The 172220-nt window shown below is 55.7% G+C and carries 155 protein-coding genes, 6 tRNA genes, 1 pseudogene and 1 riboswitch; of the genes and pseudogenes, 86 read left to right on the plus strand and 76 right to left on the minus strand.

Going from position 1 to position 172220, the window contains the following annotated elements:
• Positions 1 to 414: 414 nt before the first annotated feature.
• Positions 415 to 2004, plus strand: a complete 1590-nt coding sequence (purH, locus tag QMN93_RS14050; protein WP_064673100.1) for a bifunctional phosphoribosylaminoimidazolecarboxamide formyltransferase/IMP cyclohydrolase — start codon at positions 415 to 417, stop codon at positions 2002 to 2004.
• Positions 2005 to 2019: 15 nt separating this feature from the next.
• Positions 2020 to 3312, plus strand: a complete 1293-nt coding sequence (gene purD, locus QMN93_RS14055) for a phosphoribosylamine--glycine ligase (protein WP_182382805.1) — start codon at positions 2020 to 2022, stop codon at positions 3310 to 3312.
• 43 nt (positions 3313 to 3355) lie between these two features.
• Here purD and QMN93_RS14060 read toward each other — a convergent pair whose 3' ends face one another.
• The 6 genes from QMN93_RS14060 to nudC all read right to left on the minus strand — a co-directional run bounded on the left by QMN93_RS14060 (position 3356) and on the right by nudC (position 7708).
• The gene (locus tag QMN93_RS14060; protein ID WP_033146981.1) at positions 3356 to 4048 is read right to left on the minus strand and encodes a DUF1481 domain-containing protein; all 693 of its coding nucleotides are present in this window, start codon (positions 4046 to 4048) and stop codon (positions 3356 to 3358) included.
• A gap of 11 nt (positions 4049 to 4059) precedes the next feature.
• The gene (gene hupA, locus QMN93_RS14065; RefSeq protein WP_002445246.1) at positions 4060 to 4332 is read right to left on the minus strand and encodes a nucleoid-associated protein HU-alpha; all 273 of its coding nucleotides are present in this window, start codon (positions 4330 to 4332) and stop codon (positions 4060 to 4062) included.
• 186 nt (positions 4333 to 4518) lie between these two features.
• Complete coding sequence (locus tag QMN93_RS14070; protein WP_069303510.1) at positions 4519 to 5109, minus strand: YjaG family protein; 591 nt, start codon at positions 5107 to 5109, stop codon at positions 4519 to 4521.
• 41 nt (positions 5110 to 5150) lie between these two features.
• Positions 5151 to 5822, minus strand: a complete 672-nt coding sequence (gene nfi, locus QMN93_RS14075) for a deoxyribonuclease V (RefSeq protein ID WP_069303509.1) — start codon at positions 5820 to 5822, stop codon at positions 5151 to 5153.
• Between the two features lie 9 nt (positions 5823 to 5831).
• A complete protein-coding gene (gene hemE / locus QMN93_RS14080; RefSeq protein WP_193138774.1) occupies positions 5832 to 6896 on the minus strand; it encodes a uroporphyrinogen decarboxylase in 1065 nt (354 codons plus the stop codon).
• Positions 6897 to 6934: 38 nt separating this feature from the next.
• Positions 6935 to 7708: an NAD(+) diphosphatase gene (nudC, locus tag QMN93_RS14085; RefSeq protein ID WP_193138773.1), complete on the minus strand. Its 774-nt coding sequence runs from the start codon at positions 7706 to 7708 to the stop codon at positions 6935 to 6937.
• A gap of 95 nt (positions 7709 to 7803) precedes the next feature.
• Here nudC and QMN93_RS14090 point away from each other — a divergent pair, with 95 nt between their 5' ends.
• The 10 genes from QMN93_RS14090 (at position 7804) to QMN93_RS14135 (ending at position 16589) form a co-directional block, all read left to right on the plus strand.
• Positions 7804 to 8301, plus strand: a complete 498-nt coding sequence (locus tag QMN93_RS14090) for an Rsd/AlgQ family anti-sigma factor (RefSeq protein ID WP_023334107.1) — start codon at positions 7804 to 7806, stop codon at positions 8299 to 8301.
• A 54-nt stretch (positions 8302 to 8355) separates the two neighbouring features.
• A riboswitch (TPP riboswitch) is annotated at positions 8356 to 8467 on the plus strand.
• A gap of 78 nt (positions 8468 to 8545) precedes the next feature.
• Entirely contained in the window at positions 8546 to 10441 is a 1896-nt protein-coding gene (gene thiC, locus QMN93_RS14095; protein ID WP_033146986.1) for a phosphomethylpyrimidine synthase ThiC, read from the plus strand.
• Complete coding sequence (gene thiE / locus QMN93_RS14100; RefSeq protein ID WP_045889037.1) at positions 10441 to 11082, plus strand: thiamine phosphate synthase; 642 nt, start codon at positions 10441 to 10443, stop codon at positions 11080 to 11082. The genes thiC and thiE overlap by 1 nt, the downstream gene beginning before the upstream one ends.
• Positions 11069 to 11824, plus strand: a complete 756-nt coding sequence (locus tag QMN93_RS14105; protein WP_193138772.1) for a HesA/MoeB/ThiF family protein — start codon at positions 11069 to 11071, stop codon at positions 11822 to 11824. The genes thiE and QMN93_RS14105 overlap by 14 nt, the downstream gene beginning before the upstream one ends.
• Positions 11808 to 12008 carry a sulfur carrier protein ThiS gene (gene thiS, locus QMN93_RS14110; protein ID WP_039262358.1) on the plus strand — a complete coding sequence of 67 codons (201 nt, stop codon included), beginning with the start codon at positions 11808 to 11810 and terminating at the stop codon, positions 12006 to 12008. The genes QMN93_RS14105 and thiS overlap by 17 nt, the downstream gene beginning before the upstream one ends.
• A gap of 1 nt (position 12009) precedes the next feature.
• The gene (thiG, locus tag QMN93_RS14115) at positions 12010 to 12780 is read left to right on the plus strand and encodes a thiazole synthase (protein WP_047059535.1); all 771 of its coding nucleotides are present in this window, start codon (positions 12010 to 12012) and stop codon (positions 12778 to 12780) included.
• Positions 12777 to 13904, plus strand: a complete 1128-nt coding sequence (gene thiH, locus QMN93_RS14120; protein WP_069303506.1) for a 2-iminoacetate synthase ThiH — start codon at positions 12777 to 12779, stop codon at positions 13902 to 13904. Before thiG ends, thiH begins: the two co-directional genes overlap by 4 nt.
• 337 nt (positions 13905 to 14241) lie before the next feature.
• On the plus strand, positions 14242 to 15783 hold the full coding sequence (locus QMN93_RS14125; RefSeq protein ID WP_069303505.1) for a sensor domain-containing diguanylate cyclase: 1542 nt from the start codon (positions 14242 to 14244) through the stop codon (positions 15781 to 15783).
• A gap of 180 nt (positions 15784 to 15963) precedes the next feature.
• Positions 15964 to 16272 (plus strand): PTS sugar transporter subunit IIB, encoded by a 309-nt coding sequence (locus QMN93_RS14130; protein WP_023334100.1) that lies wholly within the window; start codon positions 15964 to 15966, stop codon positions 16270 to 16272.
• Complete coding sequence (locus QMN93_RS14135) at positions 16272 to 16589, plus strand: PTS lactose/cellobiose transporter subunit IIA (protein WP_008503455.1); 318 nt, start codon at positions 16272 to 16274, stop codon at positions 16587 to 16589. Before QMN93_RS14130 ends, QMN93_RS14135 begins: the two co-directional genes overlap by 1 nt.
• A 115-nt stretch (positions 16590 to 16704) precedes the next feature.
• Here QMN93_RS14135 and rpoC read toward each other — a convergent pair whose 3' ends face one another.
• The 13 genes from rpoC to QMN93_RS14200 all read right to left on the minus strand — a co-directional run bounded on the left by rpoC (position 16705) and on the right by QMN93_RS14200 (position 30770).
• Entirely contained in the window at positions 16705 to 20928 is a 4224-nt protein-coding gene (rpoC, locus tag QMN93_RS14140) for a DNA-directed RNA polymerase subunit beta' (protein ID WP_023309968.1), read from the minus strand.
• A gap of 76 nt (positions 20929 to 21004) precedes the next feature.
• Positions 21005 to 25033, minus strand: a complete 4029-nt coding sequence (rpoB, locus tag QMN93_RS14145; RefSeq protein WP_023334099.1) for a DNA-directed RNA polymerase subunit beta — start codon at positions 25031 to 25033, stop codon at positions 21005 to 21007.
• A gap of 319 nt (positions 25034 to 25352) precedes the next feature.
• Positions 25353 to 25718 carry a 50S ribosomal protein L7/L12 gene (gene rplL / locus QMN93_RS14150; RefSeq protein WP_006176746.1) on the minus strand — a complete coding sequence of 122 codons (366 nt, stop codon included), beginning with the start codon at positions 25716 to 25718 and terminating at the stop codon, positions 25353 to 25355.
• A gap of 66 nt (positions 25719 to 25784) precedes the next feature.
• The gene (rplJ, locus tag QMN93_RS14155) at positions 25785 to 26282 is read right to left on the minus strand and encodes a 50S ribosomal protein L10 (RefSeq protein WP_001207203.1); all 498 of its coding nucleotides are present in this window, start codon (positions 26280 to 26282) and stop codon (positions 25785 to 25787) included.
• Between the two features lie 291 nt (positions 26283 to 26573).
• Positions 26574 to 27278 (minus strand): 50S ribosomal protein L1, encoded by a 705-nt coding sequence (gene rplA / locus QMN93_RS14160; protein ID WP_006810530.1) that lies wholly within the window; start codon positions 27276 to 27278, stop codon positions 26574 to 26576.
• A 3-nt stretch (positions 27279 to 27281) separates the two neighbouring features.
• Complete coding sequence (gene rplK, locus QMN93_RS14165) at positions 27282 to 27710, minus strand: 50S ribosomal protein L11 (RefSeq protein ID WP_008503452.1); 429 nt, start codon at positions 27708 to 27710, stop codon at positions 27282 to 27284.
• 155 nt (positions 27711 to 27865) lie between these two features.
• Entirely contained in the window at positions 27866 to 28411 is a 546-nt protein-coding gene (gene nusG, locus QMN93_RS14170; RefSeq protein ID WP_002438628.1) for a transcription termination/antitermination protein NusG, read from the minus strand.
• A 1-nt stretch (position 28412) separates the two neighbouring features.
• Entirely contained in the window at positions 28413 to 28796 is a 384-nt protein-coding gene (secE, locus tag QMN93_RS14175; RefSeq protein WP_014068449.1) for a preprotein translocase subunit SecE, read from the minus strand.
• 228 nt (positions 28797 to 29024) lie between these two features.
• The gene (tuf, locus tag QMN93_RS14180) at positions 29025 to 30209 is read right to left on the minus strand and encodes an elongation factor Tu (RefSeq protein ID WP_023309456.1); all 1185 of its coding nucleotides are present in this window, start codon (positions 30207 to 30209) and stop codon (positions 29025 to 29027) included.
• 118 nt (positions 30210 to 30327) lie between these two features.
• A tRNA-Thr gene (locus QMN93_RS14185) sits at positions 30328 to 30403 on the minus strand.
• A 6-nt stretch (positions 30404 to 30409) separates the two neighbouring features.
• Positions 30410 to 30484 (minus strand) — tRNA-Gly (locus QMN93_RS14190).
• Positions 30485 to 30601: 117 nt separating this feature from the next.
• A tRNA-Tyr gene (locus tag QMN93_RS14195) sits at positions 30602 to 30686 on the minus strand.
• A gap of 8 nt (positions 30687 to 30694) precedes the next feature.
• Positions 30695 to 30770 (minus strand) — tRNA-Thr (locus QMN93_RS14200).
• Between the two features lie 317 nt (positions 30771 to 31087).
• Between QMN93_RS14200 and coaA the strand changes: the two genes are divergently transcribed.
• Complete coding sequence (coaA, locus tag QMN93_RS14205; RefSeq protein ID WP_032668002.1) at positions 31088 to 32038, plus strand: type I pantothenate kinase; 951 nt, start codon at positions 31088 to 31090, stop codon at positions 32036 to 32038.
• 43 nt (positions 32039 to 32081) lie between these two features.
• Here coaA and dppF read toward each other — a convergent pair whose 3' ends face one another.
• From dppF to QMN93_RS14250, 9 genes and pseudogenes are all read right to left on the minus strand, one after another.
• Positions 32082 to 33095 (minus strand): dipeptide ABC transporter ATP-binding subunit DppF, encoded by a 1014-nt coding sequence (dppF, locus tag QMN93_RS14210; RefSeq protein WP_023309965.1) that lies wholly within the window; start codon positions 33093 to 33095, stop codon positions 32082 to 32084.
• The gene (gene dppD, locus QMN93_RS14215) at positions 33092 to 34075 is read right to left on the minus strand and encodes a dipeptide ABC transporter ATP-binding protein (protein WP_008502772.1); all 984 of its coding nucleotides are present in this window, start codon (positions 34073 to 34075) and stop codon (positions 33092 to 33094) included. The genes dppF and dppD overlap by 4 nt, the downstream gene beginning before the upstream one ends.
• A 10-nt stretch (positions 34076 to 34085) precedes the next feature.
• Complete coding sequence (dppC, locus tag QMN93_RS14220) at positions 34086 to 34988, minus strand: dipeptide ABC transporter permease DppC (RefSeq protein WP_029742039.1); 903 nt, start codon at positions 34986 to 34988, stop codon at positions 34086 to 34088.
• 9 nt (positions 34989 to 34997) lie between these two features.
• A complete protein-coding gene (gene dppB, locus QMN93_RS14225; protein ID WP_023334097.1) occupies positions 34998 to 36017 on the minus strand; it encodes a dipeptide ABC transporter permease DppB in 1020 nt (339 codons plus the stop codon).
• 161 nt (positions 36018 to 36178) lie between these two features.
• Positions 36179 to 37786, minus strand: a complete 1608-nt coding sequence (dppA, locus tag QMN93_RS14230; RefSeq protein WP_033146993.1) for a dipeptide ABC transporter periplasmic-binding protein DppA — start codon at positions 37784 to 37786, stop codon at positions 36179 to 36181.
• Between the two features lie 620 nt (positions 37787 to 38406).
• Positions 38407 to 38483 (minus strand) — tRNA-Pro (locus tag QMN93_RS14235).
• A gap of 91 nt (positions 38484 to 38574) precedes the next feature.
• Positions 38575 to 40269, minus strand: coding sequence for a kdo(2)-lipid A phosphoethanolamine 7''-transferase (eptB, locus tag QMN93_RS14240; RefSeq protein WP_039261186.1), 1695 nt, complete (start codon positions 40267 to 40269; stop codon positions 38575 to 38577).
• A gap of 239 nt (positions 40270 to 40508) precedes the next feature.
• Complete coding sequence (locus tag QMN93_RS14245; protein WP_033146995.1) at positions 40509 to 41711, minus strand: MFS transporter; 1203 nt, start codon at positions 41709 to 41711, stop codon at positions 40509 to 40511.
• A 238-nt stretch (positions 41712 to 41949) separates the two neighbouring features.
• Positions 41950 to 42647, minus strand: a pseudogene (locus tag QMN93_RS14250) (autotransporter domain-containing protein).
• 154 nt (positions 42648 to 42801) lie between these two features.
• On the opposite strand from QMN93_RS14250, the gene tag reads away from it, so the two are divergent.
• Positions 42802 to 43383, plus strand: coding sequence for a DNA-3-methyladenine glycosylase I (gene tag, locus QMN93_RS14255; protein WP_069303503.1), 582 nt, complete (start codon positions 42802 to 42804; stop codon positions 43381 to 43383).
• Entirely contained in the window at positions 43361 to 43807 is a 447-nt protein-coding gene (locus tag QMN93_RS14260) for an N-acetyltransferase (protein ID WP_032661790.1), read from the plus strand. The genes tag and QMN93_RS14260 overlap by 23 nt, the downstream gene beginning before the upstream one ends.
• On the opposite strand, the gene QMN93_RS14265 is transcribed toward QMN93_RS14260, so the two are convergent.
• On the minus strand, positions 43770 to 46049 hold the full coding sequence (locus tag QMN93_RS14265; protein WP_264299652.1) for a molybdopterin guanine dinucleotide-containing S/N-oxide reductase: 2280 nt from the start codon (positions 46047 to 46049) through the stop codon (positions 43770 to 43772). The genes QMN93_RS14260 and QMN93_RS14265 overlap by 38 nt on opposite strands.
• Positions 46050 to 46260: 211 nt before the next feature.
• On the opposite strand from QMN93_RS14265, the gene QMN93_RS14270 reads away from it, so the two are divergent.
• From QMN93_RS14270 to ghrB, 6 genes are all read left to right on the plus strand, one after another.
• Positions 46261 to 46923, plus strand: coding sequence for an OmpA family lipoprotein (locus tag QMN93_RS14270; protein ID WP_024909080.1), 663 nt, complete (start codon positions 46261 to 46263; stop codon positions 46921 to 46923).
• Positions 46924 to 47103: 180 nt separating this feature from the next.
• A complete protein-coding gene (locus QMN93_RS14275) occupies positions 47104 to 48120 on the plus strand; it encodes a LacI family DNA-binding transcriptional regulator (RefSeq protein WP_023309954.1) in 1017 nt (338 codons plus the stop codon).
• A 103-nt stretch (positions 48121 to 48223) separates the two neighbouring features.
• Complete coding sequence (locus QMN93_RS14280) at positions 48224 to 48973, plus strand: sugar phosphate isomerase/epimerase (RefSeq protein ID WP_045400220.1); 750 nt, start codon at positions 48224 to 48226, stop codon at positions 48971 to 48973.
• A gap of 3 nt (positions 48974 to 48976) precedes the next feature.
• Positions 48977 to 49915: a sugar kinase gene (locus tag QMN93_RS14285; protein WP_193138770.1), complete on the plus strand. Its 939-nt coding sequence runs from the start codon at positions 48977 to 48979 to the stop codon at positions 49913 to 49915.
• A gap of 169 nt (positions 49916 to 50084) precedes the next feature.
• Positions 50085 to 51365 carry an MFS transporter gene (locus QMN93_RS14290; protein ID WP_023309951.1) on the plus strand — a complete coding sequence of 427 codons (1281 nt, stop codon included), beginning with the start codon at positions 50085 to 50087 and terminating at the stop codon, positions 51363 to 51365.
• Positions 51366 to 51391: 26 nt separating this feature from the next.
• The gene (gene ghrB, locus QMN93_RS14295; protein ID WP_182382808.1) at positions 51392 to 52366 is read left to right on the plus strand and encodes a glyoxylate/hydroxypyruvate reductase GhrB; all 975 of its coding nucleotides are present in this window, start codon (positions 51392 to 51394) and stop codon (positions 52364 to 52366) included.
• Positions 52367 to 52424: 58 nt separating this feature from the next.
• Here ghrB and cspA read toward each other — a convergent pair whose 3' ends face one another.
• Positions 52425 to 52637 (minus strand): RNA chaperone/antiterminator CspA, encoded by a 213-nt coding sequence (cspA, locus tag QMN93_RS14300; RefSeq protein ID WP_003860775.1) that lies wholly within the window; start codon positions 52635 to 52637, stop codon positions 52425 to 52427.
• Between the two features lie 247 nt (positions 52638 to 52884).
• Complete coding sequence (locus QMN93_RS14305) at positions 52885 to 53595, minus strand: DUF3053 domain-containing protein (RefSeq protein ID WP_023309949.1); 711 nt, start codon at positions 53593 to 53595, stop codon at positions 52885 to 52887.
• A gap of 331 nt (positions 53596 to 53926) precedes the next feature.
• Here QMN93_RS14305 and QMN93_RS14310 point away from each other — a divergent pair, with 331 nt between their 5' ends.
• Complete coding sequence (locus QMN93_RS14310) at positions 53927 to 54214, plus strand: HTH-type transcriptional regulator (RefSeq protein ID WP_029740975.1); 288 nt, start codon at positions 53927 to 53929, stop codon at positions 54212 to 54214.
• A gap of 39 nt (positions 54215 to 54253) precedes the next feature.
• Here QMN93_RS14310 and QMN93_RS14315 read toward each other — a convergent pair whose 3' ends face one another.
• On the minus strand, positions 54254 to 55873 hold the full coding sequence (locus QMN93_RS14315; RefSeq protein WP_182382809.1) for an ABC-F family ATP-binding cassette domain-containing protein: 1620 nt from the start codon (positions 55871 to 55873) through the stop codon (positions 54254 to 54256).
• 243 nt (positions 55874 to 56116) lie between these two features.
• On the minus strand, positions 56117 to 56608 hold the full coding sequence (locus QMN93_RS14320) for an Hcp family type VI secretion system effector (RefSeq protein ID WP_182382810.1): 492 nt from the start codon (positions 56606 to 56608) through the stop codon (positions 56117 to 56119).
• 209 nt (positions 56609 to 56817) lie between these two features.
• Here QMN93_RS14320 and QMN93_RS14325 point away from each other — a divergent pair, with 209 nt between their 5' ends.
• Positions 56818 to 57216 carry a polymorphic toxin type 44 domain-containing protein gene (locus tag QMN93_RS14325; RefSeq protein ID WP_182382811.1) on the plus strand — a complete coding sequence of 133 codons (399 nt, stop codon included), beginning with the start codon at positions 56818 to 56820 and terminating at the stop codon, positions 57214 to 57216.
• The gene (locus QMN93_RS14330) at positions 57194 to 57658 is read left to right on the plus strand and encodes a hypothetical protein (RefSeq protein WP_182382812.1); all 465 of its coding nucleotides are present in this window, start codon (positions 57194 to 57196) and stop codon (positions 57656 to 57658) included. Before QMN93_RS14325 ends, QMN93_RS14330 begins: the two co-directional genes overlap by 23 nt.
• Before the next feature lie 72 nt (positions 57659 to 57730).
• On the opposite strand, the gene glyS is transcribed toward QMN93_RS14330, so the two are convergent.
• From glyS to QMN93_RS14345, 3 genes are all read right to left on the minus strand, one after another.
• Entirely contained in the window at positions 57731 to 59800 is a 2070-nt protein-coding gene (glyS, locus tag QMN93_RS14335; protein WP_039261172.1) for a glycine--tRNA ligase subunit beta, read from the minus strand.
• A 9-nt stretch (positions 59801 to 59809) separates the two neighbouring features.
• Positions 59810 to 60721, minus strand: coding sequence for a glycine--tRNA ligase subunit alpha (gene glyQ / locus QMN93_RS14340; protein WP_003860141.1), 912 nt, complete (start codon positions 60719 to 60721; stop codon positions 59810 to 59812).
• A 161-nt stretch (positions 60722 to 60882) separates the two neighbouring features.
• Positions 60883 to 61188: a YsaB family lipoprotein gene (locus tag QMN93_RS14345; RefSeq protein ID WP_033147005.1), complete on the minus strand. Its 306-nt coding sequence runs from the start codon at positions 61186 to 61188 to the stop codon at positions 60883 to 60885.
• A gap of 183 nt (positions 61189 to 61371) precedes the next feature.
• Between QMN93_RS14345 and QMN93_RS14350 the strand changes: the two genes are divergently transcribed.
• Positions 61372 to 62367: an acyltransferase gene (locus tag QMN93_RS14350; protein WP_182382814.1), complete on the plus strand. Its 996-nt coding sequence runs from the start codon at positions 61372 to 61374 to the stop codon at positions 62365 to 62367.
• On the opposite strand, the gene QMN93_RS14355 is transcribed toward QMN93_RS14350, so the two are convergent.
• From QMN93_RS14355 to xylA, 4 genes are all read right to left on the minus strand, one after another.
• The gene (locus QMN93_RS14355) at positions 62360 to 63280 is read right to left on the minus strand and encodes a GlxA family transcriptional regulator (protein ID WP_182382815.1); all 921 of its coding nucleotides are present in this window, start codon (positions 63278 to 63280) and stop codon (positions 62360 to 62362) included. The two genes, QMN93_RS14350 and QMN93_RS14355, sit on opposite strands and share 8 nt — an antisense overlap.
• A complete protein-coding gene (locus QMN93_RS14360; protein WP_094935101.1) occupies positions 63280 to 63819 on the minus strand; it encodes an isochorismatase family protein in 540 nt (179 codons plus the stop codon). Before QMN93_RS14360 ends, QMN93_RS14355 begins: the two co-directional genes overlap by 1 nt.
• A gap of 103 nt (positions 63820 to 63922) precedes the next feature.
• Positions 63923 to 65377: a xylulokinase gene (gene xylB / locus QMN93_RS14365; RefSeq protein WP_193138769.1), complete on the minus strand. Its 1455-nt coding sequence runs from the start codon at positions 65375 to 65377 to the stop codon at positions 63923 to 63925.
• A 72-nt stretch (positions 65378 to 65449) separates the two neighbouring features.
• Positions 65450 to 66772, minus strand: coding sequence for a xylose isomerase (gene xylA, locus QMN93_RS14370; protein WP_109845864.1), 1323 nt, complete (start codon positions 66770 to 66772; stop codon positions 65450 to 65452).
• Positions 66773 to 67143: 371 nt separating this feature from the next.
• Between xylA and xylF the strand changes: the two genes are divergently transcribed.
• The 4 genes from xylF (at position 67144) to xylR (ending at position 72121) form a co-directional block, all read left to right on the plus strand.
• On the plus strand, positions 67144 to 68136 hold the full coding sequence (gene xylF / locus QMN93_RS14375) for a D-xylose ABC transporter substrate-binding protein (RefSeq protein WP_032650791.1): 993 nt from the start codon (positions 67144 to 67146) through the stop codon (positions 68134 to 68136).
• A gap of 72 nt (positions 68137 to 68208) precedes the next feature.
• Positions 68209 to 69750 carry a xylose ABC transporter ATP-binding protein gene (locus tag QMN93_RS14380; protein WP_182382817.1) on the plus strand — a complete coding sequence of 514 codons (1542 nt, stop codon included), beginning with the start codon at positions 68209 to 68211 and terminating at the stop codon, positions 69748 to 69750.
• Positions 69728 to 70909 (plus strand): xylose ABC transporter permease XylH, encoded by a 1182-nt coding sequence (xylH, locus tag QMN93_RS14385; RefSeq protein ID WP_033147011.1) that lies wholly within the window; start codon positions 69728 to 69730, stop codon positions 70907 to 70909. The genes QMN93_RS14380 and xylH overlap by 23 nt, the downstream gene beginning before the upstream one ends.
• A 33-nt stretch (positions 70910 to 70942) precedes the next feature.
• Complete coding sequence (gene xylR / locus QMN93_RS14390; protein WP_048975573.1) at positions 70943 to 72121, plus strand: D-xylose utilization transcriptional activator XylR; 1179 nt, start codon at positions 70943 to 70945, stop codon at positions 72119 to 72121.
• A 38-nt stretch (positions 72122 to 72159) separates the two neighbouring features.
• On the opposite strand, the gene QMN93_RS14395 is transcribed toward xylR, so the two are convergent.
• Positions 72160 to 72984, minus strand: a complete 825-nt coding sequence (locus QMN93_RS14395) for a protein bax (RefSeq protein ID WP_032661838.1) — start codon at positions 72982 to 72984, stop codon at positions 72160 to 72162.
• A 314-nt stretch (positions 72985 to 73298) separates the two neighbouring features.
• Between QMN93_RS14395 and QMN93_RS14400 the strand changes: the two genes are divergently transcribed.
• The 4 genes from QMN93_RS14400 (at position 73299) to QMN93_RS14415 (ending at position 80027) form a co-directional block, all read left to right on the plus strand.
• Entirely contained in the window at positions 73299 to 75329 is a 2031-nt protein-coding gene (locus QMN93_RS14400; protein WP_182382818.1) for an alpha-amylase, read from the plus strand.
• A 190-nt stretch (positions 75330 to 75519) separates the two neighbouring features.
• A complete protein-coding gene (avtA, locus tag QMN93_RS14405) occupies positions 75520 to 76776 on the plus strand; it encodes a valine--pyruvate transaminase (protein ID WP_033147014.1) in 1257 nt (418 codons plus the stop codon).
• A gap of 615 nt (positions 76777 to 77391) precedes the next feature.
• Complete coding sequence (locus QMN93_RS14410) at positions 77392 to 78189, plus strand: collagen-like triple helix repeat-containing protein (RefSeq protein WP_264884771.1); 798 nt, start codon at positions 77392 to 77394, stop codon at positions 78187 to 78189.
• 119 nt (positions 78190 to 78308) lie between these two features.
• Positions 78309 to 80027 carry a ShlB/FhaC/HecB family hemolysin secretion/activation protein gene (locus tag QMN93_RS14415; protein ID WP_182382819.1) on the plus strand — a complete coding sequence of 573 codons (1719 nt, stop codon included), beginning with the start codon at positions 78309 to 78311 and terminating at the stop codon, positions 80025 to 80027.
• Here the strand turns inward: QMN93_RS14415 and QMN93_RS14420 are convergent.
• Positions 80011 to 80466, minus strand: a complete 456-nt coding sequence (locus QMN93_RS14420) for a 4Fe-4S dicluster domain-containing protein (RefSeq protein ID WP_033147016.1) — start codon at positions 80464 to 80466, stop codon at positions 80011 to 80013. The two genes, QMN93_RS14415 and QMN93_RS14420, sit on opposite strands and share 17 nt — an antisense overlap.
• Positions 80467 to 80849: 383 nt before the next feature.
• Complete coding sequence (locus tag QMN93_RS14425; RefSeq protein ID WP_033147018.1) at positions 80850 to 81590, minus strand: MipA/OmpV family protein; 741 nt, start codon at positions 81588 to 81590, stop codon at positions 80850 to 80852.
• A 117-nt stretch (positions 81591 to 81707) separates the two neighbouring features.
• Here QMN93_RS14425 and QMN93_RS14430 point away from each other — a divergent pair, with 117 nt between their 5' ends.
• Positions 81708 to 82673: a LysR family transcriptional regulator gene (locus QMN93_RS14430; protein ID WP_064673797.1), complete on the plus strand. Its 966-nt coding sequence runs from the start codon at positions 81708 to 81710 to the stop codon at positions 82671 to 82673.
• Here the strand turns inward: QMN93_RS14430 and aldB are convergent.
• From aldB to QMN93_RS14460, 6 genes are all read right to left on the minus strand, one after another.
• On the minus strand, positions 82670 to 84208 hold the full coding sequence (gene aldB, locus QMN93_RS14435; RefSeq protein ID WP_023309928.1) for an aldehyde dehydrogenase AldB: 1539 nt from the start codon (positions 84206 to 84208) through the stop codon (positions 82670 to 82672). The two genes, QMN93_RS14430 and aldB, sit on opposite strands and share 4 nt — an antisense overlap.
• 85 nt (positions 84209 to 84293) lie before the next feature.
• Positions 84294 to 86141, minus strand: coding sequence for a selenocysteine-specific translation elongation factor (gene selB / locus QMN93_RS14440; RefSeq protein WP_167819033.1), 1848 nt, complete (start codon positions 86139 to 86141; stop codon positions 84294 to 84296).
• Positions 86138 to 87523: an L-seryl-tRNA(Sec) selenium transferase gene (gene selA / locus QMN93_RS14445; RefSeq protein ID WP_064673799.1), complete on the minus strand. Its 1386-nt coding sequence runs from the start codon at positions 87521 to 87523 to the stop codon at positions 86138 to 86140. The genes selB and selA overlap by 4 nt, the downstream gene beginning before the upstream one ends.
• A 103-nt stretch (positions 87524 to 87626) precedes the next feature.
• Complete coding sequence (locus tag QMN93_RS14450; protein WP_047059729.1) at positions 87627 to 88235, minus strand: glutathione S-transferase; 609 nt, start codon at positions 88233 to 88235, stop codon at positions 87627 to 87629.
• 90 nt (positions 88236 to 88325) lie between these two features.
• A complete protein-coding gene (locus QMN93_RS14455) occupies positions 88326 to 89462 on the minus strand; it encodes an HlyD family secretion protein (RefSeq protein ID WP_033147023.1) in 1137 nt (378 codons plus the stop codon).
• 2 nt (positions 89463 to 89464) lie between these two features.
• Complete coding sequence (locus tag QMN93_RS14460; protein WP_023334046.1) at positions 89465 to 89821, minus strand: DUF3302 domain-containing protein; 357 nt, start codon at positions 89819 to 89821, stop codon at positions 89465 to 89467.
• A gap of 659 nt (positions 89822 to 90480) precedes the next feature.
• Between QMN93_RS14460 and QMN93_RS14465 the strand changes: the two genes are divergently transcribed.
• The 9 genes from QMN93_RS14465 to trmL all read left to right on the plus strand — a co-directional run bounded on the left by QMN93_RS14465 (position 90481) and on the right by trmL (position 100571).
• Positions 90481 to 92388, plus strand: a complete 1908-nt coding sequence (locus tag QMN93_RS14465; protein ID WP_023309922.1) for a PTS mannitol transporter subunit IICBA — start codon at positions 90481 to 90483, stop codon at positions 92386 to 92388.
• 98 nt (positions 92389 to 92486) lie between these two features.
• Positions 92487 to 93635 carry a mannitol-1-phosphate 5-dehydrogenase gene (gene mtlD / locus QMN93_RS14470; RefSeq protein ID WP_023309921.1) on the plus strand — a complete coding sequence of 383 codons (1149 nt, stop codon included), beginning with the start codon at positions 92487 to 92489 and terminating at the stop codon, positions 93633 to 93635.
• A complete protein-coding gene (mtlR, locus tag QMN93_RS14475; RefSeq protein WP_193139938.1) occupies positions 93635 to 94222 on the plus strand; it encodes a mannitol operon repressor MtlR in 588 nt (195 codons plus the stop codon). Before mtlD ends, mtlR begins: the two co-directional genes overlap by 1 nt.
• A 58-nt stretch (positions 94223 to 94280) precedes the next feature.
• Positions 94281 to 94643 (plus strand): YibL family ribosome-associated protein, encoded by a 363-nt coding sequence (locus QMN93_RS14480; RefSeq protein ID WP_064673801.1) that lies wholly within the window; start codon positions 94281 to 94283, stop codon positions 94641 to 94643.
• Between the two features lie 279 nt (positions 94644 to 94922).
• Entirely contained in the window at positions 94923 to 96578 is a 1656-nt protein-coding gene (lldP, locus tag QMN93_RS14485) for an L-lactate permease (RefSeq protein ID WP_032650757.1), read from the plus strand.
• Positions 96575 to 97348: a transcriptional regulator LldR gene (lldR, locus tag QMN93_RS14490; protein ID WP_023294814.1), complete on the plus strand. Its 774-nt coding sequence runs from the start codon at positions 96575 to 96577 to the stop codon at positions 97346 to 97348. The genes lldP and lldR overlap by 4 nt, the downstream gene beginning before the upstream one ends.
• Complete coding sequence (gene lldD, locus QMN93_RS14495; RefSeq protein ID WP_029740822.1) at positions 97345 to 98532, plus strand: quinone-dependent L-lactate dehydrogenase; 1188 nt, start codon at positions 97345 to 97347, stop codon at positions 98530 to 98532. Before lldR ends, lldD begins: the two co-directional genes overlap by 4 nt.
• Before the next feature lie 182 nt (positions 98533 to 98714).
• On the plus strand, positions 98715 to 100055 hold the full coding sequence (locus tag QMN93_RS14500; protein ID WP_064673802.1) for an aromatic acid/H+ symport family MFS transporter: 1341 nt from the start codon (positions 98715 to 98717) through the stop codon (positions 100053 to 100055).
• Between the two features lie 45 nt (positions 100056 to 100100).
• On the plus strand, positions 100101 to 100571 hold the full coding sequence (gene trmL / locus QMN93_RS14505) for a tRNA (uridine(34)/cytosine(34)/5-carboxymethylaminomethyluridine(34)-2'-O)-methyltransferase TrmL (RefSeq protein ID WP_032643735.1): 471 nt from the start codon (positions 100101 to 100103) through the stop codon (positions 100569 to 100571).
• A 32-nt stretch (positions 100572 to 100603) separates the two neighbouring features.
• Here the strand turns inward: trmL and cysE are convergent, their stop codons facing one another.
• The 5 genes from cysE to QMN93_RS14530 all read right to left on the minus strand — a co-directional run bounded on the left by cysE (position 100604) and on the right by QMN93_RS14530 (position 103713).
• Positions 100604 to 101425, minus strand: a complete 822-nt coding sequence (cysE, locus tag QMN93_RS14510) for a serine O-acetyltransferase (protein ID WP_008502718.1) — start codon at positions 101423 to 101425, stop codon at positions 100604 to 100606.
• A 74-nt stretch (positions 101426 to 101499) separates the two neighbouring features.
• The gene (gene gpsA / locus QMN93_RS14515; protein WP_033147029.1) at positions 101500 to 102519 is read right to left on the minus strand and encodes an NAD(P)H-dependent glycerol-3-phosphate dehydrogenase; all 1020 of its coding nucleotides are present in this window, start codon (positions 102517 to 102519) and stop codon (positions 101500 to 101502) included.
• Positions 102519 to 102986 carry a protein-export chaperone SecB gene (gene secB / locus QMN93_RS14520; RefSeq protein WP_003860835.1) on the minus strand — a complete coding sequence of 156 codons (468 nt, stop codon included), beginning with the start codon at positions 102984 to 102986 and terminating at the stop codon, positions 102519 to 102521. The genes gpsA and secB overlap by 1 nt, the downstream gene beginning before the upstream one ends.
• Positions 102987 to 103018: 32 nt before the next feature.
• The gene (grxC, locus tag QMN93_RS14525; protein WP_023309914.1) at positions 103019 to 103270 is read right to left on the minus strand and encodes a glutaredoxin 3; all 252 of its coding nucleotides are present in this window, start codon (positions 103268 to 103270) and stop codon (positions 103019 to 103021) included.
• A gap of 11 nt (positions 103271 to 103281) precedes the next feature.
• A complete protein-coding gene (locus QMN93_RS14530) occupies positions 103282 to 103713 on the minus strand; it encodes a rhodanese-like domain-containing protein (protein WP_023309913.1) in 432 nt (143 codons plus the stop codon).
• A 247-nt stretch (positions 103714 to 103960) separates the two neighbouring features.
• Here QMN93_RS14530 and gpmM point away from each other — a divergent pair, with 247 nt between their 5' ends.
• Genes gpmM through QMN93_RS14545 form a run of 3 tightly spaced genes read left to right on the plus strand, consistent with a single transcriptional unit; the run spans position 103961 to position 107734 of the window.
• Positions 103961 to 105505: a 2,3-bisphosphoglycerate-independent phosphoglycerate mutase gene (gpmM, locus tag QMN93_RS14535; RefSeq protein ID WP_048975591.1), complete on the plus strand. Its 1545-nt coding sequence runs from the start codon at positions 103961 to 103963 to the stop codon at positions 105503 to 105505.
• Positions 105506 to 105538: 33 nt separating this feature from the next.
• Positions 105539 to 106798: a murein hydrolase activator EnvC gene (gene envC / locus QMN93_RS14540; protein WP_229231479.1), complete on the plus strand. Its 1260-nt coding sequence runs from the start codon at positions 105539 to 105541 to the stop codon at positions 106796 to 106798.
• Between the two features lie 3 nt (positions 106799 to 106801).
• Positions 106802 to 107734 (plus strand): divergent polysaccharide deacetylase family protein, encoded by a 933-nt coding sequence (locus QMN93_RS14545; RefSeq protein ID WP_047059721.1) that lies wholly within the window; start codon positions 106802 to 106804, stop codon positions 107732 to 107734.
• 3 nt (positions 107735 to 107737) lie between these two features.
• Here QMN93_RS14545 and QMN93_RS14550 read toward each other — a convergent pair whose 3' ends face one another.
• Positions 107738 to 108538 (minus strand): glycosyltransferase family 2 protein, encoded by an 801-nt coding sequence (locus tag QMN93_RS14550; RefSeq protein WP_048975596.1) that lies wholly within the window; start codon positions 108536 to 108538, stop codon positions 107738 to 107740.
• A 205-nt stretch (positions 108539 to 108743) separates the two neighbouring features.
• On the opposite strand from QMN93_RS14550, the gene QMN93_RS14555 reads away from it, so the two are divergent.
• Both QMN93_RS14555 and QMN93_RS14560 read left to right on the plus strand, forming a co-directional pair.
• On the plus strand, positions 108744 to 109949 hold the full coding sequence (locus QMN93_RS14555) for a glycosyltransferase (RefSeq protein ID WP_167819028.1): 1206 nt from the start codon (positions 108744 to 108746) through the stop codon (positions 109947 to 109949).
• 15 nt (positions 109950 to 109964) lie between these two features.
• Positions 109965 to 110879, plus strand: coding sequence for a hypothetical protein (locus QMN93_RS14560; RefSeq protein WP_182382823.1), 915 nt, complete (start codon positions 109965 to 109967; stop codon positions 110877 to 110879).
• 27 nt (positions 110880 to 110906) lie between these two features.
• On the opposite strand, the gene tdh is transcribed toward QMN93_RS14560, so the two are convergent.
• Entirely contained in the window at positions 110907 to 111935 is a 1029-nt protein-coding gene (tdh, locus tag QMN93_RS14565) for an L-threonine 3-dehydrogenase (RefSeq protein WP_023309906.1), read from the minus strand.
• 9 nt (positions 111936 to 111944) lie between these two features.
• Complete coding sequence (gene kbl / locus QMN93_RS14570) at positions 111945 to 113141, minus strand: glycine C-acetyltransferase (RefSeq protein WP_024906617.1); 1197 nt, start codon at positions 113139 to 113141, stop codon at positions 111945 to 111947.
• A gap of 215 nt (positions 113142 to 113356) precedes the next feature.
• Here kbl and rfaD point away from each other — a divergent pair, with 215 nt between their 5' ends.
• The 6 genes from rfaD to QMN93_RS14600 are packed head-to-tail and all read left to right on the plus strand — an operon-like array spanning position 113357 to position 119551.
• The gene (rfaD, locus tag QMN93_RS14575; RefSeq protein WP_008502707.1) at positions 113357 to 114289 is read left to right on the plus strand and encodes an ADP-glyceromanno-heptose 6-epimerase; all 933 of its coding nucleotides are present in this window, start codon (positions 113357 to 113359) and stop codon (positions 114287 to 114289) included.
• Positions 114290 to 114291: 2 nt separating this feature from the next.
• Positions 114292 to 115338, plus strand: a complete 1047-nt coding sequence (rfaF, locus tag QMN93_RS14580; RefSeq protein ID WP_058841861.1) for an ADP-heptose--LPS heptosyltransferase RfaF — start codon at positions 114292 to 114294, stop codon at positions 115336 to 115338.
• 3 nt (positions 115339 to 115341) lie between these two features.
• Positions 115342 to 116325, plus strand: a complete 984-nt coding sequence (gene rfaC / locus QMN93_RS14585; protein WP_193138768.1) for a lipopolysaccharide heptosyltransferase RfaC — start codon at positions 115342 to 115344, stop codon at positions 116323 to 116325.
• 3 nt (positions 116326 to 116328) lie between these two features.
• Positions 116329 to 117438, plus strand: a complete 1110-nt coding sequence (locus QMN93_RS14590) for a glycosyltransferase family 9 protein (RefSeq protein WP_182382826.1) — start codon at positions 116329 to 116331, stop codon at positions 117436 to 117438.
• 5 nt (positions 117439 to 117443) lie between these two features.
• The gene (locus tag QMN93_RS14595) at positions 117444 to 118352 is read left to right on the plus strand and encodes a glycosyltransferase family 2 protein (protein ID WP_182382827.1); all 909 of its coding nucleotides are present in this window, start codon (positions 117444 to 117446) and stop codon (positions 118350 to 118352) included.
• On the plus strand, positions 118340 to 119551 hold the full coding sequence (locus QMN93_RS14600) for an O-antigen ligase (RefSeq protein ID WP_182382828.1): 1212 nt from the start codon (positions 118340 to 118342) through the stop codon (positions 119549 to 119551). Before QMN93_RS14595 ends, QMN93_RS14600 begins: the two co-directional genes overlap by 13 nt.
• Positions 119552 to 119574: 23 nt before the next feature.
• On the opposite strand, the gene QMN93_RS14605 is transcribed toward QMN93_RS14600, so the two are convergent.
• A complete protein-coding gene (locus QMN93_RS14605; RefSeq protein ID WP_096150876.1) occupies positions 119575 to 120531 on the minus strand; it encodes a polysaccharide deacetylase family protein in 957 nt (318 codons plus the stop codon).
• A gap of 150 nt (positions 120532 to 120681) precedes the next feature.
• Between QMN93_RS14605 and rfaQ the strand changes: the two genes are divergently transcribed.
• The 7 genes from rfaQ to coaD all read left to right on the plus strand — a co-directional run bounded on the left by rfaQ (position 120682) and on the right by coaD (position 127574).
• The gene (gene rfaQ, locus QMN93_RS14610) at positions 120682 to 121752 is read left to right on the plus strand and encodes a putative lipopolysaccharide heptosyltransferase III (RefSeq protein ID WP_182382829.1); all 1071 of its coding nucleotides are present in this window, start codon (positions 120682 to 120684) and stop codon (positions 121750 to 121752) included.
• Positions 121749 to 122876: a glycosyltransferase family 4 protein gene (locus QMN93_RS14615; RefSeq protein WP_069303473.1), complete on the plus strand. Its 1128-nt coding sequence runs from the start codon at positions 121749 to 121751 to the stop codon at positions 122874 to 122876. Before rfaQ ends, QMN93_RS14615 begins: the two co-directional genes overlap by 4 nt.
• A 2-nt stretch (positions 122877 to 122878) precedes the next feature.
• Complete coding sequence (locus QMN93_RS14620) at positions 122879 to 123979, plus strand: glycosyltransferase (protein WP_182382830.1); 1101 nt, start codon at positions 122879 to 122881, stop codon at positions 123977 to 123979.
• An 11-nt stretch (positions 123980 to 123990) separates the two neighbouring features.
• Entirely contained in the window at positions 123991 to 124980 is a 990-nt protein-coding gene (locus tag QMN93_RS14625; RefSeq protein ID WP_064673815.1) for a glycosyltransferase, read from the plus strand.
• Between the two features lie 66 nt (positions 124981 to 125046).
• On the plus strand, positions 125047 to 126321 hold the full coding sequence (gene waaA, locus QMN93_RS14630; protein WP_032661923.1) for a lipid IV(A) 3-deoxy-D-manno-octulosonic acid transferase: 1275 nt from the start codon (positions 125047 to 125049) through the stop codon (positions 126319 to 126321).
• Entirely contained in the window at positions 126321 to 127091 is a 771-nt protein-coding gene (locus tag QMN93_RS14635; RefSeq protein WP_033147043.1) for a glycosyltransferase family 2 protein, read from the plus strand. Before waaA ends, QMN93_RS14635 begins: the two co-directional genes overlap by 1 nt.
• A gap of 3 nt (positions 127092 to 127094) precedes the next feature.
• Positions 127095 to 127574: a pantetheine-phosphate adenylyltransferase gene (gene coaD / locus QMN93_RS14640; RefSeq protein WP_023334018.1), complete on the plus strand. Its 480-nt coding sequence runs from the start codon at positions 127095 to 127097 to the stop codon at positions 127572 to 127574.
• Positions 127575 to 127576: 2 nt separating this feature from the next.
• Here the strand turns inward: coaD and mutM are convergent, their stop codons facing one another.
• The 4 genes from mutM to radC all read right to left on the minus strand — a co-directional run bounded on the left by mutM (position 127577) and on the right by radC (position 129772).
• On the minus strand, positions 127577 to 128386 hold the full coding sequence (gene mutM / locus QMN93_RS14645; RefSeq protein WP_023309890.1) for a bifunctional DNA-formamidopyrimidine glycosylase/DNA-(apurinic or apyrimidinic site) lyase: 810 nt from the start codon (positions 128384 to 128386) through the stop codon (positions 127577 to 127579).
• Between the two features lie 72 nt (positions 128387 to 128458).
• Positions 128459 to 128626, minus strand: a complete 168-nt coding sequence (gene rpmG / locus QMN93_RS14650) for a 50S ribosomal protein L33 (RefSeq protein WP_003024094.1) — start codon at positions 128624 to 128626, stop codon at positions 128459 to 128461.
• Positions 128627 to 128648: 22 nt separating this feature from the next.
• Positions 128649 to 128885, minus strand: coding sequence for a 50S ribosomal protein L28 (rpmB, locus tag QMN93_RS14655; RefSeq protein WP_002436699.1), 237 nt, complete (start codon positions 128883 to 128885; stop codon positions 128649 to 128651).
• A gap of 218 nt (positions 128886 to 129103) precedes the next feature.
• Complete coding sequence (gene radC, locus QMN93_RS14660; protein ID WP_033147044.1) at positions 129104 to 129772, minus strand: DNA repair protein RadC; 669 nt, start codon at positions 129770 to 129772, stop codon at positions 129104 to 129106.
• 172 nt (positions 129773 to 129944) lie between these two features.
• Here radC and coaBC point away from each other — a divergent pair, with 172 nt between their 5' ends.
• From coaBC to slmA, 3 genes are all read left to right on the plus strand, one after another.
• Positions 129945 to 131156, plus strand: coding sequence for a bifunctional phosphopantothenoylcysteine decarboxylase/phosphopantothenate--cysteine ligase CoaBC (gene coaBC / locus QMN93_RS14665; RefSeq protein WP_087823747.1), 1212 nt, complete (start codon positions 129945 to 129947; stop codon positions 131154 to 131156).
• Positions 131134 to 131592, plus strand: coding sequence for a dUTP diphosphatase (dut, locus tag QMN93_RS14670; RefSeq protein WP_008502691.1), 459 nt, complete (start codon positions 131134 to 131136; stop codon positions 131590 to 131592). The genes coaBC and dut overlap by 23 nt, the downstream gene beginning before the upstream one ends.
• A gap of 120 nt (positions 131593 to 131712) precedes the next feature.
• Complete coding sequence (slmA, locus tag QMN93_RS14675; protein WP_008502690.1) at positions 131713 to 132309, plus strand: nucleoid occlusion factor SlmA; 597 nt, start codon at positions 131713 to 131715, stop codon at positions 132307 to 132309.
• Between the two features lie 40 nt (positions 132310 to 132349).
• Here the strand turns inward: slmA and pyrE are convergent, their stop codons facing one another.
• Positions 132350 to 132991: an orotate phosphoribosyltransferase gene (gene pyrE / locus QMN93_RS14680; RefSeq protein WP_010426430.1), complete on the minus strand. Its 642-nt coding sequence runs from the start codon at positions 132989 to 132991 to the stop codon at positions 132350 to 132352.
• A gap of 67 nt (positions 132992 to 133058) precedes the next feature.
• Positions 133059 to 133775: a ribonuclease PH gene (gene rph, locus QMN93_RS14685; protein ID WP_010426431.1), complete on the minus strand. Its 717-nt coding sequence runs from the start codon at positions 133773 to 133775 to the stop codon at positions 133059 to 133061.
• A gap of 124 nt (positions 133776 to 133899) precedes the next feature.
• Here rph and QMN93_RS14690 point away from each other — a divergent pair, with 124 nt between their 5' ends.
• Positions 133900 to 134763 carry a YicC/YloC family endoribonuclease gene (locus QMN93_RS14690; protein ID WP_048975620.1) on the plus strand — a complete coding sequence of 288 codons (864 nt, stop codon included), beginning with the start codon at positions 133900 to 133902 and terminating at the stop codon, positions 134761 to 134763.
• 205 nt (positions 134764 to 134968) lie between these two features.
• A complete protein-coding gene (locus QMN93_RS14695) occupies positions 134969 to 135586 on the plus strand; it encodes a trimeric intracellular cation channel family protein (RefSeq protein ID WP_048980250.1) in 618 nt (205 codons plus the stop codon).
• Between the two features lie 2 nt (positions 135587 to 135588).
• On the opposite strand, the gene ligB is transcribed toward QMN93_RS14695, so the two are convergent.
• Entirely contained in the window at positions 135589 to 137259 is a 1671-nt protein-coding gene (gene ligB / locus QMN93_RS14700; protein ID WP_193138765.1) for an NAD-dependent DNA ligase LigB, read from the minus strand.
• Positions 137260 to 137510: 251 nt separating this feature from the next.
• Here ligB and gmk point away from each other — a divergent pair, with 251 nt between their 5' ends.
• From gmk to recG, 5 genes are read left to right on the plus strand one after another with little or no spacing between them, the layout of a single operon-like run.
• On the plus strand, positions 137511 to 138134 hold the full coding sequence (gmk, locus tag QMN93_RS14705; RefSeq protein WP_010426438.1) for a guanylate kinase: 624 nt from the start codon (positions 137511 to 137513) through the stop codon (positions 138132 to 138134).
• Positions 138135 to 138188: 54 nt separating this feature from the next.
• The gene (gene rpoZ, locus QMN93_RS14710; protein WP_000135058.1) at positions 138189 to 138464 is read left to right on the plus strand and encodes a DNA-directed RNA polymerase subunit omega; all 276 of its coding nucleotides are present in this window, start codon (positions 138189 to 138191) and stop codon (positions 138462 to 138464) included.
• A gap of 19 nt (positions 138465 to 138483) precedes the next feature.
• Positions 138484 to 140598, plus strand: a complete 2115-nt coding sequence (gene spoT, locus QMN93_RS14715) for a bifunctional GTP diphosphokinase/guanosine-3',5'-bis pyrophosphate 3'-pyrophosphohydrolase (RefSeq protein ID WP_023309883.1) — start codon at positions 138484 to 138486, stop codon at positions 140596 to 140598.
• A 4-nt stretch (positions 140599 to 140602) separates the two neighbouring features.
• Positions 140603 to 141292, plus strand: coding sequence for a tRNA (guanosine(18)-2'-O)-methyltransferase TrmH (gene trmH, locus QMN93_RS14720; RefSeq protein ID WP_193138764.1), 690 nt, complete (start codon positions 140603 to 140605; stop codon positions 141290 to 141292).
• 3 nt (positions 141293 to 141295) lie between these two features.
• Complete coding sequence (recG, locus tag QMN93_RS14725) at positions 141296 to 143377, plus strand: ATP-dependent DNA helicase RecG (protein ID WP_193138763.1); 2082 nt, start codon at positions 141296 to 141298, stop codon at positions 143375 to 143377.
• A gap of 2 nt (positions 143378 to 143379) precedes the next feature.
• Here recG and gltS read toward each other — a convergent pair whose 3' ends face one another.
• Positions 143380 to 144582, minus strand: a complete 1203-nt coding sequence (gene gltS / locus QMN93_RS14730; RefSeq protein WP_033147054.1) for a sodium/glutamate symporter — start codon at positions 144580 to 144582, stop codon at positions 143380 to 143382.
• Positions 144583 to 144807: 225 nt separating this feature from the next.
• Between gltS and xanP the strand changes: the two genes are divergently transcribed.
• Complete coding sequence (gene xanP, locus QMN93_RS14735; protein ID WP_193138762.1) at positions 144808 to 146199, plus strand: xanthine/proton symporter XanP; 1392 nt, start codon at positions 144808 to 144810, stop codon at positions 146197 to 146199.
• Positions 146200 to 146318: 119 nt separating this feature from the next.
• Complete coding sequence (locus tag QMN93_RS14740) at positions 146319 to 148022, plus strand: AsmA family protein (protein WP_193138761.1); 1704 nt, start codon at positions 146319 to 146321, stop codon at positions 148020 to 148022.
• A 60-nt stretch (positions 148023 to 148082) separates the two neighbouring features.
• Here QMN93_RS14740 and yicI read toward each other — a convergent pair whose 3' ends face one another.
• Complete coding sequence (gene yicI, locus QMN93_RS14745; RefSeq protein ID WP_182382835.1) at positions 148083 to 150401, minus strand: alpha-xylosidase; 2319 nt, start codon at positions 150399 to 150401, stop codon at positions 148083 to 148085.
• A gap of 12 nt (positions 150402 to 150413) precedes the next feature.
• Positions 150414 to 151805, minus strand: a complete 1392-nt coding sequence (locus tag QMN93_RS14750; RefSeq protein ID WP_048980239.1) for a glycoside-pentoside-hexuronide family transporter — start codon at positions 151803 to 151805, stop codon at positions 150414 to 150416.
• 288 nt (positions 151806 to 152093) lie between these two features.
• On the opposite strand from QMN93_RS14750, the gene QMN93_RS14755 reads away from it, so the two are divergent.
• From QMN93_RS14755 to QMN93_RS14765, 3 genes are all read left to right on the plus strand, one after another.
• Positions 152094 to 152188, plus strand: a tRNA-Sec gene (locus QMN93_RS14755).
• A 442-nt stretch (positions 152189 to 152630) separates the two neighbouring features.
• Positions 152631 to 152981 carry a type II toxin-antitoxin system RelE/ParE family toxin gene (locus QMN93_RS14760; RefSeq protein WP_182410756.1) on the plus strand — a complete coding sequence of 117 codons (351 nt, stop codon included), beginning with the start codon at positions 152631 to 152633 and terminating at the stop codon, positions 152979 to 152981.
• Entirely contained in the window at positions 152978 to 153277 is a 300-nt protein-coding gene (locus QMN93_RS14765) for an XRE family transcriptional regulator (protein WP_023309874.1), read from the plus strand. Before QMN93_RS14760 ends, QMN93_RS14765 begins: the two co-directional genes overlap by 4 nt.
• Positions 153278 to 153305: 28 nt before the next feature.
• Here the strand turns inward: QMN93_RS14765 and QMN93_RS14770 are convergent, their stop codons facing one another.
• From QMN93_RS14770 to QMN93_RS14790, 5 genes are all read right to left on the minus strand, one after another.
• Positions 153306 to 153743, minus strand: a complete 438-nt coding sequence (locus QMN93_RS14770; protein ID WP_182410757.1) for an acetyltransferase — start codon at positions 153741 to 153743, stop codon at positions 153306 to 153308.
• A 356-nt stretch (positions 153744 to 154099) separates the two neighbouring features.
• Positions 154100 to 155098 carry a class I SAM-dependent methyltransferase gene (locus QMN93_RS14775; RefSeq protein WP_193138760.1) on the minus strand — a complete coding sequence of 333 codons (999 nt, stop codon included), beginning with the start codon at positions 155096 to 155098 and terminating at the stop codon, positions 154100 to 154102.
• 85 nt (positions 155099 to 155183) lie between these two features.
• Positions 155184 to 156122 (minus strand): GlxA family transcriptional regulator, encoded by a 939-nt coding sequence (locus QMN93_RS14780; protein WP_182410838.1) that lies wholly within the window; start codon positions 156120 to 156122, stop codon positions 155184 to 155186.
• Between the two features lie 189 nt (positions 156123 to 156311).
• Positions 156312 to 156791 (minus strand): hypothetical protein, encoded by a 480-nt coding sequence (locus tag QMN93_RS14785; protein ID WP_023309865.1) that lies wholly within the window; start codon positions 156789 to 156791, stop codon positions 156312 to 156314.
• Position 156792: 1 nt separating this feature from the next.
• A complete protein-coding gene (locus QMN93_RS14790; RefSeq protein WP_182410759.1) occupies positions 156793 to 157554 on the minus strand; it encodes a winged helix-turn-helix domain-containing protein in 762 nt (253 codons plus the stop codon).
• 706 nt (positions 157555 to 158260) lie between these two features.
• Here QMN93_RS14790 and QMN93_RS14795 point away from each other — a divergent pair.
• From QMN93_RS14795 to QMN93_RS14820, 6 genes are read left to right on the plus strand one after another with little or no spacing between them, the layout of a single operon-like run.
• Positions 158261 to 158863, plus strand: coding sequence for a LuxR C-terminal-related transcriptional regulator (locus QMN93_RS14795; protein WP_182410760.1), 603 nt, complete (start codon positions 158261 to 158263; stop codon positions 158861 to 158863).
• 53 nt (positions 158864 to 158916) lie between these two features.
• Complete coding sequence (locus tag QMN93_RS14800) at positions 158917 to 159501, plus strand: fimbrial protein (protein ID WP_032661969.1); 585 nt, start codon at positions 158917 to 158919, stop codon at positions 159499 to 159501.
• 52 nt (positions 159502 to 159553) lie between these two features.
• The gene (locus tag QMN93_RS14805; RefSeq protein ID WP_193138759.1) at positions 159554 to 160231 is read left to right on the plus strand and encodes a molecular chaperone; all 678 of its coding nucleotides are present in this window, start codon (positions 159554 to 159556) and stop codon (positions 160229 to 160231) included.
• Positions 160232 to 160254: 23 nt separating this feature from the next.
• Complete coding sequence (locus tag QMN93_RS14810) at positions 160255 to 162780, plus strand: fimbria/pilus outer membrane usher protein (protein WP_193138758.1); 2526 nt, start codon at positions 160255 to 160257, stop codon at positions 162778 to 162780.
• Positions 162771 to 163289 (plus strand): fimbrial protein, encoded by a 519-nt coding sequence (locus tag QMN93_RS14815; protein WP_064673835.1) that lies wholly within the window; start codon positions 162771 to 162773, stop codon positions 163287 to 163289. Before QMN93_RS14810 ends, QMN93_RS14815 begins: the two co-directional genes overlap by 10 nt.
• A complete protein-coding gene (locus QMN93_RS14820; RefSeq protein ID WP_074399213.1) occupies positions 163286 to 164299 on the plus strand; it encodes a fimbrial protein in 1014 nt (337 codons plus the stop codon). The genes QMN93_RS14815 and QMN93_RS14820 overlap by 4 nt, the downstream gene beginning before the upstream one ends.
• Positions 164300 to 164302: 3 nt before the next feature.
• Here QMN93_RS14820 and QMN93_RS14825 read toward each other — a convergent pair whose 3' ends face one another.
• Positions 164303 to 164827, minus strand: coding sequence for a lipocalin family protein (locus QMN93_RS14825; RefSeq protein ID WP_047059663.1), 525 nt, complete (start codon positions 164825 to 164827; stop codon positions 164303 to 164305).
• 117 nt (positions 164828 to 164944) lie between these two features.
• Between QMN93_RS14825 and QMN93_RS14830 the strand changes: the two genes are divergently transcribed.
• From QMN93_RS14830 to QMN93_RS14845, 4 genes are all read left to right on the plus strand, one after another.
• The gene (locus QMN93_RS14830; protein ID WP_032661978.1) at positions 164945 to 165670 is read left to right on the plus strand and encodes a MerR family transcriptional regulator; all 726 of its coding nucleotides are present in this window, start codon (positions 164945 to 164947) and stop codon (positions 165668 to 165670) included.
• Positions 165671 to 165769: 99 nt separating this feature from the next.
• Entirely contained in the window at positions 165770 to 166180 is a 411-nt protein-coding gene (gene uraH, locus QMN93_RS14835) for a hydroxyisourate hydrolase (protein ID WP_033147068.1), read from the plus strand.
• A gap of 102 nt (positions 166181 to 166282) precedes the next feature.
• Positions 166283 to 167242, plus strand: a complete 960-nt coding sequence (locus tag QMN93_RS14840) for a DUF523 and DUF1722 domain-containing protein (protein WP_182382839.1) — start codon at positions 166283 to 166285, stop codon at positions 167240 to 167242.
• 146 nt (positions 167243 to 167388) lie between these two features.
• Positions 167389 to 168477: an AAA family ATPase gene (locus QMN93_RS14845; protein WP_047059659.1), complete on the plus strand. Its 1089-nt coding sequence runs from the start codon at positions 167389 to 167391 to the stop codon at positions 168475 to 168477.
• 124 nt (positions 168478 to 168601) lie between these two features.
• On the opposite strand, the gene QMN93_RS14850 is transcribed toward QMN93_RS14845, so the two are convergent.
• Together QMN93_RS14850 and QMN93_RS14855 are read right to left on the minus strand one after the other, a co-directional pair.
• On the minus strand, positions 168602 to 168862 hold the full coding sequence (locus QMN93_RS14850; RefSeq protein ID WP_033147070.1) for a hypothetical protein: 261 nt from the start codon (positions 168860 to 168862) through the stop codon (positions 168602 to 168604).
• Positions 168852 to 172220, minus strand: a 3369-nt coding sequence (locus tag QMN93_RS14855; protein WP_323630724.1) for a hemagglutinin repeat-containing protein, incomplete at its 5' end; no start/stop codon positions are given. The genes QMN93_RS14850 and QMN93_RS14855, both read right to left, overlap by 11 nt.

Below are 172220 nucleotides of genomic sequence, written 5' to 3' on the forward strand. Positions count from 1 at the left end.
GCAACGCGGCTTTCGCTCACCGTTGCGAGGTGGCGTATATTACGCTTTCCTCTTTCAGAGTCAACCCGTTATTTCAGAATTTTTTCTCGTCAACCGACCGGGTTGTTTGTGAAGTGATTCACATCCGCCGTGTCGATGGAGGCGCATTATAGGGAGTTCTCAGCAGGCCGCAACCGCTAAATGACAGAAAAATGACTGACTGCTGCATTCCACAGCAAAACCCCGCCTTATACCTTTTTACACACAGACTTATCCACAATGATACGAAAAAGTGAAAATGTGCGAGCGTTGCGCAAACGTTTTCGTTAAAATGCTCGCGCTTAATAAGGATGCCCCGTCAGGTGTGTTAGATGAGTTTTTCGCAGGAAAATTCATCTAACGCTCTCTGTAATCGTGAAATCCAGGGGATTTACCATGCAACAACGTCGTCCAGTCCGCCGCGCTCTGCTCAGTGTTTCTGATAAAGCCGGTATCGTCGAATTCGCTCAGGCACTTTCCGCACGCGGTGTGGAGCTGCTTTCTACAGGCGGTACCGCTCGCCTGTTAGCAGATAAAGGTCTGCCGGTAACCGAAGTGTCCGATTACACCGGTTTCCCGGAAATGATGGATGGACGCGTCAAAACCCTGCATCCGAAAGTTCACGGCGGTATTCTTGGCCGTCGCGGTCAGGACGACGCCATTATGGAACAGCATGACATCGCCCCAATCGATATGGTTGTCGTTAACCTCTATCCGTTTGCCCAGACCGTTGCTCGCGAAGGCTGTTCTCTGGAAGATGCCGTAGAGAATATTGATATCGGCGGCCCAACCATGGTGCGCTCCGCGGCCAAGAACCATAAAGATGTGGCCATTGTCGTAAAGAGCAGCGATTACGAAACCATTATTAATGAGATGGATGCCAACGAAGGGTCACTGACTCTGGAAACGCGTTTCGACCTCGCCATCAAAGCCTTCGAGCACACCGCGGCGTACGACAGCATGATCGCCAACTACTTCGGTAGCCTGGTGCCTGCTTACCACGGTGAAAGCAAAGATCCTTCTGGCCGCTTCCCGCGCACCCTGAATCTGAATTTCATTAAGAAGCAGGATATGCGTTACGGCGAGAACAGCCACCAGCAGGCAGCCTTCTATATAGAAGAAGAGGTTAAAGAAGCCTCTGTTGCGACCGCTCAGCAGGTTCAGGGCAAAGCGCTATCCTATAACAACATTGCTGACACCGACGCCGCGCTGGAATGCGTGAAAGAGTTCAGCGAGCCGGCCTGCGTTATCGTTAAGCACGCGAACCCATGCGGCGTTGCCGTGAGCACCTCTATTCTGGATGCCTACGATCGCGCGTACAAAACCGACCCGACCTCCGCGTTCGGCGGCATTATCGCCTTCAACCGCGAGCTGGATGCTGAAACCGCGCAGGCCATCATCTCCCGCCAGTTTGTTGAAGTGATCATCGCGCCATCGGCCTCCGAAGAAGCGCTGAAAATCACCGCGGCAAAACAGAACGTGCGCGTGCTGGTTTGCGGCCAGTGGGCAGAACGCGTGCCGGGCCTGGACTTCAAGCGCGTGAACGGCGGCCTGCTGGTTCAGGACCGCGATCTGGGTATGGTGACAGAAGCCGACATGCGCGTGGTAACGAAACGCCAGCCTACCGAACAGGAACTGCGTGACGCGCTGTTCTGCTGGAAGGTCGCGAAGTTCGTCAAATCCAACGCCATCGTCTACGCCAAAGAAAACATGACTATCGGGATAGGCGCAGGCCAGATGAGCCGCGTTTACTCCGCGAAAATCGCGGGCATTAAAGCAGGCGATGAAGGTCTGGAAGTAAAAGGCTCCGCCATGGCTTCTGACGCCTTCTTCCCGTTCCGTGACGGTATCGACGCGGCGGCTGCAGTGGGCATCACCTGTGTGATCCAGCCTGGCGGCTCAATTCGCGACGACGAAGTGATTGCCGCTGCCGACGAACATGGCATTGCAATGATCTTCACCGACATGCGCCACTTCCGCCATTAATTCCCGGAGCAGAAAATGAAAGTATTAGTGATTGGTAACGGCGGACGCGAGCACGCTCTGGCGTGGAAAGCGGCGCAGTCTCCGCGGGTGAAAACAGTCTTCGTGGCACCGGGCAACGCCGGTACCGCGCTGGAACCCGCGCTGCAAAACGTGGCTATTGGCGTAACCGATATTCCTGCGCTGCTGAGCTTTGCCCAGAGCGAGAAAATCGATCTGACGATTGTGGGCCCGGAAGCGCCGCTGGTGATCGGCGTGGTGGATGCGTTCCGCGCGGCGGGTCTGACAATCTTCGGGCCAACGGAAGGCGCCGCGCAGCTGGAAGGCTCCAAAGCCTTCACCAAAGATTTCCTCGCGCGTCATAACATCCCGACGGCGGAATATCAGAACTTCACCGAAGTGGAGCCAGCCCTGGCCTACCTGCGTGAAAAAGGCGCGCCGATTGTGATCAAGGCCGACGGCCTGGCCGCTGGTAAAGGCGTGATCGTGGCGATGACGCTCGAAGAAGCGGAAGCCGCGGTTCAGGATATGCTGGCGGGTAACGCCTTTGGCGACGCGGGCCACCGCATCGTGATCGAAGAGTTCCTCGACGGTGAAGAGGCCAGCTTTATCGTGATGGTCGACGGCGAGCACGTTCTGCCGATGGCCACCAGCCAGGACCACAAGCGCGTGGGCAATGGCGATTCCGGCCCGAATACTGGCGGAATGGGCGCTTACTCCCCCGCTCCGGTAGTGACTGATGAAGTCCACCAGCGCACCATGGATCGCGTCATCTGGCCAACCGTGAAAGGGATGGCGGCGGAAGGCAACACCTACACCGGTTTCCTCTATGCGGGTCTGATGATCGACAAGCAGGGTAACCCTAAGGTCATCGAATTCAACTGCCGCTTTGGCGATCCGGAAACGCAGCCCATCATGCTGCGCATGAAATCCGATCTGGTGGAACTGTGTCTGGCAGCCTGCGAAGGCAAGCTCGACGAGAAAACCTCAGAGTGGGACGAGCGTGCGTCTCTGGGCGTGGTGATTGCTGCAGGCGGTTATCCGGGCAACTACAACACCGGGGATGAAATCCACGGCCTGCCGCTGGAAGAGATTGACGGTGCGAAGGTGTTCCATGCGGGTACGAAGCTGGCTGACGACGATCGCGTCCTCACCAACGGCGGACGCGTGCTGTGTGCAACCGCGCTGGGCCATACCGTGGCAGAAGCGCAGAAACGCGCCTATGCGCTGATGGCGGATATTCACTGGAACGGCAGCTTTAGCCGTCAGGATATCGGTTATCGTGCGATTGCGCGCGAGCAGGGCGAGTAATTTCACACCCTAACCCTCTCCCTCAAGGGAGAGGGGATTTAAATCAAAAACTCTTCTCTGTCGGCTGCCAGGTGCAGAAGTCTTCGTTCGCCACCAGCAGCAGCTGAGAGCCTTCCGGCGCTTCCAGCCACGCCACACTCACCTCCATTGATGAATGACGCTGACGGCGTTGAATGTGTTCGGTTGCCCAGGATTCGAGCTCGGGCTTGACCGTCTGCCCTTCGCAGGTTGTCACCGTCCCATCGGCATGCCAGCGCCCCTGGCGCAGCACAACGCGGCCCAGACGAAGCGCATCGCTGGTCTGGCGGATTTGTTCGGCACGATAACGGTAGAGGGCAATTTGATCGCTGGAAAGCTGCTGTTTTTGACCGCTGACCTCGCGCTGCATAAAGCTCAGCTCGCCATGGTCGTCAAAACGCACTTTCACGTGTTCGGGGGTCTTGCTGTAGACGTTCAGTTCAATCAGCGACAGGTCATCTCCCTGCCAGCGATATTCCGCAGTCGACGTATTGCCGTTATGCCACGGGCTGAAGGCAGAAAGCAGATGCACTTCGCCGCCGGAATCTTTGCGCCAGATCCTCACAGCACCCTGGTTGTCCGCGTAGCCGCTGGCGGTAAACGGCGGCAGGGAGGTGTCGTGGCTGCAGGCTGACAGCAGCAGCATGCCTGCCAGCGCGAGCGTTCCACGCCAGAAAGACAAAAGGGGCGTTGCCGCCCCTTCGCTAAAACTGTTCACTGCCACGCGTCTTACTTAACAGCGTCTTTCAGTGCTTTACCAGAAACAAATGCCGGCACGTTAGCTGCGGCGATTTTGATTTCTTTACCGGTCTGCGGGTTGCGGCCAGTACGCTCAGCGCGGTGGTTCACTTTGAAGGTACCGAAACCAACCAGTTGCACAGCATCGCCTTCTTTCAGAGACTCAGTAATAGCAGCCAGGGTAGATTCCAGAGCAGCTTTAGCCTGCACTTTAGACAGATCAGCCTTGTCCGCAATTACATCAATCAGTTGAGTCTTGTTCATAAGTTATCCTTTCAATGTGTTTATCGCTTGCTAAGCATCGAGTGCGACGAAAATGCCAAAAAAGCACTCTCCTGCATACACGCACCGATAGCCACTTTTTTTCGCCCCCCAAATGTAGACCAGACAAGGGGCGAAAGGGAAGAGTCGAGGAGCGACAAAACGGGCGTTATCTCAAGATTTATTGTCTCATTGGTTAAAAATTATACCAATATTGCTCTCAGCAGCCTCTCGTAAGTCCGCGCGCAGCCCTTTTATCAGCTCAATATCGCGTTCTTCGCACTCTGCCAGCAGGCGGAAAATTTCCCACTGAATGTCCCATTCTTGCTCAACCGCCGGGTTCGCACGCAGCTCTTCGTCGGTCATCTCGCGACCTTCCTGGGTCATTTCCAGCATCGCGACGGTCGTAATCGATGCCTTACTGACTTCAACTGCGTGCTCCAGCGTTTCACCGCTCAGACGGGAGTGGAGCAGTTCGCTTAACGCCACGCAGGCATCAATCGCCGGGTAGACACCGTACAGGTCAAAATCATCCGCAGCCGGAATCGCCTCTTCCAGCTTTTCCAGCTGGGAGTCGAAGTTCACCTTCGCGTCTTTCACCGTCAGCGTTTCCCAGATCAGATCCAGAATGCGGCGGTAGATATGGCCATCACCAAAGCCCGTCTCCTTACAGAACGCGGCATAGTTGGGATACATGCGCTCGCACAGGCAAGCCATAAACGTCACGTGCTGCCAGCTTTCAAGTTTCTCAAGGCGCAGGTGAATCGGGTTTTGTAGCATGATGATCTCTCGAATCGAAAATTAGGCGCAGTTTACCCGAATCATCGCTGAATTTCCTGCCAACGAACAAAAGCCGGACGCGAAGATGCCACGGCGTCTGCCCAGCGCGTCGGCTCCGGCAAGCGGTAGCCCTTCATGCAGCGCTGCACCCACGCCAGGGCGCTGTCCATGCTCACCCGATGCCCCGTGGCGATAAAGAGCGGATTACAGCGTGCCTTGCTGCGCCAGACCCACGCTAGCTGCTCACCTTTATGGATAAGCGGCGCCAGCGCGCCCGGCTCGTCTGAAAGAGGTTCAAACGCGCCGCACAGGCGTTTCTTGGCAACGCCAATGGTCGGCACATCCACCAGCAGCCCAAAGTGGCTGGCAACGCCTAAACGGCGCGGGTGTGAGATACCGTGTCCATCGACAAACAGCAGGTCAGGTTTTTGCGAGAGTTGCTCCCACGCTGCCAGCAGCGCGGGATATTCGCGGAAGGAGAGAAAGCCCGGAATGTACGGCATGGTGGTCGCGATACGCGCAACCTTGTACTCCACCAGTTCAAGCGAAGGGTATTTCAGTACCACCATCGCCGCTCGCGTCACTTCCCCACCCTGCTCAAATCCGACGTCTGCTCCGCCAATGTACTGCGGAGGATCTTTATCCAGACGATCCTCGCGGATCACCGATGAAGCCAGTTCGATTTGTTGAGCGCGTAGCGACGCGAGATCCATAACCACTCCTTACTTGTGATACTGGGCAGAAAGCCGATGCACCGCCTCCACAAATACGCCTGCGTGTTCTGGCGGCACATCCTGATGAATACCGTGGCCGAGGTTAAAGACGTGGCCTTCCCCCTGGCCGAAACCAGACAGTATAGTCGACACTTCTTCTTCAATGCGGGCAGGCGGCGCATAGAGCATGGACGGGTCCATGTTGCCCTGCAGCGCCACTTTGTCGCCCACGCGACGGCGGGCATCGGCAATATCGGTCGTCCAGTCGAGGCCCAGCGCGTCGCAGCCGGTGGCCGCCATCGCTTCCAGCCACTGACCGCCGCCTTTGGTGAACAGCGTCACCGGCACGCGGCGACCTTCGTTTTCACGCAGCAGGCCGTCAACGATTTTGTGCATGTAGTACAGGGAGAACTGCTGATAATCGCGCCCGGTCAGCACGCCGCCCCAGGTATCGAAAATCATCACCGACTGCGCACCGGCCTTAATCTGCGCGTTCAGATAGAGGGTAACGCTCTTTGCCAGCTTATCGAGCAGCGCATGCAGGGCCATCGGCTCGGCGTACATCATCTTTTTAATCATGGTGAAGGCTTTGCTGCTGCCCCCTTCCACCATATAGGTCGCCAGCGTCCACGGGCTGCCGGAGAAGCCAATCAGCGGCACTTCACCTTTCAGCTCGCGGCGGATGGTGCGTACGGCGTTCATCACGTAGCCCAGCTCGCCTTCCGGATCGGGGATCGGCAGCTTATCCACGTCGGCTTTGCTTTTGATCGGGGAGGTGAAACGCGGGCCTTCACCGGTTTCGAAGTACAGGCCAAGGCCCATTGCATCCGGAATGGTCAGAATATCCGAGAAGAGGATCGCAGCATCCAGCGGGAAGCGGCGCAGCGGCTGGAGCGTGACTTCACAGGCCAGCTCGGCGTTTTTGCACAGCGACATAAAATCGCCCGCCTGCGCGCGCGTGGCTTTGTACTCTGGCAGATAGCGTCCCGCCTGGCGCATCATCCACACCGGGGTGACATCAACGGGCTGGCGCAGCAGCGCACGCAGATAACGATCGTTCTTCAGTTCGGTCATTTTTGCAGTTCCTTAAGCGTCATGGCCTCAGTGTAACACTACTCATACTCGGCCCGACACATCGCCACGGTATCTTCTATCAGCCGACGCGCCACGGTGCCCGGCGGAGGCAACAGCGGTAAATCGTCGTAGCGATACCAGTTCGCGTCCAGCAGCTCTTTCTGGTCGATAACGATCTCGCCGCTGTCGTATTCGGCCATAAATGCCGTCATCAGCGACTGCGGGAACGGCCACGGCTGGGAGGTGACGTAGCGCAGGTTCTTCACTTTGATCCCGCTCTCCTCCATCACCTCGCGCGCCACCGCCTGCTCCAGCGTTTCGCCCACTTCGACGAAGCCGGCCAGCACGGTGCGGATGCCGTTGCGATGGCGGGTATGCTGCGCCAGCAGGATGGAATCCTCCCGGCGGATAGCGACGATAATGCACGGCGCAATCTGCGGATAGTAGCGCTCGCGGCAGTGGCTGCAGAGCATCGCCCACTCGGTTTTGCTCGGACGCATGGTATGACCGCAGTAGCCGCAGTATTTATGCGAGCGGTAAAACTCTGCCAGCTGCACGCCGCGCCCCGCCAGCTGGAACAGCCCCACGTCCAGATCCAGCACCTGGCGCACAGATCCCATATCCTGGCGGCGGGGCTGTTGGATCAACCACACGGGCTCATCCTGCCACTCGCCGATCTTTAGCGCTGGCTGGCCAACAAGGTCGAACGCCTCAGCTGCGCCATAGGGGATTTCCCCGGCAGGAAGCCATAATTTTTGTTCGTGACTGACGATCCACCAACCAAGATCTGATTTTTCAATAATACGATCCATATCTATTGCACTACCTTCGCTTCACTGACATGTTGTTAGCATTGTGGTTACATTCTGGATAAGCAGATTCAATCCTACATTTTGCGGAGTCGACCATGTTAAACCAGCTGGAAAGCCTGACTGAGCGCGTTAGAGGAAGTAACAAACTGGTGGATCGCTGGCTACATGTGCGCAAGCATCTACTCGTGGCTTATTACAATCTGGTCGGTATTAAGCCTGGCAAAGAATCGTTTATGCGACTGAATGAAAAAGCGCTGGATGATTTTTGTCAGGGCCTGGTCGACTATCTGTCCGACGGCCATTTCAATATTTATGAACGCATTATCCGCGAAATGGAAGGGACAACGCCGTATTTAGCGGCCAGCAAGCTCTATCCGCTGCTTGAAGCCAACACCCAGCAGATCATGGATTACTATGATTCCGCGCTTGAGAACGCCATCGATCACGATAACTATCTTGAGTTCCAGCGGGCGCTATCCGACCTCGGTGAAGCGCTGGAAGAGCGATTCACGCTGGAAGATAAGCTGATCGCCCTCGTTCTGGACAATGATTTGAACATCAGTAACGAAGAGAACGTCGCGCGCCCTGCTTGAGTTCTTCATCGTTAACGAGTAATTTACAACCATTCGCCCCTCTCGCGAGGGGGATTTTTCTTGTCGGAGTGCCCAGCGCCTGAAAGCGCGGGCTGAGACCGTTAATTCGGGATCCGCGGAACCTGATCAGGCTAATACCTGCGAAGGGAACAAGAGTCACACTGCTGTTGTATCGCCTGAGGGCGATCCTCTCTTGCTTCATCCGTCGTCTGACAAGCCATGTCCTTCACTTTTGGAATGAGCTATGTCTACTGCAAAACTGACCCGCCGCGAACAGCGCGCACAGGCCCAACACTTCATCGACACGCTGGAAGGCACCGCTTTCCCGAACTCGAAACGCATCTACATTTCCGGCTCGCAGGCCGATATCCGCGTCCCAATGCGCGAAATCCAGCTTAGCCCGACGCTTATCGGCGGCAGCAAAGATAACCCGCAGTATGAAGACAACGAAGCCGTGCCGGTATATGACACCTCCGGACCTTACGGCGATCCTGATGTTGCCATCAACGTCCAGCAGGGTCTGGCTAAGCTGCGCCAGCCGTGGATTGACGCGCGTAACGACTGCGAAGAGCTGAGCGTCCTGAGTTCTGCGTATACCAAAGAGCGCCTGGCCGACGACGGCCTGGACGAGCTGCGCTTTACCGGCCTGCTGACGCCAAAACGCGCTAAAGCGGGCAAATGCGTGACCCAGCTGCACTACGCGCGCCGGGGCATCGTCACGCCGGAGATGGAGTTCATCGCCATTCGCGAAAACATGGGTCGCGAGCGCATCCGTAGCGAAGTGCTGCGCTATCAGCATCCGGGTGAAGGCTTTGGCGCTCGCCTACCGGAGAACATCACGCCGGAATTTGTGCGTGACGAAGTGGCCGCAGGCCGCGCGATTATCCCTGCTAATATCAACCACCCGGAATCCGAGCCGATGATTATCGGCCGCAACTTCCTGGTGAAGGTCAACGCTAACATCGGTAACTCGGCCGTCACCTCCTCCATCGAAGAAGAGGTGGAAAAGCTGGTCTGGTCCACGCGCTGGGGCGCGGACACGGTAATGGATCTCTCCACTGGACGCTATATTCACGAAACCCGCGAATGGATCCTGCGTAACAGCCCGGTACCGATTGGCACCGTCCCGATTTATCAGGCGCTGGAAAAGGTCAACGGCATCGCCGAAGACCTTACCTGGGAAGCGTTCCGCGACACGCTGCTGGAGCAGGCCGAGCAGGGCGTGGACTACTTCACCATTCACGCGGGCGTGCTGCTGCGCTACGTGCCGATGACCGCGAAGCGTCTGACCGGCATCGTCTCGCGCGGCGGTTCCATCATGGCGAAGTGGTGTCTGTCCCATCACCAGGAAAACTTCCTCTACGAACACTTCCGCGAGATCTGCGAAATCTGCGCTGCCTACGACGTATCACTTTCTCTGGGCGACGGCCTGCGTCCGGGCTCGATCCGCGACGCCAACGACGAAGCGCAGTTTGCCGAACTGCACACGCTGGGTGAACTGACCAAAATCGCCTGGGAGTATGACGTGCAGGTGATGATTGAAGGTCCGGGACACGTGCCGATGCAGATGATCCGCCGCAACATGACCGAGGAGCTGGAGCACTGCCACGAAGCGCCGTTCTATACCCTGGGGCCGTTGACCACCGATATTGCGCCGGGCTATGACCACTTCACGTCGGGCATTGGCGCGGCGATGATCGGCTGGTTCGGCTGCGCCATGCTCTGCTACGTGACGCCGAAAGAGCACCTCGGCCTGCCAAACAAAGAGGACGTGAAGCAGGGGCTGATCACCTACAAAATCGCCGCCCACGCGGCGGATCTGGCCAAAGGCCATCCGGGAGCGCAAATCCGCGATAACGCCATGTCGAAGGCACGCTTTGAATTCCGCTGGGAAGACCAGTTCAACCTGGCGCTGGACCCGTTCACCGCCCGCGCCTATCACGACGAGACACTCCCGCAGGAATCAGGCAAAGTCGCGCACTTCTGCTCTATGTGCGGGCCAAAATTCTGCTCGATGAAAATCAGCCAGGAGGTGCGCGACTACGCCGCCGCGCAGACCATTGAAGTGGGGATGGCGGACATGTCTGAAACCTTCCGCGCCAGAGGCGGCGAAATCTACCTCAAAAAAGAGGAGGCGTAATGTATAAGCCCGATTTCCCGCCTGTCCCCTACCGTTTAGGGCTCTATCCGGTGGTGGACAGCGTGGAGTGGATAGAGCGCCTGCTGGAGACAGGCGTTCGAACGATCCAGCTGCGCATCAAGGATAAACGCGATGACGAGGTGGAAGCCGATGTGGCTGCCGCCATCGCGCTTGGCCGTCGGCATAACGCCCGTCTGTTTATCAACGATTACTGGCGGCTGGCCGTTAAGCACCAGGCGTACGGCGTGCACCTGGGTCAGGAGGACCTGGAAACAACGGATCTGAGCGCTATCCGCGAAGCCGGGTTGCGTCTTGGCGTTTCAACGCACGATGACATGGAGATCGACGTGGCGCTGGCGGCCCGTCCCTCTTACATCGCGCTGGGTCACGTCTTCCCGACGCAAACCAAGCAGATGCCCTCCGCACCGCAGGGTCTGACGCAGCTGGCGAGTCACGTTAAACGCCTTGCCGATTACCCTACCGTCGCCATTGGCGGAATCAGCCTTGAACGCGCCCCGGCGGTGCTGGAGACCGGCGTCGGCAGTATCGCCGTCGTCAGCGCCATCACCCAGGCCGCAGACTGGCGTCTTGCCACCGAACAGCTGTTACAGCTGGCAGGAGCGGGTGATGAACGATCGTGATTTTATGCGCTATAGCCGTCAGATCCTGCTGGAAGATATCGCCATCAACGGACAGCAAAAGCTGCTCGCCAGCCGGGTGCTGATTGTCGGTCTGGGCGGGCTAGGCGCGCCCGCCGCGCTTTATCTGGCTGGTGCAGGTATCGGTACGCTGGTGCTGGCCGACGACGACGAGGTTCACCTCAGCAACCTGCAGCGACAAATCCTCTTTACCACCGAGGATATCAACCAGCCAAAAGCGCAAATTACCCGGCAGCGCCTGAACCAGCTCAACCCGGATATCGCGCTGATTGCCCTGCAGGATCGGCTCAGCGGTGAAAACCTGCGCCGTGAGGTCGCCCTTGCCGACGTGGTGCTGGACTGTACCGACAACATGGCGACGCGCCAGGCGATTAACGCCGCCTGCGTGGCAAATAATACGCCGCTTATCACCGCCAGCGCGGTGGGGTTCGGCGGGCAGATGATGGTCCTGACCCCGCCGTGGTCGCAGGGCTGCTATCGCTGCCTGTGGCCGGATGATGCCGAGCCGGCGCGCAACTGCCGTACGGCGGGCATTCTTGGTCCGGTGGTCGGCGTAATGGGCACAATGCAGGCGCTGGAGGCCATCAAGCTGCTCAGCGGCATGGAGACGGAACGCAATACGCTGCGGCTGTTTGATGCCCGCTCCAGCGGCTGGCGCCATCTGGCGTTACACCGCGCCAGCCGCTGCCCGGTATGCGGAGGCCGCGATGCGCATTCTGTTTAACGATGAGCCGATGAAATGCGACGACGGGCTCACCGTTGCGGTACTGCTCGACAAGCTGCGCCAGCTCAAGCCGGGAACGGCGCTGGCGCTCAATCAACAGATCCTGCCGCGCGAGCAGTGGGAACATCAGCAGGTCAATGACGGCGACCAGATCCTGCTGTTTCAGGTTATCGCAGGGGGCTGAGATGTTACGTATTGCCGATAAAGTCTTTGATTCACATCTGTTTACCGGAACCGGAAAATTCGCCTCGCCGCAGCTGATGGTGGATGCCATTCGCGAAAGCGGCAGCCAGCTGGTGACGCTGGCGCTCAAGCGCGTGGATCTGCGCCATCACAGCGATGCCATTCTGGCGCCTTTACTGGAGGCAGGCGTCACGCTGCTGCCCAACACCTCCGGTGCCAAAACGGCCGAAGAGGCGATTTTTGCCGCGCAGCTGGCCCGCGAGGCGCTCGGCACCCGCTGGCTGAAGCTGGAAATTCATCCTGACGCCCGCTGGCTGCTGCCCGACCCCATCGAAACGCTGAAAGCAGCTGAAAAGCTGGTGCAGCAAGGGTTTATCGTCCTGCCTTACTGCGGCGCCGACCCTGTTCTGTGCAAACGGCTGGAAGAGGTCGGCTGCGCCGCTGTCATGCCGCTGGGTGCCCCCATTGGCTCCAATCAGGGGCTGGAAACCCGCGCGATGCTGGAAATCATTATTGAGCAGGCTACCGTGCCGGTGGTGGTTGATGCGGGCATTGGCGTGCCCAGCCATGCCGCGCAGGCGCTGGAGATGGGCGCCGACGCGGTGCTGGTCAACACAGCCATCGCGGTTGCCGACGATCCGGTCATGATGGCGCGTGCGTTCCGCATGGCCGTAGAGGCTGGCCTGCTGGCAAGGGAGTCTGGCCCCGGCTCGCGCAGTTTCCAGGCACAGGCCACCAGCCCGCTGACCGGTTTTCTGGAGGCGATCTCATGAGCACGTTTACCGAGCGCTGGCGGCAGCTTAACTGGGACGACATTGCCCTGCGCATTAACAGCAAAACGGCGGCTGACGTGGAGCGCGCGCTGCATGCCCGCCATCTGACCCGCGAGGATCTGATGGCCCTGCTCTCCCCGGCGGCCAGCGCGTACCTCGAGCCGATGGCCCAGCGAGCGCAGCGGCTCACCCGCCAGCGTTTTGGCAACACGGTAAGCTTCTACGTGCCGCTCTATCTATCAAACCTGTGCGCCAATGACTGCACCTACTGCGGTTTTTCCATGAGCAACCGCATCAAGCGTAAAACGCTCGATGAAGGTGAGATCGCCCGCGAGTGCGCGGCCATTCGTGAAATGGGCTTTGAACATCTTCTGCTTGTCACGGGCGAACATCAGGGAAAAGTGGGAATGGACTATTTCCGTCAGCACCTTCCCGCCATTCGTCGTCAGTTTGCGTCGTTGCAGATGGAAGTGCAGCCCCTGGCGCAGGAGGAGTACGCGGAGCTAAAAACCCTCGGGCTGGACGGGGTCATGGTCTACCAGGAAACCTATCACGAGGCGACGTACGCCCGGCATCACCTGAAGGGCAAGAAACAGGATTTCTTTTTCCGCCTGGAAACGCCGGACAGGCTGGGTCGCGCGGGGATCGACAAAATCGGTCTGGGCGCGCTGATCGGGCTCTCTGACAGCTGGCGGGTGGATTGTTACATGGTGGCGGAACATTTGCTGTGGCTTCAGCAGCACTACTGGCAGAGCCGTTATTCCATCTCCTTCCCGCGCCTGAGGCCTTGCGCGGGCGGGATTGAACCGGCTTCGCTGATGGATGAACGCCAGCTGGTGCAGGCCATCTGTGCGTTTCGCCTGCTCGCCCCGGAAGTGGAATTATCGCTCTCAACGCGTGAATCCCCGGCGTTTCGCGATCGCGTTATCCCGCTTGCGATTAACAACGTCAGCGCGTTTTCCAAAACGCAGCCTGGCGGCTACGCCGACGATCGTCCGGAGCTCGAGCAGTTTGTGCCGCATGACGGACGACGTCCGGAAGCGGTCGCCGCAGCCCTGACGGCGCAGGGTCTTCAGCCTGTCTGGAAAGACTGGGACAGCTGGCTGGGAAGAACCTCGCAATGACGCTGAAACGTACTGCAACGCCATAAAAAATTGTCGAGGCACGACGAAAAGGCAAAACCGGGTGGTTGTCAGCGATCGTCCGGTTTTTTATTGTCACACGGTCAGCAACGGATGCTGACCAGGGCGAAAAGCTTCTTCCTCGTTTCGCCCTGCCTCTGGTTCATTGCGCACACGGCCGCCAGCAGGTTGAATAAGTATTTTCTTAATGGTTCTTAAGATAAATCATCCCGCCAGAAATCGTGTGTCGTATAATTCACCGCTAACCGCAGGACAGCGACTATGCTGAGAGGATATCGGCAGACGAAAAGTAATCACCATCAGGAACGATGTACAGCTCATGGCACTTCACAGCAAAAAGCTCTCTTTTACCCGGCCAATCATGCTCAGCTTCGCGGGGATCCTCTGCAGTTTTGCGGTGATCGCGATCGCGGTGACGCTTTCGCAACGAAAGGATTTTCTTGAGGATTATCATAAGATCAACAGCAATTTCACGCACAACCTGGCGGTGAACTATACCGAATCTATCCTGCGTGAAAACGACTATATCCTGGGCCGTTCCGCGATTTACTTTGCCCGCGACGACAGGCTAAACGAGACGCTCAACGTCAACCCGACGCAGGGGCTTCAGATGATGATGCATTTGCAAAACCTGATGCCGACCGTGTCCTCCATCTCGCTGGCGGACACGCAGGGGCATTATCTCCGCGCGCCGGAAGTGCTCCCCACGGAGAAGAGTAAAACCTTCGATCCCCGGACGCGGCCGTGGTTTATCGCTCAGGCCGAAGCCAGTATCTTCAGCCACTATACTCGCCCGTACATGGACTATTTCACCGGCCATCCGACGGTCACACTTTATAAGCCATTGATTTCTCCCGAAGGCAGACTGAAGGGAACGATCGCGTTTCATCTCGATTTGACGTCAATGGGCTTCACCCTGCGTCAGATGGTGGCGCCCGTCCAGGGAGAATTCTTCGTCGTTGAACGCGACGGCGCCGTTGTGCTTCACCCGGATACAGGCGCGCTCTTCAAACACTACGTGAGCGAAGCGCTGATGGACAAAATGACCAGCGGCGAAGGCCACCTTTACGATAAGAAAAGCAACGCCTGGTACTACTACTACTCGTTTACCAATCCGGACTGGTTTGTCATCTACCGGGTCTCTGGCGAGACGCTCACCGATATCACCCGCCACGAAACGACGATTGTTGGCTGGGGGTTTGCGCTGGCGGCAATCATCATCATCCTCTTCGGCTTATACCTCCGTCACGCCTCGCGTACCGTGCTGATGCACATTATCAATGCCATCAAAACCGGCGACGTCAGCGAAGCGCCGCGCCTGGAAGCGATGCTGAGCCACACTATCCAGTCCAATAAAGAGCGTGAGATGGCCTATGTGCGCCAGGCCACTCACGATGCGCTGACGGGCTGTAAAAACCGCCGCGCGTTCGATAGCGATATCGCGGAGCTGCTGAATGCCCAGCAGCCTTTCGCGCTGGCGCTGGTGGACATCGATAACTTCAAGTCGATTAACGACACGCTGGGCCACCTGACCGGTGATATCGTTCTGCGCAACGTGGCCCGCGAAGGGATCCAGATTATGCAGCCACATCACGTCTCGATTTACCGGTACGGTGGAGAAGAGTTCGCGGTAATCTTCCAGGCTGAGCAGATGACGTCTGCGCTCTCATTGCTGGAAGCCTGGCGTACCGCAGTTGAAAAACGCGTCTGGCGAGAAGAAAACCTGCGGGTTACGTTCAGCGGCGGTCTTGGGGAGTGGCATTTTGAACCGCTGGAGCAATTTGTCGGAAGCGTTGATAGCGCCCTCTACAGCGCCAAACAGCAGGGCAAAAACCGCATCAATCGAACGTCCATCAGCTAATCCTCCCTCTTTCACCCTGCCCGTTTCAACGGGCCGGGTACCCGACAATGCAAAATTGTAACCGGTTTCAGAAAATCGCCGGTTTCTTTGTGATGCCTGACACACAATCGCGGTAAACCGGTTGTTGAAGCGCTCTGCACGGGATAATTATCAATAAACACATGTAGATCGAGGCTGATTATGAAGAACATCGTTTTATGCTGTGCAGCGGGAATGTCAACCAGCATGCTGGTTCAACGTATGAAAGACGCCGCGCAGAAAAAAGGGGTTGAAGTCACCATTAAAGCCGTTCCGGTTGCGGAGTTTAAAGACAACATCGCGACGGCCGACATCGTATTGCTGGGGCCACAGGTTAAATACGAGCAGGCTAAACTTCAGGCGCAGGCCGAGCCGCTGGGTAAAAAGGTCGCGGTGATCGACATGATGGATTACGGCATGATGAAAGGCGATGCCGTCCTGGAAAAAGCGCTCAAACTCCTGGAGTCATAATGGAAGACTTAGAAACCACGATTATGGAACTGCTGGTCAATGCAGGCGCGGCGCGCAGTGCGGCCCTGACGGCGCTTCAGATGGCGCGTAAAGGTGAGTTTGACGAAGCTGAAAAAGCGATGGAAGAGTCGCGCGAATATGTGAAGCATGCGCACACGATCCAGACGCAGCTTATCGGTCTTGACGAAGGGACCGGGAAGCTTCCGGTAAACCTGATCACCGTCCACTCTCAGGATCACCTGATGAACGCGATGGTCATTCAGGATCTGGCGGGCGATATGATTGAGCTTTATCGACGGATCCCGTTGGTAAACTGATTACCTATAGATGTAAAAAAACCCGCCTCGGCGGGTTTTTTATTGTCGGGTGGCGCTGAGCTTACCCGACCTACGAGGCACATGCCCGGTAATGTTCATCACCGGGCATCAACGATTACTCGTTGTCGGAACCGCCCAGACCTGCGTTCAGCAGTTCTGCCAGGCTCGCGGATGCATCTTCAGCAGTTACCTGCGGTGCAGCTGGCAGTTCGCCCGCAGCACGACGACGCATACGATCCTGGTGGTACGCATAACCGGTACCCGCCGGGATCAGACGACCCACGATAACGTTCTCTTTCAGACCGCGCAGTTCATCACGTTTACCTGCAACAGCGGCTTCGGTCAGGACACGAGTCGTTTCCTGGAACGATGCTGCAGAGATGAAGGACTCGGTTGCCAGAGACGCTTTGGTGATACCCAGCAGATCGCGCGAGAAGGTCGCACCGATTTTGCCGTTCGCTTCCAGTTCGCGGTTAGCGATCTTGACGCGTGAGTATTCAACCTGCTCGCCTTCCAGGAACTCGGAGCTGCCTGCGTTTTCGATGGTTGCTTTACGCAGCATCTGACGAACGATAACTTCGATGTGCTTATCGTTAATCTTAACGCCCTGCAGACGGTAAACGTCCTGTACTTCGTTGGTGATGTAACGCGTTACCGCGTGGACGCCACGAAGACGCAGAATGTCGTGCGGAGCTTCTGGACCATCGGAAACCACGTCACCACGTTCTACACGTTCACCTTCGAACACGTTGAGCTGACGCCACTTAGGAATCATCTCTTCGTACGGTTCGCTGCCATCTACTGGAGTGATAACCAGACGGCGTTTCCCTTTGGTCTCTTTACCGAAGGAGATGATACCGCTGATTTCAGCCAGGATTGCAGGCTCTTTCGGACGACGTGCTTCGAACAGGTCCGCAACGCGTGGCAGACCACCGGTGATGTCCTTGGTACCGCTGGATTCCTGTGGAATACGCGCCAGAGCATCACCCGCACCGATCTGAATGCCATCTTCCAGCTGAACGATCGCTTTACCCGGCAGGAAGTACTGCGCAGGCATGTCGGTACCAGGGATCAGAACGTCGTTACCCTGAGCATCAACGATTTTCAGTGCAGGACGCAGATCTTTACCACCGGTAGTACGTTCAGCAGAATCCAGAACCACCAGAGAAGACAGACCGGTCAGCTCGTCGGTCTGACGAGTAATGGTCTGGCCGTCGATCATGTCAGTGAAGCGGATGAAACCACTTACTTCGGTGATAACCGGCATGGTGTGTGGATCCCAGTTTGCAACGGTTTCACCGCCGGCAACCTGCTCGCCATCACCTTTCGCCATAACCGCACCGTAAGGCACTTTATAGCTCTCTTTGGTACGACCGAATTCGTCGATCAGCTTCAGCTCGGTGTTACGAGAGGTCACAACCAGCTTGCCTGCGGAGTTAACAACAGACTTCGCGTTGCTGAGCTTGATGCTACCTTTGTTTTTCACCTGGATGCTGGATTCAGCAGCCGCACGAGATGCCGCACCACCGATGTGGAACGTACGCATCGTCAGCTGTGTACCCGGCTCACCGATCGACTGTGCCGCGATAACGCCGATTGCTTCACCTTTGTTGATGATGTGGCCACGCGCCAGGTCACGACCGTAGCAGTGCGCACATACACCAAAGTCGGTGTCACAGGATACAACGGAACGTACTTTCACGGAGTCAACAGAGTTCGCTTCCAGCAGGTCACACCAGTGCTCGTGCAGCAGCGTGTTGCGTGGAACCAGAATGTCTGCAGTACCCGGCTTCAGAATGTCTTCCGCGGTTACACGACCCAGAACGCGATCGCGCAGTGGCTCTTTAACATCACCACCCTCGATAACCGGGGTCATGGTGATACCTTCGAGGGTGCCACAATCGTCTTCGGTCACAACCAGATCCTGCGCAACGTCAACCAGACGACGCGTCAGATAACCGGAGTTCGCAGTTTTCAGTGCGGTATCCGCCAGACCTTTACGAGCACCGTGGGTGGAGATGAAGTACTGGAGTACGTTCAGACCTTCACGGAAGTTCGCGGTGATTGGCGTTTCGATGATGGAGCCATCTGGCTTCGCCATCAGACCACGCATACCTGCCAGCTGACGAATCTGTGCTGCGGAACCACGCGCACCGGAGTCGGCCATCATGTAGATGCTGTTGAAGGAAACCTGCTGCTCTTCTACGCCGTCACGGTTAATCACGGTTTCGGTCTGCAGGTTATCCATCATCGCTTTGGATACACGATCGTTCGCCGCTGCCCAGATATCGATAACTTTGTTATAGCGTTCGCCCGCGGTAACCAGACCAGACTGGAACTGCTCCTGGATCTCAGCAACTTCGGCTTCCGCTTCAGAGATGATCTCGTGTTTCTTCTCTGGGATGACCATGTCATCGATACCAACAGATGCACCTGAACGCGCTGCATAAGCAAAGCCGGTATACATTGTCTGGTCAGCGAAGATAACGGTCGGCTTCAGACCCAGAATGCGGTAACAGGTGTTCAGCATTTTGGAGATCGCTTTCTTGCCCAGCGCCTGGTTGACGATGGAGAAAGGCAGACCTTTCGGTACGATCATCCACAGAATGGCACGGCCAACGGTCGTGTCTTTCAGGCTGGTTTTCGCAACGAATTCGCCGTTTTCATCTTTTTCATATTCGGTGATACGCACTTTAACGCGCGCATGCAGAGAGGCCAGGCCAGCGCGATAAATACGCTCAGCTTCTTTCGGGCCAGTCAGCACCATGCCTTCGCCTTTGGCGTTAACACAGTCACGGGTCATGTAGTACAGACCCAATACAACGTCCTGAGAAGGAACGATGATAGGTTCACCGTTCGCTGGGGACAGGATGTTGTTGGTAGACATCATCAGCGCACGCGCTTCGAGCTGGGCTTCCAGCGTCAGCGGTACGTGAACAGCCATCTGGTCACCATCGAAGTCGGCGTTATAGGCCGCACAAACCAGCGGGTGCAGCTGGATAGCTTTACCTTCGATCAGGACTGGCTCAAATGCCTGGATACCCAAACGGTGCAGAGTTGGTGCACGGTTCAGCAGTACCGGGTGTTCGCGGATAACTTCGTCCAGGATATCCCAAACGACAGCTTCTTCACGCTCAACCATTTTCTTAGCGGCTTTGATGGTGGTGGCGAGTCCTCGCAACTCCAGCTTGCCGTAGATGAACGGTTTGAACAGCTCCAGTGCCATTTTCTTCGGCAGACCGCACTGATGCAGACGCAGGTATGGACCTACGGTGATTACAGAACGACCGGAGTAGTCAACACGCTTACCGAGCAGGTTCTGACGGAAACGACCCTGTTTACCTTTGATCATGTCGGCCAAAGATTTCAGAGGACGTTTGTTAGAACCGGTGATCGCACGACCGCGACGGCCGTTATCCAGCAGGGCGTCAACCGCTTCCTGCAGCATACGTTTTTCGTTGCGTACGATGATGTCCGGCGCAGCCAGATCCAGCAGACGTTTCAGACGGTTGTTACGGTTGATAACGCGACGATACAGATCGTTCAGATCGGACGTTGCGAAACGACCACCATCCAGCGGAACCAGTGGACGCAGATCTGGCGGCAGAACCGGCAGAACGGTCAGGATCATCCACTCTGGTTTGTTACCAGACTGAACGAACGCTTCCAGCAGTTTGATACGCTTGGTCAGCTTTTTACGTTTGGTTTCGGAGTTGGTTTCGTTCAGCTCTTCACGCAGCTGCTCGCACTCTTGCTCCAGATCCATGCTCTTCAGCAGGGCCTGAATAGCTTCCGCACCCATCTTCGCATCGAATTCGTCACCGAACTCTTCCAGCGCGTCCAGATACTGCTCTTCAGTCAGGATCTGATGACGTTCCAGGTTCGTCATCCCGCCTTCGATAACCACATAAGATTCGAAGTACAGAACGCGTTCGATATCGCGCAGCGGCATATCCAGCAGCAGACCGATACGGGACGGCAGAGATTTCAGGAACCAGATGTGAGCGGTCGGAGACGCCAGCTCGATGTGGCCCATGCGCTCACGACGCACTTTGGTCTGGGTCACTTCAACGCCGCACTTCTCACAGATCACACCACGGTGTTTCAGGCGCTTGTACTTACCGCACAGGCACTCGTAATCTTTTACTGGCCCGAAAATACGCGCACAGAAAAGGCCGTCACGCTCAGGTTTGAACGTACGGTAGTTGATGGTTTCCGGCTTTTTAACTTCACCGAAAGACCATGAACGGATCATGTCTGGCGAAGCCAGAGCAATTTTGATCGCATCAAACTCTTCGGTTTTAGTCTGCGCTTTCAGAAACTTTAATAAATCTTTCACGGATTTGCTCCCGTCGGAGTTAGCACAATCTGGTGCCGGGGATTAACCCGGCACCAGTGACCTGTTTGAGCGAGAATTACTCGTCTTCCAGTTCGATGTTGATACCCAGCGAACGAATCTCTTTCAACAGTACGTTGAAGGATTCTGGCATGCCCGGCTCCATCTGATGGTTGCCGTCCACGATGTTTTTATACATCTTGGTACGACCGTTCACGTCATCAGACTTAACGGTGAGCATTTCCTGCAGGGTGTATGCCGCGCCGTATGCTTCCAGCGCCCACACTTCCATCTCCCCGAAGCGCTGACCACCGAACTGTGCCTTACCACCCAGCGGCTGCTGAGTAACCAGGCTATAAGAACCGGTAGAACGAGCGTGCATCTTGTCGTCGACCAGGTGGTTCAGTTTCAGCATGTACATGTAACCTACGGTTACCGGACGCTCGAACTGTTCACCGGTACGGCCGTCAAACAGCGTAATCTGACCAGACGTTGGCAGACCACCCAGTTGCAGCAGCTCTTTAATTTCAGCTTCTTTCGCGCCATCGAAGACCGGCGTTGCGATTGGCATACCTTTTTTCAGGTTCTCAGCCAGACGCAGCACTTCTTCATCGCTGAAGGTATTCAGGTCGACTTTCTGACGCACGTCAGTACCCAGATCGTAGGCACGCTGGATGAATTCGCGCAGCTTCGCGACCTCTTCCTGCTGCTTCAGCATGGCGTTAATCTTGTCGCCAATACCTTTCGCAGCCATACCCAGGTGAGTTTCCAGGATCTGACCAATGTTCATACGAGACGGTACGCCCAGTGGGTTCAGTACGATATCTACCGGCGTACCGTTAGCATCGTGCGGCATATCTTCGATCGGGTTGATCTTAGAGATAACACCCTTGTTACCGTGACGACCTGCCATCTTATCACCAGGCTGGATCTGACGTTTAACAGCCAGATACACCTTAACAATCTTCAGCACGCCTGGTGCCAGATCGTCGCCCTGAGTGATTTTGCGGCGTTTCGCTTCGAGTTTTTTCTCGAACTCGTGTTTCAGTTCGTCATACTGCTCAGCCAGCTGTTCCAGCTGATTTTGTTTCTCTTCGTCGGTCAGGCCCAGTTCCAGCCAGCGATCGCGTGGCAGTTTGTCGAGCTTCTCAGCTTCAACGCCACCGGCAACCAGCACAGCATAGATACGGCTGAACAGACCCGCTTCGAGGATCTGCAGTTCTTCAGACAGGTCTTTCTTAGCCTGTTTGAGCTGCATCTCTTCGATTTCCAGCGCACGCTTATCTTTCTCAACGCCGTCACGGGTGAAGACCTGAACGTCGATAACCGTACCGGAAACACCGTTTGGTACGCGCAGAGAAGAGTCTTTAACGTCAGACGCTTTCTCACCGAAGATTGCACGCAGCAGTTTCTCTTCTGGCGTCAGCTGGGTTTCACCTTTCGGCGTAACCTTACCAACCAGAATGTCGCCGCCGGTCACTTCCGCACCGATGTAAACGATACCGGATTCATCCAGTTTGGAGAGCGCAGCTTCACCCACGTTAGGGATGTCAGCGGTGATCTCTTCTGGCCCCAGCTTGGTGTCACGAGACACACATGCCAGTTCCTGAATGTGGATGGTGGTGAAACGATCTTCCTGAACCACACGCTCGGAGACGAGGATGGAGTCTTCGAAGTTGTAACCGTTCCACGGCATGAACGCTACGCGCATGTTCTGACCGAGCGCCAGTTCACCGAGGTCGGTGGACGGACCGTCTGCCAGCACGTCGCCGCGCTCAACTGGCTCACCCAGAGATACGCAAGGCATCTGGTTGATACAGGTGTTCTGGTTAGAACGGGTGTATTTGGTCAGGTTATAAATGTCGATACCAGCTTCGCCCGGATACATCTCGTCTTCGTTAACTTTGATAACGATACGGGATGCATCGACGTACTGAACAGTACCGCCACGTTTAGCAACTGCAGTAACACCGGAGTCAACGGCAACAGCACGTTCCATACCGGTACCAACCAGCGGCTTATCAGCGCGCAGAGTTGGAACGGCCTGACGTTGCATGTTCGCACCCATCAATGCACGGTTGGCGTCATCGTGTTCCAGGAACGGGATCAGGGACGCACCGACGGATACCACCTGCTGGGTGGATACGTCCATGTAGTCAACCTGGTCGCGACTGAACAAGCTGGATTCGCCTTTGCTACGGCAGGTAACCAGATCTTCTACAAAGTGGCCTTCGTCATCCAGGTTGGAGTTCGCCTGAGCGATAACGTAGTTGCCTTCTTCGATAGCAGACAGGTAGTGAATTTCGTCGGTTACAACACCGTCAGTCACTTTACGGTACGGGGTCTCGAGGAAACCGTATTCGTTAGTCTGTGCGTACACGGACAGGGAGTTGATCAGACCGATGTTTGGACCTTCAGGCGTTTCGATTGGACATACGCGACCGTAGTGCGTCGGGTGTACGTCTCGAACTTCAAAGCCTGCGCGTTCACGGGTCAGACCGCCTGGGCCGAGTGCAGAGATACGACGTTTGTGCGTAATCTCAGACAGCGGGTTGTTCTGGTCCATGAACTGAGACAGCTGGCTGGAACCGAAGAACTCTTTCACTGCTGCAGAAATCGGCTTGGCGTTGATCATATCCTGAGGCATCAGGGTATCCAGATCGCCCAGAGACAGACGCTCTTTCACCGCACGCTCTACACGTACCAGGCCAACGCGGAATTGGTTTTCCGCCATTTCGCCTACGGAACGGATACGACGGTTGCCGAGGTGGTCGATATCGTCCACTTCGCCTTTACCGTTACGGATATCGATGAGCTTCTTCATCACTTCGATGATGTCGTCTTTGCTCAGGATACCGGAACCTTCGATTTCGTCGCGCAGCAGAGAACGGTTGAACTTCATACGACCAACCGCGGACAGATCGTAGCGGTCTTCGGAGAAGAACAGGTTCTCGAACAGGCTTTCCGCCGCTTCGCGAGTTGGTGGCTCACCAGGACGCATCATGCGGTAGATTTCTACCAGCGCGCTCAGACGATCGGTGGTTGGGTCGACGCGAATAGTTTCAGAAATATACGCGCCGTGGTCCAGATCGTTGGTGAACAGCGTTTCGATACGTTTGTGACCAGACTGGCTCAGCTTAGCCAGCAGATCCAGGCTCAGCTCCATGTTCGCTGGGCAGATCAGCTCACCCGTTGACTCATCAACGTAATCTTTCGCGGCTACTTTTCCTGCAATGTACTCAACCGGAACTTCGATGAGTTTGATATCATCTTTTTCCAGCTGGCGGATGTGGCGCGCGGTGATACGGCGACCTTTTTCCACATACACTTTGCCGTCGGCTTCGATGTCGAACGACGCGGTCTCGCCACGCAGACGTTCCGGCACCAGCTCCATCTGCAGCTTGTTGTCGCGGATTTCAAAGATCACTTTCTCAAAGAACAGGTCCAGGATCTGTTCAGTGGTGTATTGCAGCGCACGCAGAATGATGGTTGCAGGCAGCTTACGACGACGGTCGATACGGACAAACAGGTTGTCTTTCGGATCGAACTCGAAGTCCAGCCATGAACCACGGTAAGGAATGATGCGTGCGTTATACAGTACTTTACCGGAAGAGTGTGTTTTACCTTTATCGCTGTCGAAGAAGACGCCCGGGCTACGGTGCAGCTGGGAAACGATAACACGCTCAGTACCGTTGATAACGAAAGTACCGTTGTCTGTCATGAGTGGAATTTCACCCATGTAGACTTCTTGTTCTTTAATGTCTTTTACGGTGCCTTCCGGCGCTTCGCGCTCGTAGATCACCAGACGCAGTTTTACGCGCAGCGGTGCGGAATAGGTCACGCCACGGATCTGACATTCCTGAACGTCAAACACCGGTTCGCCAAGGCGGTAGCTGACGTACTGCAGCTCGGAGTTACCGCTGTAGCTCTGAATCGGGAACACGGAGCGGAAGGCTGCTTCCAGACCGTACTGCCCTTCAGGATCTTGCTCGATAAACTTCTGGAACGAGTCAAGCTGGATAGAAAGGAGATATGGAATGTCCAGAACTTGTGGACGTTTACCAAAATCCTTACGAATACGTTTTTTCTCGGTATAGGAGTAAACCATAGGGTTCCTCAGCTCGCTGACAAGTCGACCCATCTGTCCGACGAAGGGACAGTTTGTGCAACACCATTTTGTGGACCGGAAAATTGAATACTTTCCGCAATACCTGTTGCTATCACGCTTAAATCATTTCGTCGCGATTTACACAGAGCGAGCACCCTGTCGCAATATATTAAGTCGTCGATAGAAACATGCATTGTCAGGACAATCAGCAGTCAAACAGTGTGAAATGCTACTGATGCCTTACAGCGCAAAAAGGCTGGTGACTAAAAAGTCACCAGCCATCAGCCTAATTACTCAGGCTGCAACCAGAAAAGTTGGCTTATTTAACTTCAACTTCAGCGCCAGCTTCTTCCAGAGATTTTTTCAGTGCTTCTGCGTCGTCTTTGCTCACGCCTTCTTTCAGCGCAGCTGGAGCAGATTCTACCAGGTCTTTAGCTTCTTTCAGACCCAGGCCAGTTGCGCCACGTACTGCTTTGATAACAGCAACTTTGTTAGCGCCAGCAGCTTTCAGAATTACGTCGAATTCAGTTTTTTCTTCAGCAGCTTCAGCCGGGCCCGCAGCTACAGCTACAGCAGCAGCAGCAGAAACACCGAATTTTTCTTCCATTGCAGAAATCAGTTCTACAACGTCCATTACGGACATAGCTGCAACTGCTTCAATGATTTGATCTTTAGTGATAGACATTTAAATTGTTCCTGAAAATCAGAATAAGTTTATACGTAAGCAAATGCTTTATAAAGATAACTGCGATTAAGCAGCTTCTTTCGCATCGCGAACAGCAGCCAGAGTGCGAACCAGTTTGCCAGCCGAAGCTTCTTTCATGGTTGCCATCAGGCGTGCAATTGCTTCTTCGTAGGTCGGCAGGGTTGCCAGGCGATCGATTTGCGATGCCGGGATCAACTCACCTTCAAAGGCTGCAGCTTTGACCTCAAATTTTGCATTCGCTTTCGCGAACTCTTTGAACAGACGAGCAGCAGCGCCCGGGTGTTCCATAGAGTATGCAATCAGGGTCGGACCAACAAACGTGTCTTTCAGGCACTCGAACTGAGTACCTTCAACTACGCGACGCAGCAGGGTGTTACGAACAACACGCATGTATACGCCAGCTTCACGACCTGCTTTACGCAGTTCAGTCATTTTGTCTACAGTAACGCCACGGGAATCCGCAACTACTGCAGACAGCGCGCCTTTGGCTACTTCGCTGACTTCAGCAACAATCGCTTGTTTGTCTTGAAGATTTAAAGCCATTAGCTTTGCTCCTGGATGTTTGCCGGAACTCATGTTCCGGAACTCACTTCACTCTCCCAAACGGAAAGAGCGTCTTAATACGGTGAGCAGAAACAAGCCAGAGTATCCAAAAATAATCTTAGCGTTCTGTCACCGTCTACGCAGGGGATTAAGTCTCTTGCGAAACACCTGCGGTCTTCGACGGAGGCCTGGATTAGGCCAGGCTCCAACGAACAAATCTTTTAGCCGCTAACTTTCGTTAGCAAACGTGGGGGTAAGATTGTAGACAAAATCACCGCCCACGTAAAGGCATTAGTTTGCAGCAGCGCTCAGGCCAGCCTGGTCAACTGCAACACCTGCACCCATGGTGGTGGAGATGCTAACTTTCTTGATGTACACGCCTTTCGCCTGAGTTGGTTTTGCTTTTTTCAGCGCAACCAGCAGAGCTTCCAGGTTTTCTTTCAGTTTGTCAGCGTCAAAGTCCACTTTACCGATGGTGGTGTGGATGATGCCGTTTTTGTCGTTACGATAACGAACCTGACCTGCTTTAGCGTTCTTAACCGCTTCAGCAACGTTAGGTGTTACAGTACCGACTTTCGGGTTAGGCATCAGGCCGCGTGGACCCAGAACCTGGCCCAGCTGGCCAACAACGCGCATTGCATCTGGAGAAGCAATAACAACGTCAAAGTTCATTTCGCCTTTCTTGATCTGATCAGCCAGATCTTCCATACCTACCAGTTCAGCGCCGGCAGCTTTAGCAGCTTCAGCGTTTGCACCCTGAGCAAATACAGCTACGCGAACGGAACGGCCAGTACCGTGTGGCAGTACAGTTGCGCCACGAACGTTCTGATCGGATTTACGCGCGTCGATGCCGAGGTTAACGGCAACGTCAACGCTTTCAACGAACTTAGCAGTTGCCAGTTCTTTCAGCAGAGCGATAGCTTCGTTGATGTCGTACTGTTTGGTCGCATCAACTTTGTCACGGATCACGGACATGCGCTTGGTCAGTTTAGCCATTTCTTAGTCCTCCACTACCAGGCCCATGGAACGTGCAGTACCTTCGATTGAGCGAGTCATCGCTTCAATGTCGGCACCAGTCATGTCGGCAGCTTTGGTCTGCGCGATTTCCTGCAGCTGAGCGCGGGAAATTTTACCCACTTTGTCTTTGTTCGGTTTACCGGAACCAGACTTGATACCAGCCGCTTTCTTCAGCAGAACAGCTGCTGGAGGGGTTTTGGTAACGAAAGTGAAAGAACGGTCAGCGTAAACAGTGATTACGACTGGGATTGGCAGACCTTTTTCCAGGGATTCGGTTTTGGCGTTGAACGCTTTACAGAATTCCATGATGTTCACACCCTGCTGACCCAGAGCTGGACCAACTGGTGGACTTGGGTTCGCCATACCAGCTGCAACCTGCAGCTTGACGTAGGCTTGTACTTTCTTAGCCATTGTAAAATCCTCTGATTGGGTGATAGCGCCTCAGGGAGGCTCCCCGTGAATAAAATTCGTTTTACGGGCCGGGCCCATAAAAACAAAAGGCGCGAAATTGTATTCCAATCTCGCGCCTTGTGCAACGATTAAATCGCCGCTTTTTTGATCGCTGCTTAGGCTTTTTCGACCTGCGCAAAGTCCAGTTCTACCGGGGTCGCACGACCGAAGATAGAAACGGAAACTTTCAGGCGGGACTTCTCGTAGTCCACTTCTTCAACCACACCGTTAAAGTCAGCAAACGGACCGTCGCTAACACGAACCATTTCACCCGGTTCAAACAGCGTTTTCGGACGCGGCTTATCACCCACCTGCTGCAGGCGGTTCATAATCGCATCAACTTCTTTGTCGCTGATTGGCGCCGGACGGTCAGACGTGCCGCCGATAAAGCCCATCACGCGCGGTACGCTGCGCACCAGGTGCCAGCTCGCGTCGTTCATCACCATCTGAACCAGCACGTAACCCGGGAAGAATTTACGCTCGCTTTTGCGACGTTGGCCGCCACGGATCTCAACCACTTCTTCGGTCGGAACCATAACTTCGCCAAATAACTCTTCCATGTTGTGTAATTTGATATGCTCACGCAGCGACGTTGCTACGCGGCCTTCAAAACCGGAAAACGCCTGAACGACGTACCAACGCTTTTTAGGGGCTTCAGACATCTTAGAACCTCAGGCCAGTAATAAAGGAAACCAGGCGAACCAGAATACCATCCAGTCCCCACAGGATCAGTGACATTACCGCAGTCACTGCAGCCACGATCAGCGTGGTGTGCAATGTTTCCTGGCGAGTCGGCCAAATGACCTTGCGGACTTCGGTACGTGCTTCGCGAGCGAAAGCAACGGTTGCTTTACCCTTAGTCGTCAACAGCGCGACACCGCCCGCTGCAGCAATCAGAATCACCACTGCCAGCGCGCGGAGCGGCAGCATCATGTCACGATAAAGATAGTTGCCAACGATTGCCACAATCAGCAGCACGGCAACAGCGACCCACTTCATCGCTTCCAGGCCGCGCCCGCTCCCTTGAGCTTCGGTATTCGCACTCATAAACCAACCTGTCAGAAGAATTCTACAAATAATTTCACCCCGCGATTGCGAGGCGAGCCAAATCGAAACGCTAATCCCTTTATGGATTATACGCTCTCTGCAGAGCCTGTCTCAGCAATGATTATGACAAAAATAATCACTGATGAGCCAGGTTCTGATGTGAAAGCGTGCAAAAAGGGCATCAAATGATGCCCTTTTCATGCGCATTGCGTCAAATGTTATCAGCGATTAGCCGAGAACTTTAGCAACAACGCCCGCGCCAACGGTACGGCCGCCTTCACGGATTGCGAAACGCAGACCGTCGTCCATCGCGATTGGGTGGATCAGAGTCACAACCATCTTGATGTTGTCGCCTGGCATTACCATCTCAACGCCTTCTGGCAGTTCGATGGTACCGGTCACGTCAGTTGTACGGAAGTAGAACTGTGGACGGTAGCCTTTGAAGAACGGAGTATGACGGCCGCCTTCGTCTTTGGACAGAATGTATACTTCAGATTCGAACTTGGTGTGTGGCTTGATTGAGCCTGGCTTCGCCAGAACCTGACCACGTTCGATTTCTTCACGTTTGATACCACGCAGCAGAACACCAACGTTCTCACCAGCACGGCCTTCGTCCAGCAGTTTGCGGAACATTTCAACGCCAGTACAGGTAGACTTCGCAGTCTCTTTGATACCAACGATTTCAACTTCTTCACCAACTTTGATGATACCGCGCTCTACACGACCGGTAACAACGGTACCACGACCGGAGATGGAGAATACGTCTTCGATTGGCAGCAGGAATGGCTTGTCAATCGCACGCTCTGGTTCTGGGATGTAAGAATCCAGGAAGCCAGCCAGTTCGATGATTTTCGCTTCCCACTCTGCGTCGCCTTCCAGCGCTTTCAGAGCAGAACCACGAACGATTGGGGTATCGTCGCCCGGGAAATCGTACTGAGACAGCAGTTCACGAACTTCCATCTCTACCAGTTCCAGCAGCTCTTCGTCATCAACCATGTCGCATTTGTTCAGGAACACGATGATGAAAGGAACGCCTACCTGACGACCCAGCAGGATGTGCTCACGAGTCTGAGGCATTGGGCCATCAGTCGCAGCAACAACCAGGATCGCGCCGTCCATCTGCGCAGCACCGGTGATCATGTTTTTAACATAGTCGGCGTGGCCTGGGCAGTCTACGTGTGCGTAGTGGCGAGTCGGGGTGTCGTACTCAACGTGAGAGGTGTTGATGGTGATACCACGAGCTTTTTCTTCTGGTGCGTTATCGATCTGGTCGAATGCACGAGCAGAACCACCGTAGGTTTTTGCCAGAACGGTAGTGATTGCAGCGGTCAGCGTTGTTTTACCATGGTCAACGTGGCCGATAGTACCGACGTTAACGTGCGGTTTTGTACGTTCAAACTTTTCTTTAGACATCGATTGTCCCTCTAAGACACGGATAAATCGGTGATATCACCACATCAACCAGGCGAAATGCCTGAATTGTTGAATACAGTAAAATTGAAACAGAGAGAAACGGGAAGGAGAAGTGAAGTGGTGCTGATACCCAGAGTCGAACTGGGGACCTCACCCTTACCAAGGGTGCGCTCTACCAACTGAGCCATATCAGCACGTATTGGAGCGGGCAGCGGGAATCGAACCCGCATCATCAGCTTGGAAGGCTGAGGTAATAGCCATTATACGATGCCCGCATCCTGAAACTCGGCTACCCAGTTCTTTCTGTAACAAAAAAAGAGATTTCTCTCTTTTTCAGTTTGAGCTGGCTAATTTTTCCAACCAGCTCCGGCGGCATTTACGCTGCCAGAAAGTGGTGGTGGGGGAAGGATTCGAACCTTCGAAGTCTGTGACGGCAGATTTACAGTCTGCTCCCTTTGGCCGCTCGGGAACCCCACCGGACTTGATGGTGCCGACTACCGGAATCGAACTGGTGACCTACTGATTACAAGTCAGTTGCTCTACCTACTGAGCTAAGTCGGCATCAAGTAGCGCGCATTCTATGGATACCTGCGCGGTCATGCAACTAAAAATTTGCATAAAACGTTCTTTCGCTCACATTTTATGCGAACAGCGTATCGGACGCTGTAAAAGTAGTCATTTGAGGTCAAATATTCAACATATCATCGTGATTTGCACCGTATTCACCGTAGCGTGACGGCTTCCGCGTAACGCAGCGCTTTCCATCTTTTTTCTTATTATTCCCGTCATCTGGTGTTAACCTCCTGCCCATTGTCCAAAATTAACTGTGTGATGAGCCACGATCCGGCAGTGTGATGCTGGCTCACTGAAGCATGCTTATGAGCAAAAAAGAGCAAACGTTAATGACGCCTTATCTTCACTTTAACCGCAGCCAGTGGGCTGCCCTGCGTGATTCCGTCCCTATGACGCTGACGGAAGGTGAAATCGCACGGTTAAAAGGGATAAACGAAGATCTGTCCCTGGAAGAGGTGGCAGAAATTTATCTCCCCCTCTCTCGCTTGCTTAACTTCTATATCAGCTCGAACCTGCGTCGTCAGGCCGTGCTGGAGCAGTTTCTCGGGACGAACGGTCAACGCATTCCTTATATCATTAGTATCGCAGGCAGCGTGGCCGTGGGTAAAAGTACCACCGCGCGCGTCCTGCAGGCGCTGTTAAGCCGCTGGCCGGAACACCGCAGCGTGGAGCTGATCACCACCGACGGCTTCCTGCACCCGAACGAGGTGTTAAAAGAACGTGGGCTAATGAAGAAGAAAGGTTTCCCGCTTTCTTATGATATGCACCGTCTGGTGAAATTTGTCTCTGACCTGAAATCCGGCGTGCCGCACGTGACTGCGCCAGTCTATTCGCACCTGATCTACGATCGCATCCCGGGTGGGGATAAAACCGTGGTCCAGCCGGACATCCTGATTCTGGAAGGTCTGAACGTGCTGCAAAGCGGGATGGACTATCCTCACGACCCGCATCACGTATTCGTCTCGGATTTCGTCGATTTCTCTATTTATGTCGATGCGCCGGAAGACCTGCTGCAAAACTGGTACATCAACCGCTTCCTGAAGTTCCGCGAGGGGGCGTTCACTGACCCGGATTCCTATTTCCACCACTATGCTCAGCTTTCTGAAGAGGAAGCGATCGGCGTGGCGACGGGGCTGTGGAATGAGATCAACTACGTGAACCTCAAAGAGAACATCCTGCCGACGCGCGAGCGCGCGAGCCTGATCCTCACCAAGAGCGAAAAGCACGCCGTCGACCAGATTCGCCTGCGGAAATAATCAAGCAGACATAAAAAAACCGGCTTATCGCCGGTTTTTTTCGTTATGCCTGTGGCTTCTCGCCATTTTCATCCTGATCGACCGCGAAGCAGGCAACCAGCTGGCCGCCATAATCCTTCAGCTGCGGCTGGAGCTGGGTACATGGGCCAAAGCGGCGACTGCAGCGGGCGTTGAATGCACATCCCGGAGGCGGATTCAGCGGGCTTGGCAGTTCCCCCGTCAGCTTAATACGCTCACGACGATCGTCCGGGTTCAGACGCGGCGTCGCAGACAGCAGCGCCTGGGTATACGGGTGACGAGGGTTATTAAAGATCTGGTCTTTGGTCCCCTTCTCCACGCAGCGCCCCAGGTACATCACCATCACTTCATCGGCAATATGCTCAACCACCGACAGGTCGTGGGAGATGAACACGTAAGAGAGCCCCAGCTCCTGCTGGAGATCCATCATCAGGTTCAGCACCTGCGCACGCACGGATACGTCGAGCGCGGAGACCGGCTCATCGGCAATCACCACGTCCGGATCGAGCATTAGCCCGCGGGCGATAGCGATACGCTGACGCTGGCCCCCGGAGAACATGTGCGGATAGCGATCGTAATGCTCGGTTTTGAGGCCGACCTTCGCCATCATCGCCAGCGCTTTTTCACGGCGCTGCTCTTTGCTCAGATTACTGTTGATCAGCAGCGGCTCTTCCAGAATCTGCCCCACTTTTTTACGCGGGTTCAAAGAACCATACGGGTTCTGGAACACAATCTGGATTTTCTGGCGACGCAGCTTCTGCGCCTGCGGATCGTGCTTGAGCAGATCCTGCCCCTGATAATAGAGCTCGCCGCCGGTCGGCACTTCAATCATCGTCAGCAGACGGCCCAGCGTGGATTTGCCGCAGCCTGACTCCCCCACCACCGCCAGCGTTTTACCGCGTTCGAGGTTAAAGGAGACGCCGTCCAGCGCTTTCACCAGGCGTTCAGGGGCAAACAGCCCCTTCTTCACCGGGTAGTATTTTTTCAGGTCGATGGCCTGCAACAGCGGTTGTTGCGTGGTGGCCTGTTGCGTACTCATAGTGTTGGCCTCCCGGCATCATCGAGTGGGTAGTGGCATTTCGACTGACGGCCGTCAGCAAGCTGGTTCAGCTCAGGCTCTTCTGCCCGGCATTTGTCCGTTGCATACGGGCAGCGCGGATTGAGCAGACAGCCCTGCGGACGGTCATATTTACCCGGTACCACACCCGGCAGCGACGCCAGACGCGCTTTGTCCTGAGCAAACTCCGGCAGCGCGCGTAAAAGCGCCTGGGTATACGGATGACGCGGCGCGCGGAAAATATCGTGTGAATTTCCGGTTTCGACCACCTGGCCGGCATACATTACGATGATTTTGTGCGCGGCTTCGGCCACCAGCGCCAAATCGTGCGTAATCAGCACCAGCGCCATATTCTCTTTCTGCTGCAGCTCCAGCAGCAGTTCGATGATTTGCGCCTGGATGGTCACATCCAGCGCCGTCGTCGGTTCATCCGCAATCAGCAGTTTTGGTCGACAGGCAATCGCCATCGCGATCATCACGCGCTGGCTCATCCCACCGGAGAGCTGGTGCGGGTAAACGTCCAGACGTGATGCCGGGTCAGGAATACCCACCTGGTTCAGCAGGTCGATCGCGCGCTGACGACGGGTTTTCTTATTCCCGCCCTGATGCACCTTAATCGCTTCCATAATCTGGAAACCAACGGTGTAGCAAGGATTCAGGCTGGTCATGGGATCCTGGAAAATCATCGCCACTTCGGCGCCCACCAGCTGGCGGCGCTGTTTTTCAGAAATGCGCTTCAGATCCTGACCGTTGAACTGCAGGTTTTCCGCCATCACGCGGCCCGGGTAATCAATCAGCCCCATGATCGCCAGTGAGCTCACTGACTTACCGGAACCGGACTCCCCGACAATGCCAACCACTTCGCCCTGATTTACGCTGTAGCTGATGCGGTCCACGGCGCGAAACGGGGTGCCTTCGTCGCCGAAGTGCACCGATAATTTATCTACATTTAATAACGCCATCTCGTGCCTCTTACTGCTTCAGTTTGGGATCAAGCGCATCACGCAGGCCATCACCCATCAGGTTAAATGCCAGCACCGTCAGCAGAATTGCCAGACCCGGGAAGGTGACAACCCACCAGGCGCTTTGTGCGAACTGCAACACGTCGGAGAGCATGGTGCCCCACTCCGGTGTTGGCGGCTGTGCACCCATGCCCAGGAAGCCAAGAGCGGCCATATCAAGAATGGCGTTAGAGAAACCGAGCGACGCCTGAACAATCAGCGGCGCCAGGCAGTTAGGGAAGATATTCACGAACATCTGGCGCATCGCACCGGCACCCGCCACGCGAGAGGCGGTGACGTAATCGCGGTTCACTTCCACCAGCACCGCCGCACGGGTTAAACGCACGTAGTGAGGGAGCGCCACGAAGGTCAACGCCAGCGCGGCATTGCCTATCGACGGGCCGAAGATTGCCACCAGCACCAGCGCCAGCAGCAGGCTTGGCAGCGCCAGCATGATGTCGACGATACGCATGATGATGTTATCAACGATGCCGCCGAAGTAACCGGCAACCAGGCCGAGTACAACGCCCATGATCAGCGACAGCACAACAACGAGACAGCCGACCAGCAGCGACAGGCGCGCACCGTACATCAGACGCGACAGCACGTCGCGACCCACGTCATCGGTACCCAGCAGGTGCGTCAGGCTACCGCCATCCTGCCACGCAGGCGGCGCGAGCAGCGCATCGCGGAACTGGTCCGCCGGGTTATACGGTGCGAGGAAGTTCGCAAACACCGCAATCAGGATCATGATTACGACATACACCAGCCCTACCACCGCGCCTTTATTGCGCTTGAAGTAGTGCCAGAATTCCTGCAGCGGCGTCATAGGAACCGGTGCAGCGACCACTTTATTTTGAGTGACTTGTGACATGATGGTCCCTTACTTCTTATGACGAATACGCGGGTTCACCACGCCGTACAGCAAATCGACCAGCAGGTTGACGAGGATAATCATCGTCGCGACCAGCAGTACACCGCCCTGCACAACCGGATAGTCACGGCGTTGCAGCGCGTCAATCAGCCAGCGTCCAAGGCCCGGCCAGGAGAAGATGGTTTCGGTCAGGATCGCCCCCGCCAGCAACGTCCCCACCTGAAGGCCGATAACGGTCACCACCGGCAGCATGGCATTACGCAGCGCATGGACGATGATGACGCGCATACGCGTCAGGCCCTTGGCGCGCGCGGTGCGGATATAATCCTCACCCAGCACTTCCAGCATCGATGAACGGGTCATTCGCACGATCACCGCCAGAGGAATGGTGCCCAGCACCATGGCAGGCAGGATCATGTGCGCCACGGCATCAATGAAGTTGCCCTCTTCGCCCCAGATAGCCGTATCAATCAGCATAAAGCCGGTGAGCGGGTTGGAGTCATCCAGGAAGACCATATCGCTGACGCGCCCGGAGACCGGTGTCAGGTTAAGCTGCACCGATACCAGCATGATCAGCATCATGCCCCACCAGAAGATAGGCATGGAGTAGCCGGTCAGCGCCAGGCCCACGGCGGTGTGGTCAAAAATAGAGCCACGCTTGACGGCAGCCAGAACCCCAACAGGAATACCCACCGCAGTGGCGAAAATCATGGCGCAGACGCCAAGCTCCAGCGTCGCTTTAAAACGCGGCACGAACTCGTCCCACACCGGAAGACGGCTTTTCAGCGAAATCCCTAAATCACCGTGCAATACGCCCCAGATATAGTGGAGGTACTGCTGCCACATCGGCTTATCGAGACCGAGTTCCGCCAGCAGCTGTGCATGGCGCTCAGGGGAAATACCACGCTCGCCCGCCATAATCATTACCGGGTCGCCGGGGATCATATGGACGAAGGCAAAAGTGAGAAGGGTGATACCGATAAACGTGGGGATAACAAGTCCCAGACGTCGGAGGATGAACTGCAACATAACCCGGATTCTCTCTGATGACGCACGACCAGTGGCGTGACGTCTGTATTGCTCACAAATGTAAATTCCCTCTCCTGGCGGGAGAGGGTTAGGGTGAAGGGCGTGCATGCATCCCCTCACCCCTGCCCTCTCCCAGAGGGAGAGGGAGAACACCCTACTTATTATTCAACAGATACGTTTTCGAAGTGGTGTTTGCCCAGTGGATCAACCACGTAGCCCTTCACTTCTTTACGCACTGGCTCGTACACGGTGGAGTGAGCAACAATCAGCGCCGGAGCCTGATCGTGCATAACAACCTGAGCCTGCTTGTACAGTTCAATACGTTTGTTGTGATCGTCGGTCGCACGCGCCGGCTGGATCAGGTCTTCAAACGGCTTGTAGCACCAGCGAGAGTAGTTAGAACCGTCTTTCGCCGCCGCGCAGCTGAACAGGGTGGCGAAGAAGTTGTCCGGATCCCCGTTATCACCGGTCCAGCCCATCATTACCGCCTGGTGCTCACCCGCTTTGGCGCGCTTCAGGTACTCGCCCCACTCGTAGGTCACAATCTTGGCCTGAACGCCAACTTTAGCCCAGTCAGCCTGAACCATTTCCGCCATACGGCGTGCGTTCGGGTTGTACGGACGCTGTACCGGCATCGCCCACAGCTCAACGGTAAAGCCTTTATCCTGGCCCGCTTCTTTCAGCAGCGCTTTCGCTTTCTCAGGATCGTAGGTGTAGTCTTTAACGTCGTCGTTATAGCCCCACATGGTTGGTGGGATCAGGTTTTTGGCAGCAACGCCAGCGCCCTGGTAAACCGCCTTGATGATCGCTTCTTTGTTCACCGCGTAGGTCAGCGCCTGACGCACTTTCACGTCATCAAACGGTTTCTTCTCGGTGTTGAAGGAGAGATAGCCCACGTTCAGGCCAGCCTGCTCCAGCAGGTTGATGTTCTTGTCCTGCTTCATGCGGGCGATATCAGCCGGGTTCGGGTACGGCATTACCTGGCATTCGTTTTTCTGCAGTTTTGCATAACGCACTGACGCATCAGGCGTGATGGAGAAGACCAGACGGTCGATCTGCGGCTTGGTGCCCCAATAGCCTTCGAACGCTTTATACAGAATGCGGGAGTCTTTCTGGTACTGCAGCAGCTGGAATGGACCGGTACCGATTGGGTTCAGGTCGACTTTTTCCGGCGTACCGGCTTTCAGCATGTTGTCCGCGTACTCTTTGGACAGAATTGAAGCGAAGTCCATGGCCAGGTCAGCCAGGAATGGCGCTTCCGGACGCGTCAGCACGAACTGAACCGTTTTATCGTCCACTTTTTTCACTTCAGCGATCAGGTCTGGCAGACCCATCCCTTCGAAGTATTCATAGCTGCCGCCAGACACTTTGTGGTATGGGTTCTGAGCGTTTTTCTGACGGTCGAAGGAGAACACAACGTCGTCGGCGTTAAAGTCGCGCGTTGGTTTGAATTCTTTGCTGTCCTGCCACTTCACGCCCTGGCGCAGGTGGAAGGTATAGGTTTTACCGTCTTCGCTGACGTCCCACTTCTCAGCCAGACCCGGAATCACTTCCGTGGTACCGGTTTTGAATTCAACCAGACGGTTATAGATCGGTACAGAGCTTGCGTCGTAAGTCGTACCAGAGGTAAAGAGCTGTGGGTTAAAGCCTTCCGGCGAGCCTTCAGAACAGTAAACCAGGGTTTTTGCCTGTACGCTTGCTGCCACGGTCATAGCCACCAGGCTCAGACCAAGCTTCAGCATCCCTGACTTCTTCAAGGAAATACTCATTATTCTGCTCCAATGTGATGTTTTGCTTTGTTGTGTTACGCCGCCAGACCTTTATTTATTTTTTACCCGGTCCGGTCGGTGATGCCCGAAGGCTTTAAAGGGATGGAGAATCCTTTCAGAAGAGCGTTTGAGTTGCAGCGCAGATCGTCCCTGAAATGCCCCTCATGCCCTACAATCTGTCAACAGAATGTGAAAACGTCAATACAGGTGACGGGGATTTACGCTGAGTGTGAGAAACCGCAAACAAAGATTAAAAAAACTATGCATGCCAGTTTTCAGCAGGGAAATTTATGCTACTCGCTATCTTGCAGCACAAGTCTCTTCATATTTCGCAACAATCAGTGATTAACTTTTATTCAGAATGGGTAAATTTTCTTGCAGAATGGTGATTATCTGAGCACTAAATACCGCGAACGTTAAAACGCACAGCGAAAAATGCTGAGGTTATCCATAAGCAACGCGAAAAAAGATCAATCTATATATAAAAAAATACAATGGATTATGTCACAAAATCGTTAACAGGCAGGGAGAAGCAGGCCTAAGGGGCGTTTTGGATACTCTGACGGGATAAGATCATAATGCAAAAAGGGCTAACCTTGCGGTTAGCCCTTTTCAGAATGTGGTCGGCGAGAGAGGATTCGAACCTCCGACCCACTGGTCCCAAACCAGTTGCGCTACCAAGCTGCGCTACTCGCCGAATGCGGAGCGCATCTTACTGCTGAGGTGCGCCCCCGTCAATCCCTTATTTTCAAAAAGCCATTCAACTGGCGATATTCTCGCCAGGGCAGCTACTGCGCGGCTTTTACGCTGTTATCAGGGAGTTTACACCAGTTGTTGTTTTCGTTAATCCCACCGTTCGGTGAGGTATAGCCGAGACAACCCATAATGGTGTCATACAGCTCAACGTGACGACGCGGCACCTTCATCTCCGCCTCTTTTTTCAGCTGAGCAAACATCTTCGCCTTCTCCGGATTTTCAAGATACTTATCCGACATCCACATGATCATCGGCACGCGGAACTGCTCCGGCGGTGCCAGCTTGCGCGGCGTACCGTGCAGGTGCTCTTTCTCATTGATGGATTCACCGTGGTCTGCCGCGTAAATCACAATCGCTTTTTTATCGCGCAGCTGGTCGATCACCCGGCTCAGGAAGGTATCCACGTACAGCACCGAGTTATCGTAGGCGTTGATCAGCTCCTGCTTGCTGCAGTCTTTATTAATGCCCACGCACTCAGGCTGCCACTTCGCAAAATCACGCGTGTAGCGCTGGTAATAGCTGTAATGCGACCCTTTGGTATGCAGAATAACCAGATGCTTACCCTGCGGATGGTTCTTAAGGGACTGCGACATCTCTTCCAGCAGCAGCATGTCGTCGACGTTTTTACCGCGGTTACGCGGTTCGGCGCCAATCTGCTCACGGTACGCAATGTTATCTGCCAGCGTGTTGGTGTAGAACCACATCTCACTTTGCATGGCGAACAGGTCAGAGCTAAACCCAAGCTGCTTCAGCACGGCAAACACGTTCTGCTCTTTCAGCGTGCGTTGCGGGTTATCGCTTGCACCGCCTTCACGCACAAACATACAGCGTAGCGAGAGCTTCGTTGCGGTATCGCAGGAGTAGCCACGGTAAGCCACCAGGTTTTTCTCCTGCGCCAGCTTTGGCGTGGTGTCCCGGTTATAGCCGAGAATACCCATATGATCCCAGCGCGTCGTTTCGCCGATGACGAAGACGACGTACGTATCATCAATCCCGTCGGCTGGCGGCTGGTAGGTGAATTTTTTCGTTGGATTGATCAGCGATTTCACATCACTGGATTCGTCCGCCTGCGCCCAGGCATACAGACCTAACGCTGACAGCCAGTTAGACGGCAAATACGAGTTTGCCACCACGCCGCCATAGCTTGGCATATCCACGCCCGTCGCTTTTTCAACGCGTTTTTGCTGCGTTTCCATCAGGCGGATTGGCGCCCATACCAGCAGACCAGCCAGCAGGACAACGACGATATTGCGGATCCGCTGTCCACGGGTGCGCAGCTGGCGTAACAGCGTATAGCGGCACGTATTGTTCCAGATAAAGAACAGCGGTATCAGACAGGTTAAAACTGTCCAGACGATAAAGCCTTTCCCTACCACCTCTTTCGAGAGATCGATATCCGTGGTCATCACCGAGGCAACGATACCGTACCCAATGACCACGTTCATAAAGGTCATGTAATAGCTTGCGGCGGCGGAAATAATCACCACCAGCGAGGCCAAAATTTGCCAGGTACGTCGGCCAAAAAGGGACAGCAGGCGTAAGAGGAAGAAGGTAGCGAGGACGGAGCCGAACACTTCAATGGCGGCAAAAATACCATTACTTACGGTAAGGTGTTCAAAATAACCTTCCACTCTTCTGAACAGTACCGCGCCATTCAGAAATAATCCGATATAGACAGCCAGCATCAGACACAATCTTTGCTGGGTAAGAGACCTAATGTATTTCATGCAAACAACCCTGGGGGAAGGGGTATAAAAACCCGACGAATCTCAAAGAGAAAGCGGACAGAGTACGTAAATGCGTAAGGAAGCGTTATTAGAAACGTCTACAAGCGCGATAAGTAGACCACAGCGGGAGAGAAAAGTGGCAGCAGAGAGTGTGATCGGTATAAATTTTTACAAAATATCGAGACGGGAAGCGTCTCGCATAAAGAAAAAAGAGGCCACAGAGGCCTCTTTCATACTGCTTACGCGTGCGCTTCTTTGAATACTTCACGCTGCGGCTGGCGAATCGTGGTCGAGAGCGCCAGCGAGATAATCAGCAGGGCAAATATGACGCAGAAGGTCACGTAGAACCCGCCGAACAGAGAGGCTATCAGCGAGCCGCAGATGCTGCCGATCCCGAAGCCAAGATAGATAACGCCGTAGTTTTTCGCCAGATTGTTCAGGCCAAAGAACTCGCTTACCAGTGACGGGAAGACGGTAATCGTGCCGCCGAAGTTAAAGGCCACGCAGGCAATCGCCGCAAAGAAGGTGGCTTCATTCAGCGGAGCGAACAGCAGCGCCGCCATGCCGACCAGCGAAACCACCTGCCCAATCGTAATCACACGGATGCGGGCAATTTTGTCAGACAGAATGCCGAGCACCAGACGACCGGAGAGGTTGGCAATGGAGATGACCGTCACCGCATTCGCCGCCGTGGCCGCATCCAGCTTCACCATCCCCTGCGCGATATCCTTCGCCACACCGATGACATAAAGTCCGCTCATGCAGGCCGTCAGGAACATCACCGCCAGCATCCAGTACTGCGGTTTACGCATGGACTGCGCGAGGGTGAAGTCGTTCTCCACCACGCCGTTAACGGATTTGACCTCCTGCTGCGGCGCATCGGTCATCAGCGTGGCGCCGAACAGAATCATCACCAGCACGATTGCGCCCCAGATCATAAAGGTGTTTTCGAGGCCAACGGACGCCAGCAGATGGGAGTCGATAAATTTGAACCCGAGGCTGCCCAGGCCATAGGAGCCGATGGCGAACGCGGAGATGAGACCTTTACGCTCCGGGAACCACTTCACGCAGTTCGACAGGGTCAGCAGGTAACCTGCGCCATCGGCCAGACCCACCAGCACGCCGGCGCTCAGCCACAGCATCATCAGGTTGCTGGAGTGCGCCGTCAGGAAAAAGCCTAAACCCAGCAGAATGCCGGACGCCATGGTCACACGCTTCACCCCAAAACGCTCCTGCAGCTTGCCCGCGACGGAAGACGAAATCGCCAGACCCAGGCTCAGCAGACCAAAGGAGAACGCAACCTGGCTGACCGGCGCGCCAAGTTTGTCGGAAAGCGCGCTGTTAAACAGGCTCCAGGTATAGACCGATCCCAGCGCAAACTGGGTGACGATGGTGCCAAAGAGCGTGAGCCAGCGCGTGCGGTTATAAGTTGATGTGTTCATGGCAGTTGTCCTGCAAGAGAAATTAAGGAAGTTCGCTGAGGACAACGATAAACAAAACCTTAATACGCCTGGGGTAAAACGGCATGAAATGCAGGCGGAACGGAATGAAATGCCTGGAAACGGGAATGAATGGCCTGGCCCGGGCATAAAGCGACAGCGTGTTAGTATCCGCTATCGCTGTAACGCCCGTGGTTGTTGTATTCGAGATGTTATCGTAACGTTTAAAAAAGTAACAACTCTAGAAATTTGCGCTAACGCCGAGGGTGTATAAAAACTCCTCACCGGTGGTGGTGTGCTCCCCCTGAGCCAGCGACGCATAGGCCGCGACGTGCGTATTAAAAGGAATATCCGTTCCCACGGTGACGTCCATCCAGCTACCGTTTTGGGCAGGGGCTGGCGTTTGCGGCATGCCAAACTGCGATTTCCACTGGTTTTCACCAAACTGCTGGTTATAGCTAATCTGCGCCCACGGACGAAGATCGCCGTACTGGGTATTCACGCGCCACCCCAGCGTGCTGACGCTGGCATGCCAGAGCGGGTCGGTGATTGCCTGCGTCGACGCGCTATCACCAAACTCGTTGATCATCATGGGAGCCGTGCCGTCGTATCGCCACGCCACCACCGGGCCGGTGGTGACACGCGCTGAAACCGGAAAATTCCAGCCCACGCTCATCGTCCCCTCCGGCGTGCTGCCAGACGGTATATTCAGGGCAAGACCCGGCGCGTTTTGCGAAGACTGAATACGCTCAGCCAGAATATCCTCATAACGCGGTTGGTGATCCGCGTCCCATGTATAGCGTTCCGCCGTATTATTTTGGGCGTCTGAAACGATATATTCCTGTTGCCAGGCAGACGCTGTATTACAAAAAACAGGCAGGCTGAAATCCCCACCAGGCCAGAAGCAGCATGGCGACCACTGATTTTTTTTATCATCATCAACGCGACCCCAGAGAGAGCCGAATTCGGCGATATTTGTCGTTATTCAGGAAGAGCTTATAACCCTTGTATTAACTATTGTCTTTATAGTAAACACGTCAAGCCAGTCAGAATGAAAATTTTGCGAAATCAGTATCAATAAGGGAGATGACGGATGGAACGTTGCGGTTGGGTGAGCCAGGATCAGCTTTATATCGACTATCACGATCGGGAATGGGGCGTGCCGGAAACGGATGGCAAAAAACTCTTTGAGATGATCTGCCTGGAGGGCCAGCAGGCGGGGTTGTCCTGGATTACGGTACTGAAGAAACGCGAAAACTACCGCAACGCCTTCCACCAGTTCGATCCTGTCGCCGTCGCCGCGATGACCGATGAAGACGTGGAACGCCTGGTGCAGGACGCCGGTATCATCCGTCATCGCGGTAAGATCCAGGCCATCATCGGTAACGCACGCGCTTACCTGGCGATGGAACAAAACGGCGAATCGTTCTCAGATTTTGTCTGGACGTTTGTGAACAACGATCCGCTGGTCACACAGGCCGCCACGCTCGCGGAAATCCCGGCCTCTACCCCGGCCTCGGATGCCCTCTCGAAGGCCCTGAAAAAACGCGGCTTTAAGTTTGTCGGCTCCACCATCTGCTACGCCTTTATGCAGGCCTGTGGCCTGGTCAACGACCACGTTACCGGCTGCTTCTGTCATCCGGGAGGCCATCATGATCCGCAAATGGCAAAGTGAGAATACCGCGCCGCTTCTGAGCCTGTGGCTTGAAAGCACCACGGAAGCGCATCCGTTTATCGAGCCGGGTTACTGGAAAGAGAACGAGGCCATGGTGCGGGACGTTTACCTGCCGTCGGCGGAAACCTGGGTCTGGGAACAGGATGGCGAGCCATACGGATTTATCAGCGTGATGCAGTCTCAGTTTGTCGGCGCGCTGTTTGTCGCACCGTCATGCATCGGGAAAGGTATCGGGCGCGCGCTGCTGAACCATGTTCAACAGCGCTTCCCGCATTTAACCCTGGAGGTATATCAGAAAAATGTGCGGGCGGTGAATTTCTACCATGCTCAGGGCTTTCGCATTGAGGACAGCGCCTGGCAGGATGATACCCAGCACCCGACGTGGATCATGAGCTGGCAGGCGGATCAAACGCCGTTAAGGTAAGCTCGGGTCCCTGATATTTTTCTACCCAGGCCAGCGCCGTGTTCCCTGCGCAGCCATTCCCCAGCTTCGAGCTGGGGAGATCTTTGGTCAGCACGTTAACCGCCCCGTTTTTACAGATCCCTCCCTCGGCGGGCTCAAGGTCGGGCCATGCGCCCTGATGAATGCAGATCACGCCCGGTTTAATCCCGTCGCTCACCACCGCCCCTGCCAGCACCTGCCCGCGCGAGTTCCAGACGCGCACCACGTCGCCGTCCGCAATCCCCCGGGCTTTCGCATCAAGGGAATTCAGCGTGACCGGCTCTCGCCCGGCGACCGCATACTGCTCGCGCAGAGACGTATAGTTAAGCTGGCTGTGCAGACGGTGCGCGGGATGCGCAGACAACACCTGCAGCTGTTCCGGCTGGGCGTTGCCGTGCCACTCGTCCGGCTCGAGCCACATAGGGTGTGGCGGGCAGTCCGCATAGCCAAAGCTGGCGATGCGCTCGCTATAAATCACGATCTTTCCGCTCTCGGTTTTCAGCGGGTGGTTCTCGGGGTCGCGGCGGAAATCGGCAAAACGGACAAACTTCGCGTTCTGTTCGCTCTCCGGCATCTCGACGATCTGGTTCGCTTCCCAGAATTCAGCAAATGGCGGAAGCGTCACGCCCTGCGCCGCGCCGCGCTGGCCGGCAATCTGGTAGAAGGTTTCCAGCCATTGCAGATCGCTTTTCCCCTCGGTAAAACGCTCGCGACCGCCCGCTTCCCACAGCTCGCTCAGTTCAGCAAACACGTCAAAATCATCACGCGCTTCGTCTCGCGGGGCCACTACGCGCTTCATCGGGACCATATGCTGGTTGCTGTAGTCGCCGGTCATAGTGAGATCGTTACGCTCAAACGAGGTGGTCGCTGGCAGGACAATATCTGCATGCTTAGCCGAGCCGGTCCAGAAGCACTCGGAAATCACCACCAGCTCCGGCTTCTGCCAGGCGCGGATCAGGCGGTTGGTATCCTGATGGTGCGTGAAGTTCGACCCGCCCGCCCACCAGACAAATTTAATGTCCGGGAAGTGGCGGTCCAGACCGTTGTGCTGATAGAAACCGCCCGGGTTTTCCAGGGCTTCAACAATACGCGCCACCGGTATTTTATCCACGGCATCGACGCCGCCCTGCACCGAGCCTTGCAGAGACGCCAGCACCGCCGCTTTACGCGTCGGGTTACCGCCGTTTGCAAAGTGATAGGAGAGACCAAAACCCCCGCCCGGCGTGCCGATCTGCCCAAGCATTGCGGCAAGCGTTACCAGCATCCAGTGTTTTTGCTCGCCAAACTGTTGACGTTGCATTCCCCAGCCGGACATTAACATCGTGGTATTTTTATGGAACAACGCCGCCAGTTCGCGGATTTTCTCCGCAGGAACGCCGCAAATATCTGCCGCCCACGCTGCCGTTTTCGCCACCCCATCGGATTGGCCCGTCAGGTAGTCGGCGAATTTATCGAAGCCGGTGGTACAGCGCGTCAGGAATTCAACATCGTGCCAGCCGTTTTCTACCAGCGTATGGGCGATCCCCAGCATCATCGCCACGTCGGTACCCATATGGGGGGCAATCCACTCGGCGCTGTCGCCGAAGAAATCCATGGTTTCAGAACGCATCGGGTCAATGCAGATGATGCGCTTGCCGCTTTTGCGCAGCGCGTCGAAATACCCAATGCCCTGCTCGTCGCTGGCATTCCAGGCAATTTTCAGCGTATTGAGCGGGTTGGCGCTCCAGAGCACTACCACGTCGGTATGCGCCAGCACCAGCGGCCAGCTGGTCTGCTGCTGGTACACTTCGTTCCCCCCTACGACGTACGGCATGATCGCCTGCGCCGCGCCGGTGGAGTAATCCCCCAGATGGCCGGTATAGCCTCCCGCCAGGCTCATGTAGCGCTGCAGCAGCGTCGAGGCCTTGTGCAGCACGCCGTTAGAACGCCAGCCGTAGGAGCCGGCAAAAATGGACGACGGACCGTAAGTGTCGCGAATGCGCTTATGCTGGGCGTGGATCAGCGCCAGCGCGTCATCCCAGCTCACGCGAACAAACTCATCCTGACCGCGGATCCCCTGCGGTTTATCCGGCGAGGCCAGAAAACCTTTACGCACCATCGGCCAGCGCACGCGCGTGTTGCTGTGCACCTGATCGCGAACGACGGTCTGTAACGAGTTGGGATGTTGGGTTGGCAGTGCCCCGCGGGACGACAGAACATTTTCGCCATCGGTTTCGACCAGCATCGGCCCCCAGTGGGCGGCGGTCAGAATGGTTTTCGTTGAGGTGCTCAAGCGTGCGCTCCTGGTTGCGTGCAGGTTTACGGCCTTCTTTCTGAGGCTGTTTATGGTTTGTCACAAATTTCAGAGTTATACCCGGAATTTTCTCCGTATCTGGACGTCATAATCAACTGCCACGCTCGCCGTGGCAAAGAATAAAAAGGATTAAGGAAAGAAGATGAAAAAACGCGTACTCGTTATTGCCGCTCTGGTGAGCGGTGCACTGGCTGTTTCTGGCTGCACAACTAACCCTTACACCGGTGAGCGTGAAGCGGGTAAATCCGGCATTGGCGCGGGTATCGGCTCGCTGGTCGGCGCAGGCGTGGGGGCGCTCTCCTCCTCCAAGAAAGACCGCGGTAAAGGCGCGCTGATTGGCGCAGCGGCGGGCGCGGCACTGGGTGGCGGCGTCGGCTATTACATGGACGTGCAGGAAGCGAAGCTGCGCGACAAAATGAAGGGAACCGGCGTGAGCGTGACGCGCAGCGGCGATAACATCATCCTGAATATGCCGAACAACGTGACCTTCGACAGCAGCAGCGCAACGCTGAAACCCGCGGGCGCGAACACGCTGACCGGCGTGGCGATGGTGCTGAAAGAGTACAACAAGACCGCCGTGAACGTGATGGGCTACACCGACAGCACCGGCAGCCAGGATCTGAACATGCGTCTGTCCCAGCAGCGCGCCGATGCCGTAGCCAGCTCGCTGATCACCCAGGGCGTTGAAGCCAACCGCATCCGCACCAGCGGCATGGGCCCTGCCAACCCTATCGCCAGCAACAGCACGGCGGAAGGCAAAGCGCAGAACCGCCGCGTTGAGATTACGTTAAGCCCAATTCAGTAGGTAAAAGCAAAACGGCAACGCTCGTTGCCGTTTTTAGTGGTGGCACCCTCTCCCGTGGGAGAGGGTTGGGGTGAGGGCACCAGACCGCACCCTCCGGTAAGCGCAGCGCCACCGGGCAAATTACTTGATTCGTCTGATTTTCCCGTTAAGGTATTCTCACTAAATTCAGGGAAATCAGCGATGAGCAAACCAGCCCGGGCCACCATCAGCGACGTGGCGAAAGCCGCCAAAACCGGTAAAACCAGTATTTCACGCTACCTTAACGGCGAGAAACACCTGCTGTCCGACGCATTGCTGGCGCGTATTGAACAGGCCATTGCCGATCTCGACTACCGTCCCAGCCTCATGGCGCGCGGGCTCAAACGCGGCCGCACCCGCCTTATCGGGCTTATTATCGCCGATATCACCAACCCCTATTCCGTTAACGTGCTCAGCGGTATTGAAGCCGCCTGTCGCGAGAAGGGCTTCACGCCGCTGGTCTGTAATACCAACAACGAAGTCGACCAGGAGCTGCATTACCTCGATCTGCTGCGCAGCTACCAGGTCGAAGGGATTGTGGTGAACGCGGTGGGCATGCGGGAAGAGGGTTTAAACCGCCTGCAGCAGTCCTCTCTGCCTATGGTCCTCATCGACCGTAAAATCCCGGAATTTGCCTGCGATGTGGTCGGGCTGGATAACACCCAGGCCGCTACTACCGCCACCGAACATCTGATCGAACAGGGCTTCGAGGCGATTCTGTTTCTGAGTGAACCGTTAGGGATGGTCAATACCCGTCGCGAGCGCCTGAGCGCATTTCGCACCACGCTGGAGCGATATCCCGGCGTGATCGCCGAAAATGCCGAAACGCCGCTTCACGAAGCCGACCAGCTCGACAACACCCTGCGCCAGTTCCACACGCGCCATCGCGGGATGCGCAAAGCCGTTATCTCCGCAAACGGGGCGCTGACGCTTCAGGTCGCCCGCTCGCTCAAGCGCATTGGCCTGCACTGGGGCAGCGATATCGGTCTGCTGGGGTTTGATGAACTGGAGTGGGCGGAGCTGGCGGGCGTCGGCATTACGACACTCAAACAGCCCACCTGGCAGATTGGTTATGCTGCTGTTGAACAAGTGGTTCGCCGCATTGAAGGCACCAGCGATGCCGTTCGCGAGCAGGTCTTCTCCGGCGAGCTGATCGTTCGCGGCTCCACGGCGCGTTAATTTTCCCTTGTGATACCGATCATAAATTCGACATCCTGACCTTTTCTTTGGAACCGGTTCCATCTAGCGTAATAGTATTGTTATGTTGCGATGGAGTCCGAAGATGGGCAGGAAAATTATGGTGGTCACCGCCGCGTACGGTGCGGAACAGGTGCGACAGGCAGGCGGTCAGCGGGCGATGCTTCCCGTTATTGCAGGCGCAGGGGCAGACGGCGTGGAGATCCGCCGGGAACTGTTCAGCAGCGAAGAGCTGCTGACGCTGCCTGCGCTGGGAGAATCCATTGAGCTGCTCGGCCTGCTGGCGTGCTACTCCGCCCCCGCCGCCCTGTTTATGCCCGACGGCACCCTCAACCCGGATCTGACCCGCTATCTCTCTGAGGCCAGCACCCTGAACGCCCTGTGGCTGAAGGTTTCTCTGGGCCATTTCCGCGACGCGCAGCCTCTCGACGCCCTGCGTACCCTGCTGAACGCAAGCGGCATGGCGCTGGTCGTGGAGAACGATCAGACCGACTGCGGACAGCTCGCGCCGATGCAGCGCTTCCAGGCCGCCTGTCGGGAAATGGCATTGCCCGTCACGCTGACCTTCGACATGGGCAACTGGCTGTGGGTCGGTGATTCCCCCGAAGAGGCCGCGCGTCACCTTGCCCCTGCGGTGAGCTATATCCACGTGAAAGCCGCCGTGCCGCATAAAGATAACTTCCGCGCCGTGGCGCCGGACCACGCCGATGCGCGCTGGCTGGATCTGCTCGGCCAGCTGCCTGCCGATGCCCCGCGCGGTATCGAGTTCCCGCTGGAAGGGACGGATTTAACCGCCGTTACCCGCCATTACGTCAACCTGCTGCGCGAGGAGTAAACCATGCACAAGACGCTGGATGTCATCACGATCGGCGAGGCCATGGCGATGTTTGTCGCCACCGAAACGGGCGAGCTGAGCGCGGTGGAGCACTTTATCAAACGCGTGGCGGGCGCAGAGCTGAACGTCGCGACCGGCCTGGCGCGTCTCGGCCTGAACGTCGGCTGGGTCAGCCGCGTGGGGGACGATAGCTTTGGCCATTTCGTTCTCGACTCGCTGAAAAAAGAGGGGATTGATGCCGCGGGCGTCACCCTTGATGCACGCTTCCCTACCGGCTTTCAGCTTAAATCAAAGGTCGAAAATGGAACCGATCCCATCGTGGAGTATTTCCGTAAGGGATCGGCCGCAAGCCACCTCTCAGTGGCGGATTACCACGCCGACTATTTCGCCTCCGCGCGCCATCTGCACCTCAGCGGCGTGGCGGCAGCGCTGTCTGCCAGCTCGTATGAACTGCTGGATCACGCGGCAGCCACTCTGAAAGCCCAGGGAAAAACGATCTCTTTCGATCCGAACCTGCGCCCGGTGCTGTGGAAAAGCGAAGCGGAAATGGTCGAGAAGCTCAACCGTCTGGCGTTCAGAGCGGACTGGGTTCTGCCGGGCCTGAAAGAAGGGATGATCCTGACCGGCGAAAGCACACCGGAAGGCATTGCCGATTTCTACCTGAATAAAGGAGTAAAAGCGGTGGTGCTGAAGACCGGCGCCGATGGCGCATGGTTTAAGACGGCCGACGGCGAACAGGGCGCGGTCGCGGCGGTCAAGGTTGAGAACGTGGTCGACACCGTCGGCGCGGGCGACGGTTTTGCCGTGGGCGTGATTAGCGCCCTACTGGAAGGCAAAACGCTGCTGCAGGCCGTGGCGCGGGGCAACAAGATTGGCTCGCTGGCCATTCAGGTGCAGGGCGACAGCGAAGGATTACCCACGCGAGCAGAGCTTAACGAATAAACATCCCCCTCACCCTAACCCTCTCCCCAGAGGGGCGAGGGAATGACTTGCTCCCTCTCCCCTCTGGGGAGAGGGCCGGGGTGAGGGGCATAAATCGCACTCAGCAAAACAAGCCACCGTGTACCCTACAGACAACGGCGGTAACAACCTCAACAACAGAGGCAAGCCTATGAACAGTTCGACCAATGCAGTAAAACGCTGGTGGTACATCATGCCAATCGTGTTTATCACGTACAGCCTGGCGTATCTTGACCGTGCCAACTTCAGCTTCGCGTCCGCGGCGGGGATCACAGAGGACCTTGGCATCACCAAAGGTATCTCCTCCCTGCTGGGAGCCCTTTTCTTCCTGGGCTACTTCTTCTTCCAGATCCCCGGCGCGATTTATGCGGAACGCCGCAGCGTGCGTAAGCTGATCTTCGTCTGCCTGATCCTGTGGGGCGCCTGCGCGTCACTGACCGGCGTGGTGAACAATATTCCTGCCCTGGCCGCCATTCGCTTTATCCTCGGCGTCGTTGAGGCGGCGGTGATGCCGGCGATGCTGATCTACATCAGCAACTGGTTTACCAAATCTGAACGCTCGCGCGCGAATACCTTCCTGATCCTCGGTAACCCGGTGACGGTACTGTGGATGTCGGTGGTGTCTGGCTACCTGATCCAGTCCTTCGGCTGGCGCGAGATGTTTATCATCGAAGGGGTTCCGGCAGTGATCTGGGCATTCTGCTGGTGGGTGCTGGTGAAGGATAAACCTGCCCAGGCGAAATGGCTTTCCGAAGACGAAAAAGCGGCGCTGCAGGCGCAGCTGGATAAAGAACAGCAAGGCCTGAAGGCGGTACGTAACTACGGTGAAGCCTTCCGCTCGCGCAACGTGATCCTGCTCTGCGCACAGTACTTTACCTGGAGCATTGGCGTGTACGGCTTTGTGCTGTGGCTGCCGTCGATTATCCGCAGCGGCGGCGAAAACCTCGGCATGGTAGAAGTGGGCTGGCTCTCTTCCGTACCGTATCTGGCCGCGACCATCGCCATGATCGTCGTCTCCTGGGCGTCGGACAAGCTGCAGAACCGAAAATTGTTTGTCTGGCCGCTGCTGCTGATCGCTGCTTTTGCCTTTATCGGCTCGTGGGCCGTGGGTGCAAATCACTTCTGGGCCTCTTATACCCTGCTGGTGGTCGCCGGTGCCGCCATGTATGCCCCGTACGGTCCGTTCTTTGCCATCATCCCGGAAATGCTGCCGCGTAACGTCGCGGGTGGCGCGATGGCGCTGATTAACAGTATGGGTGCGCTGGGGTCGTTCTGCGGCTCCTGGTTCGTCGGCTACCTGAACGGTGCCACCGGCAGCCCGTCCGCATCGTACATCTTTATGGGGGTGGCGCTTTTCGCCTCCGTGTGGCTTACTCTGATTGTTAAGCCTGCTAATAATCAACAACACCCTGTCGGCGCACGCCACGCCTGAATCCTTAAAAATCAATGGAGATTAGCATGAAGCCGTCCGTCATTTTGTACAAAGCACTGCCGGAAGATCTGCAGAAACGCCTTGAAGAACACTTCACCGTCACGCAGGTGAAGAACCTGAGCCCGGAAACCGTGGCGCAGCACCCCGAAGCGTTCGCCAGCGCCGAAGGCCTGCTGGGTTCAAGCGAGAAAGTGGATGTCGCCCTGCTGGAGAAAATGCCGAAGCTTCGTGCTACCTCTACCGTTTCCGTGGGTTACGACAATTTCGATGTGGATGCCCTGAACGCCCGCAAGATCCTGCTGATGCACACCCCCCATGCCCTGACGGAAACCGTGGCCGATACGCTGATGGCGCTGGTACTCACCACGGCCCGTCGCGTGGTGGAAGTGGCCGAGCGCGTGAAAGCGGGCGAATGGACAAAAAGCATTGGACCGGACTGGTTCGGCGTGGACGTTAACGGCAAAACGCTGGGCATTGTTGGCATGGGGCGCATTGGGCTGGCACTGGCGCAGCGCGCGCATTTTGGTTTTAACATGCCGATTCTGTATAACGCGCGCCGTCATCACAGTGAAGCCGAAGAACGCTTCAACGCCCGCTACTGCGAGCTGGATACTCTGCTGCAGGAAGCCGATTTTGTTTGTCTGGTTCTGCCGCTGACGGACGAAACGCGTCATCTGATTGGCAAATCCGCATTTGAAAAAATGAAGAAATCCGCCATTTTCATCAACGCGGGTCGCGGCCCGGTGGTGGATGAGAAGGCGCTGATTGAAGCCCTGCAGAACGGTGAGATCCATGCCGCAGGTCTGGACGTGTTTGAACAGGAGCCGCTGCCGGTGGACTCCCCGCTGCTGACAATGCCAAACGTCGTCGCCCTGCCCCACATCGGCTCAGCCACCCATGAGACGCGCTACAACATGGCGGCCACTGCGGTCGATAACCTTATCGCCGCCCTAAGCGGAAAGGTGGAGATAAACTGCGTGAACCCGCAGGTGCAACAATAGAAATGAAAAAACCCGCCAGAAGGCGGGTTTTTGAATTTTGTGCTACTGGGTTGGAAGCTTACAGGCTTACAACGTTACCAGCTGCTGGGCCTTTAGCGCCGCTTTCGATGGTGAAGGAAACTTTCTGACCTTCATCCAGAGATTTGTAGCCATCGTTCTGGATAGCAGAGAAGTGTACGAACACGTCTTTAGAGCCATCGTCAGGAGTGATGAAGCCGAAACCTTTATCAGCGTTGAACCATTTTACCAGACCAGTCATTTTAGCAGACATAGAAATTACCTTATTAACAAATATATTGAGCCTTCCGGCTTGATGGATTGCGTTACAGATTTTTAAGCGATGAAGGAAGGGTCACAACGAAGGGTATCTATGGATAACAATCTGGACTGCTTTACTAAACTGCTTTAGGTCTGTGTAACAAACCGACGGGGATAGTTATACCGATGTGGTAGAAGAATGACAAGCGTTATTTTCGATAAGCATAAAAAAACCCCGCCAGGCGCGGGGTTTTTTCGGTTTATTCTGTGGCCGTGACTGCGGCACTCCAGGCCTGGCTAAAGGCCTGATGCTGGGAAGCCAGCGGCCCAATCAGCGTATTGTACTGGCTTGCCTGCTGCGAGGTCGGGAACTGAATGCCGTTGGCAACAAAGCTCACCTGAGTATCCTGCTGGGCAATAAAGTCGCCCACCTGAACCAGCTGCTGCGTGAAGATTTGCGCGGCCGGAATCAGCGGTTGCAGCGCTTCAGACGGTTTCGTCACCACTTTCTCATACACTTTGTCGAAGACAGGTTTGAGATCGTCACCCTGCTTCAGCGCAGAACGTGACGCGTCAGCCTGCATTTTCGCATTCTGCAACTGCTGGCTCAGTACGCCAAGCGCACCGTTGGACTGGCGAAGCGGTTCACGCTGCGTCATATAATCCTGCGGAACGCGAATGGCGTTCACGCTATCCACTACCGGACGGATACCGGAATCCATCGCCTGGCTCACCTGCTGTGAATAACCATAAAGAATGGCGTAATCGGACACGAAGGGGCCAAACTGTTTTTTCTGATCCGCAGTCAGCGTCGGCAACCGCTCGCCGCTGCGCATCACTGTATTCTGCAGAAAATCGATAAACGCTTTGCGCTGATCGCCTTCTTTATCAAAACACCCACTCAGGCTAACAACCATCAACAACGCCGCAATAGGCGCAAACCAGCGAGAGCAGGACTTTCCTGTCGCCATTTTATTACTCCTTTCACCCAAAAAAGCGCACACCGGCACACGCGTGCCCGACGCTGACAAGGATAGTCCAGGTCAGCCTTGCAAGATACTCTTTTCATGCAAAACGGCTATTGCCGATTTATTTCTTACCATTTACAAAAAAATACCTGCCGAAGCCGACATATGACTAATCAGGTAATTAGCATAACTATCCATATCGCTGAATCGGGTAAAGCGATCGTTACCGCACGATTAATCACACCCGTGACGATCCTGAGTTCGTATTAGGGACTATTCTTAACTGGCTCTCTGATGTTCTTGATCACGATGTGAGATTTAAGAGGAGTCCTCAATGGAATATAAAGATCCTGAGTTTGAACTGCTGAGCAGTCTGGAACAGATCATTTTTAAAGACGTACCGCAGGCGATTACCCTGCAACAAAAATCCAATCCCTTTACAGAATATGAGCAATTGCGCAAAGGGACAGGACTGAAAACTGAAGAATTCGCCAGAGCGATGGGTGTCAGCGTGGCTATGGTGCAGGAGTGGGAGTCAAAACGTGAGAAACCCACCCCAACCGAGTTAAGGCTGATGCGCCTGATTCAGGCCAACCCTGCACTCAGCAAACAGATAGCGTAGTGAAGATTGAATGCCCCCGCCTTTGCGGGGGCTTGTGTTTTAAAGGCTCTCGCAACGCCAGCCCGCCTCTTCCCACACCCATTCATGCGTTAACGTTAAGCCTCTTAGAAAAGCCTCATCGTGTGATACCACCAGCAAAGCCCCAGGGAAACCGGCCAGCGCCGCTTCAATGGCCTGGACCGAGGCCAAATCCAGATGGTTGGTCGGTTCATCCAGCAGCAGAAGCTGCGTAGCCTCCGCGCGCCACAGCACGCAGGCCAGAGCGGCCTTAAGACGCTCGCCGCCGCTGAGCTCCGCAAGCGGGAGCGTCACTTTGTCGGCACCCAGTTGAAGCTGCGCCAGACGGGTTCGCAATACCCCCTCTTCCAGAGGCGTATGACTCAGGTTGAGATGCGTCATGACCGACTGCGAAAGATCGAGCCGGGAAAGATGCTGGTCGAGATAAGCGCAGCTGACGGAAACCTTACAGGTACCCGAACGGGGGGCTATCTCGCCGAGGAGGGTTTTTAACAGCGTCGATTTTCCGCAGCCGTTCGGTCCCTTTAACGCCACGCGCATCGGTCCGTCCATCCGCAAGTTGAGCGGAGGAACAGGCACATGCGGCAGCACCAGATCCTCCAGCACCAGTACCTGCTTCCCGTCCGGGATCTGACTCCCCGGCAGGGTGAACATTACCGGGTTATCTTCTTCAACGCGTTCACGCGCCTTTTTTACCGCGGCGTTGAGGGCTTCATTTTGCTCGCTGTGCTGTTTTTTCCAGGAGCCGATCCGCTCCTTTGCCGCGCCTTTATATTTGACCCGCTCGAACGACGCGATATTCAGGGTATCAACGGTGCGCAATGTCTTTGCCGAACGCCGCTGGCTGTCATCATGCTCTTTTTGCATGCGTGCCCGAGTGCGTTTGCGCTCGGTTGCCGCATGTTCCAGCGCCGCGCGGGCCGCCTGCTGTTCGGCATCGCGCTGGGTTTGATAATCCGCATAATTCCCCCCGTAGCTGCGCAGACCCGAGGCGCTCAGCTCAAGGATACGCGGTACCTGAGCCAGTAATTCACGGTCATGGGAAGCCACCAGCACGCCGCCCTGAAAACGGCTGAGCTGGTCGTAGAACCACGCCCGGCCCTGTCGGTCCAGATGGTTAGTGGGCTCGTCCAGCAGCATGAAATCCGCCTCAGCCGTAAACGCCCCGCACAGCAGGGCGCGAATGCGCTCGCCACCGCTGAGTTCACCGGCAGGTTTATCCGGGTCAAACGGTGGAAGCTGCGCATTGCTAAACGCCTCGCTCAGACGCTCGGCAACATCCCAGTGGCCGTCGAGCAGCTCCAGATCGTCAGGCTGGTAATTGCCGCTGTCGATGCGCTTACGCGCCGAAAAAATCGCGTCATACCCGAGCAGTTCAGCAAGCGTCGTCTGCGGAGAAATGACGTGCTGCTGCGCCACATAGACATGCGAGCTAAAGCGTTCAATATGACCGGTAGCCGGTTCGTCCAACCCCGCCAGCAGACGCAACAGACGCGTTTTCCCGCTGCCGTTGCGGCCAACCAGCGCGCACAGGGCGGGTTCCAGCGTGAGATTCAGCGGACCAAAAAGGGTATCGCCCGTCGGAAACTGACAGGTGACCTGATGCAAAATAAAAGAAGGGGACTGCGCAAAATGAGCCATAAGCACTCCTGAATGAAATCAAAACATCCCCTGCCGACGCGGTGGCGTTTAGCAAGGATCGAAATTCATCAGTCGTGTTTGTTCATTTTTGGGGGGCGCTCCAGCGCGAGAAAGTTAACGCGGATAAGGATAGCGGTAATGAGTTGACGGTTTCAAGGTTAAATTTTGGTCGATGCAAAACATGTGGGTTAAGCATCGACCAGGATTGTATACCGATTACGAGTAAAAGAAATAAACACTCATTTAACCTGTTTGACGTTCATTCCATGCATCCGCAAATTGAACATTCCCATCACAATATTTCCATGTAATTTTCTCATATCGTAATTGTATGCCTTCATTATGATTATGAATTTGCATTGAAGGTTCTTTGCAGTTATGCATCACGGGATTGACACTCACAACTCGTACATTTTCAAGAAACATATTGAAATATTCAACCTCCTGGCCTGCATCGTTTATTTTGTACCATTTGAACTCAGCGCTCTTAAGCGTCTGACCGGTTGCAACAGCTTTATAAAAATATGGGCTGGATGAATCAAACTCTTTTTCAAATGTGAGAGGTGAATGTAAACGAGTCCCAGTGTTCTTCCCAGTATTGTTATCTGTAAGAACAAGTAAACCATGACCAAATGATAAAATCTCTATACTGCCCTCACGATCTTGAACATCAACGGATCCTTTTATATCAGTGCCGCCATCATCCTTAAGCCAAAGATAAGCTGGTATTGCCATTTTCGTTCCTCCCTGAGATGTGAGAGTACAGTACATATAAAAAACAAAACTCATTTAATACATTTTGTGTCATTAATAAGGATGATGAAACGGCCTAATTCATTCGTTAAAAAAATTGCATATAACGTAATGAAATTTGATCTTAAACATTACATGTAAAAAATTACGGCCCTATTTTTTGCTCTCTATTAAAAGCAAGGGCTATTACAATGGCTTGTATTCCTCTTTACCCTCCACAGGGATTAGATGCATTGAAAGAACATATCAGGTTAGCTCGGGCACGCGGAGAAGTTCAGGGAATGGCAACCCCCTTAACCTATTTATGGTTTTATCAACGCGTACGAAACAGAGGTCCGTGGGATTACAAACAAAAAAGTAGGCTGTGGGCTGACTTTGGTAATTTTCACTATGGTGCAGTTGGTTATGCCGCTTGCATACCTGAAAAAATATTACATATTGCAGGAGGTGTAGCTCAAGAAATAGCCGGTACATCCGATACCAAGCGCTGGGGACATTTTTATTCTAATCATCTCCCTTATGGCGATGACCCGATAGATCAATTCTGGATACAGCAAGGCATAGACTATGTTAAACAGCATCACTTTTAAGGCGCTACACTGGATCGTCACTATCATTATGGGTGTTATGATTGGCTGTCATTTTTATTTTGAATATGAGCAACACATAACGGTACGAGATAAGCTCTACAATGCTCGTCAACTCACACCGCGTACATGGTTATATATCACTGAATACGCGGGAGCCAATATGACCACAGGAAACGTATACCGCTATTTCTTAGCGGGTAAATTAAACGGCAATCCCTTAATCATGCTGGAAAAACAAGGTATAGCCCCTACGCTGACAGCCAATACCCCCAGCGCAAAAGTCGATGGCATAGGCAATAACGTCTCATTCACGGTTTATGGAACGGTATACGACTTTTCGACCACCGCTTTTTTCTATGATACCGACGGGATAGCGGTTGCCCCTTCGATCGATCTCACGGCGCGGGGAGAAGGGTGGGATAAAGGAAAATTTAGTCGATAAAAAAACCCGCCGAAGCGGGTTTTTCTCGCCTGTAGGCCCGTGCAAGCGAAGCGCCGCCGGGCGGCGGGCACATCACTGCAGCAGCGAAATATCCGCTACGCGCAGGAACAGCTCGCGCAGTTTCTCGAGCATGGAGAGACGGTTAATACGCAGTTCTTTATCTTCTACGTTCACCATCACTTTCTCGAAGAAGGCGTCGATAACGTCACGCAGCTCGGCCAGCTCCACCAGCGCTTCCTGGTAGCGACCTTCCGCGAAGTACGGCTCGAGCTTGTCGCGCAGCACCACAACCTGCATCGCCAGAGCGATCTCTTCCGGCTCTTTCAGGGTCGCGGCGTTCACGCGCTCGTTCAGCGTCTCGTCGGATTTCGCCAGAATGTTGGATACGCGCTTGTTGGCCGCGGCCAGGGCAGATGCCGCTTCCAGGGTACGGAAGTGGGAAACCGCCTTCATACGCGCATCGAAATCAGCCGGACGGGTTGGACGACGCGCCAGCACCGCCTGAATAGTGTCAACGGTGTAGCCTTCGTCCTGATACCACGCGCGGAAACGACCGAGCATAAAGTCGATCACATCATCCACAACGTTCGCGTTAGTCAGCTTGTCGCCGTACAGACGCACCGCTTCTTCGGTCAGGGTCTGCAGATCGAGGTTCAGGTTCTTCTCAACGATAATACGCAGCACGCCCAGCGCAGCACGACGCAGCGCAAACGGATCTTTGTCGCCTTTCGGATGCTGACCGATACCAAAGATACCCGCCAGGGTGTCCATCTTATCGGCAATTGCGACGGCACATGCAACCGGGTTGGACGGCAGTTCGTCACCCGCAAAGCGCGGCTGATACTGCTCGTTCAGGGCGACGGCCACGTCTTCCGCTTCGCCATCGTGACGCGCGTAGTGCATGCCCATCACGCCCTGGGTGTCGGTAAATTCGAACACCATGTTAGTCATCAGGTCGCACTTGGACAGCAGGCCTGCACGCGTCGCGTGGTTGACGTCTGCACCGATTTCACGGGCAATCCAGCCGGACAGCTCCGCAATGCGGTCGGTCTTGTCGCGCAGCGTACCCAGCTGCTGCTGGAACAGCACGGTCTGCAGGCGCGGGAGATGATCTTCCAGACGCTTTTTACGGTCGGTATTGAAGAAGAACTCCGCATCTGCCAGACGTGGACGCACCACTTTCTCGTTACCGGAGATAATCTGGATCGGATCTTTCGATTCGATGTTCGCCACGAAGATGAAGTTTGGCAGCAGCTTGCCGTCGTTGGCATAGACCGGGAAGTACTTCTGGTCACCCTTCATGGTGTATACCAGCGCTTCAGCCGGAACGGCCAGGAATTTCTCTTCGAACTTCGCCGTCAGCACAACTGGCCATTCAACCAGAGAGGTGACTTCTTCCAGCAGGCTGTCGCTCAGGTCTGCGTTACCGCCAATCTTGCGCGCCGCGTCTTCCGCGTCCGCTTTGATTTTGGCTTTACGCTGCTCGTAGTCGGCAATGACCTTACCGCGCTCCAGCAGGATCTGCGGATACTGGTCGGCATTGTCGATAGTGAACTCTGGCTCGCCCATAAAGCGGTGGCCGCGGATCACGCGATCGGACGCCACGCCCAGAATGGTGGCCGGGATAACGGTATCGCCCAGCAGCAGGGTCACGGTGTGCACCGGACGCACGAAGTGCACGTCAGAGGCGCCCCAGCGCATCAGCTTAGGAATCGGTAGCTTCGCCAGAGACGTGGCAATCATGTCAGGCAGCAGCGCTTCCGCGCTTTCACCTTTCACGTGCGCGCGATACAGCAGCCATTCGCCTTTATCCGTGGTCAGACGCTCGGCCTGATCAACGGTGATCCCGCAGCCGCGCGCCCAGCCTTCAGCCGCTTTGCTCGGCTTGCCTTCCGCGTCAAACGCTTGGGCAATCGCCGGGCCACGTTTTTCGACTTCACGATCCGGCTGAGACGCCGCCAGATTTGCCACTTTCAGCGCCAGACGGCGCGGTGCAGCAAACCACTCAATTTTACCGTGTGCCAGGCCAGCGTTATCCAGCTCGGCGGTCACGTTCGCAGCGAAAGATTCAGCCAGGCTGCGCAGGGCTTTTGGTGGCAGCTCTTCGGTGCCGATTTCCACCAGGAAAGTTTTCTCAGACATGGCCGCCTCTTATTTGTTTCGGTTGCACATCGGGAAGCCAAGGGCTTCACGGGACGCATAGTAAGCTTCTGCAACGGCTTTGGTCAGGGTACGAATACGCAGAATGTAGCGCTGACGTTCAGTCACGGAGATGGCTTTGCGGGCGTCCAGCAGGTTGAAGCTGTGGGCGGCCTTCAGAATACGCTCGTAAGCAGGCAGCGGCAGCGGAGTTTCCAGCGCCAGCAGCTGCTGCGCTTCTTTCTCATACTGCTCGAAGCAGGTGAACAGGAAGTCCACATCCGCGTATTCGAAGTTATAGGTGGATTGCTCCACTTCGTTCTGATGGAACACGTCGCCGTAGGTGGTTTTACCCAGCGGGCCGTCGCTCCAGACCAGGTCGTAAACGCTGTCTACGCCCTGAATGTACATCGCCAGACGTTCCAGACCGTAAGTGATTTCACCGGTGATTGGCTTACATTCCAGACCGCCAACCTGCTGGAAGTAAGTGAACTGGGTCACTTCCATGCCGTTCAGCCACACTTCCCAACCCAGACCCCAGGCACCCAGCGTTGGGTTTTCCCAGTTATCTTCCACGAAACGAATGTCGTGGATGGTTGGATCCATACCCAGCTCTTTCAGCGACCCGAGGTACAGTTCCTGAATGTTGTCTGGTGATGGCTTAATCACCACCTGGAACTGATAGTAATGCTGCAGACGGTTCGGGTTTTCACCGTAACGACCATCGGTCGGACGACGGGAAGGCTGCACATACGCGGTCGCCATTGGCTCTGGCCCCAACGCGCGCAGGCTGGTCATCGGGTGTGAAGTGCCGGCGCCGACTTCCATGTCCAAAGGTTGAACAATGGTACAGCCCTGACGAGCCCAGTAATCCTGTAAGGTCAGGATCAGGCCCTGGAAGGTCTTGGTATCAAACTTTTGCATAGTATTTCGTGCTGGATACGTGTGGTTTTAAATGGAAGGGACCAGTATACCCGCTGGCTGCAAGATATACAGTACGAAACGGGGTTGTTTAGGGAAAATTGGGGAAATAAGCCTTCCGGCCAGAACGCTGACGGCGTCTGGCTGTTGATTATACGAGCAGGCTAGCGCATGGAGAGGTGTAAAAACTGACCGTCCGCATCAAACGAGCAGACAAAGCCCTCTTTGCGCGACGTATGTCCCCGCAGCTCATAGCTTCCCTGAAAACGCTCAAACCCGGTGACATCAATTTTCTGTACGTCAGAGTTATAGCGGCGAGCGGCCCGATCTTTACAGAGCGCTTCCATATTCAGTGAACGTTCCGGGCTCATTTTACCCTGCTGCGCTTTCTGCACAGGTGCTTCTTGCGGCGCGCTGCATCCCGCCAGGCTCAACAGCAGAAAGAGTGACGCCACACGCTTCATCATCATTTTTATTACCGCCCTGGTCAGTGGCTGTTATTTTTAGTATCAAAGCTTTTATAGATTACGGTCCGGCATTCTGCGAATCTCGCGGCCTCCCTACAAGCCTACTGAATAAAACTCAGAATTTTCCAAGCGAAGACTTTTGGACAATGGCAGTCACACTCAATTTACAGGGAATACGAGGAACTGATGCAGTCAAAAATTAACTGGATTGATAACCTGCGAGGAATAGCGTGTCTGATGGTGGTCATGATCCACACGACGACCTGGTACGTCACGAATGCCCACAGCATCAGCCCCGTTAACTGGGATATCGCCAATATTCTCAACTCTGCGTCACGCGTCAGCGTGCCGCTATTCTTTATGATTTCCGGCTTTCTCTTTTTTGGCGAACGTAGCGCGCAGCCGCGGCACTTCATCCGCATCGCGGCCTGCCTGGGGTTCTACAGCGCCGTTGCCCTGCTCTATATCACGCTGTTCACCTCCATTAACGCCGGGTTATCGCTGAAATACGTGCTGCAAAAACCGGTGTTCTACCACCTGTGGTTCTTCTTCGCCATTATCGTTATCTATCTGGTCTCCCCGCTCATCCAGGTAAAAAACGTCAGCGGTAAAATGCTTCTGGCCCTGATGGTGGTTATCGGCATTGTCGCCAACCCGAATACGCTCTCACAGAAAATCGACGGATTTGAGTGGCTGCCGGTCAATCTCTATATCAACGGCGATACTTTTTACTACGTGCTTTACGGCATGCTGGGGCGCGCCATCGGGATGATGGACACGCAAAAACGCGGGTTGAACTGGCTCTGCGGGGCGCTGTTTATCGCTGGCGTGGTGGTGATTTCACGCGGGACGCTGCACGAATTGCAGTGGCGCGGCAATTTTGCCGATACCTGGTATCTCTATTGCGGGCCGATGGTCTTTATCTGTGCCGTTTCGCTGCTCACGCTTGCCAAAAATACCCTGAACGCGCGCGCCCTTCCCGTGCTGAGTATTATCTCGCGGCACTCTCTCGGGATTTACGGTTTTCACGCGCTGGTGATCCACGCGCTGCGCACGAGAGGCATTGAGCTAAAAAGCTGGCCGGTGCTGGATATCGTCTGGATTTTTGCCGCCACGCTGGCGATCAGCCTGCTGCTGTCGATGCTGCTGCAAAAAATAGACGTTCGCCGCTTCGTCAGCTAATGCTTCGCTGCCGGGCGCGATGGTACTGGCGAGGGGAGGAAAACCCCGCCGCCAGTGAAGCCTGCTCCACGCCGCGCCCCTGCAATAGCCACTGCTCCGCCACCGCCAGACGCAGCTGTTCCAGATAATCGCGAACGCTAATCCCTAAATGTGACTGGAAAAGCCGGGTGAGATGACGCGGGCTGACGTGCGCCAGTGCGGCAATGTCAGGCAAGCTCCACGTTTTTTGCGGCTCGGCAGTGAGCGCATCCTGCGCCCGATGAATCGCCGGGTGAAGATGATTGCGGTAGCGTAGCCACGGAGAGAGCTGGGGATCGTCACCGGAACGACGGAACCAGACCACCATCTCACGCGCCACGGTCAGCGCCTTTTCGGGGCCGCACAGGCGGTTAATCATGTGCAGCGCCAGATCGATGCCTGACGTGATCCCCGCGCTGGTCCAGATATTCTCATCCTGCACAAAGATGCGGTTTTCTTTAATCGTCGCCGTGGGGGCCGCGGTGCGTAAACGGCTAATAACGTCATGATGGGTCGTGCACTGTCGGTTGTTCAACAGGCCCGATTTCGCCGCCAGTAAGGCCCCTGAACAGACGCACATCACGGTGATTTCCTGGCGTTGGATCTGCGGCTGCAGGCGCATCAGCCAGTGCTGGATCTGCTGCGCCTGTGGCGTTGAGAACTGACTGCGGGAGTCGCTCACACCCGGCAGCACCAGCAGGCTGCCTTCCGGCAGACGCTCCGGCAGCGGCTGAATGCCGCTCATCGTCAGGCCAATGGACGTCGGAACCTCCGGCTGCGGGCCAATGTAATGCAGGCGAAACGCGTCGCCTGCCAGCACAAAGGTTTCTGCCGGGCCGGTCATGTCTAATGACAGCACCCCGGGCAACATCACGAACCAGACGTCGATGCGCATTACAGTGACTCCAGCGTCTCCGCTACCGTTTTAATCTCGGCAAAACGCCCGGAAAGTACCGTCTCGGTACGATGGCGAATTTCCGCTGCGCTAAGGGTTATCCCCTTGTACGTCATGGGAAACGTCAGCGTTGCCTCACTAACAAAGGTCACAGCATAACCCAGATCGGATGCCACCCGGGCGGTGGTTTCACAACATTGTTCAGTGCGAATGCCGCAGATAATCAGCTGGTTGATATCACGCTCGCGCAGCCAGCGGTCAAGCCCGGTATCCGTGAAGGCATTATGGACGTGTTTCTGGAAAACCACATCCGGCTGATGACGTAAAAAGGCCATCGGTTTGACATAGCCGCTTTCGAGGGTGAAAGGACCGTCTTCATCCACGTGAAAAATATCAACGACCGGAATATTGTGCGCCTGACAGCCTTCAATCAGCCCCAGCATCGCCTGCTGAAAGGCAGGAATTTCGTCCTCCTGCCAGTAATTGCGGTGATGGAATGACTGCTGAGTATCGATGTTGATTAATGCAATGCGTGACATGATGGTTCTCCTCGCCAGTGGGTGTGACACCATACTGGCAAGGAAATGAAGGCACGCACAGACCAAAAAAGGACATCCTCGTGCCTCTCCCGGACAAGCGTATTTACGACATCAGCGGCAGCAGCTGTTGGTAGATTTTGCGGAACACGTCGCGCCTCTCCGCGTACCGCGCATGGCGCGCCGCGTCAGGCAAATGCGCCTGTTCAAGCGTAAGCTGCGGCAACAGTTGCGAAAGCGGTTGTTCCGGATGAATGGCTATCTGCGCCAGACGCGCGGCACCGAGCGCGGGCCCGACGTCCCCCCCGGTGCGGAAATCCAGCTGCAACCCGCTTATATCAGACAGCATCTGTCGCCAGTAAGGGCTTCGCGCACCGCCGCCAATCAGGGTGACGCTCGTCGGTTTCAGGCCGCAGTCGTGCACCACGTCCATCCCGTCGGCCAGCGCATAGCCCACGCCTTCCAAAACCGCACGCGCCAGTTCTGCCGGGCCATGTTGATGGGTTAAGCCAAAGAACACCCCTTTCGCTTCCGGGTTGTTGTGCGGCGTACGCTCGCCGGAAAGATACGGTAAAAACCAGACGGTACCCGCAGCGTCATCCGCCTGCTGGGCTGTGGAAATGAGCGCCGGAACGTCGGCCATGCCGGTGAGTTTTGCCGCCCAGTCCAGGCAGGATGCCGCGCTGAGCATCACCGACATCAAATGCCATTTCCCGGGAAGGGCATGACAGAAACTGTGCACAGCGCTTTCAGGATTACTGCGATACCCGTCGCTGACGGCAAAATAGACGCCGGACGTTCCCAGCGACAGCATTGCCTGGCCCGCCTCAACCATGCCGACACCGACAGCGCCCGCCGCGTTATCGCCGCCCCCGGCCACCACCGGTACGGCAGGCATATTCCAGCGCTCAGCAACGGCTGGCAGCAGCGCGCCTGTCACCTCACAGCCTTCGTACAGCGCGGGCATATGTTCCCGGGTCAGATGGCAGGCATCCAGCATCGCCTCGCTCCAGTCGCGCTTCGCCACGTCGAGCCACATGGTGCCCGCGGCATCCGACATGTCGCTGGCGAAATCGCCCGTTATGCGAAAACGCAGATAGTCTTTCGGCAGCAGGACTTTCGCCACCTGACGGAAAATCTCCGGTTCGTGGCGCTGCACCCACAGCAATTTGGGCGCAGTAAAGCCGGGCATCATCAGGTTGCCGGTAATCTCCCGGGAATTGGGCACGCGTTCCCCAAGAAGCGCGCACTCTTCCGCACAGCGGCCATCGTTCCAGAGGATCGCTGGACGCAGCACGCGATGCTGGCTGTCGAGCAGCGTAGCGCCGTGCATTTGTCCGGCAATTCCCAGCGCTTTCACGTCACGAAGGCTGTGCTGCTCACCTAAGGCTTTGATTGCGCGGTCCGTCGCCTGCCACCACTGTTCCGGATCCTGTTCCGACCACAGCGGATGCGGACGTGAAACCTGCAGCGTTTCCGTCTGCGTTGCTAACACGTCGCCCTGCTCGCTCAACAGGATGGCTTTCACACCCGATGTGCCAAGATCGATCCCGATATACATTACGGTGACTCCTTTAACAGAAATGCCCGGTGGCGCTAACGCTTACCGGGCCTACGTGCATCTTCAGCTCAATCACTTATCAAACAGATAGTGGTTTACGAGATTTTCCAGCAGTTCCTGATGCCCGCTCTGGTGCTGCGGCGCCAGCTGATGTTGTTCAGCGTACTTCGCGATTTCCGCAAGTGATAACTGCCCTTTCAAAATTTGCTGGCCCAGCTCACTGTTCCAGCCGCTGTAACGCTTCGCTACGCGTTTATCCAGCTCGCCGTCTTCAATCATACGAGCCGCCACTTTCAGCGCCAGCGCCATGGTGTCCATCGCGCCAATGTGGCCGTAGAACAGATCGTATTTGTCGGTGCTCTGACGACGCACCTTGGCGTCAAAGTTCAGGCCGCCGGTGGTGAAACCGCCCGCTTTGACGATTTCGTACATCACCAGCGCATTCTCTTCCACGCTGTTCGGGAATTGATCGGTGTCCCAGCCCAGCTGTGCATCGCCACGGTTCGCATCGACAGAGCCGAAAATGCCCAGCGCAATCGCAGACGCGATCTCGTGATGGAAAGAATGGCCCGCCAGCGTGGCGTGGTTGGCTTCAATGTTCACTTTGATCTCTTTTTCCAGACCGAACTGCTTCAGGAAGCCATACACCGTCGCCACGTCGTAGTCATACTGATGCTTGGTCGGTTCCTGCGGTTTCGGCTCAATCAGCAGCGTGCCGCGGAAGCCGATTTTGTGCTTATGGTCGACAACCATCTGCATAAAGCGGCCAATCTGCTCGCGCTCCTGACGCAGGTCGGTGTTCAGCAGCGTTTCATAACCTTCACGGCCACCCCACAGGACATAGTTCTCGCCACCCAGCTGATGCGTAGCGTTCATTGCCGTCACCACCTGCGTGGCTGCCCAGCTAAACACTTCCGGATCCGGATTGGTTGCCGCGCCCGCGCCGTAGCGTGGGTTGGTGAAGCAGTTTGCCGTGCCCCAGAGCAGCTTCACGCCGCTTTGCTGCTGTTTCGCCGCCAGTACATCCACCATCTGCGCAAAATTGTTCAGATACTCTTTCAGCGACGCGCCTTCCGGCGACACGTCCACGTCATGGAAGCAGTAGTACGGTACGTTCAGCTTGTGGAAGAACTCAAATGCGACATCGGCTTTGCGCTTTGCCAGCTCAATGGCCTCACCCGGCTGCTGCCACGGGCGGTCAAAGGAACCCACGCCGAACATATCGGCGCCGTTCCAGCAGAAGGTATGCCAGTAACAGGCGGCAAAGCGCAGATGATCTTCCATGCGCTTACCCAGCACCAGCTCATCCGGGTTGTAGTGACGAAATGCTAGAGGATTGGTCGTTTTTGGGCCTTCGTAACGAACACGATCGAGTTGGTCGAAATAAGCTTGCATATTGAGCTCCATAATCAGGGTATGCGGCGAGTCGTTGATACAGGAGTAATAGTGAATAGACATTTTGGGTTGCTCAATTACGTTATTTCACACTGCTATTGAGAGAATGCACAACTGTGCGCTGGCTCGCAAAATAATGCGCAGACAAACTATTTTTCGGCGCGTATTCCAGAATCAAATGTAATTAAGACGTTACGTATTTTAAAATCCGATCGCGGTCATAAATTCAGAAATAAACCAAATATCATAATGAGAAGATAAAAATCTGTAATTGCCAGCCCGCCTTTCCGCGTTAAAAATTTGCTGCGTCTCAGTAGTGAATGTTTCTTTTATCTCAGCAACACATACCCCTACAAAAAGGCCTAATAATTATGAAGATAAAGAACCTGACTCTAACGCTCTGCACTACGCTTCTCCTTGCAAGCTTTGCAGGACATGCCAAAGAGGTCAAAATTGGTATGGCGATTGACGACCTGCGCCTGGAGCGCTGGCAAAAAGATCGCGATATTTTTGTGAAGAAAGCAGAATCCCTCGGCGCTAGCGTGTTTGTTCAGTCGGCTAACGGCAACGAAGAAACACAAATGTCGCAGATCGAGAATATGATCAACCGTGGCGTCGATGTTCTGGTCATTATCCCCTATAACGGCCAGGTATTAAGTAACGTGGTGAAAGAAGCCAAACAGGAAGGCATAAAAGTCCTGGCCTATGACCGCATGATTAATAATGCGGATATTGATTATTATATTTCGTTCGACAATGAAAAAGTCGGGGAATTACAGGCGCAAAGCCTGATCGACAAAGTGCCTCAGGGCAATTATTTCCTGATGGGCGGCTCTCCGGTAGATAACAACGCCAAACTGTTCCGCGAAGGGCAAATGAAAGTCCTTAAGCCGTACATCGACAACGGGAAAATTAAAGTGGTTGGCGATCAGTGGGCCGACGGCTGGCTGCCAGAAAACGCGCTGAAAATTATGGAAAACGCGCTGACGGCCAACAACAACAAAATTGATGCGGTTGTGGCCTCCAACGATGCCACTGCAGGCGGCGCTATCCAGGCCCTGAGCGCACAGGGGCTGGCCGGAAAAGTCGCCATTTCAGGACAGGATGCCGATCTGGCTGGCGTAAAACGCATTATCGCAGGCACCCAAACCATGACGGTCTACAAACCGATTACCCAGCTGGCCAATACGGCGGCGGAAATCGCCGTGGAGCTGGGCAATGGCAAACAACCTAAAGCAGACGCAACGCTGAATAACGGCCTGAAAGACGTTCCGGCTCGCCTGCTCACGCCGATTGAAGTCAATAAAGAGAACATTGACGCCACCGTGGTTAAAGACGGTTTCCACAAGAAGAGCGAACTGTAATCCGGCGCGGCCCCTGCTCTGCGGGGGCGCATCACGTTGTACTGTTCTTCCCTCGGGTTATGTGGAGCGGTTATGCCCTATTTACTTGAAATGAAAAGCATCACCAAGCGCTTCGGCACGGTGAAAGCCGTCGACAACGTTAGCCTCCGGTTGAACCCCGGCGAAGTGGTTTCACTGTGCGGCGAGAACGGCTCGGGCAAGTCGACGCTGATGAAAGTGCTGTGCGGGATCTACCCACACGGCAGCTACGAAGGCGAAATCGTCTTTGCCGGTGAAGTGATTCAGGCGACACACATCCGCGATACCGAACGCAAAGGCATCGCCATCATCCACCAGGAGCTGGCGCTGGTGAAGCATCTCACCGTGCTGGAGAACATCTTCCTCGGGGCCGAAATTTCCCACCGCGGCATGCTGGATTACGACACCATGACGCTCCGCTGCGAAAAGCTGCTGGCGCAGGTGAGCCTCAACATTTCACCGGATACCCGCGTGGGGGATCTGGGCCTGGGTCAACAGCAGCTGGTCGAAATAGCGAAGGCGCTAAATAAACAGGTCAGGCTGCTGATCCTTGATGAGCCAACGGCCTCGCTTACCGAACAGGAAACCGCGGTTCTGCTCAACATCATCCGCGATCTGCAAAACCACGGCATCGCCTGTATCTACATTTCGCACAAGCTGAACGAGGTCAAAGCCATTTCGGACACCATCTGCGTGATCCGCGACGGGCAGCACATCGGCACACGTGAAGCCACCGGGATGAGCGAAGATGACATCATCACCATGATGGTGGGCCGCGAGCTGACGGCGCTCTACCCGAATGAGCCTCACGCTAAGGGCGATGAAGTGCTGCGCGTGGAAAACCTGACCGCGTGGCACCCCGTTAACCGCCACATCAAGCGCGTCAATAACGTCTCGTTTTCCCTTCACAGCGGTGAAATTCTTGGGATTGCCGGCCTCGTCGGTGCCGGACGCACCGAAGCCGTACAGTGCCTGTTTGGCGTGTGGCCGGGGCGCTGGGAGGGCACGGTTTATATCGACGGCCAGCCGGTGAAAATCGACAACTGCCAGCAGGCGATTGCCCACGGTATTGCCATGGTGCCGGAAGATCGTAAGAAAGACGGCATCGTACCGGTGATGGCGGTGGGTAAAAACATTACGCTTGCGGCACTCGATCGGTTCTCCGGCGCGCTGAGCAGCCTGGACGACGCCGCCGAGCAGCAGTGCATCCTCCAGTCGCTTGCCCGGCTGAAGGTCAAAACCTCCTCGCCGGAACTGGCTATTGGCCGTCTGAGCGGGGGAAACCAGCAGAAGGCGATTCTGGCGCGCTGCCTGCTTCTCAATCCACGCATATTAATTCTTGATGAGCCAACGCGCGGGATTGATATCGGTGCCAAATATGAAATCTACAAACTGATTAATCAGCTTGTACAGCAAGGGATTGCCGTCATTGTCATTTCGTCTGAATTACCCGAAGTGCTCGGACTGAGCGACCGCGTGCTGGTCATGCATGAGGGAAAACTGAAAGCCAACCTGATTAACCAGAACCTGACGCAGGAGCAGGTGATGGAAGCCGCTTTAAGGAGCGAACGTCATGTCGAAAAGCAATCCGTCTGATATCAAAGTCGCTGTTCCGACGCCCGGTGCGTTCGCGGGGCTAAAAGCGCTTAACCTGCAGGTTTTCGTGATGATCGCGGCCATTATCGTCATCATGCTGTTCTTTACCTGGATGACCGATGGCTCGTACTTAAGCGCACGTAACGTCTCTAACCTGCTCCGCCAGACCGCCATCACCGGCATTCTGGCCGTGGGCATGGTGTTCGTGATTATCTCCGCGGAGATCGACCTGTCGGTCGGGTCGATGATGGGCCTACTCGGCGGCGTGGCGGCGATTTTTGACGTCTGGCTCGGCTGGCCACTGCCGCTGACCGTGGCGGTCACGCTGGTGCTGGGTCTGGTACTGGGAGCCTGGAACGGCTGGTGGGTTGCCTACCGTAAGGTGCCATCGTTCATTGTCACCCTGGCGGGGATGCTGGCCTTTCGCGGGATCTTAATCGGCATCACTAACGGCACCACCGTCTCCCCGACCAGTGCAGCCATGTCGCAGATTGGCCAGAGTTACCTCTCGGATACCGTGGGCTTTACCCTCGGTGTGGTGGGGTTGCTGGGGTTTGTCGCGTGGCAGTGGCGTGGACGCATGCGCCGTCAGGCGCTGGGGCTGGCTTCTCCAGCGTCAACGTCGGTAGTGGGGCGTCAGGCGCTCACGGCGGTCATTGTGCTGGGCGCCATCTGGCTTTTAAACGACTATCGCGGCGTTCCGACCCCCGTCCTGCTGCTGGCGCTTTTACTGCTGGCCGGTATGTTTATGGCGACGCGCACCGCGTTTGGCCGCCGTATTTATGCCATAGGCGGCAACCTTGAAGCTGCCCGCCTCTCAGGTATCAATGTCGAACGTACCAAGCTGGCAGTTTTCGCCATTAACGGCCTGATGGTCGCTATCGCCGGGCTGATCCTCAGCTCGCGTCTGGGCGCCGGCTCGCCCTCCGCCGGTAACATCGCCGAGCTGGATGCTATCGCCGCCTGCGTCATTGGCGGCACCAGCCTCGCAGGGGGTATCGGGAGCGTGGCAGGCGCGGTCATGGGGGCATTTATCATGGCGTCGTTGGATAACGGGATGAGTATGATGGACGTCCCGACGTTTTGGCAGTATATCGTCAAGGGGGCCATTCTTTTACTGGCAGTCTGGATGGATTCGGCCACCAAGCGACGGGCCTGATAACCGTATTGTGACTTAATTGGGAAGTGAGCCATGTTTGAAAAGCGTCACCGCATTACGTTGTTATTCAATGCCAATAAGGCCTACGACCGTCAGGTGGTGGAAGGCGTTGGTGAATATTTGCAGGCGTCGCAATCCGAATGGGATATTTTTATTGAAGAAGATTTTCGCACCCGTCTGGAGAACATTAAAGACTGGCTGGGCGATGGCGTCATCGCCGATTATGACGATCCCGTCATCGAACAGCTGCTGACCGACGTCGACGTCCCGATAGTGGGCGTCGGCGGCTCCTACCATTCGCCCGAACACTATCCGCCGGTCCACTACATTGCCACCGATAACCATGCCCTGGTCGAGGCCGCCTTTCTTCATTTAAAAGAGAAAGGCGTCCATCGCTTCGCGTTTTATGGGTTACCAGCCACCAGCGGCAAGCGCTGGGCCGTCGAACGCGAGCACGCGTTTTGCCAGCTGGTCGCGCAGGAGAAATACCGTGGCGTGGTCTATCAGGGGCTGGAGACCGCGCCGGAAAACTGGCAGCACGCGCAAAACCGCCTGGCGGACTGGCTGCAAACGCTGCCGCCCCAAACCGGTATTATCGCCGTGACGGACGCTCGCGCGCGGCACGTGCTGCAGGTCTGCGAACATTTACACATTCCGGTGCCCGAAAAGCTGTGCGTGATAGGCATTGATAACGAAGAACTGACCCGCTATCTGTCTCGCGTGGCGCTCTCCTCCGTTGCTCAGGGCACGCGTCAGATGGGCTATCAGGCGGCGAAGCTGCTGCATCGTCTGCTCGATAAAGAATCTCTGCCGCTTCAGCGTTTGCTCGTGCCTCCTGTCCGCGTCGTGGAACGTCGCTCAACCGATTATCGCTCCTTAAGCGACCCGGCCGTCATTCAGGCCATGCACTACATTCGCAACCACGCCTGCAAAGGGATAAAGGTCGATCAGGTGCTGGATTCGGTGGGCATTTCGCGTTCGAATCTGGAGAAGCGTTTTAAAGAAGAGGTGGGCGAAACCATTCATGCCGTCATCCATGCTGAAAAGCTGGAGAAAGCACGCAGCCTGCTCATTTCCACGTCGCTGTCGATCAACGAAATCTCGCAGATGTGCGGTTACCCGTCTCTGCAATATTTCTATTCCGTGTTTCGCAAGGAGTATGAGACCACGCCGAAGGAGTATCGGGATCGCTACAGCGAGGTGCTGATATAGAAAAGAAAACGCCTTCCAGTGGAAGGCGTTTTTTTAGATTACATATGGGCGGCGATTAAACGCTGGTTATCCTGGTACATGGCGAACAGATAGTTGTTATAGCTCTGTCCCTTTGTCGAATAACCTTTCAGCTTGTGGATCATCGTACTGGCCGTCACTTCCTGGTCCGCTTTACGCAGCTGAGCGCGTGATTTACGGAACGATGAGTAGGCCGGATGCGTGTTCAGATTCACCACATAGGCGCTGACGGAATCTTTCACAGATTCAAACTGCGAATAGCCTTTCACCTTGCCAGGGGCATTATTACAACGACCTTTCACACATTTCATGCCGAAAAGGTTGTTGTTGCTACGCGCAAGCTTAGAAGTACCCCAGCCGCTTTCGGCAGCAGCCATGGTCGCAACCATGCTGCCCGGGATGATATCCACACGCTCAAGGAGAGCATTCCACGGCACACGACGCGTGTTACCGTTCCAGCTCAGCTTGTAGCGCTTCGTGATATCTTTCAGACGCGCGCGCTCTGACGGCGACCAGCGGCTATCGTACTGCTTGGAAATCAGCCAGTTACGATCCGCAGTAATCGCGGCATTTTGACTCGTGATGTAAGGCATTACCGTCCGGAGAAACGCTTTTTTCCTTGGTGTTCCGGAAGGGTATTTTCGCAAATCAGGAAGTGAACTACTCTTTGCACTATTGCGAGAATACTCTTGTTTACTGCTAACCTTACTACTTGTCGTCTTTATTACGTGGGCTTTCTTACTCGTTGTATCCGTGTGCGTCTTCGCAAGCACCTCACCCGAAAATGCCGTGGTGAGTAACATGAGTATCGCAGCCCCATATCGTCGAATGGGAGTCGATATCATTAGGTCTCCTGGTCGGATGTAATCATCCCAACACCTTATTTTTTTCACAAATTTGAGAGCGGAATCTCAAATCATATCAAAAATAGACTTCAAGAGCACGTATAGAAATAGTCCAATTCCGAAACTATGTCACCTGAAACTTGCTCATAAAAACATCATTCCACAAAAACTGTGTGCGCTATCGCAGATAACTACCTAATTTTGCGCGAGATCACTCATCCTCACGCTTCCTCCCGGCAGAAAGCGGCAGGGGATGAGTTTTTGCCCCTCGCCTGATGGCACACTGGTCAAAAATGCCGCGACAGGAAAAAGGAATGAAACGTACCGCATTAGCCTTTCTGATGTTACCCGCACTGGCGCATGCCGACTGGTCATCGCCGGGGTTTAGCGCATTTAGCGCCGAAGGCACCGGGGTCTTCACCAGCCAGGCAAAGCTTGCGAAGGGTACGCGTCCTCTGACGCTGAGTTTTGACAAGACGTGCTGGCAGCCTGCGGACGCGATAAAACTCAATGAGATGCTGTCGCTCAAGCCCTGTGATGGCACGCCGCCGCAGTGGCGCCTTTTTCGCGACGGTGACTACCAGATGCGGATTGATACCCGCTCCGGCACGCCCACCCTGCTGCTGACGATTCAGAGTGCCGCAGAACAGCCGGTTGCAAACGTCATCCGCCAGTGTCCGAAGTGGGACGGTAAACCGCTGACGCTGGACGTCAGCAGTACCTTCCCGGAAGGCTCCGTCGTGCGCGACTACTACAGTAAACAGACGGCGACGGTGCAGAATGGAAAAATCACCCTGCAGCCAGCCGCCCACGGTAACGGCCTGCTGCTGCTTGAGCGCGCCGAAACCGACAAGCCTGCGCCGTTTAGCTGGCAAAACGCCACCGTCTATTTTGTGCTGACCGACCGTTATGTGAATGGTGACCCGGGCAACGACAACAGCTACGGTCGTCATAAAGACGGTATGCAGGAGATTGGCACCTTCCACGGCGGGGATCTCAAAGGACTTGCCGGCAAGCTCGATTATTTACAGCAGCTGGGGGTGAACGCGCTCTGGATAAGCTCTCCGCTTGAGCAGATCCACGGCTGGGTAGGCGGTGGCACAAAAGGAGATTTCCCGCATTACGCCTATCACGGCTACTACACCCAGGACTGGACGAAGCTCGACGCCAACATGGGAACCGAAGATGATTTACGCCATCTTGTCGACGAAGCGCACAAGCGCGGGATCCGCGTTCTGTTTGATATCGTCATGAACCACGTTGGCTATGCCACGCTGGCAGACATGCAGGAATTTCAGTTTGGTGCCCTGTACCTTCAGGGTGATGAGCTGAAAAAGACGCTGGGAGAACGCTGGACGGACTGGAAGCCGGGCGCGGGCCAAAGCTGGCACAGCTTTAACGACTACATCAACTTCAGCGACAAAGCCGCATGGGAGAAATGGTGGGGCAAAAAATGGATCCGCACGGACATCGGCGATTACGACAACCCCGGCTTCGACGATTTGACCATGTCGCTGGCATTTCTGCCGGATCTGAAAACGGAATCCACGACGCCTTCCGGATTGCCTAACTTTTACCAACACAAGCCCGACACCCACGCGAAGGCCATCCCCGTATATACCCCGCGCGATTATCTGACCCACTGGCTCAGCCAGTGGGTACGTGACTACGGCATCGACGGTTTCCGGGTGGATACGGCGAAACACGTTGAGCTTGCGGCCTGGCAACAGCTGAAAGACCAGGCAAGCCAGGCGCTGGCCGCCTGGAAAGGGGCGAACCCGGACAAAAAGCTCGACAACGCACCGTTCTGGATGACCGGGGAGTCCTGGGGCCACGGGGTGATGCAAAGCGATTATTACCGCCACGGTTTTGATGCGATGATCAACTTTGACTATCAGGAGCAGGCGGCAAAAGCGGTGGATTGTCTGGCCGATATGGATCTCACCTGGCAGCAGATGGCGGAAAAGCTGCAAAGCTTCAACGTGCTGAGCTATCTCTCATCACACGATACGCGTCTGTTCCGCGAAGGGGGCCAGCGCGCGGCGGAGCTGCTTCTGCTGGCACCCGGCAGCGTACAAATCTATTACGGTGATGAATCCGAGCGTCCGTTCGGTCCGACGGGTTCTGATCCATTACAGGGCACCCGGTCAGATATGAACTGGCAGGACGTCACGGGCAAGCAGGCCCTAACCGTCGCCCACTGGCAAACGCTGGGTCAGTTCCGCGCCCGCCATCCGGCGATTGGTGAAGGCAAACAAACCACGCTGTCGCTGAACGAGGGGTATGGCTTCGTGCGCGAGCACAAGGGCGATAAGGTGATGGTGGTATGGGCAGGTAATCAATAACGACACACTCCAGTTCCCTCTCCCTGTGGGAGAGGGTTAGGGTGAGGGGAAACCCACCAGAACTATTCACTACACAAATACACTTCCGCCCTATAAAACAACAAATCCGACCACATCACCCGATTTGCACCAGCACGGTGCTAGCGTTATGGTTACCCACTTTCAAAATAAGCTCGACAGATCACCTGCTATGACGTTTTCACTTTTCGGCGACAAATTTACCCGCCATTCAGGCATTACTCGCCTGATGGAGGATCTCAACGACGGGCTGCGCACACCGGGCGCAATCATGCTCGGCGGCGGAAACCCGGCTCAAATCCCGGAGATGAATACCTATTTCCAGACGCTGCTCGCTCAGATGCTGGAAAGCGGCAAAGCAACCGATGCGCTTTGCAATTACGACGGCCCGCAGGGTAAAACCGAACTGCTGGCACTCCTCGCCGAAATGCTGCGTGACGAGCTGGGTTGGGATATCGAACCACAGAATATTGCACTGACAAACGGCAGTCAGAGCGCGTTTTTCTACTTGTTTAACCTGTTCGCAGGGCGTCGCGCCGACGGCACCACCAAAAAAGTGCTGTTCCCGCTAGCACCGGAGTATATCGGCTACGCTGATTCCGGCCTGGAAGAGGATCTGTTCGTCTCCGCGCGCCCGAACATCGAGCTGCTGCCGGAAGGCCAGTTCAAATATCACGTCGATTTTGAACACCTGCATATTGGTGAAGAGACGGGCATGATCTGCGTATCGCGCCCGACTAACCCAACGGGCAACGTGATCACCGACGACGAACTGATGAAGCTGGATGCGCTGGCGAATCAGCACGGCATTCCGCTGGTGATCGATAACGCCTACGGCGTGCCGTTCCCGGGCATTATCTTCAGCGAAGCACGTCCGCTGTGGAACCCGAACATTGTCCTGTGCATGAGCCTCTCTAAGCTGGGTCTGCCGGGCAGCCGCTGCGGCATCATCATCGCCAACGAGAAAATCATCACCGCCATTACCAATATGAACGGCATTATCAGCCTTTCACCGGGCGGCATTGGCCCGGCGATGATGTGTGAAATGATTAAGCGCAACGACCTGCTGCGTCTGTCGAATGATGTGATCAAGCCATTCTATTACCAGCGCGTTCAGGAGACGATTGCGATACTTCGCCGCTATTTGCCGGAAGAACGCTGCCTGATCCACAAACCTGAAGGAGCAATTTTCCTGTGGCTGTGGTTTAAGGATTTGCCTGTCACCACCGAACTGCTCTACCAGCGCCTGAAAAAGCGCGGCGTTCTGATGGTACCGGGCGATTATTTCTTCCCGGGACTGGATAAGCCGTGGCCGCATACGCACCAGTGCATGCGCATGAACTACGTACCCGATCCGGAAAAAATCGAAGCGGGTGTTAAAATTCTCGCCGAAGAAATTGAAAAAGCCTGGCGCGAAGGCAATTGTTAAATATTAAGGTTCTTCGGATGAAGAGCCTTATTTTTATCGTGATCTATATATTTTATAAAGGATATATCCTTCAGCTTTATTGCCCTATTATTTAAAGGGATTATTTAGGATAATTCCTGTTGTTTTAATGGCACTATAGTAATTCAAAAATAATTAAGTAGACATTAAATAATAACTTAATCAACTCATTGTTATATAAGATTTAAAACAAACAACGCTGGTAAAAAAATATCCTCGAAGCGAGTCTGTGTGCATTTTTAAAATACTGCATATACTCACTAATACGCCGCTCGGCGTTCTATTGCGTGGAGTATTTTTATGCTACCTAATAATGCTAGTCGCATCAGCGTAATTGCTGCTGCGGTACTGCTCGCGTTCTCTCTTTCTGCCTGCAGTGGAAGCGGTGGCGGATCTCACTCAACAGCCAAAAATAACCCTGCAACCGGAAGTAATACCGGCTCGGGTGATGGAAGTGGCACAACGGCTAACAATGGTGGTTCAGGCAGTAACGGATCTGGCTCAGGTTCAGGGACAGGCTCGGGCTCAGGAACGGGAACCGGAGGTAACGGCAGCGGAGGAACCGGAACGGGCAGTGGCGGCACAACCACTGCAGGCGTGAATACTGTGCTGGGTGATGCCGGTAAAACGATGACCAGCGTCGGCTCTACGGTGGACAGCCTGGGAAGCCAGATCCCGACAAATAATCCTGTCACATCAACCGTTTCAACCACCGTCAGCGGTGTTGGCAGCGCCGTCTCTACCGTGGGAACAGGCGTCACCTCCGGCATTGGCGATCCGGGCAACGCGAACGGTGTTGGTACGACGGTTCAGGGCGTGACCACGTCGGTCACCTCATTGGGCAATACCGTCTCTACGGTAGGCACGGGCCTGGCAAGTTCGACATCGGGAACACCGGTTAGCGGCGTAACAGGCCTGACGGGCAGCGTGGTAAACAGTACCGGGCAGTTAGTCAGTAACACCGGCACAGGTTTAACCAACACGGTCAGTAGCCCTGCGGTAGCTCAGGTAACAACCGATACGACGACTGTGGTGAACAAGACGCTGGGCGGAGTACAAGGCGTGACGCAAAGCGTGGGCACCACAACAGGTCTGGGTACTCCGGTCAACGGCCTGCTGACGCAGGTAGGAAACACCGTGAGCGGCGTAGGTACCAACGTTAGCAGCAGTAATAGCTGGCTTAGCGGCGTAGGTCAGGTCGTTCAAAACGTCGGCCAGACGGTGACGGATACCGGTACGCTAGTGAAACCCGCCACCTCGACGACCGGAGGAGGATCAGGCGCTCTCACAGCTAATGCAAATGTGGCGGCCACGAACAACAGCCTGGGTGTGACGGTCAATACAACCCTCAATACCCTGACGTCGGGCGTTACCGCCAGCACAACAACACGTTAACCACCGGTCTACTGACGCCAAAACAGTAAAACGGTTATTGCCTTTCTGCGCCCCTGCTTCAGGGGCGCTTCGTACAGCGACACTCCCCCTAACCGGGAATGATGAACAGGGATAGCGCGATGAAAAACCATTTCCTTTTTTCGCTGACGGGGCTGGTTGTGTTGAGCATGGCCCGCGCCGATACACTGCCCTCTATTATTAACCCTGATAACCCGGCGCAAGTTTCTCGTAACGTTGCCCCAGAACAGACTGAGACCGTCCCACAGCCGAAAGTCAAAATAGAAAAACCGCAGTCAACGCTGACGCCTGAAACGCCCATTACCATTCATCACATTCAGTTTATTGGCGGCACGCGTTATCCCTTGCAGGAATTACTTAAACCCTTCAGGCCTTACGCCGGAAAAACCGTGCCGCTAAAAACGCTTACGGGGCTGGTAAATGATATTACGGCGCGCTACAAGGCCGACGGTTTTCCGCTCTCCTATGCCTGGCTGCCCGATAATAATTTCCAGCAGGGAAATATTAAAATTGTCCTGGTCGAAGGGTACGTGGCGCACAGCGACATAACCAGTAACAACCCCAATATCGCCGCGCGCCTTAAACGCTTGTCAGAAAAAATCATGGCGGAAAAACCGCTGTCTCAGGATACGTTCGATCGATATAGCCAGCTGATGACCCGCACCCCGAACGTTCCGGTCACGGCCAACGCGCAGCTGCCAACCAATATCTATGGCGCGGCGGCGATGCAGATAACCGGTAATGAGGAGCGGAGCTGGAATATCGCCTCCACGATCGACACCCGTAAAGGGCAAGATTTAATGATGCTGAACGGGACGCTCAGCAACCTGACAAGCTATGGCGATCAGCTTGGCGTGGCTACGCTTATACCGTTAGATAGCAACACGCGAAAAAACTATGTGGGTCTGAACTGGCAGCAGTTTTTAAACGATGAAGGGCTGACGATGCAGATCAAAGGCAGCTATTACCGTGAAAATCCGCGGGATTTTTCCCCCCTGCTCACTTTGCCCAATAATATTCAGGTCGATTCGAAGCAAAAAACCACGCAATACAACGGCGGCGTGACGTTTGGCTATCCATTGCTGCTGACGCAAAAATCACAAATTAATCTGACCAGCGGTTTTGATTATACCGACCGCCAGGATGACTATGCCCTGCAGGCCAGACTGCAGGGCAAAACCTACAGTCTGGACTCCGTCAACCAACACGCGCGTTATCCGGCGCTGGAAGTGGGTATCAATGGTGCACATCAATTCACAACCGCCAGCATCAGCGGCAGACTCAACGTACGACAGGGTATTGATGCGATGGGTGCCGATATCGTCTCAGCGCCTAAACCCGATATTAATTTTACGCTCACAAAAAGCTTTTTAGACGCAGCCTGGCTGTTTGCCGATAAATGGCGGCTATCAACATCCTGGGAGGGAGACTGGTCAAATAACACGTTGCCAGAGCCCGAACGCGTTAGCTTCGGTGCCCAGCGCTTTGGCCGTGGATATCAGGACAGTGAAGCAAGCGGTGATTACGGCTACGGCGGGCAGGTAGAACTGCGCTATATCAAGATGCGAAAAGAGAGCACCTGGCTTGCCACCATCCAACCCTATATCCTGGCCGATACCGCGCAAACCTGGTTTAACACGTCCGGTTTGCCTCATCAACGGCTCGGGTCAGTGGCTGCCGGGGTGATGATAGGCGATACGCGCCACTATAGCGTCACGGTGGAGGCGGCACGACCCGTCGGGGATGTTCCGACAGACAGTCGCAACAGGGACTGGCGCTACAGTCTGACGTTTACGTGGAATTTCAATAAAATGCAGTAAGCTTTTCAGCCCGAATCCTGGCAGGGTCAACGCAGCGCAACGCGTGGGTTGGACAGGCCTCCACGCAGGCCGGTCCGCCTTCGCGATGCAGGCATAAATCACATTTCAGCGCCTGCGCCTTATTTCCCTCCAGGCGCACCTGCATCGCCCCAAACGGACATGCCACCACACAGCTTTTGCACCCAATGCAGCGCGTCTGCTCAACGAGCCAGGCTCCCGCCGTACGGCTGATGGCATGGGTTGGACAGACGTTAGCACAAGGCGCGTCCTCGCACTGATGGCAACCCACTGCCGTAGTGTATGAACTTCCCTTAACCACCCGAAGGCGGGGCGAAAAGGCATTAGCGGAGACGCCGTCCTGATGCGACACCGCGCAGGCCACTTCGCAGGTGCGGCACCCAATGCATTTTTCCGCATCCGCCATGATAAATCGGTTCATGTGTTACGCCTCGCGCACGTTAAAATCCGGTTCTTTTAAGATAGCCGCTGGCGCTACCGTCGAAGTCAGAATGAATGTAAGCCGGATAAAACATAACGACTCCTGATATCCGTGCTTAATTAACGCCTGTCGCCAAATACGGGCGAGAGTGCCCGGTTTGATTTTCTTTAAGCATGATACACATGATGCACACCTTTATTGATGGCGCAGATCGCATTAGCGTATCAGGAATATTAATGAGGAAGCCATGACGGGAAGGGAAAACGGGAGATCGGTACTCTCAAATATGCCCGGCGGCGCTTTGCTTGCACGGGCCTACGTAAAACTGCGATGGCAGTCCATGTAGGCCGGGTAAGGCGAAGCCGCCACCCGGCTTTAGCGCATCAGAAACGCCAGGTCAGGCCGGTCATCAGCGCGAAGCTGTCGTCGCGGTCGATCATCGGGCTGTTCTTCACGTCGTCAGGCAATACGGTGTAGACCGCGCTGGCGTTAAGATACAGCTTCTGGGTTAACTGATATTTGGCCGCCAGGCCAACGTATGGCGTCCAGCTGTCACCGGCGGTGTATTCATCCAGACCTGAGCGGCGAGACTCGCTTCCGGATACGCCGTAGTAGTAGTCGTTATAGCTTTCGTCGCTATAGAAAATACCGACAGAGGGCGTCAGGGTCAGGCGTTCCATCCTGATTGGACGGAAGTATGAAACCTCGCCGATCATACCGCCGCTTTCATCCGTGGCATCGCCCGAGACCGCCACTTTCAGCGAACCCCAGCTTTCGTGGCGGTAGTACGCGCCGCCGAGGAAGGCAGAAGCTTTACGCTCATCAAGCTTTTTCATCTGATGGTCGTCGTTGTCATCAGGATCGAAATGCAGCGGCATCCACGATGCGGTCAGGCTGAGTTCATTTTTTGCGTCTTTCCACAGGATCCATCCGCCCGTGGTCTGGCGAACATAAAAGCTATCGCCTTCGTAGCTAATTAACGGTACTGCGGTAGTATTTTCGTTATAGCCTTTGTAAGGAGACTCATTAAATACAGCCCCCGCTCCTAGTGAAAAGTCACCGGCCATTGCTGAGGATGTTGCAAATAACGTGGCAGCGATGAGTAAATTGTATTTAATAGTCATTACATGTAATCCATTAAAATGCCAAACAAGCGAGGCGCATAATAATGGTTACAAATTTGCCAATGCAACGCTGCGGTTTATATAATATTATATACAAAATCATATAGATGGGTGTGCATGATGAATAAATTACAGCTAAAGCCGCGCGAGTTAAAAATTATATCCGTCATCGCAGCCACCCACAGCATTGGTGATGCCGCCGCCCTGCTGGGCATGGCGCAGGCCAACGTCAGTAAATATCTGTCTGATTTTGAAACGCGGGTTGGACTCAAGGTTTTTGAGCGCACCACGCGCCAGCTGGCCCTGACCCAGTTTGGGGAAGCGTTACTCCCGTACATTGATGCCACGCTGGATAAGAACAGTCAACTCGTTAATTTTATTGCTGATTACAAGCATGAAAAGCGCGGAAAGGTCACGATCTATGCCCCTACAGGTATCGTAACCTATCTCGCGCGCCACGTGATCCATCAGATAGAAGATATCGGTGACATCCGCATCTCCCTGAAAACCTATAACCTGGATCGGAATGAATTTTCAGAAGGCGTTTCTTTTCCGGATGACTGCGATATTTTAATTACCTATGCGCCGCCGAAAGACGAAAGTCTGGTTGCCAGCGTGTTAACAAAATATTCTGTTACGGCATTCGCTACCCTGGAATATTTAAATAAACACCCCTTAACGGGACCTGAAGGTTTAATTAATCACTCCTGTATTCTCATTGATTCCATGCTGATCGATGATGCAAACATCTGGCGTTTCCGCGTGCACGGCAGTGATAGCGTGCATGACTACCGGGTGACCGGTAATTATATTTGCGACAATACGCAGACGGCCCTGGAGCTGGCAAGAAATAATCTTGGGATTGTTTTTGCGCCAAAAGAGAGTCTGAAAAAAGAATTAACGCAAGGGATGCTGGTTCCCTGCTTCCCGCATCAGGAAGAGTGGTGGCTCGATCTGACGGCCATTTTCCGCAAACGCGAATACCAGCCCTGGCGCGTGCAATACGTTCTGGATGGCGTTCTGAACTGCCTGCGCCAGCAAATTGCTCAGGCCGCCCATGGACGGCCTGAGCTGGGCGATTAGAACAGCCCCAGCGGTTTATCGGAGTAGCTGACCAGCAAACATTTCGTCTGCTGATAATGTTCCAGCATCATCTTGTGGGTTTCACGCCCGATGCCCGATTGCTTATAACCGCCAAATGCCGCGTGCGCAGGATAGGCGTGGTAGCAGTTGGTCCAGACGCGCCCGGCCTGAATGCCTCTGCCCATTTTATAGGCCAGATTACCGTTGCGGCTCCAGACGCCGGCTCCCAGGCCATACGGCGTGTCGTTGGCAATCTCCAGCGCCTCCTCCATCGTTTTGAAGGTGGTTACAGCCAGCACCGGTCCGAAAATTTCCTCCTGGAAGACGCGCATGTTGTTCTGACCGAACAGGATCGTTGGCTCCAGATAATACCCTTCCTGCAGATCCCCGCCGAGCACCTTACGGCGACCGCCGGTCAGAATATCCGCCCCCTCTTTCTTGCCGATATCGATGTAGTTGAGGATGGTTTCCAGCTGTCCGTGCGAGACCTGCGCCCCCATCTGCGTGACGTTATCGAGCGGGTTACCGCTGCGGATAGACTCGACGCGGCGAATGGCCCGCTCCATAAAGCGCTCATAGATGGACTCCTGCACCAGCGCGCGGCTTGGGCAGGTGCAGACTTCGCCCTGGTTAAACGCAAACAGCGCAAACCCTTCCAGGGCTTTATCGAAGAAAGCATCCTCTTCCTCCATCACGTCCGCGAAGAAGATGTTCGGGGATTTCCCGCCCAGCTCCAGGGTCACGGGAATGATGTTCTGCGTGGCGTACTGCATAATCTGCTGGCCCACTTCCGTCGACCCGGTAAACGCCACTTTAGCGATCCGTTTCGAGGTAGCCAGATATTCCCCTATCTCACCGCCCGCACCGTTGACCACGTTAATCACGCCAGGCGGCAGAAGATCGCCAACGATTTCCATCAGCAGCAGCACCGAGAGCGGGGTCAGACGCGCCGGTTTAAGCACAATGCAGTTCCCGGCCGCCAGCGCGGGCGCCATTTTCCAGCTCGCCATCAGCAGCGGGAAGTTCCATGGAATGATTTGCCCGACGACGCCCAGCGGCTCGTGGAAGTGATACGCCACGGTGTCGCTGTCAACCTCGCTTATTCCGCCCTCCTGAGCGCGAATGCAGGAGGCAAAATAGCGGAAGTGGTCGATGGCAAGCGGCACGTCTGCCGCCATCGTTTCCCGGATAGGCTTGCCGTTATCCCAGGTTTCCGCCGTCGCCAGCAGCTCCAGATTCTGCTCCATCCGGTCGGCGATTTTGAACAAAATAGCCGCGCGGTCCTGAACGGAGGTGTGGCCCCATTTATCTTTCGCTTTGTGCGCCGCATCCAGCGCCAGATCGATATCGCGCTTGCCGGAGCTGGCTATTTCGCACAGCGGCTGGCCGGTTACGGGGGTCAGGTTGGAATAGTATTCGCCGTCGACGGGAGCTACCCAGTCGCCGCCAATAAAGTTGTCATAACGAGGCTTCAGCTTGAGGGGAAAACCATACTCGCCGGGCTGGATACGCGATGAGGGAGGATTGTTTGTCATGACCGTCTCCTTGCTGTTGGTGTACATCAAGGGTAGTTCCGGCTGGCGATTTTCTCGCCAACCGGTAACGGCTTTACGACGGGGGTCACGGAGTTTCAGGAAATAATAACGAATCGCGCAATAAATGATCGTTACCGCGACGGCGGGTGAAGCCGATGCGGTTGAAATACTCCAGGATCTGAATCGCCAGCTTGCGGCCCACGTTCAGCCGGTCGCGGAAATCGGCTGCGCAGGTAGAGCCCCGCTCCAGATCCAGCTCGCGGATCAGGTTCGCAAAGGCCACAATACGATCGTTACGGTAATAACGATCTTTCACGATCGCGACTATCAGCCCCTGCTGCGCCGCATGGCGCAATACCTGACGCATCACCTGCTCGTCGGTATTCGTTTCGCGGGCCAGATCGCGAACCCACCACGGCTCATCGCCAAACAGCGAGGCCACTTTTTGCCATACCGCTTCTTGCTCTGCGGTGAACCCGGCCTTGTGATCCGGCAGATGGAGCCAGCCGTGGTGGCTTTTGATCGCCCCGCTTTCGCGCATGTTTTCAATCAGCAGCAGCACCAGCGCATCGTCTTCCATCGGCAGCGCCATGCGCCGCAGACGCTCACGGCCCGGGCCAGGCTCATCCTGATGCTGTTCATGGTATGTTGCGAGCGTGTTCAGTATCTTACGCTGCCAGTTCGCAGCAACCGGGGCGTTTAGCAGACTGTTTCCAGCCTGAATAAAGCCCGGCTGCTGGGCCAGCAGGCGTAATCCTTCCTCGCTCAGCTGGCGTGCCCATGCAAAATCACGCAGGCTCACCGCACCGCGCTCAAGATGCACCCGCAGCGCGGCGTTATCATCGCTGGCCTGCGCCAGCGCTGCCAGCCACTGCAGATATTCGGGCTTACGCTTGCCGCGTCGCGGTGGATTCAGCGCGACCACCCGTGCCCCGGCCAGCGTTTCCCGCGCGGAAATATCACGCAGAACCAGACGATCGTTGTCTGCAAGCCAGAGCGGTGAATCGAATACCAGTTCGGCAAGATCGTTTTCCAGCAGCGACACGCGCCCGGTGATATGGCTGGCCGCGTGGTGAATATGCAGCGGCTGCCATTGGGTCAGGGGCACGTTTGTCTGCAGGGAAACAATGACGCGTTCAGACGGCTCAGGTGGGGCATCGGCCAGCAGCCAGTCGCCGCGGTTAAGCTGCTCTTTTTCCGCATCCCCGGCAATGTTCAGCGCGATCCGCTGCCCGGCATGAGCACGCTCCGCGGGCTGGTTTTGCGCATGCAGGCCGCGCACGCGCATCGCCTTGTTAACGCCCGTCAGCCAGAGCGTATCACCTACGTTCACTTCACCGCTCAGCGCCGTACCGGTCACCACCAGCCCCGCGCCTTTGACGGTAAACGCCCGGTCAATTGCCAGACGGAAGCGGTGATGGCTGGCGTGGTCACGCGACGAAAGCTGCTGTAAGTGGTGGCGAAGTTCATCGATACCGCGCCCTTCTGTCGCCACGGTGACAAAAAGCGGGGCATCGGCAAAACCATACTCCTGCAAGGTCGCCTGTACCGCTTCGCGCACCTCACTGACGCGTGCGTCATCCACGCGATCGGCTTTGGTCAGCGCCACGGTCAGCTGCGGGTTACCGGTCAGCTGCAGGATCGCCAGGTGCTCACGGGTTTGCGCCATAACGCCATCATCGCAGGCCACCACCAGCAGGGCATGATCGATACCCCCCACGCCCGCCAGCATGTTGGACAGAAACTTTTCATGCCCCGGAACATCAATAAAACCCAGCACGCGACCATCAGGCTGGGGCCAGTAGGCATAGCCCAGATCGATGGTCATGCCGCGCTTTTTCTCTTCCGGCAGGCGGTCGGCGTTTATGCCGGTAATAGCCTGCAGCAACGTGGTTTTTCCGTGGTCGACATGACCGGCGGTGGCAATAATCATTTCAACAACATCTCCAGAAATCGCTCTTCATCTTCAAGGCAGCGCAGATCCAGCCACATTCGGCCATCGTAAATCCGCCCGATAACCGGCGCAGGCAGGCCACGCCAGCGCGCCGACAGGGCTTCAAGGTGGCTGCCGCGCCCGTCACGCGGGGTGAACGTGAGCGCTTCACTCGGCAGCCTGTCCACCGGCAGCGAACCGCTGCCAATCTGCGACTGGCAGGGTTCAATGCGAACGTCAAAATCGGGGTAGTGCGGGGCAATGCGCGGCAGCAGTAATTCGGCCTGGGCGCGAATCGAGGCGGCATCGCGGGTTAACAGACGCAGCGTGGGCAGGCGGTCGGCCAGTTTCTCCGGATGGAGATAGAGCCGCAGCGTCGCCTCCAGCGCGGCAAGCGTCATTTTATCGGCTCGCAGGGCGCGCTTGAGCGGATGCTGCTGCAGCTTCGCAATCAGCTCGCGCTTGCCGACGATAATCCCGGCCTGCGGCCCGCCCAGCAGCTTGTCGCCGGAAAAGCTGACCAGGCTAACGCCTGCGGCAATCATCTCTTGCGGCATCGGCTCTCTCGGCAGCCCGTAAAGGCTCAGATCCACCAGCGAGCCGCTGCCGAGATCGGCAATCACCGGAATATTCAGTTCGCGGCCAATCGCCGCCAGCTCTGCCTCTTCAACCGTTTTGGTGAAGCCTTCAATATGGTAATTGCTGGTGTGGACCTTCATCAGCAGGGCGGTATTTTCATTCACCGCCGCGCGATAATCTTTCGCATGGGTACGGTTAGTAGTGCCCACTTCATGCAGCGTGCAGCCCGCCTGGCGCATCACGTCCGGAATACGAAACGCCCCGCCAATCTCCACCAGCTCGCCGCGGGAAACCACCACCTCTTTGCCGCTGGCAGTCGCCGCCAGCATCAGCAGCACCGCTGCGGCGTTGTTATTCACAATGCAGGCATCTTCCGCGCCGGTCAGCTGGCACAGCAGGTCCGCCAGCGCCCGGTCACGATGCCCGCGTCCGGCGCCGTCCAGATCGTACTCCAGCGTCACGGGCGCCCGCATGGCCTGCACAACCGCAGCCACCGCCTCTTCCGCCTGCTGCGCGCGGCCCAGGTTGGTATGCAGCACGGTACCGGTCAGGTTAATCACCGGGCGTAATGCGCTTTGCGCTTTCTCATCCAGCCGGTGCTCAACTTCCTGCTCCCACGCCGCGCACCAGTCGGGCAAGGCGTTTTCTGCCTGAATAGCGCATCGGGCTTCGTCCTGAAGCAGGCGTAACATCTCCACCGTCGCGGTATGGCCGAAGCGCTCAACGGCAGCATGAATGCGGGGCTCGCGAAGGAGGCGGTCGGTAGCGGGGATCTGGCTGTACAGCGAATGATGAGTAGTCATGAAAGCGCCTGGCGAGTAAATATCTTCCCCCCTCCCGACGGGAGAGGGAGTTAACATGTGGAGGGATTGTACCGCCTCCGACGCCGAAGTGTTATAACCCGCATCAAGCCTTTGGCGGTTCGGTACGGGCAAAGCTCTCGCGGCTAAAAAGCGTGTCTGCCAGTTTCACCAGCAGCGGACGGTCGACGCACCAGCCAGGGGAAACCCGGCGGAAGTTGAGATAGCCGATGGCGCAGGCGATAGCGATAGTTGCCAGGTTCAGGCTGTCGGTTTGAATCTTTCCCTCCCGGATAAGCTGTTCGCACCTGTCCAGGCTGCGGCTGATTTTTTCCCGCTGGCGTAACAGTTCCGTTTCCGACTGCTGGGCGGCGGGCCTGGCCTGTTCACGCACGGAGGTTAACGCCGCATCCATAATGCCATCGGCCAGAGCTTCAATTTGCTTCAGCGCCAGCGCCGCTTTTGGGTCAGCCGGCAGCATTGCCGGGGCAACGCCCAGCAGCTCGATATACTCCGCAATAATCGGGGAATCGAACCAGTATTCGCCCTCGTCCGTCACCAGCGCCGGGACTTTCCCCAGCGGGTTGTACTGCGCGACGCCGTTTTCAGCGTTGTAGGGCTGTTCATTGATGAATTCAAATTCAATCCCTTTCTCCAGCAGGAGAATCGAGATTTTTCGCACGAAGGGACTGGTGTAGCTACCGATGAGTTTCATTGCCTGATCCTTGATGCCGGAAAAAAGTCAGTATGGATCAAGCGATGAAAAAAGGGCAGGTACGCGTGTCGCATTCCTGCCCTGGAAGGATTAGTGATCGAGGTAGAGGTAGTGCATCCAGCTCGTCATGCGCAGCAATACTTTACGCATCACCGAGACGTGGGCGAAATGGTCCGAGTAGACCGCCACCTGGGCATAGATACCGTCTGGCAGCGCATCGACTTCCGCATTCGGATCCAGCTCAATCGTACCCAACACGCCGTCCGTTCCCGGCACCACCGTCAGCGACTGCAGCGCGCCCTGCGCCTGATAGGAGCCTCCCGGCACCACCGGCAGAATACTGGTGAGTTTACCGGTAAACACCTGGCCCGGCAGCGCGTTAAACACCACCTCCGCTTCATCGCCCGGCTTCAGACGCAACAGCGAGTTCTGACGGAACTGGGCCACGATCTGACGCTTCTGTTCAGGAATAAAGACCATCACCGGACGCAGCGGCAGCGCGGCGGCGTACGTCCCCGGACGGATCAGCACCTGGGTGATGTAGCCATCGCTTGGCGCACGGACCACGGTCTGATCCAGGTTGTATTTGGCTTCAGCAAGCTGCGCGCGTAAGGAGGCAATCTGCGACTGCTCGCCGTTCACCATGCTGTCCAGCTGGCTTTGAATCTGCGTCTGTTCGGCAACGGAGCCTTTCACCATCGCATCCTGTGCGAGATAATTTTGCCGCGCGTTGTCGATATCGCTTTCAGAAAACGGATTCACCTTTGCCTGGCTGCCTTTCAGGTAGCGCTGATAATCTTTAAACAGACGATCGCGTTCAGCCGACACGCGGGTGGTATTGGCGACCGCTTCCGAAAGCTGCGCTTTCAGATTGTCGATATTGTGCGTTGCGGTCACCAGGTCGGCCTGGAGTCTGTCGACGCGCGCCTGGTAGCGGCCCGGATCCAGTTTAAATAACACTTCGCCTTTTTTAATTAGCTGGTTATTTTTATCGGTCACTTCACTGACCACCCCGGTAACCTGCGGCGTAATTGGAATAGAAATAACCGCCTTTTGCGCCGTAAAGGTGTACGGATGGTTATAGTTCATTAATAGAATAAGTCCGGCAACAATAAACACCCCGCCTAATGTCGCGGTGGCAAGCGTCCACTGGTTTACCGGAATACGGAATATTTTAAAAATCACCCAGGCAAATGCCACATAGGTCAAAATAATTAACAGATCCATGATTAGCGCTCCAGCGTGTTCTTATCAGCGGCGGGCTGTACCGCGGCCAGCTTTTGTTCTAATTCGGCCACGCGTTTGGCCAGCGCATCCATGCCCGGAACCTCATCAGGCTTGGTGATGTGGTTTTGCATCCCCCAGCCGCGATCTTCACGGTACAGCGTGGCCCATATCCACAGGAACGGCCAGATGGCATGGAGCGTAAACAGGCTAATCCAGCCTGCCGTGTGAATCGCATCGGCATGCGGATGGTTTCGCTTTTTGGCCATATTATAAGGAATGTCATGGATGGCGATGATTCCATAAAAAAGAACCAGAAATACAAAAATCAATACGCCCAGCGCAAAATAGTTGAGAAACATATTCTCCTCACTTAAACAACGTCAACTCATTTAATTAATAAAACAGTACGCAACCTAATTAATTTATTTTGAAATACAGAAGGTATACTGGTTATTTCAGAGCCGGGGAGTATCGTTTTTTATAATATCTCCGTGCAAGTTTATAAGCGTGTCAAAATATATCCTGAATAATAATATACTTAACCTTACAATATGAGCGTAATCCACGTTTTAACTTTTCGCCATACCACACTTCAAAAGTGGTTTTTTAGCTTAACGTGTCGCGCTATGCCATCCTGACGCCGAATCGCTAAGCAGAGTTTGCCGCCGATCGCAGCCGGAGAAATCTGCATAAAAATATTTTGTGAAATCAGTCACAATCCAGAAACAAACCCACAAAACCAAATCGTGACAACCATCACATAAAAGGGTGGTTTTTGCCGCATTTCTCGCCGTCGTATTTTTTTTGCCCATCTTTTTTGTGACTAAGATCACCTCATTGACATCCACACCCCCTACCTTTACGTGATATGCGTCACACAAATTTTCACTGTCTGGACAGTTGAACGATTCAGTGCCAGATTTCACAGCATCAGAACAGGGCCCGGCTACCTCTGCCGCCTCATTAACAATAAACCTCGGGCCGCAAGCCTAAGCGTAAACAGAAGAAGGGGTGTTTTATGTCATCCGATTTCAAGATCAAAGTTCAAAGCTTTGGTCGTTTCCTCAGCAACATGGTGATGCCAAATATCGGCGCGTTTATCGCGTGGGGTATCATCACTGCATTGTTCATTCCGACAGGGTGGTTGCCTAACGAAACGCTGGCGAAACTTGTTGGCCCAATGATTACCTATCTCCTGCCGCTGCTCATCGGTTTCACCGGTGGTCGTCTGGTGGGCGGTGACCGTGGTGGCGTAGTGGGTGCCATCACGACCATGGGTGTTATCGTCGGTGCGGATATGCCGATGTTCCTCGGTGCAATGATTGCCGGTCCTCTGGGCGGCTGGGCGATTAAGAAATTCGACGTCTGGGTTGATGGTAAGATCAAATCCGGCTTCGAAATGCTGGTGAACAACTTCTCTGCGGGCATCATCGGGATGATCCTCGCGATTCTGGCGTTCCTCGGCATTGGCCCTGCGGTTGAAGTGCTGTCCAAAATTCTGGCGGCAGGCGTTAACTTTATGGTGGCGCACGACATGCTGCCGCTGGCGTCTATCTTTGTTGAACCGGCGAAAATCCTGTTCCTGAACAACGCCATCAACCACGGTATCTTCTCGCCGCTGGGTATTCAGCAGTCTCACGATCTCGGCAAGTCTATCTTCTTCCTGATTGAAGCCAACCCGGGTCCGGGTATGGGCGTACTGCTGGCGTACATGTTCTTTGGTCGCGGCAGCGCTAAGCAGTCTGCTGGCGGCGCGGCAATCATTCACTTCCTGGGCGGTATCCACGAAATTTACTTCCCGTACGTGCTGATGAACCCACGCCTGATCCTGGCCGTTATCCTTGGCGGTATGACCGGCGTGTTCACCCTGAGCGTGCTGGGCGGCGGTCTGGTGTCTCCAGCTTCTCCGGGTTCTATCCTGGCGGTGCTGGCGATGACGCCAAAAGGGGCGTACTTCGCCAACATCGCGGCCATCTGTGCGGCCATGGCAGTCTCCTTCGTGGTCTCTTCTATCCTGCTGAAAACCAGCAAAGTGAAAGAAGACGACGATATTGAAGCGGCGACCCGTCGTATGCACGACATGAAAGCTGAATCCAAAGGCGCAACCCCGCTGGCGGCTGGCGATGTGTCTAACGACCTGAGCCACGTGCGTAAAATCATCGTTGCCTGTGACGCCGGTATGGGTTCCAGCGCAATGGGTGCAGGCGTGCTGCGTAAGAAAGTGCAGGATGCGGGCCTGACCAACATCTCCGTCACCAACAGCGCCATTAACAGCCTGCCGCCGGACGTTGACCTGGTCATCACGCACCGCGACCTGACCGAACGCGCCATGCGTCAGGTGCCGCAGGCACAGCACATCTCGCTGACCAACTTCCTCGACAGCGGCCTGTACACCAGCCTGACCGAACGTCTGGTTGCGGCGCAGCGTCACGAAGACAACGAAGTGAAAGTGCGCTCAAGCCTGCAGGACAGCTTTGACGAAAGCAACGCCCACCTGTTCAAACTGGGTGCGGAAAACATCTTCCTCGGTCGCACAGCAGCAACCAAAGAAGAAGCGATTCGCTTTGCCGGCGAGCAGCTGGTGAAAGGCGGCTACGTTCAGCCTGAATATGTCGACGCAATGCTGGAACGCGAAAAACTGACGCCAACCTACCTGGGCGAATCCATCGCGGTGCCGCACGGTACGGTTGAAGCGAAAGATCGCGTCCTGAAAACCGGCGTCGTATTTTGTCAGTATCCGCAGGGCGTGCGCTTCGGTGAAGAAGAAGACGACATCGCCCGTCTGGTGATTGGTATCGCCGCTCGCAACAACGAGCACATTCAGGTGATTACCAGCCTGACCAACGCGCTGGATGATGAATCTGTCATTGCGCGTCTGGCGAGCACCACCAGCGTGGAAGAAGTCCTGGCACTTCTTAACAAATAAGTCCTCTTCCCTCTCCCCTCTGGGGAGAGGGCTAGGGTGAGGGGAAAAGTTCCTCACCCCAGCCCTCTCGGGTAAAAACATTGATGAAGGTTAACACTATGAAAGCATTACATTTTGGCGCAGGTAATATCGGTCGTGGTTTTATCGGTAAACTGCTGGCAGACGCGGGCATTACGCTGACATTCGCCGATGTGAATCAGGTGGTCCTGGATGCCCTGAATGCGCGTCATAGCTATCAGGTCCATGTAGTCGGTGAAAACGAGCAGGTTGAGACGGTGTCCGGCGTCAACGCGGTCAGCAGCATCGGGGAAGACGTTATCGACCTGATCGCCAGCGTCGATCTGGTCACCACGGCCGTGGGTCCGGTCGTCCTTGAGCGCATCGCCCCTGCGGTTGCGAAAGGCCTGGCAAAACGTAAAGCGCAGGGCATCGACACCCCGCTGAACATCATCGCCTGTGAAAACATGGTGCGCGGCACCACGCAGCTGAAAGGCCACGTGCTCAACGCTGTAGCAGATGAAGACAAAGCCTGGGTTGAAGCGCACGTCGGGTTTGTGGATTCCGCCGTGGATCGCATCGTTCCGCCGTCTGAATCCGCCACCAACGACCCGCTGGAAGTGACCGTGGAAACCTTCAGCGAGTGGATCGTTGATAAAACCCAGTTTAAAGGCGCCCTGCCGACCATTCCGGGAATGGAATTAACCGATAACCTGATGGCATTTGTCGAACGCAAACTCTTCACGCTGAACACCGGGCATGCTATAACCGCGTACCTCGGAAAATTGGCCGGTCATCAGACCATTCGTGACGCGATCCTCGATGAGAAGATCCGCGCGGTGGTGAAAGGGGCAATGGAAGAGAGCGGCGCGGTGCTGATCAAACGCTACGGTTTTGATGCTGATAAACACGCAGCATACATCCAGAAAATCCTCGGTCGCTTTGAAAATCCGTATTTGAAAGATGACGTTGAGCGCGTGGGCCGTCAGCCTCTGCGCAAACTGAGCGCGGGCGACCGTCTGATTAAGCCGCTGCTGGGCACGCTGGAATACGGCCTGCCGCACGCCAACCTGGTGAAAGGGATTGCCGCCGCGATGCACTACCGCAGCGAGCAGGACCCACAGGCGCAGGAACTGGCTCAGCTGATTGATGACAAAGGCGCGCAGGCTGCGCTGGCGCAGATTTCCGGTCTGGACGCCAACAGCGACGTGGTTGTGGAGGCGGTTAACGCATACAACGCAACCAAATGATGCACAGTGAGGCGCAGGTTAACCTGCGCCCAGATAATAGATTGTCAGATATGCAGGCAATAATGGAACAAACCCAGGCCTTTGAAAATCGTGTGCTTGAGCGTCTGAATGCTGGCAAAACCGTACGAAGCTTCCTGATTGCCGCCGTCGAATTACTGACCGAGGCGGTGAATATCCTGGTGCTTCAGGTGTTTCGCAAAGACGACTACGCGGTAAAGTATGCTGTAGAACCGTTACTGGACGGAGACGGACCGCTGGGCGATTTATCCGTGCGTCTGAAGCTGATTTATGGTCTTGGCGTGCTCAACCGACAAGAGTATGAAGATGCGGAGCTGTTAATGGCGCTGCGCGAAGAGCTCAATCATGACGGTAACGAGTATACCTTTACCGATGATGAGATCCTGGGGCCCTTCGGCGAGCTGCACTGCGTCAGCGCGCTCCCCCCTGCTCCCCATTTTGACAACAGCGACCCCGAGCTCTACGCGATGCAAAAGCTGCGTTATCAACAGGTTGTCCGTTCCACGATGGTGCTCTCCCTGACTGAGCTGATTTCCCGAATCAGCTTAAAAAAAGCGTTTCAGAAGTAAGCCTGCTCACATTGGTGTATCCTTCCCTGTAAATTCCCCGTTTTCAGAGTTATTTGTCATGAAAGAAGTCGAAAAGAACGAAATTAAACGCCTGAGCGACCGTCTGGATCTGATCCGCCACCAGATGGCTGGCCTGTCACTGGTCGATTACGCCGAGAAGTACGCCGAGCTGGAAAAAGAAGCCGCCACGCTGGAAACAGAAATCGAGCGCCTGCGCGAAGTGAAGGGCCAGAAGCTGAGCAAAGAAGCGCAGAAGCTGATGAACATGCCGCACCGCCGCGCGATCACCAAAAAAGAACAGGCCGACATGGGCAAGCTGAAAAAAAGCGTCCGTGGTCTGGTGGTGGTACACCCGATGACCGAACTTGGCCGCGAAATGGGCCTGAAAGAGATGACGGGCTTTTGTAAGACCGCGTTCTGATACTTCCCCCTCTCCCTGTGGGAGAGGGCCGGGGTGAGGGCATCAGGCCCCACCCTGCTTCAAATTGGCCCAACCAATCCCCCTTTTCTTTCTTCCCCGGTTCACAATTCCATTATTTCCGCTCACAAACTCATTGCCTGACCATAACATTTGGTTAACCATTCATTGTCATTAACCCTACAACACAACATTGGCAGGACCACTTTTACACAACCTGTGACGCAGAGTTGAGCGGAGACTCACCCGCAGCGCAGGCTGTCTGGTCCCCAGGAGACCTGCATGAGCCTCTGGCAACAAAACTACGACCCGGCCGGAAATATCTGGCTGTCGAGCCTGATCGCATCGCTTCCGATCCTGTTCTTCTTCTTTGCGCTGATTAAGCTCAAGCTGAAGGGCTACCTCGCCGCGACGTATACCGTTGCTATCGCTCTGATGGTGGCGCTGTTCTTCTATAAAATGCCGGTCGATCGCGCGCTGGCCTCCGTCGTCTATGGTTTCTTCTACGGCCTGTGGCCAATTGCGTGGATCATCATCGCGGCGGTGTTTGTCTATAAAATCTCGGTGAAAACCGGGCAGTTCGACATAATCCGCTCGTCGATTCTTTCCATCACGCCGGACCAGCGCCTGCAGATGCTGATTGTCGGCTTCTCCTTCGGGGCGTTTCTGGAAGGTGCGGCAGGCTTTGGCGCACCGGTGGCGATCACCGCCGCGCTGCTGGTCGGTCTGGGCTTTAACCCGCTCTATGCCGCCGGTCTGTGCCTGATTGTGAACACCGCGCCGGTTGCGTTTGGCGCGATGGGTATTCCGATTCTGGTGGCCGGACAGGTCACCGGGCTGGACAGCTTCGAGATCGGCCAGATGGTTGGCCGCCAGCTGCCCTTCCTGACCATTATCGTCCTGTTCTGGATCATGGCGATTATGGACGGCTGGCGCGGCGTGAAGGAGACCTGGCCTGCGGTGATGGTGGCGGGCGGTTCGTTCGCTATCGCTCAATACCTCAGCTCGAACTTCCTCGGCCCGGAGCTGCCGGACATCATCTCTTCGCTGGTGTCGCTGGTCTGTCTGACGCTGTTCCTGAAGCGCTGGCAGCCGGTGCGTATTTTCCGCTTCGCCGACATGGGCGCCTCGCAGGTTGATCAAACCCTGGCCCGTACGGGCTATACGGCAGGACAGGTGATCCGCGCCTGGTCGCCGTTCCTGTTCCTGACCGCAACGGTGACCCTGTGGAGCATTCCGCCGTTTAAAGCCCTGTTCGCCCCGGGCGGCGCGCTGTACGACATGGTGATTAACATCTCCGTACCGTTCCTCGACAAGATGGTCGCCCGTATGCCGCCGGTGGTGCACGCCGCTACGCCGTATGCCGCGGTCTATAAATTCGACTGGTTCTCCGCCACCGGTACCGCCATCCTGTTTGCCGCTATCCTTTCCGTGGTGTGGCTGCGCATGAAGCCTGCGGCCGCGGTGCAGACCTTTGCCGCGACCATTAAAGAGCTGATGCTGCCGATTTACTCCATCGGCATGGTGCTGGCGTTCGCGTTTATCTCGAACTACTCCGGCCTGTCATCAACGCTGGCGCTGGCGCTGGCCCATACCAGCCATGCCTTCACCTTCTTCTCGCCGTTCCTCGGATGGCTGGGGGTGTTCCTGACCGGTTCCGATACCTCGTCTAACGCCCTGTTTGCCGCGCTGCAGGCAACGGCAGCCCAGCAGATTGGCGTGTCGGACGTCCTGCTGGTGGCCGCGAATACCACCGGCGGCGTGACCGGGAAAATGATCTCTCCACAATCCATCGCCATTGCCTGTGCGGCGGTGGGACTGGTCGGTAAAGAGTCGGATCTGTTCCGCTTTACCGTGAAACACAGCCTGATATTCACCTGCATGGTCGGGGTGATCACCACCCTGCAGGCCTATGTCTTAACCTGGATGATCCCATGATAGTGATGCCCAGACGCCTGTCCGACGAGATTGCCTCTCGCGTGCGGGCGCTGATTGAAGAACAACAGCTTGAAGCGGGCATGAAGTTGCCCGCCGAACGCCAGCTCGCCGCCCAGCTTGGCGTGTCGCGCAATTCACTGCGCGAGGCGCTGGCGACGCTGGTCAGCGAAGGCGTGCTGGTGAGCCGTCGCGGCGGCGGCACTTTTGTGCGCTGGCAGCATGACGACTGGTCCGAGCAAAACATCGTGCAGCCCCTGAAAACGCTGATGGAGAACGACCCGGACTACAGCTTCGACATCCTTGAAGCGCGTCACGCCATCGAAACCAGTACCGCCTGGCACGCGGCCATGCGGGCAACCGACGCCGACAAAGAGAAACTCATCGCCTGCTTTGAGGCCACGCAAAGCAGCGACCCGGACATCGCCTCTCAGGCGGACGTCCGTTTTCACCTGGCGATTGCCGAGGCGTCGCACAACGTGGTGCTTCTGCAGACCATGCGCGGGTTCTTCGACCTGCTGCAATCCTCCGTTAAACAGAGCCGCCAGCGCATGTATCTGGTTCCGCCGGTGTTTGCCCAGCTGACCGAACAACACGAGGCGGTGCTCAACGCCATTCTGGCCGGTGATGCCGAGGCCGCACGCAAAGCGATGATGGCGCATCTCGGTTTCGTGCACACCACCATTAAACGATTCGATGAAGACCAGGCCCGACAGGCGCGTATTACCCGTCTGCCTGGCGACAGTGATATTTCCAGGGAGAACAAAGCATGATTATTTCAGCAGCCAGTGACTATCGCGCCGCGGCGCAGCGCATTTTGCCCCCGTTCCTGTTCCACTATATCGACGGCGGGGCGTATGCCGAATACACCCTGCGCCGCAACGTGGAAGATCTGTCGGAAGTGGCCCTGCGCCAGCGCGTGCTGAAGAATATGTCTGACCTGAGCCTTGAGACAAAGCTGTTCAACGAAACGCTCTCCATGCCCGTGGCGCTCGCGCCTGTAGGCTTATGCGGCATGTATGCCCGCCGTGGCGAAGTGCAGGCCGCCGCTGCGGCGGATGCCAAAGGCATTCCGTTTACCCTCTCCACCGTGTCCGTCTGCCCGATTGAAGAGGTCGCCCCGACCATCAAGCGCCCGATGTGGTTCCAGCTGTACGTGCTGCGCGATCGCGGCTTTATGCGCAACGCGCTCGAGCGCGCCAAAGCGGCGGGCTGCTCCACGCTGGTCTTTACCGTCGATATGCCGACTCCCGGCGCGCGCTATCGTGATGCCCACTCCGGCATGAGCGGCCCGAATGCTGCGCTCCGTCGTTACTGGCAGGCCGTGACCCACCCACAGTGGGCGTGGGATGTCGGCCTGAACGGTCGTCCGCACGATCTGGGCAATATCTCGGCATACCTCGGTAAACCGACCGGGCTGGAAGATTACATTGGCTGGCTGGCTAACAACTTCGATCCGTCGATCTCGTGGAAAGACCTGGAGTGGATCCGCGAGTTCTGGGACGGCCCGATGGTGATCAAAGGGATCCTCGATCCGGAAGATGCCCGCGACGCGGTACGCTTTGGCGCAGACGGGATTGTGGTCTCTAACCACGGCGGACGCCAGCTTGACGGTGTGCTCTCTTCCGCACGCGCCCTGCCGGCCATCGCCGATGCGGTGAAAGGCGATATTGCGATCCTGGCCGACAGCGGCATCCGCAACGGGCTGGACGTGGTGCGCATGATTGCGCTGGGCGCCGACAGCGTACTACTGGGGCGCGCGTATCTGTATGCGCTGGCGACGGCGGGCCAGGCAGGGGTGGCGAATCTGCTCAACCTGATCGAAAAAGAGATGAAGGTGGCGATGACGCTGACAGGTGCAAGAACGATTAGCGAAATCAGTAAGGATTCTCTGGTGCAGGAGTTAAGCAAATTACCGGCGGCGCTGGCTCCCCTGGCTCAGGGAAACGCGGCGTAAATTCTCCTCCGTTAATACACCTTTTTCTCGCGCCCGATTTTCCCCTCGGGCGCTTTTTTACGCCAAAAATAACATCCAGATAACATATTGGATAAGAAAATTTGACATCCCCCTGCCGTCCGCAATTGTATAGACAAGCAAATACAAGAACACAAAAACAACATCAGATCGGAGGGGAGCGTATGGCGTATTCAGGTAAGGTGAATATTCAGCAGGTGATCGATGAGAGTCCCTTTTCAGGGTTTCACTGGCTGCTCATTGTGCTGGGCTTTCTGGTTCTGGCGATCGATGGTTTTGATACGGCGGCGATGGGTTACATCGCGCCTACGCTGTCGGCAGAATGGGGGATACACAAACAGGATCTGGGGCCGGTGCTGAGCGCGGCGCTGCTGGGGCTATCGCTGGGCGCGCTGATTGCCGGTCCGGTATCGGACCGGATGGGGCGCAAGCGCGTGCTGGTCTTTTCGTGCCTGTTCTTCGGCCTTGCGAGCCTGGGGACGGCCTGGGCGCAAAGTCTGAATACCCTGACGCTTTGGCGCTTTCTGACGGGCCTGGGGCTCGGCGCCGCAATGCCTAACGCCATCACGCTGATCTCGGAGTTTGCCCCCCAGCGCTGTCGCGCCATGGCGATTAATACCATGTACTGCGGCTTCCCTCTGGGTGCGGCGGGCGGTGGCGCGATCTCTTCCTGGCTTATCCCCCACCACGGCTGGCGGAGCGTGCTGCTGACCGGCGCGATTGCTCCGCTGGTTTTAACGCTGCTGCTGGCGCTGTTTTTACCGGAGTCCGTGAAGTTTCTGGTGCAGCGCGGGAAAGACGTCATGCAGGTCCGCCGCATCGCCAGCCGGTTCGCCCGCAGCACGCTGGATAGCGTCACGGGCTTCTTCCTGGCGGAGGAGAAAGTCGCGTCTAAAAAAGGGAGCGTGTCGCAGCTCTTTTCCATGCCCTGGCTGCCCGGCACCCTGATGCTGTGGGTGACCTATTTTATGGGGCTGGTGATTTACTACGTCCTGCTTAGCTGGATGCCAACGCTGATGCAGGGGATGGGCTATGCTCTGGCGGAATCCGCCTGGCTCACCTCGCTGTTCACCTTCGGCGGCACCGCAGGCATTCTGCTCGCGGGCTGGATGATGGACCGCTGGGAAGCGCATAAAGTGGTCGCGTGTGGTTTCGTGCTGACAATGGGCCTTATTCTTTTACTGGGCATTGAGCATAACCATATCGCTCTGTTTGGCGGGCTGATTTTCCTGATGGGGATCGCGATGAACGGCGCGCAATCGGGCATGCAAACCCTGGCCGCCACCTTTTACCCTACCGAGTGCCGCGCGACGGGCATCGCCTGGATGCAGGGGATCGGCCGCTTTGGCGGCGTGGCGGGAACCATGACCAGCGCCCAGCTTCTCGCTATGCAGTGGCAGGCAGACAGTATTTTAATGATCCTCAGCGTGCCCGCTCTGGTGGCCGCTGCGGCAACCGTCTACAAAATGCTCTACAGCCGCTCGCAGGAACCCGGCGTCGCGTAGTTCCTCTCTTTTCTGCTATTCTGCCCCCGCAATTAAGGGGGCAGCATGCTTAACATCGTTTTATTCGAACCAGAAATTCCGCCAAATACCGGCAATATCATCCGCCTGTGTGCCAACACCGGTTTTCGTCTGCATATCATTGAGCCGATGGGCTTTACGTGGGACGACAAACGTCTGCGTCGCGCAGGGCTGGATTATCATGAATTTACCGCCGTCGTTCGCCATCACGATTACGCCGCGTTTCTGGAAGCAGAGAAGCCGCAGCGCATGTTCGCCCTGACCACCAAAGGCACGCCAGCGCATAGCGCCGTGAGCTATCAGGCAGGTGACTATCTGATGTTTGGCCCGGAAACCCGCGGCCTGCCGGCCACGATCCTGGATGCCCTGCCCGCTGAGCAGAAAATCCGTATTCCGATGATGCCGGACAGCCGCAGCATGAACCTGTCGAACGCGGTGTCGGTGGTGGTGTATGAAGCATGGCGCCAGCTGGGGTATCCGGGCGCCATATTAAGGTAGGCCCGGTAAGCGCAGCGCCACCGGGCAAAATCTCAGATGCCGTCACCATACTCGAACGTATGGTGAATGCCGTTGAAGTGCTGATCCATGTCCATGGACGGCTTATCGCTGTCTGGTTTACCGACGATGCGCGCCGGTACGCCAGCGGCGGTGGTATGCGGCGGCACGGGCTGGAGCACCACGGAGCCTGCGCCGATCTTCGCGCCGCGCCCGACTTCGATATTGCCGAGGATTTTGGCACCCGCGCCAATCATCACCCCTTCACGAATTTTTGGATGGCGATCGCCGCTGGTTTTACCGGTACCGCCCAGGGTAACCGACTGCAGGATCGAGACGTCATCTTCAATCACCGCCGTTTCCCCGACGACAATCCCGGTAGCGTGGTCGAGCATGATCCCGCGGCCAATCTTTGCCGCCGGGTGAATATCGACCTGGAACGTCACGGAAACCTGGTTTTGCAGGAAGATCGCCAGCGCGCGGCGGCCTTCATTCCACAGCCAGTGGCCGATGCGGTAAGCCTGCAGGGCGTGGAAGCCTTTCAGGTACAGCAGCGGTGTAGAATATTTATCGACCGCCGGGTCACGCGTGCGCACGGCCTGGATATCGCAGGCGGCAGAGGCGATCATTTCCGGGTCTGCGGCGTAAGCCTCTTCCACCACTTCACGAATGGCGATAGCTGGCATGATCGAGGAAGCCAGCTTGTTGGCGAGCATATAGCTCAGCGCGCTGCCGAGATTTTCGTGCTTGAGTAGCGTCGCGTGGTAAAAACTGGCCAGCATAGGCTCGCAGTCGGCCAGCGCCCGGGCTTCGGCTTTAATATTGTTCCAGACGATATCCAGTTCTTCACACGGCATTGCTTACTCCAGACGATAGTTAATGACCAGCCAGTTCTGCGCTGGCTGGGTCATTCAGGTGACAACGGTTCCGACTAGTTACTGCTGCGCTCGTCCTTGCGCGCACGACCTAATAAGGTCAATGCTGCCTCGCGCGCATTTTTTCCGCAATACAATACCTGATAAATTTCCTCGGTTATTGGCATTTCGACACCGAAACGGTGCGCCAACTCGCGGACTTCCCTGGTATTGCGGTAGCCTTCAACCACCTGACCAATCTTCTCCTGCGCGCCTTTAACATCGCTGCCCTGTCCGAGCATCATGCCAAAGCGGCGGTTACGAGACTGGTTGTCGGTACAGGTCAGCACCAGGTCGCCCAGGCCAGCCATCCCCATAAAGGTGGCCGGATCGGCACCCAGCGCTTCGCCCAGGCGGGACATTTCGGTCAGGCCGCGGGTGATCAGCGCCGTACGCGCATTGGCACCAAAACCAATGCCGTCTGACATCCCTGCCCCAATCGCAATCACGTTCTTCACCGCACCGCCCAGCTGCACGCCGATAAAATCGGGGTTGCTGTAGACGCGGAAGCTCTTGCCGCAGTGCAGCAGCTGTTGAAGATCGTCGGAGAAGGCCTGATCGGTGGAGGCCAGCGAAATCGCCGTCGGCAGGCCAGCGGCCAGCTCTTTGGCAAAGGTCGGGCCGGAGATGACCGCCAGCGGGATCTCATCACCCAGCGCTTCGCGGGCAACGTCCTGCAGCAGGCGTCCGGTTTCGGCTTCCAGTCCTTTTGTCGCCCAGACAATGCGCGCATCCGGGCGCATCAGCGGCTTAATCTGACGGAGCACGTCGCCAAATACATGGCTCGGAACCACAATCAGAATGTTGCGGCTGGCCGCCAGCGCGGTCGCAAGGTCGCTTTCAAGGTGCAGGGAGTCGGGGAACGGAACGTCCGGAAGAAACGCCACGTTACAACGGTCGCGTTGCAGCGTTGCGATATGTTTTGGATCGTGGCCCCAGAGAACCACTTCGTGACCATTTCTTGCCAGCGTGATGGCAAGAGCGGTGCCGTATGAGCCGGCACCGATCACAGTCATTGACGCATTAACAGTGCTCATCAGGCATCCTGATGTTGTTCAGCACCTTCGCCAGCTTGCTGCTGCAGATAGTTCATGAACAGCGCATCAAAGTTAACTGGCGCAAGGTTCAGTTGCGGGAATGTACCGCGAGAAACCAGGCTGGTGATGCATTCACGCGCATACGGGAACAGAATGTTCGGGCAGTACGCACCCAGGCAATGCGCCATCTGGTTGCCTTCGATACCGCCGATAGAGAAGATGCCGCCCTGCTGAACTTCACACAGGAATGCAGTTTCTTCGCCCAGAGACGCGGTAACGGTCACACGCAGCACGACTTCATACACGTCATCTGCCAGTTGGGTAGATGCGGTATCCAGATCAAGTTTAACCTCTGGCTGCCAATCTTTCTGGAAAACATGTGGCGCATTTGGCGCTTCGAAAGAGACGTCCTTGGTGTAGATACGCTGGATCTGGAAAGTCATTTCGGTGTTGTTTTGTTCTGACATGGAAATACCCTTTTTAATTGTCCTAAAGTCTCTTAGCTCAGCAGCGGATCGAGTCCACCACGGGCGTCGAGCGCATACAAGTCATCACAGCCGCCAATGTGCTGCGCATCAATAAAAATCTGCGGAACCGTCGTGCGACCACTACGTTTGATCATCTCTTCGCGTTTAATCGCGTCACCGTCGATCGGCAGTTCCTGGAACGTGACGCCTTTGCTGTTCAGCAGCGCTTTCGCACGATGACAGAACGGGCACGTCGCTTTGGTATAGATCTCAATATTGGCCATGACTGAACTCCTTATTTACCGCGTACCAAAGGAAGATTTTCCCCGCTCCAGCCGGAAATACCTTCTTTCAGCACCGTTACGTTTTCGAAGCCTGCTTTATGAAGCGCGCTGGCAGATTCCTGTGCCTGCATGCCGGTCGCATCGACAACGATAATCGGCTGGGCTTTGTGTTTCTCAAGCTCACCGACGTTGTTCGCTTTGATTTCAGCTGGCAGCAGGTTGATTGCGCCCGCAATGTGACCTTTGCGGAAATCGTCACGCTGACGCAGATCGACCACGACGGCATCTTCTTTGTTAATCAGACGCGTCGCTTCACCACGGGTGATAACCTTAATTTTAGACGTCAGGCTCTTAAATGTGGTGAACAGCACAGCAGCCAGCAGGCCAATCCACGCGATGCTCAGAACCGGATGGCGGCTAACGAATTGCATAATTTCTTGCATGGAGGGTAACTACTCCCGACTAAGTGATAAAAAAAACCAGGACAGGAGTATACCTGTGCGTTCTGGCAAATACAGCCAGCGACCATAACCTAATCCATTTTCTGCGGCATGCCACCTAAAAAAATGCCTCAAAATGGTCTGGTGAACATCTTGCCCCTGCGCTTTCTTTGATCTTCTGCGGCTATTTGATCGATTCAGCTGTAGTAAAATTACGCAAATTTTGACTCTTGAGCATGAGGTTGTCGCAATGTCGGTTTCTAAAAAACCTATGGTACTGGTGATTCTGGATGGCTATGGCTACCGTGAAGATAGCCAGGATAACGCTATTTTCAACGCCAAAACCCCGGTCATGGATGCCCTGTGGGCGAAACGTCCGCATACGCTGATTGACGCGTCTGGCCTGGAAGTGGGCCTGCCGGACCGCCAGATGGGCAACTCCGAAGTCGGTCACGTAAACCTGGGCGCCGGGCGTATTGTGTATCAGGATCTGACGCGTCTGGACGTTGAAATTAAAGAACGCACCTTCTTCTCCAACCCAACGCTGTCTGGCGCGGTCGATAAAGCCGTTGCCGCTGGCAAGGCCGTACACATCATGGGCCTGCTCTCTGCTGGCGGCGTTCACAGCCACGAAGATCACATCATGGCGATGGTTGAACTGGCCGCCGAGCGCGGTGCAGAAAAAATCTATCTGCACGCCTTCCTGGACGGTCGCGATACGCCACCACGTAGCGCAAAAGGCTCTCTGCAAGCCTTCGAAGAGAAATTCGCCGCGCTGGGTAAAGGCCGTGTAGCGTCCATCATTGGCCGTTACTACGCTATGGACCGCGACAACCGCTGGGATCGCGTTGAACAGGCCTATGACCTGATGACCCTGGCAAAAGGTGAATTCCAGTTTGCGACCGCCGTTGAGGCGCTGGAAGCGGCCTATGCGCGTGATGAAAACGACGAATTCGTGAAAGCGTCCGTGATTCGCGCTGAAGGCCAGGCTGATGCCGCCATGGAAGATGGTGATGCGCTGATCTTCATGAACTTCCGCGCTGACCGCGCCCGTGAAATCACCCGTGCGTTCGTCAACAGCGACTTCGACGGTTTTGCCCGTAAGAAAGTGGTAAACCTCGATTTCATCCAGCTGACCGAATACGCCGCCGATATCAAAGCGCCTTGCGCGTATCCGCCAGCATCTCTGGCAAATACCTTTGGCGAGTGGATGGCGAAGAACGACAAAACGCAGCTGCGTATTTCCGAAACTGAAAAATACGCGCACGTGACCTTCTTCTTTAACGGCGGCGTTGAAGAGCCGTTCAAAGGCGAAGACCGCATTCTGATCAACTCCCCTAAAGTGGCTACCTACGATCTGCAGCCAGAAATGAGCTCTGCAGAATTGACTGAAAAACTGGTTGCGGCCATCAAGAGCGGTAAGTACGACACCATCATCTGTAACTACCCGAACGGCGACATGGTGGGTCATACCGGGGTGATGGAAGCGGCAGTGAAAGCGGTTGAAGCGCTGGACCACTGCGTTGAGCAGGTAGCGAAAGCGGTTGAATCCGTTGGCGGCCAGCTGCTGATCACAGCTGACCACGGTAACGCTGAACAGATGCGCGACCCGGCGACCGGCCAGGCGCACACGGCCCATACCAACCTGCCTGTTCCGCTGATTTATGTGGGTGATAAATCACTGAAAGCAGTGGAAGGCGGCAAGCTTTCTGACATCGCGCCAACCATGCTGTCGCTGATGGGTATGCCGATCCCTGAAGAGATGACTGGTAAGCCGCTGTTCATCGTGGAATAATCGCTCCCCATGAGGGGAAAGGCGATTTTTTCAATCACATGGGTCGTGAAGCCGCTTAGGTTATCAGTCAGACCTCTGTTTTACGCCAGCGCACTCAGCGCTGGCGTATTGCTGTGCGCCGCATCCGCCCACGCGGATGACCGCGACCAGCTGAAATCCATTCAGGCCGATATCGCCGCCAAAGAGCGTGCGGTACGTCAGCAGCAGCAGCAGCGCTCCGCCCTGCTCGCCCAGCTCAAGCAGCAGGAAGAGGCGATCTCCGCCGCCACGCGTAAACTCCGTGAAACGCAAAACACCCTCGCCCAGTTGAATAAACAGATCGACGAGATGAACGCGTCGATTGCCAAACTCGAGCGCCAGCGTGACGCGCAGGAGCGCAATCTTGCCGCACAGCTTGATGCCGCATTCCGCCAGGGTGAACATACCGGACTCCAGCTGATCCTCAGCGGCGAAGAGAGCCAGCGCGGCCAGCGCCTGCAGGCCTACTTTGGCTATCTCAACCAGGCGCGTCAGGAGACGATCGCGCAGCTGAAGCAGACGCGCGAAGAGGTCTCCACGCAAAAAGCCGAGCTGGAAGAGAAACAGAGCCAGCAGCAAACTCTGCTCTACGATCAGCAGGCCCAGCAGGCGAAGCTTGAGCAGGCGCGCAACGAGCGTAAGAAAACCCTTTCCGGCCTTGAATCCTCCATTCAGGAAGGTCAGAGCCAGCTCAGCGAAATGCGCGCCAACGAATCAAAACTGCGTAACAGCATCGCCCGTGCGGAAGCGGCGGCGAAAGCGCGCGCCGAAAAAGAGGCTCGCGAGGCGCAGGCCGTTCGCGATAAGCAGCAGGAAGCATCCCGCAAAGGCACTACCTACAAGCCAAGCGAGAGCGAACGTTCCCTGATGTCGCGTACCGGCGGTTTGGGCTCTCCTCGCGGTCAGGCTTTCTGGCCCGTTCGCGGTTCAATTCTGCATCGCTATGGCGAACAGCTGCAGGGTGAGCTACGTTGGAAAGGGATAGTTATCGGTGCGTCTGAAGGTAGCGAAGTAAAAGCCATTGCCGATGGCCGCGTGATTCTGGCCGACTGGCTGCAGGGTTACGGACTGGTGGTGGTGGTCGAACACGGTAAAGGTGACATGAGCCTTTACGGCTACAACCAGAGCGCGCTGGTCAGCGTCGGCACGCAGGTGCGCGCAGGCCAACCCATCGCCCTTGTGGGCAGCAGTGGCGGCCAGGGCCGCCCGTCACTCTATTTCGAAATTCGTCGCCAGGGTCAGGCGGTCAATCCACAGCCGTGGTTGGGAAGATAAGTTTTGCTTCAATTTCGTCGAATGGTTTTCTCCGTCGTCAGCGCGCTGGCGCTGGCTGCACCAGTATACGCAGGTAAACTCGCTATCGTGATTGATGACTTCGGTTATCGTCCACACTATGAAAATCAGGTGCTGGCGATGCCGTCGGCCATTTCTGTCGCCGTCCTTCCAAATGCGCCCCACGCGCGTGAGATGGCGACCAAAGCCCATAACAGCGGTCATCAGGTGCTGATCCACCTGCCGATGGCCCCGCTCAGCAAGCAGCCGCTGGAAAAAGACACCCTGCGCCCGGACATGAGCAGCGAGGAGATCGAGCGCATCATCCGCGACGCCTACAACAAAGTGCCGTATGCCGTAGGGCTGAACAACCATATGGGCAGCGCGATGACATCAAGCCTGTACGGGATGCTCAAAGTGATGCAGGCGCTGGAGCGTTACAACCTCTACTTCCTCGACAGCATGACCATCGGCAACAGCCAGGCGATGCGTGCCGCTCAGGGAACCGGCGTAAAGGTGATTAAGCGCAAGGTGTTCCTGGATGATACCCAGAACGAAGCCGATATCCGCATGCAGTTTAATCGCGCGGTACAGCTGGCCCGCCGCAATGGCTCAGCCATCGCCATCGGTCACCCGCACCCGTCTACCGTTCGCGTCCTGCAGCAGATGCTGCCGACCTTGCCTGCCGATATCACGCTGGTGCGTCCGAGCGATCTGCTGAACGAGCCGCAGGTAGATACCTCTACACCAAATTCTGCGCAGCCCGTCCCGACAGCGCCGCGTAATCCGTTCCGCGGCGTGAAGCGCTGTGTACCGAAGCAACCGCTTGAACCGGTCTATGCGACCCGCTTCTTCTCCGTCATCGGAGACAGCATCAGTAACAGTACCCTGGTGAAATACGTCCAGCAGCAGTGGCAGGGATGGGGTAAGAAAGCCTGACGCTTATTTCGCAATCTGAGAGTCCGTCTGCTCGTTAGCAACGGACTCTTTTTTTTCCTGATGCTGATACCAGGATTTGAAATACTTCAAAAAGCTATAGGCTGTGGCATACAGTCCCGTCGCCACCCCCACTTTGCCCTTACGCCAGGCGCCGCTAAACAGATACCATTTGAAAAAAGCCCCGATGGCGCTGATTACGCCGCGCCCTATAGAGGGCCGTATTTTTTGATGTTGAACCAGGCGGGTTGTATAACAATTTAATTTGTTAAAAAGCTCATGCAGCGTGGGAAACGTATCATGTTTTACATAACCCGGAATACGTTCACAACGGAGAAAACCTTCGACCTGATCGTCTACCGGCCTGTTATTAAACCGGGACTGGTTACGGTTAAAAAGACGCACAGGATAATCAGGGGATGAAACTGGATAAATCGTCCGGACTTCTTCACCCAGAACAAACCAGTGGCGACATATTCGCCATGCCATTCCGGGGTCTGGCTCATCGCCTGCTTTTAACGTTAAAACGGCATTAACCGTTTCCTGGTCAAGAATTTCGTCGCTGTCGATGCACAGGACCCAGTCATTGCTGGCTAAGGATATGGCATGGTTCATCTGCTCGCCATGCCAGCCAAATTTTTTATAGACAGGTAGCAGTCCAAAACTTTCACAAATATATCGTGTTTTGTCCGTACTGCCAGAATCGACCACGACAATTTCATCCGCTATTTTCAAAAGAGGCGGAATAACATCGTGCAATAATCTTTCAGAATTAAACGTTAATAAGCAGACCGTTATTTTAAACATTTTCCCACTCTCAATAGCAGCCTAAATTAATATTATTAATACTATATAAATGAGTAGAGGCGATTAAAGTCCTGAATCACACTTTTCAAATAAGCACGCATGAAATTTTGTCTAATTCTCAAGAGCAATAAAATAGAAAAATCTATTTTATTTCAACAGATTCTTTATAATGCAGTCAGATGAAGGGTAGCACACGGATTCAGACATGCCGCACAAAAGTAAAATTCTCCTCCTGGATACGGGCAAAGAATGGGGGGGAGGCACCAACAGTATGCTTGAGCTCCTGAAGCGAATCAATCGCGATAAATTCGATATTACCTGTTGTTTTTACAGTGATTATAGTCGTGCTGAAGGTGAGACAATTGGCCAGGTGCTCAACGGCATCGGCATCCCGCTCATCGTGATCCCTCAACGTCCGCAGCCGGTCTGGGCCAAATTGTTGAAGGAAGCGGGACGTAGCCTGCTGTTTTTCTCACGCGGCGCCCGTAAGGCATTGACGCGTCACGTGGATATCATGTGGCGCATCAGGCCTAACGTCAGCAAAATCGAGACCCTTTTCACGCAGGGCGGTTTCGATACGCTCTATATGAATAACCAGCCGGGCTCAAACGAGGAAGGCTATCTGGCGGCGGCGAACCTGCAGGCGCGGTTGATCCAGCACTGCCGCATTGAGCCCGTTTTGACCCCGCCGCTGGTAAAGCTGGTTAATGCCCATGCCACAAAAATCATCGCCGTCTCGCACGGCGTTGAACGCGTGTTGCTTGAGCATGGCGTCCGGCCCGAACTGTGTACGATGGTCAATAATGCCATCGACATCCACCAGCCTTTACCTGACCGACGCGCGATGCGCCAGCGCCTGAACATTGATGACGACACGTTTGTGTTCGGCAGTATCGGGTCGTTAATCCCTCGCAAAGCCAACCACCACACGCTGGAGGCGCTGGCACAGTTCAGCCAGAAGCATCCCGAGGCGAAATGGAAAATGGTGCTGGTCGGCGAAGGTGCCGAACGCCGCGCTTTAGCGGAACAGGCCCGAGCGCTGGGAATTGAAAACCACGTCATCTTCACCGGTTTTCAGAATACCCCATTTGATTACCTCGCTACGTTTGACGCCTTTATTCTGGCCTCAAAAAGCGAAGGGCTGCCGCGCGTGGTGCTGGAAGCGATGCTTCTCAATATCCCCGTTATTGGCTCTCAGGTGACCGGCACGGCGGAATTGATTGACCATGATTCGACAGGGCTGCTCTTCCCCTGGAGCGATGTTTCACAGCTTGCACAGCATCTGGACAATATCTGGGCAGACGCGGATCTGCGGGCTCGACTGGCTGCGGCTGCATACCAGAACGTCTGTCATACCTATGCCATCGAAAACTATGTCAGCGGTGTCGAAGCCGTGCTTGGCGCGCACTAACCAAACGAGATAACTATGTTTAAATTTCTTAATGCTCGCTATCGTCATATCACCGGGCGACACAACATTCCTTACAGCTCTCTGCCCGTGACGGGCGCGCTTGCTGCGGTGGATTCTATTGTGATTCCGTGTACCGGCGCAGATTTCGTCGAAGAAGCATTACTCTCTGCCACCTTCGCGGAACGTTATGCCACCGGGGTGAGCGAAATCGTCATCGTCAGCGATCAGCCTGAATCCGCCTTTGGGGTACTGCCGCCGAAAACCCGCGTCGTGACGCTTAACCTTCCCGTACGTGAGGAAAGTTACCGCTATAAGCAGATCTACCTCAGCCGTCTGGTGAAGCTTAACGCCCCGCTGCAGGCTCGCGGTGAAGGGGTATTGATGATCGATTCCGATCTCAACTTGCTGAAAATGCCAGAGATCAACATGGCCGATATGCACATTTACTCCAGCTTCCGTCAGGGCAAAATGATTGCCAAGCTGGACGGTGCGCCAGCGGAGAAAGTGCCGGCGTATTACAAAGAGACGGTGCGCCCGTATCTGGTCGATCACGTTAACGGCGCGTTTCTTGCGGCAACCAAAAAAACCTGGCGCCGTATCTGCCCGCTGTGGCTGACGCTGTTCCAGGATACCTGGGAGCTGATGGATGATACGCAGCCGCCGACCGATCAGCTGCCGCTCGCCGCGCTGCTGGACATGCTGGATCTAAAAACGGTTAACCTGGGTGACTGGATGAACTGGCCGGTCTCGAAAAAAATTGGCGGTCAGGAAGCCGCTGTACCGAAAGAGGTGATTGGCGCGCACGGCGGTTTCCCTCTCTCCGAATGGCAGAAGTACCTTGAATCGCCGGATAACAAACTGCTGTTCAAAGGTCAGGACTACACCCGCAAGGTGCGCTACCTGACGGATGAAGAGAAAAAGAAGCAATAAAATAAGGGGCCTGAGGCCCCTTTTTGATTACTTATCCCAGCTCAGGATCACTTTTCCTGACTGGCCGGAACGCATCGCGTCGAAGCCCTGCTGGAACTCATCGATGGAGAAACGGTGAGTAATAATCGGGGACAGATCCAGACCGGACTGGATCAGCGCCGCCATCTTGTACCAGGTCTCGAACATCTCGCGGCCATAGATGCCCTTGATGAACAGTCCCTTGAAGATGACTTTGTTCCAGTCGATAGACATATCTGACGGCGGAATACCCAGCATCGCGATACGGCCACCGTGGTTCATGGTGTCGAGCATGGTGCGGAACGCCGGTGGCGCACCGGACATCTCCAGACCCACGTCAAAGCCTTCGGTCATGCCCAGCTCTTCCATCACGTCGGTCAGGCTCTCTTTCGAGACATCTACCGCACGGGTGACGCCCATTTTACGGGCCAGCGACAGACGGTATTCGTTCACGTCGGTGATCACAACGTTGCGCGCGCCCACGTGCTTGGCCACAGCAGCGGCCATAATGCCGATTGGGCCCGCGCCGGAGACCAGCACGTCTTCACCGACCAGGTCGAAGGAGAGCGCCGTGTGCACCGCGTTGCCGAACGGGTCGAAGATGGAGGCCAGGTCGTCAGAGATATTGTCCGGAATTTTGAACGCGTTAAACGCCGGGATCACCAGGTATTCCGCGAAGCAGCCCGGACGGTTTACGCCCACGCCAATGGTATTACGGCACAGGTGCGTACGCCCGCCGCGGCAGTTACGGCAGTGGCCGCAGGTAATATGGCCTTCACCGGAGACGCGGTCGCCAATTTGGAAGCCTTTCACTTCCTGGCCGATACCCACCACTTCGCCGACATATTCGTGACCGACAACCATCGGTACCGGAATGGTTTTCTGCGACCACTGGTCCCAGTTGTAGATGTGAACGTCAGTACCGCAGATGGCGGTTTTACGAATTTTGATCAGCAGATCGTTATGACCGACTTCCGGCTCCGGCACGTCGGTCATCCAAATCCCTTCTTCCGCTTTCAGTTTGGATAACGCTTTCATCACACGTCCTCAGGCAATTACGCCCAGCTGTTTGCCGATGCGGGTAAAGGCTTCCACCGCACGTTCAATTTGTTCAGGCGTATGCGCCGCAGACATCTGGGTGCGGATACGCGCCTGACCTTTTGGCACCACCGGGAAGAAGAACCCGGTGACGTAAATCCCTTCTTTCTGCAGTTCGCGGGCAAATTGCTGCGCGACGACCGCATCGCCCAGCATCACCGGAATGATCGCGTGGTCAGCACCGGCCAGGGTAAACCCTGCGGCGCTCATTTTTTCACGGAACAGGCGGGCGTTGGACCACAGGCGGTCGCGCAGCTCAGCGCCCGACTCCACCATCTCCAGTACCTTGATGGAGGCGGCAACAATGGCCGGCGCCAGGGAGTTGGAGAACAGGTACGGGCGAGAGCGCTGGCGCAGCCACTCGACCACCTCTTTACGCGCGGCGGTATAGCCGCCGGACGCGCCGCCGAGCGCTTTGCCCAGCGTACCGGTGATGATATCCACGCGGCCCATCACGTCACAGTATTCGTGGGAACCGCGGCCATTTTCGCCGACAAAACCGACCGCGTGAGAGTCATCTACCATCACCAGCGCGTCGTATTTATCCGCCAGGTCGCACACGCCCTTCAGGTTGGCGATCACGCCGTCCATAGAGAACACGCCGTCGGTGGCGATCAGCACGTGGCGAGCACCCGCTTCACGCGCCTCTTTCAGGCGCGCTTCCAGCTCGACCATGTCGTTGTTGGCGTAGCGGAAACGCTTCGCTTTACACAGGCGTACGCCGTCGATGATGGAGGCGTGGTTCAGGGCGTCGGAGATAATCGCATCTTCTGCGCCAAGCAGGGTCTCAAACAGACCGCCGTTGGCGTCGAAGCAGGAGGAGTACAGAATCGCGTCTTCCATTCCGAGGAAGCTCGCCAGCTTTTGCTCAAGCTGCTTGTGGCTGTCCTGCGTACCGCAGATAAAGCGTACGGAGGCCATGCCGAAACCGTGGGTGTCCATGCCGTTTTTTGCAGCGGCAATCAGCTCAGGGTGATTCGCAAGACCTAAGTAGTTGTTCGCACAAAAGTTGATCACATGGCTGCCGTCGGCAACGGTGATGTCCGCCTGCTGGGCAGACGTGATAATACGCTCTTCCTTGAACAACCCTTCCGCACGTGCGGTGTCGAGGTCGCTGTTTAACTGTTTGTAAAAATCACCACGCATTGCAATTCTCCAGACTCGGCAAATTTCGGGACATATTACCCAAACCTATAGTTCATGACGAGATGACACGTCATCTCTTGTCGTTTTTGCAGCATAAATCACGCGTACCCCTGCGCTGTGAAGGTGAATGGCTGAAGGGCAGCCATACTAATGATATGATAGAGACATTAGCGTCCGGGATTGTCCCCGGGCTCCACACTTCAAAGGTTACAGTTATGATCATCGTTACCGGCGGCGCGGGCTTTATCGGCAGCAATATTGTTAAGGCTCTCAATGACAAAGGCATCACCGACATCCTGGTGGTTGACAACCTGAAAGACGGCACCAAGTTCGTCAACCTGGTGGATCTGAACATCGCTGACTACATGGATAAAGAAGACTTCCTTATCCAGATTATGGCAGGCGAAGAGTTCGGCGAGATCGAAGCCATCTTCCACGAAGGTGCGTGTTCTTCCACCACCGAGTGGGACGGCAAGTACATGATGGACAATAACTATCAGTACTCCAAAGAGATCCTGCACTACTGCCTGGAGCGTGAAATTCCGTTCCTGTATGCCTCCTCCGCGGCAACCTACGGCGGCCGCACCTCGGACTTTATCGAATCCCGCGAGTATGAACAGCCGCTGAACGTCTACGGTTACTCCAAATTCCTGTTCGACGAGTACGTACGTCAGGTGCTGCCAGAAGCGAACTCGCAGATCGTCGGCTTCCGTTACTTCAACGTCTACGGACCGCGCGAAGGTCACAAAGGCAGCATGGCGAGCGTGGCGTTCCACCTGAACACCCAGCTGAATAACGGCGAAAGCCCGAAACTGTTCGAAGGCAGCGACGGCTTTAAGCGCGACTTCGTTTACGTGGGCGACGTTGCCGCAGTGAACCTGTGGTTCTGGGAAAACGGCGTATCCGGCATCTTCAACCTGGGTACCGGCCGCGCGGAGTCCTTCCAGGCGGTGGCTGACGCAACGCTGGCGTATCACAAAAAAGGCAGCATCGAGTACATTCCGTTCCCTGACAAGCTGAAAGGCCGTTATCAGGCGTTCACCCAGGCTGACCTGACCAACCTGCGCGCCGCAGGCTACGACAAGCCGTTCAAGACCGTTGCCGAAGGCGTAACGGAATATATGGCCTGGCTGAACCGCGACGCATAAGTATGAAGATTCTGGTGATCGGCCCGTCATGGGTGGGCGACATGATGATGTCGCAAAGTCTCTATCGCACGCTCAAGGCGCGTTATCCCCAGGCGATAATCGACGTGATGGCACCCGCGTGGTGCCGTCCGCTGTTGTCGCGTATGCCGGAAGTGAACGAGGCGATCCCGATGCCGCTTGGCCACGGGGCGCTGGAAATCGGCGAACGCCGGAAGCTCGGTCATAGCCTGCGCGAGAAGCGCTACGATCGGGCGTATGTCCTGCCAAACTCCTTTAAATCCGCCCTTGTGCCTTTCTTTGCAGGCATCCCACATCGCACCGGCTGGCGCGGTGAAATGCGCTACGGCCTGCTGAACGACGCGCGAGTGCTGGATAAAGAGGCCTGGCCGCTGATGGTGGAGCGCTATGTGGCGCTGGCCTACGACAAAGGCGTGATGCGCAGTGCGAAAGACCTGCCGCAGCCGCTGCTGTGGCCACAGCTTCAGGTTAACGACGGTGAAAAATCCCAGACCTGTAACGCGTTTGGTCTATCGTCTGAACGCCCGATGATTGGCTTCTGCCCCGGCGCCGAGTTCGGCCCGGCAAAACGCTGGCCGCACTACCACTATGCGGAGCTGGCGAAACAGCTGATTGACGAAGGCTACCAGATTGTCCTGTTCGGTTCGGCAAAGGACCACGAGGCAGGCAACGAAATTCTCGCGACGCTCAGTAATGAACAGCAGGCCTGGTGCCGCAACCTGGCGGGAGAAACGCAGCTTGAACAGGCGGTTATTCTGATTGCCGCCTGTGAGGCCGTGGTCAGCAACGATTCGGGCCTGATGCACGTCGCCGCCGCGCTCAACCGCCCGCTGGTGGCGCTGTATGGCCCAAGTAGCCCGGACTTCACGCCCCCGCTTTCTCATAAAGCGCGCGTCATCCGCCTGATCACCGGCTATCACAAAGTACGCAAGGGCGATGCCGCAGAAGGCTACCATCAGAGCCTGATCGACATTACGCCAGAGCGCGTTCTCGAAGAGCTTAACGAACTGTTGTTGAGCGAAGAAGGATAACGAATGCGGGTACTGATCGTTAAAACTTCTTCGATGGGCGATGTTCTGCATACGCTCCCGTCACTGACGGACGCGATGCGGGCCATTCCCGACATTCGTTTTGACTGGGTGGTGGAAGAAGGCTTCGCGCAGATCCCCACCTGGCATGAAGCGGTTGACCGCGTGATCCCGGTGGCGATCCGCCGCTGGCGCAAAGCGTGGTTCTCCGCGCCGATTAAAGCCGAACGCAAAGCCTTCCGTGAGGCGGTGCGGGCACAGCATTACGACGCCATCATCGACGCCCAGGGGCTGGTGAAAAGCGCCGCGCTGGTGACGCGTCTGGCACACGGCGTAAAGCACGGCATGGACTGGCACACCGCCCGCGAACCGCTGGCGAGCCTGTTCTATAACCGTCGCCACCACATCGCAAAGCAACAGCATGCCGTCGAACGTACCCGCGAGCTGTTTGCAAAAAGCCTGGGCTATGCGAAACCGGAAACCCAGGGCGACTACGCCATTGCGCAGCACTTTTTGCGTAATACAGATCCCTGTGCTCAGCCTTATCTTGTCTTCCTGCATGCCACAACGCGCGACGATAAACACTGGCCGGAAACGCACTGGCGAAGCCTGATTGAACTAATGCAACCTACCGGCATCCATATTAAACTGCCCTGGGGCGCTGAACATGAGCGGCAGCGTGCAGAGCGTCTGGCAGCAGGTTTTTCACACGTCGAGGTATTGCCGAAACTCACGCTGGCGCAGGTTGCCGCGCAGCTGGCGGGAGCGAATGCTGTTGTTTCCGTTGATACAGGTTTAAGCCATTTAACCGCGGCGCTGGATCGTCCGAATATTACGATTTTTGGTCCGACCGATCCCGGATTGATCGGGGGTTACGGTAAAAACCAGCATCAGATGGTCAGCCCGACCCAGCAAACGAAGGATATCAGCGCAGATGCTATTTTTTCATTTTTACAGGGCAGCCGTTGGCTTTCCAACAGGGATATCTAACGCATGAGTTACGTATTTCTGCTGATTTTACTCTTTCCGGTGAAGCTTATCCGGAAGCTGTTCCGCAAAGAGACAGGTAAAAACCTGGTCATTCAGACAGCAAAAATCGGCGATTTTGTTAATGCAACGCCCCTTCTGGCATACCTGCAAAAAAGCGACGTGCTCATCAGTCGTAGCGTGGGTGCGCTGGCGAAGCATGATGAGACGATCGATGAGATTTTTTTTATCGAGCAGCATAAGCGTAACCTGTGGCGAAAGCTGGTCTTTGCCTGCCGGATCATGAACCGCTATGACAATGTCTATCTCCTGCAACCCAATAGCGTGAACCTCTTTTTCGCCTCCGTGTGTAACGCTAAAAACAAACAGTTTTTAAGCACTTACACGCGCAGATGGTACCACGGTATTTTCTATGCAACGGCAGACGGTACTGTTGAACACGGTAAGAAGACTCTTTCAGTCACGAACTATCTCAAACTGGCCGATCGCACCTTAACCTGGCAAGACTCGCCAAAGCACGCCACAAAGCCACTTTTCAAACCTGCGACCTATCCGGCAATCCTCGATAAACCCGGCGTGATCCGCATTGGTATCAGCGTAGCCGCCGGGAATAAAGCGAAAACCGTTCCGCCGGTCATCTGGAAGCAAATTGCCGATCGTCTCGCCGACCTGCCCTGCGAATTTTATGTGTTTGGCGCCCCGAATGAACAATCGTGGATGGATGATATCACCCGCGCTTACGGTGAACTGCCCAACTTTATTAATCTGATTGGCAAAATCTCGCTTGAAGAGCTGCCGTGGGCCATTTCTAAAATGGATTGCTATATCGCGTCTGACTCGGGGAATGTCTACATTGCCGATGCGGTCGGCGTGCCGGTAATCTTACTGTTCGGGCCTTGTTGCCACTATGAACAGCGTCCGCTGGGCAACGTATTGCTGATTGGTAATGATGACAACATTTGCTCATATGTTTTTGAAACACGATATTACTTCTCACAGAGCCGGGAAGAACTCTTCGCTGTAACAGACGAAGCGCTACGTGAACTCAAACACTTCATTTGCGAGTTACCCACAATTAATACAGACGCATACTCCTTTGGTGCTCAGGGAAACTAATTATTATGGCTTTTCTAAGCATCATTATTGCCGCGCATAACGCCAAAGATACGCTTCACACTACGCTAGAAAGCCTGCAAAACGCGATTGAGGGTGCGGGGGATGATGTAGAGATCATTATCTTTAACGACAGTTCCAATGACTCAACGCAGGATATTATTGAAGCGTGGCTGCCAATGCTTCCGAATGCGCAATCCCGATACGTCGAGTACCGTAACGTAGGCCATGTTCGAAACAGTGCCCTCTCGCTGGCCAAAGGTGAATACATCACCATGCTGGATAGCGATGACCGAATGAAACCGGGCAGCATCAGGGACGCGGTGGCGTTTCTCAAATCAGAGCGCCCTGATATGCTCCTGACGCGCCTGCTGGAAATTCGCGACACCAAAAAAATGACAGCCGACTGGCAGGGGTTCTCTCCTGTTGCTTTGTCACAACATGAGGCAATAAAGCGGTTCCTGCAGCACAAAGATTTTCAGGCACATCTCATCGGGCAATTCATTCATCGGGAATTGTATGTGAATAACCCGATTCCTTCGATGGTCTGCTATGAAGATTTTGCCGTGTTTCCCGGCATGCTGATGCAATCGCGTAAAATAGTCTATCAGCGTCAGGGGCACTATTATTACATCAAACGTAACGACAGTTTGTCGAGCCGTCTCGACGCCAGTAAAATCGCTACGCTGGTTGATTGCACATTACAAATGGAAAAAACATTCCCTCGTTCTTTTAAGCATCTTGTTAATTGTCATTGGTTTGATATCTACAGAAACCACCGGCAGCATCTGACTGACCTGCAACTCAAACTGGTTAAACAGCGGGTCAATGCACTTTATTCTCTCTCTTTCTTCTTTACCAGAGATGTACGTTTCAGCTACAAAAAAAGGGTCATTGAGGCATTATGGAAAAAGTAAAACTGCGGCTTTATCAGCTGACGCTGATTTTGAGCCTTATTTCGCTTGCGCTGGCGCTGCTGAGTTCAGGTAAGCAGCGAGAGTTTTTCTATATTGCGATTTATGCCAGCATTATCGGCTTAGCGTGCGAATATAAAAAAATCACAGTGCGTCCTTTTTCTATCGCATTGCCGATTTTATTGATTGGCCTGCTTAATCTTGGCTGGTATCTGGTGTATGAATATCATAGCGAAGGTCTGAACGTTTATAGCGATTATCTCGGTGCAAGTAAAAAATTAATTCTGGCAAGTATTCTCATTTTTTACCTTGACCGGTTTAAGTCTTATATTGATAGAGCATCCTTCCAGAAATATTTTTTATACGCCTCTGGTGCAGGGTTTATACTCGCCACTGGCTATGGCTTATGGCAGGCTTCACAGGGTATGGGGCGTATCGAGATGGCCATAAACCGTGCGACCGTGTCGGCCTATGTTTATTCTGTATTGTCACTGGCGTTTGTATACAGCCTTTATCTAGAGAAAAATATAAAACTGTATGTAGCCGCAGGACTCATCATCTTAATATCTTATTTCGTCATTCTTTTAACGGGCACGCGTGCCGCAATGGGGTTATATCTACTCCTGGCGATTGTACTCACGCTTTATCACTTCAGAAGAATCCACCTTAAATCTACGCTGATTTTCTTATGTATTGTGGCGGGTATTGTTATCGTTAGCTACAAGCCATTAATCTTACCTAAGATACAACAAACACAAGCTGAAGTTGAAAGTTATCAGAAAGGCTATGATGCAACCTCACTCGGCGCACGTTTCTCTATGTGGAGTGTTGGCATTCAAAACGGGCTGGCCCATCCTTTAGGGCAATCAGTTGAAGACCGCGAAATATGGACACAGCAATATGTGAAAGATGGGCATCCACACCTCGCGGCTGCACTCGAGTTTATCAGGGTGCATCTGCACAATGAGTTTATTGAGAAATATTCTCTGCAGGGGATCCCAGGGCTGGCGATATTAGTGTTTTTCTATATATCGATGATCGTTTACGCCCTTAAAAACAGAAATGCCCTGCTGCTGACGACCATGCTTCTTTTATTACTCTATGGCCTGACTGACGTCATACTGTTGAGTTCTGAAGCTTTAATCTTCTTTGTCACCGTATTTGCGCTGAGTACCCCTTTTTCGCAAACCAGGCAACGCTAATGATAATGCCCGCCTGGCGGGCATTATTTTTTCTTGTACTGATAAAACTCCGCCAGCGTCATCCCTACCGTCTTATCGGATAACCAGCTAAAGAGCGTTTCTAAATCCTGATACAACCCTTCAATCGCCGCCTCATCTTTAAACGTTGGGCTTCCGCCAGGCATAAATTCCGACGAATGAAGCATAAACTCCACGTACTCACTTCCCTGCGACAGGCTTTGCTGTGCGACCTGAATCATTTGCGCCGCATTCCCACCGGACGGTCTTAGCCAGTTCACAGAGGGAGAGCGATATTTACCGCGAAGCCTGTCGTAACCCTGTTTGATCGTGTTCAACCACGCCGGGTGTTTATACTGAATGCTCATCGGCACTTCGAGTAATGGGCTATGGCCTGCCCGGGAAATATTGTCTAAATCCATGAAATAGGCGTAGTCGGGAAAATGCTGATAATCCGTTCCGCCATTACCCTGTGGGGCGCCTTTCGCATTGCGCCAGTTCACGCGTGGCGTCACGGAGCAATCCACCTGGTAGCCCAGTTCAACGAGCAATTTTGCGTAGCGACTGTCAAATGCCCAACGTCCGGCACGGTGGCTTAACATTTTGGTCTGGAAGGTCTCTTCCAGCAGGCGTGTCATGAACAGCACTTTTTCGCGCATCACCTCATCCGAAAATTCAACCAGATAAGGCTGCCATCGCCAGTCATCGCCCGTGAGATCGTGTTCCGGCGGGCTATTCCATGCGTGAAGGTGCATTCCCACCTCCCCCTGACCGCGGGCGATCGCGTCCCTGGCGAATTCGATGAAAACGGGCTCGATCGCCATCTCGTAATTGGTCAGCCACACGGGCTTAAAGCCGAAACGCTCACAAAGCGCCTGGAAACGCGCCAGATAACGCGCATTTTCCGTTTTAATGACGCGGTGATTTTGCCAGAGATTATCGCCCTCAGTATCAATTGTGATGATAAACGCTGGTTTGTTCATAATGAGTCCGCAAGACAGGAAAGTTAGCGCTATGTTACGCACTCTCCAAAGCATGAGTAAACCCTTCCAGGGAAATTACTGAGATTATGGAGAAAGAGTGCAAGTCGCTATCAGGTCTATTAGAATTGCCATCAGTACAACGCCGATAAGATGATGATGAATAACTTACCTGACACACCTGATTTGCGCATTTTACTTATCAAACTCCGCCATCATGGCGACATGTTGCTGACCACTCCCGTCATTGATTCGCTACGTCAAAAATGGCCGCAGGCGCAGATTGATGTCCTGCTGTATGAAGAAACGCGCGATATGCTCGCCGCGCATCCGGCGATCGGTACAATTTATGGAATCGATCGTAAATGGAAACAGCTTGGCACGCTGAAGCATCTTCAAAAAGAGTGGCAGTTGCTGTGTGCGTTAAGAAATCAGCATTATCATCTGGTGATTAACCTTGCCGATCAATGGCGTAGCGCGATCGTCACCCGTTTCACCGGTGCACCCGTTCGCCTCGGATTCGCGTTTAACAAACGCAACAGTGCATTCTGGCGTTTTTGTCACACCGATCTGGTCTCTGTCGACGGCCACAAATCCCTGCATACGGTCGAACAGAATCTTTCCATTCTGGCGCCATTACCGGTCGCGCCGCAGCCTGCCGTCACCATGGCTTACACCGCAGAAGACTGGCATCATGCCCGCCAAAAGCTGACGCAGACGGCTGTGGGTGACAGCTATATCGTGATCCAGCCGACGTCCCGCTGGTTCTTTAAATGCTGGAGCGAAGACAAAATGGCGCAAACCATTACTGCACTGCAGCAGGATGGTCATACGGTTGTGCTCACCGCGGGGCCGGATAAAAAAGAGCTGGCGATGATCGATCGCATTCTCGCCGCCTCGCCAAAGACGGGAGTCGTCTCGCTGGCGGGCCAGCTAACGTTGCGCCAGCTGGCCTCACTCATCGATCATGCGCGTCTTTTTATCGGCGTTGACTCCGTTCCAATGCATATGGCCGCCGCGCTGCAAACGCCCTGCGTGGCGCTATTTGGCCCTTCTAAACTCACGTTTTGGTCTCCATGGCAAGTCAACGGTGAAGTCATCTGGGCCGGCGATTACGGCCCGCTACCCGATCCGGATGCCATTGATACCAAAACGAAAGAACGCTATCTCGACGCCATTCCCGTTGATGCTGTCGTCTCCGCCGCAAGGAGATATCTGTCATGAAAAACCATCGTCTGGCCATTGTTCGCCAAAAGTATCGCCCGGATGGCGGAGCGGAACGCTTCGTTTCGCGCGCTCTCACCGCGCTGAGCAATCAGAACCTTGAGCTCAACGTCATCACGCGTGAGTGGCAGGGAGAGAAGCAAGACGACTGGCATATCCACATTTGCAACCCTCAAAAATGGGGCCGCATCAGTCGAGAGCGCGGATTTGCACAGGCCGCGCGCGCGCTGTGGCAGCAACAGCAGTTTGATATTGTTCAAAGCCATGAGCGCATCCCGGGTTGTGATATCTATCGCGCGGGTGATGGGGTGCATCGTCGCTGGCTGCTTCAGCGCGCGCGCATTTTACCTGCCTGGCGTGCGCAAATGCTGATGTATGACCGCTATCACCGCTACGTGATGCGTGCGGAACGGGAAATGTATCAGGCGCCCGAGTTGAAAGCCGTAATCTGTAATGCGGAGATGATCAAACGCGAAATCGTTGAAGACTTTGATATTGACGCAAATAAAATTCATGTGATTTATAATTCTATTGATTCCAGCCGCTTCGTTCCGGCCCAGGAGGCACAGCGTGCGATGCTGCGCCAGCAATTTGGTTTGCCAGCCGATGCCGTTGTGTTCTGTTTCGTAGGCTCAGGGTTTGAACGAAAAGGATTAGCCAGCGCCATACGCGCTATCGCTGGAACATCAGCCTGGCTGATTGTGGTTGGGCAAGATAAAGCAGAGCGTCGTTATCGCGACCTCGCCCGTTCGTTAGGCTGCGAGGGGCAAATCCGTTTCCTGGGGGTGCAAAAAGAAACTCTGCCTTTTTATCAGCTATCCGATGGTTTACTGTTGCCAACGCTGTATGATCCCTTTCCTAACGTCATTCTTGAAGCGATGGCCTGCGGCTTGCCCGTCATTACTTCAGAGAGTTGCGGTGGTGCAGAGTTTATTCAACAAGGCCAGAACGGATTTTATTGTGACGCACTTGATATCAGTACATTGAAGGAAGCGGTAGCCGCCATTCCTTCACTGGAAAAAAATAACAATATGGGACGAGCGGCACGTGAACGTGTAAAAGACGCCACTCCCGAAAAACTATCAAGTCAGCTTATTACGCTTTATCAAAAATTACTGGATTAAAAATGCGCATCCTAATGATTATTGATGGTTTACCCGGTGGAGGAGCTGAAAAAACGGTTCTTACACTCTCCCGTGGATTAATAGAAATGGGACATCAGGTCTCTCTATTCTCTCTGCGGAAAGTGTGCGACTACGCCATCCCGGAAGGCATCGATTATCAGGTTGTTCAGGACACATGTAAAAAACCGTGGCGAAAGCTGACGGAAATCCCACGCCGCGCCCAACTGCTGGATCAGACGATTGAGCAAGCTGAGCGCAGCGGCAAATTTGATGTGGTGTTCTCTCACCTGCACAAAACAGACCGCATTGTGTCGCACTGCCGCGCGCTGGAACGTGACAAAGTCTGGTTCTGCGTGCACGGCATGTTCTCGTTTTCCTATCTTCGCCATCGCAGCGGACTTTCGCGCTGGTTTAAACATCTTAAAATCCGTCATACCTACGAAAACCGCAACGTTGTCGCCGTCTCAGGCGCCGTGTTGACAGATCTTTCCGAGACGCTGGCGCTCAATCTTCGACGCAAAGCGGTTATCCATAATCCTTTCGATATTCCTGAAATTCAGCGTCTGGCGGATGCGCCCTTCGAGATGCAGGGAAAGGATTACATTATTCATGTTGGCCGCTTCCATGAGCACAAACGCCACGACCGACTCTTACGTGCGTTCGCCCTGAGTAAAATTGACACAACGCTGGTCATGATGGGCAATGGATCTGACGCTCAAATTCAAAAACTCAAGCAGCTTGCTGCCGAGCTGGGTATTGAAAACAAAACGGTTTTCCGCCCGTTCGAGTCCAATCCCTATCCCTGGATTAAAGGGGCACGCCTTTTAGTGTTAAGTTCTGACTGCGAAGGTTTTGGTAATGTGCTGGTCGAAGCCATTATCTGCCAGACGCCACCGGTCAGTACAAATTGCCCCGGAGGCCCTGCCGAAATCCTCACCGGCGCTTTAGCGCGCGGGCTGGCAGAGTTAAATGACGAGTCACTGGCAAAAACGCTGGCGGATATTTATACCGCCCCACCGGTCGTTGGCGATACAACCATCGCGTCGTTCGGTATCAATGCCATTTGCCAGCAATATATTGCTCTGGTCGACAATCAAAAATAATCAGGTTTCTTATGCAAAATTCAGCCCCATTGTTAAGCGTGGTGGTTGCCGTTTATAACGGTGAAGCTTTCCTGGATCAGTTCTTTACCTGCCTTGTCAATCAACGCATCGACAGCATGGAAGTCATCATTGTCAATGACGGCTCTACTGACCGCTCGATGGAGATCGTCGAAAACTGGCGAGAAAAACTGCCGCAGCTGCAGGTCATAGAACAGCAAAACCAGGGCGTATCCATCGCGCGTAACACCGGTCTGGCCGTTGCGACGGGTCAATATCTCTCTTTCCCGGATATTGATGATGTCTTTAAACCCGGCATGTACCAGCGCCTGCTGGATATGGCCGTCACGCAGGATCTGGATGTCGCCACCTGTAACGGGAACTACGTCTGGGAGAATAACAAGAAACCCTCGCGCCCGATCTTCCCTGAAGACAAACTGGCTTCGACAGGGGTCATGGCTGGCCCTGCGTGGTTAAAAATGGCGCTGGACTCTCGTAAATTCCTTCACGTCACCTGGTTGAACATCTATCGCCACGACTTTATCCGTACACACAATTTCCATTTCGAACCCGGCCTGCGCCATCAGGATATTCCGTGGACCACCGAAGTGCTGCTTGCGGCAGAGCGGGTTCAGTACACCAGTGAACGTTATTACGACTACTACATTCACTCTGCATCGGTGTCCCATATGCCGGACAATGACGACACGCTGATTCGTTCCGCGCGTCACTACATGAAAATCCTGCAGATGCTCGACGCCATCAATCAGCGCTACCCGGATAAAGTGAAAGGGATCCCTGCCTGCCACTGGCAAATTGCCAAAGAGGGCCTGGGCATTATTCACACCTTCGACAACATGAAGGATGAGAAGAAGAAATCAATGATTATTAAAGAGTTCTTCGAAACAGGCATCTGGAAACTCATCTGGAAAAGTGCAAAAAGTCCGCGTCTGCGCTGGCGGCTGGGTCGACGTTATTTCCGTTTGAAACGGTATCTGGCATAAGAGATAGCTTTACCTGGCCTAAATGCTTAGAATTTGCCCGCCGAAACTAAAAAAACGGATAATCGCTTGGAATTGTTGTATACCGCTCTGCTCTACATCATTCAGCCACTGGTGTGGCTGAGACTGTTGCTTCGTAGCCGGAAAGCGCCTGCGTATCGTAAACGCTGGGCTGAACGCTATGGCTTCTGCCGCAATAAAGTCGTACCGGACGGTATTTTGCTGCATTCCGTTTCTGTCGGTGAAACGCTGGCGGCGATCCCGCTGGTTCGCGCCCTGCGTCACCGCTACCCTTCGCTGCCAATCACCGTCACGACGATGACGCCGACCGGCTCGGAGCGCGCGTTATCCGCTTTCGGTAAAGACGTGCAGCACGTTTATCTGCCTTACGATCTGCCCTGCGCCATGAATCGTTTCCTGAATACCGTTCGCCCGAAGCTGGTGATCGTGATGGAAACCGAACTGTGGCCGAATATGATTTCCGCCCTGCATGCCCGTAAAATCCCGCTGGTCATTGCCAACGCCCGCCTTTCAGAGCGCTCGGCGAAAGGTTACGGCAAGCTGGGTAAGTTTATGCGCCGCCTGCTGAGCAAAATTACGCTGATTGCCGCGCAGAACGAAGAGGATGCGGCACGCTTTATCGCGCTGGGCCTGAAACGCAACCAGCTTGCGGTAACGGGCAGCCTGAAATTTGATATTTCCGTTACCCCTGAGCTCGCCGCCCGTGCGATCACGCTGCGTCGCCAGTGGGCCCCGCGTCGTCAGGTCTGGATTGCCACCAGTACTCATGATGGCGAAGAAGAGATCATTCTGCAGGCTCACCGCAAGCTGCTGGAAAAATTCCCTGATTTACTGCTGATCCTCGTGCCGCGCCATCCGGAGCGTTTTAAAGATGCCCGTGAAATGGTGCAGAAAGGCGGCTTCAGCTTCACGCTGCGCAGCAGCGGTGAAATCCCTTCCGGCAGCACCCAGGTGGTGATTGGCGATACGATGGGCGAGCTGATGCTGCTGTACGGCATTGCTGACCTCGCGTTTGTCGGTGGCAGCCTGGTCGAGCGCGGCGGTCATAACCCGCTGGAGCCGGCAGCCCACGCTATTCCGGTGCTGATGGGGCCGCACACGTTTAACTTCAAAGACATCTGCGCGAAATTACAGCAGGCCGATGGTTTAATTACCGTGACCGATGCGGATTCGGTGGTTAAAGAGGTATCGACCCTTCTGACTGACGAAGATTATCGCCTGTGGTACGGGCGCCATGCCGTCGAAGTGCTGCACCAGAACCAGGGCGCACTGACCCGACTGCTGCAGCTTCTGCAACCTTATCTGCCCCAGCGGAGCCACTGATGTCAACGCGCCTGTCGGTCGTCATGATCGCCAAAAACGCCGCCGACCTGCTTCCGGATTGCCTGGCGTCGGTTGCCTGGGCTGACGAGATAGTCATTCTTGACTCCGGAAGTACGGACAACACGGTGGGCGTTGCCCGGGCAGCGGGCGCAAAAGTCTTTGTCGACGCTGACTGGCAAGGCTATGGCATCCAGCGCCAGCGCGCGCAGGGCTATGCCACAGGTGATTATGTCCTGATGCTCGACACCGACGAACGCATCACGCCTGAGCTTCAGCAGGCCATTCAGGCGGTGATTTCCTCGCCCCAGCCTGGCGCCGTATACAGCATTGCCCGCCGCAACTACTTCCTTGGCCGTTTTATGCGCCACAGCGGCTGGTATCCTGACCGCGTGATGCGCCTCTACGAGCGCGAGCGGTATCAATACAACGACAATCTGGTGCATGAATCCCTGAGCTGCGATAGCGCCCAGGTGATTCCCCTGACGGGCGATTTGCTGCACCTGACCTGCCGTGATTTCGCGAGCTTCCAGCGTAAACAGCTCAACTATGCCACCGCATGGGCTCAGGAGCGTCACCAGCGCGGCAAGAAGGCCTCGCTGACGGGTATCTTCACCCACACGCTGGGCGCGTTCCTGAAAACGCTGCTGCTGCGTGGTGGCGTCCTGGACGGCAAGCAGGGCTGGTTACTCGCGGTTGTGAATGCCCAGTATACTTTCAACAAATACACCGAGCTGTGGGCGCTCTGCCGCGGCTACTCAGAGAAAACGTGAGCCATGAGCACAAAAGCGATTTATCCGGGTACCTTCGATCCGATCACCAACGGTCATCTTGATATCATCACCCGTGCGGCGTGCATGTTCGACAAGGTGATTCTGGCCATTGCCGCCAGCCCCAGCAAAAAGCCGATGTTTGACCTCAACGAGCGCGTACAGCTCGCTACCGATGCCATTTCGCACCTGCCGAATGTTGAGGTGGTCGGGTTTAGCGACCTGATGGCAAACTTCGCCCGCGCTCAGCAGGCCAATATTCTGATCCGTGGTTTGCGCGCGGTGGCAGACTTCGAGTATGAGATGCAGCTGGCGCACATGAACCGCCACCTGATGCCGGAGCTGGAGAGCGTGTTCCTGATGCCCTCCAAAGAGTGGTCGTTTATCTCTTCCACGCTGGTAAAAGAGGTGGCGCGTCATCACGGCGATGTCACCCATTTCCTGCCGACTAACGTCCACCAGGCATTGATGGAAAAGCTAAAGTAGCCTTATTTCTGGCACTGACGGCAGTAGAACGTGGCGCGCTGGGCGTGCTTCGTGGCAATCACTGGCGTGCCGCAGACTCTGCACGGTTCGCCTTTACGGCCATACACCTGCAGCTCCTGGGCAAAATAGCCCGGCTTGCCGTCACTTTGCAGGAAGTCCTTCAACGTTGTCCCGCCCTGCTCAATCGAGCGAAGTAATACGGCTTTAATCACCCGGACCAGCAGCTCGCACTCCTGCGCCGACAGCGAAGAGGCCAGCCGATCGGGATGGATCCCCGCCGCAAACAGCGATTCGCTGGCGTAGATATTCCCCACGCCGACCACCAGCTTGTTATCCATCAGCCAGGGCTTAATCGGGCTTTTCTTCTTCGCACACTTCGCCTTGAGGTATTCTGCGTTAAACGCGTCTGAGAGCGGCTCCGGGCCCAGATGCGCCAGCACGTTATGCCCTTCCAGCTCCTTCGTCCACAGCCACGCGCCAAAGCGCCGTGGGTCGGTGTAACGGAGCACTTTGCCGTTGCTCATCACCAGATCGACGTGGTCGTGCTTTTCCGCAGGCAGTTCTTCGGTAAGAATGCGCAGGCTCCCGGACATCCCCAGGTGGATAATAATCCAGCCGTCGGGCAGTTCCAGCAGCAGGTATTTCGCGCGACGCTGTACGCTAAGGACGGGTTTATCGCTCAGGGCATGGATCTCATCGGACACCGGCCAGCGCAGACGTCCATTGCGGACCACCGCGTGAAGAATCGTCGCGCCGACCAGATGGGGCTCAATGCCGCGACGGCTGGTTTCTACCTCAGGTAATTCAGGCATGGTTCCTCCGTTGAGATGCAGAATGCAAAAAACCCCGCAGTTGCGGGGTTTTTCGATACAAGGAGACTAAAATTATTTGATTTTAGCTTCTTTGTACAGTACGTGCTGGCGTACAACTGGATCGAATTTTTTCAGTTCCAGTTTTTCCGGCTTAGTACGTTTGTTCTTCGTGGTGGTGTAGAAGTGACCTGTACCAGCAGAAGAAACCAGCTTGATTTTCTCGCGAATACCTTTAGCCATGATTTATTTCCTCTTTAAGTACTTAGTACTTTTCGCCACGGGCACGCAGTTCGGACAGAACTGTATCGATGCCTTTCTTATCGATTACACGCATACCTTTAGCAGATACGCGCAGGGTGACAAAACGCTTCTCGCTCTCAACCCAGAAACGGTGAGAGTGCAGGTTCGGCAGGAAACGGCGTTTAGTCGCGTTCAGTGCGTGGGAACGGTTGTTACCGGTCACCGGACGCTTGCCAGTAACTTGGCAGACTCGGGACATGTCTATTCTCCAAAAATCAAATTAGCTCGAGCTTCGTATGGGGTATCGGCGCCTCGTCAGGCTTTACAGCCCGGTCATCGCATAGTTCTAAGTGAACTCTCGATTGCCAGGCCCAAATGCCAAACCCGAGATTCTCAAAGGTGGCGTAGTATACGCTGACTCGGCGGTGTGCTCAAGTCCCGAACAGACAAAGATCCCGATGGATCGCGAGAAATAGCCTAAATCCAGCCATGTTCTGCGAAAGAAATGTACTCACCGCGGCCAATTATTAGATGGTCCAGCACACGAATGTCCATGAATTGACAGCATTTGATAATGCGTTCGGTGATTTCTTTGTCCGCTCTGCTCGGTTCTGCACAGCCAGAGGGGTGATTATGCGCGAGGATCACGCCCGCTGCATTCACTTTTATCGCTTCCCGCACAATTTCACGCGGATGCACCTCAACGTGACTCAATGTGCCCGCAAAGAGACAGCTATGTTTCAGCACCCGATTTCTGTTATCGACAAAGATCACCATAAAGATCTCGCGTTCGATATCTGTTAACTGGCTTTGCAGGAATTCGCGCGTCATCGCGGGCGTCAGGATCGGATCTTCCTTCTCCATGCGGACATTGTAAAAACGGCGGGCAAGTTCAGCAATGCCCCTCAGCTGGGCATATTTCGCCACGCCAATTCCCTCAACGTGCTTAAACTGCGCCAGATCGGCGGTCAATAAACCGTACAGCGAACCGAAATGTGCTATCAGCTCTTTTGCCAGCGTAAATACCGTTTTTCCGGGCGTTCCGGTACGTAAAAAGAGCGCCAGCAGTTCATCGTCTTTTAACAGGGTGACGCCATAGCGCAGCAGTTTTTCGCGCGGCAGCAGCTCCTCATCCTCTTCTTCCATGCTCTTTCTCCCCTTTTTAACCTCATGCTGCCACAGGCCAATCCGTCGCTCGACAGCCACATTGCGTTCTTGCGTAGCGCCTCGCAAAGTGGACGAAGGACAAAATCACCCCGCTTTGGGGATTGTGATAAAATGCCCGCTCTCTGGTGAAACCCAACAGGAAAGAATCATGATGAGCCTGGCCGGTAAAAAAATCGTTCTTGGCGTGAGCGGCGGCATTGCTGCTTATAAAGCGCCGGAGCTGGTGCGTCGTCTGCGCGAGCGCGGAGCTGACGTGCGGGTCGCGATAACCGAAGGCGGTAAAGCCTTTATCACTCCCCTGAGCCTGCAGGCCGTTTCAGGATACCCGGTATCTGACAGCCTGCTCGATCCGGCCGCCGAAGCCGCGATGGGCCATATTGAGCTGGGAAAATGGGCAGACCTGGTTATCCTCGCTCCCGCCACGGCTGATTTAATCGCTCGGGTGGCAGCCGGTATGGCAAACGACCTGGTCTCCACCATTTGTCTGGCCACCCCTGCGCCTGTTGCCGTCGTTCCTGCCATGAACCAGCAGATGTACCGTAACGCGGCCACCCAGCACAATCTGGAGACGCTGGCCTCACGCGGCCTGCTTATCTGGGGTCCGGACAGCGGCAGCCAGGCCTGCGGCGACGTTGGCCCGGGCCGCATGCTTGACCCGCTGACGATTGTTGATATGGCCGCAGCCCATTTTTCGCCTGTCAACGATCTGCAACATCTCAACATCATGATTACCGCGGGCCCCACGCGCGAGCCGCTGGATCCGGTGCGCTACATCACCAACCACAGCTCCGGCAAAATGGGCTTTGCGATTGCCGCCGCCGCCGCAAGGCGTGGCGCGAACGTCACGCTGGTGAGCGGCCCGGTATCGCTGCCTACCCCTGCGTTTGTGAAACGAATTGACGTGACCACCGCGCTGGAGATGGAAGCCGCCGTGCAGGCACATGCGCAAAGCCAGCAGATTTTTATCGGCTGTGCGGCCGTCGCAGACTATCGTGCCGAGACGATCGCCGAGGCTAAAATTAAAAAGCAAGGCGATGAATTAACACTAAAAATGGTGAAAAACCCGGACATTGTTGCCGGCGTCGCCGCACTAAAAAGCCATCGTCCATACGTTGTTGGGTTTGCCGCAGAAACGAATAATGTGGAAGAATATGCCCGGCAAAAACGTACCCGCAAAAACCTCGATTTGATTTGCGCGAACGACGTATCGCTGGCCACACAAGGATTTAACAGCGACAGCAACGCACTGCACCTTTTCTGGCAGGATGGAGATAAAGTCTTACCGCTTGAGCGCAAGGAACTCCTGGGCCAACAATTACTGGACGAGATCGTTACCCGTTATGATGAAAAAAATCGACGTTAAGATTCTGGACCCGCGTGTTGGCGAGCAATTCCCGCTGCCAACCTATGCCACCTCCGGCTCTGCCGGTCTTGACCTGCGCGCCTGTCTCGATGACGCCGTAGAACTGGCTCCGGGTGCCACTACCCTGGTTCCAACTGGCCTGGCAATTCACATTGCTGACCCGTCTCTGGCAGCAGTGATCCTGCCGCGTTCTGGTCTGGGCCATAAGCACGGCGTTGTGCTGGGTAACCTGGTCGGCCTGATCGACTCCGACTACCAGGGTCAGCTGATGGTCTCCGTCTGGAACCGCGGTCAGGACAGCTTCACCATTGAACCTGGCGAACGTATCGCCCAGATGGTCTTTGTACCGGTGGTACAGGCAGAATTTAACCTGGTGGCAGACTTTGACGCCACCGACCGTGGCGAAGGCGGCTTCGGCCATTCCGGGCGCAAATAACGGCCCGAAAGACACGTATCTCACAGCGTCATAATGCAATAACAAACCGCAAACGCCCGTTTGCGGTCGCTGTGTGGATGCCAGCCTGGCAAGTGCTTATTTTCAGGGGTATTTTGTAACATGGCAGAAAAACAAACCGCGAAAAGGAATCGTCGCGAAGAAATACTTCAATCTCTGGCTCTGATGCTTGAATCCAGCGATGGCAGTCAACGCATCACCACCGCTAAACTGGCCGCCTCTGTAGGCGTGTCTGAGGCGGCGCTGTACCGTCATTTCCCGAGCAAGACCCGGATGTTCGACAGTCTGATCGAGTTTATTGAAGACAGCCTGATCACGCGCATCAACCTGATTCTGAAAGACGAAAAAGACACGACCGCGCGTCTGCGTCTGATTGTGCTGTTAATCCTGGGCTTCGGTGAACGCAATCCGGGCTTAACCCGTATCCTCACCGGCCACGCGCTGATGTTTGAACAGGACAGACTGCAGGGCCGCATTAACCAGCTTTTCGAGCGGATTGAAGCGCAGCTGCGCCAGGTACTGCGCGAAAAGAAAATGCGTGAAGGCGAAGGTTACAGCATTGATGAAACGCTGCTGGCGAGCCAGATTCTGGCGTTTTGTGAAGGGATGCTCTCCCGCTTTGTGCGCAGCGAGTTCAAATACCGTCCAACGGACGATTTTGACGCCCGCTGGCCGTTAGTGGCTGCTCAGTTGCAGTAATCCGTAAGCCCGGTAAGCGTAGCGCCACCGGGCAATTTAATTACACCCCGAACTCTTCCCGGTACGCACGTACCGCCGCCAGATGGTCCGCCATCTCAGGCTTCTCTTCCAGATACGCAATCAGGTCTTTCAGGGTAATAATCGACGTCACTTTGCAGCTGTAATCGCGTTCGACTTCCTGAATAGCGGAAATTTCACCGCGACCACGCTCCTGACGATCCAGAGAAATCAGCACGCCAGCAAGCGTCGCACCGTTGGCCTGAATAATCTCCATCGATTCACGGATCGCCGTACCCGCGGTAATCACGTCATCGACCAGCATGACGCGGCCCTGCAGCGCGCTGCCGACCAGATTCCCGCCTTCACCATGGGTTTTAGCTTCTTTGCGGTTAAAGCAGTACGGCACGTCGCGGTCATGGTGTTCCGCCAGCGCCACCGCGGTGGTGGTCGCAATCGGAATGCCTTTATAGGCCGGGCCAAACAGCAGGTCAAAATCAATCCCGGAATCCACCAGCGCTTCGGCATAGAAACGGCCTAACAGTGCCAGATCGCGCCCGGTATTAAACAGCCCGGCGTTGAAGAAATAGGGACTTTTACGCCCGGATTTCAGCGTAAATTCGCCAAACTTAAGTACCTGCTTGTTAAGCGCAAACTCAATAAACTGGCGCTGATACGATTTCATGGATTTGCTCCTTTGGTTTTTCTGTCTTACAGGCAAAAAAAAGGCGACTCATTGGTCGCCTTTAAAATCAATTTTCTAACGCCGCTTTCTGCGTCGTTACAATGGATTCGATTCCCCCTCGGGCCAACGCCAGCAGGGAGAGAAGCTCTTCGTGGGTGAACGGCTCGCCTTCCGCCGTGCCCTGCACCTCAATGATGCGACCATCTTCGGTCATCACCACGTTCATGTCGGTTTCGGCTGCGGAATCTTCAACGTATTCCAGATCGCAAAGCGCTTCGCCGTTAACGATACCGACAGAAACCGCCGCAACCATGCCTTTCATTGGGTTGGTTTTCAGCTTACCGGCCGCAACCAGCTTGTTCAGGGCATCGGCCAGCGCTACGCAGGCACCGGTAATGGACGCGGTACGCGTGCCACCGTCAGCCTGAATCACGTCGCAGTCCAGCGTGATGGTGAATTCGCCGAGGATTTTCAGGTCAACGGCGGCGCGCAGCGCACGCGCGATCAGACGCTGAATCTCCATGGTACGACCGCCCTGCTTACCCTTTGCCGCTTCACGGGCATTACGGGTATGGGTCGCACGCGGCAGCATGCCGTATTCTGCGGTGATCCACCCCTGGCCCTGACCTTTCAGGAAGCGCGGAACGCCTTCTTCGATGGAGGCGGTGCACAGCACTTTAGTGTCACCAAACTCAACCAGCACGGAGCCTTCAGCGTGTTTTGTATAGTTACGGGTCAGGGTGACGGGACGCACCTGGTTGGCGCTACGACCTGATGGACGCATGATGGATTCTCCGGCTTGAAACGAATGTGGCTGCGCATTATACGGATAAAGGACGCTTATTCCTATCCTGAGAAGCCCCCGAAAGCTATAATCCCCCATCTCTCCTTTAAAAACGGGAATGTCTATGATCCGCAGTATGACCGCCTACGCCCGGCGTGAAATCAAGGGTAGCTGGGGTAGCGCCACATGGGAAATGCGCTCGGTAAACCAGCGTTACCTGGAAACGTATTTCCGTATGCCGGAGCAGTTCCGCAGCCTTGAGCCTGTCGTACGTGAACGTATCCGTACGCGTCTGACGCGCGGAAAAGTGGAATGTAACCTGCGCTTTGAGCCTGATGCGAGCGCACAGGGCGAGCTCATCCTCAACGAAAAACTGGCAAAACAGCTCGTGAATGCGGCGAACTGGGTCAAAATGCAGAGCGATGAAGGCGAAATCAACCCGGTTGATATTCTGCGCTGGCCTGGCGTCATGGCCGCCGGTGAGCAGGATCTGGACGCCATTGCCGCTGAAATCCTGGCAGCTCTCGACGGCACGCTGGACGACTTTATCATTGCCCGCGAAACCGAAGGCCAGGCGCTGAAAGCGATGATTGAGCAGCGTCTTGAAGGCGTGAGCACCGAAGTAGCGAAAGTCCGCACCCATATGCCAGAAGTGCTGCAATGGCAGCGCGAGCGCCTTGTCGCCAAACTGGAAGAAGCGGAAGTTCAGCTGGAAAACACCCGTCTGGAACAAGAACTGGTGCTGATGGCGCAGCGTATCGATGTCGCTGAAGAGCTGGACCGTCTGGAAGCGCACGTTAAAGAAACCTACAACATTCTGAAGAAAAAAGAAGCTGTGGGCCGCCGTCTGGACTTTATGATGCAGGAGTTCAACCGCGAGTCGAACACCCTGGCGTCTAAGTCGATCAATGCAGAAGTGACGAATTCAGCGATTGAGCTGAAAGTGCTGATTGAACAGATGCGCGAGCAGATCCAGAACATCGAGTAATGCTTTTCGGGTGGTGTCGACAGCACCACCCATTACTATTTCTAATCCATCTTAACGCCCATTTTGTCGATTTATCGCCTTTCATCAAGCTTTCTCTATAGAACTTGATAAAAATTTATAGGGCAAACTGGCTCGCCTTAGAAAATCTCAATCGTGATCTTGCGCACAAATCGCTAACCTCCCCCGCGTTCACACCGGAGGGTATATGCTGCTTCACATCCTTTATCTCATTGGCATCACCGCAGAAGCCATGACCGGCGCGCTTGCCGCCGGACGTCGTCGTATGGATACCTTCGGCGTGATCATTATTGCTACGGCGACCGCGCTGGGCGGCGGTTCCGTGCGCGATATTCTGCTTGGCCATTACCCGCTCGGCTGGGTTAAACACCCTGAATACGTGATTATCGTGGCAACAGCCGCCGTGTTAACCACCATAGTGGCGCCCGTTATGCCCCATCTTCGCCGCCTGTTCCTGGTGCTTGATGCGCTGGGGCTGATTGTATTTTCGATCATCGGCGCGCAAATCGCGCTCGATATGGGGGAAGGACCGGTTATCGCCACCATCGCCGCCGTGGTCACGGGCGTATTCGGCGGCGTGCTGCGCGATATGTTCTGCAAACGCATCCCCCTGGTCTTTCAAAAAGAGCTGTATGCCGGCATCTCCTTTGCGGCAGCGGTGCTTTATATCGCTCTGCAGCATTACGTTTCTAACCATGACGTGGTGGTCATCTCGACGCTGCTGTTTGGCTTTACGGCCCGCATGCTGGCGCTGCGTCTGAAGCTCGGACTGCCCGTTTTTCATTACAAACACAGCACCCACTAGCTTCAGAACCCGTTGATGTGCTGTTCAGCGAGCCATTTCGCCAGCACATCAATCTGAGGCGCGTGAATCCAGTTTACGATTTGTCGCGCTTTCTCCTCTCCCGTTCCCGGCAGGGTCTGCCAGTCCTTTGCGTTGCGCCCGCTCATCTTCTGCCACGATATGTCTCCCATCGCCTTCAGCGAAGCCTGGGTCAATGGCACACCCATTGCCATGAGCCAGCGGATAAACGGCTTCTCGCGCACCAGATTAAATCGGTGCCAGAGCGCCAGCCCGCGTGCTGAGGAAAACCCCGGTGTAGCCTGCAGCTGCGCCTGCGTTAATAACAGCCATGAAAAGAGATGTTCAAAACGATGTGCCTGCCAGAGGGTCCGCCAGCCTGACTCACCTAATCCTTCAATATCAAGTACCTGCTTTGAACTGAGCCAGGTCAGCCGGGCAAAGAACTGCTCCATACACTCCGGCGAAGCATAGAAACAGCTAAGAGCATGATAGCGTGAGGCCGGTGGCTCTGGTTTATGTCTGTCAGTCCCGCGCCAGAGCACCTTATCAAACCGGGGGATACCCTGCCCGGCCAGGCTGATCTGTATCTGATCCCCTGGAGCAATATCCATATTCTGCCAGCGCCCAACCGAGCCCAGACTCACCCGCTGCACCTGTTTATCATCCAGTTGCACGGGTTCCAGCGCTGCTACAACGGAAATTTTGCCCGTGCGCCCCACGGAAAAATGAATATCACTCACCTCAGCGACCTGGGCTGCGGGAGGATATTTCCACGCGACAACCCAGTGGCCTTCTCCCGGTAACCACTCTTCGCCCGCAGGTTCATCCTCCGAACGCACCACAATGCCATCCGTGGCAAAGGGTAATGCGGTCACGTACCAGTCCGCGCGCTGTTTCTCGACGGCATCGATAGATTCGGCGGGTAGCGTATACCGTGCCGACAGCGTAAAACCGGCCTGAGACAGTTCAGCTAAAGATGTACGCATATCTTTCGGTCCGTCCGGCCAGGCCCAGATGAATACGCCGATCTTGCTCAATAGCGCGTTATCCTTTTGCCGCATCATCGCCCCCGCCACCTTGGCGCGAGCGTTCATTCCGCCCATCTGGTTCTGAATGTGGTTGTCGCGTAACCAGTAAAGCTCGCCCTGTAAGACGCTATTCGCCAGCGCGCCGGTGAGCTTTTGCGGAACAGACGGGATTAAACGCACCTTATCGGTCCAGTCTTCCCCTTTCAGGCCATCACCGCGACTGATGGCCTGGACTAACTTTCCGTTGCGATAGACCAGCGTTACCGCCACACCGTCAACTTTGGGCTGCAGCCACAGATGCTGTCGGACACGCATCCACTGTCTCAACTCCTCTTTGCTGGCCACTTTATGTACGCCCGTGTGGGCAACGGGATGTTTTACACTTCCCGCCAGCGCCGGGAGTTTCTCTTCTGAAGGCTCGCTGCCAAAACAGCGCTGCCACTGCATTAACCGCCCGTGAAACTGGTCGTAAGCCTCGTCGCTGATCTCGCTCACGCCCTGCTTCCAGTAAGCCTCATCCCAGCCTTTGATTTGGGCGCTTAACGACGCCATCTCTTTTTCTGCTTTTGCCTGCGACCACACCGGACACACCGCCGCGCCATAGCCACACCACAACAGCATTAACCCGCTTATCCATCGCCACATCGCTACCCCTCCTTTTCATTGCAGGAGATATACCCGGATGCCTAAAACAACGCTAACGGCAGCATTTCACAATGCGAGACGCTATCCGGTGTTTCTTTTGGTTGCTGAAAACCACAGATAAAACCTGAAAACGGCACGCAAAATTCAATAATCCAGGGGAAAAAGTGTGACAAAGGCTACGTCACACGGCGGTGACGTGTATAATAAGCCCGTATGTAGGACTTCTTCGTTAACACATACAAAAGACTCTCATGGCTCAAGGCACGCTTTATATTGTTTCTGCCCCTAGTGGCGCGGGTAAATCCAGCCTTATTCAGGCACTGTTAAAAACCCAACCGTTGTACGACACACAGGTTTCTGTTTCTCACACCACGCGAGCGCCGCGTCCGGGTGAAGTGCACGGTGAACACTATTTCTTTGTGGATCACGACGAATTCAGAGCGATGATCGGCAGAGACGCGTTTCTTGAACACGCTGAAGTATTCGGTAATTACTACGGTACCTCGCGTGAAACCATTGAGCAGGTTCTGGCCACGGGCGTAAATGTGTTCCTGGATATCGACTGGCAGGGCGCACAGCAAATTCGCAAGAAAATGCCTGACTCGCGCAGTATCTTTATTTTACCGCCATCGAAAGATGAGCTGGATCGCCGCCTGCGTGGCCGCGGTCAGGACAGCGAAGAAGTCATCGCAAAGCGTATGGAACAGGCTGTTGCAGAAATGAGCCATTACGCGGAATATGATTACCTTATTGTGAATGATGATTTTGATGCCGCACTGAGCGATCTCAAAACCATTCTTCGTGCAGAACGTCTGCGTATGAGCCGCCAGAAGCAGCGACATGACGCATTAATCACCAAACTGTTGGCAGACTGAACCCACTTTCAGTATCATGCCCAGTCATTTCTTCACCTGTGGAGCATTTTAAGTATGGCACGCGTAACTGTTCAGGACGCTGTAGAGAAAATTGGTAACCGTTTTGACCTGGTGCTGGTCGCCGCGCGTCGCGCTCGTCAGATGCAGGTAGGCGGTAAAGATCCGCTGGTACCGGAAGAAAACGATAAAACCACCGTTATTGCACTTCGCGAAATCGAAGAAGGTCTGATCAACAACCAGATCCTCGACGTGCGTGAGCGCCAGGAGCAGCAAGAGCAGGAAGCCGCAGAACTGCAGGCCGTAACCGCTATTGCTGAAGGTCGTCGTTAATTAAACCTGCGGGTCGCCCTTGTATCTGTTTGAAAGCCTGAATCAACTGATTCAAACCTACCTGCCTGAAGACCAGATTAAGCGTCTTCAGCAGGCGTATCTCGTTGCACGTGACGCTCACGAGGGCCAGACACGTTCAAGCGGTGAACCCTATATCACGCACCCGGTAGCGGTGGCCTGTATTCTGGCCGAGATGAAACTCGACTACGAAACGCTGATGGCCGCTCTGCTGCATGACGTGATCGAAGATACCCCTGCCACTTATCAGGACATGGAACAGCTGTTTGGCAAAAGTGTTGCCGAACTGGTGGAAGGGGTCTCTAAGCTTGATAAGCTGAATTTCCGCGACAAGAAAGAGGCGCAAGCCGAAAACTTCCGCAAGATGATTATGGCGATGGTGCAGGATATCCGCGTCATTCTCATCAAACTCGCTGACCGTACCCACAACATGCGCACGCTGGGCTCACTTCGCCCGGATAAACGTCGCCGCATTGCCCGTGAAACCCTCGAAATCTACAGTCCGCTGGCGCACCGTTTAGGTATTCATCACATTAAAACCGAGCTGGAAGAGCTGGGTTTTGAAGCGTTGTACCCGAACCGCTATCGCGTGATTAAAGAGGTGGTGAAAGCCGCACGCGGTAACCGTAAAGAGATGATTCAAAAAATCCTCTCGGAAATTGAAGGGCGCTTACAGGAAGCGGGAATTCCGTGCCGCGTCAGCGGTCGCGAAAAACATTTGTACTCCATCTACTGCAAAATGGTGCTCAAAGAGCAGCGTTTTCACTCGATCATGGATATCTACGCCTTCCGCGTAATTGTCCACGACTCGGACACCTGCTATCGCGTGCTGGGGCAGATGCACAGCCTCTACAAACCGCGTCCGGGCCGCATGAAAGATTACATCGCCATTCCAAAAGCGAACGGCTATCAATCTTTGCACACCTCGATGATCGGGCCACATGGCGTACCTGTTGAGGTGCAAATTCGCACCGAAGACATGGACCAGATGGCAGAAATGGGTGTTGCCGCACACTGGGCGTATAAAGAGCACGGTGGCGAAAGCAGCACGACTGCACAAATCCGCGCCCAGCGCTGGATGCAGAGCCTGCTGGAGCTTCAGCAGAGTGCGGGTAGCTCGTTTGAATTTATCGAGAGCGTTAAATCCGATCTCTTCCCGGATGAGATTTACGTTTTCACCCCAGAAGGGCGCATTGTCGAACTGCCTGCGGGCGCAACGCCGGTCGACTTCGCTTACGCCGTGCATACCGATATCGGGCATGCCTGCGTCGGCGCGCGTGTCGACAGACAGCCTTATCCGCTGTCTCAACCGCTATCCAGCGGCCAGACGGTAGAAATTATTACCGCGCCGGGCGCACGTCCGAACGCGGCCTGGCTGAACTTTGTCGTGAGCTCCAAAGCACGCGCCAAAATTCGCCAGCTGCTGAAAAACCTCAAGCGCGATGATTCCGTCAGCCTGGGGCGTCGTCTGCTCAACCACGCGTTGGGCGGTAGCCGTAAGCTGGCTGAAATTCCGCAGGAGAACGTCCAGCGTGAGCTGGAGCGCATGAAGCTTGCGTCGCTTGACGACCTGCTGGCAGAGATTGGCCTCGGCAACGCCATGAGCGTGGTGGTGGCGAAGAATCTGCAGCAAGGCGACACGACAGCGGTGCCTGCAACCACGCAAAGCCACGGACACCTGCCGATTAAAGGCGCAGACGGGGTGCTGATCACCTTCGCAAAATGCTGTCGTCCAATTCCTGGCGACCCGATTATTGCGCATGTCAGCCCGGGTAAAGGGCTGGTTATCCACCACGAGTCCTGTCGTAACATTCGCGGCTACCAGAAAGAAGCCGAGAAGTTTATGGCGGTCGAGTGGGATAAAGAGACCGCGCAGGAATTTATCACCGAAATTAAGGTGGATATGTTCAACCATCAGGGTGCCCTGGCGAACCTGACGGCAGCGATCAACACGGCTTCTTCCAACATTCAGAGCCTGAATACGGAAGAAAAAGATGGCCGCGTGTATAGCGCCTTTATTCGTCTGACCGCCCGCGACCGCGTGCATCTGGCGAATATTATGCGCAAGATCCGCGTCATGCCGGACGTGATTAAAGTCACCCGAAACCGAAACTAGGTTTATGAATTCACAACGTTATGCACGTATCTGCGAAATGCTCGCCAGGCGTCAGCCTGACCTGACGGTCTGCATGGAGCAGGTGCATAAACCTCATAACGTCTCTGCTATCGTCCGTACCGCAGATGCCGTCGGTGTGCATGAAGTGCACGCCGTCTGGCCGGACGGCCGTATGCGCAATACGGTCTCGGCGGCGGCAGGCAGCAACAGCTGGGTGTCTGTCAAAAATCATCACACCATTGGCGAAGCCGTATCGCACCTGAAAGGGCGCGGGATGCAGATCCTCGCCACTAACCTGTCCGCTAAAGCCGTAGATTTCCGCGAGATCGACTACACCCGCCCGACCTGCATTTTGATGGGTCAGGAGAAAACCGGGATCTCCCGGGAAGCGCTGGATCTGGCGGATCGTGACATCATCATTCCGATGATCGGCATGGTGCAGTCTTTGAACGTCTCCGTGGCGTCCGCGCTCATTCTGTATGAAGCGCAGCGCCAGCGTCAGAACGCCGGGATGTACGAGCGCAGCAACAGCATGCTGCCGGAAGATGAGCAGCAGCGCCTGCTGTTTGAAGGTGGTTATCCGGTGCTGGCTCGCGTTGCGAAGCAGAAAAAATTGCCTTACCCCCACGTCAACGCGCAGGGCGAAATTGTAGCCGATGCCGAGTGGTGGGCCACCATGCAGTACGCCGGGTAAGCGATGAAAGGCCGCCTGCTGGATGCTATCCCGCTTAACAGCCTGACGGGCGTGGGCGCGGCGCAAAGTAATAAGCTGGCAAAAATTGGCCTGCACACCGTTCAGGATCTCCTGCTTCACCTCCCCCTGCGTTACGAAGACCGCACCCAGCTCTACAAGATTGGCGATCTTCTTCCCGCCATTTACGCCACCGTTGAAGGCGAAGTCCTGAACTGCAACATCACCTTCGGCGGACGCCGAATGATGACCTGCCAGATCAGCGACGGCACCGGCATTCTCACCATGCGTTTTTTCAACTTCAGCGCGGCGATGAAAAACAGCCTGGCGACGGGCCGCAGGGTGCTGGCCTATGGCGAAGCCAAACGCGGGAAATACGGCGCAGAGATGATCCACCCGGAGTACCGCGTGCAGGGCGATCTCAGCACGCCGGAAATGCAGGAGACGCTCACTCCGGTTTACCCGACGACCGAAGGCATCAAGCAGGCGACGCTGCGCAAGCTCACCGATCAGGCGCTGGAGCTGCTGGATACCTGCGCCATTACCGAGCTGCTGCCGCCAGAGCTGGCGCGGGGCATGATGAGCCTACCCGAGGCGCTGCGAACCCTGCATCGACCGCCGCCAACGCTGCAGCTCAGCGATTTAGAAAGCGGCAAACACCCCGCACAACAGCGTCTTATCCTTGAGGAATTACTGGCACATAACCTGAGCATGCTGGCGCTTCGCGCGGGCGCGCAGCGTTTCCACGCTCAGCCGTTAAGCCAGAACGATGCGCTCAAAGATAAGCTGCTGGCCTCGCTGCCGTTTAAACCCACCGGCGCGCAGGCGCGCGTCACCGCCGAGATTGAACGCGATATGGCGCTCGACGTGCCGATGATGCGTCTGGTGCAGGGCGACGTGGGCTCCGGTAAAACGCTGGTTGCCGCCCTGGCGGCCCTGCGCGCGATTGCTAACGGTAAACAGGTGGCGCTAATGGCGCCGACCGAGTTGCTGGCTGAACAGCACGCCAACAATTTCCGCGCCTGGTTTGCGCCACTCGGAATTGAAGTGGGCTGGCTTGCCGGGAAGCAAAAAGGCAAAGCGCGCCTTGCGCAACAGGAGGCTATTGCCAGCGGGCAGGTGCAGATGATTGTCGGCACGCACGCCATCTTCCAGGAGCAGGTGCAGTTTAACGGTCTTGCGCTGGTGATTATCGACGAGCAGCACCGCTTCGGCGTGCATCAGCGTCTGGCGCTCTGGGAGAAAGGGCTGCAGCAGGGCTTCCACCCGCATCAGCTGATCATGACCGCCACGCCGATCCCGCGCACCCTGGCGATGACCGCGTACGCCGATCTGGATACCTCCACCATTGACGAACTGCCGCCGGGCCGTACGCCGGTCACCACGGTCGCCATTCCCGACACGCGCCGCAGCGATATCATCGACCGCGTGCGCAACGCCTGCACCCAGGAAGGGCGTCAGGCCTACTGGGTCTGTACGCTGATTGAAGAGTCTGAACTGCTGGAAGCACAGGCTGCCGAAGCAACGTGGGAAGAGCTTAAGCTGGCGCTGCCCGAGCTGAACGTGGGTCTGGTTCACGGACGCATGAAGCCCGCCGAAAAACAGGCGGTGATGCAGTCGTTCAAACAGGGTGATTTACATCTGCTGATCGCCACCACGGTGATCGAAGTCGGCGTGGACGTCCCCAATTCCAGCCTGATGATCATCGAAAACCCGGAGCGTCTCGGCCTTGCCCAGCTCCACCAGCTGCGCGGGCGCGTCGGCCGCGGCGCGGTTGCGTCCCACTGCGTACTGCTCTACAAAGCGCCTCTTTCCAAAACCGCCCAGATGCGTCTGCAGGTGCTGCGCGACAGCAACGACGGTTTTGTGATTGCACAAAAAGACCTGGAGATCCGCGGCCCGGGCGAACTGCTGGGCACGCGTCAGACGGGTAATGCGGAATTCAAAGTAGCCGATTTACTGCGCGATCAGGCCATGATCCCCGAGGTTCAGCGCCTCGCCCGCCATATTCATGAACGCTACCCCGAACAGGCGGCAGCGTTAATTGAGCGCTGGATGCCGGAAACCGAGCGGTATTCCAACGCCTGATCTCAGGCAAACATCGGCAGCATCAGGTACAGCTTGATCACCAGCGCGTTCACGATATCAATAAAGAACGCCCCGACCATCGGGACCACCAGAAACGCCATGTGCGATGGCCCGAACCGTTCGGTGATCGCCTGCATGTTGGCGATAGCCGTTGGAGTGGCCCCCAAACCAAACCCGCAGTGACCCGCCGCCAGCACCGCCGCATCGTAGTTTTTGCCCATCATACGCCAGGTCACGAACATGGCGTACAGCGCCATAAACAGCGCCTGTACCGCCAGAATCGCCACCATCGGCAGCGCCAGCGAGGCCAGCTCCCACAGCTTGAGGCTCATCAGCGCCATCGCCAGGAACAGCGACAGGCAGACGTTGCCGAGCACCGATACCGCCCGTTCAAACACGCGGTAGAAGCCCATCAGCGCCAGACCGTTGCTCAGGATCACCCCGATAAACAGCACGCAGACAAACGTCGGCAGTTCAAACGCGGAACCCGCCAGCCATTGCGCAACCACTTTGCCCACGGTCAGGCAGATGGCGATCGTCGCGATAGTTTCAATCAGCACCAGCGAGGTGATGCTGCGGCCAACGTCCGGCTTTTCGAAGGCGGTCGGCACCAGCTCATCGTCCGGCCTGCCGTTCGGCGTGGTGGAGTGCTTAACCAGATACCGCGCCACCGGGCCGCCAATCAGGCCACCCAGCACCAGGCCAAAGGTCGCACAGGCCATCGCCACTTCCGTCGCGTTTTCAAACCCGTAGCGCTCGATGAACAGCTTGCTCCACGCGGCCCCGGTTCCGTGACCGCCCGAAAGTGTAATCGACCCCGCCAGCAGACCCATCAGCGGATCCAGCCCCAGCAGCGTTGCCATGCCGATGCCAATGGCGTTTTGCATCAGCAGCAGCCCCACCACCACAATCAGGAATACGCCGAGCACCTTACCGCCCGAGCGCAGGCTCGCCAGGTTGGCATTCAGGCCGATAGTGGCAAAGAAGGCCAGCATCAGCGGGTCTTTCAGGGACATATCAAAATCGATTTCCCAGCCCATGCTTTTTTTCAGTAACAGCAGGGCCAGCGCCACCAGCAGGCCACCGGCGACAGGTTCAGGAATGGTGTATTTCTTCAGAAGGGAAACGCTATGTACCAGCTTGCGACCAAGCAGAAGAACCAGCGTTGCGGCAACAAGGGTCGACAACGTATCGAGATGAATCATAAAAGGCTCCTGTTATGCGCGTGTTCCATACACACGCGGCGTTATCCTGGGCCGGTTTGCGCTCTTCATGAGCCCCCGGCGCAAAAAGTGTAATTTTTTTTCCCCACGCGTTGTAGAAAACCTGCTCACAGCGGCAGATTTTCTTCCCTTTTTTTGCTGGCAATCGTTTGCTTTTACCAGGTGGTCAGATAAAATGCCCGCTTTTCCACCGTGGGATTGCCGCCGATGTCCGTTAACACCATAGAGTCGCCTGATGCGCAACCGATTGCGCAGAAGGAAAATAGCGAACTGATTTACCGCCTTGAGGATCGCCCGCCGCTGCCGCAAACGCTTTTCGCCGCCTGCCAGCATCTTCTGGCGATGTTTGTTGCGGTGATCACCCCGGCGCTGCTGATTTGCCAGGCGCTCGGTTTACCGGCGCAGGACACGCAGCACATTATCAGCATGTCTCTCTTCGCCTCCGGCGTGGCCTCGATTATTCAAATTAAAGCGTGGGGGCCGGTGGGGTCGGGATTATTGTCGATTCAGGGCACCAGCTTTAACTTCGTGGCACCGCTGATCATGGGCGGTACGGCGCTAAAAACCGGCGGTGCGGATGTCCCAACCATGATGGCGGCGCTGTTCGGCACCCTGATGCTGGCCAGCTGTACGGAGATGGTCATCTCCCGCGTTCTGCATCTGGCTCGCCGCGTCATCACCCCGCTGGTTTCCGGCGTGGTGGTGATGATTATCGGGCTGTCGCTGATTCAGGTGGGCCTGACCTCCATCGGCGGCGGCTATGCCGCAATGAGCGACCACACCTTCGGCGCGCCGAAAAACCTGCTGCTGGCGGGGGTCGTGCTGGCGATCATTATTCTGCTTAACCGCCAGCGAAATCCTTACCTGCGCGTCGCCTCGCTGGTGATCGCCATGGCGGCGGGCTACCTGCTGGCGTGGGCGCTGGGCATGCTGCCGGAGAACACCGCGCCGACCAACAGCGCGCTGATCGTCGTTCCTACGCCGCTGTACTACGGACTGGGCATTGACTGGGGCCTGCTCCTGCCGCTGATGCTGGTCTTTATGATCACCTCTCTTGAGACCATCGGTGATATCACCGCCACCTCCGACGTCTCCGAGCAGCCGGTGTCCGGCCCGCTGTACATGAAGCGTCTGAAAGGCGGCGTGCTGGCGAACGGCCTGAACTCGTTTGTCTCTGCGGTATTCAACACCTTCCCGAACTCCTGCTTCGGCCAGAACAACGGCGTGATCCAGCTGACCGGGGTTGCCAGCCGCTACGTCGGTTTTGTGGTGGCGCTGATGCTGATCGTCCTCGGCCTGTTCCCGGCGGTAAGCGGCTTTGTGCAGCACATTCCTGAGCCGGTGCTGGGCGGCGCAACGCTGGTAATGTTCGGGACCATCGCGGCCTCCGGCGTGCGTATCGTCTCCCGCGAGCCGCTGAACCGCCGCGCGATCATGATTATCGCGCTGTCGCTGGCCGTCGGTCTGGGTGTTTCCCAGCAGCCGCTGATCCTGCAGTTTGCGCCTGACTGGGTGAAAAACCTGCTCTCTTCCGGCATTGCCGCGGGCGGTATCACCGCTATCGTTCTGAACCTCGTTTTCCCGCCTGAAAAGAACTGATCCTCTTCACGGCAGGCAGCCAATGCCTGCCGTGACATCTAATTACACCATTCCCGCCTTGAGGATTGCGCATAAATCGTGCATAACTCCCTTATGTGCGTTTTGCGGGATGGAAGACCATGAAATTTATTGGAAAGCTCCTCATCTATCTTCTGGTAGCCCTGCTCATTGTGCTGCTGGCGTTCTACATTCTGCTCCAGACCCGCTGGGGCGCGTCTCAGGTCAGCAGCTGGGTGACGGTGAATACCGACTACGAACTCAGTTTCGACAAGATGAATCACCGCTTTTCGTCGCCTTCCCACATCATTCTGGAAAACGTCACCTTCGGTCGGGACGGTAAACCCGCCACGCTGGTAGCCAAAAAAGTCGATATCGGCCTGAGCAGCCGCCAGATAACCGATCCGCTGCATATGGACACCATCACCCTGTTCGACGGCACGCTGAATCTCTCGCCCCAGACGGCACCGCTGCCTTTCCAGGCGGATCGCCTGCAGCTGAACAACATGGCCTTTAACAGCCCGAATACCGAATGGGATCTCAGCGCGCAGAAGGTCACGGGCGGCGTCAGCCCGTGGCAGCCGGAAGCGGGCAACGTGCTGGGGAACAACGCGCAGATCCAGATGAGCGCGGGCTCGCTGACCCTGAACGGCGTACCGGCGACCAACGTGCTGATCGAGGGGCAGCTTAACGGCAGGGAGGTGGTGCTGAAAACGATTGGTGCCGACATGGCCCGTGGCTCACTTACCGGCTCCGCCCTGCGCAACGCCGACGGGAGCTGGATTATCGACACGATGCGCCTGAATGAGATCCGCCTGCAGAGCGATAAAACGCTGATGGCGTTCTTCGCGCCGCTGGCCTCCATCCCTTCTCTGCAGATTGGTCGTCTGGACGTAACCGATGCCCGGCTTCAGGGCCCGGACTGGGCGGTGACCGATCTCGATTTAAGCCTGCGCAACCTGACTCTCAGCAAAGGCGACTGGCAGAGCCAGGAAGGCCGCCTGTCCATGAACGCCAGCGAGTTTATCTACGGCTCGCTGCATCTTTTCGACCCGATCCTGAATGCGGAGTTTTCCCCGCAGGGCATGGCGCTGCGTCAGTTCACCTCTCGCTGGGAAGGCGGCATGGTGCGCACGTCCGGTAACTGGCTGCGCGACGGTAAAGCGCTGGTGCTGGACGATGTTGCCATCGCCGGGCTGGAGTACACCCTGCCGCAGAACTGGAAAACGCTGTGGATGGAGCCTCTGCCGGAATGGCTGAACAGCGTCACGCTGCAAAAATTCGGCCTGAGCCGCAACCTGGTGATCGACATCGATCCCGCCTTCCCGTGGCAGATCACCTCTCTGGACGGCTACGGCGCAAACCTGCAGCTGGTGAAAGATCGCCAGTGGGGTATCTGGGGCGGTAGCGCAACCCTGAACGGCGCGGCGGCGACCTTTAACCGCGTGGACGTGCGCCGTCCGTCGCTGGCGCTGAATGCGAACGCCGCCACGGTGAACATTACCGACCTGAGCGCCTTTACCGAGAAAGGCATTCTGGAAGCCACGGCGACGGTTTCTCAGCTGCCGCAGCGGCAGACCACGGTGAGCCTGAACGGGCGCGGCGTGCCGCTCAGCGTGCTGCAGCAGTGGGGCTGGCCTGCGCTGCCGATTACGGGCGACGGCAATATTCAGCTCACCGCCAGCGGCAGCGTGCAGGCCAGCGCACCGTTGAAGCCAACGGTGAACGGCAAGCTGAACGCGGTGAATATGGATAAACAGCAGGTGCAGCAGACGATGACGGGCGGTGTGGTTTCAACACCACCCTCACCCCAGCCCTCTCCCTGAAAGGGAGAGGGAGTAAACCATTCCCTCGCCCCTTTGGGGAGAGGGTTAGGGTGAGGGGAATCAAAGGTGAACCACCACCTCATTCCCCTCCGCTTTCACCACCACACCCCATTCGCTACCTGCGTGTGAACCACCTTTTACGCCGCTCACCTTCTGTACGTTGCGCAAGCACACCGACCAGTTTTGTGCGTCTCCCGCGCCGGTAAAGGTCACGATGTCGCCCCGACGTGACGCCTTCAGCGTAAACGCCACGGAGCCGTCCGCCGCAGGTACTTCGCTCACCGCCGTTGCGCCGTCGCCCAGGTTAAACAGCTGGAAGGCCGTCCCCGCGTTCCACGCGTAGTCCGGCTTCTGGTTATTGTTGCCCAGCGCCAGCAGGGTGTTGTCGCGCACGTAGACCGGCAGGCTCATGAAATCGTGCTGCTGCTTATGCCAGCGGCTGCCCTGAATTTCGTCGTTATGCCACAGATGCGTCCAGCGTCCTTCCGGCAGGTAGAACTGCACGTCGCCCGCCTCGGAGAACACCGGCGCGACCATCACCGCATCCCCCAGCATGTACTGGCGGTCGAGGTAATCGCATGCCGGATCGTCCGGGAACTCCAGCATCATCGCCCGCAGCATCGGCGTGCCGAACTCGCGGGCCAGCGCCGCCTGGCGATAAAGATACGGCATCAGCTGGCACTTCAGCTGGGTGAAGTAGCGCACCACGTCGCAGGACTCGTCATCGTACGCCCACGGCACGCGGTAGGATTTGCTGCCGTGCAGGCGGCTGTGGCTGGAGAACAGCCCGAACGCGCACCAGCGCTTGTAGACGTGCGCCGGAGCGGTGTTTTCGAACCCGCCGATATCGTGGCTCCAGAACCCGAAGCCGGACAGGCCAATCGACAGCCCGCCGCGCAGGCTTTCGGCCATAGATTCATAGTTGGCGTAGCAGTCACCGCCCCAGTGCACCGGAAACTGCTGCGCCCCAACGGACGCCGAGCGGGCAAACAGCACCGCCTCTTCCTCCCCCACCGTCTCTTTCAGCACGTTCCACACCAGCTCGTTATAGATATAGGCGTAGTGGTTGTGCATCTTCTGCGGATCGGACCCGTCGAACCACTGCACATCCGTCGGGATACGCTCGCCGAAGTCGGTCTTGAAGCAGTCGACGCCGATCTCCACCAGGCCTTTCAGCCTGTCGGCATACCACCGGCACGCGTCCGGGTTGGTGAAGTCATAAATCGCCAGCCCCGGCTGCCATTTGTCCCACTGCCACAGGGAGCCGTCCGGGCGCCTGAGCAGGTAGCCCTTCTCTTTCAGCTCCCGGAAAATCGGGGATTTCTGGCCGATGTACGGGTTAATCCACACGCAGACCTTCAGCCCTTTCTCCTTCAGGCGTCGGATCATCCCTTCCGGATCCGGGAAGGTCACCGGGTCCCACTCGAAGTCGCACCACTGGAAGGCCTTCATCCAGAAGCAGTCGAAGTGGAAGATGTGCAGCGGCAGGTCGCGCTCGGCCATGCCGTCGATAAAGCTGTTTACCGTGGCTTCGTCGTAGTTGGTGGTGAACGAGGTGGTCAGCCACAGGCCGAACGACCACGCAGGCGGCAGCGCCGGACGCCCGGTAAACCGCGTATAGCGGTTCAGCACCTCTTTCGGCGTCGGGCCGTCGATCACGAAGTATTCGAGATATTCCCCTTCCACGCTGAACTGCACTTTGGAGACTTTCTCGGAGCCGACTTCAAACGAGACGTTCTCGGGATGATTCACCAGCACGCCGTAGCCGCGGTTGGTCAGGTAGAACGGGATGTTTTTGTAGGACTGCTCGGTACTGGTGCCGCCGTCGCGGTTCCAGGTTTCGACCGTCTGGCCGTTGCGCACCAGCGCGGTAAAGCGCTCGCCCAGACCGTAGACCGTTTCCCCCACGCCCAGATCCAGACGTTCGAAAATGTAATTGCGGTCGGCGTTGGTATCCTGCACGTAGCCGTTGTTTTTCAGCTGGCTGCCGGTAATGCGCTGGCCGTTGCGAAGGAAATCCAGCGCCCAGAACTCGCCTTTGGTGACGCGCACGCTGACGCTGCCGCTTTTCAGCTCGGCAAAGTCGGCGTTGTTTTCAATCTCTACCTTCACGTCTTTCAGAACGTTCAGCGGATAGTGCGGGCCGTTATTCAGCGCGCCCTGGAAATGCTCGATGCGCACCCCGACAATCCCTTCCTGCGGGGAAAACAGGCGCACCGTGAACATCAACGTGTCGAGCTGCCAGGTGCGTTCGCGCACGTCGCGCGGCGCCACATACACCACAAGGTCGTTGCCCTGCTGCTCCACGTCGAACACCTGAACCGGATACGTCACGTTCAGGCCCGGTTGAATAAGCCAGTTTCCATCACTGATTTTCATGCTCTCATCCTCTTAGTTCTGCAATTCTTTGCTGACCGGCAGGTTTTCAAATTCCTGCTGATTGCGGCGCGCGCCCTGCGCCAGCTCGCCCATGATTTTGGTCAGGAAGGGGGTTTTCAGCGTGTAGTAGCGCTTGGCGATAATGGCGCTCAGCACGTAACAGGCCGCCGGGGCCAGGGTAAACAGGCCGATAATGATGCTGATGGTCGCGCTGTTCTGGGTTTTGGCTGCCGCGTCGTAGCCGCCGCCTGCCAGCATCCAGCCGATCATCGCCCCGCCCAGCGCCAGGCCGAGCTTCAGCACGAACAGCGTGCCCGCAAAGCTGATGCCGGTCAGGCGCTTGCCGTTGGTCCATTCGCCGTAGTCGACGGTATCGGACATCATCACCCACTGGATCGGTGTCACCAGCTGGTGCAGCACGCCGATGACGAAGATAAAGGCGAACATCAGCACGGTGGCGTGCATCGGCACGAAGAACATCGCCACGCTGACCACCGCCAGCGCGGCGTTGGTCCACCAGAAGATGCTGACCTTGCACTTCCAGTCGGTGAGCGGTTTCGCCAGCGCGGAGCCAATCAGGTTGCCGACGCAGTAGGTAGTGAGGAACGCGACGAACACCTCCGGCGAGCCCATGATCCAGGTGCAGTAGTACATCATCGCGCCGCCTCGCACGCAGACTGCGAGGATGTTGAGGATGGTGAGTACGCCGACGATGCGCCACTGGTCGTTGTGCCAGATGTCGCGCAGGTCTTCCCGCATGGAGGTGGTGCTCGGCGGCACCTGGATGCGCTCTTTGGTGGTGAAGAAGCAGAACGCCAGCATCAGGAACGCGACCACCGACAGCACGGCGATGCCGCCCTGGAAGCCGAACGCCTTATCGTCGCCGCCAATCAGGTTCACCAGCGGCATCATCAGCACCGTGGAGAGCATGCCGCCCGCGGTCGCCAGCACAAAGCGCCAGGACTGAAGGGAGATACGCTGCGTCGGGTCGTTGGTGATCACGCCGCCCAGCGCGCAGTAGGGAATGTTGACCACGGTATAGAGCAGGGTCAGCAGGGTGTAGGTAACGGCGGCGTAAACCATTTTGCCGTTGAGGCTGAGGTCCGGGGTGGTGTAGGCCAGCACGCAGACGATGCCGAACGGGATGGCGCCGAACAAAATCCACGGACGGAATTTGCCCCAGCGGCTGCGGGTGCGGTCGGCAATCAGCCCCATGCACGGGTCGGAGATCGCATCCAGCGCGCGCGCCAGCAGAAACATGGTGCCGACAAACCCGGCGGGAATGCCGAAAATATCGGTGTAGAAAAACATCATGTACAACATGACGTTATCAAAAATGATGTGGCTGGCGGCATCTCCCATGCCGTAGCCAATCTTCTCTTTAACTGACAATACTTCGCTCATCTTTTTTTATCCTTCACGCTGTAGGGGGCGCTGAGACCGGTTACAGAGTTTTAAACCATTGTTTCAGGAGCGGGTATTGCGTTTTCTGGTTAGCAGATTACGTTTCTTGTTTTTTGTGATCGCGGTAAATGTTGGAAGCACGAGGGGCTAACATGAGGATTTTCTTAGGAATTAACTGAAACAGGGGTGTACAGGTCAAAAGAGAGGTGAAAAAAGTGTGTCGGGGTATGTGGTAAATGCCTGAAAGTAGCTATAATGCGCCCCGCCTCCATGTAGCAATCGAGGCGCGGAAGATCGTCATCTCCGGTGAGGTGGCTGGACTTCAAATCCAGTTGGGGACGCCAGCGTTCCCGGGCAGGTTCGACTCCTGTGATCTTCCGCCAAAATGCCATCCGCTTTAATAAAAACTTTATTAATAAATAAATTCCCCACATCCCAGTCACCTTATGTGAACATGATCATTTATTCATTTAAATTCTGTAAGTTAAAGATGCTCGAACTATTAATGGGCATCTCATGAAAAATTTTTCTGGTCGCAAAGTTGATTAACATTCAACTATCCGATTATCCCGGATAGTTCACTAGTTAGGAAAACGCCAATTTTCAGAGAGATAGATCGCTATAATCTCGAAGCAATACACACCAGCATGAATAGAAAAAACGCTGGAAAGCGCCTCGCAATTTCTTAATTGCACGATCCCGTTTGATACCTCAACTTTGTCATACTCTTGCCACTAACAGCCTGGCTATCGATGACAGCCATTGCATTTATTAACTACAGCTTATATTCTTTTTTATAAGCTACAGCTTATCATGGACGAAAGCATGTGGACGGTTCTGTTCGGAAAGGTATTCGAGCAATGGCTGCTTGAACAGGAAGAAGGATTACAGGATAAGGTACTGGCAGACCTGCTAAATCTGCAAAAATATGGGCCACGTCTTCCACGGCCCTATGCTGATACGGTTAAAGGCTCACGGTATAACCATATGAAAGAATTACGTATTCAATATGCTGGACGTCCGATACGTGCTTTCTTCGCATTTGATCCTGTCCGTCAGGCCATTGTGCTTTGCGCGGGCGATAAGAGTAACGACAAAGCCTTTTATGAAAAAATGATTCGCATCGCAGAAGCAGAATTTTCCTTCCATCTGACAAGCCTGGAGGCAACCAAGTGAAAACCTTAAATGAAGTGATTGCGTCACGTTCACCGGAAAGCCAACAACGTATTAAAGAGATGGCAGATGAAATGATCCTCGAGACGGGTCTGCAACTTTTACGTGAAGAGCTGAGACTTTCGCAAAAAAATGTTGCCGATCTGATGGGGGTGAGTCAGCCCGCAGTGACACAGCTTGAGCAACGTGGAAATGAACTCAAAATTGCCACACTTAAGCGCTACATTGAGGCAATGGGGGGGAAACTTCATATCGACATTGAACTTCCCACAGGAAAACGCGTTGCATTTCATATCTAAAAGTATGATTTCTGCGTTAAGTTAATATTCATTCACCCAACCGCATATGCAGCAACGGAAACGGATTCCCCTGCCCGTCCAGTTCCGAGCGTCCGACCTGCTCAAACCCCATATGGCGATAAAACGCGACGCCCTGCGGGTTCTGCTCATTCACGTCCACTTCGTTCGCGCCGAACGCTGCGATGGCGTGCTGGAGCAGCAATTTCCCGACGCCCTTCCCGCGGCTCGCGTCATCAACAAACAGCATTTCAATGCGGTTTTCATCCACGCCTAAAAAGCCGTGAATAACGCCTGCGTCATCGCGAGCGATCACGACCTTGAGGTTAGGCAGATAGGCGTTAAGCAATAGCGGGCGCAGCGCCTCAATATCGCTTTCCTGTAAAAAGTGATGGGTGGCGCGGACGGAGGATTCCCAGATCGCGACCAGACGTTCGAAGTGTGTGGGGAGTGCGGTTTCTATTTTCATGGGGGGATCATTATAGAGCGCAGAGATTAAATCAAGTATCCAGAAGCATGGAGGCAATAAAACGAAGACCTTAAATGAAGTTATAAACTCTCGTACATCTGAAAGTAGAGAGCGTATTAATGAAATGGCCCGAAAGTTGGTTCAGGAAACCAGGCAAATGATAGATCATGGCAAGCAAGAATCATCACCTGGGAATGAGAACAGGGAAACGAGTCAATCCTTCATGACAGTTGTTCGGTTTAACCGAACAACTGAGGAACGGTAAATATTGTTGCGCCCTGCTCCCCCTCACCCTAGCCCTCTCCCTCAAGGGAGAGGGAACCGATTGTGCGGTTTGTCATCCCACACCGTTCGAGCTAAACCTTAATCTCCATCACCGCATACACCCCATCCTTCGGCACCACCACGGTGACGTCTTCCACCGGCACGCCCGCCGCGAGGTGGATATCCTGCAGCTGCTGTAACGACCTCGGGTGAATATCCTCCCAGCCGATACCCCGCAGCACAAAGTCAATTTGCGGGCTGCTGGTGAGCATGTTCGACACAATCACCGCGCCGCCGGGCTTAACCAGCCGCAGCGCGCGCTGGAGAAAAATCACCGCATCGGTATCGTTGAAGTATTCGAAAATCCCCAGCGCGTCGACCAGTTCGGCCTGGTGCTCGCCCAGCTCCAGCAGCAGGTCCTCGTTACGCACCAGCGTATGGAGCAGGTTGCGCCTGAGCAGCGTCAGCTGTTCGCCCACCACAATCCCTTCCTGCGCCGCCATGGTTTCGGCCCAGCTGAGCGCCACCGGGTCTTTGTCCACCAGCGTGAGATATACACGCTGGCCGTCGAGCTTTGCTTCGCGCAGCGCCTCCAGCACCGGGATGGCGGCACCGCTTGCGAGGCTAACCCAGTTATTTTCACTTTCGTTGTGAATGTACTTATCCACCAGCGCGGCCAGCACCCTGGCGCCGGATCGCACGCCAACCGCATCGTTAGCGTGGATAAACCACTGGCGGCTGTCGCTGTCCATTTTCGTGCCGTCGGGCAGGCGGTCCTCAAGCGGGTTTTGCACCACAAACAGCGCCAGCGCGGAGGGCACCAGCCGGGTGCGCCACGCGGTGAGCGCGGGGCGGTTGCGGAAGGCCTGTTCGGAATAGCGGTTCTGCGGGACAAGCACGGCCTGCCCCCCTTCGTCGTATTCCACCCTCGGAGGCCGGAGCGCTGGCTCGGCTTTCAGGGCGCGGTCAATGGAGGCGATCTCACGGGCAGCGTCGTCTTTCATCGGCCACTGGTCGCTGACGTCGGGAAATGACGCGCTGAAAATCGTCATATTTTCCGGTGCATCGCCGCGAAAAGGCTGCCAGTTCATGTCGTCTTCCCTCCGTTAGGCTTTTAACGGAAGTCTATCCAGGCGAGCCAGTAATACCCTACGAAGAAAGCACGAAATAGGTGCATCAGTTCTGCGACGTGCGCCATACCCCCGGCGTGCAGCCGTACTCGGTCTGAAAATGACGAATAAAATGGGCGCAGTCGCTAAACCGCATCCGCCGCGCAATATCCGTCACGCTTTGCTGAGAGTTTTTCAGCAGCCAGCAGGCATAGCGCAGCCTGGCGCTGCGAATAAATTCCCGCGCCGTTTTGCCAAACTCGGCGTGAAACAGGCGGTTAAGCTGGCGTTCGCTCAGCTTAACGTCCTGCGCGAGCCTGGCGGCGTTCAGCGGGTGAGTCAGATACTGTTCGACGATCGTCACCGCCCTGCGCAGCCGTGAATCAGGGATCATGGCGATATTCGCGGGCCGCGGCGTGGCGGCGTCATGCGGAGGAAGGGACAGCCGCCGGGAGGTGGTGGCCGCAATGTCGTCTCCCCCGTGGGCGCGGATCAGCGACGTTACCAGGGTGAGCGTTGAGATCCCGCCCGGGCAGGTCAGCACATCGCCTTCGTCGATAAAATCGAGGCCTTGCTCAGCATAAACCTGCGGAAACCGTTGCGTGAAAACGTCATGGTGATGAGGATGAATCGAGGCGCGGCGCTCGTTCAGTAAGCCTTCCTCCGCCAGAATAAAGCTGCCGGTACCAATACCAATCAGAGGAACGTTGTTGTGATAAGCCTCCGTGAGAAACGCTCTGTCGCCACGGTGTCCCTGGTGAAGATGCTCCAGACCTCCGCCGATCGCCGCAATATAGTCGAAATCGCCGGGCGGCGCATGGGCGGCCTCAGGCCGCACGCTGAGCCCTGAGCTGCTCACTATCGGTAAGTCGGGATAAGTGCTTATCAGGCTGAGTTTAAAGCGTATTTTCTGGCTACGCTTCTGGACGCTGGATGCAATACGTAACGCCTCTATTAATCCTGAATATGCGAAAAGCGAGAAATGGGGCCACAGGAGTAAACCCATATGCAGGGATTTATTCCGTGCAGGCGTCATTCTGACGCTATCATCAATTATATTTTTCATTAACTTGCCGAAGAATAATTACATTATCGCAACATTATTGTCGCTGTTATATTTTCCTAAGATAGGTCCTGGCTGTTAAATCAAGCATAAATGATGCCCGCAAAAACTTAAAAACATTTCTCCCTGTCGCTATCCGTTTTTTGACGTGTGGCACACATAGGTCGGCAGCGTTCCCAGAATAAATAAATAATTCTCATTCTGCTGTTTCTTAATACGCATATAAATATTCTTATTCGGATAGATAAAAAATAAGGGCTCGTACTTCTCCAGCCAGCTGTCGCTGATGTTGTCGTCCGGAAATTTCATATTGCGTATGGACGTCAGATTATAGACGCTGTCTTTGCGCTCAATCTGAAAGAAAACTTTGCGATTCAGGGTCTTCGTAGGATCGCTTTTCAACCGGCCATTCATACTGAGTATTCCGCTGTTACCCTCCACGGTGTAATTCAGCCACAGCGAGAGCGTTTCATCACGGTGATGCTGAATAAAGTTCGCCTGGCAGGAAAAGGGCTGGATGTAATGGCGATGCCAGAGGTAATACGCCGCCACGACAGCCCCCATCAGCAGGCACAGGCAGAGCGCAACAAGCGTTTGACGGTAGCGAACCATACTAGCGATCCTCTATAAAATAATCGGACATACAGCGGTTGGGTTCCGTCATTGGCCTGTCACAGCGAATGACCGATGCGCGAGGCAGCAGGATGTAGCCGCTGACGTACACCCAGGGATAGTTCGCGCACTGGTCCTTAAACGGGGCGGCATAGGCCAGGGCTTTATCCCTGTCGCGCTGCGTTTCAATATCGCGAGAAAAATAGAGCTGGCATTCGCCCATCTTCATCGCGAAGCGGTATCCGTCGACGAAATAGCTGTCATGCAGCAGGTTATGGCTGATAACGCTCACGCCAGCCAGCATCAGCAATAGCACCAGCGCGCCCGGCAGCCAGAAGCGGCGTGTCGGGGCCGTCGGGCCGACAGTCTCTTCGGCGGCATCCGGAGCAGCACGTTCTTCCTCATCAGCCTGCGGCTGCGTCTCTTTAACGGTGATTTGCGTATCGCTTGCGAGCGTCAGTCCAATGCGCGGGATAGTGACAATCGGATCGGTTTCAAACCCCACTTTCTTCAGCCCCTTACGCAGAATAGAAATATTCTGGTAGTAGGTATTAGGCGAAACCAGCATCCCCCGGCGCTGCCAGACAATATCCATGCACTCCTGTTGAGTCACAATACTTCCGACTCTTTCTATTAATAACAACAAACAGCGCCCCGCCGGGGAATTTAATACCACCACCCGGTCAGGATTGTTGAGATCGCGTAATGTGCTGGCCGCTGGATGAAACTCTACCAGGCCATTAATAATGTAATGCTTATGCATAGAATGGGCTAAATACCTCCGGTCAACGCCTGTTGCTCCAGTAGATTCCCTTCACGGTTAACCTGCGTATCCCTCGCCTGTGTAAGGATTAATGTGACGGATTAATGCGCAACTGTATATCCTGGCGCCTGGCGAAAAATCTTATTTTTCTTTTCTCTTTATCTGACCGGTCTGAAGTTTTCTTAACCGCCATTTAAAGCCGTCTTGACACTGACAAAACTCGACAAAGGCGCCCGTTGAACGCTTTAGCCATCATTGTCTGAATTATTCAGCGCGCTTAATTTGTTTTTTTAATAAAAAGCAGAGAGGACGCGCTCTGCCAGCGGGTTTCGAAATTACGACCAATTCGAAAGCTGTCGTCTTAATTAACAATTTCGGTGCGAAACTGTTAGCCACCGTCAGTAACAACCCGCGTCGCATGACGTCCCCAGACTATTTCCTTACAAAACATTTATTAAAGCCAACTTTTCAATAAAAACTACCGGTATGATTATTTACAGGCAAATAAGCAAAAGCCGGTTCAGCGAGGAGAAATTGACGCTACACCTAAACCGTACTTAAAACAAATTAAGATTAATTCAGGTTACCTCTTTTACGCCCTGAGTATAGTGGGCTCACACCGTGCAATGCTTAATTGCTTCGAAAATACAGGCATCGTTCTGCCAGACAGACGAGTCTCATTACAATTATAAATCGAGGGAATGACATGGCGAATAAGCTCAACAACACACGTCATTTAAATGTCGCGCTATTGGGTGGAGATCACTTTGCGCGCCAGGGGATCGCCGCGTTATTAAAAAATATTGTCCCGGCTATGCAGATTACAGCATCGATCGATAATTACGCGGAGATCGAAACGATACTCGCAGCCGCACCGGTAGACGTGATTTTTTTATCCGGCATGGAGAAATATCACGCGGGATATGACTGCCTGAAATATATCAGGAAGATGAAAGTACTTTATCCCGACGTACTTATTTGCATGTATTCCGCACCGGCAAATTCCTGGCTGTGGATACGCGGTGAAATAGACGCCTATCTCTCGCTGCAGGACCCGCTTTATCACTGGCGAGCCAGCGTATTAAAAATGGTCGATAGCCGTTATCGCCCACTAAAAAAAACCACGGCGTTATCGCTGACGCCGGGTGAATGGAGGGTATTGAAGGAACTGCGAAAGGGTCTGGATATGCGTTACATCGCCGAAACAGAGCAGCTTTCTTACCGTCGTGTCAGCGCGTTAAAAAGCTCAGCGATAAGAAAACTCGGGCTCAGGAACAAGACAGATTTGCTGGTCTTTTTAACCAGTTAGACCTGCTGCTTTCAGAGCAAATCTCGACATAACACCATAATGGAATCAGGACAATGAAAGCTCAATTCAATAATAAAACGCTGCTCGCGATCGCTATTGCGGCATTACTGCCAGCGGGCACGGCCCTGGCTGCCGGCACCAGCGGCGGCACGGTGAACTTTAGCGGCAAAGTGGTGACCTCCGCCTGCGCCATCAGCGCGGGAAGCGCCAACATTGACGTGGACATGGGTGAAGTGCGTACCGCAACGCTGAAGACGGCAGGCAGCGTTGCCAGCACGGCAAAAGCGTTTGCCATCACCCTGGAAGATTGCGAAATCGCCGATACCTCAGCCTCTACGGATGAGAACCCGATTGCCGCCACAACCGTGGCCGTCACCTTCACCGGCACGCCGGACACTTCCGATGTGAATAGCTTGTCCGTCGGGGCAAACGGCAGCGCCAACTCTGCGCAAAACGTGGCTATTCGCCTTTATGACGAGCAGGGCAACGTGGTGAACCTGGGTGAACCTGCGGCGGCCATCCCTCTGCGTAAGGGTGCCAACACCCTGAACTTCAGCGCGAAATATTACTCGCCGAAGGGCGGCGCCACCGCGGGTGATGCCAGCGCCGTCGCAACCTACACCGTGACCTATTCGTAATCCTCAGGCCCGGTCTACGGCCGGGCCTGTCTTAGCTTTCAGGAGAAACACTATGCGCGTAAACACATGGATTTGCCTGGCGGGTGCGTTATGTTCCTCCGCCGTCTATGCCGGCGGCGTGGGGCTGGGCGCAACGCGAATGGTCTACTCCAGCGCCACCAGCCAGGCCATGATGCAGGTGAGAAACACCCATCCCGACGCCACGTTCCTCATCCAGTCCTGGATGGAGAATGAGAACGGCGAACGCACCAACGACTTCGCGATCACGCCGCCGCTGTACGTCATGAAGCCGGCCAGCGAAAGCGCGGTGAAAATCATGTTTAACGGCAAAGCCCTGCCAGAGGATCGGGAGACGCTCTACTGGATGACGGTCAAAGCCATCCCCCAGCAGGCTAAAAGCGGCGCCGGGAATACGCTGCAGTTTGCGTCGGCTAACCGCATCAAGGTCTTTTATCGCCCGGAGGGACTCAGCGAGAGCCCGGGAGAGGCGTGGAAAAAACTGGCCGGTGCCTATCGCGCCGGAAAAGTCACGCTCAGCAACCCCACGCCGTACTACCTCACCACCATCAACGTGAAAATTGACGGTATGCCGGTGCAGCCGGTGATGGTGCCCCCGAAAGGCAGCGTGGCGCTGGCCGAAACCTTCAGCCATGCGGGCAGCATGAGCTATCAGACCATTAACGATTACGGGGCATGGACCCCCGCCGCGCGCGCGTCGTTATCCCAATAATAAAAACAGTAAGGCGTGACCACGTGAAAATAAAAATCCTGTGCGCCACGGTGATCTCCCTGGTGATTCGGCAAGCCGTGGCTGCTGAAAGCGAGCTGCAATTTAACCCCGCGTTCCTCAACGGCGAGAGCGCAAACAGCGCCGATCTCGCCTGGGTCAACGCCGGGAGCGCGTTGCCGCCGGGTGATTACAACCTCAACGTGTATATCAATACGAATTATGCGTTCACGGGTAACGTCACGTTCCGCCTTGCTGAAGACAGCACGGGTGAAGCGCTGCCCTGCCTCACGCCTGAACAATTCGCCGCGCTGGGCATCGATAGCCATCAGGCGAAGGGTGGCGACCTGCCGCTGGCGCAGCGCTGCATCTTCCTAACGAAGGCGTTTGCGGATACGCAGTTTGATCTGGACCAGAAGACGCTCACCCTGAGCTTCACCGTACCGCAAAGTGCGATGCGCAATTTGCCGCGCGGGTACGTCAGCCCGGAAAGCTGGGAGGCGGGCATTCCTGCCGCGTGGCTGAATTACGTGGTCAATGGCTCGAACAATGAGTATCGCGGCGAGACGCGCACGCGGGAACAGCAGCTGTTTGCGAGCCTCAACAGCGGCGTCAACCTGGGCGCGTGGCGGCTGCGTGATTTCACCACGTGGACCAAAGACAGCAATGAGCTCACCCACGTGCAGACCTGGCTGCAGCGCGATATTCACGCCCTGCGCGCGCAGGTGTATGCCGGGGAAACGTACACCTCGGCGCAGGTGTTCGACTCCGTGGGCCTGCGCGGTATCGCCCTGAAAACCGATGACAACATGCTGCCCGCCAGCCTCAGCGGCTATGCGCCTGAAGTTCGCGGCATCGCGCGCAGCAACGCCACGGTCACGGTTCGCCAGAACGGCAACATCATCTATCAAACCTCCGTCCCGCCGGGGGCGTTTGTGCTGAAAGATCTCTACCCGACCTCCTCGGGAGGCGATCTGGCGGTCACCATTCAGGAGAACGACGGCAGCAAAACGCAATACACGCTCCCCTTTGCCAGCGTGCCGAACCTGGTGCGTAACGGACAGGTGAAATATGCCCTCGGCGCCGGAAAATACCGTCCGACGGGCAATCAGGACGCGCCCTCTTTCGCGCAGGGCGAGCTGTTCTACGGCTGGCGATACGGCCTGACGTTTTACGGCGGGGCGCAGTTTGCCGATCGCTATAACGGCCTGGCCCTCGGTTTTGGGCAAAACCTCGGCCGCTTTGGCGCCTACTCCATCGACCTGACCCACGCCCGCAGCCAGCTGGCGGACGATCGGCACTATACCGGTGATTCGGTACGCCTGCGCTACAGCAAGCTGCTGAACGACATTGGCACGCGGGTGAATTTCTTCTCGCTGCGCTACTCCACGAAAGGGTTTTATACCCTCAGCGACACCACGTACAAAGGCATGTCGGGCGGATCGCCAAAGCAGACGGTGGAAGACGATGGCACCGTCACCACCCAATACGACACCGTGTACAACCTGCGCATGTCGCGTAAGGCAAAAAACCAGCTGCTGCTGTCGCAGCCGATGGGACAATACGGCTCGCTGTCGCTGTCGTGGGATCAGCAGACCTACTGGAACACGTCAAATACCACGCAAAGCCTGCAGTTTGCGTGGAACGCCACGTTTCGTAACGTGTCGCTTGGCGTCAGCGTCCAGCGAAGCTCGAGCCTGTATGACGACAAGAAAGATAACATCCTGTCGATGTCGATTTCGGTCCCGCTGGGCAACCCGACGCTGTCAACCCGCGCGCGCTTTACCACGACCCATGCGGACTCCACCGGCACCACAACCAGCACGGGCGTGAGCGGCTACCTGCCGGGTGAGGAGAATCTGTTCTATAGCGTCAACCAGCGCTACAGCTCCCGACAGCACTACGGCGGCGATGCCACCCTGCAGTACGAAGGCGCGTGGGGAGACTACAACCTGGGCTACAGCTACGCCAGCGACTCCCGCAACCTCAGCTACGGCATCAGCGGCGGCGCGGTAGTGCATGAAGATGGCCTGACGCTGAGCCAGCCGCTCGGAAATACCAACATTCTGGTGAAAGCGCCGGGGGCCAGCAGCGTCGCCGTGCTTAACCATAAGGGCATCAAAACGGACGGCCGTGGCTACGCGGTGATCCCGTACGCCACGCCATACCGCGTTAACCAGGTCGCGCTGGACGTGACGACCGCCGGCAACGACGTGGAGCTGGAAAACGCCATCGCCAACAAAACGCCTACCGACGGCGCCCTGGTTCGCGCCACCTTCACCACGCACCAGGGGGCAAAAGCGATGTTTATCGTGCGTCACGGCAACGATGTGCTCCCCTTCGGCACGCTGGTCTCGCTCGATGATGACAAAACCAGCGGCATCGTTGGCGATGGCGGCAGCCTGTATCTCTCCGGTTTGTCAGAGAAGGGCAAGCTGAACGCCGTGTGGGGCCGCGGCAGCCGCCAGCGCTGCGCCATTACCTACGCCTTAAACAAGCAGAACTATAACGCCCGCACCGGTCTTTATTCTCAGGAGGTGGTATGTCAGTAACGCTTCGGATCGGCTGCCTTGCGCTGCTGCTGGTTTTCACGCTCCCCGTTCGCGGCTACGACGTGCTGGTCTCCGTCACCGGCAATTTGATCGGCAACACCTGCGTGGTGGCGCAGGACTCCGTTGAGCAAAACGTGCCGCTGGGCACCATTGGTATTAAACAGTTCAGCCGTGCCGGGGCCGTCAGCAATATCAAAACGCCCTTCACGCTCAGGCTTGAAGCGTGCGGGCCAACCTTTGCTGGCGTAAAAATTCGCTTCAGCGGTACGCCGGATGATGCCAATCCGCAGCTGCTGAAAATTGCCGACGGTGGCGCTACCGGCGTGGCGGTGCAGATCCTCGATAAAGAGAGCGTACTCATTCCCCTGAATACAAAGACCACCGCATACGGAACGGCGGGGGATGACAGCGTACAGATGACCTTCTACGCGCAGCTGGTTGCCACCGCTACGCCGGTGAGCGCCGGTGATGTGTCAGCCCTCGCCACCTGGACAACGGAGTATCTATGATGCGTTTAGCGTTTCCTCTCAGCGGATTACTTTTCTGCGCCAGCGTGCAGGCTCTGGACTGGAAATCGGACATTACGCTCTCGCCTCAGCCGATGACCTACAGCGGGCCAGCGGACTCCGTGGTGCCGGGCAGCATTATCGGATCGACCTGGAGCGCCACCGCCAGCGTGCAGCAGGTGTTCTGGTGCGGGCTTATTTTTACCTGCAACAAAGGCACGCTGCAGCCCAGCAGCAGCGCCATCTCAAGCGGTGCGACGGTCACCGTCGACGGCGCGAATTACACCATTTTTGAGACCGGCGTACCGGGCGTGGGGTATATCATCGGGCTGAAGGATTTTAAGAGTACGCAATATATTCCCCTGCAAACCGGTATCACGCAAAGCTACCCGGCAGAGGGCACCAGTGGGTTTGCCCAGGATCTGGGATGGTCAGCAAAGGTCACCTTTATTAAAACCGGTGCCGCCCTGAAATCCGGCGTCTATAACATCCCGACCATCAACGCCGCGGTGCTCACCGCCTATAACAACGAAACGAAAACGGCGCAGGTCATCATCAGCCCGACCACCATCACGGTGACCGCCAGCGGGTGTACGGTCGGCAGCAAAAACGCCAGCGTGGCGCTGGGCACCATTGATATTCGCACCCTGCCCACGGTGGGAAGCACGTCGCCATCGGGGACGTTTACCGTCGGCCTGACCTGCGACGCGAACGTGGCGGTTCACGCGGTGATGACCGATCAGACCACGCCGTCGAACACCTCGTCGGTGGTGACCCTGACCGGAGATTCCACGGCGTCCGGCGTTGGGGTGCAGTTTTTCTACAACGGCAGCGGGCCGCTGACGATGGGGCCGGACAGCTCGGCCGCGGGTGCGACCGGCCAGTTCTTCATCCAGAGCACCACGGCGGCGCAGACGCTCACGTTACCGTTCCAGGCGCAGTACATCCGAACCGGCGAACTGGTCCCCGGCTCGGCCAACGCGCTGGCCAGCATTACGTTTTCCTACCAGTAGGGGCTACTGCTTCACCCACACCAGCTGATCGGTTCGGAAGCCCAGACCGCGCGCGGTGTTCAGGTAATCCTGCTTCACCGCATCCGGAATGGTTGGCGTGCGCGACAGGATCCACAGGTAGTCGCGGTTCGGGCCGCTGACCAGGGCGTACTGGTACTTATCGTCCAGCCTGATCACGTTATAGCCGCCGTAGAACGGGCCGAAGAAGGACACCTTCAGCGCGGCGGTGGTTGGCTCGCCGGTAAAGTACGCTTTGCCTTCGCTCTCGTTCCACTTGTTCTTCACCGGATCGTAGCCCCGGTTGAGCACGCTGATGCCGCCGTCGCTGCGCTTGCCGTAGGTGGCGGTTACCTGCTCCAGCCCGCGTTCAAAGCGGTTTTCCAGACGGGCGACCTCGTACCATTTGCCAAGATAGCGGCTGGCGTCAAAACCGGAAATCGGCTGCACGCCCTTCGGCGGCGTGGGGGATTTACAGGCGACCAGCGTCAGCGCAATGGCAACACCGGTCACTACAGGCCATAGCTTCATGAGAATTCCTTTCATTTGCACGGTTGGACGTTAAGTGTAGTGCACCGTTTCGGCGCTTCATCCCGTTCGGGAAAATTCGTAGTATATTGAGAGTATTCCTCCACTCTGGACACGGACATGGCTTACTCCATCGGCGAATTCGCCAGACTCAGCGGCATCACCGCCACCACCCTGCGGGCGTGGCAGCGTCGCTATGGTTTACTCAAGCCACAGCGCACGGAAGGCGGCCACCGCCAGTACAGCGACGAGGACGTCCAGCAGGCGCTCAAAATCCTCGACTGGGTAAAAAAAGGCGTCCCGATCGGCCAGGTCAAACCGCTGCTGGAGCGCCCGATGCCGGGACGGACCAACAACTGGCAAACCCTGCAGCAGAACATGCTGCAACGTCTGCAGGACGGCAAGGTCGAGTCCCTGCGCCAGATGATTTACGACGCCGGACGCGAATACCCAAGGCCGGAGCTGGTCGCGAACGTGCTGCGCCCGCTGCGCAGCCAGGTCTCGGCCAACGTCGCCGCCGCCATGACCCTGCGCGCGATCCTCGACGGCATCATCATCGCCTACACCTCGTTTTGCCTCGAAGGCGATAAAAAAGCGCCGGGCGATAATATTTTGCTCAGCGGCTGGCACCTGAACGACCCGTGCGAGATCTGGCTCGAAGCCTTAACGCGCACCGGGCAGGGCCACCGAATCGACATCCTGCCGGTTCCGCCTGACGCGCTGGCACCGGAAATTTTCCCGGAGCGCAAATGGCTTCTGGTCACCAGCGGCAAACTCACCGCCGGGCGGAAAAAACAGGTGGAGCAGTGGCAGCAGCAGGTATCGCTTGAAGTGATTATCCTCTGATAATTTTCTCCTGCGGGAATCTTCACGAAAAGTTGAATATTTTCCCGCGCCGCAGATGCTAACGTTTTCCTGTGACGAATAACTCAACAGGAAAACACCATGAAAAAAACTGCCCCTCTGCTGATCCTGGCCTCGATGGCCTTTGCCCCTGCTGCCTTTAGCGCCCCTGCCGGCACGCTGAGCGTCCACATTCTCGACCAGCAAACCGGGATGCCGCCATCAGACGTGACCGTTACGCTGGAGAAACAGCAGCAGGACAAATGGACCCCGATTGCCAGCGGTAAAACCGACCACGACGGCCGCATCAAATCGCTCTATCCGCAGGATCAGGACATGCAGCCTGGCGTGTATAAAGTGACCTTCAAAACCGCAGAGTACTTCCACGGCAAAAAGCTGGACTCCTTCTTCCCGGAGATCCCGGTGCTGTTTACCGTGACCCGCACCAACGAGAAGCTGCACATTCCGCTTCTGCTGAGCCAGTACGGTTACTCGACCTACAAGGGCAGTTAAGACGCATTGATTTTAAAGGAATAAAAAAAATAGTTCCGCTAATACTTGGACAAATTAGTCATGTTGTGTAAGTTTTAATTATATGAACGGGAGGACTACAACATGACAACGAAACCTGTGCTCGGTATTAGCGGATGTTTGACCGGATCCGCCGTTCGCTTTGACGGCGGACACAAGCGTATGGGCTTCGTCATGGATGAGCTGGCCCAGTGGGTGAATTTCAGGCCCGTCTGCCCGGAAATGGCTATCGGCCTGCCGACGCCTCGCCCGGCCATACGCCTGACGCTGACGGACAGCGGCGAAACGCAGCTCCGTTTCAGCAAGCCGCCTCATGATGACCTCACGCAGAAAATGGCCGACTTTACGGCGGACTATCTGCCAAAAATCGGCGATCTGTCGGGATTTATCGTCTGTGCAAAATCCCCAAGCTGCGGCCTGGAACGCGTGCGGCTGTACGATGAAAACGGCAACCGGGGCCGCAAGGAGGGCGTCGGGCTGTTCACCGCCGCCCTTCTTGAAACCTACCCGTGGCTGCCCGTCGAGGAAGACGGTCGGCTGCACGACCCGGTGCTGCGGGAAAACTTTATCGAGCGGGTATTTGCCCTGCACGAGCTAAACACGCTGCGCGCTAAAGGTCTGACGCGGCGTGGGCTGCTGGATTTTCACAGCCGCTATAAGCTTCAGCTACTGGCGCACCATCAGGCAGGCTACCGCGAAATCGGCCCGTTCGTTGCCTCGCTGCACGAGTGGGAAGACCTGGACGCCTTCTTCGTGGCGTACCGGGAAAAACTGATGACCATCCTGAAAAAAACCGCCTCGCGGAAGAATCACACCAACGTGCTGATGCATATCCAGGGATATTTCCGTAACCAGCTGAACACCCGCCAGCGCGGCGAGCTGCGCGACGTGATCCTGCACTATCGCAACGGACAGTTGCCTATTCTCGCCCCGATCACGCTGCTGAAGCACTACCTGGCCGAATACCCCGACCGGTATCTGATGACGCAAAACTACTTTGATCCCTATCCTGATGATTTGGGTCTGCGTCTGGCAGTCAAGTGATCATAAAAATGCGAAGGCCCCATTGACCCGTAGAGGCCCAAAGCAGTACCCCGTTTAGACGACATCCTCACTGTCGTCTCTTTTTTGCATTTCATCTCAAAGACTGTGATTATATACAGGCTTATTCTGCAAAAAGGGGCCTGCCAGTGATCAACACCCTGCACATTCAAAACTACCGATCCATCCGCGACATGTCGCTGGAGCTGGAGCAGCTCAACATCGTCTTCGGGCCGAACGGCACCGGGAAATCCAATATCTACAAGGCGATACACCTGATGCACAGCGCCGCTCAGGGACAGTTTTCCCAGGCGCTGGCAAACGAGGGCGGCATTCTGAAGGTGTTCTGGGCAGGCAAAACCCGCAGCGACCAGCTGCGGCGGATGAATCTGGCGGTGGAAACAGAGACCTACGAATACGAGCTGCAGGTCGGGTTTGTGGAGAAGCTGCCCTACCCCTCGCAGTTTCAGCTCGACCCGGTGATCAAAGAGGAGTCCATCTGGCTGAGCGGTCAGCACCGTCGGCCTTCGTCACAGCTGATGAAGCGTAAGAACCAGGCAGTATTTCTGAACAACGTGCATCACGAGAAAGTGACCCACAGCGGCACGCTGTACGAGAACGAATCGGTGTTCGGGCAGCTCGGCGAACCGCATCTTTACCCGGAAGTGTCGCAGATGCGCGAGTCCCTGCGTAACTGGCGCTTTTATCATGAGTTTTCTGTATCAATCGGCTCGGCGATGCGGGCTCCGCAGGTCGGTTTCCGCTCCCCGGTGCTGGCCAGCGACGGTGCCAACCTGGCGGCCGCGTTTCAGACTATCGTCGAGATCGGCGACGAGCTGCTGCTGATGCGCATCCTTGACCAGGCCTTCCCCGGCTGCGTGTTTTACAGCGACAACACCGGCGGACGTTTTCGCATGATGATGCAGCGCGAGGGGCTGAGCAGGCCGCTGGAACCGGCGGAGTTCTCCGACGGCACCCTGCGCTTTCTGTGCCTGGCGGTAGCGCTGTTAAGCCCGCGCCCACCGGCGTTTATCGCGTTGAACGAACCGGAAAACAGCCTGCACCCACAGATGCTGCCCGCGCTGGCGAGCTTAATCGCCGAGGCCAGCCGCTACTCGCAAATCTGGCTCACCAGCCACTCGCCGGAGCTGGCGAAGTTGATTGAGAAACAGCGATCGTTTTCGCTGTATCAACTGTCAATGGTGGAGGGGGAGACGCGGGTGGAGAGGCTGGGGTAGGTCGGTTAGAAAAAATCGCAAGGAAAGTCTCGTTTGTAGCGAAGTTATGCCTGGAAAGAATATTTCCCAGGCATATCAAATGTCCATTCAAACCGGATTGGTCTGTCAATTAGTGGCGATATATTCAGGATGATTTTCTAGCTTTGCGTTCATCTAACTTTGCAAAGAGCCATACTCTGGCACCAGCGGCGACGCCAACTATAGCGCTCACCACAGATAGATAAATTAATGATTTTGATGATAAATCAATCTTTCCAGAACTTATAATCTCGATCAGTACATTGTTTACAATAAAAATAAATGCAAAAAAAAACACACCGTAATAAAGGGTACTAAGCAGAAAAACCAAAAACGTAGCCCGATGAAACGCCTTATTATTTGCCATTAACTTTATCCTTAACTTTATCGCCGATTAACTCCCCTCCCAAACCACCTATCAGATCATTAACTTCCCCTGGGAAAGGTGCTAGTTCACCGAGTTTACCGCCAGCCCATGAACCTAATGCTGAACCAATAAGCGATCCCGTATTTGGGCCATCAGTAAAGAATGCCCCTCCCATAGCTATGCCGATGTTTTGCCAGGTATTCCTTCCCGGAGCAAGCATCCCCCCCACGCCAGCACTAATGCTGCTTTTATAATCCCACGATTTGTTTTCATTGCCTGGCTGACTCAGGTTAAACCACTGGTACCCTCCGTTGGCGATTTCCGCAATCACTCCCCCGCCAACAACTTTACCCACCGACGCCGCAGGTCCTAAATACCAGGCGGCTCCGATCATTACCCCATCCTGGTAACCTTCGACAATCACTTTTGTGATGTTAGCCCCCTCAGGTAAGTCGCCTTTCGCCAGTTTATCCAAACCTGCCTGTTTTTCTTCTACAGATAAGCCCTTATTTTCGGCATATTGATTCCATGAACCCACGGCGTTCATGTAGTTATCCAGGCCAGAGGGGAGAGGAATGGAGGTAGCATTATTCTCAGCCGCGTTCTTTCCTCCTTGCGCCCCAGCAGCTGCCGAAGCCGTACTACCTCCCGCCAACCCACCAGCCATCCCCGCCGATACAGATGCCAGCGTAATGACCGTCTGCTTTTGATCTTCGCTCAATGTCGACAGGTCTTTCACATCCGGATAGAGCAGGCTGGCTATAGCATGCGCAGCCAGCTCGCCCGTTGCGGCACCTGCCGCACCCGCCGCTGCGCTATTCCCCTGCAGTACTGCAACTGCGCCACCCAGTATCGCGTGCGCAATCGTGTTGATAGCCGGGTTATCCTCTGTCGATTTCAGCAGATGCGCCAGCTCCGGTGCCGACGCGCCCGCCAGCGCCCCTCCGATATTGCCGCCCGCCAGTCCCTGCAGCGCTGCCGTGGCCGCCTGGATGCCGCGCTGCATATCGCTGCCGGTACCATATTTTTCCTGCGTCTCTTTATATTCCGGCGTAGCACGCAGTTTCGCCAGATAATCCTGGCGATCTTTTTCTGTCGCGTTAGCCGGAATATCACCATATTTATCCTTTGCCGCCTTCAGCCCGTTAAGATCACCCTGCGTCCTGGCAATATCCGCCACCTGGCTACCAATGTCGCTGATCATCCCAACCGCGTTCAGGCGGTTCTGCTCTTTCTCCTTGTCGAAGATCGGGCTGATGCTGTCGTTAGCATGTTCGGTGTCGCGACTCAGATCGGCCACGTCCTGCTTCTGGTTTGCCTTGTCGCGGATGGTGAGGGAGCCCTCTGCCACGGCGGCCTGCGTGGTGCCTTCCTTATGGCCTTTATTACCCGCAGCGGAGATCATGCCGCCCGGCAGGTTGCCCTGGAATTTATCCCCGAAGCTGCCGCCCCCGCTCAGGCTGATACCGGAGTGCGAGGTTTTAAAGTCCGCTTCGTTGTGGATATCGCTGAAGCCCAGCGTTCCGGTATCAAGGCTGTTTTTGTCCGGCGTGGCGGTGGACGCGATAACCGCGCCATCAAGCTGGGTGTGATGCCCCACGGTGATGTCGAAGCCCCCGTCCCCGGCATACAGCCCGGTCTGTTCGGCCACCGAATCAAAGCGGCTCTTCATCTTGTCCTGGCTGGCGTTGATATAGCCTGAACCGGACATGGTGCCGAAGGTGAAGCTGCCACCCGCTGCAACGCTGGTCTGCTTGCTGTCGTAGTCGCTGTTGTTCTGCTGGCTGCGCATCAGCAGGTCGTGACCAACATCTGCCACGATTTTATTGCCGTTAACCTGGGCGCCATCAAGCACGGTGTCGTGCCCGCTTTTAAGGGTGACGTTTTTGCCGCTGTCGATTGTGGTTTCGGTCCAGTCGGTACCGTTACCTTTATCCTTGCCGTGCGCGGCGTTAACGTTGGCAAACACGCTGATACCCGCGCCGTTGCCTCCGGCACCGATGCTTACCCCAATACCGCCACCGCTGCTGCTGTTCTTGCCGCTGGTCTTTTGGGTATTCGCCGCGCCGGACAACAGAATATCGTTCTGTGCATCCAGCGTGGTATCGCCCCCGGCTTTCAGCTGGCTGCCCGCAATCACGATGTCGCCGCTGTTCGCGCCTTTGTTTTTGCCGTTCGCGGTGATGGAGAGATTATTGCCTGCGTTCAGCGTGCTGCCTGCCACCGCATCACTCTCAGCATGCTGCTGTGATTTCGACTTCTGGGTCGTCAGCGAGAGGCTCACACCCATTGCGTTCGGGTCGCCGGTGGTTGCCGCCATATCCGCTGCCTGCCCGGCCTGCACGCCGGACAGCACCGTTTTGGTGGCCTGAAGGGCTTTCAGACGGCCATCACTTTGCTCTTTGGTCTCCTGCGCCGCGCTCACGGCATTGTTAATAGCGCTACCGACGGTGCCGGAGAGCGCCACGGTGAGCCCGCTTTTCTTCTGCTCGAAGGTTTCATCCCGGGTGCGCCTGTCGTGCCCCGGCTCGATGATGACGCTGTCGCCGCTGAGGCTTAAATCCTTCCCGGCGATAAGATCCGCCCCGCCGATGTGGGTCTGGTTTCCGGCAGAAATCGCGACGTTACCGCCCGTCGAGCCCACCGTACTGAAGCTCTGGCTCTGGGTGGTACCCTTCTCACGAAGATCGTGCGTGCTTTTACTGCTGCCGATGGTGAAGCCAATCCCGCCCGAGCCCATCAGGCCGGATTTTTTCTCTTCCTTAAAGCGCCAGGAGGTGTCGGTGTTGGTGGCCGCCACGATATCAACGTTGTTGCCCGCCTTAAGCTGCACGTCGCCATCGCCCGCCACGGCGGAGCCGAACACCCGCAGGTTGTTGCCCGCCACCACCTGCACGTTGTCGCCGCTAAGTAATGAGCCGGATTCACGCGTCGCGCTGTCCTCCTCGATGGTGTGGGTGGTTTTCTTGCTGAGGAAACCTTTTTTGGTTTTGGTCTGCTCTTTGTAGTGATAATCGCTTTCGGTTGCGGTATTGAGATTGACGTCGCGGCCTGCCGCCACGCCGATATCGCCCTTCGCCGTCACCTGCGCGGCTTCGGTGGTGACATCGCGTCCGGCGAGGATTTGAGTATTCTCCCCGCTGGCGATCTCGGTTCCCTGCTGACGTACCGATTCGTTAATAACGGTTTTCTTGCCTGACCTATAGCTGTCGCCCTGCGTGGTCTCTTCCGCAGCCAGATTCACGTCGCGACCCGCCTGCAGCCCGACGCTTTTCTCCGCCGCCAGCGCGGCGGCCCGGGCGTTGATATCCTGCCCGGCCTTCAGGACCAGGTTATCGCCTGCGGAAATCGTGGTGCG

Origin of the sequence: Enterobacter sp. R-1.6.2 (assembly GCF_035064085.1) — a bacterium.
Classification (GTDB): Bacteria; Pseudomonadota; Gammaproteobacteria; order Enterobacterales; family Enterobacteriaceae; genus Enterobacter; species Enterobacter asburiae_B.

Excerpts from the sequence above, each read along its gene's own strand:
- QMN93_RS14620 (WP_182382830.1), top strand. The coding sequence starts at position 122,879 with ATGCGCATCCTAATGATTATTGATGGTTTACCCGGTGGAGGAGCTGAA.
- QMN93_RS14635 (WP_033147043.1), top strand. The coding sequence starts at position 126,321 with ATGTCAACGCGCCTGTCGGTCGTCATGATCGCCAAAAACGCCGCCGAC.
- QMN93_RS14135 (WP_008503455.1), top strand. The coding sequence starts at position 16,272 with ATGGAAGACTTAGAAACCACGATTATGGAACTGCTGGTCAATGCAGGC.
- QMN93_RS14105 (WP_193138772.1), top strand. The coding sequence starts at position 11,069 with ATGAACGATCGTGATTTTATGCGCTATAGCCGTCAGATCCTGCTGGAA.
- QMN93_RS14380 (WP_182382817.1), top strand. The coding sequence starts at position 68,209 with ATGCCCTATTTACTTGAAATGAAAAGCATCACCAAGCGCTTCGGCACG.
- QMN93_RS14430 (WP_064673797.1), top strand. The coding sequence starts at position 81,708 with ATGATGAATAAATTACAGCTAAAGCCGCGCGAGTTAAAAATTATATCC.
- rpoZ (WP_000135058.1), top strand. The coding sequence starts at position 138,189 with ATGGCACGCGTAACTGTTCAGGACGCTGTAGAGAAAATTGGTAACCGT.
- QMN93_RS14780 (WP_182410838.1), bottom strand. The coding sequence starts at position 156,122 with ATGGGTTTACTCCTGTGGCCCCATTTCTCGCTTTTCGCATATTCAGGA.
- aldB (WP_023309928.1), bottom strand. The coding sequence starts at position 84,208 with ATGACAAACAATCCTCCCTCATCGCGTATCCAGCCCGGCGAGTATGGT.
- QMN93_RS14530 (WP_023309913.1), bottom strand. The coding sequence starts at position 103,713 with ATGCAAGAAATTATGCAATTCGTTAGCCGCCATCCGGTTCTGAGCATC.
- QMN93_RS14280 (WP_045400220.1), top strand. The coding sequence starts at position 48,224 with ATGGGCAGGAAAATTATGGTGGTCACCGCCGCGTACGGTGCGGAACAG.
- hemE (WP_193138774.1), bottom strand. The coding sequence starts at position 6,896 with ATGACCGAACTGAAGAACGATCGTTATCTGCGTGCGCTGCTGCGCCAG.
- QMN93_RS14415 (WP_182382819.1), top strand. The coding sequence starts at position 78,309 with ATGAAAAACCATTTCCTTTTTTCGCTGACGGGGCTGGTTGTGTTGAGC.
- tag (WP_069303503.1), top strand. The coding sequence starts at position 42,802 with ATGGAACGTTGCGGTTGGGTGAGCCAGGATCAGCTTTATATCGACTAT.
- rpoB (WP_023334099.1), bottom strand. The coding sequence starts at position 25,033 with ATGGTTTACTCCTATACCGAGAAAAAACGTATTCGTAAGGATTTTGGT.
- QMN93_RS14825 (WP_047059663.1), bottom strand. The coding sequence starts at position 164,827 with ATGAAGCTATGGCCTGTAGTGACCGGTGTTGCCATTGCGCTGACGCTG.
- pyrE (WP_010426430.1), bottom strand. The coding sequence starts at position 132,991 with ATGAAATCGTATCAGCGCCAGTTTATTGAGTTTGCGCTTAACAAGCAG.
- QMN93_RS14320 (WP_182382810.1), bottom strand. The coding sequence starts at position 56,608 with ATGGCAATACCAGCTTATCTTTGGCTTAAGGATGATGGCGGCACTGAT.
- QMN93_RS14555 (WP_167819028.1), top strand. The coding sequence starts at position 108,744 with ATGCCGCACAAAAGTAAAATTCTCCTCCTGGATACGGGCAAAGAATGG.
- QMN93_RS14595 (WP_182382827.1), top strand. The coding sequence starts at position 117,444 with ATGGCTTTTCTAAGCATCATTATTGCCGCGCATAACGCCAAAGATACG.
- radC (WP_033147044.1), bottom strand. The coding sequence starts at position 129,772 with ATGGAAGAAGAGGATGAGGAGCTGCTGCCGCGCGAAAAACTGCTGCGC.
- nfi (WP_069303509.1), bottom strand. The coding sequence starts at position 5,822 with ATGGATCTCGCGTCGCTACGCGCTCAACAAATCGAACTGGCTTCATCG.
- ligB (WP_193138765.1), bottom strand. The coding sequence starts at position 137,259 with ATGTGGCGATGGATAAGCGGGTTAATGCTGTTGTGGTGTGGCTATGGC.
- QMN93_RS14690 (WP_048975620.1), top strand. The coding sequence starts at position 133,900 with ATGATCCGCAGTATGACCGCCTACGCCCGGCGTGAAATCAAGGGTAGC.
- mtlD (WP_023309921.1), top strand. The coding sequence starts at position 92,487 with ATGAAAGCATTACATTTTGGCGCAGGTAATATCGGTCGTGGTTTTATC.
- hupA (WP_002445246.1), bottom strand. The coding sequence starts at position 4,332 with ATGAACAAGACTCAACTGATTGATGTAATTGCGGACAAGGCTGATCTG.
- mtlR (WP_193139938.1), top strand. The coding sequence starts at position 93,635 with ATGCACAGTGAGGCGCAGGTTAACCTGCGCCCAGATAATAGATTGTCA.
- QMN93_RS14450 (WP_047059729.1), bottom strand. The coding sequence starts at position 88,235 with ATGAAACTCATCGGTAGCTACACCAGTCCCTTCGTGCGAAAAATCTCG.
- thiG (WP_047059535.1), top strand. The coding sequence starts at position 12,010 with ATGTTACGTATTGCCGATAAAGTCTTTGATTCACATCTGTTTACCGGA.
- QMN93_RS14090 (WP_023334107.1), top strand. The coding sequence starts at position 7,804 with ATGTTAAACCAGCTGGAAAGCCTGACTGAGCGCGTTAGAGGAAGTAAC.
- thiC (WP_033146986.1), top strand. The coding sequence starts at position 8,546 with ATGTCTACTGCAAAACTGACCCGCCGCGAACAGCGCGCACAGGCCCAA.
- QMN93_RS14750 (WP_048980239.1), bottom strand. The coding sequence starts at position 151,805 with ATGAGCGAAGTATTGTCAGTTAAAGAGAAGATTGGCTACGGCATGGGA.
- xylR (WP_048975573.1), top strand. The coding sequence starts at position 70,943 with ATGTTTGAAAAGCGTCACCGCATTACGTTGTTATTCAATGCCAATAAG.
- eptB (WP_039261186.1), bottom strand. The coding sequence starts at position 40,269 with ATGAAATACATTAGGTCTCTTACCCAGCAAAGATTGTGTCTGATGCTG.
- QMN93_RS14840 (WP_182382839.1), top strand. The coding sequence starts at position 166,283 with ATGACAACGAAACCTGTGCTCGGTATTAGCGGATGTTTGACCGGATCC.
- thiH (WP_069303506.1), top strand. The coding sequence starts at position 12,777 with ATGAGCACGTTTACCGAGCGCTGGCGGCAGCTTAACTGGGACGACATT.
- xanP (WP_193138762.1), top strand. The coding sequence starts at position 144,808 with ATGTCCGTTAACACCATAGAGTCGCCTGATGCGCAACCGATTGCGCAG.
- QMN93_RS14070 (WP_069303510.1), bottom strand. The coding sequence starts at position 5,109 with ATGCTACAAAACCCGATTCACCTGCGCCTTGAGAAACTTGAAAGCTGG.
- QMN93_RS14600 (WP_182382828.1), top strand. The coding sequence starts at position 118,340 with ATGGAAAAAGTAAAACTGCGGCTTTATCAGCTGACGCTGATTTTGAGC.
- dppB (WP_023334097.1), bottom strand. The coding sequence starts at position 36,017 with ATGTTGCAGTTCATCCTCCGACGTCTGGGACTTGTTATCCCCACGTTT.
- QMN93_RS14270 (WP_024909080.1), top strand. The coding sequence starts at position 46,261 with ATGAAAAAACGCGTACTCGTTATTGCCGCTCTGGTGAGCGGTGCACTG.
- selB (WP_167819033.1), bottom strand. The coding sequence starts at position 86,141 with ATGATTATTGCCACCGCCGGTCATGTCGACCACGGAAAAACCACGTTG.
- QMN93_RS14290 (WP_023309951.1), top strand. The coding sequence starts at position 50,085 with ATGAACAGTTCGACCAATGCAGTAAAACGCTGGTGGTACATCATGCCA.
- cspA (WP_003860775.1), bottom strand. The coding sequence starts at position 52,637 with ATGTCTGCTAAAATGACTGGTCTGGTAAAATGGTTCAACGCTGATAAA.
- tuf (WP_023309456.1), bottom strand. The coding sequence starts at position 30,209 with ATGTCTAAAGAAAAGTTTGAACGTACAAAACCGCACGTTAACGTCGGT.
- rplA (WP_006810530.1), bottom strand. The coding sequence starts at position 27,278 with ATGGCTAAACTGACCAAGCGCATGTCCGTGATCCGTGACAAAGTTGAT.
- dppA (WP_033146993.1), bottom strand. The coding sequence starts at position 37,786 with ATGAGTATTTCCTTGAAGAAGTCAGGGATGCTGAAGCTTGGTCTGAGC.
- rpmB (WP_002436699.1), bottom strand. The coding sequence starts at position 128,885 with ATGTCCCGAGTCTGCCAAGTTACTGGCAAGCGTCCGGTGACCGGTAAC.
- purD (WP_182382805.1), top strand. The coding sequence starts at position 2,020 with ATGAAAGTATTAGTGATTGGTAACGGCGGACGCGAGCACGCTCTGGCG.
- uraH (WP_033147068.1), top strand. The coding sequence starts at position 165,770 with ATGAAAAAAACTGCCCCTCTGCTGATCCTGGCCTCGATGGCCTTTGCC.
- QMN93_RS14850 (WP_033147070.1), bottom strand. The coding sequence starts at position 168,862 with ATGGCAAATAATAAGGCGTTTCATCGGGCTACGTTTTTGGTTTTTCTG.
- QMN93_RS14830 (WP_032661978.1), top strand. The coding sequence starts at position 164,945 with ATGGCTTACTCCATCGGCGAATTCGCCAGACTCAGCGGCATCACCGCC.
- xylH (WP_033147011.1), top strand. The coding sequence starts at position 69,728 with ATGTCGAAAAGCAATCCGTCTGATATCAAAGTCGCTGTTCCGACGCCC.
- xylB (WP_193138769.1), bottom strand. The coding sequence starts at position 65,377 with ATGTATATCGGGATCGATCTTGGCACATCGGGTGTGAAAGCCATCCTG.
- lldP (WP_032650757.1), top strand. The coding sequence starts at position 94,923 with ATGAGCCTCTGGCAACAAAACTACGACCCGGCCGGAAATATCTGGCTG.
- lldR (WP_023294814.1), top strand. The coding sequence starts at position 96,575 with ATGATAGTGATGCCCAGACGCCTGTCCGACGAGATTGCCTCTCGCGTG.
- rplJ (WP_001207203.1), bottom strand. The coding sequence starts at position 26,282 with ATGGCTTTAAATCTTCAAGACAAACAAGCGATTGTTGCTGAAGTCAGC.
- QMN93_RS14815 (WP_064673835.1), top strand. The coding sequence starts at position 162,771 with ATGTCAGTAACGCTTCGGATCGGCTGCCTTGCGCTGCTGCTGGTTTTC.
- rfaQ (WP_182382829.1), top strand. The coding sequence starts at position 120,682 with ATGATGATGAATAACTTACCTGACACACCTGATTTGCGCATTTTACTT.
- dppF (WP_023309965.1), bottom strand. The coding sequence starts at position 33,095 with ATGAGTACGCAACAGGCCACCACGCAACAACCGCTGTTGCAGGCCATC.
- coaA (WP_032668002.1), top strand. The coding sequence starts at position 31,088 with ATGAGCAAAAAAGAGCAAACGTTAATGACGCCTTATCTTCACTTTAAC.
- rfaD (WP_008502707.1), top strand. The coding sequence starts at position 113,357 with ATGATCATCGTTACCGGCGGCGCGGGCTTTATCGGCAGCAATATTGTT.
- QMN93_RS14350 (WP_182382814.1), top strand. The coding sequence starts at position 61,372 with ATGCAGTCAAAAATTAACTGGATTGATAACCTGCGAGGAATAGCGTGT.
- dut (WP_008502691.1), top strand. The coding sequence starts at position 131,134 with ATGATGAAAAAAATCGACGTTAAGATTCTGGACCCGCGTGTTGGCGAG.
- selA (WP_064673799.1), bottom strand. The coding sequence starts at position 87,523 with ATGACTACTCATCATTCGCTGTACAGCCAGATCCCCGCTACCGACCGC.
- QMN93_RS14360 (WP_094935101.1), bottom strand. The coding sequence starts at position 63,819 with ATGTCACGCATTGCATTAATCAACATCGATACTCAGCAGTCATTCCAT.
- QMN93_RS14265 (WP_264299652.1), bottom strand. The coding sequence starts at position 46,049 with ATGCTGGTCGAAACCGATGGCGAAAATGTTCTGTCGTCCCGCGGGGCA.
- rplK (WP_008503452.1), bottom strand. The coding sequence starts at position 27,710 with ATGGCTAAGAAAGTACAAGCCTACGTCAAGCTGCAGGTTGCAGCTGGT.
- QMN93_RS14500 (WP_064673802.1), top strand. The coding sequence starts at position 98,715 with ATGGCGTATTCAGGTAAGGTGAATATTCAGCAGGTGATCGATGAGAGT.
- QMN93_RS14130 (WP_023334100.1), top strand. The coding sequence starts at position 15,964 with ATGAAGAACATCGTTTTATGCTGTGCAGCGGGAATGTCAACCAGCATG.
- xylF (WP_032650791.1), top strand. The coding sequence starts at position 67,144 with ATGAAGATAAAGAACCTGACTCTAACGCTCTGCACTACGCTTCTCCTT.
- QMN93_RS14605 (WP_096150876.1), bottom strand. The coding sequence starts at position 120,531 with ATGAACAAACCAGCGTTTATCATCACAATTGATACTGAGGGCGATAAT.
- secB (WP_003860835.1), bottom strand. The coding sequence starts at position 102,986 with ATGTCAGAACAAAACAACACCGAAATGACTTTCCAGATCCAGCGTATC.
- QMN93_RS14395 (WP_032661838.1), bottom strand. The coding sequence starts at position 72,984 with ATGATATCGACTCCCATTCGACGATATGGGGCTGCGATACTCATGTTA.
- QMN93_RS14740 (WP_193138761.1), top strand. The coding sequence starts at position 146,319 with ATGAAATTTATTGGAAAGCTCCTCATCTATCTTCTGGTAGCCCTGCTC.
- thiS (WP_039262358.1), top strand. The coding sequence starts at position 11,808 with ATGCGCATTCTGTTTAACGATGAGCCGATGAAATGCGACGACGGGCTC.
- QMN93_RS14330 (WP_182382812.1), top strand. The coding sequence starts at position 57,194 with ATGTTAAACAGCATCACTTTTAAGGCGCTACACTGGATCGTCACTATC.
- QMN93_RS14550 (WP_048975596.1), bottom strand. The coding sequence starts at position 108,538 with ATGTTTAAAATAACGGTCTGCTTATTAACGTTTAATTCTGAAAGATTA.
- QMN93_RS14310 (WP_029740975.1), top strand. The coding sequence starts at position 53,927 with ATGGAATATAAAGATCCTGAGTTTGAACTGCTGAGCAGTCTGGAACAG.
- QMN93_RS14770 (WP_182410757.1), bottom strand. The coding sequence starts at position 153,743 with ATGAAAATAGAAACCGCACTCCCCACACACTTCGAACGTCTGGTCGCG.
- QMN93_RS14260 (WP_032661790.1), top strand. The coding sequence starts at position 43,361 with ATGATCCGCAAATGGCAAAGTGAGAATACCGCGCCGCTTCTGAGCCTG.
- QMN93_RS14460 (WP_023334046.1), bottom strand. The coding sequence starts at position 89,821 with ATGTTTCTCAACTATTTTGCGCTGGGCGTATTGATTTTTGTATTTCTG.
- rfaC (WP_193138768.1), top strand. The coding sequence starts at position 115,342 with ATGCGGGTACTGATCGTTAAAACTTCTTCGATGGGCGATGTTCTGCAT.
- gpmM (WP_048975591.1), top strand. The coding sequence starts at position 103,961 with ATGTCGGTTTCTAAAAAACCTATGGTACTGGTGATTCTGGATGGCTAT.
- xylA (WP_109845864.1), bottom strand. The coding sequence starts at position 66,772 with ATGCAAGCTTATTTCGACCAACTCGATCGTGTTCGTTACGAAGGCCCA.
- rplL (WP_006176746.1), bottom strand. The coding sequence starts at position 25,718 with ATGTCTATCACTAAAGATCAAATCATTGAAGCAGTTGCAGCTATGTCC.
- rpmG (WP_003024094.1), bottom strand. The coding sequence starts at position 128,626 with ATGGCTAAAGGTATTCGCGAGAAAATCAAGCTGGTTTCTTCTGCTGGT.
- QMN93_RS14355 (WP_182382815.1), bottom strand. The coding sequence starts at position 63,280 with ATGCGCATCGACGTCTGGTTCGTGATGTTGCCCGGGGTGCTGTCATTA.
- trmH (WP_193138764.1), top strand. The coding sequence starts at position 140,603 with ATGAATTCACAACGTTATGCACGTATCTGCGAAATGCTCGCCAGGCGT.
- QMN93_RS14695 (WP_048980250.1), top strand. The coding sequence starts at position 134,969 with ATGCTGCTTCACATCCTTTATCTCATTGGCATCACCGCAGAAGCCATG.
- glyQ (WP_003860141.1), bottom strand. The coding sequence starts at position 60,721 with ATGCAAAAGTTTGATACCAAGACCTTCCAGGGCCTGATCCTGACCTTA.
- QMN93_RS14455 (WP_033147023.1), bottom strand. The coding sequence starts at position 89,462 with ATGGATCTGTTAATTATTTTGACCTATGTGGCATTTGCCTGGGTGATT.
- QMN93_RS14615 (WP_069303473.1), top strand. The coding sequence starts at position 121,749 with ATGAAAAACCATCGTCTGGCCATTGTTCGCCAAAAGTATCGCCCGGAT.
- avtA (WP_033147014.1), top strand. The coding sequence starts at position 75,520 with ATGACGTTTTCACTTTTCGGCGACAAATTTACCCGCCATTCAGGCATT.
- ghrB (WP_182382808.1), top strand. The coding sequence starts at position 51,392 with ATGAAGCCGTCCGTCATTTTGTACAAAGCACTGCCGGAAGATCTGCAG.
- QMN93_RS14560 (WP_182382823.1), top strand. The coding sequence starts at position 109,965 with ATGTTTAAATTTCTTAATGCTCGCTATCGTCATATCACCGGGCGACAC.
- rph (WP_010426431.1), bottom strand. The coding sequence starts at position 133,775 with ATGCGTCCATCAGGTCGTAGCGCCAACCAGGTGCGTCCCGTCACCCTG.
- QMN93_RS14625 (WP_064673815.1), top strand. The coding sequence starts at position 123,991 with ATGCAAAATTCAGCCCCATTGTTAAGCGTGGTGGTTGCCGTTTATAAC.
- QMN93_RS14425 (WP_033147018.1), bottom strand. The coding sequence starts at position 81,590 with ATGACTATTAAATACAATTTACTCATCGCTGCCACGTTATTTGCAACA.
- mutM (WP_023309890.1), bottom strand. The coding sequence starts at position 128,386 with ATGCCTGAATTACCTGAGGTAGAAACCAGCCGTCGCGGCATTGAGCCC.
- purH (WP_064673100.1), top strand. The coding sequence starts at position 415 with ATGCAACAACGTCGTCCAGTCCGCCGCGCTCTGCTCAGTGTTTCTGAT.
- tdh (WP_023309906.1), bottom strand. The coding sequence starts at position 111,935 with ATGAAAGCGTTATCCAAACTGAAAGCGGAAGAAGGGATTTGGATGACC.
- QMN93_RS14805 (WP_193138759.1), top strand. The coding sequence starts at position 159,554 with ATGCGCGTAAACACATGGATTTGCCTGGCGGGTGCGTTATGTTCCTCC.
- QMN93_RS14125 (WP_069303505.1), top strand. The coding sequence starts at position 14,242 with ATGGCACTTCACAGCAAAAAGCTCTCTTTTACCCGGCCAATCATGCTC.
- slmA (WP_008502690.1), top strand. The coding sequence starts at position 131,713 with ATGGCAGAAAAACAAACCGCGAAAAGGAATCGTCGCGAAGAAATACTT.
- QMN93_RS14590 (WP_182382826.1), top strand. The coding sequence starts at position 116,329 with ATGAGTTACGTATTTCTGCTGATTTTACTCTTTCCGGTGAAGCTTATC.
- QMN93_RS14285 (WP_193138770.1), top strand. The coding sequence starts at position 48,977 with ATGCACAAGACGCTGGATGTCATCACGATCGGCGAGGCCATGGCGATG.
- gltS (WP_033147054.1), bottom strand. The coding sequence starts at position 144,582 with ATGATTCATCTCGATACGTTGTCGACCCTTGTTGCCGCAACGCTGGTT.
- recG (WP_193138763.1), top strand. The coding sequence starts at position 141,296 with ATGAAAGGCCGCCTGCTGGATGCTATCCCGCTTAACAGCCTGACGGGC.
- nudC (WP_193138773.1), bottom strand. The coding sequence starts at position 7,708 with ATGGATCGTATTATTGAAAAATCAGATCTTGGTTGGTGGATCGTCAGT.
- QMN93_RS14345 (WP_033147005.1), bottom strand. The coding sequence starts at position 61,188 with ATGATGATGAAGCGTGTGGCGTCACTCTTTCTGCTGTTGAGCCTGGCG.
- QMN93_RS14480 (WP_064673801.1), top strand. The coding sequence starts at position 94,281 with ATGAAAGAAGTCGAAAAGAACGAAATTAAACGCCTGAGCGACCGTCTG.
- grxC (WP_023309914.1), bottom strand. The coding sequence starts at position 103,270 with ATGGCCAATATTGAGATCTATACCAAAGCGACGTGCCCGTTCTGTCAT.
- dppD (WP_008502772.1), bottom strand. The coding sequence starts at position 34,075 with ATGGCGTTATTAAATGTAGATAAATTATCGGTGCACTTCGGCGACGAA.
- QMN93_RS14245 (WP_033146995.1), bottom strand. The coding sequence starts at position 41,711 with ATGAACACATCAACTTATAACCGCACGCGCTGGCTCACGCTCTTTGGC.
- QMN93_RS14275 (WP_023309954.1), top strand. The coding sequence starts at position 47,104 with ATGAGCAAACCAGCCCGGGCCACCATCAGCGACGTGGCGAAAGCCGCC.
- QMN93_RS14775 (WP_193138760.1), bottom strand. The coding sequence starts at position 155,098 with ATGAACTGGCAGCCTTTTCGCGGCGATGCACCGGAAAATATGACGATT.
- QMN93_RS14790 (WP_182410759.1), bottom strand. The coding sequence starts at position 157,554 with ATGCATAAGCATTACATTATTAATGGCCTGGTAGAGTTTCATCCAGCG.
- rfaF (WP_058841861.1), top strand. The coding sequence starts at position 114,292 with ATGAAGATTCTGGTGATCGGCCCGTCATGGGTGGGCGACATGATGATG.
- gmk (WP_010426438.1), top strand. The coding sequence starts at position 137,511 with ATGGCTCAAGGCACGCTTTATATTGTTTCTGCCCCTAGTGGCGCGGGT.
- QMN93_RS14305 (WP_023309949.1), bottom strand. The coding sequence starts at position 53,595 with ATGGCGACAGGAAAGTCCTGCTCTCGCTGGTTTGCGCCTATTGCGGCG.
- QMN93_RS14760 (WP_182410756.1), top strand. The coding sequence starts at position 152,631 with ATGTGGACGGTTCTGTTCGGAAAGGTATTCGAGCAATGGCTGCTTGAA.
- QMN93_RS14400 (WP_182382818.1), top strand. The coding sequence starts at position 73,299 with ATGAAACGTACCGCATTAGCCTTTCTGATGTTACCCGCACTGGCGCAT.
- QMN93_RS14315 (WP_182382809.1), bottom strand. The coding sequence starts at position 55,873 with ATGGCTCATTTTGCGCAGTCCCCTTCTTTTATTTTGCATCAGGTCACC.
- trmL (WP_032643735.1), top strand. The coding sequence starts at position 100,101 with ATGCTTAACATCGTTTTATTCGAACCAGAAATTCCGCCAAATACCGGC.
- thiE (WP_045889037.1), top strand. The coding sequence starts at position 10,441 with ATGTATAAGCCCGATTTCCCGCCTGTCCCCTACCGTTTAGGGCTCTAT.
- gpsA (WP_033147029.1), bottom strand. The coding sequence starts at position 102,519 with ATGAGCACTGTTAATGCGTCAATGACTGTGATCGGTGCCGGCTCATAC.
- coaD (WP_023334018.1), top strand. The coding sequence starts at position 127,095 with ATGAGCACAAAAGCGATTTATCCGGGTACCTTCGATCCGATCACCAAC.
- kbl (WP_024906617.1), bottom strand. The coding sequence starts at position 113,141 with ATGCGTGGTGATTTTTACAAACAGTTAAACAGCGACCTCGACACCGCA.
- QMN93_RS14820 (WP_074399213.1), top strand. The coding sequence starts at position 163,286 with ATGATGCGTTTAGCGTTTCCTCTCAGCGGATTACTTTTCTGCGCCAGC.
- QMN93_RS14785 (WP_023309865.1), bottom strand. The coding sequence starts at position 156,791 with ATGGTTCGCTACCGTCAAACGCTTGTTGCGCTCTGCCTGTGCCTGCTG.
- QMN93_RS14800 (WP_032661969.1), top strand. The coding sequence starts at position 158,917 with ATGAAAGCTCAATTCAATAATAAAACGCTGCTCGCGATCGCTATTGCG.
- glyS (WP_039261172.1), bottom strand. The coding sequence starts at position 59,800 with ATGTCTGAGAAAACTTTCCTGGTGGAAATCGGCACCGAAGAGCTGCCA.
- nusG (WP_002438628.1), bottom strand. The coding sequence starts at position 28,411 with ATGTCTGAAGCCCCTAAAAAGCGTTGGTACGTCGTTCAGGCGTTTTCC.
- secE (WP_014068449.1), bottom strand. The coding sequence starts at position 28,796 with ATGAGTGCGAATACCGAAGCTCAAGGGAGCGGGCGCGGCCTGGAAGCG.
- QMN93_RS14465 (WP_023309922.1), top strand. The coding sequence starts at position 90,481 with ATGTCATCCGATTTCAAGATCAAAGTTCAAAGCTTTGGTCGTTTCCTC.
- QMN93_RS14325 (WP_182382811.1), top strand. The coding sequence starts at position 56,818 with ATGGCTTGTATTCCTCTTTACCCTCCACAGGGATTAGATGCATTGAAA.
- QMN93_RS14420 (WP_033147016.1), bottom strand. The coding sequence starts at position 80,466 with ATGAACCGATTTATCATGGCGGATGCGGAAAAATGCATTGGGTGCCGC.
- coaBC (WP_087823747.1), top strand. The coding sequence starts at position 129,945 with ATGAGCCTGGCCGGTAAAAAAATCGTTCTTGGCGTGAGCGGCGGCATT.
- lldD (WP_029740822.1), top strand. The coding sequence starts at position 97,345 with ATGATTATTTCAGCAGCCAGTGACTATCGCGCCGCGGCGCAGCGCATT.
- dppC (WP_029742039.1), bottom strand. The coding sequence starts at position 34,988 with ATGTCACAAGTCACTCAAAATAAAGTGGTCGCTGCACCGGTTCCTATG.
- QMN93_RS14795 (WP_182410760.1), top strand. The coding sequence starts at position 158,261 with ATGGCGAATAAGCTCAACAACACACGTCATTTAAATGTCGCGCTATTG.
- cysE (WP_008502718.1), bottom strand. The coding sequence starts at position 101,425 with ATGCCGTGTGAAGAACTGGATATCGTCTGGAACAATATTAAAGCCGAA.
- yicI (WP_182382835.1), bottom strand. The coding sequence starts at position 150,401 with ATGAAAATCAGTGATGGAAACTGGCTTATTCAACCGGGCCTGAACGTG.